This window comes from Pseudomonas sp. 3-2, from assembly GCF_019710535.1.
Classification (GTDB): domain Bacteria; phylum Pseudomonadota; class Gammaproteobacteria; order Pseudomonadales; family Pseudomonadaceae; genus Aquipseudomonas; species Aquipseudomonas pharyngis.
The window spans coordinates 6,047,376-6,275,756 of the sequence record NZ_CP081200.1; the positions used below are offsets into that span (position 1 = coordinate 6,047,376).

The 228,381-nt window shown below is 60.9% G+C and carries 218 protein-coding genes, 1 other RNA gene and 3 pseudogenes (2 of these 222 running past the window's edge); 91 read left to right on the forward strand and 131 right to left on the reverse strand.

The window, feature by feature from the left end; genetic code table 11:
* From K3819_RS27535 to ilvD, 4 genes are all read left to right on the forward strand, one after another.
* Positions 1-751 carry the 3' portion of a SagB family peptide dehydrogenase gene (locus K3819_RS27535; protein WP_085611995.1) on the forward strand. Its footprint begins 323 nt before the window's first position, so only the last 751 of its 1,074 coding nucleotides appear in the window; the start codon falls outside the window, past its left edge; its stop codon occupies positions 749-751.
* Positions 748-1,704 carry a diiron oxygenase gene (locus tag K3819_RS27540; protein WP_064600137.1) on the forward strand — a complete coding sequence of 319 codons (957 nt, stop codon included), beginning with the start codon at positions 748-750 and terminating at the stop codon, positions 1,702-1,704. Before K3819_RS27535 ends, K3819_RS27540 begins: the two co-directional genes overlap by 4 nt.
* Positions 1,697-2,914: a multidrug effflux MFS transporter gene (locus K3819_RS27545; RefSeq protein ID WP_221398282.1), complete on the forward strand. Its 1,218-nt coding sequence runs from the start codon at positions 1,697-1,699 to the stop codon at positions 2,912-2,914. Before K3819_RS27540 ends, K3819_RS27545 begins: the two co-directional genes overlap by 8 nt.
* Positions 2,915-3,169: 255 nt before the next feature.
* Positions 3,170-5,011, forward strand: coding sequence for a dihydroxy-acid dehydratase (gene ilvD / locus K3819_RS27550; RefSeq protein WP_011336405.1), 1,842 nt, complete (start codon positions 3,170-3,172; stop codon positions 5,009-5,011).
* A 121-nt stretch (positions 5,012-5,132) separates the two neighbouring features.
* Here ilvD and K3819_RS27555 read toward each other — a convergent pair whose 3' ends face one another.
* Complete coding sequence (locus K3819_RS27555; protein WP_221398283.1) at positions 5,133-6,194, reverse strand: haloacid dehalogenase-like hydrolase; 1,062 nt, start codon at positions 6,192-6,194, stop codon at positions 5,133-5,135.
* 241 nt (positions 6,195-6,435) lie between these two features.
* Here K3819_RS27555 and K3819_RS27560 point away from each other — a divergent pair, with 241 nt between their 5' ends.
* Positions 6,436-7,827: an L-cystine transporter gene (locus K3819_RS27560; RefSeq protein ID WP_085611999.1), complete on the forward strand. Its 1,392-nt coding sequence runs from the start codon at positions 6,436-6,438 to the stop codon at positions 7,825-7,827.
* A gap of 40 nt (positions 7,828-7,867) precedes the next feature.
* Here K3819_RS27560 and K3819_RS27565 read toward each other — a convergent pair whose 3' ends face one another.
* Positions 7,868-8,380, reverse strand: coding sequence for a dihydrofolate reductase (locus tag K3819_RS27565; RefSeq protein WP_221398284.1), 513 nt, complete (start codon positions 8,378-8,380; stop codon positions 7,868-7,870).
* Positions 8,381-8,465: 85 nt separating this feature from the next.
* Between K3819_RS27565 and K3819_RS27570 the strand changes: the two genes are divergently transcribed.
* Together K3819_RS27570 and K3819_RS27575 are read left to right on the forward strand one after the other, a co-directional pair.
* Entirely contained in the window at positions 8,466-9,839 is a 1,374-nt protein-coding gene (locus tag K3819_RS27570) for a DUF2868 domain-containing protein (protein ID WP_221398285.1), read from the forward strand.
* A complete protein-coding gene (locus K3819_RS27575; RefSeq protein ID WP_221398286.1) occupies positions 9,832-11,217 on the forward strand; it encodes a GTPase/DUF3482 domain-containing protein in 1,386 nt (461 codons plus the stop codon). Before K3819_RS27570 ends, K3819_RS27575 begins: the two co-directional genes overlap by 8 nt.
* Positions 11,218-11,227: 10 nt before the next feature.
* Here K3819_RS27575 and K3819_RS27580 read toward each other — a convergent pair whose 3' ends face one another.
* The 7 genes from K3819_RS27580 to K3819_RS27610 form a co-directional block, all read right to left on the reverse strand.
* A complete protein-coding gene (locus K3819_RS27580) occupies positions 11,228-11,788 on the reverse strand; it encodes a phosphonate degradation HD-domain oxygenase (RefSeq protein WP_221398287.1) in 561 nt (186 codons plus the stop codon).
* Entirely contained in the window at positions 11,782-12,921 is a 1,140-nt protein-coding gene (locus tag K3819_RS27585; protein WP_221398288.1) for a TIGR03364 family FAD-dependent oxidoreductase, read from the reverse strand. Before K3819_RS27585 ends, K3819_RS27580 begins: the two co-directional genes overlap by 7 nt.
* A 128-nt stretch (positions 12,922-13,049) precedes the next feature.
* Positions 13,050-14,075: a putative 2-aminoethylphosphonate ABC transporter substrate-binding protein gene (locus tag K3819_RS27590; protein ID WP_064600170.1), complete on the reverse strand. Its 1,026-nt coding sequence runs from the start codon at positions 14,073-14,075 to the stop codon at positions 13,050-13,052.
* A 47-nt stretch (positions 14,076-14,122) separates the two neighbouring features.
* Complete coding sequence (locus K3819_RS27595) at positions 14,123-15,847, reverse strand: putative 2-aminoethylphosphonate ABC transporter permease subunit (protein ID WP_221398289.1); 1,725 nt, start codon at positions 15,845-15,847, stop codon at positions 14,123-14,125.
* A complete protein-coding gene (locus tag K3819_RS27600; protein ID WP_074690113.1) occupies positions 15,847-16,923 on the reverse strand; it encodes a putative 2-aminoethylphosphonate ABC transporter ATP-binding protein in 1,077 nt (358 codons plus the stop codon). Before K3819_RS27600 ends, K3819_RS27595 begins: the two co-directional genes overlap by 1 nt.
* 242 nt (positions 16,924-17,165) lie before the next feature.
* Positions 17,166-18,029 (reverse strand): LysR family transcriptional regulator, encoded by an 864-nt coding sequence (locus tag K3819_RS27605; RefSeq protein ID WP_007953452.1) that lies wholly within the window; start codon positions 18,027-18,029, stop codon positions 17,166-17,168.
* A 16-nt stretch (positions 18,030-18,045) separates the two neighbouring features.
* Complete coding sequence (locus K3819_RS27610; protein WP_221398290.1) at positions 18,046-20,355, reverse strand: heavy metal translocating P-type ATPase; 2,310 nt, start codon at positions 20,353-20,355, stop codon at positions 18,046-18,048.
* A gap of 84 nt (positions 20,356-20,439) precedes the next feature.
* Here K3819_RS27610 and cadR point away from each other — a divergent pair, with 84 nt between their 5' ends.
* Complete coding sequence (gene cadR / locus K3819_RS27615) at positions 20,440-20,889, forward strand: Cd(II)/Pb(II)-responsive transcriptional regulator (RefSeq protein WP_007953454.1); 450 nt, start codon at positions 20,440-20,442, stop codon at positions 20,887-20,889.
* A gap of 58 nt (positions 20,890-20,947) precedes the next feature.
* On the opposite strand, the gene K3819_RS27620 is transcribed toward cadR, so the two are convergent.
* The 3 genes from K3819_RS27620 to K3819_RS27630 all read right to left on the reverse strand — a co-directional run bounded on the left by K3819_RS27620 (position 20,948) and on the right by K3819_RS27630 (position 23,664).
* A complete protein-coding gene (locus K3819_RS27620) occupies positions 20,948-21,919 on the reverse strand; it encodes a thymidylate synthase (protein ID WP_064600185.1) in 972 nt (323 codons plus the stop codon).
* Positions 21,920-21,969: 50 nt separating this feature from the next.
* A complete protein-coding gene (lgt, locus tag K3819_RS27625; protein ID WP_221398291.1) occupies positions 21,970-22,785 on the reverse strand; it encodes a prolipoprotein diacylglyceryl transferase in 816 nt (271 codons plus the stop codon).
* Between the two features lie 96 nt (positions 22,786-22,881).
* Positions 22,882-23,664: a sulfite exporter TauE/SafE family protein gene (locus K3819_RS27630; protein WP_085612006.1), complete on the reverse strand. Its 783-nt coding sequence runs from the start codon at positions 23,662-23,664 to the stop codon at positions 22,882-22,884.
* A 131-nt stretch (positions 23,665-23,795) separates the two neighbouring features.
* Here K3819_RS27630 and K3819_RS27635 point away from each other — a divergent pair, with 131 nt between their 5' ends.
* The gene (locus K3819_RS27635; RefSeq protein ID WP_221398292.1) at positions 23,796-24,542 is read left to right on the forward strand and encodes an NRDE family protein; all 747 of its coding nucleotides are present in this window, start codon (positions 23,796-23,798) and stop codon (positions 24,540-24,542) included.
* A gap of 97 nt (positions 24,543-24,639) precedes the next feature.
* On the opposite strand, the gene ptsP is transcribed toward K3819_RS27635, so the two are convergent.
* On the reverse strand, positions 24,640-26,919 hold the full coding sequence (gene ptsP / locus K3819_RS27640; protein WP_064600191.1) for a phosphoenolpyruvate--protein phosphotransferase: 2,280 nt from the start codon (positions 26,917-26,919) through the stop codon (positions 24,640-24,642).
* Positions 26,920-26,941: 22 nt separating this feature from the next.
* Positions 26,942-27,421: an RNA pyrophosphohydrolase gene (locus K3819_RS27645; protein WP_003229203.1), complete on the reverse strand. Its 480-nt coding sequence runs from the start codon at positions 27,419-27,421 to the stop codon at positions 26,942-26,944.
* A 143-nt stretch (positions 27,422-27,564) separates the two neighbouring features.
* On the opposite strand from K3819_RS27645, the gene K3819_RS27650 reads away from it, so the two are divergent.
* Positions 27,565-28,221, forward strand: coding sequence for an HAD family phosphatase (locus tag K3819_RS27650; protein WP_085612008.1), 657 nt, complete (start codon positions 27,565-27,567; stop codon positions 28,219-28,221).
* Between the two features lie 117 nt (positions 28,222-28,338).
* Here K3819_RS27650 and K3819_RS27655 read toward each other — a convergent pair whose 3' ends face one another.
* Together K3819_RS27655 and ilvA are read right to left on the reverse strand one after the other, a co-directional pair.
* On the reverse strand, positions 28,339-28,752 hold the full coding sequence (locus tag K3819_RS27655; protein WP_085612009.1) for a DUF2269 family protein: 414 nt from the start codon (positions 28,750-28,752) through the stop codon (positions 28,339-28,341).
* A 41-nt stretch (positions 28,753-28,793) separates the two neighbouring features.
* Positions 28,794-30,308: a threonine ammonia-lyase, biosynthetic gene (gene ilvA, locus K3819_RS27660; RefSeq protein WP_011336426.1), complete on the reverse strand. Its 1,515-nt coding sequence runs from the start codon at positions 30,306-30,308 to the stop codon at positions 28,794-28,796.
* 148 nt (positions 30,309-30,456) lie between these two features.
* Between ilvA and rpiA the strand changes: the two genes are divergently transcribed.
* Positions 30,457-31,131, forward strand: a complete 675-nt coding sequence (gene rpiA, locus K3819_RS27665; protein ID WP_007953476.1) for a ribose-5-phosphate isomerase RpiA — start codon at positions 30,457-30,459, stop codon at positions 31,129-31,131.
* A gap of 84 nt (positions 31,132-31,215) precedes the next feature.
* Here rpiA and K3819_RS27670 read toward each other — a convergent pair whose 3' ends face one another.
* The 4 genes from K3819_RS27670 to K3819_RS27685 all read right to left on the reverse strand — a co-directional run bounded on the left by K3819_RS27670 (position 31,216) and on the right by K3819_RS27685 (position 35,497).
* Positions 31,216-32,133, reverse strand: coding sequence for an SdiA-regulated domain-containing protein (locus K3819_RS27670; RefSeq protein WP_011336427.1), 918 nt, complete (start codon positions 32,131-32,133; stop codon positions 31,216-31,218).
* A gap of 117 nt (positions 32,134-32,250) precedes the next feature.
* Positions 32,251-33,174, reverse strand: coding sequence for an SdiA-regulated domain-containing protein (locus tag K3819_RS27675; protein WP_011336428.1), 924 nt, complete (start codon positions 33,172-33,174; stop codon positions 32,251-32,253).
* 222 nt (positions 33,175-33,396) lie between these two features.
* Positions 33,397-34,062 (reverse strand): fumarylacetoacetate hydrolase family protein, encoded by a 666-nt coding sequence (locus tag K3819_RS27680; RefSeq protein ID WP_007953483.1) that lies wholly within the window; start codon positions 34,060-34,062, stop codon positions 33,397-33,399.
* Positions 34,063-34,102: 40 nt separating this feature from the next.
* Positions 34,103-35,497, reverse strand: a complete 1,395-nt coding sequence (locus K3819_RS27685) for an FAD-binding oxidoreductase (RefSeq protein ID WP_064600200.1) — start codon at positions 35,495-35,497, stop codon at positions 34,103-34,105.
* A 204-nt stretch (positions 35,498-35,701) separates the two neighbouring features.
* Between K3819_RS27685 and serA the strand changes: the two genes are divergently transcribed.
* Entirely contained in the window at positions 35,702-36,931 is a 1,230-nt protein-coding gene (gene serA / locus K3819_RS27690) for a phosphoglycerate dehydrogenase (protein WP_085612011.1), read from the forward strand.
* A 61-nt stretch (positions 36,932-36,992) separates the two neighbouring features.
* Here the strand turns inward: serA and K3819_RS27695 are convergent, their stop codons facing one another.
* Entirely contained in the window at positions 36,993-37,418 is a 426-nt protein-coding gene (locus tag K3819_RS27695) for a DUF4399 domain-containing protein (RefSeq protein WP_007953489.1), read from the reverse strand.
* 132 nt (positions 37,419-37,550) lie between these two features.
* Between K3819_RS27695 and K3819_RS27700 the strand changes: the two genes are divergently transcribed.
* On the forward strand, positions 37,551-38,129 hold the full coding sequence (locus K3819_RS27700) for a transporter substrate-binding domain-containing protein (RefSeq protein ID WP_221398293.1): 579 nt from the start codon (positions 37,551-37,553) through the stop codon (positions 38,127-38,129).
* An 11-nt stretch (positions 38,130-38,140) separates the two neighbouring features.
* On the opposite strand, the gene K3819_RS27705 is transcribed toward K3819_RS27700, so the two are convergent.
* Both K3819_RS27705 and K3819_RS27710 read right to left on the reverse strand, forming a co-directional pair.
* The gene (locus tag K3819_RS27705) at positions 38,141-38,626 is read right to left on the reverse strand and encodes a DUF523 domain-containing protein (protein ID WP_221398294.1); all 486 of its coding nucleotides are present in this window, start codon (positions 38,624-38,626) and stop codon (positions 38,141-38,143) included.
* 1 nt (position 38,627) lies between these two features.
* Entirely contained in the window at positions 38,628-39,260 is a 633-nt protein-coding gene (locus K3819_RS27710; protein ID WP_085612015.1) for a 2OG-Fe(II) oxygenase, read from the reverse strand.
* A gap of 108 nt (positions 39,261-39,368) precedes the next feature.
* Here K3819_RS27710 and K3819_RS27715 point away from each other — a divergent pair, with 108 nt between their 5' ends.
* Positions 39,369-40,121: a DUF2059 domain-containing protein gene (locus tag K3819_RS27715; RefSeq protein WP_085612016.1), complete on the forward strand. Its 753-nt coding sequence runs from the start codon at positions 39,369-39,371 to the stop codon at positions 40,119-40,121.
* Positions 40,122-40,240: 119 nt separating this feature from the next.
* Here K3819_RS27715 and K3819_RS27720 read toward each other — a convergent pair whose 3' ends face one another.
* Positions 40,241-41,194 carry an alpha/beta hydrolase gene (locus K3819_RS27720; RefSeq protein ID WP_221398295.1) on the reverse strand — a complete coding sequence of 318 codons (954 nt, stop codon included), beginning with the start codon at positions 41,192-41,194 and terminating at the stop codon, positions 40,241-40,243.
* 97 nt (positions 41,195-41,291) lie between these two features.
* Here K3819_RS27720 and K3819_RS27725 point away from each other — a divergent pair, with 97 nt between their 5' ends.
* Positions 41,292-41,867 (forward strand): DUF6436 domain-containing protein, encoded by a 576-nt coding sequence (locus K3819_RS27725; protein WP_085612018.1) that lies wholly within the window; start codon positions 41,292-41,294, stop codon positions 41,865-41,867.
* Positions 41,868-41,934: 67 nt separating this feature from the next.
* On the opposite strand, the gene K3819_RS27730 is transcribed toward K3819_RS27725, so the two are convergent.
* The 3 genes from K3819_RS27730 to K3819_RS27740 form a co-directional block, all read right to left on the reverse strand.
* Positions 41,935-42,150 (reverse strand): bacteriocin immunity protein, encoded by a 216-nt coding sequence (locus tag K3819_RS27730; RefSeq protein WP_409348313.1) that lies wholly within the window; start codon positions 42,148-42,150, stop codon positions 41,935-41,937.
* Between the two features lie 101 nt (positions 42,151-42,251).
* Positions 42,252-42,506, reverse strand: coding sequence for a bacteriocin immunity protein (locus tag K3819_RS27735; RefSeq protein ID WP_085612019.1), 255 nt, complete (start codon positions 42,504-42,506; stop codon positions 42,252-42,254).
* Entirely contained in the window at positions 42,499-44,613 is a 2,115-nt protein-coding gene (locus K3819_RS27740; RefSeq protein WP_260329013.1) for an S-type pyocin domain-containing protein, read from the reverse strand. Before K3819_RS27740 ends, K3819_RS27735 begins: the two co-directional genes overlap by 8 nt.
* 470 nt (positions 44,614-45,083) lie before the next feature.
* Between K3819_RS27740 and K3819_RS27745 the strand changes: the two genes are divergently transcribed.
* The gene (locus tag K3819_RS27745) at positions 45,084-47,495 is read left to right on the forward strand and encodes a penicillin acylase family protein (protein ID WP_221398297.1); all 2,412 of its coding nucleotides are present in this window, start codon (positions 45,084-45,086) and stop codon (positions 47,493-47,495) included.
* Between the two features lie 7 nt (positions 47,496-47,502).
* On the opposite strand, the gene K3819_RS27750 is transcribed toward K3819_RS27745, so the two are convergent.
* Positions 47,503-48,468 carry a GlxA family transcriptional regulator gene (locus K3819_RS27750; RefSeq protein WP_221398298.1) on the reverse strand — a complete coding sequence of 322 codons (966 nt, stop codon included), beginning with the start codon at positions 48,466-48,468 and terminating at the stop codon, positions 47,503-47,505.
* A 190-nt stretch (positions 48,469-48,658) separates the two neighbouring features.
* On the opposite strand from K3819_RS27750, the gene K3819_RS27755 reads away from it, so the two are divergent.
* Positions 48,659-49,300, forward strand: coding sequence for an HD domain-containing protein (locus K3819_RS27755; RefSeq protein ID WP_221398299.1), 642 nt, complete (start codon positions 48,659-48,661; stop codon positions 49,298-49,300).
* A 58-nt stretch (positions 49,301-49,358) separates the two neighbouring features.
* Here K3819_RS27755 and K3819_RS27760 read toward each other — a convergent pair whose 3' ends face one another.
* The 8 genes and pseudogenes from K3819_RS27760 to K3819_RS29830 form a co-directional block, all read right to left on the reverse strand.
* Positions 49,359-50,249 (reverse strand): ABC transporter permease subunit, encoded by an 891-nt coding sequence (locus K3819_RS27760; protein WP_007953503.1) that lies wholly within the window; start codon positions 50,247-50,249, stop codon positions 49,359-49,361.
* A complete protein-coding gene (locus K3819_RS27765; RefSeq protein ID WP_170844921.1) occupies positions 50,246-51,127 on the reverse strand; it encodes an ABC transporter permease subunit in 882 nt (293 codons plus the stop codon). The genes K3819_RS27760 and K3819_RS27765 overlap by 4 nt, the downstream gene beginning before the upstream one ends.
* A 35-nt stretch (positions 51,128-51,162) precedes the next feature.
* Positions 51,163-52,305, reverse strand: a complete 1,143-nt coding sequence (locus K3819_RS27770; protein ID WP_007953506.1) for an ABC transporter ATP-binding protein — start codon at positions 52,303-52,305, stop codon at positions 51,163-51,165.
* Positions 52,306-52,378: 73 nt separating this feature from the next.
* Positions 52,379-53,476, reverse strand: coding sequence for a polyamine ABC transporter substrate-binding protein (locus K3819_RS27775; protein ID WP_041475453.1), 1,098 nt, complete (start codon positions 53,474-53,476; stop codon positions 52,379-52,381).
* A gap of 187 nt (positions 53,477-53,663) precedes the next feature.
* Positions 53,664-54,776 (reverse strand): polyamine ABC transporter substrate-binding protein, encoded by a 1,113-nt coding sequence (locus K3819_RS27780; protein ID WP_011336446.1) that lies wholly within the window; start codon positions 54,774-54,776, stop codon positions 53,664-53,666.
* 172 nt (positions 54,777-54,948) lie between these two features.
* The gene (locus K3819_RS27785) at positions 54,949-56,313 is read right to left on the reverse strand and encodes an aspartate aminotransferase family protein (RefSeq protein ID WP_011336447.1); all 1,365 of its coding nucleotides are present in this window, start codon (positions 56,311-56,313) and stop codon (positions 54,949-54,951) included.
* A 56-nt stretch (positions 56,314-56,369) separates the two neighbouring features.
* A complete protein-coding gene (locus K3819_RS27790; protein WP_007953514.1) occupies positions 56,370-57,728 on the reverse strand; it encodes a glutamine synthetase family protein in 1,359 nt (452 codons plus the stop codon).
* A 372-nt stretch (positions 57,729-58,100) separates the two neighbouring features.
* Positions 58,101-58,179 (reverse strand): annotated as a pseudogene (locus K3819_RS29830) (gamma-glutamyl-gamma-aminobutyrate hydrolase family protein); the annotation flags it as partial.
* A gap of 278 nt (positions 58,180-58,457) precedes the next feature.
* On the opposite strand from K3819_RS29830, the gene K3819_RS27800 reads away from it, so the two are divergent.
* Positions 58,458-59,834: a glutamine synthetase family protein gene (locus K3819_RS27800; RefSeq protein WP_039765386.1), complete on the forward strand. Its 1,377-nt coding sequence runs from the start codon at positions 58,458-58,460 to the stop codon at positions 59,832-59,834.
* A 238-nt stretch (positions 59,835-60,072) separates the two neighbouring features.
* Positions 60,073-60,705 carry a TetR/AcrR family transcriptional regulator gene (locus tag K3819_RS27805; RefSeq protein ID WP_039765384.1) on the forward strand — a complete coding sequence of 211 codons (633 nt, stop codon included), beginning with the start codon at positions 60,073-60,075 and terminating at the stop codon, positions 60,703-60,705.
* A 161-nt stretch (positions 60,706-60,866) separates the two neighbouring features.
* On the opposite strand, the gene K3819_RS27810 is transcribed toward K3819_RS27805, so the two are convergent.
* The 8 genes from K3819_RS27810 to K3819_RS27845 all read right to left on the reverse strand — a co-directional run bounded on the left by K3819_RS27810 (position 60,867) and on the right by K3819_RS27845 (position 68,064).
* The gene (locus tag K3819_RS27810) at positions 60,867-61,082 is read right to left on the reverse strand and encodes a molybdopterin-binding protein (RefSeq protein WP_007953520.1); all 216 of its coding nucleotides are present in this window, start codon (positions 61,080-61,082) and stop codon (positions 60,867-60,869) included.
* Between the two features lie 27 nt (positions 61,083-61,109).
* Entirely contained in the window at positions 61,110-61,916 is an 807-nt protein-coding gene (gene ssuB, locus K3819_RS27815) for an aliphatic sulfonates ABC transporter ATP-binding protein (protein ID WP_064600238.1), read from the reverse strand.
* Positions 61,913-62,695 carry an aliphatic sulfonate ABC transporter permease SsuC gene (gene ssuC, locus K3819_RS27820; protein WP_011336451.1) on the reverse strand — a complete coding sequence of 261 codons (783 nt, stop codon included), beginning with the start codon at positions 62,693-62,695 and terminating at the stop codon, positions 61,913-61,915. Before ssuC ends, ssuB begins: the two co-directional genes overlap by 4 nt.
* 9 nt (positions 62,696-62,704) lie before the next feature.
* Complete coding sequence (gene ssuD / locus K3819_RS27825) at positions 62,705-63,853, reverse strand: FMNH2-dependent alkanesulfonate monooxygenase (RefSeq protein ID WP_221398300.1); 1,149 nt, start codon at positions 63,851-63,853, stop codon at positions 62,705-62,707.
* 25 nt (positions 63,854-63,878) lie between these two features.
* On the reverse strand, positions 63,879-64,859 hold the full coding sequence (locus tag K3819_RS27830) for a sulfonate ABC transporter substrate-binding protein (protein WP_007953529.1): 981 nt from the start codon (positions 64,857-64,859) through the stop codon (positions 63,879-63,881).
* Between the two features lie 89 nt (positions 64,860-64,948).
* A complete protein-coding gene (gene ssuE, locus K3819_RS27835; protein WP_011336454.1) occupies positions 64,949-65,542 on the reverse strand; it encodes an NADPH-dependent FMN reductase in 594 nt (197 codons plus the stop codon).
* Between the two features lie 245 nt (positions 65,543-65,787).
* Positions 65,788-66,426 carry a peroxiredoxin gene (locus K3819_RS27840; RefSeq protein WP_007951774.1) on the reverse strand — a complete coding sequence of 213 codons (639 nt, stop codon included), beginning with the start codon at positions 66,424-66,426 and terminating at the stop codon, positions 65,788-65,790.
* A 294-nt stretch (positions 66,427-66,720) separates the two neighbouring features.
* Entirely contained in the window at positions 66,721-68,064 is a 1,344-nt protein-coding gene (locus K3819_RS27845; protein ID WP_064600252.1) for an OprD family porin, read from the reverse strand.
* Positions 68,065-68,429: 365 nt separating this feature from the next.
* On the opposite strand from K3819_RS27845, the gene tauA reads away from it, so the two are divergent.
* Positions 68,430-69,419, forward strand: a complete 990-nt coding sequence (gene tauA / locus K3819_RS27850; protein WP_064600254.1) for a taurine ABC transporter substrate-binding protein — start codon at positions 68,430-68,432, stop codon at positions 69,417-69,419.
* Positions 69,420-69,501: 82 nt separating this feature from the next.
* Here the strand turns inward: tauA and argA are convergent, their stop codons facing one another.
* Together argA and argE are read right to left on the reverse strand one after the other, a co-directional pair.
* Positions 69,502-70,800, reverse strand: a complete 1,299-nt coding sequence (gene argA / locus K3819_RS27855; RefSeq protein ID WP_007951778.1) for an amino-acid N-acetyltransferase — start codon at positions 70,798-70,800, stop codon at positions 69,502-69,504.
* A 135-nt stretch (positions 70,801-70,935) separates the two neighbouring features.
* Positions 70,936-72,084, reverse strand: coding sequence for an acetylornithine deacetylase (gene argE, locus K3819_RS27860; protein ID WP_221398301.1), 1,149 nt, complete (start codon positions 72,082-72,084; stop codon positions 70,936-70,938).
* Between the two features lie 156 nt (positions 72,085-72,240).
* On the opposite strand from argE, the gene K3819_RS27865 reads away from it, so the two are divergent.
* Complete coding sequence (locus tag K3819_RS27865) at positions 72,241-73,611, forward strand: inorganic triphosphatase (protein WP_007951783.1); 1,371 nt, start codon at positions 72,241-72,243, stop codon at positions 73,609-73,611.
* A gap of 39 nt (positions 73,612-73,650) precedes the next feature.
* Here K3819_RS27865 and K3819_RS27870 read toward each other — a convergent pair whose 3' ends face one another.
* The gene (locus tag K3819_RS27870) at positions 73,651-74,121 is read right to left on the reverse strand and encodes an Lrp/AsnC family transcriptional regulator (protein ID WP_007951785.1); all 471 of its coding nucleotides are present in this window, start codon (positions 74,119-74,121) and stop codon (positions 73,651-73,653) included.
* 126 nt (positions 74,122-74,247) lie between these two features.
* Between K3819_RS27870 and K3819_RS27875 the strand changes: the two genes are divergently transcribed.
* The 3 genes from K3819_RS27875 (at position 74,248) to K3819_RS27885 (ending at position 76,848) form a co-directional block, all read left to right on the forward strand.
* Positions 74,248-74,586 (forward strand): hypothetical protein, encoded by a 339-nt coding sequence (locus tag K3819_RS27875; RefSeq protein WP_221398302.1) that lies wholly within the window; start codon positions 74,248-74,250, stop codon positions 74,584-74,586.
* A 90-nt stretch (positions 74,587-74,676) separates the two neighbouring features.
* Positions 74,677-76,461 (forward strand): GspE/PulE family protein, encoded by a 1,785-nt coding sequence (locus K3819_RS27880; protein WP_221398303.1) that lies wholly within the window; start codon positions 74,677-74,679, stop codon positions 76,459-76,461.
* Positions 76,462-76,530: 69 nt separating this feature from the next.
* Positions 76,531-76,848, forward strand: coding sequence for a DUF2388 domain-containing protein (locus tag K3819_RS27885; protein WP_007951791.1), 318 nt, complete (start codon positions 76,531-76,533; stop codon positions 76,846-76,848).
* Between the two features lie 51 nt (positions 76,849-76,899).
* On the opposite strand, the gene gcvP is transcribed toward K3819_RS27885, so the two are convergent.
* From gcvP to K3819_RS27935, 10 genes are all read right to left on the reverse strand, one after another.
* Positions 76,900-79,773, reverse strand: coding sequence for an aminomethyl-transferring glycine dehydrogenase (gcvP, locus tag K3819_RS27890; RefSeq protein ID WP_221398304.1), 2,874 nt, complete (start codon positions 79,771-79,773; stop codon positions 76,900-76,902).
* 134 nt (positions 79,774-79,907) lie between these two features.
* Entirely contained in the window at positions 79,908-80,291 is a 384-nt protein-coding gene (gcvH, locus tag K3819_RS27895; protein ID WP_011336464.1) for a glycine cleavage system protein GcvH, read from the reverse strand.
* Between the two features lie 49 nt (positions 80,292-80,340).
* Positions 80,341-81,423, reverse strand: coding sequence for a glycine cleavage system aminomethyltransferase GcvT (gcvT, locus tag K3819_RS27900; RefSeq protein WP_085612031.1), 1,083 nt, complete (start codon positions 81,421-81,423; stop codon positions 80,341-80,343).
* A gap of 157 nt (positions 81,424-81,580) precedes the next feature.
* Positions 81,581-83,197: an iron ABC transporter permease gene (locus K3819_RS27905; RefSeq protein WP_085612032.1), complete on the reverse strand. Its 1,617-nt coding sequence runs from the start codon at positions 83,195-83,197 to the stop codon at positions 81,581-81,583.
* A gap of 161 nt (positions 83,198-83,358) precedes the next feature.
* The gene (locus tag K3819_RS27910) at positions 83,359-84,363 is read right to left on the reverse strand and encodes an extracellular solute-binding protein (protein WP_221398305.1); all 1,005 of its coding nucleotides are present in this window, start codon (positions 84,361-84,363) and stop codon (positions 83,359-83,361) included.
* A 107-nt stretch (positions 84,364-84,470) separates the two neighbouring features.
* The gene (locus K3819_RS27915) at positions 84,471-85,688 is read right to left on the reverse strand and encodes a 2-octaprenyl-3-methyl-6-methoxy-1,4-benzoquinol hydroxylase (RefSeq protein ID WP_221399736.1); all 1,218 of its coding nucleotides are present in this window, start codon (positions 85,686-85,688) and stop codon (positions 84,471-84,473) included.
* Between the two features lie 9 nt (positions 85,689-85,697).
* Positions 85,698-86,183 carry a DUF4442 domain-containing protein gene (locus K3819_RS27920; RefSeq protein WP_064379962.1) on the reverse strand — a complete coding sequence of 162 codons (486 nt, stop codon included), beginning with the start codon at positions 86,181-86,183 and terminating at the stop codon, positions 85,698-85,700.
* Positions 86,176-87,363 carry a 2-octaprenyl-6-methoxyphenyl hydroxylase gene (ubiH, locus tag K3819_RS27925; RefSeq protein WP_221398306.1) on the reverse strand — a complete coding sequence of 396 codons (1,188 nt, stop codon included), beginning with the start codon at positions 87,361-87,363 and terminating at the stop codon, positions 86,176-86,178. The genes K3819_RS27920 and ubiH overlap by 8 nt, the downstream gene beginning before the upstream one ends.
* Positions 87,360-88,694 (reverse strand): Xaa-Pro aminopeptidase, encoded by a 1,335-nt coding sequence (pepP, locus tag K3819_RS27930; RefSeq protein ID WP_221398307.1) that lies wholly within the window; start codon positions 88,692-88,694, stop codon positions 87,360-87,362. The genes ubiH and pepP overlap by 4 nt, the downstream gene beginning before the upstream one ends.
* Positions 88,695-88,721: 27 nt before the next feature.
* A complete protein-coding gene (locus K3819_RS27935) occupies positions 88,722-89,282 on the reverse strand; it encodes a YecA family protein (protein WP_085612036.1) in 561 nt (186 codons plus the stop codon).
* Between the two features lie 125 nt (positions 89,283-89,407).
* On the opposite strand from K3819_RS27935, the gene K3819_RS27940 reads away from it, so the two are divergent.
* From K3819_RS27940 to K3819_RS27955, 4 genes are all read left to right on the forward strand, one after another.
* Complete coding sequence (locus K3819_RS27940) at positions 89,408-89,617, forward strand: TIGR02449 family protein (protein ID WP_007940359.1); 210 nt, start codon at positions 89,408-89,410, stop codon at positions 89,615-89,617.
* A complete protein-coding gene (locus tag K3819_RS27945) occupies positions 89,614-89,931 on the forward strand; it encodes a cell division protein ZapA (protein ID WP_039765346.1) in 318 nt (105 codons plus the stop codon). Before K3819_RS27940 ends, K3819_RS27945 begins: the two co-directional genes overlap by 4 nt.
* Before the next feature lie 30 nt (positions 89,932-89,961).
* Positions 89,962-90,140, forward strand: a non-coding RNA gene (gene ssrS, locus K3819_RS27950) — 6S RNA.
* 81 nt (positions 90,141-90,221) lie between these two features.
* Complete coding sequence (locus K3819_RS27955) at positions 90,222-90,827, forward strand: 5-formyltetrahydrofolate cyclo-ligase (protein ID WP_011336472.1); 606 nt, start codon at positions 90,222-90,224, stop codon at positions 90,825-90,827.
* 35 nt (positions 90,828-90,862) lie between these two features.
* On the opposite strand, the gene K3819_RS27960 is transcribed toward K3819_RS27955, so the two are convergent.
* Complete coding sequence (locus K3819_RS27960) at positions 90,863-91,018, reverse strand: hypothetical protein (protein ID WP_007911192.1); 156 nt, start codon at positions 91,016-91,018, stop codon at positions 90,863-90,865.
* Between the two features lie 197 nt (positions 91,019-91,215).
* On the opposite strand from K3819_RS27960, the gene K3819_RS27965 reads away from it, so the two are divergent.
* The gene (locus tag K3819_RS27965; protein ID WP_221398308.1) at positions 91,216-91,668 is read left to right on the forward strand and encodes an EVE domain-containing protein; all 453 of its coding nucleotides are present in this window, start codon (positions 91,216-91,218) and stop codon (positions 91,666-91,668) included.
* Positions 91,669-91,824: 156 nt separating this feature from the next.
* On the opposite strand, the gene K3819_RS27970 is transcribed toward K3819_RS27965, so the two are convergent.
* Positions 91,825-92,232, reverse strand: a complete 408-nt coding sequence (locus tag K3819_RS27970; RefSeq protein WP_007951814.1) for a flagellar basal body-associated protein FliL — start codon at positions 92,230-92,232, stop codon at positions 91,825-91,827.
* A 150-nt stretch (positions 92,233-92,382) separates the two neighbouring features.
* Between K3819_RS27970 and K3819_RS27975 the strand changes: the two genes are divergently transcribed.
* Positions 92,383-93,360, forward strand: a complete 978-nt coding sequence (locus K3819_RS27975) for an NADPH:quinone oxidoreductase family protein (protein WP_085612037.1) — start codon at positions 92,383-92,385, stop codon at positions 93,358-93,360.
* Between the two features lie 51 nt (positions 93,361-93,411).
* Here K3819_RS27975 and K3819_RS27980 read toward each other — a convergent pair whose 3' ends face one another.
* Positions 93,412-94,020 carry an energy transducer TonB gene (locus K3819_RS27980; protein ID WP_064600287.1) on the reverse strand — a complete coding sequence of 203 codons (609 nt, stop codon included), beginning with the start codon at positions 94,018-94,020 and terminating at the stop codon, positions 93,412-93,414.
* 326 nt (positions 94,021-94,346) lie between these two features.
* Here K3819_RS27980 and glpT point away from each other — a divergent pair, with 326 nt between their 5' ends.
* Positions 94,347-95,696 carry a glycerol-3-phosphate transporter gene (gene glpT, locus K3819_RS27985; protein ID WP_039765339.1) on the forward strand — a complete coding sequence of 450 codons (1,350 nt, stop codon included), beginning with the start codon at positions 94,347-94,349 and terminating at the stop codon, positions 95,694-95,696.
* Here glpT and K3819_RS27990 read toward each other — a convergent pair.
* The 7 genes from K3819_RS27990 to K3819_RS28020 all read right to left on the reverse strand — a co-directional run bounded on the left by K3819_RS27990 (position 95,672) and on the right by K3819_RS28020 (position 103,810).
* Positions 95,672-96,340: a gamma-glutamylcyclotransferase gene (locus K3819_RS27990; RefSeq protein ID WP_064379938.1), complete on the reverse strand. Its 669-nt coding sequence runs from the start codon at positions 96,338-96,340 to the stop codon at positions 95,672-95,674. The two genes, glpT and K3819_RS27990, sit on opposite strands and share 25 nt — an antisense overlap.
* Positions 96,341-96,537: 197 nt before the next feature.
* Positions 96,538-97,506 (reverse strand): CDP-6-deoxy-delta-3,4-glucoseen reductase, encoded by a 969-nt coding sequence (locus tag K3819_RS27995; protein ID WP_221398309.1) that lies wholly within the window; start codon positions 97,504-97,506, stop codon positions 96,538-96,540.
* Positions 97,506-98,972 carry a 4-hydroxy-3-polyprenylbenzoate decarboxylase gene (ubiD, locus tag K3819_RS28000; RefSeq protein WP_007951823.1) on the reverse strand — a complete coding sequence of 489 codons (1,467 nt, stop codon included), beginning with the start codon at positions 98,970-98,972 and terminating at the stop codon, positions 97,506-97,508. Before ubiD ends, K3819_RS27995 begins: the two co-directional genes overlap by 1 nt.
* An 80-nt stretch (positions 98,973-99,052) precedes the next feature.
* Positions 99,053-101,008, reverse strand: coding sequence for an acyltransferase family protein (locus tag K3819_RS28005; RefSeq protein ID WP_221398310.1), 1,956 nt, complete (start codon positions 101,006-101,008; stop codon positions 99,053-99,055).
* Between the two features lie 135 nt (positions 101,009-101,143).
* Positions 101,144-102,403 carry a transcription termination factor Rho gene (rho, locus tag K3819_RS28010; RefSeq protein ID WP_011336486.1) on the reverse strand — a complete coding sequence of 420 codons (1,260 nt, stop codon included), beginning with the start codon at positions 102,401-102,403 and terminating at the stop codon, positions 101,144-101,146.
* A 249-nt stretch (positions 102,404-102,652) separates the two neighbouring features.
* The gene (trxA, locus tag K3819_RS28015; protein WP_003206727.1) at positions 102,653-102,982 is read right to left on the reverse strand and encodes a thioredoxin TrxA; all 330 of its coding nucleotides are present in this window, start codon (positions 102,980-102,982) and stop codon (positions 102,653-102,655) included.
* A 120-nt stretch (positions 102,983-103,102) separates the two neighbouring features.
* A complete protein-coding gene (locus K3819_RS28020) occupies positions 103,103-103,810 on the reverse strand; it encodes a FadR/GntR family transcriptional regulator (protein WP_039765330.1) in 708 nt (235 codons plus the stop codon).
* Between the two features lie 256 nt (positions 103,811-104,066).
* Between K3819_RS28020 and K3819_RS28025 the strand changes: the two genes are divergently transcribed.
* The 5 genes from K3819_RS28025 (at position 104,067) to ppx (ending at position 108,675) form a co-directional block, all read left to right on the forward strand.
* Entirely contained in the window at positions 104,067-104,852 is a 786-nt protein-coding gene (locus K3819_RS28025) for a transporter substrate-binding domain-containing protein (RefSeq protein WP_011336488.1), read from the forward strand.
* Between the two features lie 21 nt (positions 104,853-104,873).
* Positions 104,874-105,554, forward strand: coding sequence for an amino acid ABC transporter permease (locus K3819_RS28030; protein ID WP_039765327.1), 681 nt, complete (start codon positions 104,874-104,876; stop codon positions 105,552-105,554).
* Complete coding sequence (locus K3819_RS28035; protein ID WP_007951832.1) at positions 105,551-106,201, forward strand: amino acid ABC transporter permease; 651 nt, start codon at positions 105,551-105,553, stop codon at positions 106,199-106,201. Before K3819_RS28030 ends, K3819_RS28035 begins: the two co-directional genes overlap by 4 nt.
* Entirely contained in the window at positions 106,188-106,925 is a 738-nt protein-coding gene (locus K3819_RS28040; protein WP_064600296.1) for an amino acid ABC transporter ATP-binding protein, read from the forward strand. The genes K3819_RS28035 and K3819_RS28040 overlap by 14 nt, the downstream gene beginning before the upstream one ends.
* Positions 106,926-107,172: 247 nt before the next feature.
* Positions 107,173-108,675, forward strand: a complete 1,503-nt coding sequence (ppx, locus tag K3819_RS28045; protein ID WP_039765323.1) for an exopolyphosphatase — start codon at positions 107,173-107,175, stop codon at positions 108,673-108,675.
* 66 nt (positions 108,676-108,741) lie between these two features.
* Here ppx and ppk1 read toward each other — a convergent pair whose 3' ends face one another.
* Both ppk1 and hemB read right to left on the reverse strand, forming a co-directional pair.
* Positions 108,742-110,967, reverse strand: a complete 2,226-nt coding sequence (gene ppk1, locus K3819_RS28050) for a polyphosphate kinase 1 (RefSeq protein WP_064600299.1) — start codon at positions 110,965-110,967, stop codon at positions 108,742-108,744.
* An 18-nt stretch (positions 110,968-110,985) separates the two neighbouring features.
* Entirely contained in the window at positions 110,986-111,999 is a 1,014-nt protein-coding gene (gene hemB / locus K3819_RS28055; RefSeq protein WP_064600301.1) for a porphobilinogen synthase, read from the reverse strand.
* A 208-nt stretch (positions 112,000-112,207) separates the two neighbouring features.
* Between hemB and K3819_RS28060 the strand changes: the two genes are divergently transcribed.
* Positions 112,208-112,864 (forward strand): DedA family protein, encoded by a 657-nt coding sequence (locus K3819_RS28060; protein ID WP_221398311.1) that lies wholly within the window; start codon positions 112,208-112,210, stop codon positions 112,862-112,864.
* Here K3819_RS28060 and K3819_RS28065 read toward each other — a convergent pair.
* Positions 112,845-114,080: a sterol desaturase family protein gene (locus tag K3819_RS28065; RefSeq protein WP_221398312.1), complete on the reverse strand. Its 1,236-nt coding sequence runs from the start codon at positions 114,078-114,080 to the stop codon at positions 112,845-112,847. The genes K3819_RS28060 and K3819_RS28065 overlap by 20 nt on opposite strands.
* 115 nt (positions 114,081-114,195) lie before the next feature.
* On the opposite strand from K3819_RS28065, the gene elbB reads away from it, so the two are divergent.
* Positions 114,196-114,864 (forward strand): isoprenoid biosynthesis glyoxalase ElbB, encoded by a 669-nt coding sequence (elbB, locus tag K3819_RS28070; protein WP_221398313.1) that lies wholly within the window; start codon positions 114,196-114,198, stop codon positions 114,862-114,864.
* Positions 114,865-114,994: 130 nt separating this feature from the next.
* Here the strand turns inward: elbB and K3819_RS28075 are convergent, their stop codons facing one another.
* Positions 114,995-115,450 (reverse strand): YaiI/YqxD family protein, encoded by a 456-nt coding sequence (locus K3819_RS28075; RefSeq protein ID WP_221399737.1) that lies wholly within the window; start codon positions 115,448-115,450, stop codon positions 114,995-114,997.
* 4 nt (positions 115,451-115,454) lie between these two features.
* Positions 115,455-117,350 carry an FTR1 family protein gene (locus K3819_RS28080; protein WP_221398314.1) on the reverse strand — a complete coding sequence of 632 codons (1,896 nt, stop codon included), beginning with the start codon at positions 117,348-117,350 and terminating at the stop codon, positions 115,455-115,457.
* Positions 117,351-117,501: 151 nt separating this feature from the next.
* On the opposite strand from K3819_RS28080, the gene K3819_RS28085 reads away from it, so the two are divergent.
* The 5 genes from K3819_RS28085 (at position 117,502) to K3819_RS28105 (ending at position 122,233) form a co-directional block, all read left to right on the forward strand.
* The gene (locus K3819_RS28085; protein WP_221398315.1) at positions 117,502-118,875 is read left to right on the forward strand and encodes a COG3014 family protein; all 1,374 of its coding nucleotides are present in this window, start codon (positions 117,502-117,504) and stop codon (positions 118,873-118,875) included.
* 202 nt (positions 118,876-119,077) lie between these two features.
* Positions 119,078-120,472: a COG3014 family protein gene (locus tag K3819_RS28090; protein WP_221398316.1), complete on the forward strand. Its 1,395-nt coding sequence runs from the start codon at positions 119,078-119,080 to the stop codon at positions 120,470-120,472.
* 15 nt (positions 120,473-120,487) lie between these two features.
* Positions 120,488-120,862 (forward strand): YcfL family protein, encoded by a 375-nt coding sequence (locus K3819_RS28095; protein ID WP_011336502.1) that lies wholly within the window; start codon positions 120,488-120,490, stop codon positions 120,860-120,862.
* Positions 120,863-120,898: 36 nt separating this feature from the next.
* Positions 120,899-121,486, forward strand: a complete 588-nt coding sequence (gene lpoB, locus K3819_RS28100; protein WP_007951848.1) for a penicillin-binding protein activator LpoB — start codon at positions 120,899-120,901, stop codon at positions 121,484-121,486.
* Between the two features lie 3 nt (positions 121,487-121,489).
* Complete coding sequence (locus K3819_RS28105; protein WP_221398317.1) at positions 121,490-122,233, forward strand: penicillin-binding protein activator LpoB; 744 nt, start codon at positions 121,490-121,492, stop codon at positions 122,231-122,233.
* A 61-nt stretch (positions 122,234-122,294) separates the two neighbouring features.
* On the opposite strand, the gene K3819_RS28110 is transcribed toward K3819_RS28105, so the two are convergent.
* From K3819_RS28110 to K3819_RS28120, 3 genes are all read right to left on the reverse strand, one after another.
* Complete coding sequence (locus K3819_RS28110) at positions 122,295-122,927, reverse strand: LysE family transporter (protein WP_064600316.1); 633 nt, start codon at positions 122,925-122,927, stop codon at positions 122,295-122,297.
* A gap of 114 nt (positions 122,928-123,041) precedes the next feature.
* Entirely contained in the window at positions 123,042-123,623 is a 582-nt protein-coding gene (locus K3819_RS28115; protein WP_221398318.1) for a mechanosensitive ion channel family protein, read from the reverse strand.
* Positions 123,623-125,533 (reverse strand): ATP-binding cassette domain-containing protein, encoded by a 1,911-nt coding sequence (locus K3819_RS28120; RefSeq protein ID WP_085612048.1) that lies wholly within the window; start codon positions 125,531-125,533, stop codon positions 123,623-123,625. Before K3819_RS28120 ends, K3819_RS28115 begins: the two co-directional genes overlap by 1 nt.
* A gap of 50 nt (positions 125,534-125,583) precedes the next feature.
* Between K3819_RS28120 and K3819_RS28125 the strand changes: the two genes are divergently transcribed.
* Complete coding sequence (locus tag K3819_RS28125; protein ID WP_221398319.1) at positions 125,584-126,045, forward strand: TIGR02444 family protein; 462 nt, start codon at positions 125,584-125,586, stop codon at positions 126,043-126,045.
* Here the strand turns inward: K3819_RS28125 and K3819_RS28130 are convergent.
* Positions 126,042-127,262 carry an AlgP family protein gene (locus K3819_RS28130; protein WP_221398320.1) on the reverse strand — a complete coding sequence of 407 codons (1,221 nt, stop codon included), beginning with the start codon at positions 127,260-127,262 and terminating at the stop codon, positions 126,042-126,044. The two genes, K3819_RS28125 and K3819_RS28130, sit on opposite strands and share 4 nt — an antisense overlap.
* Positions 127,263-127,454: 192 nt before the next feature.
* Here K3819_RS28130 and K3819_RS28135 point away from each other — a divergent pair, with 192 nt between their 5' ends.
* Positions 127,455-128,120 carry an FKBP-type peptidyl-prolyl cis-trans isomerase gene (locus tag K3819_RS28135; protein ID WP_039765295.1) on the forward strand — a complete coding sequence of 222 codons (666 nt, stop codon included), beginning with the start codon at positions 127,455-127,457 and terminating at the stop codon, positions 128,118-128,120.
* Positions 128,121-128,180: 60 nt separating this feature from the next.
* Here the strand turns inward: K3819_RS28135 and K3819_RS28140 are convergent, their stop codons facing one another.
* From K3819_RS28140 to K3819_RS28170, 7 genes are all read right to left on the reverse strand, one after another.
* Positions 128,181-128,639 carry an Rsd/AlgQ family anti-sigma factor gene (locus K3819_RS28140; RefSeq protein ID WP_007951863.1) on the reverse strand — a complete coding sequence of 153 codons (459 nt, stop codon included), beginning with the start codon at positions 128,637-128,639 and terminating at the stop codon, positions 128,181-128,183.
* Positions 128,640-128,824: 185 nt separating this feature from the next.
* Positions 128,825-129,376, reverse strand: coding sequence for a disulfide bond formation protein B (locus tag K3819_RS28145; protein WP_221398321.1), 552 nt, complete (start codon positions 129,374-129,376; stop codon positions 128,825-128,827).
* Positions 129,377-129,597: 221 nt separating this feature from the next.
* Positions 129,598-130,836, reverse strand: a complete 1,239-nt coding sequence (locus K3819_RS28150; RefSeq protein WP_221398322.1) for a heme biosynthesis protein HemY — start codon at positions 130,834-130,836, stop codon at positions 129,598-129,600.
* The gene (locus tag K3819_RS28155) at positions 130,833-131,975 is read right to left on the reverse strand and encodes a uroporphyrinogen-III C-methyltransferase (protein WP_085612053.1); all 1,143 of its coding nucleotides are present in this window, start codon (positions 131,973-131,975) and stop codon (positions 130,833-130,835) included. Before K3819_RS28155 ends, K3819_RS28150 begins: the two co-directional genes overlap by 4 nt.
* A gap of 16 nt (positions 131,976-131,991) precedes the next feature.
* Positions 131,992-132,759: a uroporphyrinogen-III synthase gene (locus tag K3819_RS28160; protein WP_085612054.1), complete on the reverse strand. Its 768-nt coding sequence runs from the start codon at positions 132,757-132,759 to the stop codon at positions 131,992-131,994.
* On the reverse strand, positions 132,756-133,697 hold the full coding sequence (hemC, locus tag K3819_RS28165; RefSeq protein ID WP_074690023.1) for a hydroxymethylbilane synthase: 942 nt from the start codon (positions 133,695-133,697) through the stop codon (positions 132,756-132,758). Before hemC ends, K3819_RS28160 begins: the two co-directional genes overlap by 4 nt.
* 138 nt (positions 133,698-133,835) lie before the next feature.
* Positions 133,836-134,582, reverse strand: a complete 747-nt coding sequence (locus K3819_RS28170; protein WP_039765284.1) for a LytTR family DNA-binding domain-containing protein — start codon at positions 134,580-134,582, stop codon at positions 133,836-133,838.
* Positions 134,583-135,055: 473 nt separating this feature from the next.
* Between K3819_RS28170 and argH the strand changes: the two genes are divergently transcribed.
* Both argH and K3819_RS28185 read left to right on the forward strand, forming a co-directional pair.
* Positions 135,056-136,450: an argininosuccinate lyase gene (gene argH, locus K3819_RS28180; protein ID WP_095049356.1), complete on the forward strand. Its 1,395-nt coding sequence runs from the start codon at positions 135,056-135,058 to the stop codon at positions 136,448-136,450.
* A gap of 229 nt (positions 136,451-136,679) precedes the next feature.
* Positions 136,680-137,642, forward strand: a complete 963-nt coding sequence (locus K3819_RS28185; protein WP_221397423.1) for a transposase — start codon at positions 136,680-136,682, stop codon at positions 137,640-137,642.
* Positions 137,643-137,746: 104 nt separating this feature from the next.
* Here K3819_RS28185 and K3819_RS28190 read toward each other — a convergent pair whose 3' ends face one another.
* A complete protein-coding gene (locus K3819_RS28190; RefSeq protein WP_221398323.1) occupies positions 137,747-138,406 on the reverse strand; it encodes a glutathione S-transferase family protein in 660 nt (219 codons plus the stop codon).
* A gap of 123 nt (positions 138,407-138,529) precedes the next feature.
* On the opposite strand from K3819_RS28190, the gene K3819_RS28195 reads away from it, so the two are divergent.
* The 3 genes from K3819_RS28195 (at position 138,530) to K3819_RS28205 (ending at position 142,289) form a co-directional block, all read left to right on the forward strand.
* Positions 138,530-138,814, forward strand: a complete 285-nt coding sequence (locus tag K3819_RS28195) for a hypothetical protein (protein WP_007951881.1) — start codon at positions 138,530-138,532, stop codon at positions 138,812-138,814.
* Positions 138,815-139,005: 191 nt separating this feature from the next.
* Positions 139,006-139,251: a TIGR02647 family protein gene (locus K3819_RS28200; RefSeq protein ID WP_007951883.1), complete on the forward strand. Its 246-nt coding sequence runs from the start codon at positions 139,006-139,008 to the stop codon at positions 139,249-139,251.
* Between the two features lie 194 nt (positions 139,252-139,445).
* A complete protein-coding gene (locus K3819_RS28205; RefSeq protein ID WP_221398324.1) occupies positions 139,446-142,289 on the forward strand; it encodes a class I adenylate cyclase in 2,844 nt (947 codons plus the stop codon).
* Positions 142,290-142,295: 6 nt separating this feature from the next.
* On the opposite strand, the gene rnk is transcribed toward K3819_RS28205, so the two are convergent.
* The 3 genes from rnk to cyaY all read right to left on the reverse strand — a co-directional run bounded on the left by rnk (position 142,296) and on the right by cyaY (position 143,396).
* Complete coding sequence (gene rnk, locus K3819_RS28210) at positions 142,296-142,706, reverse strand: nucleoside diphosphate kinase regulator (RefSeq protein ID WP_007951886.1); 411 nt, start codon at positions 142,704-142,706, stop codon at positions 142,296-142,298.
* 128 nt (positions 142,707-142,834) lie between these two features.
* Complete coding sequence (locus K3819_RS28215) at positions 142,835-143,059, reverse strand: DUF1289 domain-containing protein (RefSeq protein WP_221398325.1); 225 nt, start codon at positions 143,057-143,059, stop codon at positions 142,835-142,837.
* Positions 143,060-143,063: 4 nt separating this feature from the next.
* The gene (cyaY, locus tag K3819_RS28220) at positions 143,064-143,396 is read right to left on the reverse strand and encodes an iron donor protein CyaY (RefSeq protein WP_007951887.1); all 333 of its coding nucleotides are present in this window, start codon (positions 143,394-143,396) and stop codon (positions 143,064-143,066) included.
* Between the two features lie 319 nt (positions 143,397-143,715).
* Here cyaY and lptM point away from each other — a divergent pair, with 319 nt between their 5' ends.
* Genes lptM through K3819_RS28250 form a run of 6 tightly spaced genes read left to right on the forward strand, consistent with a single transcriptional unit; the run spans position 143,716 to position 148,323 of the window.
* A complete protein-coding gene (gene lptM, locus K3819_RS28225; protein ID WP_082934452.1) occupies positions 143,716-143,889 on the forward strand; it encodes an LPS translocon maturation chaperone LptM in 174 nt (57 codons plus the stop codon).
* A gap of 9 nt (positions 143,890-143,898) precedes the next feature.
* Positions 143,899-145,146 carry a diaminopimelate decarboxylase gene (lysA, locus tag K3819_RS28230; protein WP_064600345.1) on the forward strand — a complete coding sequence of 416 codons (1,248 nt, stop codon included), beginning with the start codon at positions 143,899-143,901 and terminating at the stop codon, positions 145,144-145,146.
* 4 nt (positions 145,147-145,150) lie between these two features.
* Entirely contained in the window at positions 145,151-145,981 is an 831-nt protein-coding gene (gene dapF, locus K3819_RS28235; RefSeq protein ID WP_011336523.1) for a diaminopimelate epimerase, read from the forward strand.
* Between the two features lie 13 nt (positions 145,982-145,994).
* Positions 145,995-146,720 (forward strand): DUF484 family protein, encoded by a 726-nt coding sequence (locus K3819_RS28240; RefSeq protein WP_007951894.1) that lies wholly within the window; start codon positions 145,995-145,997, stop codon positions 146,718-146,720.
* A gap of 2 nt (positions 146,721-146,722) precedes the next feature.
* Positions 146,723-147,622, forward strand: coding sequence for a tyrosine recombinase XerC (gene xerC, locus K3819_RS28245; RefSeq protein ID WP_085612059.1), 900 nt, complete (start codon positions 146,723-146,725; stop codon positions 147,620-147,622).
* The gene (locus K3819_RS28250; RefSeq protein ID WP_221398326.1) at positions 147,619-148,323 is read left to right on the forward strand and encodes an HAD family hydrolase; all 705 of its coding nucleotides are present in this window, start codon (positions 147,619-147,621) and stop codon (positions 148,321-148,323) included. Before xerC ends, K3819_RS28250 begins: the two co-directional genes overlap by 4 nt.
* A gap of 65 nt (positions 148,324-148,388) precedes the next feature.
* Here the strand turns inward: K3819_RS28250 and sutA are convergent, their stop codons facing one another.
* The 4 genes from sutA to glnK form a co-directional block, all read right to left on the reverse strand.
* A complete protein-coding gene (gene sutA / locus K3819_RS28255; RefSeq protein ID WP_007951900.1) occupies positions 148,389-148,715 on the reverse strand; it encodes a transcriptional regulator SutA in 327 nt (108 codons plus the stop codon).
* A gap of 102 nt (positions 148,716-148,817) precedes the next feature.
* Positions 148,818-149,243: a secondary thiamine-phosphate synthase enzyme YjbQ gene (locus K3819_RS28260; RefSeq protein ID WP_039765261.1), complete on the reverse strand. Its 426-nt coding sequence runs from the start codon at positions 149,241-149,243 to the stop codon at positions 148,818-148,820.
* A 215-nt stretch (positions 149,244-149,458) separates the two neighbouring features.
* Positions 149,459-150,796 carry an ammonium transporter gene (locus tag K3819_RS28265; RefSeq protein ID WP_007951904.1) on the reverse strand — a complete coding sequence of 446 codons (1,338 nt, stop codon included), beginning with the start codon at positions 150,794-150,796 and terminating at the stop codon, positions 149,459-149,461.
* Between the two features lie 37 nt (positions 150,797-150,833).
* Positions 150,834-151,172 (reverse strand): P-II family nitrogen regulator, encoded by a 339-nt coding sequence (glnK, locus tag K3819_RS28270; RefSeq protein WP_002555808.1) that lies wholly within the window; start codon positions 151,170-151,172, stop codon positions 150,834-150,836.
* A 398-nt stretch (positions 151,173-151,570) separates the two neighbouring features.
* Here glnK and K3819_RS28275 point away from each other — a divergent pair, with 398 nt between their 5' ends.
* Together K3819_RS28275 and K3819_RS28280 are read left to right on the forward strand one after the other, a co-directional pair.
* Positions 151,571-151,831: an accessory factor UbiK family protein gene (locus K3819_RS28275; RefSeq protein ID WP_007920416.1), complete on the forward strand. Its 261-nt coding sequence runs from the start codon at positions 151,571-151,573 to the stop codon at positions 151,829-151,831.
* A 401-nt stretch (positions 151,832-152,232) separates the two neighbouring features.
* Entirely contained in the window at positions 152,233-152,754 is a 522-nt protein-coding gene (locus K3819_RS28280; protein WP_169432436.1) for a Bro-N domain-containing protein, read from the forward strand.
* Here the strand turns inward: K3819_RS28280 and K3819_RS28285 are convergent.
* On the reverse strand, positions 152,749-153,018 hold the full coding sequence (locus tag K3819_RS28285) for a HigA family addiction module antitoxin (protein ID WP_064379873.1): 270 nt from the start codon (positions 153,016-153,018) through the stop codon (positions 152,749-152,751). The two genes, K3819_RS28280 and K3819_RS28285, sit on opposite strands and share 6 nt — an antisense overlap.
* Before the next feature lie 419 nt (positions 153,019-153,437).
* Here K3819_RS28285 and K3819_RS28290 point away from each other — a divergent pair, with 419 nt between their 5' ends.
* From K3819_RS28290 to K3819_RS28300, 3 genes are all read left to right on the forward strand, one after another.
* The gene (locus tag K3819_RS28290) at positions 153,438-153,611 is read left to right on the forward strand and encodes a hypothetical protein (protein ID WP_165369534.1); all 174 of its coding nucleotides are present in this window, start codon (positions 153,438-153,440) and stop codon (positions 153,609-153,611) included.
* A gap of 41 nt (positions 153,612-153,652) precedes the next feature.
* Entirely contained in the window at positions 153,653-155,269 is a 1,617-nt protein-coding gene (locus K3819_RS28295) for an anti-phage dCTP deaminase (protein ID WP_221398327.1), read from the forward strand.
* 194 nt (positions 155,270-155,463) lie between these two features.
* On the forward strand, positions 155,464-156,957 hold the full coding sequence (locus tag K3819_RS28300; protein WP_221398328.1) for a YifB family Mg chelatase-like AAA ATPase: 1,494 nt from the start codon (positions 155,464-155,466) through the stop codon (positions 156,955-156,957).
* A gap of 105 nt (positions 156,958-157,062) precedes the next feature.
* Here K3819_RS28300 and K3819_RS29835 read toward each other — a convergent pair whose 3' ends face one another.
* The 3 genes and pseudogenes from K3819_RS29835 to K3819_RS28310 all read right to left on the reverse strand — a co-directional run bounded on the left by K3819_RS29835 (position 157,063) and on the right by K3819_RS28310 (position 160,140).
* Entirely contained in the window at positions 157,063-157,923 is an 861-nt protein-coding gene (locus K3819_RS29835; protein WP_371855392.1) for a methyl-accepting chemotaxis protein, read from the reverse strand.
* Positions 157,924-157,965: 42 nt separating this feature from the next.
* Positions 157,966-159,039, reverse strand: a pseudogene (locus tag K3819_RS29840) (Cache 3/Cache 2 fusion domain-containing protein); the annotation flags it as partial.
* A 180-nt stretch (positions 159,040-159,219) separates the two neighbouring features.
* A complete protein-coding gene (locus K3819_RS28310) occupies positions 159,220-160,140 on the reverse strand; it encodes a LysR substrate-binding domain-containing protein (protein WP_085612068.1) in 921 nt (306 codons plus the stop codon).
* A gap of 158 nt (positions 160,141-160,298) precedes the next feature.
* On the opposite strand from K3819_RS28310, the gene K3819_RS28315 reads away from it, so the two are divergent.
* Entirely contained in the window at positions 160,299-161,693 is a 1,395-nt protein-coding gene (locus tag K3819_RS28315) for a NorM family multidrug efflux MATE transporter (RefSeq protein ID WP_221398329.1), read from the forward strand.
* A 42-nt stretch (positions 161,694-161,735) separates the two neighbouring features.
* On the opposite strand, the gene K3819_RS28320 is transcribed toward K3819_RS28315, so the two are convergent.
* On the reverse strand, positions 161,736-163,406 hold the full coding sequence (locus K3819_RS28320; protein WP_064600376.1) for a bifunctional diguanylate cyclase/phosphodiesterase: 1,671 nt from the start codon (positions 163,404-163,406) through the stop codon (positions 161,736-161,738).
* 264 nt (positions 163,407-163,670) lie between these two features.
* On the opposite strand from K3819_RS28320, the gene rep reads away from it, so the two are divergent.
* Together rep and K3819_RS28330 are read left to right on the forward strand one after the other, a co-directional pair.
* On the forward strand, positions 163,671-165,680 hold the full coding sequence (gene rep / locus K3819_RS28325) for a DNA helicase Rep (protein ID WP_039765244.1): 2,010 nt from the start codon (positions 163,671-163,673) through the stop codon (positions 165,678-165,680).
* Between the two features lie 57 nt (positions 165,681-165,737).
* Positions 165,738-166,310 carry a xanthine phosphoribosyltransferase gene (locus K3819_RS28330; RefSeq protein ID WP_007954497.1) on the forward strand — a complete coding sequence of 191 codons (573 nt, stop codon included), beginning with the start codon at positions 165,738-165,740 and terminating at the stop codon, positions 166,308-166,310.
* 131 nt (positions 166,311-166,441) lie between these two features.
* Here K3819_RS28330 and K3819_RS28335 read toward each other — a convergent pair whose 3' ends face one another.
* From K3819_RS28335 to dadA, 6 genes are all read right to left on the reverse strand, one after another.
* The gene (locus K3819_RS28335; protein ID WP_221398330.1) at positions 166,442-168,364 is read right to left on the reverse strand and encodes an acetyl-CoA hydrolase/transferase C-terminal domain-containing protein; all 1,923 of its coding nucleotides are present in this window, start codon (positions 168,362-168,364) and stop codon (positions 166,442-166,444) included.
* A gap of 136 nt (positions 168,365-168,500) precedes the next feature.
* Positions 168,501-168,917, reverse strand: a complete 417-nt coding sequence (locus tag K3819_RS28340) for a cytochrome c5 family protein (protein WP_064600380.1) — start codon at positions 168,915-168,917, stop codon at positions 168,501-168,503.
* Positions 168,918-169,098: 181 nt separating this feature from the next.
* Positions 169,099-169,647: a cupin domain-containing protein gene (locus K3819_RS28345; RefSeq protein ID WP_003229444.1), complete on the reverse strand. Its 549-nt coding sequence runs from the start codon at positions 169,645-169,647 to the stop codon at positions 169,099-169,101.
* Positions 169,648-169,735: 88 nt separating this feature from the next.
* Positions 169,736-170,809 (reverse strand): alanine racemase, encoded by a 1,074-nt coding sequence (alr, locus tag K3819_RS28350; RefSeq protein ID WP_221398331.1) that lies wholly within the window; start codon positions 170,807-170,809, stop codon positions 169,736-169,738.
* 95 nt (positions 170,810-170,904) lie between these two features.
* Positions 170,905-171,258: a RidA family protein gene (locus K3819_RS28355; protein WP_039765240.1), complete on the reverse strand. Its 354-nt coding sequence runs from the start codon at positions 171,256-171,258 to the stop codon at positions 170,905-170,907.
* Positions 171,230-172,534, reverse strand: coding sequence for a D-amino acid dehydrogenase (dadA, locus tag K3819_RS28360; RefSeq protein ID WP_064600388.1), 1,305 nt, complete (start codon positions 172,532-172,534; stop codon positions 171,230-171,232). Before dadA ends, K3819_RS28355 begins: the two co-directional genes overlap by 29 nt.
* Before the next feature lie 154 nt (positions 172,535-172,688).
* Here dadA and K3819_RS28365 point away from each other — a divergent pair, with 154 nt between their 5' ends.
* A complete protein-coding gene (locus K3819_RS28365; protein ID WP_003177284.1) occupies positions 172,689-173,177 on the forward strand; it encodes an Lrp/AsnC ligand binding domain-containing protein in 489 nt (162 codons plus the stop codon).
* A 4-nt stretch (positions 173,178-173,181) separates the two neighbouring features.
* On the opposite strand, the gene K3819_RS28370 is transcribed toward K3819_RS28365, so the two are convergent.
* Positions 173,182-173,535, reverse strand: a complete 354-nt coding sequence (locus K3819_RS28370) for a YkgJ family cysteine cluster protein (RefSeq protein WP_064600390.1) — start codon at positions 173,533-173,535, stop codon at positions 173,182-173,184.
* A 145-nt stretch (positions 173,536-173,680) separates the two neighbouring features.
* Between K3819_RS28370 and K3819_RS28375 the strand changes: the two genes are divergently transcribed.
* Positions 173,681-174,991, forward strand: a complete 1,311-nt coding sequence (locus K3819_RS28375) for an FAD-binding oxidoreductase (RefSeq protein ID WP_221398332.1) — start codon at positions 173,681-173,683, stop codon at positions 174,989-174,991.
* A gap of 135 nt (positions 174,992-175,126) precedes the next feature.
* Here the strand turns inward: K3819_RS28375 and K3819_RS28380 are convergent, their stop codons facing one another.
* Positions 175,127-175,372: a DUF1127 domain-containing protein gene (locus K3819_RS28380; protein ID WP_039765237.1), complete on the reverse strand. Its 246-nt coding sequence runs from the start codon at positions 175,370-175,372 to the stop codon at positions 175,127-175,129.
* A gap of 179 nt (positions 175,373-175,551) precedes the next feature.
* Between K3819_RS28380 and K3819_RS28385 the strand changes: the two genes are divergently transcribed.
* Complete coding sequence (locus K3819_RS28385; RefSeq protein ID WP_085612073.1) at positions 175,552-176,979, forward strand: PLP-dependent aminotransferase family protein; 1,428 nt, start codon at positions 175,552-175,554, stop codon at positions 176,977-176,979.
* Positions 176,980-176,991: 12 nt separating this feature from the next.
* Here K3819_RS28385 and K3819_RS28390 read toward each other — a convergent pair whose 3' ends face one another.
* The 4 genes from K3819_RS28390 to K3819_RS28405 form a co-directional block, all read right to left on the reverse strand.
* Complete coding sequence (locus K3819_RS28390; RefSeq protein ID WP_221398333.1) at positions 176,992-177,534, reverse strand: hypothetical protein; 543 nt, start codon at positions 177,532-177,534, stop codon at positions 176,992-176,994.
* 14 nt (positions 177,535-177,548) lie between these two features.
* Positions 177,549-179,888 carry a fimbria/pilus outer membrane usher protein gene (locus tag K3819_RS28395; protein WP_158090093.1) on the reverse strand — a complete coding sequence of 780 codons (2,340 nt, stop codon included), beginning with the start codon at positions 179,886-179,888 and terminating at the stop codon, positions 177,549-177,551.
* 83 nt (positions 179,889-179,971) lie between these two features.
* Positions 179,972-180,679: a fimbria/pilus chaperone family protein gene (locus K3819_RS28400; protein WP_085612076.1), complete on the reverse strand. Its 708-nt coding sequence runs from the start codon at positions 180,677-180,679 to the stop codon at positions 179,972-179,974.
* A gap of 129 nt (positions 180,680-180,808) precedes the next feature.
* Entirely contained in the window at positions 180,809-181,468 is a 660-nt protein-coding gene (locus K3819_RS28405; RefSeq protein WP_085612077.1) for a DUF1120 domain-containing protein, read from the reverse strand.
* Positions 181,469-181,844: 376 nt separating this feature from the next.
* Here K3819_RS28405 and K3819_RS28410 point away from each other — a divergent pair, with 376 nt between their 5' ends.
* The gene (locus tag K3819_RS28410; RefSeq protein ID WP_221399738.1) at positions 181,845-183,380 is read left to right on the forward strand and encodes a phospholipase D family protein; all 1,536 of its coding nucleotides are present in this window, start codon (positions 181,845-181,847) and stop codon (positions 183,378-183,380) included.
* 21 nt (positions 183,381-183,401) lie between these two features.
* Here the strand turns inward: K3819_RS28410 and K3819_RS28415 are convergent, their stop codons facing one another.
* Positions 183,402-184,547 (reverse strand): MFS transporter, encoded by a 1,146-nt coding sequence (locus K3819_RS28415; RefSeq protein WP_085612079.1) that lies wholly within the window; start codon positions 184,545-184,547, stop codon positions 183,402-183,404.
* Between the two features lie 188 nt (positions 184,548-184,735).
* A complete protein-coding gene (locus K3819_RS28420) occupies positions 184,736-186,229 on the reverse strand; it encodes an aldehyde dehydrogenase (RefSeq protein ID WP_064600402.1) in 1,494 nt (497 codons plus the stop codon).
* Positions 186,230-186,464: 235 nt separating this feature from the next.
* Between K3819_RS28420 and K3819_RS28425 the strand changes: the two genes are divergently transcribed.
* Positions 186,465-186,827 (forward strand): cupin domain-containing protein, encoded by a 363-nt coding sequence (locus tag K3819_RS28425; protein ID WP_007954453.1) that lies wholly within the window; start codon positions 186,465-186,467, stop codon positions 186,825-186,827.
* Positions 186,828-186,987: 160 nt separating this feature from the next.
* Positions 186,988-187,197 (forward strand): peptidase inhibitor, encoded by a 210-nt coding sequence (locus K3819_RS28430; protein WP_064600404.1) that lies wholly within the window; start codon positions 186,988-186,990, stop codon positions 187,195-187,197.
* A 74-nt stretch (positions 187,198-187,271) separates the two neighbouring features.
* On the opposite strand, the gene rpmG is transcribed toward K3819_RS28430, so the two are convergent.
* Positions 187,272-187,427 carry a 50S ribosomal protein L33 gene (gene rpmG, locus K3819_RS28435; protein WP_003177274.1) on the reverse strand — a complete coding sequence of 52 codons (156 nt, stop codon included), beginning with the start codon at positions 187,425-187,427 and terminating at the stop codon, positions 187,272-187,274.
* Between the two features lie 11 nt (positions 187,428-187,438).
* The gene (gene rpmB / locus K3819_RS28440; protein WP_003177273.1) at positions 187,439-187,672 is read right to left on the reverse strand and encodes a 50S ribosomal protein L28; all 234 of its coding nucleotides are present in this window, start codon (positions 187,670-187,672) and stop codon (positions 187,439-187,441) included.
* A gap of 446 nt (positions 187,673-188,118) precedes the next feature.
* On the opposite strand from rpmB, the gene K3819_RS28445 reads away from it, so the two are divergent.
* The gene (locus tag K3819_RS28445; protein WP_221398334.1) at positions 188,119-189,705 is read left to right on the forward strand and encodes an ABC transporter substrate-binding protein; all 1,587 of its coding nucleotides are present in this window, start codon (positions 188,119-188,121) and stop codon (positions 189,703-189,705) included.
* Positions 189,706-189,778: 73 nt separating this feature from the next.
* Here the strand turns inward: K3819_RS28445 and radC are convergent, their stop codons facing one another.
* The gene (gene radC / locus K3819_RS28450; protein ID WP_064600411.1) at positions 189,779-190,453 is read right to left on the reverse strand and encodes a RadC family protein; all 675 of its coding nucleotides are present in this window, start codon (positions 190,451-190,453) and stop codon (positions 189,779-189,781) included.
* A gap of 135 nt (positions 190,454-190,588) precedes the next feature.
* Here radC and coaBC point away from each other — a divergent pair, with 135 nt between their 5' ends.
* From coaBC to argB, 4 genes and pseudogenes are all read left to right on the forward strand, one after another.
* The gene (coaBC, locus tag K3819_RS28455; RefSeq protein ID WP_064600412.1) at positions 190,589-191,797 is read left to right on the forward strand and encodes a bifunctional phosphopantothenoylcysteine decarboxylase/phosphopantothenate--cysteine ligase CoaBC; all 1,209 of its coding nucleotides are present in this window, start codon (positions 190,589-190,591) and stop codon (positions 191,795-191,797) included.
* Positions 191,798-191,802: 5 nt separating this feature from the next.
* Positions 191,803-192,258 (forward strand): dUTP diphosphatase, encoded by a 456-nt coding sequence (gene dut, locus K3819_RS28460; protein ID WP_007954445.1) that lies wholly within the window; start codon positions 191,803-191,805, stop codon positions 192,256-192,258.
* Positions 192,259-192,514: 256 nt separating this feature from the next.
* Positions 192,515-193,891: pseudogene (locus tag K3819_RS28465) on the forward strand (phosphomannomutase/phosphoglucomutase); the annotation flags it as partial.
* Between the two features lie 24 nt (positions 193,892-193,915).
* Positions 193,916-194,821, forward strand: coding sequence for an acetylglutamate kinase (gene argB / locus K3819_RS28470; protein WP_007954443.1), 906 nt, complete (start codon positions 193,916-193,918; stop codon positions 194,819-194,821).
* A gap of 69 nt (positions 194,822-194,890) precedes the next feature.
* Here argB and pyrE read toward each other — a convergent pair whose 3' ends face one another.
* On the reverse strand, positions 194,891-195,535 hold the full coding sequence (gene pyrE / locus K3819_RS28475; RefSeq protein WP_011336558.1) for an orotate phosphoribosyltransferase: 645 nt from the start codon (positions 195,533-195,535) through the stop codon (positions 194,891-194,893).
* Positions 195,536-195,617: 82 nt separating this feature from the next.
* Here pyrE and K3819_RS28480 point away from each other — a divergent pair, with 82 nt between their 5' ends.
* On the forward strand, positions 195,618-196,397 hold the full coding sequence (locus K3819_RS28480; RefSeq protein WP_007920349.1) for an exodeoxyribonuclease III: 780 nt from the start codon (positions 195,618-195,620) through the stop codon (positions 196,395-196,397).
* A gap of 79 nt (positions 196,398-196,476) precedes the next feature.
* Here K3819_RS28480 and gltS read toward each other — a convergent pair whose 3' ends face one another.
* The 3 genes from gltS to rph form a co-directional block, all read right to left on the reverse strand.
* Positions 196,477-197,685, reverse strand: a complete 1,209-nt coding sequence (gene gltS, locus K3819_RS28485; protein WP_221398335.1) for a sodium/glutamate symporter — start codon at positions 197,683-197,685, stop codon at positions 196,477-196,479.
* A 384-nt stretch (positions 197,686-198,069) separates the two neighbouring features.
* Entirely contained in the window at positions 198,070-198,438 is a 369-nt protein-coding gene (locus tag K3819_RS28490; RefSeq protein ID WP_085612083.1) for a DUF4870 domain-containing protein, read from the reverse strand.
* Between the two features lie 29 nt (positions 198,439-198,467).
* Positions 198,468-199,190 carry a ribonuclease PH gene (rph, locus tag K3819_RS28495; protein WP_003229494.1) on the reverse strand — a complete coding sequence of 241 codons (723 nt, stop codon included), beginning with the start codon at positions 199,188-199,190 and terminating at the stop codon, positions 198,468-198,470.
* A 267-nt stretch (positions 199,191-199,457) separates the two neighbouring features.
* Between rph and K3819_RS28500 the strand changes: the two genes are divergently transcribed.
* The 6 genes from K3819_RS28500 to K3819_RS28525 all read left to right on the forward strand — a co-directional run bounded on the left by K3819_RS28500 (position 199,458) and on the right by K3819_RS28525 (position 204,766).
* Complete coding sequence (locus tag K3819_RS28500; protein ID WP_007954440.1) at positions 199,458-200,321, forward strand: YicC/YloC family endoribonuclease; 864 nt, start codon at positions 199,458-199,460, stop codon at positions 200,319-200,321.
* Positions 200,322-200,334: 13 nt separating this feature from the next.
* On the forward strand, positions 200,335-200,955 hold the full coding sequence (gene gmk, locus K3819_RS28505; protein ID WP_064600422.1) for a guanylate kinase: 621 nt from the start codon (positions 200,335-200,337) through the stop codon (positions 200,953-200,955).
* Positions 200,956-201,123: 168 nt separating this feature from the next.
* Complete coding sequence (rpoZ, locus tag K3819_RS28510) at positions 201,124-201,387, forward strand: DNA-directed RNA polymerase subunit omega (protein ID WP_003229503.1); 264 nt, start codon at positions 201,124-201,126, stop codon at positions 201,385-201,387.
* Between the two features lie 57 nt (positions 201,388-201,444).
* Positions 201,445-203,550 carry a bifunctional GTP diphosphokinase/guanosine-3',5'-bis pyrophosphate 3'-pyrophosphohydrolase gene (gene spoT, locus K3819_RS28515; RefSeq protein WP_007954439.1) on the forward strand — a complete coding sequence of 702 codons (2,106 nt, stop codon included), beginning with the start codon at positions 201,445-201,447 and terminating at the stop codon, positions 203,548-203,550.
* 24 nt (positions 203,551-203,574) lie between these two features.
* On the forward strand, positions 203,575-203,955 hold the full coding sequence (locus K3819_RS28520) for a RidA family protein (protein WP_003229509.1): 381 nt from the start codon (positions 203,575-203,577) through the stop codon (positions 203,953-203,955).
* Between the two features lie 70 nt (positions 203,956-204,025).
* Positions 204,026-204,766, forward strand: a complete 741-nt coding sequence (locus tag K3819_RS28525) for a hypothetical protein (RefSeq protein WP_074689978.1) — start codon at positions 204,026-204,028, stop codon at positions 204,764-204,766.
* A 139-nt stretch (positions 204,767-204,905) separates the two neighbouring features.
* Here the strand turns inward: K3819_RS28525 and K3819_RS28530 are convergent, their stop codons facing one another.
* Complete coding sequence (locus K3819_RS28530) at positions 204,906-205,763, reverse strand: SDR family oxidoreductase (RefSeq protein WP_221398336.1); 858 nt, start codon at positions 205,761-205,763, stop codon at positions 204,906-204,908.
* 188 nt (positions 205,764-205,951) lie between these two features.
* Between K3819_RS28530 and exbB the strand changes: the two genes are divergently transcribed.
* From exbB to K3819_RS28570, 8 genes are all read left to right on the forward strand, one after another.
* Positions 205,952-206,905, forward strand: coding sequence for a tonB-system energizer ExbB (gene exbB / locus K3819_RS28535; protein WP_085612085.1), 954 nt, complete (start codon positions 205,952-205,954; stop codon positions 206,903-206,905).
* Positions 206,906-206,911: 6 nt separating this feature from the next.
* The gene (gene exbD, locus K3819_RS28540; RefSeq protein ID WP_039765185.1) at positions 206,912-207,340 is read left to right on the forward strand and encodes a TonB system transport protein ExbD; all 429 of its coding nucleotides are present in this window, start codon (positions 206,912-206,914) and stop codon (positions 207,338-207,340) included.
* Positions 207,337-208,083: an energy transducer TonB gene (locus K3819_RS28545; RefSeq protein ID WP_221398337.1), complete on the forward strand. Its 747-nt coding sequence runs from the start codon at positions 207,337-207,339 to the stop codon at positions 208,081-208,083. The genes exbD and K3819_RS28545 overlap by 4 nt, the downstream gene beginning before the upstream one ends.
* Positions 208,084-208,286: 203 nt before the next feature.
* Positions 208,287-209,216: a hydrogen peroxide-inducible genes activator gene (locus K3819_RS28550; protein ID WP_007954418.1), complete on the forward strand. Its 930-nt coding sequence runs from the start codon at positions 208,287-208,289 to the stop codon at positions 209,214-209,216.
* Positions 209,217-209,225: 9 nt separating this feature from the next.
* Positions 209,226-211,301, forward strand: a complete 2,076-nt coding sequence (gene recG, locus K3819_RS28555) for an ATP-dependent DNA helicase RecG (RefSeq protein ID WP_011336566.1) — start codon at positions 209,226-209,228, stop codon at positions 211,299-211,301.
* Between the two features lie 79 nt (positions 211,302-211,380).
* Entirely contained in the window at positions 211,381-212,781 is a 1,401-nt protein-coding gene (locus tag K3819_RS28560; protein WP_074689969.1) for an aminoacyl-tRNA deacylase and HDOD domain-containing protein, read from the forward strand.
* 137 nt (positions 212,782-212,918) lie between these two features.
* Positions 212,919-213,176, forward strand: coding sequence for a hypothetical protein (locus K3819_RS28565; RefSeq protein WP_085612086.1), 258 nt, complete (start codon positions 212,919-212,921; stop codon positions 213,174-213,176).
* Positions 213,173-213,934, forward strand: coding sequence for a Fic family protein (locus tag K3819_RS28570; protein WP_085612087.1), 762 nt, complete (start codon positions 213,173-213,175; stop codon positions 213,932-213,934). The genes K3819_RS28565 and K3819_RS28570 overlap by 4 nt, the downstream gene beginning before the upstream one ends.
* Positions 213,935-213,970: 36 nt before the next feature.
* On the opposite strand, the gene K3819_RS28575 is transcribed toward K3819_RS28570, so the two are convergent.
* Complete coding sequence (locus K3819_RS28575) at positions 213,971-214,354, reverse strand: SCP2 sterol-binding domain-containing protein (RefSeq protein ID WP_039765176.1); 384 nt, start codon at positions 214,352-214,354, stop codon at positions 213,971-213,973.
* 587 nt (positions 214,355-214,941) lie between these two features.
* Between K3819_RS28575 and K3819_RS28580 the strand changes: the two genes are divergently transcribed.
* On the forward strand, positions 214,942-215,310 hold the full coding sequence (locus tag K3819_RS28580; protein WP_085612088.1) for a DUF6124 family protein: 369 nt from the start codon (positions 214,942-214,944) through the stop codon (positions 215,308-215,310).
* 62 nt (positions 215,311-215,372) lie between these two features.
* Here K3819_RS28580 and K3819_RS28585 read toward each other — a convergent pair whose 3' ends face one another.
* The 12 genes from K3819_RS28585 to K3819_RS28640 all read right to left on the reverse strand — a co-directional run.
* The gene (locus tag K3819_RS28585) at positions 215,373-216,560 is read right to left on the reverse strand and encodes a hypothetical protein (protein WP_256575365.1); all 1,188 of its coding nucleotides are present in this window, start codon (positions 216,558-216,560) and stop codon (positions 215,373-215,375) included.
* Positions 216,490-217,455 carry a hypothetical protein gene (locus K3819_RS28590; protein WP_260329018.1) on the reverse strand — a complete coding sequence of 322 codons (966 nt, stop codon included), beginning with the start codon at positions 217,453-217,455 and terminating at the stop codon, positions 216,490-216,492. The genes K3819_RS28585 and K3819_RS28590 overlap by 71 nt, the downstream gene beginning before the upstream one ends.
* Positions 217,456-217,544: 89 nt before the next feature.
* Positions 217,545-218,300, reverse strand: coding sequence for a lysozyme inhibitor LprI family protein (locus K3819_RS28595; RefSeq protein ID WP_221398338.1), 756 nt, complete (start codon positions 218,298-218,300; stop codon positions 217,545-217,547).
* A gap of 2 nt (positions 218,301-218,302) precedes the next feature.
* Complete coding sequence (locus K3819_RS28600; protein ID WP_221398339.1) at positions 218,303-219,151, reverse strand: type IV pilus biogenesis/stability protein PilW; 849 nt, start codon at positions 219,149-219,151, stop codon at positions 218,303-218,305.
* The gene (locus K3819_RS28605; RefSeq protein ID WP_221398340.1) at positions 219,138-219,683 is read right to left on the reverse strand and encodes a hypothetical protein; all 546 of its coding nucleotides are present in this window, start codon (positions 219,681-219,683) and stop codon (positions 219,138-219,140) included. Before K3819_RS28605 ends, K3819_RS28600 begins: the two co-directional genes overlap by 14 nt.
* A gap of 28 nt (positions 219,684-219,711) precedes the next feature.
* Positions 219,712-220,194: a hypothetical protein gene (locus K3819_RS28610; protein ID WP_221398341.1), complete on the reverse strand. Its 483-nt coding sequence runs from the start codon at positions 220,192-220,194 to the stop codon at positions 219,712-219,714.
* Between the two features lie 28 nt (positions 220,195-220,222).
* Positions 220,223-221,017 carry a hypothetical protein gene (locus K3819_RS28615; protein WP_260329019.1) on the reverse strand — a complete coding sequence of 265 codons (795 nt, stop codon included), beginning with the start codon at positions 221,015-221,017 and terminating at the stop codon, positions 220,223-220,225.
* 16 nt (positions 221,018-221,033) lie between these two features.
* Positions 221,034-222,398: a lysozyme inhibitor LprI family protein gene (locus K3819_RS28620; RefSeq protein ID WP_221398342.1), complete on the reverse strand. Its 1,365-nt coding sequence runs from the start codon at positions 222,396-222,398 to the stop codon at positions 221,034-221,036.
* 127 nt (positions 222,399-222,525) lie between these two features.
* A complete protein-coding gene (locus K3819_RS28625) occupies positions 222,526-223,116 on the reverse strand; it encodes a lysozyme inhibitor LprI family protein (RefSeq protein ID WP_221398343.1) in 591 nt (196 codons plus the stop codon).
* A complete protein-coding gene (locus K3819_RS28630) occupies positions 223,098-225,746 on the reverse strand; it encodes a pesticin C-terminus-like muramidase (RefSeq protein ID WP_221398344.1) in 2,649 nt (882 codons plus the stop codon). Before K3819_RS28630 ends, K3819_RS28625 begins: the two co-directional genes overlap by 19 nt.
* Before the next feature lie 51 nt (positions 225,747-225,797).
* Complete coding sequence (locus tag K3819_RS28635) at positions 225,798-227,840, reverse strand: type VI secretion system tip protein VgrG (protein WP_221398345.1); 2,043 nt, start codon at positions 227,838-227,840, stop codon at positions 225,798-225,800.
* 28 nt (positions 227,841-227,868) lie between these two features.
* Positions 227,869-228,381, reverse strand: the 3' portion of a protein-coding gene (locus tag K3819_RS28640; RefSeq protein ID WP_039765160.1) for a serine/threonine-protein kinase. 489 nt of this gene lie beyond the right edge of the window; the window shows 513 of its 1,002 coding nt (coding positions 490-1,002); its start codon lies beyond the right edge, outside the window; its stop codon occupies positions 227,869-227,871.

Here is a 228,381-nt window from a genome sequence, read left to right on the forward strand (position 1 = left end):
CTGCAACACAGTGCTTGCCACTTCACCTCCGCCCGACATCCCTGCGGATACCGGTCCGAACGCGCTCATCACCCTGCCCGCACCGCTCGTACTGAATGACGACAGCCTGTTGAGTTCACTGACCCGACGAAAGACCTGCCGCTCCTTCACCGGTGCCGCCGTTTCGCTGGATGATGTCGGCACCTTGCTTTACCTGTCACTCGGCTACCTGCGAGAACGCGCAGCCGACCGCGACGACAGCATCGCCGACGGACTTGGAGCGCGACGCAGCAGCCCTTCCGGAGGCGGCCTCAATGCCTGCGCCGGGTTCGTGCTGGTGCAGAACGTCGACGCACTGGCGCCTGGCGTCTATGTCTACCACCCTGCCGAACACGCCCTGAGCTTCATCAGTCCCTTGCCCGACAGCGAATTTGGCAATCTGCTGGGGGGCCAGCACTTCATCAACAACCTGCCATTGGGCCTGTTCATCACCGCCCGCTTCGACCGGCTCTGGTGGAAATACCCGCATTCGCGCGCCTATCGAATGGCGTTCGTCGAAGCCGGGCACCTTTCGCAGACGTTTCAACTGGTGGCCACCGCGCTGGGCATGAACACCTGGCTCACGGGCGCGTTTTCCGATGAGCAGGTCGAAACATTGCTGAAGCTCGAGAACAGTGCGGAACAACCCTTGTTCTTCGTCGGTTGCGGGGAAAGCGATGGCCAAGCGATGTGTCAGGAAATGCGCGACCTGCTGCGTGAGGCACAGTCATGAGCGCCCTCGCCCCGAAGCCGGTCTTTCAGTTCACCCTGAGCGACTGGAACACCCGCGCCTCGGTCCGCACCAGCCCCCACGATTACCACTTGCCGGACAACGTGCAGGAACAACTGGAGACCCGGCACTGGTTTCCGCCGGCGTTCCTGCCCTATCTGGCCCACCCGTCCATTGAAGCAGCGGGCCGTTCGATGCTGCATCGGCTCACGGCCCGACATCTGGTGCATTTTCTCGACTACACCACGTTGCTCGAACACCGGATCGTCAATCGCGCCGTCGAAACCATCGTGCATGGCGAGCTTCCGGTCGCGGTGCCGGCGCCGATGAAAACCGCCGCGCTCCAGCTCTACACCGACGAGGGCTATCACGCCCTGTTTTCCAGTCAGGTGGCGGAGCAGATCGCCAGCCTCTACGCCATCACCGGGCGCCCGGTGATGCCCAGACGGATCACCCGGATGAACCTGCTGATAGCTCGCACCAGTCAGGAGCAACGGCCGCTGGCGTGCTTTCTTCTGGGTTTCGTCTCGGAAACCATCATTGCCCGTGAACTGCTGGATGTCTGCCGCGACAGTCTGGTGTCCGGTGTCAACGACATGCTGCGCGATCACCTCACCGATGAAGCCCGCCACAGCCGGTATTTCACAGAAGTGTTCCACTACCTCTGGTTGCACCTGAACCCGCGACAGCGAACGTTTACCGCGACGACCTTGCTCGACATTCTGCAAATTTTCTTCGAAGTGGATGAGCACTGGCTGCAGGAAAGCCTCGGTGGCGCGGGCATTGCAAACACCACGGTGATGGACATTCTCGCCACGATGACAACGACCCAGGCCAGTCGGCGGCGGGCACGCGCCGGCAGCCTCGCCACACTGAGCGCGTTGAAGAAAGCCGGTTTTTTCGCCGAACCTCAAAACCAGACACTTTTTGCCAGGGCAGGACTGATCGATGGATGACGGACAATCTGTGGTGACTCCGCGACAGCGGCGCGGGGCTGTCAGCCTCCTGCTGGCAATGGTGTTGCTCGGCGTCTTCCCGCTGGATGTCCTGCTGCCTTCGTTCCCGGCGCTGGCCGAACACTTTGGCCGCACCCCGGCGGACATCGCCCTGTCGATCAGCCTGTTCGCTGTCGGGATTGCCTTCGCCCAGCTGTTGATCGGTCCATTGTCGGATGTGATCGGACGCAAAGGCCTGCTGCTCGCCGGCATGAGCGCTTCAATGATCGGCGCCTTGGGGTGCGTGATGACCTCGGACTATTCGCTGTTCCTGATGTTTCGGGTGGTGCAGGCGCTGGGGTGCGGTTGCTTCGTGCTATCACAAGCGCTGGTGCAGGACCTGTTCGAAGGCGAGGAGCGTAATCGCTTGCGGATCCTGATGGTCACCGCCACCGGAATTTTCATCTCGGTATCGCCTCTTGCCGGTACCTTTCTTCAGGCAACGCTGGGCTGGCGCGGCAGCTTCTGGGTGTTTACCGCGCTGTCCGCCATCGTGCTGCTAAAGGCCTGGTGGTTTCTGGACAACAGCCGGCCGGCAGCCCGGGGCACACCCACCCACTTTCTGAAGGCTTACCGACGGGTACTGGGAGATTTCGACTTCGTCGGTTACTGGCTGATTTCGGCCTTTGCCTTCGCCTGTCACTTTTCCTTCATCGTGATTTCGCCGCTGATTTTCATGGACCGCCTGCAACTGTCCGCTTATGACTTCTCGCTGTTCCTGCTGATCTACGGCGCGGCGTATATAGTCGGGGGCATCCTGGCCAGCGTGCTGAGCAGGCGGATCAACGGTGGCCAGCAGATTATCGTCGGGTTGAGCCTGATCCTGTTCGCCGGCCTGAGCATGCTCTATCTGTCATCGAACTTCGCGCTGACCCCGGCCACGGTATTGATCCCGATGCTGATCTGCACCGCCGGCACCACCATCGCCCGGCCCGCAGCTACCTCGCGGGCGATGAGTCTGTTTCCCGAAAACGCCGGCACCTCGGCCTCGGCCGGCAGCACGATCATTTTCATCTGCGGCGGCTTGATCAGTGCCCTGATCAGCCTGAGCCCTGCCAACCTGCAATCCACGCTGGGCTACAGCTTCGTGATACTCAGCGGAGTGGCACTGGCATTGAACGCCCGAATCAGTCGGCGCAGCGATCTTGTGGGGCAACCGGACAGCGATTAACCCTGCCGGTCGTCATCCCGCACGCTTCGTCAGCACTGGAACAACGTTTTGCGCCATTCCCTCCTGACGCCAGCGGTGTAGAATCGCGAGATTCATCGCCATTCATCCCCGGCGGGTTTATGAGCTCAGGCTGAGACCAGCGGCGATCCCGCAACGTCATCGGCAACATCAGGACACACGGCCATTTCTGAGTGTTCCAGACGTCAATAGAAGCTCACTCCCCTTTGATACCTGATTAGCCGCCCGGAGTGCTCCATGCCAGATTACCGCTCGAAAACATCCACCCACGGCCGCAACATGGCCGGCGCCCGCGCATTGTGGCGCGCCACCGGGATGAAAGATGACGACTTCAAGAAGCCGATCATCGCCATTGCCAACTCCTTCACCCAGTTCGTACCGGGCCACGTTCACCTGAAGGATCTGGGCCAGCTGGTTGCCCGTGAGATCGAACGCGCTGGCGGCGTTGCAAAGGAATTCAACACCATCGCCGTGGACGACGGCATCGCCATGGGCCACGACGGCATGCTCTATTCGCTGCCGAGCCGCGAGATCATCGCCGACTCCGTCGAGTACATGGTCAACGCCCACTGCGCCGACGCCATCGTCTGCATCTCGAACTGCGACAAGATCACCCCGGGCATGCTGATGGCCGCTCTGCGCCTGAACATCCCGGTGATCTTCGTCTCCGGCGGCCCGATGGAAGCCGGCAAGACCAAACTGGCCAGCCACGGTCTCGACCTCGTCGACGCCATGGTGATTGCCGCCGACTCCAGCGCTTCTGACGAGAAGGTTGCCGAGTACGAGCGCAGCGCCTGCCCGACCTGCGGTTCGTGCTCCGGCATGTTCACCGCCAACTCGATGAACTGCCTGACCGAAGCCCTGGGCCTCGCACTGCCGGGCAACGGTTCGACCCTGGCCACCCACAGCGACCGCGAACAGCTGTTCCTGCAGGCCGGCCGCACCATCGTCGAGCTGTGCAAACGCTACTACGGCGAGAACGACGAGTCGGTACTGCCGCGCAACATCGCCAACTTCAAGGCGTTCGAGAACGCGATGATGCTCGACATCGCCATGGGCGGTTCGACCAACACCATCCTGCACTTGCTGGCCGCGGCCCAGGAAGCCGAGATCGACTTCGACCTGCGTGACATCGATCGTCTGTCGCGCAAGGTGCCGCAACTGTGCAAAGTTGCGCCGAACATCCAGAAGTACCACATGGAAGACGTGCACCGCGCCGGCGGCATCTTCAGCATCCTCGGTTCGCTGGCCCGTGGCGGCCTGCTGCACACCGACCTGCCGACCGTGCACAGCCGCAGCATGGAAGAAGCCATCGCCAAGTGGGACATCACCCAGACCGACGATGAAGCCGTGCACCATTTCTTCAAGGCAGGCCCGGCGGGCATTCCGACGCAAACCGCGTTCAGCCAGTCAACCCGCTGGGAAACCCTGGACGACGACCGTGAGAACGGCTGCATCCGCAGCTTCGAACACGCCTATTCGAAAGAAGGTGGCCTGGCCGTGCTGTACGGCAACATCGCCCTGGACGGCTGCGTGGTGAAAACCGCCGGCGTCGACGAGTCGATCCATGTGTTCGAGGGCAACGCGAAGATCTTCGAAAGCCAGGACAGCGCGGTACGTGGCATCCTCGCCGACGAAGTGAAGGAAGGCGACATCGTCATCATTCGCTACGAAGGCCCGAAAGGCGGCCCGGGCATGCAGGAAATGCTCTACCCGACCTCGTACCTGAAATCCAAAGGCCTGGGCAAAGCCTGCGCCCTGCTGACCGACGGCCGTTTCTCCGGCGGCACTTCCGGTCTGTCCATCGGCCACGCTTCGCCAGAGGCTGCGGCCGGCGGCGCGATCGGTCTGGTACAGGACGGCGACAAGGTGCTGATCGACATTCCAAACCGCTCGATCAACCTGTTGATCAGCGACGAAGAACTGGCTGCCCGCCGGGTCGAGCAGGACAAGAAAGGCTGGAAACCGGTCGAACAGCGTCCACGCAAAGTGACCACTGCCCTCAAGGCCTACGCCCTGCTGGCGACCAGCGCCGACAAGGGTGCGGTGCGCAACAAGGCGATGCTCGACGGGCTGTAAGCGTCAAATCGCAGAAACAAAAATGCCCCGCCAAGTGCGGGGCATTTTTTTTTGCCTTCAGGTTTGATCGTTCCCACGCGGACGGTTCGACGCCTCGACGTGGGAGCGATCACCGTAGCAATTACTGGATTTCCTCAGGTTTGACGATCACCCAATTCTTGTCCGCCGTCACCGGCAAGCCTTCTTTCGCCTGGGCCGCCGCGTGCTTGGCCATCATGCCCTGAATCTGGGTCATGTATTTGTCCTTGCGGTTGACCCACAAGTGAATGCCGCCCTTCGCCACGTCCACATCGTGGAACAGCATGTAGCCGTCGCTGGTCGGCGTGTCGCCACCCACCAGTACCGGTTTTTTCCATTCGTCGATGTAGGTCAGGATCGCCGCGTGCTTGCCGGCCATCCAGGTCGCCGGGGTCCACAGGTACGGGGTCAGTTCGAGGCCGAGGTTGGCTTTCTCGTCATATTTGCCGGCAGTGATCTGCTTGCGCGCGGTGGTCAGCTCGCCGGTGTCGCGGTTCTTCAGCAAGGTGGTCACGCCGATCACGTTCTGCGGTTTGACGTTGTAGCCATACTTCGGATCGGCCGCGACCATCCGCACCAGCTCTTCGGAGGCGGCGGTCATCACGTAGACCTCGATGCCGTTCTCCATCAGCTTGTTGTACAGCTCTTTCTGGCCAGTGAAGATCTTCGGCGGATTCACGTCCAGGTTCTTGACCACGTCACCTTCGTAATAGGTCGCCGGCACCGGCTTGCCCGAGGCCATCAGCTCATCGACGTAGCCCTTGAGCTCCTTGAGGGTGAAACCGGAAAACACCTGCGCGACCCATGGATAGCAGACCATGTCGTCGACTTCGCAGAGGCGGTAGTAGTAGCTGAACAGGCTTTCCTTGTGGTCGGCGGAGTCCTTGAACGGCATCAGTTTCAGGGAGGGGTCGAGCTTGTCGCGGGTGATCAGGCCCTTGTTTTCCATGAACGGCAGCAACGACTCTTCGAGGTCGTAGCGGTAACTGGTGTTGTCCATGTCGAACACCGCGTAGTTACCCTTGTTGGCGTTGGCGGCGATCATCGCGTCCAATGCCTTGGCCTGATCCGCCGGCCAGTGCTTCAGGTCGGTGGCGAATGCCTGAGTGGCCAGGCCCATCCCCACAGTCAGTGCGACAGCCAGAAATTTCGGTGTGAACTTCATTGGCGCTTTCTCCCTGGGTCAAAGAAATCGACGCTAACAAATATGTGTGACAGTCCTCGTCTGTCAGCGACCGTCCACGTCCGTTTCGCGCCAGCTGCATCCCCGAGAGCGACACCCGCTTATTCCAAAAACGACTGACGACCTTTGATTTCGGTATTAAATCATTGGAAATCAAGCTGTTAGGCTTGCCGGTTCGCAGCAGCCCCGGAAGGCTGTTGGCACAGTCTTTTCTGGAGTCCTCATGAATCTGTCCCTGATTCTCAACCTGCTGGTGTTCCTCGCCCTGCTTTTTGGTCTGGCGCAAACCCGTCACACCACGTGGAGCCTGGCGAAAAAAGTCCTGCTCGCGCTGGTGCTGGGCGTGGCATTCGGCGTCGCGCTGCACACGATTTACGGCGCCGGCAACCCAGTGCTGAAAGCCTCGATCGGCTGGTTCGATCTGGTCGGCAACGGTTATGTGCAACTGCTGCAAATGATCGTGATCCCGCTGGTATTCGCCTCGATCCTCAGCGCCGTGGCCCGTCTGCACAACGCTTCTTCGCTGGGCAAGATCAGCTTCCTGACCATCGGCACGCTGCTGTTCACCACCGCGATTGCGGCGCTGATCGGCATCGGCCTGACCAACCTGTTCGGCCTGACCGCCGAAGGCCTGGTCGCCGGCACCCAGGAAATGGCCCGTCTGCAAACCATTCAGACCGACTACGCCGGCAAGGTCGCCGACCTGAATGTGCCGCAACTGCTGCTGTCGTTCATCCCGCAGAACCCGTTCGCCGACCTGGCGCGGGCCAAGCCGACCTCGATCATCAGCGTGGTGATCTTCGCCGCGTTCCTGGGGGTTGCCGCGCTGCAACTGCTCAAGGATGACGTCGAGAAAGGTCAGAAAGTGATCAACGCCATCGATACCCTGCAAGCCTGGGTGATGCGTCTGGTGCGTCTGGTGATGAAGCTGACCCCTTACGGCGTGCTGGCGCTGATGACCAAAGTGGTGGCCGGTTCCAACCTGCAGGACATCATCAAGCTCGGCAGTTTCGTCGTGGTGTCGTACCTCGGCCTGGGCCTGATGTTCGTAGTGCACGGCCTGCTGGTGTCGGCGGCCGGGATCAACCCGCTGCGTTTCTTCCGCAAGATCTGGCCGGTGCTGACCTTCGCGTTCACCAGCCGCTCCAGCGCCGCGAGCATTCCGCTGAGCATCGAAGCGCAGACCCGTCGTCTGGGCATTCCGCAATCGGTGGCAAGCTTCGCCGCATCGTTCGGCGCGACCATCGGCCAGAACGGCTGCGCCGGCCTGTACCCGGCGATGCTGGCGGTGATGGTAGCGCCAACCGTCGGCATCAACCCGCTGGATCCGCTGTGGATCGCGACGCTGGTGGCGATTGTTACCTTAAGTTCGGCCGGTGTGGCGGGCGTGGGTGGCGGTGCGACCTTCGCCGCGCTGATCGTGCTGCCGGCCATGGGCTTGCCGGTTTCGCTGGTGGCGTTGCTGATTTCGGTCGAGCCGCTGATCGACATGGGTCGCACGGCGCTGAACGTGAGTGGTTCGATCACGGCCGGTGCGATTACCAGCCAGGTGATGCAGCAGACCGACAAGGCCCTGATGGATGCCGATGAGCATGCGGAACTGGCTCAGGCTTGATTGACGTTGTGGCGAGGGAGCGTGCTCCCTCGCCACAGATTCAGGCTTTTTCCCAGACTTCGAAGTTGTAAGCCGGTTTGTCGCCTTCAGCCGGATTCGGCACGTTCGACACCAGCTTCCACTGGTTCGGATCGAACTCCGGAAACCACGCATCGCCTTCCGGGCTCAGTGCCACACGGGTCAGATACAGACGATCCGCCTGCGCCAGCCCCTGCGCATACAACTGCGCCCCGCCAATCAGCATCAATTCGTCGACGCCCTGATCTTTCGCCCACGCTTCGGCGCGAACCACGGCGGCTTCCAGCGACGGATAGACTTCCGCGCCTTCCAGCACAAGATCCTGCTGACGGCTGACCACGATGTTCAAACGCCCCGGCAACGGGCGACCCAGCGAGTCCCAGGTCTTGCGGCCCATGATGATCGGCTTGCCGAGCGTCGTGGCCTTGAAGTATTTGAAGTCCCCCGGCAGGTGCCAGGGCATGCTGTTGTCGACGCCGATCACACGGTTTTCACCGAGGGCTGCGATCAGGCTGAGGGGGAGTGATTTAGTCATGCCGGCGAGGATACCAGAGCCGCCCTTACCCCGATAAGCGCCACAGCGGTTATGCTCACGGCTCAATCAAGCAACGGGATGCCGCGTGACTGAACTGACTTCACTGCAAAACCTCTGGCTCACCGAAACCGTGCGCCTGCGCGAAGAACACGCAGGCCCGCTGGACGATCTGGAAGCCAATCGCCTGGCCCGCGCGGCCGGCGGCGATCTGCCGGGACGCATTCAGCGCCGCGCCCTGTGGCTGGCCGAGCGCGACGGCCTGACCGCCGCGCTCAAGCACTGGTTGCAAGGTGCACGCCTCGCGCTGGTGTTGCTGGCGATCTTCGCGGTACTGAGCGGTGCCGGTCTGGCCTTCGCCGCACTGGGCCAGACGCCGGTCAATGTGTTCTGGGCCCTGGGCAGTCTGCTCGGGCTGAACCTGATTCTGCTGCTGAGCTGGGCGCTGGGGCTGATCTTCGCTGGCGAACACGGCGCCACCCTCGGCCGCTTGTGGCTATGGCTCAGTGAAAAACTCGCCCGCGACGCCAAGGCTGCGCAACTCGCACCGGCGCTGCTGCTGATGCTGCAACGCCAGAAACTCAATCGCTGGGCACTCGGCACGCTGGTCAACGGCCTGTGGTTGCTGGCGATGGTCAGCGCGCTGGTTTTGCTGCTGACGCTGATGGCGACCCGGCGCTACGGCTTCGTCTGGGAAACCACGATTCTCAGTGCCGACACGTTCATCAACATGACCCAGGCCTTCGGCGCCTTGCCCGCGCTGCTGGGCTTCAACGTGCCGACCGTGGACATGATCCGCGCCAGCGGCGACACCGTGCTGAACATCGAAAGCGCCCGTCAGGCCTGGGCGACCTGGCTGGTCGGCGTGCTGGTGGTGTACGGCGTGCTGCCGCGTCTGCTGTTGGCGCTTTTTTGCTTCTGGCGCTGGAACAGCGGCAAGGCTGCGTTGCGCCTGGACCTGAACCTGCCCGGCTACGCCCAACTGCGCGAACGCCTGATGCCGACCAGCGAACGCCTCGGCATCACCGACCCGGAGCCTGCGCAATTGCACCGCGTCGAAAGCACCGTGGGCGAACACGCCAGCGACGGCGCGCTGCTCGTGGCAATCGAACTCGACGACCAACACTCATGGCCGCCGACGCTGCCGAAAAACGTCAGCAACGCCGGCATCCTCGACAGTCGGGAATCGCGCAACAAACTGCTCGAACAGCTCAGCCGCTTCCCGCCGGCGCGCCTGGCGATTGCCTGCGACCCACGGCGTTCGCCGGATCGCGGCAGCCTGGCGCTGATTGCCGAGCTGGCGCGCAATGCCGCCGCGACCCGGGTCTGGCTGTTGCAGGCGCCACAAGGACAGGCGCTGGACGCCGAACGCCTCGGTGACTGGCACGTCGCGTTGCAACAGCTGGAGCTGCCGTTCGCCGATTGCGCCCCGTTGAACTGGCTGGAGCACGGACATGACTGATGCCTGGAAAGCGCCGCTGAAACTGGCGGTGGTCGGCCACACCAACGTCGGCAAGACTTCGCTGCTGCGCACCCTGACCCGCGACGTCGGCTTCGGCGAAGTCTCTCATCGCCCGAGCACCACGCGGCATGTCGAAGGCGCGCGGTTGTCGGTGGATGGCGAGCCGTTGCTCGACCTCTACGACACACCCGGTCTGGAAGATGCCATCGCCCTGCTGGATTTTCTCGAACGCCTGGAACGCCCCGGCGAACGCCTCGACGGCCCGGCACGGCTGGCGCGGTTTCTCGACGGCAGCGAGGCTCGTCAGCGTTTCGAACAGGAAGCCAAGGTGCTGCGGCAACTGCTCGATTCCGATGCCGGTCTGTACGTGATCGACGCCCGCGAACCGGTGCTGGCCAAGTACCGCGACGAACTGGAAGTGTTGGCCAGTTGCGGCAAGCCGTTGCTGCCGGTGCTGAATTTCGTCAGCAGTGCCAACCACCGCGAGCCAGACTGGCGCGAAGCACTGGCGCGTCTCGGCCTGCACGCGCTGGTGCGCTTCGACAGCGTCGCCCCGCCGGAAGATGGCGAGCGGCGGTTGTATGAAAGCCTCGCACTGTTGCTGGAAAACGCCCGCCCACAACTTGAACGGCTGATCGCCGATCAACAAGCGCAACGCCTTGCCCGCGAGCAAAGCGCCGCGCGCCTGATTGCCGAATTGTTGATCGACTGCGCCGCGTGCCGACGCAGTGTGGCGAGCAACGCCGAACAGGAACAACAGGCCATCAGCGGATTGCGCAAAGCCGTGCGCCAGCGCGAACAACGCTGCGTCGAAGCGCTGCTCAAGCTCTACGCCTTCCGCCCGCAGGACGCCGCCGCCAGTGATCTGCCGCTGCTCGACGGGCGCTGGGGCGATGACCTGTTCAACCCGGAAACCCTCAAGCAACTCGGCGTGCGGGTCGGCGGCGGGATTGCCGCCGGTGCCGCAGCCGGTGCGGGTGTGGATTTGCTGGTCGGCGGCATCACCCTCGGCGCCGCCGCGCTGGCCGGTGCCATTGCCGGCGGCGCCCTGCAAACCGCCCGCAGCTATGGCAACCGCCTGCTCGGCAAGATCAAAGGGCAGCGGGAACTGACGGTCGACGACAACGTGCTGCGCCTGCTGGCCCTGCGTCAGCGGCAACTGCTGCAAGCGCTGAACGCCCGTGGCCATGCGGCGCTGGACAGCATTCAGATAGCGACGCCGCAGGACAAGACCTGGCGTGAGGGCAAGCTGCCGGAAGCACTCAACAAGGCGCGCGCGCATCCGCAATGGTCTTCGCTGAATCCGCATTCGAAGCTGAATCAGGCGGAGCGGCAGGAGCAGATTGAGTTGTTGGTCGGGAAGGTGCTTGAGCTTTAGATCCGCGCCCTCACCCGGTCGACAACAAAACTTCAGCCTTGCGCTTGAGAACAGACAGATCCATCACCGGCACCGCCATTTCCTTCGCCAGTTCATCCCACTGGCGCATTCGCAGGCTGACAGCGCACAACGGATCCTGCTCGAAAACATCCGCTTCAGCCTCGGTCATCACCCCACCCTGATACTCCAGGGTGCGGCGACTGGCTTCGCTCAAGCGCTCGTAATAACCCGATTCCCTCAGCGTCAGATAGCGCTTGGCCTGGACGTGATATTCCACCAGCCGCGCCAGGCGCTCGCTGAATCCGGCCTCACGCAAATAGTCCGCGCCGAGGCGTTCGTGGCTGACCACGCCGTAACCGCCCATGTTTTCCGCGCCTTCGGCACACAAGTGGCCGATGTCGTGGAAGAACGCGGCGAGCACCACTTCGTCGTCGAAGCCTTCGGCGATGGCCAGTTGCGCCGCCTGGGACATGTGCTCGATCTGCGACACCGGTTCGCCGATGTAGTCGCTGGCGCCGAACCGCTCGTAGAGGCCGAACACCCGGTCGATGACTTGTTCGTGACTCAACATCCGTTCTCTCCAAAAAGCTGTGCAACATTGCGCTCGGCCATGGCCGGGCCGACGCTCATGCCGACGCCGCTGTGCATCAGCGCCACACTCAGCCCCGGCGCCGGACGCAGGAACGAAAACGGCCCCGGCCCCCGGGCACCATAGACACCCTGCCAGCGCTCGACCACTTGCACCTTGCAGCCGAGGGTCTGTTCGGCCAGCTCCAGCATCCAGTTGTCGACTTGCTCGGCGTTGAACGGCGATGGATCGCTGCCGTAATGGTGAGAATCGCCAATGATCAGTTCGCCATACGGCGTCGGGCTGATCAGCAGGTGAATGCCGTTTTCCTGCAAGTGCGGTTGCTCGCGCAGGATCTGCGCCTGCACCGCCGCCGCTTCCGGCAAGTCAGCGAAGGCGCCGTAATGCACACAGCTGAGACCGGTGAGCAAGGCGTGTTGCAAGTTCAGGTCAATCTGCGGCCGGGCGCGGAGCATTTGCAGGCGGCAGATTTGCGGGTCGAGGGCAGCAATCGGCTCGGCCAGCAAGGTCTGATAGTCGTGGCCGGAGCAGACGATGATCTGTTCGGCGGAGAAGATCCCGGCGGTGCTGTGCAGGCGCCCCGGTTCGACGTCACGCACCAGCGTCGAGAAGTGAAATTCGACCTTGAGTTCGCGGCGCAGATATTCGATCAGCCCCGGAATCGCTTCCCGGGAATACAGCTGTTGATCGTCCATGCCGTGCAGCGCGGCGCGGTGATGGCTGAACTGGCCGCCGTACAGATCGCGCAGCGCGGCACCGCGCAGCAGTTCGACGCGGTAGTCGTGCTCCACGGCCCGCCCTGCGCAGAAGGCTTCGAGCAAGTGCTCTTCGGCCTCGGTGCGGGCGAACAGGTACGAGCCGTTGCGCTTGAGTTGCAGGCCGGCGAGCTGCGCCCACTGGCCCCAGATGTCGCGGCTGGCCTTGGCAAGTTCGAGCATCGGGCCCGGTGGCTGGCCGGTGACCAGCGCCTGGCCGAAGTTGCGCACCGACGCGCCGAGTGGCGTGGCAGTGCGTTCGAAAACCGTGACCTTGCGACCGCGCCGGGCGGCGGCATAGGCGTGGGAAAGCCCCAGGATGCCGGCGCCGACGATCAGCAAGTCTTTGTGTTGTGTCATGGAGATTTTCCCTTAATGGGAGACCGCCTTCGCGAGCAAGCCAGCTCCCACAGGGATTTACGTTGTGAATGCGATCCAGTGTGGGAGCGGGCTTGCTCGCGAAGAGGCCCTGTCAGTCGATGAAGACCTTACTTGGCAGCGACTTTCTCGGACTTGCCGTCATAGCGCTTGCGCCATTCGGTCAGGATCTCGTCGCGGTTCTTCGAGGCCCAGGCGAAGTCGTTCTTGATCAGGCGCTGCTCGTAGTCGGCCGGCAGCTCGGTCTGCGGCTTGGCGATGCCCGGCTGGGCAAGGACAGCGAAGTTTTCCTTGTACAGGTCCATCGCCGGAGCGCTGGCGGAGAAGTCGGCCAGTTTTTTCGCGGCCTCTTCGTGCGGCGTGCCTTTGATCACGGCAGTCGCTTCGATCTCCCAGCCGAGGCCTTCCTTCGGCAGGATGATGTCCAGCGGTGCACCCTGGCGCTTGAGCTGAACGGCCGGGTATTCGAAGGAAATGCCGATCGGGAATTCGCCCGCCGCCGCCAGTTTGCAAGGCTTGGAACCGGAGTGAACGTACTGGCCGATGTTCTGGTGCAGGCCGTCCATGTAGGCCCAGCCCTGCTTCTCGCCGAAGGTTTGCAGCCAGGCGCTGACGTCGAGGAAACCGGTGCCGGACGAGGCCGGGTTCGGCATCACGATCTTGCCCTTGTACTCAGGCTTGGTCAGGTCCTGCCAGCTCACCGGTTTGGTCAGGCCCTGCTTCTCGGCTTCAACGGTGTTGAAGCAAATCGTCGCGGCCCACACGTCCATGCCGACCCAGGCTGGCGGATTGGCGGCGTCGCGGTAGTTCGCGCCGATCTTGCCCAGATCCTTCGGCGCATAGCTTTGCAGCATGCCTTGCTGATCGAGGATCGCCAGGCTGGACGCCGCCAGGCCCCACACCGCGTCAGCCTGCGGGCGATCCTTTTCGGCCAGCAGTTTGGCGGTGATGATCCCGGTGGAATCGCGCACCCACTTGATCTCCACGTCCGGGTTGGCCTTTTCGAAGGCCTCTTTGTAGGACTTCAACTGCTCGGCTTCGAGGGCGGTGTACACCGTCAACTCGGTTTTTGCCGCGAAGGCATTCAGGCTGAAAGTCGCGAGCACAGCAGCGGCCAGGGCCATAGGCTTGAACATGATCGTTTTCCTGTAGGTGAGTTGAGGCGATAGGGACAAGTCGTGGATCAGTGACCGGGCGCCGTTTGCCGCCAGGCCTGGGAACGGCGCAGCAAGCCGCGCGAAGCCCACGCCAGCAGCAAGGACACGCCCGCCGAGGTGAACAGAATCAGGGTCGACATCGCCGCCGCGCCGCCGACGTTGCCGGCGTCATCCATGTTCAGCACCGCCACCGCCGCGAGGAGGGTGTCGGGGCTGTAGAGGAAGATCGCGGCGGACACGGTGGTCATGGCCGAGACGAACAGGTAGCGCACGATGTCCAGCAGCGCCGGCAGACAGATCGGCACGGTGACCCGCAGGTAATGCCGGTACAGCGGCGCCTTGAGCGACAGCGCGGCGGCTTCGAATTCGGCGTCGAGCTGACGCAGCGCGGTGGTGGCGGTCATCTGCGCGGTGGTCAAATAGTGAGCAATAGTGCAGACGATCAGCAGGGTCATGCTCCCGTACAGCACGTGCAACGGGTTGCCGGTCAGGTTGAAGAAGAAGACGTAACCCAGACCGAGCACCAGCCCCGGCACCGCCATCGGTACGAAACTGAGCATGCGCAGTGTCAGATTGAGTCCGCGCTGGCTGCGGGTCTTTTCCATCAGGTAGGCGCCGGTGAAAATCAGCACGCTGCCGATCAGAGCCGTGCCCAGCGCCATCTTCAGGCTGTTGCCGTAGGCCAGCCAGCCACCGCCGGCGGTCTCGTTGAACTGGTAGTGATTGAGCGACAGCGACAGGTTGTACGGCCAGAACTTCACCAGCGACGAGAACACCGCCATACCGAACACCAGCAGCAACGCGGCGCTGATCAGCAGGACAACGCTGAGATAAAAGGCATCGCGATTCTTCGACGGCGCCGGTTTGAACACCTGGGCGCGACCGCTCATGGAGTCGCCGTGACGGCGACGCAGCCAGGCATCGACGCCAAAACTGAACAGCGCCGGCAGCAGCAGAACCATGCCGATCAACGCGCCGCGACCGAATTGCTGCTGGCCGACCACCGCTTTGTAGGCTTCCAGCGCCAGCACTTGATAGTCGCCACCGACCACCACCGGCACACCGAAATCGGTGATGGTCAGGGTGAACACCAGACAGAACGCGGCAAACACAGCCTGGCGGGTCGCCGGCCAGGTGATGCTGCGGAAGGCTTTCGCCGGGCTCGCGCCCATGCTCGACGCAGCGTCGAACAATCGCGCATCCGCCAGCGACAGGGCTGACAGCAAAATCATCAAGGCGTGTGGGAAGGTGTAGATCACCTCGCCCAGAACAATCCCCCAGAAACCGTAAATGTTGTCCGACAGCAGCCCGCGCAACAGGCCCTGATTGCCGAAGAGATAGACCAGCGCGATCCCCGGCAGCATCGAAGGTGCCATCAGCGGCAGCAGCGAAATACCGCGCCAGATGCCTTTTGCCGGAATCAACGTGCGTTGCAAGGCGTAGGCAAACAGGTAGGCCAGCGGTACGACGATCGCCGCGACGCTGAGGGAAACCTTCAGGCTGTTGCCGAGCAGCCAGTGGAAATTGTCACTGCTCACCAGCTCCTTGGCGGCGAGCCAGCCACCGCCCTGCCCGGCTTCGCTGCTGAAGCCGCGCCAGAAGATCGCCAGCAGTGGCAGCAGCACCGCCACACCGAGCAGCACCAGCAGCAGGAGTTTGCCGCCGAGGACGAAGATCCGGTCGCCGACCTCGGCCCCGGACACCTGCCGCGCCTGCTTTTGCGGTAGCGGCAGTGCGAGGTTGCTGTTCATCAGGCAAACACCTGCAAGCTGCGTGGCGGCAAGGCAACCATGATCTGCTGGGCGCCGAGGCGCGGCATGGCTTCCGGCGCCAGTTCGGCGAGCAAAGCGTGACCGGGCAGTTGATCGAGCTCGAAGCTCATGCGGCAGCGGTTGCCGAGGAAGGTGATCTCGCGGACCTTGGCCGGGAACAGGTTTTCTTCGTGCACCAGCGGATTGACGTTGATCGCTTCCGGACGGCAGAACAACCGGCCCGATGGGCTGTGGACGCTGCCGTCGGCCAGGCGCAGGTTCATCCCGCCGACCTTGGCGTGGCTGTCGCTGCTGCGCTGGAACGGCAGCCAGTTGCCCTGGCCGACAAACTCGGCCACGAACGGCGTGGCCGGGCGGTTGTAGATTTCCTGCGGGGTGGCGTACTGCTCGACCTTGCCGTTGTTCATCACGGCGATGCGGTCGGCCATCAGCATCGCTTCGTCCTGATTGTGGGTGACCATCAGGGTGGTGATGCCGAGGTTGCGTTGTAGTTGGCGCAGCTCGGTGCACAGATGCTCGCGCACCCGGGCGTCGAGGGCCGACATCGGTTCGTCGAGCAACAACAGCGACGGTGCGGGGGCCAGGGCGCGGGCCAACGCCACCCGTTGCTGCTGGCCGCCGGACAACTGGCCCGGGTACTTTTTCTCACTGCCGCTGAGGCCGACCAGTTCCAGCATCTGACCGACGCGACGGCGCACTTCATCGCGACCGCTGCCGGCGAGGCCGTAGGCAATGTTCGCTTCGACGGTCAGATTGGGGAACAACGCGTAGGACTGGAACAGGATGCCGTAATCCCGAGCCTGGGGCGCGAGGTGGGAAACGTCGCGCTCGCCGAGGTACAACTCGCCGCTGTCCTGTTTCTCCAGACCGGCGATGCAGCGCAACAACGTGGTCTTGCCACAGCCCGACGGGCCGAGCAGGCACACCAGCTCACCGGCCGCGACATCGAGGGAGACGTTATCCAGCGCCGTGAAAGCGCCGAAGCGCTTCTGCACGCCGCGCACTTTCATCGGTGCGCCGGGGTTGGTCAGGGCAGTTGCGATTGCAGGGTTCATGGACAGGCCTCATCAAGCAGATGAGACGAATCCTAGAGTTGTAATGCGTCGGTCATATGGCAACAAGGCAAAATCGACCGATAGTGGTATTCAGGGATTTTGGTTCAGTTCTCAAGTCCTGCGTTACCTGGTCCGACGCCTTCGCGAGCAAGCCCGCTCCCACAGGGGATAGTGTTCACAACACAGATCCGATGTGGGAGCGGGCTTGCTCGCGAAGAGGCCGGCACAGGCACTGAAACATCTCAGGCCGGGGACATTTCCTGCGCCAGGCCGAGAAACGCGGCCGGCAAACGAGCGTTCTTGCGTTCCTTGAGGCAGTAAAGGTATTCGGGAATCTGCGGCGCATTTTCGAGGGTCAGCACCCGCAACTGCGGATCGTGCGGCACCTCCTGACGGGCGATGATGCTGATGCCGATGTTGCGCAGCACCGCTTCGCGGATCGACTCGCGGCTGCCGATCTCCAGCAACGGGCCGAAACTGACGCCGGCACTGGCCAGCAATTCTTCGGTGAGCCGCCGGGTGGTCGAGCCGGATTCACGCATCAGCAAGGTATGCCCGGCCAGCGCACTCAGCGTCACATGGTCGTGTGCCGCCAGCGGATGATTGCGATGCACCGCCAGCACCAGCGGATCGCTGCCGAGCACCCGGCGGATCAGCCGCGCATCGTCGAGCAGTTGCGACGACGCCGCGACATCCACCCGGTAATCCTCCAGCGCTTCGAGCACCTGCTGCGAGTTGCCGATTTCCACCGACACCTCCACCTGCGGCAGGCGCTCGCGGAAGGTCTTCACCAGATCGAGGATGTAATACGGCGCGGTGGCGGCGATGCGCAGCGTGCCCTGGACCTGGCCGCTGTTGCGCAGGAAGAATTCGATATCGGCTTCCTGCTGCAACAGCGCCTTGACCATCGGCAACAGCCGCGCGCCTTCGTCGCTGACGCTCAGACGCCGGCCGCCACGGTAGAACAGCTCAACCGAATACTGGCTTTCCAGATTGCGGATCTGGGTGGTCACGGTCGGTTGACTGAGGCCGAGCTTTTTCGCCGCCAGCGTGATGCTGCCCAGGCGGGCCACCATGTAAAACGCTTTCAGCTCGGCACTCAGCACAACCGCCCCTCTTCCTCTATTTGCGCAACAGGCGCAAACCGTTGAACACCACCAGCAGGCTCACGCCCATGTCGGCAAACACCGCCATCCACATGGTGGCGAATCCGGCGAAGGTTACCCCAAGAAAGATCGCTTTGATCACCAGCGCCAGCGCGATGTTCTGTTTGAGGATAGCGGCGGTATGGCGCGACAGGCTGATGAGCGCCGGAATCTTGCGCAGATCATCGTCCATCAGGGCGACATCGGCGGTTTCGATCGCCGTGTCGGTGCCTGCCGCCGCCATCGCAAAACCGATCTCCGCCCGCGCCAGTGCAGGCGCGTCGTTGATACCGTCGCCGACCATGCCGACCCGATGGCCCTGCGCGTACAGGTCTTCGATGGCTTGCAGTTTATCGGTGGGCAGCAAGTCGCCCTTGGCTTGACCGATCCCGACCTGCGCCGCAATCGCCTGGGCGGTGTGGACGTTGTCGCCGGTGAGCATCAGGGTTTTCACGCCCAGTTCGTGCAGTTGGCGGATCGCCTCGCGGCTGGTTTCCTTGACCGTATCCGCCACGGCGAACAGCGCCAGCGGGCCGGAGCGGTCGAGCAGCAGCACCACGGACTTGCCCTGTTTCTCCAGCGCGAACAGTTTTTCTTCCAGTTGCGGCGAGCACAGGCTTAGCTCTTCGACCAGACGGTGGTTGCCCAAATGGTAGACCTGACCGTTGACCTCGCCTTTTACCCCACGGCCGGCCAGCGCTTCGAAGTTATCCACAGCCAGAACCGCCAAACCTTTATCCACAGCCGCATTGGCGATGGCCAGCGATACCGGGTGATCGGAGCGACCGGCCAGCGCGGCGGCGATCGCCGGGGCCGTGGCGTCGGCAGTCGGGTCGAGGGACAGGTAATCGGTCTGCACCGGTTTGCCGTGGGTGAGGGTGCCGGTCTTGTCGAGGGCCAGATAGTCAAGCTTGAAACCGCCCTCCAGGTACACGCCGCCCTTGACCAGAATGCCTTTGCGCGCCGCTGCGGCGAGGCCACTGACGATGGTCACCGGGGTGGAAATCACCAGCGCACACGGGCAAGCGACCACCAGCAGCACCAGCGCGCGGTAGATCCAGTCGAACCACGCGGCGCCCATGAACAGCGGCGGGATGATCGCCACGGCCAGCGCCAGAACGAAGACCACCGGTGTGTAGATTTTCGAGAATTGATCGACGAAGCGCTGGGTCGGCGCCCGCGCGCCTTGCGCCTGTTCCACGGCGTGGATGATCCGCGCCAGGGTGGAATTGTTGGCTGCGGCTGTCACTGCGTATTCCAGCGAACCGGCCTGGTTGATGGTGCCCGCAAAGACTTTGTCGCCGACGTTTTTTTCCACCGGCAGGCTTTCTCCAGTAATGGGCGCCTGATCGATGGTCGAACTGCCACTCACGACTTCACCGTCCAGCGCGATGCGCTCGCCGGGTTTCACCCGCACGCGGGCGCCGAGATCGATGCTTTTGACATCCAGTTCGACCCAGTTGCCGTCCGCCTGCAACACAGTGGCTTGCTCCGGCGTCATCTGCATCAGGCCGCTGATGGCGTTGCGCGCGCGATCCAGCGAGCGCGCTTCGATCAGCTCGGCCACGGTGAACAGGAACATCACCATCGCCGCTTCCGGCCATTGGCCGATCAACACGGCGCCGGTCACGGCGATGCTCATCAGGGCGTTGATGTTGAGGTTGCGGTTCTTCAGGGCGATCCAGCCCTTCTTGTAGGTGGTGAGGCCGCCGCTGAGGATCGAGATCAGCGCGATGATCGCCACCACCCAGGTCGGCGCGGCGCTGGTGAAGTGGATCACTTCGGCGGCCAGCGCACCGACGCCGGACAGCGCCAGTGGCCACCAGTGTTTTTTCACCGGCGCTGGCGTTGGCGTTTCAACGCCCGCCTCCAGTGGCTCGGCCTGCATGCCCAGGGATTTGATCGCGTCGATGATCGGCGCGGTGTCCGGCAGATTGTGGGTCACGCCGAGCACGCGGTTGATCAGGTTGAATTCCAGCTGCTGGATCCCGGCCAGTTTGCCGAGCTTGTTCTGGATCAGGGTTTGTTCGGTCGGGCAGTCCATCGCCTCGATGCGAAAGCTGCTCAGCCGGGCGTCGGCACTTTTTGCCTCGCTCAGTTGCACCAGTGCAGGCGCGGCGGCTTTCGTCGAGCAGCAGGAATCTTCACTCGAATGAGCCGGCGCAGGCGTAACAACTTTCGATCCGCAGCAGGAATCGCCGCCGTGGGCATGTTTATGCACAGGCTGCAGTTTGTGACTGTGATCGTGCCCGTCGCCGGGCTTGTGGGTGTGCAGGGAATCGCTCATTGGTCGCGTCCATGAAGGTGCCTGTTGCCAAGTAAAGACCCTGTAGCCACTATAGGGTCAAGCACCCTTTTGGAGATTGCCGCCATGAAGATCGGAGAACTGGCGAAACAGACCGATTGCGCCGTGGAAACCATCCGCTACTACGAGCGTGAAAACCTGCTGCCGGAACCGGCCCGCAGCGACGGCAACTACCGCGTCTACACCCAGGCCCACGCCGAGCGCCTGACCTTCATCCGCAACTGCCGCACCCTCGACATGACCCTCGAAGAAATCCGCAGCCTGCTCGCCTTGCGCGACAGTCCGCAGGATCAGTGCGAAAGCGTGAATGCGCTGATCGACGAGCACATCCAGCACGTCAAGGCGCGGATCGATGGGTTACTGGCATTGCAGACGCAATTGCTCGACCTGCGCCAGCGCTGTGGCGAAGGGCCGGAGGCGGATCAGTGCGGTATCCTGCAGCGGCTGGAGGTGAGTGGCGGGGTTGTGGCGGCGGAGGTTGAGCATTCGCATGTGGGTCGCAGTCACGGTCATTAAGAACGCCAGAAACAACTGAGGGAGCCATTTGGCTCCCTCAGTATTTGTCACTCGTGCTTCAGACCGCCATCGGCGCAGTCATCGGCGCATGGTGCTCGTAGCCTTCCAGCGAGAAGTCGCTCGGCTCTACCAGCTCCAGCCACTCCGGCTGGTACACACCGGTCTTGGCAAACTCCGGCACGCGATCCGAAATCTTCAGTTTCGGCATGGCGAACGGCTCGCGCTTGAGCTGTTCGTTGAGCATGTCCAGGTGGTTTTCGTAGACGTGGGCGTCACCAATGAAATAGGTGAACCAGCGCGGGGTGTAGCCGGTCAGGCGACCGATCAGGCTCAGCAGCGCGGCACCTTCGGTGAGGTTGAACGGTGTGCCCAGGCCCAAATCGTTGGAGCGAATGTAGAGGGTCAGCGAGATCTCTTTGGTCTCGACATTCGGGTGGAACTGGTACAGCAGATGACATGGTGGCAAGGCCATTTCATCGAGCTGGGCGCAGTTCCAGCCGTGGAACAGGATACGGCGGCTGCCCGGGTCCTTGATGATCGTGTCGACGCACTGGCGCACCTGATCGATGGCCTTGTAAAGCACCACGTAGGCCTGGCCGTCTTCTTCACCCTGGGCAATCTGCTTGTAGCCGTTGCTCAGGGTCTGTTCGATGGCGGCGGCGTTGCTCAGCGGTATCTGCTTGTACGCCGGCCATTTGCGCCATTGCACGCCGTAGATTTCGCCGAGGTCGTCTTCGCCCTGACGGAACGGGTTGGCCAGCCACTGAGCGTTTTCGTTGGCGTTCTGATCCCAGACCTTGCAGCCCAGCGCACGGAATTCCGCAGCGTTGTTCACACCACGCAGAAAGCCGCACATCTCGCCGATGGCCGATTTGAAGGCCATCTTGCGGGTGGTGATCGCCGGGAAACCTTCCTGCAGATCGAAGCGCAGCATGGCGCCCGGAAAGCTGATGGTGTTCACGCCGGTACGGTTGGCCTGTTTGGTGCCGTTGTTGATGACGTGCGACACCAGATCGAGATATTGCTTCATGAGTTACCTGTGTCCTTGAGCCCCGGCAAACGTCGCCGGGGTTCGAATATTTAAGCTGTCGGTGCAACCGGCGCCGCCGGGGCGCGGTGGTAGGCCAGCCAGATCAGGAACAGCCCGCCGATGATCATCGGTACGCAGAGTACCTGACCCATGGTCAGCCAGTTCCAGGCCAGATAGCCCAGTTGCGCGTCCGGCACGCGGACGAATTCGACGATGAAACGGAAGATGCCATAGAACAGCGCGAACATGCCCGAGACCGCCATGGTTGGTCGCGGTTTACGCGAAAACAGCCAGAGGATCAGGAACAGCGCCACGCCTTCCAGTGCGAACTGATACAGCTGCGACGGGTGACGCGGCAGTTGCGCCGGGTCGCTGAACGGCGGGAACACCATGGCCCACGGCACGTCGGTGGCCTTGCCCCACAGCTCGGCGTTGATGAAGTTGCCGATACGCCCGGCGCCCAGGCCGATCGGCACCATCGGCGCGACGAAGTCCATCAGTTGGAAGAACGACTTGCCGTTACGCTTGCCGAACCACAATGCGGCCAGCATCACGCCGATGAAACCGCCGTGGAACGACATGCCGCCCTTCCACACTTCGAAAATCAGCGTCGGGTTGGCCAGGTAAGCGCTCAGGTCGTAGAACAGCACATAGCCCAGGCGCCCGCCGACAATCACCCCCATCGACAGCCAGAACACCAGGTCGGACAGCTTTTCCTTGTTCCAGGTCGGGTCGAAACGGTTGAGCCGGCGCGATGCCAGCAGCCACGCGCCGCCGATGCCGACCAGGTACATCAGGCCGTACCAGTGGATTTTCAGCGGACCGATGGCCAAAGCCACCGGATCGATCTGCGGGTAAGGCAGCATTGCGACTCCTCGTTAGCATTCAAATCTTCAAAAATTCCCGGGCGACGCTGTCACCTCAGGATTAAGCCAGGATTGCGACCTGCCAAAACACACGGCTCAGAACAGAAAGCTCAGGCCCACGCAAAACAGCAAAGCCGCGAACAGCCGTTTCAGCAACTTCGGCGACAACCTGTGCGCCAGCCGCGCGCCGAGACGGGCGAACACCATGCTGGTCAGGGCAATGCCCAAAAGCGCCGGCAAATACACAAAACCGAGACTATGGGCCGGCAGCAACGGATCATGCCAGCCCAGAATCATGAAACTTATGGCACTGGCGACGGCGATCGGCAGGCCACAGGCCGACGAGGTCGCCACCGCCTGCTGCATCGGCACGCTGCGCCATGTCAGGAATGGCACGGTCAGCGAGCCGCCGCCAATCCCGAAAATCGCCGACGCCCAGCCGATCACACTGCCGGCCACGGTCAGACCGAGTTTGCCCGGCACCGTTCGGCTGGCCTTGGGTTTGACGTCCAGCGCCAGCTGCGCGGCGATTATCAGGGCGAACACACCGATGATCTTTTGCAGGTTCGGGCCGGAGATCGCTTCGGCGGTCAATGCACCGAAACCGGCGCCGAGCAGAATGCCGACGGTCATCCAGCGGAAGATCGGCCAGCGCACCGCACCGCGCCGGTGATGCTCACGCACGGCGTTGACCGAGGTGAAGATGATCGTCGCCAGGGACGTGCCGACCGCCAGATGGGTCAGGATCGACGGATCGAAGCCCTGCAAGGTGAAACTGAACACCAGCACCGGGACGATGATGATCCCGCCGCCCACCCCGAACAGCCCGGCCAGTACGCCCGCACAGGCGCCCAGCGCCAGATAGAGCAGAAATTCCATGGCTGCCTCCCAAGGCGCGTCCCCAAAACCGGAGCGGCATGGTAACGGATGGATACCCTTCGGCTCCACTGGCGATGGATGCACGGACGATGTCTGCGTAGAGTGGGCAAAAAACACACAAGGACCACCTTATGTGCCTGATCGTTTTCGCCTGGCGGCCGGGGCATGCCCAGCCGCTGATCGTCGCGGCCAACCGTGACGAATTTTACGCCCGGCCCAGCCTGCCGCTGGCCCAGTGGCCCGAGTCGCCGCAGGTTCACGCCGGTCGCGATCTCGAGGCTGGGGGAACCTGGCTCGGCCTGGGCGCCAACGGTCGCTTCGCAGCGCTGACCAACATTCGCGATCCGCATCAGCCGCCGGCACGACGTTCTCGGGGCGAGCTGGTGGCGGGGTTTCTGACCGGAAACCTGTCGATCGATGACTATTTGTCCGACGTTGTCGCCCGTTCGCCGGACTATGCCGGCTTCAACCTGCTGCTGGGCAATGCCAACGAGCTGTGGCACTTCAATGCGCGGTCTTCGGAACCGGTGATGTTGCAGCCTGGCGTCTATGGTCTGTCCAACGCCGGGCTGGATACGCCGTGGCCGAAACTGCTCAGGGCCAAGGCGGCATTGAGTGCCGTGCTGGATGATCCGCAGCCCGAGCGATTGTTGGCATTGTTGGGGGATGCGCAAACGGCGCCGTTTGCTGATCTGCCAGATACCGGCGTGGGGTTGGCGACCGAGTCGTTGTTGTCGAGTGTGTTTATTGCCAGCCAGAGCTACGGGACGCGCGCAAGTACGGCGTTGATCGTGCAGGCGGACGGGACGCGGCGGATGGTGGAGCGCAGTTTCGGGCCGTATGGCGGGCATCTGGGGGAAGTGGAAATTCTGATTTAGCGGCGCCTGAACTGACGCCATCGCGAGCAGGCTCGCTCCCACCTTGGAATGCATTTCCTTGTGGGAGCGAGCCTGCTCGCGATAGGCGCGACTCGGTCTAGAGAGGCTTGACCGCCGCCGGATTGACCATCTTCGCCAACCCGAGGTTCTTCAGCGCCAGTTGCAGCGAGCTGTGGATCACCTGCGGGTTGTCGATGGTCATCAGTTCCGCCAGCAGATCCTTGGCCTTGCTTAGGTTGATCTGGCGCAGCATCCACTTCACCTTCGGCAGGTTGGTGGCGTTCATCGACAGGCTGTCGAAACCCATTGCCATCAACAGCACCGCCGCCGCCGGATCACCGGCCATCTCGCCGCAGATGCTCACCGGTTTGCCTTCGGCATGGGCGTCGCGCACCACGGTTTGCAGGGCTTGCAGCACCGCCGGGTGCAGGTAGTCGTAGAGATCGGCCACCCGCGGGTTGTTGCGGTCCACCGCCAGCAGGTATTGGGTCAGGTCGTTGGAGCCGACCGACAGGAAGTCCACCATCCGCGCCAGCTCTTTGGTCTGGTAAACCGCCGCAGGAATTTCGATCATCACGCCCACCGGCGGCATCGGCACGTCGGTGCCTTCGTCGCGCACTTCACCCCACGCCCGGTGGATCAGGTGCAGCGCCTCTTCGAGCTCGTGGATGCCGGAGATCATCGGCAGCAGGATCCGCAGGTTGTTCAGGCCTTCGCTGGCCTTGAGCATCGCGCGGGTCTGCACCAGGAAGATTTCCGGGTGGTCGAGGGTGACGCGGATCCCGCGCCAGCCGAGGAACGGGTTGTCTTCCTTGATCGGGAAGTACGACAGCGACTTGTCGCCGCCGATGTCCAGGCTGCGCATGGTCACCGGTTGCGGATGGAACGCGGCAAGCTGCTCGCGGTAGATCGCCAGTTGTTCCTTCTCGCTCGGGAAGCGCTGGTTGATCATGAACGGCACTTCGGTGCGGTACAGACCGACACCTTCGGCGCCGCGCTTCTGCGCTCGCGCCACGTCCGCCAGCAGGCCGGTGTTGACCCACAGTGGCATGCGGTGACCGTCCAGGGTCACACACGGCAGGTCGCGCAGGGTATCGAGCCCCAGCGCCAGTTGCTTCTCTTCCTCCACCACCTCGGTGAACTGCTTGCGCAGCACTTCGCTGGGGTTGGTGTAGACCTCGCCCCGTGTGCCGTCGACGATCATTTCGATGCCGTCGACCTTGGCGTACGGCAGATCGACCAGACCCATTACTGTCGGGATGCCCATGGCCCGGGCAAGGATCGCGACGTGGGAGTTGCCCGAACCGAGTACCGACACCAGACCGACCAGTGTGCCTTCCGGCACCTCGCCGAGCATCGCCGGCGTCAGTTCTTCGCTGACCAGAATGGTTTTTTCCGGGTAGACCAGATTCTGCTGACGCTCCTCCTGCAAATAGGCGAGCAGCCGGCGGCCGAGGTCCTTGACGTCCGACGCCCGCTCCCGCAGGTACTCGTCGTCCATCAGATCGAAACGGTTGACGTGGTCGGTCACGACCTGGCGCAGCGCGCCTTGGGCCCATTGACCGGTCTTGATCACGTTGGTGATTTCGCTGCCCAGCGAGGCATCGTCGAGCATCATCAGGTAGACGTCGAACAGCGCGCGCTCTTCCGGCCGCAGCTGGGTCGCCAGTTTGGCCGACAACGCACGCATGTCGGCGCGCACGCCTTCGATGGCGGTCTTGAACAGCGCCAGTTCAGCGTCGATGTCGGTGATGGTCTTGTCCGGCACCACGTCCAGATCCGCCGGTGGCAGCATGACCACCGCGGTACCGACCGCCGCGCCCGGCGAACCCGGCACGCCGACGAACTTGGCTTCCTGGATGCCCTTGCCCTGACGGCCTAGGCCACGGATCGAGCCGGTGGCCTCGGCGTGGGCGATTACGCCCGCGAGCTGCGCGCTCATGGTCACGAGGAAGGCTTCTTCACCCTCATCGAACTGGCGGCGTTCTTTCTGCTGGATGACCAACACGCCGACGACGCGGCGGTGGTGAATGATCGGCGCCCCGAGGAACGAGGCGTAGCGCTCCTCGCCGGTCTCGGCGAAGTAGCGGTAGCGCGGGTGATCCGCGGCGTTTTCGAGGTTCAGGGGTTCTTCACGCGTGCCGACCAGGCCGACCAGACCTTCGTTGGGTGCCATGCTGACCTTGCCGATCGAGCGCTTGTTCAAGCCCTCGGTGGCCATCAGCACGAAGCGGTTGGTCTCTGGATCAAGCAGGTAGACCGAGCAGACCTGGCTGCCCATGGCCTCTTTGACGCGCAACACAATAATCCCCAACGCCGCCTTGAGATCCTTGGCGGAGTTAACTTCCTGGACGATCTTGCGCAGCGTATTGAGCATGGCTCGGGGTCGAACTCCGTCGTCAGTCGCGCGCTAAAAGGCGCGGGGCAAGCTCTTTGAGAGCGCGGCGATACACTTCGCGCTTGAATGTCACCACCTGGCCCAACGGATACCAATAACTGACCCAGCGCCAGCCATCGAACTCCGGTTTACCGGTCAAATCCATCCGCACCCGCTGCTCGTTGGAGATCAGGCGCAGGAGAAACCATTTCTGTTTCTGGCCGATGCACAGCGGTTGGCTGTGGGTTCGCACCAGACGTTGCGGCAAACGATAGCGCAACCAGCCCCGGGTACAGGCGAGAATTTCAACATCTTCGCGTTCCAGGCCAACTTCTTCGTTCAGCTCGCGGTACAAGGCGTCTTCGGGCGTCTCCTCGGGGTTGATTCCCCCTTGCGGAAACTGCCAGGCATCCTGATTGATACGGCGAGCCCATAGCACCTGGCCGGCGTCATTCGTCAGAATGATCCCGACATTAGGGCGGAAACCATCGGGGTCGATCACGGCAACAACCTCGCAAACGCATGTCGCCGCATTGTTCCACAAAGGTTGTGAAGGCGGCAACGAAGGTTCCGAGCTTATGTGCACTCTTGTGAAAAGACCGTATTCTTGTGGCCTTTTTACTGACTTTTCAGCGGGTAACTGCAATGCGCCTGGCTTTATTCGATTTGGACAACACCCTTCTGGGCGGCGACAGCGATCACGCCTGGGGCGATTATCTGTGCGAACGCGGCTTCCTCGACCCGATCGCCTACAAAGCGCGCAACGATGAGTTCTATCAGGATTACCTGGCCGGCAAACTGGATAACGCCGCTTACCTGAACTTCTGCCTGGAAATCCTCGGCCGCACCGAGATGGCCGTGCTTGAGCAGTGGCACAGCGATTACATGCGCGACTGCATCGAGCCGATCGTCCTGCCCAAGGCGCTCGATCTGCTGAAAAAGCACCGCGATGCCGGCGACAAACTGGTGATCATCACCGCCACCAACCGCTTCGTCACCGCGCCGATCGCCGTGCGCCTGGGCGTCGAAACCCTGATCGCCACCGAGTGCGAGATGCAGGACGGTCGCTACACCGGACGCAGCACCGACGTGCCGTGCTTCCGCGAAGGCAAGGTGACGCGCCTGAACCGCTGGCTGGAAGAAACCGGATATTCGCTGGAAGGCAGCTACTTCTACAGCGACTCGATGAACGACTTGCCGCTGCTGGAGCAGGTGGCGAATCCGGTGGCAGTCGACCCGGATCCGAACCTGCGGGCCGAAGCCGAGAAGCGCGGCTGGCCCGTCATCAGTCTGCGCGGCTGATATCGCATCGCAGGCAAGTCGAATCGTCGCACCGCAGCTCCCACAAGGGATTTGTGAACGCATCAGATCAATGTGGGAGCGAGCCTGCTCGCGAACGGGTCGACACGGTGCCAAGCCTCAAACCGGCTTGGCCCCCATCAACGCCGCAATGGCCAGAAATCCGACGCCGCTGACAACCGCCAGCGCCAGATTGAATTTCCGGTTGCCGACCCCGCTTGTCCACAGCCGATTAAGCCGAACAAGCAGCCAGACCGCACTAAAGGTGGCCACGGCATAGATCACGCTGGACCCCAGAATCCAGAACTGCCCCAGTGGCCAGCCAACCAGGTGCACCAGCCACCAGCCGGTGAAAGGCATGCTGAGCACGCCGATCAGCATCAAGCACCAGACGAACAACCAGGGTCGCTGCATCGTGCTGGCCGGCCCTTCGCTGCGATTACGCCAGGAAGCAGCGGCGAGCCCGAGCCCGCTCGCCAGGATTACCACGGTCGCCGCGACGTGAAGGACTTTCAGGGTGGTCAGGGTTTCCATGTATTTCTCTTTCCTTGGGCCATACCCATCAGCGTAGCCGTTCAGCCAAGAAACAGCTGATAGGCCGGGTTGTCGCTTTCGTCCCAGTACGGGTAGCCGATTTCCTCAAGGGCTGCGGGCACCAGATGACGTTCGTCGTGGGGCACTTGCAGGCCCGCCACCACGCGGCCGTCCGCTGCACCGTGGTTGCGGTAGTGGAACATCGAGATGTTCCAGCGACCGCCGAGCTTGTTGAGGAAGTTGAACAGCGCGCCCGGACGCTCCGGGAACTCGAAGCGCAGCACCACTTCATCGACCACGTGCGCGGCGCGACCGCCGACCATGTGACGGATGTGCAGTTTGGCCAGTTCGTTGTCGGTCAGGTCGAGTACCGGGAAACCCTGCTCGGTCAGGCTCGCCAGCAGTGCACTGCGCGGGTCGTTGTCCGGGTGAGTCTGTACGCCGACGAAGATGTGCGCTTCGCTGCCATTGTTATAGCGGTAGTTGAATTCGGTGATCTGGCGCTTGCCGATGGCCTCGCAGAAGGCCTTGAAGCTGCCGGCCTTCTCGGGGATGGTCACGGCGATGATCGCTTCGCGGCCTTCACCCAGTTCGGCGCGCTCGGCGACGTGGCGCAAGCGGTCGAAGTTGACGTTGGCCCCGGAGTCGATGGCCACAAAGGTCTGGCCGCTGACGCCGCGCTGCTCGACATACTTCTTGATCCCGGCCACGCCCAGGGCGCCGGCCGGTTCGGTGATCGAACGGGTGTCGTCGTAGATGTCCTTGATCGCCGCGCAGATCTCGTCGGTGCTGACGGTGATCACCTCGTCGACGTAATCCTTGCAGATATCGAAGGTGTGCTGGCCGATCTGCGCCACCGCCACGCCGTCGGCGAAGATGCCTACAGTCGGCAGCACCACGCGTTCGCCTGCCGCCATCGCCGCTTGCAGGCAGTTGGAGTCGTCGGGCTCGACGCCGATGACCTTGATGTCCGGACGCAGGTATTTCACGTAGGCCGCGATGCCGGCGATCAGACCGCCGCCGCCCACCGGAACGAAAATCGCATCCAGCGGCTGCGGGTGCTGGCGCAGAATTTCCATCGCCACGGTGCCCTGCCCGGCAATGGTGTGCGGATCGTCGTACGGGTGGATGTAGACGTAGCCTTTTTCGTCGACCAGCTTCAGCGAGTAGGCCAGCGCTTCCGGGAAGGAATCGCCGTGCAGCACCACTTTGCCACCGCGCGAGCGCACGCCTTCGACCTTGATCTCCGGGGTGGTCTTGGGCATCACGATGGTCGCTTTCACGCCCAACACTTTCGCCGCCAGGGCCAGGCCCTGTGCATGGTTGCCCGCCGACGCGGTGACCACGCCGCGAGCGCGCTCTTCGTCGCTCAACTGGGTCAGCTTGTTGTAGGCACCGCGAATCTTGAACGAGAACACCGGCTGCAAGTCTTCGCGCTTGAGCCAGATGTCGTTGCCCAGCCGCTCGGAGAGCTGGCGGGCGTTCTGCAGCGGGGTTTCTACGGCAACGTCATAAACGCGCGAGGTGAGGATCTTCTTGACGTACTGTTCGAGCATCGGAAAGCATCACTGAGCGGGTTGGGCAGGGCCAACGAGTCTAACCCGGCTTTCGGGCGCACGACCACACGAATCCCGAGGTTTTAGCCCGGCTTGAGGCTATAATGCCGGCCTTTCCGTTCTTACCTTGCCCGCTTCCGGAGCCCGCATGACCCAGGATCAACTCAAACAGGCCGTGGCCCAGGCTGCCGTCGACTTCATCCTTCCGAAACTCGACGACAAGAGCATCGTCGGCGTCGGCACCGGCTCCACCGCCAACTGCTTCATCGACGCCCTGGCCCAGCACAAGGGCGCGTTCGATGGCGCGGTCGCGAGCTCCGAAGCCACCGCCGCGCGCCTCAAGGGCCACGGGATTCCGGTGTACGAGCTGAACACCGTGAGCAACCTGGAGTTCTACGTCGACGGCGCCGATGAAAGCGACGAACACCTGAACCTGATCAAGGGCGGCGGCGCAGCCCTGACCCGCGAGAAGATCGTCGCGGCCGTGGCCCAGACCTTCATCTGCATCGCCGACGCCAGCAAACTGGTGCCGGTGCTGGGCGCGTTCCCGCTGCCGGTGGAAGTGATCCCGATGGCCCGCAGCCACGTGGCCCGCCAACTGGTAAAACTGGGCGGCGACCCGGTCTACCGCGAAGGCGTGCTGACCGACAACGGCAACATCATCCTCGACGTGCACAACCTGCAGATCACCAATCCGGTGGAGCTGGAAGCGCAGATCAACGCGATCGTCGGCGTGGTCACCAACGGCCTGTTCGCGGCGCGTCCGGCGGATTTGTTGTTGCTGGGTACTTCCGAAGGTGTGAAAACACTGAAGGCTGAGTAAGCCGAAACTGCCCGTATTTTGGTGGGCAGATGAAAAAACTGTGGGAGCCAGTTTGCTAGCTCCCACATTGTTAGATGGTGCTGGTTAGTTCTGCGCAGGCTTCCTGAAGACATAAAACAGGTTCGGTTCGCTCACCAGATACAACGTCCCGTCGTCGTCCATCGCGATACCTTCCGCCTGCGGCACGGTTTTCTTCAGGCCCTGCCGGCCACCGCTCAACGACATGGTGCTCAACGGGCGCCCGTCCACATCCAGTTCAAGAATCAGCCGTGACTCGTCGGACAGCGCCAGTAAATGACCGCTGCGCTCGTCGTATTGCAGGCTCGACAGATCGCGCACGAACATCCCGGCATCGCGCTTGGGATTGTTGATCACGTGTACCGCGTAGGATTTCTCAGGATTGAAGTGCGGAAAACCGTGCACTTCATAGATCAGCATCGGATCCCGCTCCTTGGCCACGAACAGGCGCTTGCCCACCGAGTCGTAAGCCAGGCCTTCAAAGCCCTTGTTGCCGCTCATGTGCACACCGAGGGTCATTTGCTCGGCGTCCGCTGCATCGAGGAACGTGGTGTCGTGTTCCAGATGGATCTTGATCAGCCGTTGCTGGCGCTCATCGGTGATCACATAGGTGTCGGCGCTGATGAACTCCACCGCCTCCGGATCACCGAAGCCGATCAAGGCGACCCGACGCAGGATCGCGCCGTCCAGCGACAGCTCGATCAGTTCGGCATTCTTGTTGGTCACGGTGAACAGGCTCTTGCGCACCGGATCGTAGGTCAGCGCGGACACGTCGTCGTTCAGCCCATCGATGACTTTCGCTTCAATCTCTGCCCGATATTGATCCAGCCCGATGGACTGGCTGCTCATCGGCTGCCAGAGCGTATGCAGGTTGAACCAGGCACGCTCGAACAGGCGCATGTATTGGCCGATCGCAATCAATGCGATCAGGGCAATCATCGACAGGATGATGAACAGAGGCTTGGGGCGGGCAAGTCGACGCATTCAGGCAGGCTCGGAGTCAAAACAGGCGGATGAAATATCACGCCTGTCTGAACTGAAGCTTAATGGCCACTTGCCTCAGGCCACAACTCCACAGATCTGCAATCGCTGTAGGAGAGATTACTTCTGCTTTTCGAAGCGGTAGAACAGGTTCGGCTCGCTGACCATGTACAGCGAGCCCGCCTCGTCCATGGTCACGCCCTCGGCGCGGGGAATGGTTTTCTTCAAACCGTTGAAACCGCCAAGCAGGGTCATGAAGCTGACTTGTTCGCCCTTCTCGTCCAACTCCAGCAACAGGTGCGAATCAGCGGACAGAACGAGGGTATGACCGGTGCGAGGATCGATCGCCAGGGCCGACAGGTTACGAATATCGAGTTCGTCGCTGTCGAGTTTCTGCTTGTCGCCCTTGAGCGTCTGGCTGCCGTCACTTTTCCAGGTGAACAGCGCAGGCGGACGCTCTTCGCCCAGCAGCAGTTGCTGGTTGCGGGCGTCCCAGGTGATGGCTTCGAAGGCCTTGTTCTGGTCCTTCGACGGGCCCAGGTCGTATTTCGGGAAATCGTCACGCTTCAGTTCGCGAGTCTGGGCATCGACCTTGACGATGGAGAGCAGGTGCTCGCGCTCATCGACAATCGCCATCAAGCCGTTTTCCATCACCGTCAGGCCTTCCGGATTGCTCCAGCCCACCAGGGGCATCTTGCGCAACACGTCGCCCTGCAGGGTCAGCTCGACCAGAAACGGATTCTTGCCCATCACCGAAAACAGGGTTTTGGTCTGGGGGTTATAGGACAGGTCCGAAGCTTCGTCCTTTTCCATCCCCGGCAGCAGCTTGGCGTCGATGACCACCCGGTAGTCCGGGAGCCAGACGCTTTCCTGTTTCTCGGACGTGCTTTCGAAGCGTTCCAGCACCCACAACAGGCCACGGTCATCCCAATGCATGGCAAACGCCAGCCCGTACGCAGCGGCGGCTGCCAGCAATAGCCAGGAATACCAGCGCAGGGCGAAGCGTGAACGGCGGGCGGGTTTGAGCTGAGTTTGAGATGACATCAAAGGACGCGTTCCGAAAATTCAGGCTACGGGTAATAGCACAAAGAGGCCGGCTCAGACGCCAGAATGACCGGAATTATCCGGACAGAATGTGAAAAAAACGGCAAATGGCCGGAATGCCCTGCGTCTTTGCAGGCCGCATCACAAAACGAAAACGGGAGATTGCAGACTGAGGGCTGAGCTCAAACCTGCCATCTCCCGCTCGGCAACGCGATGTACGGATCAGCGAACGCTGCTGGTGAAACGACTGGCGCCCGGCAGTTCCAGCACGATCTCATCGCCAACGTTCAGCGGGCCGACGCCCACTGGCGTGCCGGTCAGGATCACGTCACCGGCCTGCAGCGAGAAGCAGCCGGCCATGTGCTGGATCATCGGCACGATCGGGTTGAGCATGGCGCTGCTGTTACCGTCCTGGCGCACTTCGCCATTGATGGTCAGGCGAATGCCGATGTCGGTCAGGTCGGCGAAAGTGCTGCCGACCACGAACGGTGCAATCACCGCCGCGCCGTCGAACGACTTGGCGATTTCCCACGGCAGGCCCTTGGATTTGAGCTCGGCCTGCTTGTCGCGCAGGGTCAGGTCCAGCGCCGGGGCGAAACCGGAGATCGCGTCCAGCACTTCTTCACGGCTCGGTTTGGTCGACAGCGGTTTGCCGATCAACACGGCGATTTCCGCCTCGTAATGCACCGAGCCACGCTCGGTCGGAATGCTGAAACCGCCTTCCAGCGGCACCACGCAACTGCCCGGCTTGATGAACAGCAACGGCTCGGTAGGCACCGGGTTGTCCAGTTCCTTGGCGTGTTCGGCGTAGTTACGGCCGATGCACACCACTTTCCCCAGCGGAAAATGAATCCGCGTACCGTCGACATACTGGTGCTGATAGCTCATTACCGACTCCTGCCTTCATTGATTCATCAGGGATTGCCAATCAAACCGCGAAAATCTTGCCCGGGTTCATGATGCCGTTAGGGTCGAACACCGCCTTGACCGCTTTCATGTATTCGATTTCCACCGGCGAGCGGCTGTAGGTCAAGTAATCGCGCTTGGTCATGCCCACCCCGTGTTCGGCAGAAATCGAACCGTTGTACTTCTCGACGGTTTCGAACACCCACTTGTTGACGGTGGCGCACTTGGCGAAAAACTCGTCCTTGCTCAGGTTGTCCGGTTTGAGGATGTTCAGGTGCAGGTTGCCGTCGCCGATGTGACCGAACCAGACGATTTCGAAATCCGGATAGTGTTCGCCGACGATCGCGTCGATTTCCTGCAGGAACGCCGGGACTTTCGAGACGGTGACCGAGATGTCGTTCTTGTACGGGGTCCAGTGGGAGATGGTTTCGGAGATGTACTCGCGCAGCTTCCACAGGTTCTGCAACTGGGTTTCGCTTTGGCTCATCACGCCGTCCAGCACCCAGCCCTGCTCCACGCAATGCTCGAATGTTTCCAGGGCGGTGTTGGCCACTTCTTCGGTGGTCGCCTCGAATTCCAGCAACGCATAGAACGGGCAAGCGGTTTCGAACGGCGCCGGGACATCGCCACGGCCCATGACCTTGGCCAGGGCCTTGTCAGAGAAGAATTCGAACGCGGTCAGGTCGAGCCGGCCCTGGAAGGCGTGCAGCACCGGCATAATCGAATCGAAATCGGTGGTGCCGAGGACCATCGCGGTCAGGTTTTTCGGCGAACGATCCAGGCGCATGGTGGCCTCGACCACAAAACCGAGAGTACCTTCGGCGCCGATGAACAGCTGCCGCAGGTCATAACCGGTGGCGTTCTTGATCAGATCCTTGTTCAGCTCCAGCACATCGCCCTTGCCGGTCACGACTTTCATGCCCGCCACCCAGTTGCGGGTCATGCCGTAGCGAATGACCTTGATCCCGCCGGCATTGGTGCCGATATTGCCGCCAATCTGGCTGGAACCGGCCGACGCGAAGTCCACCGGGTAGTACAAATCATGTTCTTCCGCGGCGTTCTGCAATTGCTCGGTGACCACGCCCGGCTGACAGACGGCGGTGCGGTCGGTCAGGTTGATGTCGAGAATCTGATTCATGTAGTCGAACGACACGACCACTTCGCCATTGGCCGCCACGGCTGCGGCGGAGAGCCCCGTGCGCCCGCCCGACGGCACCAGCGCCACTTTGTGTTCGTTGGCCCAGCGGACGACGGCCTGCACCTGCTCGATGGTCTTGGGAAACACGATGGCGCTGGGCGCCGGGGCGAAGTGTTTGGTCCAGTCCTTGCCGTAAGCGTTCAAGGAGTCGGCATCGGTCAGGACTTTGCCAGGCTCGACCAGGGTCTTCAGTTCATCAATCAGGGCAGGATTGGTCATCGACGGAACTCTCGAACAATTCATGGTCATCCTGAGAACGCTTCACGTCGCAGGAATGAGTGTTTAGCGGGGTGGCTATGCTAGCATACCGACCCCGCAGGCCAGTGCCCAAGGCCGGTTCTGCGGTGACGGCTTTCTTGTCGTCCAGGTCAATGTCTGTTGACCATTTCCTGCCATTTTTCTCCGGGATACAGGTTTACGCAGATGAGCAAGACTTCTCTCGATAAGAGCAAGATCAAGTTCCTTCTTCTCGAAGGCGTCCACCAATCGGCTGTCGACGTCCTCAAGGCGGCGGGCTACACCAGCATCGAATACCTGACAGGCTCCCTGCCGGAAGCCCAGCTCAAGGAAAAGATCGCTGACGCTCACTTCATCGGCATTCGTTCGCGCACCCAACTGACCGAAGAGATCTTCGATCACGCGAAGAAACTGGTCGCGGTCGGCTGTTTCTGCATCGGCACCAACCAGGTTGACCTGGAAGCGGCCCGCGAGCGCGGCATCGCCGTGTTCAACGCGCCGTACTCCAACACCCGCTCCGTTGCCGAGCTGGTGCTGGCCGAAGCGATCCTGCTGCTGCGCGGCATCCCTGAGAAAAACGCTTCCTGCCACCGTGGCGGCTGGATCAAGTCCGCAGCCAACTCCTTCGAGATCCGTGGCAAGAAACTGGGCATCGTCGGCTACGGCTCGATCGGTACTCAGCTGTCGGTCCTGGCTGAAGGTCTGGGCATGCAGGTGTTCTTCTACGACACCGTGACCAAGCTGCCACTGGGCAACGCGACCCAGGTCGGCAACCTGCACGAGCTGCTGGGCATGTCCGACATCGTCACCCTGCACGTTCCGGAAACCGCTGCGACCCAGTGGATGATCGGCGAGAAGGAAATCCGCGCCATCAAGAAGGGCGGCATCCTGATCAACGCTGCACGCGGCACCGTGGTCGAGCTGGATCACCTGGCCGCTGCGATCAAGGACAAGCACCTGATCGGCGCCGCCATCGACGTGTTCCCGGTCGAGCCGCGTTCCAACGACGAAGAGTTCGAAAGCCCGCTGCGTGGCCTGGACAACGTGATCCTGACCCCGCACATCGGCGGTTCCACCGCTGAAGCGCAGGCCAACATCGGTCTGGAAGTGGCAGAAAAACTGGTCAAGTACAGCGACAACGGTACTTCGGTATCGTCCGTGAACTTCCCGGAAGTGGCCCTGCCGGCTCACCCTGGCAAGCACCGCCTGCTGCACATCCACGAGAACATCCCGGGTGTGATGAGCGAGATCAACAAGGTCTTCGCCGAAAACGGCATCAACATCTCCGGTCAGTTCCTGCAGACCAACGAGAAGGTCGGCTACGTGGTGATCGACGTCGACGCCGAGTACTCGGACCTGGCGCAAGAGAAGCTGCAGCACATCAACGGCACCATCCGTAGCCGTGTGTTGTTCTGATCAAGCGTTGAGCGACAAAAAAGGGAGCCTTCGGGCTCCCTTTTTCATGCTCGCGACAACGTCATTCGACGTTGACGGTGATCTTTTTCGACACGATCGGCGGATCGAACGCCATGTGGCCGCTGTCACCCAGCTCCAGCTGCAGGGTGTGCTTGCCCGGCGCGAGTTTGATGTCGGCCTGGGTCTGCGCCTTGCCGAAGTGCATGTGGTTGGCGTCGGTCGGCACGACGGAGCCGGCCGGAACGATTTCCTTGGCATCGATCAGCAGATGGTGATGACCGGTGTTCTTGGTGACGTCACCGGCCGGTGCCAGCGCGATGTCCTTTACACCGAACTTGACCGTGAAGGTCTGCGGAACCGTGGCTCCGTCCTCGGGAGAAACGATGAACACTTCGGCGCCTTTCGGTGCCGGTGTGGCCGCACTGGCCAGTACCGAAACACCCATCAGCACACCGGCCAACGCTGCACGTGACATAAAGCTTTTCATTTTCTTCTCCAGTTTTTCCGTAAAATCCGCACGGTCATGACAACTTCATGACCATTCGTTGTCGAAGGCACTCGACAACCATAGCAAAGCGAGCCTGGAAAACAGGCCGATATCGATTTCAAAGGAGTGACCATGCGTTTTCTGCCTGGCCTGATCTGCCTGCTTCCCCTTCTGAGCCCTCTGGCTCACGCCGAACTGATTGATGACGTCTACGACCGTGGCGAGTTGCGCATAGCCCTTGAGGCTAATACACCGCCCTTCAATTTCAAGGACGGCGACACGCTCACGGGGTTCGAGGTCGAGCTTGGGCAACTGCTGGCCAACGAGCTGGATGTGCGCGCCGACTTCATCGTCACCGACGAAGCCGATCTGCTCCAGGGCGTCGAAAGCGGCAAGTACGACGTCGCGCTCAACCACATAGCACTGACCCCGGAACTCAAGGATCGTTTCGACGTGAGCGAGCCTTACACGCAGGTCAATGCGCAGTTGTTGGCGAAAAAGGACGAGCAGCCCCGGCCGTTGGTGCTGGTGCAGACGTTGACTGAGGAAAAGCCGAAGGTTGGGCCGCCAGTAGATCTGGCGATTCCGTTTCAGAAGGGCAACCCGGCGTTTCACGCGAGCCTGGAGAATGCCTTGCAGCGGATCAGGGCGGATGGGCGGTTGGAGGCGTTGAGGCAGAAGTGGTTGAGTGTGCAGGCTACGGAAAACTGAAGTGAACGTGACTAGTCGAGCAAGCTGAGGGCCTGTGCGGCTTGCGGCAGTTCGAGTTCGCTGAAGACCTGCACCCCATGGCGCTTCAGCAACGCAGCGGTCACCCCCTCGCCACTCACCTTCACCCCACTGAACGTCCCGTCATAGGTCAACAGATTCCCGCACGAAGGACTGTTGGCCTTGAGCACCGCCACCCGAATCCCGTGCTTCTGCACCAGCGCCAGCGCCTGCCGCGCGCCATCCAGAAACTGCGCACTGACGTCTTCGCCCTCGGTAGTGATCACCGAAGCGAGTCCGTCCAGCACTTCGCGGCCCTGCCCGCCCGGAATCTCCGCCGCCGCGCGTGGCGTCGGCAAACCACCGGCGACTTCCGGACACAGCGGCACTACGCGCCCTTCGGCAATCCATTGTTCCAGCAAATCGAACGGCCCGCTGGCCCCGCCGTCATAACGCACGCGATGGCCCAGCAGGCAGCGACTCACAAGAATCCTGTGCATCTCAGAACGGCTCGTTGCCACGGCGGCGGAACCAGCCTGTCAGCGACAGCCGCTCGCGGCTGGCTGGCAATACTTCGTGAGGGACTTCGCCGGAGAGAAACACCACCAGACAACCGCCCGTAGGCTGCACGTCATGAACGCGATCATGCTCCAGGTACATGCGCAGTTGCCCGCCATCCTCCGGCAGCCAGCCGTCATTGAGGTAGATCACCGCCGAGACCATGCGCCGGTCATCGTCGCGGAAACGGTCGACATGCTTGCGATAGAAAGCACCCGGCGGGTACAGGGCGAAGTGGCACTCGAAGTCTTCAAGCCCGAGGAACAGGCCCCGGTTGAGCGCTTCACGCAAGCTGTCCATCAGGTTCAGGTAACGGTCACTGGCCTCGGCCTGACCGGGGTCGATCCATTGGATATGGTCGCCACGAATCCCCTCGCGGATCTCCGAAAACGGGCCACGTCCGACCCCCGCCGGCGCCAGTTCACCTTCGGCGTCACGTTTGCGGCACTCGGCCGCCAGTGCGCGGGTCAAATCCGCAGGCAGGAAAATGTTCTGCTGCGACCAGCCGCGCTCGGCCAGGTCGTCGACGATACGTAACAGCAGCGGGTGATCAGAGGATATTTGCATGGCGCGCATAGTATGCCTGCGGCAAGAAATCCGACAGAGCCACGCGGCGGCTTGATACGAATTCTCGACAAGTACTGGCACCGCACGGAGAATAGTCGGCTGCCGACAGGAGTCCTTATGCGCCGTTTGCTTTTTTCACTGTTGATGTTCTGCGTTTTGCCCGCCTGGGCGGACGGCCACGACCAGTTGTACAAGGTCGCCGGCTGGCCAGAACAACGCGCGCATTTCAACGACGCCCTGAGTGCCGCGCAGCAGCGTTACCAGAACAGCCTGCCGCCGGCGGTGTTTCAGGCGCTGGTGAACAACAGCAACCAGCGCTTCGCCCCCCAGGCCGTGGATCAACGCGCCGAAGCGCAACTGCGCAAGAACCTCGCCGATCCGAAACCGGCCCTCTCGTTCTTTCAGTCACCGCTGGGCAAGAAGATCGTCGCCGCCGAACTGCTGGCGACCCGTCGCGATCAATTGGCAAAGAACGCCAAGGGCCTGCCGAAGATGCCGGCCAGCGACAGCCGCTTGCTGATCATCGGCCACCTCGCCCAGGCCCTGCCCGCCCGTGAAGCCGGTGCCGAAGTCAGCCTGGCGATTGCCGGCGTGGCGGCGGACAGCCTGAGCTCGATGATCCCCGGCCTGCTCGGCGGCGGTCAGGCCCAGGGCATGTTGAACGGTCAACGCCAGCGCCTGATGGATCAGATCGGCGCCGACCTGAACAACACGCTGCTCTACGTCTATCGCGACCTGTCGGATGAAGAGCTGGAAGAGTTCGCGACCTTTGCCGAATCCACCGAAGGCAAGGCTTACTATCAGGCCGCGCTGGCCGCGATCCGCGCCGGGCTGGCCGTCGGCCAGAGCACCTCGAATCTCACCCAGTGATCTTTACGACCTGACAGACCGCCTTCGCGAGCAAGCCCGCTCCCACATTCGACCGAGTTGATGCTGGATAAGCACGGTTAAATGTGGGAGCGGGCTTGCTCGCGAAAGGGCACTCAGGATCACGAGTGATTCCGCCCATTGATCCGCTTGCGCAAGAACTCGAAATACTCCTCGCGCATTTCCGCCGTCTCATTGGCCAGGTGATGCCGCGCCTCGGCCAGCAACAGAATCTGTGGCCGGTCGAACTTCCACTTCAACACCTGCAGGTTGTGCTGCCAGTCCACGGTCATGTCCGCCTGGCCTTGAACAATCAGCGGCCGGCGCGGACTTTTCTTCGCGTATTCAACCCGGTTGATCCAGCGTGACAACGCCCCGACCCATGCGGTCGGCAAGCGTTTTGGCTGCAACGGATCGGCCTGCAGAAACGGCAGGAAATCCGGGTCATTGGAGTTCTCGCTGAAACGCCGGGCGATACCCCTGACAAAAGGCCTGAGCAGGTAATAACTGAACTGCGACCAGCCCCAGGCACGCGGACGCACCAGCGGCGCCAGCAGAATCAACTGCCCCTGCGCCGGGCTGTTTTCACCATGATTGAGCACGTGATCGACAATGATCGCCCCGCCGGTGCTTTGCCCGCACAGGTGCCACGGCTGCGGCAGGGCAATCGAGCGCGCTTCGGCGAACAGGCCTTGCAGCGCATCCTGATATTCCGAGAAGTCACGGATGCTCGCCCGCTCGCCGCTGGACAGACCATGCCCCGGCAGATCACAGGCAATCACGGCGAAGCCCTGATCCAGTGCCCACTCGATCACATGCCGGTAAAGACCAGTGTGATCATAAAAACCGTGCACCAGAAACAGCGTGGCCCTGGCCGTTTCCGCCGGCCACCAGCAATGGCTGACCAGTTGATAGCCATCGATGTCGAACCGGCCCATGCCACGCCAGACATCACGCTCGGGGAAGTCTGTCTTGTAGAACCGCTGATACGCCTTCGCCTCCTCGGACAACGGCTGCCACTCGGCCAGAGGCTTGAGGCTCGCACGCAGATGATCGGGATCGAAAGCAACAGACATGGGCAATTCCAGAACGGTAAACGGACTTTATCGGCCTGCGATATTCATCTGTCGCGGCAAGCATGGCAAGCTAGCCGGCCTTCGAGGAATCAAAACCATGCGTTCGCCCTACCGCACCGCACTGTTTGCCAGCCTGCTCGCCATCGTGTGTGCCGGCGTGCTGTGGGCCGCATACGACTGGTTTCAGGGCCGCTACCTGCGGGCGTTCAGCGAACACACTGCGGTATTTTCCGGTGACCCGCTGCGCTTGCCCGACGACCTCGCCGGCCCCGGCAATATCCGTCTGGTGCACTTCTGGGATCCCGCCTGCCCATGCAACGTCGGCAACCAACAGCACCTGACCGAGATGGTCGAACAGTTCGGCCCCAGGGGCGTGGAATTCTTTGCGGTGCAGAAGGCCGGCAGCCACGGCCAGTTGCCCGCCACCCTGAGCAATCTTAAAACCATCGCGGTGCTGCCCGGCTCCGAACAGATTCCCGCGAGCCCGGCCGTGGCGATCTGGGACCGCAGCGGCAGACTGGCGTACTTCGGCCCGTACAGCGAAGGCCTGACGTGCAACTCCAGCAACAGTTTTATCGAACCGATCCTGCAAGCGTTGAGTGATGATCGCCCGGTCAATGCGACTCATACGTTGGCGGTTGGTTGCTACTGCCCGTGGGTTAGTGGGGAGTGAACGGCTTCGGGCAGACAATAGAAACTGCATCAACCAAAGACGCCGGAGACATATTGAGAGTTGAAAACTAAACCGTCCTGAATCCGGGCTTGTTATTAGCAGCGCGCCATTCTTTAACCTCCTTTACAATCCCTTCAGGACTGTCATCCCTATCATCTCTGGGGTAGTAGATCAGATCCGAGCCGTCCGGATGCTCTGTTAACCGCCTGAATTCCAATACCAGCTTTACATCTTCCTCCTCTGTTCGAGCACTAGCATCACAAATTGAAATTACAAAATTCAAAACTCCGCTTCCGTATAGTCTGAAATATCTAACACTTCCTCGCCCTCAGAAATGGCACTCCTGACAAAATGATGCCAGGAGCACCGTACTAATTTAATAAATCAATTTTTAAACCCTGGCTTTCCATTGGCAGCCCGCCACTCTTTGACTTCTTTCACAATACCTTCCGGGCTATCCTCTCTATCGTTCCGTGGATAGTAGATCAAATCCGAACCATCTGGATGTTCAGTCAATCGCTCGAACTCAAAAATCAACTTAACATCTTCCTCTTCCGTTCTAGCCCCACTATCACAAATCTCAACCACGAAATCCAAAAACTCTTTTTCCGTATACTCAGAAATCAACTTATCACTCATACCGACTCTCCGCCTTATGAATTTCCTTATGACGCCGAGGAGTAACTATCCGAATGTTTTCAAGACCATAAACACTACCGCCTTTTGAGATTCTTATCTTGTGATGCAACTCAAATTTCACTGCTTCTCCTGCCCGCTCCACTTTTGAAACGTAGGGTGATTTTCCTTTCTCCATCGTAGAACGGCTCTGTTTTTGAAACTGAGCCGCCAACTCCGGATCCCCAGCCACCGCCTTCCAAAACGCCTCCCGAAACGCCCGAAAATTCCTGAACTCCCGCCCTCGCAACTGATCGGCAATCTGCGCCGGCACCGGCGCGCCTTCGCCCTGCGATGCACTCCCGAGCCAGTTGCCCGATACCGCCTGCCCCACACCTGACGCGACGCCCGGATCCTCCCGCCGATCCCGAAACATCGTGTAGTTCGGTGGCAGCCCGGAGTCCTGCGGGAACACCAGCACATAGTCATCGAATCCGGCTTCGAAAACGCCCGGGAACGAATCGAGGCGTCCCTCTACCGGGACCACCGTCGCCCCAGTATAGGCAGGCACATCCGGCTGCCCGGCCGGTGAGGTCGTCGAGTTGTTTCCCGGATTGACGATCGGGGTCCACGTCAGGGTGCGTGGTGGAACATCGGAGGTGGTCGCGGTGTAGACGTTGCGTTCGGTGTCGTAGGAGGCCGCCACCACCCTGACCGCTGACGGAATATTCCGCCCATCAGTCTTGACGACAAAAACCTCTGACTGCCCGTTCGCGTCGGTCTTTGAACTGACGCGGAAAGGCACGTCAACCGTACCGCCAGCCGCCGCGATGGCGTGCAGATCGGGTGCGAAATCTGGCGCGAGGTCCGACAGCGGCGTGCTGAAGGCGTAACGGTCCGGCAATTCGCCGTTGCCCAGTTTCGACGAGTAGACCAACGCTGAAACACCGACGACCGCGCCAGCCCCGACACTCGCAGCAAGACTGCCCAAGCCCGCGATGGCGCCGCGAACGGTAGCTTGCAGACTGGCCGCAGCGGCCTCGGCAACTGCCACGACTCCAGCTGACGTCATGAACAACGGCCCTGTCGCCGAAGCGGCACCTGGCGCGCGGAAGGTATGGGCGTTGCGAATGGCCTCTGCCGCTATGCGCGCTTGTTCCTCGGCAAGGCGCCTTGCCTCTGCTTCGGCGGCAATACGTGCCTGTTCCAGCAAATGCCGGGCTTCCTGCTCACGAGCAATGCGTATCTGCTCCTGCAGACGCTCCGCCTCTTGGGCGCGGGCGATCAGACCGGCAAATACGTCCGCCGCCGCTGCCATATGCCGGGCACTTTCCGAGTGCAGGAGTGACGCGTGATAGTCCTGCCAGCGCTTGCCCAGTTCGGTCGTGGCCTGCAAGTCCACCAGGTTCTTCAGCGCTTCGAGCTCAGGCTTGCTCAACGGGGCGTTGATCGCCGGATTGGCGATTGCATAAGGCCGGACGGCTGCCTGCTCGACAGCACGGATGTTGTCCGCTGCAATTTTATAATTTGTGAGTGTTTGAGAGAGACTGCATCCGGTTGAGCCCGCTGCAGCGGCGATTCTTTCAACCAGAAAAACCGGCAGGAAATGCAGGCGGATATTCGTTTCCAGATTCACCACGGATAGCCTTTCGGCAGAAAGAATCTGCTGGGCGTCCCTCGTGGTTGGCGTCGCGGCCTCAACCTGGCTTCTTCTTGCGGCCAGTTCCGGAAGTTGATTGGCGATAATGGCCATCACCCATGAAAGGCGCCGGAGCTCCATTGCCGAACGGTATGCCCTGTCAATCGCGGCGTAGGCGACGGACACATCCGGATTGGGCGATGCCAGACTGTCGCGTATCTTTTTGAAGGATAAATCCTTCATCAGGAAAAATGGATTATGTCCATACAACGAGTAAGCGGTCTCGGTATGAGCCCGATACTCCGACAACTTTGAATGAATAACCTGAATGGTTACTTCCTGATCGGCCTTGACCTTTTGCGCCGGAGAAAGTCCTGCACTGGCTGTTTGCCTGGCCTGTTCCACTTCATTATTTGAAGCCGCCAGAATATTGCTGAATACTCCAGCATACTCAAAATCAATATATGCCTGAGCATTCTGCTGCTCCTGCATCAAATCATTCCAGATAAAGGGAGTTAACGGATCAAGTTTCCCAGACCCTTGACCCGTCCCTCTATGCGGTGCTTCATTCAACCCCCAATTTCCCGAGAAAAACCCACCCTGCCCCAATCGAGACGGAGCCCTGTCCCGAACCGGTATGGGAGCCAGTTCATATCTGCCCGGCCCGGTCTGCCTGTGAGGTCCAAGATAATTTTCAATATCACTCATACGACTTCTCCATGTCAGTTATTCCATGTATTGAATTCGCTAACTTCGTTTTCGTCCCCTGCTTTTTCTCAAGGTCTTTTATAGGCCCGCCCTGTTAAACGCCGCAACAACAAACTTGTAGTGCACTTCCCGAAAACCTGAAGGAAACTTCCTATTCAAGAAATACTGTGTTATGAAATCCCGGTTGCGATCTTCAACTAGATCAGCACCATCAATGCCTTCATATAAATAGAACGACAGGGAGCAGATTTTTCATGAAAAAAGGCCTGACCGTACTTGCGTTGCTGATCGTCATTCCCGCCATCGGGGTCGGCGGCTACCTCTACAGCAAGCAACCGACGCGTCAGGGCCAGGTGGAGTTGGGCAACCTGCAAGGTTCGGTGACTGTGCGTTACGACGAGCGCGGTGTGCCGCACATCCGCGCTGAAAACGAAACCGACCTCTATCGCGCCCTCGGCTATGTCCACGCCCAGGATCGCCTGTTTCAGATGGAGGCCATGCGCCGTCTCGCCCGGGGCGAACTGGCCGAAGTGCTCGGGCCGAAACTGCTCGACACCGACAAGCTGTTCCGCAGCCTGCGCATCCGCGAACGTGCCGCCAGTTACGTGGCCAGCCTCGACAAGCAGTCACCGGCGTGGAAGGCCCTGCAAGCCTATCTGGACGGCATCAATCAATATCAGGACTCGCACGCCGCCCCCATCGAGTTCGACGTTCTGGGCATCCCCAAGCGGCCGTTCACCGCCGAGGACAGCATCAGCGTCGCCGGCTACATGGCCTACAGCTTTGCCGCAGCGTTTCGCACTGAACCGCTGCTGACCTACGTGCGCGATCAACTGGGCGCCGACTACCTCAACGTCTTCGACCTCGACTGGCAACCCAAGGGCGTGCTCGCCAAGGGCCACGCCGGCACCGTACCGGCCCTCGCCGCCGAAGACTGGAAAGACCTGAACACCCTCGCCCGCGTCAGCCAACAGGCGCTGATCGACAACGGCCTGCCGCAATTCGAAGGCAGCAACGCCTGGGTGATCGCCGGCAGTCACAGCAAGAGCGCCAAGCCTTTACTGGCGGGCGATCCGCACATCCGCTTCTCGGTGCCGTCGGTATGGTACGAAGCGCAGTTATCGGCGCCGGGGTTTGAACTGTACGGCCATCATCAGGCGCTGGTGCCGTTCGCGTTTCTCGGCCATAACCTGGATTTCGGCTGGAGCCTGACCATGTTCCAGAACGATGACCTCGATCTGATCGCCGAGAAGGTCAATCCGGACAACCCGGATCAGGTCTGGTATCGCGGCCAGTGGACCGACATGGTCAAGACCGAGCAGCAGATCGCGGTGAAAGGCCAGGCCCCGGCGACCATCACCCTGCGCCAGTCGCCCCACGGGCCGATCGTCAACGACGCCCTCGGCAGCGCCGCCGGAAAAACCCCGATTGCGATGTGGTGGGCGTTTCTCGAAACACCGAATCCGATCCTTGAAGGTTTCTACCAGCTCAACCGCGCCGACACTCTGGCCAAGGCCCGCGCCGCAGCGGCCAAGGTGCAGGCACCGGGACTGAACATCGTCTACGCCAACGCCAAGGGCGATATCGCCTGGTGGGCCTCGGCGCTGCTGCCCAAGCGTCCGGCCGGCGTGAAGCCTGGCTTCATTCTCGACGGCAGCAGCAATCAGGCGGACAAGGACGGTTACTTCCCGTTCAGCGCCAACCCACAGGAAGAGAACCCGGCGCGGGGCTATATCGTCTCGGCCAACTTCCAGCCGGTGTCACCGACCGGCATGGAGATTCCCGGTTACTACAACCTCGCCGACCGTGGCCAGCAGCTCAACCGCCAGCTCGCCGACAAGAACGTGAAGTGGGACAACGAGGCCAACCAGAAGCTGCAACTGGGCACTACCACCGGTTACGGCCCGCGTCTGCTGGCGCCGTTGCTGCCGGTGCTGCGCGAGGTGGCGGGCAATCCTGCCGAGCAGAAGCTGATCGAACAACTGGCCATATGGCAAGGCGACTACCCGCTGGATTCGGTCAGTGCGACGGTGTTCAACCAGTTCCTGTTCAACCTCGCCGACGCGGCAATGCGCGATGAGCTGGGCAATGATTTCTTCGAAACCCTGCTGTCGACCCGAGTGATCGATGCCGCCCTGCCCCGGCTGGCGGCGAATGCCGATTCGCCGTGGTGGGACAACCGCGGCACGCCAAACAAGGAGACCCGCGTCGACACCGTGCGCAGCGCGTGGCAGGCCAGCATGACGCACCTGAAATCGACCCTCGGCGACGACGCTTCCGGCTGGCAATGGGGCAAGGCCCATACGCTGACCCATGGTCATCCGCTGGGCCAGCAGAAGCCGCTGGACCGCATTTTCAACGTCGGCCCGTTCGCCGCACCGGGCTCCCATGAAGTGCCGAACAACCTCTCGGCGAAGATCGGCCCGGCGCCGTGGCCGGTGACCTACGGCCCGTCGACTCGGCGGCTGGTGGACTTCGCAGATCCCGCTCACAGCCTGACGATCAACCCGGTCGGCCAGAGTGGCGTGCCGTTCGACAGCCACTATGACGATCAGGCAGACGCGTATGTGGACGGGATGTATGTGCAGGCGCATTTCAGTGATGAAGAGGTGACGGCGAATACGCGCAGTACCTTGAAGCTGTTGCCGGCGCGAGCGGCGCAATAGGTGTCGCTCAAACCATCGCCGCAAAATTCAACCGAAACTGCTGCGGCGTCACCCCCAGCCGCCGGTTGAACACGCTGCGCATATGTTGCGCATCGCGAAACCCGCACTGATACGCCACCGTCTTCAGCGGCGCCGTGGTGCTTTCGAGCATCACCCGCGCCGCATCCACCCGCGCCCGTTCGACGAACTCCGCCGGGGTGACTTTCGCCTCCCTGGCAAACACCCGAGAGAAATTCCGCGCACTCATGTTCGCGGCATTCGCCAGGTCGGCGATGGTCAGGTCGCCGGTGAGATTGGCCAGCACATACAGCTGCACCATCGCCACCGCCGACGTCGGCTCGGCATGGGGCGTGAGGAACGGACTGAATTGCGACTGCCCGCCGGAGCGCTGGGTGAACACCACCAGCCGCTTGGCCACGCTCAGCGCCACCTCGGCCCCGTGATCACGCGCCAGCAGGTACAGCGACAGATCGATCCCCGCCGTCACCCCCGCCGAGGTGTAGAGCTGACCGTCCTCGACGTACAACCGATCAGCCTCGACCCGGCTCGACGGGCACAACTGCGCCAGTGCCTCGGCGTCATTCCAGTGAGTGGTGACCGTGCGCCCGTCCAGCAATCCTGCACGGGCGAGCATGAACGCGCCGTTGCAGATCGAGCCAAAACGCCGCGCCCGCCCACAGGCCTCGCGCAGCCAGGCATCGAACGTCTCGCCGAAATCCAGGAACGGCAACTGCGGCCCGCCTGCCACCAGCAGTAGGTCGTAAGCGTCCTGCACGTCGCTGAAGTGCCGATTCGCACTCAGGGTCAGCCCGTTGGAACACGCCATCGGCCCGCGCTCGACGCCGATCACGTCGAGCCGGTAGTGATCCTCCGGCGCCAGGAAGCGGTTGGCCTCGGCGAACACATCCATCGGCCCGCTGACGTCCAGCGCCTGCACGCCGGGAAACACCACGATGGCGACGGTTCTGTTCATGGCAATCTCGACTCCCGGGGAATGGCGGATCAGCGCCAACCCTAGCCAATCCTCGCCGCAGAAGCGAGCTGGCACGATTTGCAGGTGCAATGGCAAGGATCGCAGCCATGGATCGATTGTCCGGTCTGCCCCCCGGGAACAGACTTTCTCCATCAGCGCCGTGACGGCGTTTTCGACGAGGAAGCTCAACATGACCACGACCATTGCCGGTATCCGGATCCCCGACAGCACCCTCGCCCGGGCCACCACCGAATACATTCGCGACATCGAATCCGATCTGCTTTACCACCACTCGCGCCGGGTGTTTCTGTTCGGTGCCTTGAGCGGCGAACGCAAGCAACTGGCCTACGATCCGGAGTTGCTGTACGTCGGCGCGATGTTCCACGACCTGGGCCTGGTCGAAGGGCACCGCAGCGACGACGAGCGCTTCGAAGTCGATGGTGCCAACGCAGCCGCAGCGTTTCTCAAACCGTACGGGTTGAGCGATGACGACATCGAGCAGGTGTGGCTGTCGATCGCCCTGCACACCACGCCGGGAGTGCCGAAGCATCTGCGTCCGACCGTGGCGCTGGTGACGGCGGGCGTCGAGATGGACGTGCTGGGCATGGACTACGCGGCGTTCACCACGGTGCAGCGCGAAGCAGTGGTGCATGCGCATCCACGGGGCGAAGGCTTCAAGGAGTGCATCATCTGCGCGTTCGCCGATGGCTTGCGTCATCGTCCGCAGACCACGTTCGGCAATGTGAAGACCGATGTGCTGAAGGATCAGGTGCCGGGGTTCAAGCCGATGAACTTCGTCGAGGTGATTCGCCAGTCGCCCTGGGTTTCCTGACCGGCATAAAAAAACCTCGCGACCGTTTCCGGTCGCGAGGTTTTTTGTGTCCGCAGACTTAAGCCGCTTCCGGCGTCGGCGCCCGGCGCACGTCCGGTTGCTTCCACGAATCCGCAGCACCTTCTTCGATGGCCTGCTGAATCGCTTTCTTGCGGGCTTCTTCGGCACGGCGGCTGAAGAACCAGACCAGGAAGGTCACCAGCGACACCGCCAGCAGAATCAGGCTGGCCACGGCGTTGATCTCGGGCTTCACGCCCAGGCGCACCGCCGAGAACACTTCCATCGGCAGGGTCGTCGAACCCGGGCCGGAGACGAAGCTCGCCAATACCAGGTCATCCAGCGACAGGGCGAACGACATCATGCCGCCCGCCGCCAGCGACGGCGCGATCATCGGGATGGTGATCAGGAAGAACACCTTCCACGGCCGCGCACCCAGATCCATCGCCGCTTCTTCGATCGACAGATCCAGCTCACGTAGACGGGCCGACACCACCACCGCCACATACGCCGCACAGAATGTGGTGTGAGCGATCCAGATGGTGACGATGCCGCGCTCCTGCGGCCAGCCGATCATCTGCGCCATGGCCACGAACAGCAGCAACAGCGACAGACCGGTAATCACCTCAGGCATGACCAGCGGCGCAGTGACCAGGCCGCCGAACAGCGTGCGGCCCTTGAAGCGGGTGATGCGGGTCAACACGAAGGCTGCCAGCGTCCCCAGCGCCACGGCGGCAATCGCGGTGTAGCAGGCGATTTCCAGCGAGCGCACCACCGAGCCCATCAGTTGCGAGTTGTCGAGCAGGCCGACGTACCACTTCACCGACCAGCCGCCCCACACCGTTACCAGTTTCGAGGCGTTGAACGAGTAGATCACCAGGATCAGCATCGGCAGGTAGATGAACAACAGGCCGAGCACCAGCATCAGGCTGGAGAAACGGAAGCGCTTCATTCTTTACCCTCCATTTCCTTGGCCTGACTGCGGTTGAACAGGATGATCGGCACGATCAGGATCGCCAGCATCACCACCGCCAGGGCGGACGCCACCGGCCAGTCACGGTTGTTGAAGAACTCTTGCCAGAGCACTTTACCGATCATCAGGGTTTCCGGACCGCCCAGCAGTTCCGGGATCACGAACTCGCCCACCACCGGGATGAACACCAGCATGCAGCCGGCGATGATGCCGTTCTTGGACAGCGGTACGGTGATTTTCCAGAAGCTGTTGAAGGTACTAGAACCCAGGTCGGAAGCGGCCTCTAGCAGGCTGGTGTCGTGCTTCACCAGGTTGGCGTACAGCGGCAGGATCATGAACGGCAGATACGAGTAGACGACGCCGATGTACACCGCCAGGTTGGTGTTGAGGATCTGCAGCGGCTCGTCGATCAAACCCATGCTCATCAGGAAGCCGTTGAGCAGGCCGTTGTTGCTGAGGATGCCCATCCACGCATAGACGCGGATCAGGATCGCGGTCCAGGTCGGCATCATGATCAGCAGCACCAGCACCGTTTGCAGCTCTTTGCGGGCGCTGGCGATGGCGTAGGCCATGGGGTAGCCGATCAACAGGCACAACAACGTGCTGAAAAACGCCATCTTCAGCGAGCCGAGGTAGGCGGCGATGTACAGCTCGTCATCGCCGAGCATCGCGTAGTTGCCCAGGTTCAGCAGCAGTTGCAGCTTCTGCTCGGCGTAGGTGTAGATCTCGGTGTACGGCGGGATGGCCACGTCCGCTTCGGCGAAGCTGATCTTCAGGACGATGAAGAACGGCAGCATGAAGAACAGGAACAGCCAGATGAACGGGACCCCGATGACCAGTTGGCGGCCACCGGGAATTATTCGATTGAGCCGGCGTTTGAATTTGCGCATGTTCATGAGCGAAGTACCACGCCGCTGTCGTCTTCCCACCACACGTAGACCTGATCGCCCCAGGTCGGACGTGCGCCACGGCGCTCGGCGTTGGCCACGAACGACTGCACCAGCTTGCCGCTCGGCAATTCGACGTAGAACACCGAGTGACCGCCGAGGTAGGCGATGTCATGCACCTTGCCGCTTGACCAGTTGTACTCGCAGGTCGGCTGATCGGCGGTGACCAGCAGTTTTTCCGGACGGATCGCGTAGGTCACGGACTTGTCCTGCACCGAGGTGCTGATGCCGTGGCCGACGTAGATCTGCCGGTCGAGGTCCTTGCAGGTGATGGTCGCGTGGCCTTCGGCGTCGTCGATCACTTCGCCTTCGAAGATGTTCACGTTGCCGATGAATTCGCAGACCAGACGGCTGGTCGGGGTTTCGTAGATGTCGATCGGGCTGCCGATCTGGGCGATCCAGCCCAGGTGCATGATCGCGATGCGCTCGGCCATGGTCATGGCCTCTTCCTGGTCGTGGGTCACCATCACGCAGGTCACGCCGACGCGCTCGATGATCTCCACCAGCTCCAGCTGCATCTGCGAACGCAGTTTTTTATCCAGTGCGCCCATCGGCTCGTCGAGCAGCAGCAGCTTCGGCCGCTTGGCCAGCGAACGGGCCAGCGCCACACGCTGCCGCTGGCCGCCGGACAGCTGGTGCGGCTTGCGCTTGGCGTACTGGCTCATCTGCACCAGCTTGAGCATCTCGGCCACGCGGGCGTCGATCTCGGCCTTGGGAATCTTGTCCTGTTGCAGGCCGAAGGCGATGTTCTGCGCCACGGTCATGTGCGGGAACAGGGCGTAGGACTGGAACATCATGTTGATCGGTCGCTCGTACGGCGGCATGTCGGTGATGTCGACGCCGTCGAGGAAAATGCGCCCCTCCGTGGGCCGTTCGAACCCTGCCAGCATCCGCAGCAGAGTGGATTTGCCCGATCCCGAACCGCCGAGCAGGGCAAAGATTTCGCCCTTCTTGATTTCCAGGGACACATCGTCCACGGCAACCGTCTCGTCGAACTTCTTCGTGACCCGGTCGATTTTGACCAGCACCTGTTTCGGTGTCTGGTCGCCCTCGAGGGCTTTCTTATAGGCGCCGGAGGCAACTGCCATTTACGAAACTCCCAGAAAAAAAGAGTGCAGTCCGCCCACGCAAGACGAACCCAGGATAGTTGGTACGTTGACGCTATTTACCCGACTTGACCTTGGTCCAGCTGCGGGTCATCAAACGCTGAATGTTCGGTGGCAGCTCGATCGACACGTAGGTCTTGTCGAGCACCGCCTGCGGTGGATAAACCGACTCATCGGTGCGGATGGACTGCTCCATCAGCTTGTCCGAACCCGGGTTGGGGTTGGCGTAACCGACGTAATCACTGACCTGGGCGATCACCTCAGGTTTCAGCAAATAGTTGATGAAGGCGTGGGCCTCTTTGACGTTGGCCGAATCCTTCGGAATCGCCAGCATGTCGAACCACAGCGCGCCGCCCTCTTTCGGGATCGAGTAGGCGATGTTCACGCCTTTCTTGGCTTCTTCGGCACGATTCTTCGCCTGGAAGATGTCGCCGGAGAAACCGATGGCCACGCAGATGTCGCCGTTGGCCAGGTCACCGATGTATTTCGAGGAATGGAAGTAGGTCACGTAAGGACGCACCGCCAGCAACTTGGCCGTGGCCTTCTCGTAATCCTTGGGATTGGTGCTGTTGGCGTTCAGGCCCATGTAGTTGAGCACGGTCGGCATCATTTCATCGGCCGAATCGAGGAACGCCACGCCGCAGCTGTGCAGCTTCTTGATGTTCTCCGGCTCGAACAGCACGCTCCAGGAGTCGATCTTGTCGACGCCGAGCACGGCTTTCACTTTGTCGACGTTGTAGCCGATGCCATTGGTGCCCCACAGGTACGGCACGGCGTACAGGTTGCCCGGATCGTTCTGTTCCAGGCGCTTGAGCAGCACCGGATCAAGGTTGGAATAGTTCGGCAGCTGCGCCTTGTCGAGCTTCTGGAAAGCGCCCGCCTTGATCTGCTTGCCGAGGAAGTGGTTCGACGGCACGACCACGTCGTAACCGGTACGCCCGGCGAGCAGTTTGCCTTCCAGGGTTTCGTTGGAGTCGAACACGTCGTAGACCGGTTTGATCCCGGTTTCTTTCTGGAAATCGGCCAGGGTGGTCTCGCCGATGTAATCCGACCAGTTATAAATATGCACAGTACCGGCGGCTTGGGCACCGACAGCGAACGTCAGGCCGGCAGCGGCCAGCAGGGCATTGCGCAAAGAAGAAAAAATAGGCAAGTGGAGGTCCTCTGATTTAGTTGGGCCCAAGTTGCCCCGTGCTGCATGACAGTCACGGTTGCCCGGCAACAAAACCGGCGCGCAACTTACCTTCGAAAAACCGTTCCAGCAAAACTTTCTGTCATTTAATTGCACCGCTGACCGCCCGGGTGAAGGCGGCGGCCAGCGATAGCTACTTCAAACCGGCTTATTTACCCGATTTGATCTTGGTCCAGCTGCGAGTGATCAGGCGCAGGGTCGCTGCGTCCAGATCGCTGATCGCATAGAGCTGCTTCTTCACTTCAGCCGAAGGGTAAATGCTCGGATCGCTGGTGATTTCCTTGTCCACCAGGGCGGTGGCCGCCTTGTTGCCGTTCGGGAAACGCACGGCGTTGGTGATTTCGGCCATCACTTTCGGCTCGAGCAGGTAGTTCATGAACTTGTAGGCGGCTTCGACGTTTTCGGCATCCTTTGGAATGGCGACCATGTCGTAGAAAGTACCGGCACCTTCTTTTGGAATGGTGTAGGCCAGTTTGACCTTGTCACCGGCTTCCTTGGCGCGGGTCTTGGATTGTTCCAGGTCACCCGAGTAGCCGACCGCTACACAGATGTTGCCGTTGGCCAGGTCCGAGATGTACTTCGAGGAATGGAAGTAAGCCACCGAAGGACGGATCTTGAGGAACAGGTCTTCGGCGGCTTTCAGGTCAGCCTTGTCCTTGCTGTTGGTCGGCTTGCCCAGATAGTGCAGAGCCGCCGGAATCATTTCGGTCGGCGCGTCGAGGAAGCTCACGCCGCAGCTTTTCAGCTTCTCGATGTTTTCAGGCTTGAACACGATGTCCCAGGAATCGATCTTGTCGATGCCCAGCGCGGCCTTGACCTTGGCCGGGTTGTAGCCGATGCCGATCGAACCCCACATGTACGGGAACGCGTGCTTGTTGCCCGGGTCGCTGGCGTCGCCAACGGCCTTGAGCAGGTCTTCGTCGAGGTTCTTCCAGTTCGTCAGCTTGGACTTGTCCAGTTCCTGATAAACACCGGCCTTGATCTGCTTGGCCAGGAAGTTGTTGGAAGGCACCACGATGTCGTAACCGGATTTGCCGGCCAGCAGCTTGGCTTCCAGGGTTTCGTTGCTGTCGAAAACGTCATAGACGACCTTGATGCCCGTCTCTTTTTCGAAATTGGCAACCGTGTCCGGCGCGATGTAGTCGGACCAGTTGTAAACGTGCAACACCTTGTCGTCCGCCTGAACCGCACCCGCCATCACGCCCATCAGGGACATGGCGAGCAGAGTCTTGCCAGCGAGCTTTTTGCCTAATGCCTTCATGCGTTAATGCTCCAAATTTTTCTTTTTTGAACCACTTTGTTCAGCGGCCGAACCCGGACAACTGGAACCGCGGCTAGTCTGGCAAGATCCGAGGCGGTCTTTCAAGAAAAGACCAGCCTTTCTGACAGCTCCGAGCGACAGCGCAACAGCTCCATCGCTCAGAGCCTAGCACTTAGCCCTGCAACGCACTCAGGGTCAGGTCCAGGCACTTGCGTGCCTTTGTCACCAGCTCGTCGATCTCCGCCTTGCTGATCACCAGCGGCGGCGCGATGATCATGGTGTCGCCCACGGCACGCATGATCAGCCCGTTGTCGAAGCAGAACTGGCGGCAGATCATGCCCACACCCTTGCCTTCGTAACGCTTGCGAGTGGCCTTGTCCTGCACCAGCTCGATGGCCCCCAGCAGACCGACTCCGCGCACTTCACCCACCAACGGGTGATCGTTCAGTTCGCGCAGACGTTTCTGCAAATACGGTGCCGTTTCTTCATGGGCGCGTTCGATGATTTTCTCTTCGCGCAGAATCCGGATGTTTTCCAGACCCACCGCCGCCGCCACCGGGTGACCGGAGTAGGTGAAGCCGTGGTTGAAATCGCCACCCTCGTTGAGCACCGCCACCACTTCGTCACGCACGATCAGGCCACCCATCGGGATGTAGCCGGACGTCAGGCCTTTGGCGATGGTCATCATGTGTGGCTTGAGGTCGTAGAAATCGCTGCCGAACCATTGGCCGGTACGGCCGAAACCGCAGATCACTTCGTCGGCCACGAACAGGATGTCGTACTTGGCGAGGATTTCCTTGATGCGCGGCCAGTAGGTGTCGGGCGGAATGATCACGCCGCCGGCGCCCTGGATCGGCTCGGCAATAAAGGCACCGACGTTGTCCACGCCGACTTCCAGAATCTTCTCTTCCAGCTGATTGGCCGCCCAGATCCCGAACTCTTCCGGGGTCATGTCGCCGCCTTCGGCGAACCAGTACGGCTGAGCAATGTGGACGATGCCCGGAATCGGCAAATCGCCCTGCTCGTGCATATACGTCATGCCGCCCAGGCTCGCGCCGGCCACGGTGGAACCGTGATAGCCGTTCTTGCGGCTGATGATGACTTTCTTGTTCGGCTGGCCCTTGATCGCCCAATAGTGGCGAACCATGCGCAGCATGGTGTCGTTGCCTTCGGAGCCGGAGCCGGTGAAGAACACGTGGTTCATGCCTTCTGGCGCCACGTCGGCGATGGCCTTGGCCAGTTCCAGCGCCGGCGGGTGGGCGGTCTGGAAGAACAGGTTGTAATAAGGCAGCTCGCGCATCTGCTTGGCGGCGGCGTCGGCCAGTTCATCGCGACCGTAGCCGATCGCCACGCACCAAAGGCCGGCCATGCCGTCGAGAATCTTGTTGCCTTCGCTGTCCCAGAGGTACACGCCCTTGGCATTGGTGATGATCCGCGGGCCTTTCTCTTTCAGCTGCTTGAAGTCGCTGAACGGGGCCAGGTGGTGATCGCTGCTGAGGGCTTGCCACTCACGGGTTTGCGGGTTGTTGCTGGTCATGCCAATTCTCCTTGTTATCGGTGAAGGCGCGGCGTTCGACCGCCGCGCCGGGCGCATCAGACGGCGAACAGCAGGTATTCCCGCTCCCACGAACTGATCACGCGCTTGAAATTTTCATGCTCGGCTCGCTTGACCGCGACGTAGCCGGTGATGAAGGTCTTGCCCAGGTATTTCTCGATGGTCGCGCTGTTTTCCATACGCTCCAGGGCGTCTTCGATGGTCAGCGGCAGGCGCAGGTTGCGGCGCTCGTAACCACGGCCCACCACTGGCGCGCTCGGGTTGATGCCTTCGACCATGCCGATGTAGCCGCAGAGCAGGCTCGCGGCAATCGCCAGGTACGGGTTGGCGTCGGCGCCCGGCAGGCGGTTTTCCACCCGACGGTTCTGCGGGCCGGCATCCGGGACACGCAGGCCCACGGTGCGGTTTTCTTCGCCCCACTCCACGTTCACCGGCGCCGAGGTGTCCGGCAGGAAGCGGCGGAACGAGTTGACGTTCGGGGCGAACAGCGGCAGCAATTCCGGGATCAGTTTCTGCAGGCCACCGATGTGGTGCAGGAACAGTTGGCTCATGGTTCCGTCTTCATTCGAAAACACGTTCTTGCCGGTCTCGATGTCGATGATGCTCTGGTGCAGGTGCATCGCACTGCCCGGCTCGCCGGTCATCGGCTTGGCCATGAAAGTCGCGGCCACGTTGTGCTTGAGGGCGGCCTCACGCATGGTGCGCTTGAACACCAGAATCTGGTCGGCCAGCGACAGGGCATCGCCGTGACGGAAGTTGATTTCCATCTGCGCCGTGCCGTCCTCGTGGATCAGCGTGTCGAGGTCCAGCTCCTGCAATTCGCACCAGTCGTAGACGTCTTCGAACAGCGGATCGAATTCGTTCGCCGCTTCGATGGAAAACGACTGACGACCGATCTCCGGGCGCCCGGAGCGGCCGACTGGCGGCTGCAACGGATAGTCGGGGTCGTCGCTGCGCTTGGTCAGGTAGAACTCCATTTCCGGCGCCACGATCGGCTGCCAGCCCTTGTCGGCGTAGAGTTTCAGGACTTTCTTGAGGACGTTGCGCGGCGACAGCTCGATCGGGTTGCCTTGCTTGTCGTAGGTGTCGTGGATCACCTGGGCGGTCGGCTCGATGGCCCATGGCACCAGGTACACGGCGTTCTGGTCGGGACGGCAGATCATGTCGATGTCGGCCGGGTCGAGCAGTTCGTAATAGATGTCGTCTTCGACGTAGTCGCCGGTCACGGTCTGCAACAGAACGCTCTCTGGCAGGCGCATGCCTTTTTCGGCGATGAACTTGTTGGTCGGCGAGATCTTGCCCCGGGTAATGCCGGTCAAGTCGCCGATCATGCATTCGACTTCTGTGATCTTGTGGTCTTTCAACCAATCGGTGAGCTGGTCGAGGTTGTTACTCATAAATGCCTCTGGGCTGAGTCTCCTGACAGATGTCAGGCAATGTTTGACGCACCAGGCGTCGCGTTAAAGGGCCTTGCTTGCGCGCAGTGCCGGCTTACGCCCGGCACCGCGCATAGACAATGAAGGAGGAGCTTACCTGCCCTTTACGCTGGCGTTGCATTTCCTGTGCACATCCCGGGCGTGCAGAATCACGGGCACGACGACGGACGCGGTGCAGGCCGGGAGAGGGAAAGAGATCTATATTGAAAGGAGAACCGCTAAAGAGGATGCCCTCGCACACGTCCAGAATATCGGACGCTGCCGCTCGATCTGCCATGGATCTGGAGATCGCTGACACGTTGCAGGCCTTGCTGGCCGCGCTGTGGACGGACGTGTCGCCACTGATGTGATAAGCATGCAGACCGGACTGCAAAGAGCAGTCGGTGACGCCGATTAACGGCAGGCGAGACATGAAGCACCCCGGTATTATTGCTGTTATGGGTTTGATCGGAGCTTAGCCTTGTTCATTTTTTTACACAACACCCCCGTAAAAAATACAACACGGCCTGCTCAAGCCTGCGGGTGGCGCGTCCTTCACGGATAAAAAAATGCCCCAAAGTGCCCCATAAACGCCCTCGCGGCGCTTTTTCAGGGCACAAAAGGCCTCGCTTGACTTCGGCAGGCCGTTCGGGTTGACTGAAACCAGAAAAGATCAATGATTGATATTTTTAACAACAAAGGTGTTGCATCATGTCGGTACCCCCGCGTGCCGTTCAGCTTAACGAAGCGAACGCGTTCCTTAAGGAACATCCTGAGGTTCTGTACGTTGACCTTCTGATTGCGGATATGAATGGTGTGGTGCGCGGCAAGCGCATCGAACGCACCAGCCTCCACAAGGTTTACGAGAAAGGCATCAACCTGCCGGCCTCTCTATTTGCTCTGGATATCAATGGCTCCACGGTGGAAAGCACCGGCCTGGGCCTGGACATCGGCGACGCCGACCGTATCTGCTATCCAATCCCCGATACCCTGTGCAACGAGCCATGGCAGAAGCGCCCGACCGCGCAACTGTTGATGACCATGCACGAACTCGAAGGTGACCCTTTCTTCGCCGACCCGCGCGAAGTGCTCCGTCAAGTTGTCGCAAAGTTTGACGAGCTCGGCCTGACCATCTGCGCCGCGTTCGAACTCGAGTTCTACCTGATCGACCAGGAAAACGTGAACGGCCGCCCTCAGCCGCCACGCTCGCCGATCTCCGGCAAACGCCCGCATTCGACCCAGGTCTACCTGATCGACGACCTCGACGAATACGTCGACTGCCTCCAGGACATTCTGGAAGGCGCCAAAGAGCAAGGCATCCCGGCCGACGCCATCGTCAAGGAAAGTGCCCCGGCGCAGTTCGAAGTGAACCTGCACCACGTCGCCGACCCGATCAAGGCATGCGACTACGCCGTCCTGCTCAAGCGTCTGATCAAGAACATCGCCTACGACCATGAAATGGACACCACCTTCATGGCCAAGCCGTATCCGGGCCAGGCAGGCAACGGTCTGCACGTCCACATTTCGGTTCTCGACAAAGAAGGCAAAAACATTTTTGCCAGCGAGGATCCCGAGCAGAACGCCGCGCTGCGTCACGCGATCGGCGGTGTGCTCGAGACCCTGCCCGCGCAGATGGCTTTCCTCTGCCCGAACGTCAACTCCTACCGTCGTTTCGGCGCACAGTTCTACGTGCCGAACTCGCCGAGCTGGGGCCTGGACAACCGCACCGTGGCCCTGCGCGTACCGACCGGCTCCGCCGACGCGGTCCGTCTGGAACACCGCGTGGCCGGCGCTGACGCCAACCCTTACCTGCTGATGGCTTCGGTGCTGGCGGGCGTACATCACGGCCTGACCAACAAGATCGAGCCGCCGCCTCCCACCGAAGGCAACAGCTACGAGCAGAACGAGCAGAGCCTGCCGAACAACTTGCGCGATGCCCTGCGCGAGCTGGACGACAGCGAGGTGATGGCCAAGTACATCGATCCGAAATACATCGATATCTTCGTCGCCTGTAAAGAGAGCGAGCTGGAGGAGTTCGAACACTCCATCTCCGACCTCGAGTACAACTGGTACCTGCATACCGTTTAAGCGGATTGCAGCGCCAAAAAGAACGCCGTCGGCTATCGCAGCCAGCGGCGTTTTTTTTATGGCCGCCTGCGGCGGTTCGCGAGCAAGCCCGCTCCCACAATGAATCTCCATCTCCTGCGAACAGAAAATTTCATCTCACAGGAGATACCCCGTGGGAGGGGGCCTGCTCCCGAAAGCGGCCGACAAGACAACACAAGAGCCGGCTCGTACAATGCCCGCTGCCCCGCAGGAGACTTTCATGACGCGTCCCGCCCCCGTCCGCAAACCCCGTGCCCGCAGTCAGGCGCGGATCGATTCGATACTCGACGCCGCGCGCACGCTGCTGGCCGCCGAGGGCGTGGCGAGCCTGTCGATCTACAGCGTGGCCGAGCGCGCACAGATTCCGCCCTCCTCGGTCTACCACTTCTTCGCCAGCGTCCCGGCACTGCTCGAAGCGCTGACCGCCGATGTGCACGCGGCCTTCCGTGCCTGCCTGCAAGCACCGATCGATCACGATGCCCTGCGCGACTGGCGCGACCTGTCGCGGCTGGTCGAAGAGCGGATGCTGGAGATCTATGGCGAGGATGCCGCCGCCCGCCAACTGATCCTCGCGCAGCACGGCCTCACCGAAGTCACCCAGGCCGACCGCCAGCACGACCTCGAACTCGGCGACCTGATGCACAAGCTGTTCGATCATCACTTCGAACTGCCGCGACTACCGGATGACGTCGATGTGTTCGCACTGGCCATGGAACTGGGCGACCGCGTCTACGCCCGCTCGGTGCAGCAGCACGGACAGATCACCCCGCGCATGGCCGAGGAAGGCATGCGGGTGTTCGATGCCTATATCGGGCTGTATCTTCCGCCCTATCTGCCCAAGAGAATTCTCTAGCGTCCTGATCGGCCTCTTCGCGAGCAAGCCCGCTCCCACATTTGGAATACCATCCCCTGTGGGAGCGGGCTTGCTCGCGAAGGCCGCACCGCCGATTTCCAGTCAGACACAATAAACCCCGAAGGGCTCACACCCTTCGGGGTTGTTTTTTACTCACAGGCTTACAACTTGGCGATGGACACCTCGGTGGATTTCACGAAGGCGATCACTTCGCTGCCGACCTCCAGTTCCAGCTCCTTGACCGAACGGGTGGTGATCACCGAAGTGACGATGCCGGAAGCGGTCTGCACGTCGATTTCCGACAGCACGTCGCCGAGAACGATCTCCTTGATCGCGCCTTTGAACTGGTTGCGTACGTTGATGGCTTTGATAGTCATGGCATTGATTCCTGTCGTTTGCTTGAGTTATTGAGCCCAACGCAGTTGCGTAGGCAAGGGTGAAACGGGTTCCGGCGCCGGCGGCTCGCCGGGCAGGGACAACACTCGGTTGAGCACTTCGGTTTCCAGCGCGGCCAGGCGATGGGAGCCACGCACCCGAGGACGCGGCAGCTCCACTTGCAGGTCGAGACCGACTTCGCCGTCCTCGATCAGAATCACCCGGTCGGCAATCGCCACCGCTTCGCTGACATCGTGGGTCACCAGCAACACGGTGAACCCGTGCTGTTGCCAGAGACGTTCGATCAGTTGCTGCATCTCGATCCGAGTCAGCGCATCCAGTGCGCCCAACGGCTCGTCGAGCAACAGCAGACGCGGCTGATGGATCAAGGCTCGCGCCAGCGCCACACGCTGCTTCTGTCCGCCGGACAACGCTGCCGGCCATTCATTTGCACGATCCGCCAGGCCAACCGCATCCAGCGCCTGCAAGGCTTGCGCACGCCAGTTGCCCTTGAGGCCGAGACCGACGTTGTCGATGATCTTCTTCCACGGCAGCAGCCGCGCTTCCTGGAACATCAACCGGGTGTCATCCCGCGCATCGCTGAGCGGTGCGGCACCGGCGAGCAGATCGCCGCCAGTGGGTTGATCGAGGCCGGCAAGCAAGCGCAGAAATGTGCTCTTGCCGCATCCGCTGCGCCCGACCACGGCGACAAACTGCCCTGCCGGAATGTGCAGATCGATGTCACGCAGTACCTGCCGCGAGCCGAAAGTCTTTTGCAGGTTGCGCACCGCCAGCGGAATCCCGCGCAGCAGGCGTGGAGGTTGTTGAGCGGTCATGCCGCACCTCCTTTCGCCACTTGATACGCCGGATGCCAGCGCAGCCACACACGTTCAAGTCCACGGGCCGCAAGGTCGGCCAGTTTGCCGAGCACCGCGTACAGCAGAATCGCCAGCACCACCACATCGGTCTGCAAGAACTCGCGGGCATTCATCGCCAGATAACCGATGCCGGAGCTCGCGGAGATGGTTTCCGCCACGATCAGCGTCAGCCACATGAAGCCCAGAGCGAAACGCACGCCGACCAGAATCGAAGGCAGCGCGCCCGGCAGAATCACCTGCCAGAACAGGCTGAAGCCGGACAGGCCATAACTGCGTGCCATTTCCACCAGCGCCGGATCGACGTTGCGGATGCCGTGATAGGTGTTGAGGTAGATCGGGAACAAGGTGCCCAATGCCACCAGGAAAATCTTCGCCGACTCGTCGATGCCGAACCACAGGATCACCAGCGGAATCAGCGCCAGGTGCGGCACGTTGCGGATCATCTGCACCGAGCTGTCGAGCAGGCGTTCGCCCCACTTCGACAGGCCGGTGATGAAACCCAGCACCAGGCCGATGCTGCCACCGATGGTGAAGCCCAGCGCGGCGCGCCAGCCGCTGATCGCCAGGTGCGTCCAGATTTCGCCGCTGCGCACCAGGCTCACGCCGGCTTCGATCACCGCCACCGGCGCCGGCAGAATCCGCGTCGACAGCCAACCGGCCGACACCGACAACTGCCACACCGCCAGCAACAACACCGGCAACGCCCAGGGCGCGAGGCTGTGGATAAATTTCTTCATGGCGGCGCCTCAGCTCTGGGACGCGGCTTTGGGAAGAATGTCGTTGGCCACCATCTCCCCGAACGGGCTGACGTAACCGGCGCTTTTCGGCAATTCCGGGCGCTCGACGTCGAGGTGCGGGAACAGCAGTTCGGCCACCCGATACGACTCTTCGAGGTGTGGATAACCGGAGAAGATGAAGGTATCGATGCCCAGATCCGCGTATTCCTTCACCCGTGCAGCCACGGTCGGACCGTCGCCAACCAGCGCCGTCCCGGCACCGCCGCGCACCAGACCGACGCCCGCCCACAGGTTCGGGCTGACTTCGAGGTTGTCGCGGCTGCCACCGTGCAGCGCGGCCATGCGCTGCTGGCCGACCGAATCGAACCGCGCCAGCGAAGCCTGGGCACGTTTGATGGTGTCGTCGTCCAGATGCGAGATCAGGCGATCTGCCGCTTGCCAGGCCTCGGCGTTGGTTTCCCGCACGATCACATGCAGACGAATGCCGAAGCGCACGGTGCGACCGAGCTTGGTGGCCTTGGCGCGAACCTGCTCGATTTTCTCGGCAACGGCTGCGGGCGGCTCGCCCCAGGTCAGGACCATTTCCACTTGTTCGGCGGCCAGATCCTGCGCGGCTTCCGAAGAACCACCGAAATACAGCGGCGGACGCGGTTGCTGGATTGGCGGATAGAGCAATTTGGCGCCCTTCACGCTGATGTGCTCGCCGTCGTAATCCACGGTTTCGCCTTCTAGCACGCAGCGCCAGATCCGGGTGAATTCCACCGAGGCCTGGTAGCGCGCTTCGTGATCGAGGAACAGACCGTCGCCGGCCAACTCTTCCGGATCGCCACCGGTCACCAGGTTGAACAGCGCACGACCGCCGGACAACCGATCCAGCGTTGCTGCCTGACGCGCTGCCACCGTCGGGGAAATGATCCCGGGGCGCAGGGCGACAAGGAACTTCAGACGCTGGGTCACCGGGATCAGCGAGGCCGCCACCAGCCACGAGTCTTCGCAGGAACGGCCGGTGGGAATCAGTACGCCACCGAAACCCAGACGATCCGCCGCTTGCGCGACCTGTTGCAGATAGCCGTGATCGACGGCGCGGGCGCCTTCGGCGGTGCCAAGGTAATGGCCGTCGCCGTGGGTAGGCAGGAACCAGAAGATGTTGAGGCTCATGGAGTGGTCTCCTTGGGGATTCGATTTACTGGGCTTGGGTGACCGAGCTTTGGGCCACTGCGGCCGGTGGGGTCCAGATCACGTCCTTGATGCTCAACGGCTTGGGAATCAGCTTGAGCTGGTAGAAGGTGTCGGCGATTTTCTGTTGCGCGGCGACCACTTCCGGGGTCAGGAACAGCGCGCCGTAGCCTTGGCGCTTCACCGAGGTCAGGGTGATGTCTGCCGGCAGGCCAAGCAGCGGCGATACCTGTTGAGTCACGTCTTCCGGGTTGGCCTTGGACCACTCGCCGACGGCGCGCACTTCTTCCACGAGGGTCTTGATCACCTCGGGATTTTTCTGTGCGTAGGGTTTGGTCGCCAGGTAGAACTGGTGGTTGTCGACGATGCCTTTACCGTCACGCAGGGTGTGCGCTTGCAGTTGCTTCTCGGCGGCGGCCTGGTACGGGTCCCAGATGACCCAGGCGTCGACGCTGCCACGTTCGAACGCGGCGCGGGCATCGGCCGGCGGCAGGAATACGGTTTGAATATCGGTGTACTTGAGGCCGGCATCTTCCAGCGCACGCACCAGCAGGTAGTGAACATTGGAGCCTTTGTTCAGGGCGACTTTCTTGCCCTTGAGATCCGCCACCGATTTGATCGGCGAATCTTTCGGCACGAGGATCGCTTCGCTGTTTGGCGCTGGCGGCTCGTAAGCGACGTAGAGCAGATCGGCACCGGCCGCCTGGGCAAAGACCGGCGGGGTTTCGCCGGTGACGCCGAAGTCGATCGAGCCGACGTTCAGGCCTTCGAGCAGTTGCGGGCCGCCGGGGAATTCAGTCCATTGCACGTCGACGCCTTGGGCGGCGAGACGTTTTTCCAGGGTGCCCTTGGCTTTGAGCAGCACCAAAGTGCCGTACTTCTGGTAACCGATTCGTAGCGTTTCAGCTTGAGCTTGAGTGATGGCGCCGAAGGACACAGCCGCAGCAAACAGAGCGACCAGACCACGACGCAAAAATACAGTGCGCATAGCGCTCTCCTTTTTGCTGTTGGGTTTTGGCTGCACCTGCTTGGCCGTTGGCGGCTGAGTAAGGTGAGTACTTCAAGTTTCGGTGTGGCTCAAATGCTCCAGCGAGCACTCAACAAACGTTCGTTCAGCAGCCCCGGCTCCAGCGGCTTCGGCCGGCGGGCCATGGCGCTGACAAACTGGTCCAGCGCTTCATGCAACCGCTGCTCCAGAGCCGGAGCCAACTGGGCCTGGGCACTGCCTTCGCCGTAGGCGATCTGGCTGTCCTCGGCAAAAATCCCTTGCAGCATTTCCTGGGCCTTCAACGCCGACAGCACCGGTTTGAGGGCGTAATCGACCACCAGCATGTGAGCGATGCTGCCGCCGGTAGCCATCGGTAAAACAATCTTGTGGTTCAGCGCACGCTCGGGCAGCAGATCCAGCACGGTCTTCAGGGCACCGGAAAACGACGCCTTGTACACCGGCGTGGCGATCAGCAGGCCATCGGCGTTTTCAATCTGTTGCAGCAAGTCGAGCACCTTCGGGCTGTCGAAGCGGGCGTGAAGCAGGTCTTCGGCCGGGAAGTCCCGCACCTGATAACTCACCACTTCCACCCCTTGCTGCTGCAACCAGCGTTGCGAGCGTTCCAGCAACACCCCTGAGCGGGAACGTTGACTGGGACTGCCACCGAGTGAGACGACCAGCATTCAGAGAATTCCTTGCGCGTTACAGGCGATTCGCGGGTTGCGATCTCGCTTCGATGTGAGTGACCTTACCAGCTGATTTATATATCCATAAATCATATTTATTCATTTGATTATTCTTTATGGAGATATGTATTTCCCTTTGCAGCGGGCAAAAAAACAGGCCGTGAAAACGGCCTGAAACCCTGCATCGTGGTTCCTAGTGACGGATCGTTCCCACGCTCCGCGTGGGAACGATCCGAGGTAGGTTATTTGTTCGGCTGTGGGGTCAGGCGCAGGTACGGTTTCACCGCGCGGTAGCCTTTCGGAAAGCGCTGCTTGATTTCGTCTTCGTCCTTGAGCGACGGCACGATCACCACTTCTTCACCGTCCTGCCAGTTGGCCGGGGTGGCCACCTTGTAGTTGTCGGTGAGCTGCAGCGAGTCGATCACCCGCAGGATCTCGTGGAAGTTGCGCCCGGTGCTGGCCGGATAAGTGATGGTCAGGCGGATCTTCTTGTTCGGATCGATCACGAACAGCGAACGCACGGTCAGGGTGTCGTTGGCGTTCGGGTGAATCAGATCATACAGATCGGACACCTTGCGATCGGCATCGGCCAGGATCGGGAAGTTGACGATGGTGTTCTGGGTTTCGTTGATGTCCTCGATCCACTTGTGGTGCGAGTCCACCGGGTCGACCGACAGTGCAATGGCCTTCACGCCGCGTTGGGTGAACTCGTCCTTGAGTTTGGCGGTGAAGCCCAGCTCGGTGGTGCACACCGGGGTGAAGTCCGCCGGGTGGGAAAACAGCACGCCCCAGCTATCGCCCAGCCATTCGTGGAAACGAATCTTGCCGGCGCTGGAATCCTGTTCGAAATCGGGGGCGATATCGCCAAGTCTGAGGCTCATGGTGCGGCTCCTGATGAGTTGTTGGAGACCTCAACTGTAGCTCGGGATTCGATCTTCTGAAAAAGAATAAATAACTAGATATTTATATCTATATTGAATATTAAACTTCTGTTCACTGGACGCCCCGCCGCATCGCGACGAACATCGCCCTCAAGGTTCGAGAAGGCCTTGAGTTGCTGTAAAGAGGGGAACATCGGGGAAGGCTTACGGGGGTGAGCCGGATCCGAAAACGCAAAAGCCCCGTCCGGCGCGATGCTGGACGGGGCTTTTTTACATCAGTGCAGGAGCGCGCTATTACAGCAGCGGGATCGAGTAGCTGACGATCAGGCGGTTTTCGTCCTGCGAACGGGTGTTCGGCAGGTCGGTGCGCCATACAGCGTTTTTCCACATCAGGCCGACGTTCTTGAACGGACCTTCCGGTACGACGTAACCGATGGTGAAGTCGCGTTCCCACTCGGAACGGTTCGAAGCGTTTTCGCGGCCGTTGGTGCCAACGGTGTCGATCGAATCGCCTTTCAGGTAAACCACACCAGCGGTCAGGCCAGGTACGCCGACTTTAGCGAAGTCATACGAGTAGCGAGCCTGCCAGGTTTTCTCGCCGGCACGACCGAACTTCTGGATCTGCATGTCGGTGATGGTGTAGTTCGACGAACCGTCGCCCTGGTTCAGCCAAGGGAAGTCGGAGCTGCCGTTGGAAACCTGGTAACCGCCACCGAAGGTGTGACCTTCAACGGTGTACAGGAACAGGCCGCTGTACAGGTTGTTGTCGACTTCGCCACGACCGGAACGGAAACCGGTGTAGTTGCCGCTGCTGTAGTAGGCCGGATCAGTGCCGTTCTTGCCGTCGTCGGAGCTGTTGAAGTAACGGAAGTCAGACTTCAATACGCCCGGGCCGATGGCCCAGTTGTGTACCAGACCCAGGAAGTGCTGCTTGTAGAAGTCTTCCAGGTTGCCGTAGTAGTACTGGGCAGTCAGGTCTTTGGTGATCTTGTAGTCGCCACCGGCGTAGATGAACTTGTTGCTGTCACGGAAGCCAGCGCCACGGGTGTTTGCACCGCCGATGGACAGGTTTTCGTTGTTGCTGGAGTTACGGCCTTTCACGGCTTCGATCTGACCACCGACCAGGGTCAGGTCCTTGATTTCGCCGGAAGTGATCTGACCGCCCTGCCAGGTTTGTGGCAGCAGACGACCGTCGTTGGTCACGATCACCGGGTTTTTCGGCTGCAGGGTGCCCAGCTTCAGTTCGGTCTGGGAGATCTTGGCTTTGGCAGTCAGACCCAGGCTGGAGAAGTTGTCCACTGCTTTGCCGTTGGACTCGCTCGGGAACACAGTGCCGCCGTAAGCGGTGCCGCTGTTGCCGTTGGTGCCGCCGCCCGAGTCCAGACGCACGCCCAGCAGGCCGATGGCATCAATACCGAAGCCTACGGTGCCTTGGGTGTAGCCGGAGATGAAACGCAGATCGAAGCCTTGGCCCCACTCTTCGTTCTTGTTGGCACCAGCGCCATCGCGGTTGTCAGTGTTGATGTAGAAGTTACGCAGACCCAGAGTGGCCTTGCTGTCTTCGATGAAACCGGCGGCGCCTGCCTGCTGCGCCAAAACCCCTACGGCCACGGCCAGGGCCAAGGTGGACTTGTTCATGTTTCGCTCCTCTCGTTTCTAATTCTTGTGTTCCTGGTCCGGGGTCTGATGCCCCTGGATCCTAAGATGCGCGATTAGCGCCAGACCGTGACTGACAAGTCAATCGTAACCTTGTATGTCTACGACCAAGGTCTAATCGCAGTGATTTGGTCCCTGCAGGGTAAAGACTTCCTGATAAACCGAAAAAGAATTTATTCATTCTTTTTCATACCATTCGGCTATATGGCCAGCCATTTGCCATCTTCACCGGGATACAGCGTATCGGCGACTAAGCTCATTACTAAATGGTATTTGTTAGCCTTTTTTTAGATCGATTAGCTTTGACGCAACCCCGATTCGTCAAACCCTATCGAAAAGGCGACGCCATGATGGCCAAACGCGCACTATCTAGTCAATTTGTTACAGTTTGTGTGTCGGCGCTGATTTCTTTTTCAGCCCATGCCGCCAACCTCACTGTGGGCTACCAGACCGGTATTGACCCGAGCAAAGTCCCCCAGGCCGACGGCGTGTACGAGAAGGCCATCGGCGAGAAAATCGACTGGCGCCGGTTCAACAGCGGCCCGGAAGTTGTGACAGCCATCGCCTCCGGCGATGTGCAGATCGGCAACCTTGGCTCGAGCCCGCTGGCGGCCGCCGCTTCGCGCAATCTGCCGATCGTGGCCTTTATCGTCTCGGCGCAGATCAATGCCGCCGAAGCGCTGGTGGTGCGCAACGGCAGCGGTATCAACAAGCCCGAAGACCTGATCGGCAAGACCATCGCCACCCCGTTCGTTTCCACCTCCCACTACAGCCTGCTCGGCGCGCTCAAGCACTGGGGCCTGGACACTTCGAAAGTCAAAGTGGTGAACCTGCAACCCGCAGAAATCGCGGCGGCCTGGAAACGTGGCGACATCGACGGCGCCTTTGTCTGGTCGCCGGCGCTGGGTGAAATCCGCAAAACCGGCAAGACCCTGACCGATGCCGCGCAGGTCGGCCAATGGGGCGCGCCGACCTTCGAAGTCTGGGTAGCGCGCAAGGACTTTGCGGAGAAGCATCCTGAAGTCGTGGCCAGGTTCGCCAAGGTGACCCTGGACTCGTTCGCTGATTACGCGGCCCATAAAGACAGCTGGACGGCCGACTCGGTGCCTGTGCAGAAAATCGCCAAACTGACCGGTGCCAATCCTGCCGACGTTCCGGAATTGCTCGCGGGCTCGGCGTTCCCGGACGCCAAGGCGCAACAGACCACGGCGCTGCTGGACGGCGGCACGGCGAAGGCGATTGGTGAGACGGCGAAATTCTTGAAGGAACAGGGCAAGGTCGAAAGTGTTTTGCCTGACTACTCGCCATACGTCAGTGCGAAGTTTGTAGCCGAATAAACGCTATCGCGAGCAAGCTCGCTCCCTCACCGGTTCAGTGAACCTTTGTGGGAGCGAGCCTGCTCGCGATGGGGGCGTCACATCACAGCGACTTTTCGAAGATCTTCGAATTGCGCTGATAGTTATAAAGAGAAGCCCGCGCCGCCGGCAGGCGTTCGACGCTGCTTGGTTCGAAGCCACGCTCGCGGAACCAGTGGGCGGTGCGGGTGGTGAGAACGAACAGGGTTTTCAGGCCTTGCGCCCGGGCACGGGTCTCGATGCGCTCGAGCAATTCGTCGCCGCGACCGCCATGGCGATACTCAGGATTCACCGCCAGACACGCCAGCTCGCCGGCATCCGAATCGGCAATCTGATACAGCGCCGCGCAGGCGATGATCATCCCTTCACGTTCGACCACGCTGAACTGTTCGATCTCGCGTTCCAGCACTTCACGGGAACGGCGCACCAGAATGCCCTGCTCTTCCAGCGGACTGATCAGGTCAAGCAAGCCGCCGACGTCTTCAATCGCCGCCTCGCGCACCAGTTCGAATTGCTCCTGGGCCACCAGCGTACCGCCACCGTCACGGGTGAACAGTTCGGTCAGCAGCGCGCCGTCCTCGGCATAGCTGACGATATGGCTGCGCGCCACGCCGCCACGACAGGCTTCGGCAGCGGCATCGAGCAGTTCCGCCTGATAGTTGCTGCCCAGACGCTGCAAATGTGCCGGCACTTGTTGCGGACGCAGTTCGCGCACCAGTTTGCCGTTTTCGTCGATCAGACCGAGGTCGGCGCCGAACAGCAGCAGCTTGTCGGCGCCCAGATCGATGGCGGCGCGGGTCGCCACGTCTTCGCAGGCCAGGTTGAAGATTTCACCGGTCGGCGAATACCCCAGCGGCGACAGCAATACGATGGAGCGCTCGTCAAGCAGGCGGTTGATGCCTTTGCGGTCGACCCGGCGCACTTCGCCGGTGTGGTGATAGTCGACACCTTCCAGCACGCCGATCGGCCGCGCCGTCACGAGGTTGCCGCTGGCCACCCGCAGGCGCGAGCCCTGCATCGGCGAAGAGGCCATGTCCATCGACAGCCGCGCTTCAATGGCGATGCGCAACTGGCCGACCGCATCGATCACGCACTCCAGCGTCGCGGCATCGGTGATGCGCATGCCGTGGTGGTAATGCGGGGTCAGGCCGCGTGCGGCAAGGCGGGTTTCGATTTGCGGACGCGAACCATGAACCAGTACCAGCCGCACGCCGAGGCTGTGCAGCAGCACGATGTCATGGACGATGTTGCCGAAATTCGGATGCTCCACGCCGTCGCCCGGAAGCATGACGACGAAGGTGCAATCGCGGTGAGCATTGATATAAGGAGACGCGTGGCGAAGCCAATTGACGTATTCGGGCATGAACCTGGGCCTGTAATAAATAGCAGCCGGAAAAAGGGCAGAACGGAAAACGCACAGCGGGCTGATGGTTATCGTCGGAACAGGCTTGGCGACACGCGCGCTCTCCTCATGAATACGGGTGGGTGTGTGGGCAATTTATACAGCTTTGAGACAGTAATGTTCGATCAACTGCCGCAATAGATGCACGGTAGGCTGCAAACGTGACATTTCGAGGTACTCGCCCGGTTGGTGCGCACAGGCGATGTCGCCGGGGCCGAGTACGATGGTTTCGCAGCCAAGGCGCTGAAGATAAGGCGCTTCGGTGCCGAACGCTACCGCTTCGGCCTTGTGGCCGGTGAGTTTTTCGGCAATTCGCACCAGTTCCGCGTCTTCGGCCTGTTCGAACGGCGGCACTTCGGGAAACAGCGGCGCGTAATCGATCTTCACTTTATGCCGCTCGGCGACCGGGTTGAGCTTGCGCAGAATCTCGCTGCGCAAGAGCTTGGGGTCCATCCCCGGCAACGGCCGCAGGTCGAACTCCAGCGAACACTGACCGCAGATGCGGTTGGGGTTGTCGCCACCGTGGATACAGCCGAAGTTCATGGTCGGCTGCGGCACGCTGAACTGCGGGTTGTTGAATTCGCGCTGCCACAACAGGCGCAGGCCGCGCAGTTCGCCGATGGCATCGTGCATCGCTTCGAGGGCGCTGTGCCCCAGGCGCGGATCCGACGAATGGCCGCTCTGCCCGAGGATATCGATGCGCTCCATCATGATGCCCTTGTGCATGCGGATCGGCTTGAGCCCGGTCGGCTCGCCGATCACTGCCGCCCGGCCCAGCGGTCGCCCCGCTTCGGCCAGCGCACGGGCACCGGACATCGAGCTTTCTTCATCGCAGGTGGCGAGGATCAGCAGCGGCTGCTTGAAGGATTGATCGAGCAGCGGTTGCACGGCTTCGATGATCAGGGCGAAGAAGCCCTTCATGTCGCAACTGCCGAGGCCGACCCAGCGGCCGTCGACTTCGGTGAGTTTCAGCGGGTCGGTTTTCCACAGCGCATCGTCGTACGGCACCGTGTCGCTGTGTCCGGCCAGCACCAGCCCGCCGGGGCCGCTGCCGAAACTGGCGAGCAGATTGAATTTGCCGGGGTTGACCTGCTGGATGTTGCAACTGAAACCCAGGTCGCCAAGCCAACCCGCGAGCAGATCGATCACCGCCCGGTTGGACTGGTCGAGGCCCGGCTGGGTGCAACTGACCGACGGCGTGGCGATCAGTGCAGCGAACTGGTCTTGCATGGACGGCAAAGGCATCGCTGACTCCAACTCCCGGATTGAGGTTCATCATAGAACCATCCGGCGCCGAGAATAAACCGCCGCAAAGCGTAGGAAGGTTCAGTCCTGTACACTGCACGGCCTTGGCAGCCACACATTCCCCCGGCTGCGCTCCCGATCCTGGATTTTCCGGCCATGCAGAAAGAAACCGAAATCAAACTCCGCGTCAGCCGCGAAACCCTCGCCGCCCTGCGCGAGCACCCTCTCCTGAAAAAACGCAACAAAAGTGGCTGGGAACGCCGTGAGTTGATGAATCAGTATTTCGACACGCCTGAGCGTGACCTGGCCCGGGCCAAGGTTGCCCTGCGTCTGCGCAAGGACGGCGAAGAAGTCATTCAGACCCTCAAGACCCGTGGCCAGAGCGTCGCCGGCCTGTCCGAGCGTAACGAGTACGACTGGAACCTGCCCAAAGCCAAGCTCGACGTGAAAAAACTCGACGGTGAATGCTGGCCCGAGTCCCTCGCCGAGCTGGACAAGAAAACCCTGAAGCCGATCTTCACCACCGATTTCGTCCGCGAGCGCGCCGAAATCGCCTGGGGCCGTGGCAAGACCAAAGTGGTCATCGAAGCCGCGCTGGACCTGGGCCACGTGGTAGTCGGCAAACAGAAAGAAGAAATCTGTGAGCTGGAACTGGAGCTGCGCGAAGGCGAGCCTGCCGCGCTGCTGGAACTGGCCGCCGAACTGGCCGAAACCCTGGCCCTGATGCCGTGCGACATCAGCAAGGCCGAGCGCGGCTATCGCCTGTACGACGCCAATAGCTACTCGCTGAGCCTGCCGGCGCCGGCCATTACCGCCGAAACCCCGCTGGACGACGCCTTCGCCGCCCTGGCCTGGCACTTGCTCGGCAGCAGCCAGCGTCTGGCCGAACAGTATCGCTTCAACGGCCACTGGCGCCTGTTGCAGGACTGGGTCGAGAACCTCGCGGAAATGCGCGCCCTGCTCAGCAGCCTCGGCCAGGCCGCACCGCGTCCGTCGACCCACGACTTGCGCGTTGCGCTGGACGCCTTGCTGGAAGACTGGCGCCCGCTGGTACAGGTCGGCATCGAAGACGAAGACGTGCGCAAGGCCGCGCCTGAGCAGTTCCTCGAAGAACTGGAAGACCCGCGCTGGGGCCTGTTCTCGCTGAACGCTTCGCGCTGGTTGCTGGCCCGCACCTGGACGGCTGACCGCAACACCCGTGGCAATCGCCAGGGTGCCGCGCAGTTGCAAAGCTGGCTGCCGCGCCTGCTGGGCGAAGAAGCCACTTCGCTGCAACTGCAGCGTTATCAGCAGCAGCCGGAAGATCTGGCCGAGCAATTGCCGCGCATCGAACGCATCCAGGTCTGGCTGCACCACGCGCGCAACGTGCTGGAGATCCCGGAAATGGATCGCCTGTACGGCGAGCTGAACAAACTCGCGCAACTGGCCAACGAGCCGACCATCACCGACGAACTGCTCGATGCACGCAAGCATCAGGCGATTGCGGTGTATCAGAACCGCGCCTGGAAAATGCTGTTGCGTATGTAACCCCCGGATGATGATCGTTCCCACCCGTGGGAACGATCATCAACGCAGTACCGGCAAACTCGTCGTCGACTTGATCTCCGACAACGCCACAATCGAGTTCACTTCCTGAATCCCCGGCACCAGCGACAGCTTCTCGAAAAAGAACCGCTCATACGCCTCGATGTCAGCCGCGACGATCCGCAACAGAAAATCCACCGCCCCCATCAGCACGTAACACTCCAGCACTTCGGGAAAGCCGCGAATCGCCTCGGTGAACTCAGTGAAGTTCGAACGGCCGTGGGCGTTGAGTTTGATCTCGGCGAAGATCTGCGTGTTCAGGCCGATTTTCTTGCGATCGAGCAGGGTCACCTGGCCGCGAATGATCCCCTCCTCCTTCATCCGCTGAATCCGCCGCCAGCACGGCGATTGCGACAGACCCACCTGTTCGGCGATCTGTGCGCTGGACAAGGAAGCGTCCTCTTGCAGCAGGGCGAGAATGCGCCGGTCGTAGCTGTCCAGCTCGCTGTGCATAAATAATCCCCAAAATAAGCTAATGGCGAATTGATCAACCTTACCAATCGCCTGATCAGCTCATCTTAGACAAGAAATGCCCGGCATCGAATGTAAAAATTCCTCCACTGATTCCGGAGACCTGCCATGCCACACCTCAAAGCCGTGAACACCCCCGCGCCCCGTGCCGATGTGTGGAACGCCAGCAACGCCCATTGCCTTGCGCAATACCAGATCCTGGCCGAGGCCGAGCCGGATTTGCTGGTGCGGGTGCTGAACCTGTTCGCCTTGCAGTGCCTCACCCCGGAACAGGTCAATGTCCAGCGGCTGGACGACTTGCTGTCGATCGACATCGTCATGGGTGGCCTGAGCTGGCACCGCGCCCAGGTGATCGCGGAAAAACTTCGTAACCTGATCAGCGTCTGCTCGGTGGACCTGCAAAACCCCGAAGCGGCGTGGGATGCGCCGGCACAGGCGGCCGGCTGACAAGAACCGAAACGTCTTCGTCGGGTAGTGGCCCAACGGTCGGCGGGGCCACGACTATCCTTTGCGCACTGTCGTTCAAAAGGAGCCCGCATGTCCGTTCAACTCGCCACTCAGGACCGCTGGCTGGATCTCAATGAGGTACTGCGTGAACTGGTCGCCCAGGGTTTCATCTGCCAGGACTCGGCCGAGCAGGCGTTGAATGCCCGGCGCCGGCATGCCGCCCACGGCCAGAAGCACCCGCTGGAATTCATCGCCAGCCAGCAACTGGACGACCTCAGCCGTCCGGGCAAACACCTCGACCTGGAAAGCCTGACCCTGTGGCTCGCGCAACAGGCCGGCCAGCCGTACCTGCGGATCGATCCGCTGAAGATCAACGTCGCCGCCATCACGCCGCTGATGTCCTATGCCTTTGCCCAGCGCCACAAGATCCTCGCGGTGTCGGTCGACCGCGACGCGGTGACCGTGGCCAGCGCCCAGCCCTATGTCGGCGGCTGGGAGGCCGATCTGACTCACGTGCTGAAACTGCCGATCAAACGGGTGGTGGCCAACCCGGCGGACATTCAGCGTTTCAGCGTCGAATTCTTCCGTCTCGCCAAATCGGTCAGCGGCGCCAGCAATGCCGATGCGCAGGGCGGCAACCTCGGCAACTTCGAACAACTGCTCAACCTCGGCGCCAGCGATCAGGAACCGGATGCCAACGACGCGCACATCGTCAACATCGTCGACTGGCTGTTCCAGTACGCCTTTCAGCAGCGGGCCAGTGACATCCACATCGAACCCCGGCGCGAGCAAGGCACGGTGCGTTTTCGCATCGACGGCGTGCTGCACAACGTCTATCAATTTCCGCCGCAGGTGACGATGGCCATCGTCAGCCGCCTGAAAAGCCTTGGCCGGATGAACGTCGCCGAGAAGCGCAAACCCCAGGACGGCCGGGTCAAGACCAAGACTCCGGACGGCGGTGAAGTCGAGTTGCGGCTGTCGACCCTGCCCACCGCGTTCGGCGAAAAAATGGTCATGCGAATCTTCGACCCGGAGGTGCTGCTCAAGGATTTCGATCAGCTGGGCTTTTCCGCCGACGACCTGCGGCGCTGGCAGGACATGACCCGCCAGCCCAACGGCATCATCCTGGTCACCGGCCCGACCGGTTCCGGCAAGACCACTACGCTATACACCACGCTGAAAAAACTGGCGACGCCGGAGGTCAACCTCTGCACCATCGAAGACCCGATCGAGATGGTCGAGCCGGCCTTCAACCAGATGCAGGTCCAGCACAACATCGACCTGACGTTCGCCGCCGGCGTGCGGGCGCTGATGCGGCAAGACCCGGACATCATCATGATCGGCGAGATCCGCGACCTGGAAACCGCCGAAATGGCGATCCAGGCGGCGCTGACCGGGCACCTGGTGCTCTCGACCCTGCACACCAACGACGCGCCGAGCGCCATCAGCCGTCTGCTGGAACTCGGCGTGCCGCATTACCTGATCAAGGCCACCGTGCTTGGCGTGATGGCGCAACGCCTGGTGCGCACACTGTGTCCGCACTGCAAGGCGCCGCTGACACTGGACGAAGAAGACTGGCAAACCCTGACCCGGCCGTGGCAGGCGCCGCTGCCGGGCAATGCGCAACGGGCCATCGGTTGCCTGGAGTGCCGCGACACCGGTTATCACGGTCGCGCCGGGGTCTACGAAATCATGCAACTGAGCGACAGCCTCAAGGCCTTGATCAGCCCCGACACCGATCTCACCGCGATCCGTCGCCAGGCCTTCAAGGAAGGCATGCGCAGCCTGCGATTGTCCGGCGCGCAGAAAGTCGCGGCGGGGCTGACAACGCTTGAAGAAGTATTGCGGGTGACACCACAGAGCGAGCAGAAATAGCCGCTCACGGAACCGGATCGGGGAAACGGCGATCCAACCGGTTATTCAACACCAGTGGAGTCACCCAACATGCGTCTCAAACTTGCTGTCGCCACCCTCGCCTTGCTGTCCCTCCCTGTTGGTTCAGCGATGGCCGACAGCTTTTGGCGTAACGTCATTTCGTCCGGTGCCACCACCGGCTCGACCTACCTGACCTTCAAGGATCACAAACTGATCGTTGCCGCCCAGGACGATGCTGGCAGCTTCGTCGCCAGCGACGGCGGTATCCGTGGCCCGTACCTGGAAGCGGCGATGCAGAAAGTCCGCGCCGATAACCCGGGCCTGCAGGCAACGGATATGGAACTGGCGAACGCGATTCTGGCGAAGAACGCTGTGGCGTCGGAATAAGAGGCTCACAAAAATGCCGCTCGAAATGAGCGGCATTTTTTTGCCCGCTATTCAGCGGTAATCGTCCACCGGCACGCAAGCGCAGAAGAGGTTGCGGTCGCCGTAGACGTTATCGACCCGGTTCACCGCCGGCCAATATTTGTGCGCCTTGGTGTGTGCATCCGGCGTGATGCCCTGCTCGATGCTGTACGGCCGCTCCCACACGCTGGTGATATCGGCCAGGGTATGCGGCGCCCGTTTGAGCGGGTTGTCCTCGGCCGGCCAGTTGCCGTTTTGCACCTCAGTGATTTCTGCACGAATGCTCAGCATCGCGCCGATGAAGCGATCCAGTTCGGCCTTGGACTCGCTTTCGGTCGGTTCGACCATCAAGGTGCCCGGCACCGGGAACGACATGGTCGGTGCATGAAAGCCGTAATCCATCAGGCGTTTGGCGACGTCTTCTTCGCTGATGCCGGTCTGCGCTTTCAGCGGCCGCAGATCCAGAATGCATTCGTGGGCGACCCGCTCGTTGCGGCCGGTGTACAGAACGGGGAAAGCACCGGACAGATGCTGCGCCAGATAATTGGCCGCGAGGATCGCCACCTCGCTGGCATCCGCCAGTTGTGGCCCCATCATCGCGATGTACATCCAGCTGATCGGCAGAATGCTCGCACTGCCCCACGGTGCGGCGCTGACCGCACCGTTCTGCGGATGCGGTCCGTCGATCGGAATCACCGGATGGTTGGCGACGAACGGCGCCAAGTGCGCACGCACGCCAATCGGTCCCATGCCCGGCCCGCCTCCACCGTGGGGAATGCAGAAGGTCTTGTGCAGGTTCATGTGTGACACGTCGGCGCCGATGTCCGCCGGCCGCGCCAGCCCGACCTGAGCGTTGAGGTTGGCGCCGTCCATGTACACCTGGCCGCCGTGCTTGTGGATAACTTCGCAGATTTCGCTGATGCCTTCCTCGTACACGCCGTGGGTCGACGGATAGGTCGCCATCAGGCACGACAGCTTGGCCCCGGCTTCGGACGCCTTGGCTTTCAAATCCTCCAGATCTACGTTGCCGGCGTCGTCGCACTCGACGATCACCACGCGCATCCCGGCCATCTGCGCCGAGGCCGGGTTGGTGCCGTGGGCCGAAGAAGGAATCAGGCAGATGTCGCGCCCGCCCTGCTGGCGGCTCTCGTGGTATTTGCGGATCGCCAGCAACCCGGCGTACTCGCCCTGGGCGCCGGAGTTGGGCTGCATGCAGATTGCATCGAACCCGGTGATCGCACACAGCCAGCGCTCCAGCTCTTCGATCATCAGCGTGTAACCGACCGCCTGCTCCCGGGGCACGAACGGGTGCAGGTTGGCGAATTGCGGCCAGGTGATCGGGATCATCTCGCTGGTGGCGTTGAGTTTCATGGTGCAGGAGCCCAGCGGAATCATCGACTGGTTAAGCGCCAGATCCTTGTTCTCCAGTTGCTTGAGGTAGCGCAGCATCTCGGTTTCGCTGTGATGGGCGTTGAACACCGGGTGGCGCAGGTACGGCGTGCTGCGTTGCAGCGTGTCGGGAATGCCGGAGGCCAGCGTTTCAGCGTCGAGATCAGCGACGTTCAACCCGTGATCGGCGCCCAGCAGCACATCGAACAGTCTGGCCACGGTGCTTTCATCACAGGTCTCGTCAAGGCTCAGACCCAGTCGGCCACGACCGAGGATGCGCAGGTTGATCTGCGCGGCCCGGGCGCTTTCGATGATCGCGGTTTGCGCCCCGCCCACGTCCAGCGTGAGGGTGTCGAAGAAGTGTTGGTTGAGGCGCTGGATGCCATGGCGGTCGAGCCCGGCGGCGAGAATGCAGGTCAGCCGGTGCACGCGCTGGGCGATTCGTTTCAGCCCTTCCGGGCCGTGATAGACCGCATAGAAACTGGCGATGTTGGCCAACAGGACCTGGGCAGTGCAGATGTTCGAATTGGCCTTCTCCCGACGAATATGCTGCTCGCGGGTTTGCAGGGCCATGCGCAGCGCGACGTTGCCACGGGCATCTTTCGATACGCCGATGATCCGCCCGGGAATCGCTCGTTTGTATTCCTCGCGACTGGCGAAAAACGCCGCGTGCGGGCCGCCGTAACCCATCGGCACACCAAAGCGCTGGGATGAACCGAACACCACGTCGGCACCCAGTTCGCCCGGCGGGGTCAGCAGCAACAGACTCAACAGGTCGGTCGCCACGCAGGCCAGCGCCTGCTGCGCGTGCAGGTGATCGATCAAGGGTCGCAGGTCGCGGATCTCGCCGTGGGTGTCGGGGTATTGCAGCAATGCGCCGAACACCTGGTGCTGCTTCAAGTTATCCACAGCGTCGACGATCAGCTCGAAGCCGAAGCCTTCGGCGCGGGTCTGCACCACGGAAATGGTCTGGGGATGACAGTTTTCGTCGACGAAGAACAGATTGCTCTTCGACTTCGCCACGCGCTTGGCCAGGGCCATGGCTTCCGCGGCGGCGGTGGCTTCATCGAGCAGCGAAGCGTTGGCCAGTTCAAGGCCGGTGAGGTCAATGGTCAGTTGCTGAAAGTTGAGCAACGCTTCGAGCCGGCCCTGAGCGATTTCCGGTTGGTAAGGCGTGTAAGCCGTGTACCAACCGGGATTTTCCAGCACGTTGCGCAGGATGACGGTCGGCGTCAGGGTGCCGTGGTAGCCTATGCCGATCAGGCTGGTCCAGACCTGGTTCTGTTCGGCATAACCGCGCAGTTTGGCCAGCGCTGCCTGTTCGTCCAGCGCCGGCGACAGGTCCAGCTCGCGGTTGAGGCGAATGCCCGGCGGCACGGTCTGTTCGATCAGTTCGACCCGGCTGCCGAGGCCGAGGCTGTCGAGCATCGCCTGTTGCTCGGCGGCATCGGGGCCGAGGTGGCGGCGCAGAAAGGCATGGGGATCGCGTAACTGGCTCAGGGATGGCAACTGGGACATGACGGGCTCTCTCTTGGCTGGCGGCTCGGCGTCAATGCAACACGGTCAAACCAGCATAGCAGCCACCCCGACGGCAAAAGTCCCGGGCAGAAAAAAGCCCCGACGGGTCGGGGCTTTGGAGTCTCGCCTGCAGCTTACTCGCCGATGGCAGCCTTGTAGGCGGCCGCGTCGAGCAGCTTGTCCAGCTCGGCCTTGTCGCTTGGCTTGAGCTTGAAGATCCACGCGGCGTACGGATCGTTGTTCAGTTCTTCCGGCGAACCGGCCAGGTCTTCGTTGACGGCAATCACTTCGCCACCGACCGGGGAGTAGATGTCGGAAGCGGCCTTGACCGACTCGACGACACCGGCGGTATCACCGGCGGCGAACACCTTGCCCACTTCTGCCAGCTCGACAAACACCACATCACCCAACGCTTCCTGGGCGTGATCGCTGATGCCCACGGTGACGGTGCCGTCGGCTTCAAGGCGCGCCCATTCATGACTTTCGGCAAAACGCAGTTCAGCTGGAATGTTGCTCATGCTCGGTGTCCTCAAGAAATTGTCAGCGGTCGTGCCCGCCGGAAAAGGTTTAGATCAGGGTTTTGCCGTGACGGACAAAGGTCGGTTTGACCACTCGTACCGGATACCACTTGCCACGGATTTCCACTTCGGCGCGGTCGGCAGTCGCCATCGGTACACGCGCCAGGGCAATCGACTTGCTAAGCGTAGGAGAGAAACTACCACTGGTGATCTCCCCTTCGCCAACATCAGCGATACGAACCACCTGATGAGCCCGCAAAACCCCGCGCTCCTCAAGCACCAAACCGACCAGTTTGTGCTGCACACCAACGGCTTTTTCCGCCTCCAGCGCATCGCGACCGATGAAGCGGCGCGTGGCCGGTTCCCAGGCGATGCTCCAGGCCATGTTCGAGGCCAGTGGCGAAATGTCCTGATGGATGTCCTGGCCGTACAAGTTCATGCCGGCTTCGACCCGCAGCGTGTCGCGAGCGCCGAGACCAATGGGGGAAATGCCGGCGCCCACCAGATCGTTGAAAAATCCGGGGGCCTGATCGGCCGGCAGGGCAATTTCCAGACCGTCCTCACCGGTGTAGCCGGTGCGCGCAATGAACCAGTCGCCGTCGACATGGCCTTCAAAAGGCTTGAGCATCTGGATCAGATTGGCGCGGGACTGGGTCACAAGCTCGGCAATCCTGTGCCGGGCATGGGGACCTTGAATGGCGAGCATCGCCAGTTCGGAGCGTTCGGTCATCTGAACATCGAAGCTGCCCAACTGTGCCTGCATCCAGGCCAGGTCCTGATCGCGGGTGGAGGCATTGACCACCAGACGATAACCGTCTTCGAGGCGGTAGACGATCATGTCGTCGACGATGCCGCCGCGCTCGTTGAGCATGGTGCTGTACAACGCACGGCCGGGGCTGTGCAGGCGTTCGACGTCATTGGCCAGCAAATGCTGGAGCCAGGCCTTGGCCTGGGGGCCGGTGACATCGATCACGGTCATGTGGGAAACATCGAACACCCCGCAATCGCGACGCACCTGATGGTGCTCCTCGACCTGCGAGCCGTAATGCAGGGGCATGTCCCAACCGCCAAAATCGACCATCTTCGCGCCGAGGGCGAGATGCAGGTCATACAGAGGCGTACGCTGTCCCATGGGTTTCTCCTTCCGGGCGTGGCGAAGGTGCGGAGCGCTGCTGCACGGTTCGGAAAACCCTGTAAAAAAGGGCCTTCAGCCGATTTCAGCGACAGGGTCTGTCAGACGGACCGCACCGAATGCCGCGCATTGTAGCCGCATGATTCAGGACTGACGACTAAGTGTTTCTGTGCGCTGAGCGTCGGATCAAACCGATGACCGGCAACAGACCGACCAATACCAGGGTCAGCGCCGGCAACGACGCCCTCGCCCATTCGCCTTCGCTGGTCATTTCGAAGATCCGCACCGCCAGTGTGTCCCAGCCAAACGGGCGCATCAGCAAGGTCGCGGGCATTTCCTTAAGCACATCGACGAACACCAGCAAGGCGGCGCTGAGCGTGCCGGGCAGCAGCAACGGCAGATACACTTTGAAAAACAGTCGCGGCCCACTGACACCCAGGCTACGTGCCGCTTCAGGCAAAGAGGGCCGTATACGCGCCAGACTGCTTTCCAGCGGCCCATAGGCCACCGCCACGAAACGCACCAGATACGCCAGCAGCAGCGCCGCCAGACTGCCCAGCAGCAACGGTTTGCCCGCCCCGCCGAGCCAGCCGGACAGCGGAATCACCAGCTCTCGGTCCAGATAACTGAATGCCAGCATGATCGACACTGCCAGCACCGAGCCCGGCAAGGCATAACCGAGATTGGCCAGACCGACTGCGGAGTTGATCGTCCGGGTCGGCGCCAGACGCCGGGCGAAGGCCAGCAACATCGCCACGCTGACCGTGATCAGCGCCGCCATGCCGCCCAGATACAACGTATGGAGAATCAGCCCGGCGTAGCGCTCATCCAGGTCGAAGCGCCCGCGCTGCCAGAACCACACCACCAGTTGCAGCACCGGAATGACAAACGCGCAGGCGAACACCAGACCGCACCAGCCGGTCGCCGCCCAGGCCTTGGGCCCGCGCAGGTGATACAGCGCCTTGACCCGTGGCCGCTCGTTACTCGCCCGATTGGCGCCGCGCGCGCGACGTTCGCCGTACAACACCAGCATCACCACCAGCAGCAACAGGCTGGCCAGTTGCGCAGCGCTGGGCAGACTGAAAAAGCCGTACCAGGTCTTGTAGATGGCAGTGGTGAAGGTGTCGAAGTTGAACACCGACACCGCACCGAAATCCGCCAGCGTTTCCATCAGCGCCAGCGCCACACCAGCACCGATGGCCGGCCGCGCCATCGGCAATGCGACACGCCAGAACGCTTGCCACGGTGACTGACCGAGCACTCGCGCCGCTTCCATCAGGCCCTTGCCCTGAGCCAGGAACGCAGTACGCGCCAATAGATAAACGTAGGGATAAAACACCAGCACCAGCACCAGAATCACGCCACCGGTGGAGCGCACTCGCGGCAGGCGCAGGCCGCTGCCGAACCCTTCGCGCAGCAGGGTTTGCACGGGGCCTGCGAAGTCCAGCAGTCCGACGAAGACGAATGCCAGCACGTAGGCCGGGATGGCGAACGGCAGCATCAGCGCCCAGTCGAGCCAGCGGCGACCGGGGAATTCGCAGAGGCTGGTGAGCCAGGCGAGGCTTACGCCGATCAGCGTTACACCGATGCCTACGCCGAGGACCAGCGTCAACGTATTGCCCAGCAGACGCGACATCTGGGTTTCCCACAGGTGCGACCAGATCTGGTGATCGATGGTTTGCCATGAGAGCAGGAGCACGCTGAGGGGGAGCAGCACCAACGCGGCGATGGCGAAGACGATGGGGTACCAGCGGCGTTGGGCGGGGTGGGCCAAGGAAACAGTCTCGTTCAAATGATTGTGCCCACGCTCTGCGTGGGCACACATTCTGTGACGCTCTGCGTCACGCTGTCGATGATGCGACGCAGAGCGTCGAGGGCTGCATTCCCACACACGGTTCGACGTGGGAACGATCAAACAGTGCTGTCAGGAAAGACTCAGTTCCAACCCGCCCGATCCATCATCCGGATCGCTTCAGCCTGTCGCTTGCCCGCCACTTCAACCGGCAGCGTATCAGCCACGAACTGCCCCCACGCCGCCACTTCTTCCGAAGCCTTCACCGCCGGATTCGCCGGGAACTCCTGGTTCACATCGGCAAAGATCTTCTGCGCCTCAGGCGTGGTCATCCACTCGACCAGCGCCTTGGCCGCTTCCGGGTGCGGCGCATGTTTGGTCAGGCCGATGCCCGAGAGGTTGACGTGCACGCCACGATCCGCCTGATTCGGCCAGAACAGTTTCACCGGCAGTTCCGGCTTCTGCTTGTGCAGGCGACCGTAGTAGTAGGTGTTGACGATGCCGACGTCGCACTGGCCGGCGTTGATCGCTTCCAGCACCGCGACGTCATCGGAGAACACGTCGGTGGACAGGTTGTTGACCCAGCCCTTTAGGATCTGCTCGGTCTTCTCGGCGCCGTGGACTTCGATCATGGTGGCGGTCAGCGACTGGTTGTAGACCTTCTTCGCCGTGCGCAGGCACAGGCGACCTTCCCAGTTCTTGTCGGCCAATGCTTCGTAGGTGGTCAGTTCGCCCGGTTTCACCCGTTCGGTGGAGTAGGCGATGGTCCGCGCGCGCAGGCTCAGGCCGGTCCAGGCGTGGCTGGACGAGCGATATTGCAGGGGAATGTTGGTGTCGATGGTTTTCGAGGTGAACGGCTGGAGAATGCCCATCTGCTCGGCCTGCCAGAGGTTGCCGGCATCGACGGTCAACAGCAGGTCGGCGGTGGCGTTCTCGCCTTCGGCCTTGATCCGCTGCATCAGCGGCGCTTCCTTGTCGGTGATGAACTTGATCTTCACCCCGGTCTTGGCGGTGTAGGCATCGAACACCGGCTTGATCAGCTCATCAATACGCGAGGAGTAGACCACCACCTCGTCGGCGGCCTGGGCGGCGGTGCTGCCGATCAGGGTCAGGGCCAGTGCGGTCAGAACACGCTTGGATGCCAACATGGGAGCGGTCTCTCGGTCGGGAAAAGTGGCCCAAATGATAAGGACTCACATTTACCAGCTCAATCGAACACTTTCCCAAGGAGTTACCAGATGTTGCACAACATTTGTCAGGCCTTGGCCAAGGCCGGCAAGTCGCCGGTCAGCCCCAATGCTTCACGCACGAACAACGCCTTGGCCTCAGGCATCTGCTCAACGATTTTCAGCCCGGTATTACGCAACCAGCGCAGCGGCAGCGGATCAGCCTGGAACAACCGCTCGAAGCCTTCCATCGCGGCCATCAGCGCCAGGTTGTGCGGCATGCGCCGGCGTTCGTAGCGGCTCAGGACTTTCCCGTCCGCCAGGCGTTCGCCGCGTTCGTTGGCCTGCAACAAGACTTCGGCCAGCACCGCGGCGTCAAGGAAGCCGAGATTCACGCCCTGCCCCGCCAACGGGTGAATGGTGTGCGCGGCATCGCCGATCAGCGCCAGGCCTTCGGCCACGTAGCGTTTGGCGTGGCGTTGACGCAGCGGCACACACAGGCGCGGGTCAGCGCTGATGACCTCGCCGAGGCAACCTTCGAACGCGCGCTCCAGCTCGCGGCAGAAATCCGCCTCATCCAGCGCCATCAGCCGTTCGGCTTCGCTCGGCGTGGTCGACCAGACGATCGAGCACCAGTCCTGCTGCCCGCTACGCTCCAGCGGCAGAAACGCCAGCGGCCCGTGATCGGTGAAACGCTGCCACGCGGTCATGCGGTGCGGCTTGCTGCTGCGCACGCTGGTGACGATGGCGTGGTGCAAGTAATCCCATTCGCGAGTGGCGACGCCGGTCAGACGGCGCACGGCGGAGTTGGCGCCGTCCGCCGCGATCACCAGCGGCGCGCGCAAAGTGCGGCCGTCGGCCAGGGTCAGCAGCCAGTCGTCACCGGACCGGCGCATCTGCTCCAGCCGCGCGTTGGCCAGCAGACCCAGGTCGCAATCATGCAGACGGTCGAGCAAGGCATCCTGGACCACGCGGTTTTCGACAATGTGGCCGAGCGCCTCGGCGTGCACGCTGCTGGCCGAGAAGTGAATCTGGCCGGTGCCGCTGCCGTCCCAGACGTGCATGTCGGTGTAAGGGCTGCTGCGTCGGCTGACGATGCCGTCCCACACGCCGAGGCGATCGAGGATCCGCTGGCTGGCCGCCGACAGCGCGCTCACCCGCGGCTCGAACGGCGCATCGCCGTCGAAGGGTTTGACGCTCAACGGGCTGCCGTCGAGCAGCAGCACTTCCAGCCCGCTGCCCTGCAACGCCAGCGCCAAAGCACTGCCGACCATTCCGGCTCCGACAATCAGCACATCCGCGCGCATTTCCATGCTTTAAGCCTGTCTCGCTGGCGGCTTGAGCCGCACGTAAAGGGTTTTACCGACCCGCGCCACCAGGTTGCCGGCGCCGTCATGAATGTCGACCTGCAACTGCGGCAGGTATTTCTCGCCACTGGCGGTCTGCCGACGGATCTCGTCGAGCAGGGTATCGTCGATGTTGAACCGGGCGAACACCGGGCCTTTGCCCGGCGATATGAAATCAATGTCGGCGGCCTTGTCCCAGACGATGTACCGCGAGCCGAGGTTCTCCATGAGCATCAACATGAAGAACGGGTCGACCATCGAATACAGGCTGCCGCCGAACTGGGTGCCGACGTAATTGCGGTTGTACCAGCCCAGGCCCATCGAGACCCGGATGTCACGAAAGTCATCGCTGATGTGCTGCACCCGGACACCGGCGCCGAAGTACGGCGGGTAGAGCGTCATGATCCAGCGCATCAGCCGCGCCTTGCCAAACCGTCTGATCAGCCACTCACGCATCCGGCCGCGTCCCCAGCCCCATGGCCTGACGGGCGAACCAGCGTTTGGCCGGCGGCAGCAGATCGAGGCCGAGCAGGCCGATGTTGCGCCCCAGCGACACCAGCGGCTGGGTGCTGCCGAACAGGCGCGTGACCTGATCGGAGAAGCCCACGGTGAGATCCTGATCGAGACGCTGACGCTCGCGATAGGCCTGCAACGTGGCGAAATCCCCCAGCGGTTTGTCGCTGGTCAGCAGCGCCGCAGCCAGCGCATCGGCATCGCGCAGGGACAGGTTGAAACCCTGCCCGGCAATCGGATGCAGACTGTGGGCAGCGTTACCGAGGACCGCCAGATGCGAACGCACCTGCTCTTCGGCCTCCACCAGCGCGAGCGGATACAAATGTCGCGCGCCGACCTGCTTCAGGGTGCCGAGGCGGTAACCGAATACGCCTTGCAGCTCGCTGAGGAAATCACGCTCGCTCAGATCCGCCAGCCGTTGCGCGTCCATGCCCAGACGGGTCCAGACCAGCGCGCAGCGGTTCTCCGGCAGCGGCAGCAGCGCCATCGGGCCTTCATCGGTGAAACGCTCGAACGCCATGCCGTTGTGCGCTTCGCTCGGGGTGATGTTGGCGATCAGCGCGCTCTGGTTATACGGGCGCTTGCGCACGTTGATGCCCAGTTGCTCGCGCAGACCGGAACGACCGCCATCGGCGAGCACCGCCAGATCGCACTCGACGGTAGTTTCGTCGTTGAGGGTCAGGCGATAGCCGTCGGGCAGCGGCTCCATGCGGGAAACTTCCGCCGGGCAGCGCCAACTGATCACGTCTTTGTCGAGGTGCTGCCACATGCACTGGCCGAGCCAGGCGTTTTCTACCACATAGCCGAGCGCCGGGACGCCCTCTTCCATCGCCGACAGGCGAGCAGTGGAGAAACGACCACGGTCGGACACATGAATCTGCTTGATCGGCTCGGCGCGGCGGGAGATTTCCTGCCACACGCCCAGCCGCTGATAAATCTGCCGCGAACCGAAAGACAGCGCCGAGGAGCGCGCGTCATAGCTTGGCTGCCAGGTGTCACCGGGGGCGAACGGTTCGATCAGCACGATCTTCCAGCCACGGGCCTTGGCCCCGGCCTGCAAGGCCAACGCCAGACTGGCGCCGACCAGACCGCCACCGATGATTGCCAGATTGACCCGACTCATGCCGCGCAGGCCCGTGCTTGCGCCATCAGGGCTTCGATCTCGGCGACGGTTTTCGGCACGCCGCCGGTCAGGATTTCACAACCGCTCTTGGTCACTACCACGTCATCCTCGATGCGCACGCCAATGCCGCGCCATTTCTTCGCTACGTTCTGATTGTCCGGGGCGATGTAGATGCCCGGCTCCACCGTCAGCGCCATGCCGACTTCCAGCACCCGCCATTCGCCGCCGACCTTGTATTCGCCGACGTCATGCACATCCATCCCCAGCCAGTGGCCGGCGCGGTGCATGTAAAACGCCTTGTAGGCTTCGGAGGCGATCAACTCGTCCACCTCGCCCTGCAACAGCCCCAGCTTCACCAGCCCGGTGGTGATGACCCGAACCGTGGCTTCGTGCGCCTGGTTCCAGTGCTTGTTCGGAGCGATTTCGGCGAACGCCGCTTCCTGCGAGGCCAGCACCAATTCGTAGATCGCTTTCTGCTCGGCGGAAAACTTGCCGTTGACCGGCCAGGTGCGGGTGATGTCGCTGGCGTAGCAGTCGATCTCGCAACCGGCGTCGATCAGCACCAGATCGCCGTCCTTGAGCAACGCGTCATTCTGCTGGTAATGCAGGATGCAGCTGTTGCGCCCGGCAGCGACGATCGAACCATAAGCCGGCATCTTCGCCCCGCCCTTGCGGAACTCGTAATCCAGTTCGGCTTCGAGGCTGTACTCGTACAGCCCGGCACGACTGGCCTGCATCGCCCGGATGTGAGCCTGGGCGGAAATCCGCGCCGCTTCGCGCATCACCTTCACTTCTGCCGCCGATTTATACAGGCGCATGTCGTGCAGCAGGTGATCCAGGGCAACGAATTCGTTCGGCGGCTGGGCGCCGAGGTGCGCCTTGGAGCGGATCACGTTGATCCAGTCCATCAGGTGACGGTCGAATTCGGGGTTGCTGCCCATCGCCGAATACACCCGGTCGCGGCCTTCGATCAGGCCCGGCAGGATGTCGTCGATGTCGGTGATGGGGAAAGCGTCGTCGGCGCCGAAATCGCGGATCGCGCCTTCCTGGCCGGCGCGCAGGCCGTCCCAGAGTTCGCGTTCGGCGTTGCGTTCACGGCAGAACAGCACGTACTCGCCGTGTTCGCGACCGGGCATCAGGACGATGACCGCCTGTGGCTCGGGGAAACCGCTGAGGTACTGGAAGTCGCTGTCCTGGCGATAGACGTGCTCGACGTCGCGGTTGCGGATGGCGACCGCGGCGGCCGGCAGGATCGCGATACTGTTGGGTTCCATCTGCGCCATCAGCGCCTTGCGGCGCCGGGCGTATTCCGCTTTCGGGATATGGATCATGGGCAGATGGCTTTCCCTGGCACGCGATCAGTGCAGCGACGGCTTGGCCGCTGGCGGCACGTCGGCCTTTTTGGTTTCGGAGAACAGCAGCAGCGGAGCGACACGCAGGTACTCCATGACTTCCATATAGTCGCTTTCGCCGTCTTCGGATTCTTCGAGTGCGTCTTGCACCTGGGAGATCGCTGCAAGATCCTGCAACACTTCGGTGGCCTCGGTGCTCAGCATGCTGCTGTCGCGGCAGTTCAGGCCGAACCCAGTGAGGAAGCCCTGGCACCATTGGCCCAGCGCGGCGGCACGCTCGGCCAGAGGCGTGTCATCGTTCGGCAGCAGCAGAACCACGGTGACGTCATCGCCGGTGAGTTCGCTCTTGACCATTTCCTGCAGACCGATCAGCGCGTTGCGGACGTTGTCCTGCGGCTCGCTTTCGAGCAGCTCGGCGGCATCGATCAGCCACTCTTCGGCATTGAAGCCGGCGCCGGCGCAACTGCGGCCCAGCAACAGGCCGTGCAGTTCGGCAGGCGAAACGGAATGACCGCTGGAGTTCAGCAGGGTGGCAAAGCCTTGGTACGGGGAATTCTGAATGGGCATGGGCAGCTAGGCGCCAGACGGCGCTATGTCTAGAATGAAGGCCTTGTATCCTACATCGACAGACTCGCCAAGACCATTAAAGGCTGTCCGCCAGCCAAACCCATCAGACCGAATCAGTGGACACAATGGAAGACACCGACCTGCAAGCGCTGATGGCCAGACTCGAACTGCTGATTACCCGAGTCGAGCAACTAAAGAGTCAAAATGCACTCTTACTTGCTCAGGAAAAGACCTGGCGCGAGGAACGCGCGCACCTCATTGAAAAAAACGAAATCGCCCGGCGTAAGGTCGAATCGATGATTTCGCGCCTCAAGGCCCTGGAGCAAGACTCATGAGTTCAAGCAATAGCGTTACCGTGCAGATCCTCGACAAAGAGTATTCGATCATCTGCCCCCAGGAAGAGCGCAGCAATCTGATCAGCGCCGCCCGCTACCTGGACGGCAAGATGCGCGAGATCCGCAGCAGCGGCAAAGTCATCGGCGCCGACCGCATCGCCGTAATGGCCGCGCTGAACATCACCCACGACCTCTTGCACAAAGAAGAGCGCCCGGACATCCAGGCCAGCGGCTCGACCCGTGAACAGGTGCGTGACTTGCTCGATCGTGTCGATCTGGTGCTGGCGACCGATCCGGACGTCACCAAGGGCTGATTCGCCAGGCCGCTTGAGTTATACTCGCCGCACTCCCTGGGGTGCTTGCCAGTTGACGATGTCCCTGAGCCGATTTGCACTACCCTGGGGGTTGCACGTTGGGCTGGTGTGCATGTCCGCCAGACGGAAAGCCTTAAAGCCTACTGCATCCTCCACCTTGAACTCTCGGGTTCAAGGGCTAAGTCGACAGCGGCTCATCCGGGGAGCCTGATTCGAATCCGATGCCGGTGCATGCCGGCATCGGATTTTTTATGCGTACGTTTTCGTCCCCACCCTGCCGAAGCCGAACCATGACCGAACCCGCGTTGCTGCCCCGCCCCCAACTGCGCCGCCTGCTGCGCAAGGCCCGTCGCTCGTTGACGCGAAGCGAGCAGCGCCAGGCCGCCGAAGGTCTGTACAGGCAACTGGCACAAGACCCGCACTTTCGCCGGGCGAAACACATTTCCCTGTACCTGCCGACCGACGGTGAAATCGACCCGCGCCTGTTGCTGCGCGCTGCCCAGCGTCGCGGCAAGAAAACCTACCTGCCGGTGCTCAGTGCCTGGCCACGAACCAAAATGGTCTTTCAGCAGATCCGCCCCGGCGAAAAGCTCAAACCCAACCGTTTCCGCATCCTTGAGCCGCGCGCCAATCTGGCCCGTCAGCGCAAGGTCTGGGCACTGGATCTGGTGTTGTTGCCACTGGTGGGATTCGACGATGTCGGCGGGCGCCTGGGCATGGGCGGCGGATTCTACGACCGTAGCCTGGCGTATCTGGCCCGACGCCAGAACTGGCGCAAGCCGACGCTGTTGGGGCTGGCCCATGAATGTCAGAAGGTCGAACGTCTCGCGCAAGCGAGCTGGGATGTACCGTTGCAGGGAACGGTGACAGACAAGGCGTGGTATTTCGCAGGATAGACGCCGCGTAGATCAGCGGCGTCGAAAAGGCAGTTTCAGCGCTTGAAAGCTGTCGACTGTTGTACTTGTTGCGCCACTTCAATCGGTGCATCGGCCTTGTTGGCCCACAGACTTTGCGCATAACCGGTGGTCACGACGCCCAGACCGAACAAAATTACCAAAGTCCACAGCAAATCCGGTTTGCGTTTCATCGATTGCCCCCCTCAAGGCACATCATCACGATGACAGCAGCGGTTTCCATTCGTAGGCCGTGCAGCAGCGTCAAGCTTTAAAGGCCGGCATTTTGCGACAACGTGAACCGTCGCGCAAATGCTGACGTCAACCGACCGTCGGTTTGTCATAAAATTGCCGGACAACCTGCCCAATGACCGCTTCAGGAGCACACACCATGGCCTACTGGCTGATGAAATCCGAGCCCGACGAGCTCTCGATCAAGGGCCTGGAAAAGCTCGGCAAAGCGCGCTGGGACGGGGTTCGCAACTATCAGGCACGCAATTTCCTGCGCGCCATGGCGGTGGGGGACGAGTTCTTTTTCTACCATTCCAGCTGCCCGGAGCCGGGGATTGCCGGAATCGGCAAAATAATCGAAGCCGCGTACCCGGATCCCACCGCACTGGAACCGGAAAGCCATTACTTCGACCCGAAAGCCACGCCGGAGAAGAACGCCTGGAGCGCGATCGATATCGCCCACGTGGAGACTTTCAACCGGGTCTTGAAGCTGGATTATCTGAAGCAGCAGACCGCGCTGGCCGAGATGCCGCTGGTGCAAAAGGGTTCGCGGCTGTCGGTGATGCCGGTGACCGCCGAGCAGTGGGCGGCGGTGATGGCGCTCAAACCCTGAATCATCCTTCGCCTGACAAAATGCCTTCGCGGGCAAGCCCGCTCCCACAGGTATTTCTGGTGGTCACAAATAATGTGTTCACTAAAAATCCCTGTGGGAGCTGCGGTGCGACGATTCGACTTGCCAGCGATGGGGACCGCCCTGACAACGAATGCCTTACTGAATGATCAGGTTATTGAACAACAGATCTTCAACCACCGGCTTGCCGGTCTCGTCATTCATCACTTGCTGGGTCTGCTTCAAGGCTTCCTGACGCAGTTTTTCCTTGCCTTCGATGCTGCCCATCGCATCGGTGGTCTGCTGAGTGAACAGCGCCACCAGTTGATTGCGGATCAGCGGCTCGTTGGCCTTGACCAGTTTGGTCGCCTCTTCGCCAGTCACCCGCAGTGCCACGTCGGCCTTGTAGACCTTGAGCTTCGGAGTGCCATCGAGCCCGTAGTTGCCCACGAACGGCGGGCTCAGGGTGATGTAGTTGACCTTCGGCGCCTCGCCCTCTTTGGCTTCTTCGGCCAGCGCTGCCACAGGCAGAGACAGGGCCAGCAACAACATGATCCACGCTTTCACAATTCGCTCCTTATCCGGTTTGCGGCCTAGCATAACGACCCGCCGCGCAAGCACAAGCTTATGGCGGACTATCAGGGCCGGGCATGCTCGTTGACCCGTTGACTGCCACACCTACACTTATCGGCCATCACTTCCAAAGGAATAGCCCTGATGAAAGCCGTGCTGTGCAAAGCCTTCGGCCCTGCCGAATCGCTGGTGCTGGAAGACGTCGCCAGTCCTGTCGCCAAGAAGAACGAAATCCTGCTGGACGTGCACGCCGCCGGGGTCAACTTCCCGGACACGCTGATCATCGAGGGCAAGTACCAGTTCAAACCGCCCTTCCCGTTCTCGCCGGGTGGCGAAGCCTCCGGCGTGGTCAGGGAAGTGGGTGAAAAGGTCAGTCACCTGAAAGTCGGTGACCGGGTCATGGCCCTGACCGGCTGGGGCAGCTTCGCCGAGCAGGTCGCGGTGCCGGGCTACAACGTGCTGCCGATCCCGCCATCGATGGATTTCAACACCGCCGCCGCCTTCAGCATGACCTACGGCACGTCGATGCACGCCCTCAAGCAGCGCGGCAATCTGCAACCGGGCGAAACCCTGCTGGTACTCGGCGCCTCCGGCGGCGTTGGCCTGGCCGCCGTGGAAATCGGCAAAGCCATGGGCGCCCGGGTGATCGCCGCCGCCAGCAGCGCGGAAAAACTCTCGGTGGCCAAGGCTGCCGGTGCCGACGAACTGATCAACTACAGCGAAACCAGCCTCAAGGACGAAATCAAGCGCCTGACCGACGGCCAGGGCGCGGATGTGATCTACGACCCTGTCGGCGGCGACCTGTTCGACCAGGCCATCCGCGCCATCGCCTGGAACGGCCGCCTGCTGGTGGTCGGCTTCGCCAGCGGACGCATTCCCGAACTGCCGGTCAACCTCGCCCTGCTCAAAGGCGCTGCGGTACTCGGCGTGTTCTGGGGCTCCTTCGCCCAGCGCCAGCCGCAGGACAACGCGGCGAATTTCCAGCAATTGTTCGGCTGGTTTGCCGAGGGCAAGCTCAAGCCGCTGGTGTCGCAGGTCTATCCGCTGGGCAATGCCGCGCAGGCGATCAATGATCTCGGGCAGCGCAAGGCCGTGGGCAAGGTGGTGGTCAGCGTGCGCTAAACAGAAAAAGCTGTCTGGCCATACACCTGACCAGACAGGCATGCGCTGTTCTCATAAAACCTTACGAATGTCTTCCGGCAGAAGGGTTACGTACTTAAGGCCTGGACTCTTTTGGCAACGCATCACAATGCCGGGAACACGCTTGTTCATTTTGGCAATCATCGCCAAACGTTGCTCCATTGGGATCTGCCTCTGGAAAAACGTACTTGCCAGATAGCCGCGCACGTAATGAAACGGTGCAGCATCCATCCAGGAATGTTTTGGGTAATGCGCCAGCAAACTGTTGAACTCACGACATTTGAGATCTTTTAGCCACAGGTTCACGCCTTCAGGAGAATCGAATCCGAACGTCATCGGCGCGATGATTTCCTGTTCTGGCGGGCGCTCTCCTTCAACAGTCCACGGTTTAAAGCGCCATTGCGCCAGAGCGTTTTTCACCGCATCGGACAGTTCGGCATGATCGCTTTTCAAAATTCCGACCTTACTCACTGCGCCGTCCGCACTGACGATGAAGCTTACTTTGACTCCTCCGGTAAACCCGGCCCGTTGCAGTCCCGGCGGGTAGATGGGTTTCGGATTATGTTCCGGAATCAAGAACACTTCAGCCGCCCTGGAACTGGCGGCCACCAACAGCAAAATCAACAACACACACCACGGCATAACCCCTCCCCTTGCGACCCGAATGCCCGATCAGGCATCTGCGAAAAGGTTAAGGTGCCGCCAGCCAAAACAGAACGTCGTCGCTTCTGCGTTGGAAGCAGGACATTTCCTCGAGTTCTGCCCTACAACGCACTGGAACCCCGCAGGAAGACGCCGAGGTAACCTTTCCCACAACGCCCTGCACTTATATCTGAGCGACATGTTCATAAAGGAACGCGCGACATCCAACATTTCCACTGTTTTGCCGATGGGAAGCGGTGCTATTTTCGGTAACGAAACTGTAACATTCGCATCCGCAGTCAAAACAAGAAATCTGGAGCTCTTGAATGTTTGCTTTCTTTCGTCCTGCCGCACATCAGGCTCCATTGCCTGAAGAAAAAATCGACAGCACCTACCGACGCCTGCGTTGGCAGATCTTCGCCGGCATCTTCTTTGGCTATGCGGGTTATTACCTGTTGCGCAAGAACTTCTCGCTGGCAATGCCGTACCTGATCGACGAAGGCTACAGCCGTGGCGACCTGGGCCTGGCGATGTCAGCCATCGCCATCGCCTACGGTCTGTCCAAGTTCCTCATGGGCCTGGTGTCCGACCGCTCCAACCCGCGTTACTTCCTGCCGTTCGGCCTGCTGGTCTCGGCCGGGGTGATGTTCATTTTCGGTTTCGCGCCCTGGGCAACCTCCAGCGTGACCATGATGTTCATCCTGCTGTTTATCAACGGCTGGGCCCAGGGCATGGGCTGGCCGCCGAGCGGACGCACGATGGTGCACTGGTGGTCGCAGAAGGAACGTGGCGGCGTGGTGTCGGTGTGGAACGTGGCGCATAACGTCGGTGGCGGCCTGATCGGCCCGCTGTTCCTGATCGGCATGGGCCTGTTCAACGACTGGCACGCAGCGTTCTACGTCCCGGCTGCCGTCGCCCTGGCGGTAGCAGTGTTCGCTTTCGTGACCATGCGCGACACCCCGCAATCGGTCGGCCTGCCGCCGATCGAGAAGTACAAGAACGACTACCCGGAAGGCTACGACGCCAGCCACGAAGACGAATTCAGCGCCAAGGAAATCTTCGTCAAATACGTGCTGCGCAACAAAATGCTCTGGTATATCGCCATGGCCAACGTCTTCGTCTACCTGCTGCGCTACGGCGTGCTGGACTGGGCGCCGACCTACCTGAAAGAAGCCAAGGGTTTCACCGTGGATAAAACCTCGTGGGCCTATTTCTTCTACGAGTGGGCGGGGATTCCGGGCACGCTGCTGTGCGGCTGGATGTCGGACAAGATCTTCCGTGGCAACCGTGGCCTGACCGGTATGGTGTTCATGGCACTGGTGACCGTCGCGACGCTGGTGTACTGGCTGAACCCGGCCGGCCACCCGACCATCGACATGATCGCTCTGTTCTCCATCGGCTTCCTGATCTATGGCCCGGTGATGCTGATCGGCCTGCAGGCGCTGGAACTGGCGCCGAAGAAAGCCGCCGGCACCGCTGCGGGCTTCACCGGTCTGTTCGGTTATCTGGGTGGTTCGGTCGCGGCCAGTGCAGCAATGGGCTACACCGTGGACCATTTCGGCTGGGATGGTGGTTTCGTGCTGCTGGTGGGCGCTTGCCTGCTGTCGATGGCCTTCCTGGCCCCGACCCTGTGGCACAAGCAAGTCGCCAGTCAGAGCCGCGAAGCAGTCGCCTGATCGGCCTTTGACTTACAGCGCTTGAGCCGCGCCTCCAGATTCCGGTCTGGCATGGCGTGGCTGCGCAGGGCGTGAGCGGTCTGCTCGACATAATCGCGAGTCGTGCCGTACCGCCCGCAAGCGCTTTCGAACACCTGGCTCAGCACATGATCTGGCAAGTTGCCGGCATAGCTGGGCAGGTGTCGCTCCAATACGAATCCCAGCGCCTGAACCTGGCTGCCATCTTCGAGTCGGCAGTTGAGCCAGTGTGGCCGATAGGACGGGAACGGCATTTCGCGCTTCCATAATGCATACAGCGCGCTGTCCAGATTTTCTTCCGGCAACCGGTAGGCGAAGCCGCTGCACGAGCCGCCACGATCCAGACCAAAGACCAGACCGGGCATTTCCGGCGTGCCGCGATGCTCGTGGGACCACAAGTACAAACCACGGTGATAGCCATGCACGCGCCCACGCACCCGCTCCACGGCTGTGCATTCCGGCCGCCAGATCAGCGAACCGTAGGCGAACAGCCACACCGGCCCGCCCTTGTGGCGTGCCATGGTCGATTGCATGGAAGCGAGAAGTTGTTCGTGCGTCAGCTGCGGCCCAAGATCGAGCCGCGGAGGGTAAGCCAGGTTCAGAAAAGCGTTTTCAATGGCGCTCATGGCGAATAGCGTTCAGCTCCCCGCGGGTGAAGAATTACTTAATAGAACGCACCGCTGTAACAATAAGGCACATATGTTTTAAGGCAATTTGAGTGCCATGGCACAGTTCTTAATTGATTGCCTGTTTGATATATAACCTACCGGCATTTATGCAATTACATAAATACCGATCGGCTATATGAAGAGTTATAACGAACTCAGGCGCGGGGTGCGTAAGCAAACACATCCGCACGCATCTGATGGGCATCCATCCCCGCTTCCACCAGCGCATCCAGCGTGCCGTAGACCATGGCCGGCGAGCCGCTGGCATAGACGTGCAGCGGCTTCAAATCGGGGAAATCCTCGCAGACGGCTTCGTGCAACATCCCGCAACGCCCTTCCCAGCCGCACTGGTCACTGACGACCTTGTGCAGGAATAGATTGGGCAACTTCAGCCATTCGTCCCAATGTTCGATTTCATAGAAGTCTTCCGGACGACGCACGCCCCAGTACAAGTGCACCGGATGCTTGAAGCCGCTGGCCCGGCAATGTTCGATCAGGCTGTGGATCTGGCCCATACCGGTGCCAGCGGCGATCAGCACCAGCGGCCCGTCCGGCAGTTCCGCCAGGTGAGTGTCGCCGAACGGCAGCTCGACCCGCACCATCGGGTTGCGCTTGAGCTGATCGATCAGGCTCAGCGCACTGGATTCGCGCGCCAGCACATGGATTTCCAGATCGCGACCGCCGTGGGGCGCCGAAGCCATGGAGAACGCCGACTTCTCGCCGTTCTCGCGCTCGATCATCAAATACTGGCCAGCGTGGTAGCGCGGCGGCTTGCCGGCCGGCGCCCGCAGCCGCACACGAAAGGTATCGCCACCGACGTCCCGGCATTCGATGACCTGACACGACACGCTGCGCACCGGCAGTTCTCCCAGCGCGAGCACGCCATCCCACAGCACGATGCAGTCTTCCAGCGGCTCCGCTATGCAAGTGTAGAACTCGCCGTGGTCGTGCACCTTGCCGGCCTGTTCGACCCGGCCTTCCACCAGCAGCGCCGCACACACATGGCAATTGCCGTTGCGACAGCTTTGCGGGCATTCGTAGCCCAGGCGCCGCGCACCATCGAGAATCCGCTCTCCGGGCCGTATCTCGAGCACCGCTCCGGAGGGCTGCAGGGTTACACGCATCAATCTATTCCTAACTGATTCCAGATGGCATCGATCCGTTGGGTGACGGCGTCATCCTTGACGATGACGCGGCCCCACTCGCGAGTGGTTTCGCCCGGCCACTTGTGGGTGGCGTCCAGGCCCATCTTCGAGCCGAGTCCCGACACCGGCGAGGCGAAGTCGAGGTAGTCGATCGGCGTGTTGTCGATCATCACTGTGTCGCGCTTGGGGTCCATGCGCGTGGTGATGGCCCAGATCACGTCGTTCCAGTCCCGCGCGTTGATGTCGTCGTCGGTGACAATAACGAACTTGGTGTACATGAACTGTCGCAAAAACGACCAGACACCCAGCATCACGCGCTTGGCGTGGCCCGGATACGACTTCTTCATCGTCACCACGGCCATGCGGTATGAGCAGCCTTCCGGCGGCAGGTAGAAATCGGTGATCTCCGGGAACTGCTTCTGCAGGATCGGCACGAACACTTCGTTCAGTGCCACGCCGAGAATCGCCGGCTCATCCGGCGGACGGCCGGTGTAGGTGCTGTGGTAGATCGGTTTGATCCGGTGGGTGATGCGCTCGACGGTGAACACCGGGAAGCTGTCGACTTCGTTGTAGTAACCGGTGTGGTCGCCGTACGGGCCTTCATCGGCCATTTCGCCCGGATGGATCACGCCTTCGAGGATGATTTCGGCAGTGGCCGGCACTTGCAGGTCGTTGCCACGGCACTTCACCAGCTCCGTGCGGCTGTCACGCAGCAGGCCGGCGAAGGCGTATTCGGAGAGGCTGTCCGGGACCGGGGTGACCGCGCCGAGAATGGTCGCCGGATCCGCACCCAGGGCCACGGACACCGGGAACGGCTGGCCCGGATGCTTCTCGCACCACTCACGGAAATCCAGCGCACCGCCACGATGGCTGAGCCAGCGCATGATGACTTTGTTGCGGCCAATCACTTGCTGACGGTAGATGCCAAGGTTCTGCCGATCCTTGTTCGGACCTTTGGTGACCGTCAGGCCCCAGGTGATCAGCGGCGCCACGTCGCCCGGCCAGCAGGTCTGCACCGGCAGCATCGCCAGATCGACGTCGTCGCCTTCGATGACCACTTCCTGGCAAGGTGCGTCTTTGACGACTTTCGGCGCCATCGCGATGATCTTGCGGAAGATCGGCAGCTTCGACCACGCGTCCTTCAAGCCCTTCGGCGGCTCCGGCTCCTTGAGAAACGCCAGCAGCTTGCCGATTTCGCGCAGTTCGCTGACCGACTCGGCGCCCATGCCCATGGCGACCCGCTCGGGCGTGCCGAACAGGTTGCCGAGCACCGGGATGTCGTAACCGGTCGGCTTCTCGAACAGCAGCGCCGGGCCCTTGGCCCGCAGCGTGCGGTCGCACACCTCGGTCATTTCCAGCACCGGCGAAACGGGAATCTGGATGCGTTTCAACTCTCCGCGCTGCTCAAGCTGCTGCACGAAATCCCGAAGATCCTTGAATTTCATTGACGATGGCACCCTCAAAATAGGCGTACATCCTACCTGCTCTGACGGGCAAACAGCAGCCCGTCAGCATCAGGCCTCGCTCAATTGTGGCTCGTCCCCAGCAGCAGAGGTGCAAACAGCGGGCTCAGCCGGGAGCTCCCCGCGTCCGAAAGATGATCCTCATCCTTGTACTGCGAATGGCCGTTGACCTCGATGCCGCAGACGCCATTGCCGCACATCAGCGGCGTTGGATCGATCACGTGCACACCCGGATCAGCGGCGCTCATGGAGTCGAACAGGCTGCTGAGGAAATGCTGGCGCGCCAGATGTTCCTCAAGCGGACGACCCAGCCCTTCGGCGGACCTTCCGATCCGCGCCAGGCTGGTCAAGCGGTTGATGGTGCCTTTGCGTTGCAGCGGCACCTCCTTGAACAGCCAGACTTGCGCCCCCGTTGCCCTCAATGCGGCAACTCGCGCTTTCAGCGCTGCGGCCATGCGTTGCTCGGCCTGGACGGTATCGTCTTGCGAATTGAGCAGCACCTTCTTATCGCCGTCTTCGCGGCCATACACGTAAAGGCTCCAGTTGGACGCCAGCACCACATCCTTGATGCCGAGGCTGCGCACACGTTCCATGGTCTGTTCGTTGAAATCCTTGCAGCGCTGACGCGGGTCGTCGCTGAGAATCGGCGGGCAAGCGCTCATGCTGTACAGCCAAACCGGACGCCCCTCGCGACGGGCATTATTCTCGATGGCCGGCAGCAAGGCGGCGGCGTGGCTGTCGCCCCAGAACAATTGAGTGGCCGGAACATCCTCGTTGCCACCCACCAGACAGGCCTTGTCCAGCTCTTTATCCTGAGTCACCAGCATGCATTTCATCTGCCCTGCATGCCACTCACGGGACTGTGCATACTCCAGCGCTTTACCGGTCAGACGCTGAGGGACACCGTCGGCGGAACGGATCGCCGACCCCGTCGCCACGAGTGCAACGATGGCGGCCAGACCGCCTGCCAGCACTGCATTACGCGAGGCGAGCAAGCGTTTTTCGCGAAACGGCAGCTCGATATAGCGCAGACTCAGCCAGGCCAGGCCCAGCGCCAAGGCTATCCAGCCGATTGCCTCAACAGGCTGAATGCCATCGATGGAAATCGCGTTGGCGTAGACAAACACCGGCCAATGCCAAAGATAGAGCGAATACGAAAGCAAGCCGACCCAGACCAACGGCCGCAGACTCAAGAGCCGCCCGGTGAGGCTCGCACCTTGCGCGCCCGACCAGATCAGCGCCGTCGTCCCCAGCACCGGCAACAAGGCTGCCCAGCCCGGAAACACGGTGGATTTGTCAAAAGTGAACACCGCGACCAGCACTGCCGCCAGACCGGCCAGCCCCACGGCCTGGTACAACCACGGACGCACCGCCTGCTTCGGCGCCGGAATTACCGCGAGCATCGCGCCGCAGAGCAACTCCCAGGCCCGGGTAGGCAGCGAGAAGAAGGTGAATTCCGGCTTGTGTTCGATGTTGGCGATGTTCAAGCCGAACGATACCAGCAACACGGCGAACAGCATCCAGCGCCAATGGCGGAAATAGCGGATCAGCACTGCCAACAACAGCGGAAAGAAGATGTAGTACTGCTCTTCCACCGCCAGCGACCAGGTATGCAGCAGCGGCTTCAGATCCGAGGCTGGCTGGAAGTAGCCGTCCTCGCGCATGAACAGAATGTTGGAGATGAACAGCGACTGATAACGCACTGTTCGCCCGAGTTCGGCGAAGTCCTTGGCCGTCAGCAGCAACCAGCCCAATGCCAGCGTCACCAGCATGACCACGCTCAGGGCAGGAATGATGCGGCGGGCACGGCGTGCCCAGAAATCAATGAAGCTGAAGCGCTGAGCGCTGATTTCGCGGAACAGGATCGTTGTGATCAGGAAGCCGGAAATGACGAAAAAAACGTCAACCCCGACAAAACCGCCACTGAATGTACTGAATCCAAAATGAAACAGTACGACGGGAATAACCGCCAGAGCTCGTAATCCGTCGATATCACGGCGATTGCCAAACGTGTGCATGACCTTTCTCGTTTCTGGATACAGAGTCCTTGGAAAGCGCGAAAGTTATCAGCCACGTGCATTTCAATCCAGATACAAATAATCCGTCGCGAAAAAAAAGCGCCCTTATGGGGCGCTTTTTCAAACAACAGCGTATTACTTGCGCTTCATCGACAGGAAGAACTCGTCGTTGGTCTTGGTCGTCTTCAGCTTGTCGACCAGGAACTCGATGGCCGCCACTTCGTCCATCGGGTGCAGCAGTTTGCGCAGGATCCACATACGCTGCAGCTCATCGTCGGCAGTCAGCAGCTCTTCGCGACGAGTACCGGACTTGTTGATGTTGATCGCCGGGAACACACGCTTCTCGGCGATACGACGGTCCAGTGGCAGCTCCATGTTGCCGGTGCCCTTGAACTCTTCGTAGATCACTTCGTCCATCTTCGAGCCGGTTTCAACCAGCGCGGTGGCGATGATGGTCAGCGAGCCGCCTTCTTCGATGTTGCGCGCGGCGCCGAAGAAACGCTTCGGTTTCTCCAGGGCGTGGGCATCGACACCACCGGTCAGCACCTTGCCGGAGCTCGGAATCACGGTGTTGTAGGCACGGGCCAGACGGGTGATGGAGTCGAGCAGGATCACCACGTCCTTCTTGTGCTCGACCAGGCGCTTGGCCTTCTCGATCACCATTTCAGCCACTTGCACGTGACGGGTCGGTGGCTCGTCGAAAGTCGAGGCAACCACTTCGCCGCGCACGGTGCGCTGCATTTCGGTCACTTCTTCCGGACGCTCGTCGATCAACAGCACGATCAGGTGAACTTCAGGATTGTTACGGGCGATGTTCGCTGCAATGTTCTGCAGCATGATCGTTTTACCGGCTTTCGGCGGTGCAACGATCAGACCACGCTGGCCTTTGCCGATCGGAGCGCACAGGTCGATCACACGACCGGTCAGGTCTTCGGTGGAACCGTTGCCGGCTTCCATCTTCATGCGCACGGTCGGGAACAGCGGGGTCAGGTTCTCGAAGAGAATCTTGTTCTTCGCGTTCTCAGGACGATCGAAGTTGATCGTGTCGACCTTGAGCAGGGCGAAATAACGCTCGCCTTCCTTCGGAGGGCGGATCTTGCCAACGATGGTGTCACCGGTGCGCAAGTTGAAACGGCGGATCTGGCTCGGCGAGACGTAGATGTCGTCAGGACCGGCGAGGTAGGAAGCGTCAGCGGAGCGCAGGAAGCCGAAGCCGTCCTGGAGAATCTCCAGCACGCCATCACCGGAGATTTCCTCACCGCTTTTAGCGTGCTTTTTCAGCAGGGAGAAAATCACGTCCTGCTTGCGCGAACGGGCCATATTTTCTATGCCCATCTGTTCGGCCAATTCGAGCAGTTCGGTAATCGGCTTTTGCTTGAGTTCAGTCAGATTCATATAGGAATGACGTAATCATTTATGGAGGGGGGGGAAATTAAGCTTTTGGCTTAATGAGGCCGCGCCGCGGAGAGGCGACAGGATCGCGTACTTATTCGAAAAGGAGTGCGTCGGCGACGGCTAGCAGGGGGCAGTGGAGAAACCAGTGCGGGGCCGAATGTACCACCTGAGTTTCGGAGCGTCTAGCCCTGAATACGCAAAAAGCCCCGCAATTTGCGGGGCTTTTTGAGGACGACTTTACCGCGACGCTTAGATGTTGGCGTCGAGGAAAGCAGCCAGTTGCGACTTCGACAGAGCGCCGACCTTGGTCGCTTCCACATTGCCGTTCTTGAACAGCATCAGGGTCGGAATACCACGTACGCCGTGCTTGGCAGGGGTTTCCTGGTTTTCGTCGATGTTCAGTTTGGCAACGGTCAGCTTGCCTTTGTAAGTCTCTGCAATCTCGTCCAGAACCGGAGCGATCATTTTGCAAGGGCCGCACCATTCAGCCCAGTAGTCGACCAGGACAGCGCCTTCGGCCTTGAGTACGTCGGCTTCGAAGCTAGCGTCGCTAACGTGTTTGATCAGATCGCTGCTCATGGAATTCTCCAGGTTGTAAGCAAAAAAACGTGGCCCATCATAGCCGCCCTTCCCTTGTTCAGGAAGCCGCACATGATTGAGTCTTGCTATGGCACTCGATGAATTTGGGTATAGCTCAAGTCAAGCGCCGGCGGGGGCGATGAAGGCGATTCCGGTACGCAGGGCTGCGTTGCGCACGTGCTCCTGCATGGCTTTCTGCGCGGCGGCGGACGCCCGACGGGCCAGGGCGCGGAGGATCTTGCGGTGTTCCTGCCAGGTTTCCATGGCCCGCTCGGCGCGGATGAACGGTAGTTTCTGGCTCTCCAGAAAGATGTCGGCGCTGGCGGTGAGGATGCTCAGCATCGCCTGATTGCCGCTGGCCAGGAGGATCCGCCGGTGGAATTCGAAATCCAGTTTCGCCGCAGCCTCGAAGTCGCCGGCGCGCAGTTGCTCGCGCATGGCGGCGACGTTGTCTTCCAGTTCGTCCAGATCAAACGTGCTCAACGTCACCGCCGCCAGACCGGCCGCAAACCCTTCCAGCGCATAGCGCAACTGAAAGATTTCCAGCGGCGAAGCCTGGGCGGCGAACGGCCAGGCCGGTGCGCCCTCGCCACGAGGCAACTCGACCGGCGCCTGCACGAACACGCCTTTGCCCGGTTGAATGCTGACCACACCCAGCGCACTCAAGGACGACAACGCCTCACGCAACGAGGCGCGGCTGACGCCCAGCTGAACCGCCAGATCCCGCTGCGAGGGCAACGCATCGCCGGGGCCGAAGCCCTGCTCGGTAATCAGTTTGCGGATCGCTTGCAGCGCCACTTCGGGTACGGCGCGGGAGATCGAGTTCATGGTTTTCCAGACGGACCAGGCCAAGGTGCGGCCAGTTGTAAAGCTATTCGAGGCATCAGGCAAGTCGTGCCCCAGCGGGGTTCGACGGTGCGCGTCGATGCGCTATCGCAGTGCGAAATCCGACCTGACTGTTCAGACCAGTAAGACCGAACAAACCCGCCAAACCCGTGGCTTTGCGACGCCAACCCCCTGTCTTGGCACGGCCCGTGCTCTGTCCGATCGCAGAATTCACTTCCCGCCGATCCGGAGATTGTCCATGACGAAGCGTTACAGCGCCCTCCTCGCCGCCCTGTTTGCCGGTCTGATGTTGAGCCAGGCCCCCGCCCATGCCGACGGTCTGGATGACGTGGTCAAGCGCGGCACCTTGAAAGTCGCCGTGCCCCAGGACTTCCCGCCGTTCGGTTCGGTCGGCCCGGACATGAAGCCGCGCGGCCTCGATATCGACACCGCGAAACTGCTGGCCGAGCAGCTCAAGGTCAAACTCGAACTGACCCCGGTCAACAGCACCAACCGCATTCCGTTCCTGACCACCGGCAAGGTCGACCTGGTGATTTCCAGCCTCGGCAAGAACCCCGAGCGCGAGAAGGTCATCGATTTCTCCCGCGCCTATGCGCCGTTCTACCTCGCCGTGTTCGGCCCGCCGGACGCAGCGGTCAGCACCCTCGACGATCTCAAGGGCAAAACCATCAGCGTCACCCGTGGCGCCATCGAAGATATCGAGCTGACCAAGGTCGCCCCCGAAGGCGTGACCATCAAGCGCTTCGAAGACAACAACTCGACCATCGCCGCCTACCTCGCAGGTCAGGTCGACCTGATCGCCAGCGGCAACGTGGTGATGGTCGCAATCAGCGAAAAGAACCCGAAACGCGTCCCCGCGCTGAAAGTGAAGCTCAAGGATTCGCCGGTCTACGTCGGCGTGAACAAGAACGAGCCGGCGCTGCTGGGCAAGGTCAACGAGATCCTGACCACCGCCAAGGCTGACGGCGCGCTGGAAAAGAACGCGCAGACCTGGCTCAAAGAGCCGCTGCCGGCCGACCTCTGACCGGCGACGCGGGAGACCTTCATGGCCTATCAGTTCGATTTTTTGCCGGTGGTGGAAAACACCGACCTGCTCTTGCGCGGGGCGCTGTTCACCCTTGAGCTGACGGCCATCGGCGCACTCTTCGGGGTTGGCGTGGGCATCGTCGGGGCGCTGGTGCGGGCGTGGAACATCCGCCCGTTCTCGGCGATCTTCGGCGTGTATGTGGAGTTGATCCGCAACACGCCGTTTCTGGTGCAGTTGTTCTTCATCTTCTTCGGCCTGCCGTCCCTCGGCGTGCAGATTTCCGAGTGGCAGGCGGCGGTGCTGGCGATGGTGATCAACCTCGGTGCGTACTCGACCGAAATCATCCGCGCCGGTATCCAGGCGATTCCGCGCGGGCAGCTGGAAGCCGCAGCGGCATTGGCGATGAGCCGTTTCGAAGCGTTCCGCCACGTGGTGCTGTTGCCGGCGCTGGGCAAGGTCTGGCCGGCGCTGAGCAGCCAGATCATCATCGTCATGCTCGGTTCGGCGGTGTGTTCGCAGATTGCCACCGAAGAATTGAGCTTCGCCGCCAACTTCATTCAATCGCGCAACTTCCGCGCCTTTGAAACCTACGCCCTGACCACCCTCATTTATCTGTGCATGGCGCTGCTGATCCGTCAGCTGTTGAACTGGCTCGGTCGGCGTTATCTGTCTAAAAGCAGCGCAAGGAGCAGCCAATGAGCGACTTCACGTTCTGGGACATCCTGCGCAATCTGCTGACCGGCCTGCAATGGACGCTGGCGCTGTCGCTGGTGGCGTTCATCGGCGGCGGTATCGTCGGGTTGCTGATCCTGATCATGCGCATCTCGAAAAACCCGCTGCCCAGCAGCATCGCCCGCACCTGGATCGAACTGTTCCAGGGCACGCCGCTGTTGATGCAGCTGTTTCTGGTGTTCTTCGGCGTGGCCCTGGCCGGTGTGGAAATTTCGCCGTGGATGGCGGCGGCGATTGCCCTGACCCTGTTCACCAGCGCTTATCTGGCGGAGATCTGGCGCGGCTGCGTCGAGGCGATTCCCAATGGTCAGTGGGAAGCTTCGTCGAGCCTGGCGCTCAATCCGCTGGAGCAACTGCGCTACGTGATCCTGCCGCAAGCGCTGCGGATTGCCGTGGCGCCGACCGTGGGCTTCTCGGTGCAAGTGGTCAAGGGAACCGCGGTGACCTCGATCATCGGCTTCACCGAGCTGACCAAGACCGGCGGCATGCTCGCCAACGCCACTTTCGAACCGTTCATGGTCTACGGCCTCGTTGCCTTGGGCTACTTCCTGCTCTGCTACCCCCTGTCCCTCAGTGCGCGCTACCTGGAAAGGAGACTGCATGCCTCTGCTTAGAATTTCTGCCCTGCATAAATATTACGGCGATCACCACGTGCTCAAAGGCATCGACCTGAGCGTCGAGGAAGGTCAGGTGGTGGCGATCATCGGCCGCAGCGGCTCAGGCAAGTCCACCCTGCTGCGCACCCTCAACGGTCTGGAGTCGATCAACGACGGTGTGATCGAAGTTGACGGCGAATACCTCGACGCCGCCCGCGCCGACCTGCGCAGCCTGCGGCAGAAAGTCGGCATGGTGTTTCAGCAGTTCAACCTGTTTCCGCACCTGACGGTGGGTGAAAACGTGATGCTCGCGCCGCAGGTGGTGCAGAAAGTGCCCAAGGCCAAGGCACAAGAACTGGCGCGACAGATGCTGGAGCGTGTGGGCCTGGGCGAGAAATTCGACGCCTTCCCGGAACGGCTCTCCGGTGGTCAGCAACAGCGCGTGGCGATTGCCCGGGCGCTCGCGATGTCGCCCAAGGTGCTGCTGTGCGACGAGATCACCTCGGCGCTGGACCCGGAGCTGGTCAACGAAGTGCTCAGTGTGGTTCGTCAGCTCGCGAAGGAAGGCATGACGCTGATCATGGTCACCCACGAAATGCGCTTCGCCCGGGAGGTCGGGGACAAACTGGTGTTCATGCATCAGGGCAAGGTGCACGAGGTAGGGGACCCGAAAGTGCTGTTTGCCGATCCGCAGACGCCGGAACTGGCGAACTTCATTGGCACCGTCGAGGCGACTGCCTGAAGGATTTTCAGGGACTTTTCTGACCTCATCGTCGGATCGCCGCCCGGACCAAGCCCGCTCCCACAGGGTTCTCTAGCGGGATACGGTTTTGTGTTCGACACAAAACCTGTGGGAGCGGGCTTGCCCGCGAATGGCCGCGCCGCGGTCTTGAGACTTTATGCGCTGAATCAAGGGTTTGAACCATGCGCGTTGGCGGCAGCGTTTGATCGTGGCACGATGTCGGGGTTATCGACCGAGACCCCAGACCATGCCGCAATCCCAAGCCAAGAATCTGTCCCTGATCGCCGCGATCGACCTGGGCTCCAACAGCTTCCATATGGTCGTGGCCAAGGCCCAGAACGGCGAAATCCGTATTCTCGAACGGCTCGGAGAAAAGGTTCAGCTGGCCGCTGGCATCGACGATGAGCGTCAGCTCAACGAAGAATCCATGCAGCGCGGGCTCGACTGCCTCAAGCGCTTTGCCCAACTGATCAACGGCATGCCACTGGGCGCCGTGCGGATCGTCGGCACGAACGCCCTGCGTGAGGCGCGCAACCGTGGCGAATTCATCCGCCGCGCCGAAGAAATCCTCGGCCATCCGGTGGAAGTCATCTCCGGCCGTGAAGAGGCCCGCCTGATCTACCTCGGCGTGTCCCACACCCTCGCCGACACCCCGGGCAAACGCCTGGTCGCCGACATCGGCGGCGGCAGTACCGAATTCATCATCGGCCAGCGTTTCGAACCGCTGCTGCGCGAAAGCCTGCAAATGGGTTGCGTGAGTTTCACCCAGCGCTACTTCAAGGACGGCAAGATCACCCCGGCCCGCTACGCCCAGGCGTACACGGCGGCGCGCCTGGAGATCATGAGCATCGAACATGCGTTGCACCGCCTGACCTGGGATGAAGCCATCGGTTCCTCGGGCACCATCCGCGCCATCGGTCTGGCGCTGAAGGCCGGCGGTCATGGCACCGGCGAGGTGAATGCCGAAGGCCTGGCGTGGCTCAAGCGCCGCCTGTTCAAGCTCGGCGATGTCGACAAGATCGATTTCGAAGGCATCAAGCCGGATCGTCGGGCGATCTTCCCGGCCGGTCTGGCGATTCTCGAAGCGATCTTCGACGCCCTCGAACTGCAACGCATGGACCACTGCGAAGGCGCGCTGCGTGAAGGCGTGCTCTACGACCTGCTCGGCCGCCATCACCACGAAGACGTGCGCGAACGCACCCTGACCTCGCTGATGGAGCGCTACCACGTCGATCAGGAACAGGCCGCACGGGTCGAGCGCAAAGCCTTGCACGCCTTCGATCAAGTGGCCGTGGATTGGGAGCTGGACGACGGCATCTGGCGCGAACTGCTGGGCTGGGCGGCGAAAGTGCACGAAGTCGGGCTCGACATCGCGCACTATCACTACCACAAACACGGCGCCTACCTGATCGAGCACTCGGACCTCGCCGGGTTCTCCCGCGAAGACCAGCAAATGCTCGCCCTGCTGGTGCGCGGCCACCGTCGCAACATCCCCAAGGACAAGTTCGCCGAGTTCGGCGACGACGGCGACAAGCTGATCCGCCTGTGCGTGCTGCTGCGTTTCGCCATCCTGTTCCACCACATCCGTGGCACCCAGGCGATGCCGCAAGTGACGCTGCATGCAAATGGCAACCACCTCGACGTGGAATTCCCGGAGAACTGGCTGGATGAAAATCAGCTGACCCAGGCGGATTTCGGGCTTGAGGCGGAGTGGCTGACGCGGGTGGGGATTGTCCTGACCGTTCATTGAGTAACGGGCAGGCACAAAAAAGGCGATCCGGATGGATCGCCTTTTTCATGGCTATGAAACCTGCGGTCAGCTGCTCACCGGCAGAATCGGGCTGCCCAACCGCTCCAGCAACGTCGCCTGCGCACTGCGCGGGTTCTGGTTGCCGGTCGGCGTGTTGCGGATGTAGCGACCGTCCGATTGCAGGCTCCAGCTGTGGGTGTTGTCGGTCAGGTACAGCTCCAGCTCTTTCTTGACCCGAGTCAGCAGCTTCTTGCCTTCCACCGGGAAGCAGGTCTCGACGCGCTTGTCGAGGTTGCGCTCCATCCAGTCGGCGCTGGAGAGGAACATCTGCTCCTCGCCACCGTTGAGGAAGTAGAACACTCGGGTGTGCTCAAGGAAGCGACCGATGATCGAGCGCACGTGGATGTTGTGCGAAACCCCGGCGATGCCTGGACGCAGGCAGCACATGCCGCGCACCACCAGATCGATGCGCACGCCGGACTGGCTGGCCTTGTACAGCGCGCGGATGATCTTCGGATCGGTCAGCGAGTTGAACTTGGCGATGATGTGCGCCGGTTTACCGTCGAGCGCGAATTGCGTCTCGCGGGTGATCATGTCGAGCATGCCCTTCTTCAGGGTGAACGGCGCATGCAGCAGCTTCTTCATACGCAGCGTCTTGCCCATGCCGATCAACTGACTGAACAGTTTGCCGACGTCTTCGCACAAGGCGTCGTCGGAGGTCAGCAGGCTGTAGTCGGTGTACAGACGGGCGTTGCCTGCGTGGTAGTTACCGGTGCCGAGGTGCGCGTAACGCACGATCTCACCGGCCTCGCGGCGCAGGATCAGCATCATCTTGGCGTGAGTCTTGAAGCCGACCACGCCGTAGATCACCACCGCGCCCGCCGCTTGCAGACGGCTGGCCAGTTGCAGGTTGGACTCTTCGTCGAAGCGTGCTCGCAGCTCGATGACCGCCGTCACTTCCTTGCCGTTACGCGCGGCGTCCACCAGCGCATCGACGATTTCCGAGTTGGCGCCGGAGCGGTACAGGGTCTGGCGAACGGCCAGAACGTGCGGGTCCTTGGCGGCCTGGCGCAACAGGTCGACCACCGGGGTGAACGACTCGAACGGGTGCAACAGCAGGATGTCCTGCTTGCTGATCACGCTGAAAATGTTCTCGCTGTTTTGCAGCAGTTTCGGGATCTGCGGCGTGAACGGCGTGTATTGCAGCTCCGGATGGCTGTCCAGGCCGGTGATGCTGAACAGACGCGTCAGGTTCACCGGACCGTTGACCTGATACAGCTCGGTCTCGCTCAGGTTGAACTGCTTGAGCAGGTAGTCCGACAGGTGTTTCGGGCAGGTGTCGGCGACTTCCAGGCGCACGGCGTCACCGTAACGGCGGGAGAACAACTCGCCACGCAGGGCGCGGGCCAGGTCTTCGACGTCTTCGGAATCGAGCGCCAGGTCGGCGTTTCGGGTAAGGCGGAACTGGTAGCAGCCTTTTACCTTCATGCCCTGGAACAGGTCATCGGCGTGGGCGTGGATCATCGACGACAGGAACACATAGTTGTCGCCAGGGCCGCCGACTTCTTCCGGCACCTTGATGATTCGCGGCAACAGGCGCGGTGCCGGGATGATCGCCAGACCGGAATCGCGACCGAAGGCGTCGATACCTTCGAGCTCGACGATGAAGTTCAGGCTCTTGTTCACCAGCAACGGGAACGGGTGCGTCGGGTCGAGGCCGATCGGAGTGATGATCGGCGCGATCTCGTCGCGGAAATAGCGGCGGACCCAGGTTTTGATCTTGGTCGTCCAGTGGCGACGACGGATGAAACGCACCTGATGCTTTTCCAGCTCCGGGAGCAGGATGTCGTTGAGGATCGCGTACTGGCGATCTACGTGACCGTGCACCAGCTCGCTGATCCGGGCCAGGGCCTGGTGCGGTTGCAGGCCGTCGGCGCCGGCCTGTTCACGGGCGAAGGTGATTTGTTTCTTGAGGCCGGCGACGCGGATTTCGAAGAATTCGTCGAGGTTGCTGGAGAAGATCAGCAGGAACTTCAGCCGCTCCAGCAACGGGTAGGACTCGTCCAGCGCCTGTTCCAGCACGCGGATGTTGAACTGCAGTTGCGACAATTCACGGTGGATGTACAGGCTGCTGTCATCCAGGCCGGGAATCGCGATCGCCGGCACCGCCGCGGCGGGCTCGGTTGCCGGCGCGGGTGGCGCAGGCTCCAGTTCCGGCGGGGTTTCGGTAATCTGCTCGACCACGGGTTGAGCTTCTTTTACGGCAACTTCAGTGAGTCCTTCGGTATTCATCGAATGTTCCTGGGAGGGCTATTTCTGCTCTCGTAACAATTGAGCGGCACGGACAGCAAAGTAAGTCAGGATGCCATCAGCGCCGGCACGTTTAAAGGCGGTCAGGGATTCGAGGATCACGCCTTCGCTCAACCAGCCATTCTGGATCGCCGCCATGTGCATGGCGTATTCGCCGCTGACCTGATAGACGAAGGTCGGCACTTTGAAGGCATCTTTTACCCGGAACAAAATATCCAGGTACGGCATGCCGGGTTTGACCATGACCATGTCCGCGCCTTCAGACAAGTCCGCGCCCACTTCGTGCAGGGCTTCGTCGCTGTTGGCCGGGTCCATCTGATAGGAGGCCTTGTTCGCCTTGCCCAGGTTCGCGGCCGAACCCACGGCGTCGCGGAACGGGCCGTAATAGGCGCTGGCGTACTTGGCCGAGTAGGCCATGATCCGCACGTTGACGTGGCCAGCCAGTTCCAGCGCCTCGCGGATGGCCTGGATGCGGCCGTCCATCATGTCCGACGGGGCAACCACCTGGGCGCCCGCAGCAGCATGGGACAAGGCTTGCTTGACCAGTGCATCGACGGTGATGTCGTTCTGCACATAGCCTTCTTCATCGAGAATGCCGTCCTGACCGTGAGTGGTGAACGGGTCGAGGGCTACGTCAGTGATAACACCCAGTTCCGGGAACCGGTCACGCAGGGCGCGAGTAGCGCGCTGAGCGATACCTTCGGGATTCCAGGCTTCGGCGGCATCGAGGGATTTGAGTTCAGGCGGGGTGACCGGGAACAGCGCCAGCGCCGGAATCCCCAGCTCGACCCATGTGGCGGCTTCTTCAAGCAGCAGGTCGATGGTCAGACGCTCGACACCCGGCATCGAGGCCACGGCTTCGCGGCGGTTTTCACCGTCGAGGACGAACACCGGCAGGATCAGGTCATCGACCGTCAACACATTCTCACGCACCAGCCGCCGGGAAAAATCATCACGGCGATTGCGACGCAGGCGGGTGGCAGGGAACAGACGGTTGGCTGGGGTAAAGCTCACGGCAGACTCCTGAGCCCGCGCAAACGGGCGAGCGTGACAGTTATAGATGGCCATTATGACGGTCGTATGACAGTTATGTGCACCCCTGCGACAGGTAGTCGCTTTCCATTGTCCGTGTAGGAAATGTTCACGTCGAGACACATTTCGACACTTTCCTGAATGTGTCCGAAGGGTTAGGCTGCGCGTTCATTTCGCCAGCACCCAGACAATGCTCCAACAATTTCTGCATGACTTCGGCTACTTTGCCCTGTTTCTCGGCACGTTCTTCGAAGGCGAAACCATCCTGGTGCTCGCGGGCTTCCTCGCGTTCCGTGAATACATGGACATCAAACTGGTGGTGGTCGTGGCGTTCTTCGGCAGCTATGCCGGCGATCAGCTGTGGTACTTCCTGGGCCGCAAGCACGGGCGCAAGCTGCTGGCGCGCAAACCGCGCTGGCAGATGATGGGCGACCGCGCGCTGGAACACATCCGCAAGCACCCGGACATCTGGGTCTTGAGCTTTCGCTTCGTGTACGGACTGCGCACGGTGATGCCGGTGGCAATCGGCCTCTCGGGCTATCCGCCGGGACGTTATCTGCTGCTCAACGGTATCGGCGCCGCGATCTGGGCCACCGCCCTGGCCGCCGCTGCTTACCATTTCGGCGCCGTGCTCGAAGGCATGCTCGGCAGCATCAAGAAGTATGAGTTGTGGGTGCTGGGCGCGCTGCTGGTGCTCGGCCTGGGCCTATGGCTGCGCCGCCGGTTCAAGAATGCCCGGCTGGCGAAAAAGGTTTACGAGGAAGAACAGGCCGAGCTGCTGGCCAAGGCCGAACGGCACAAAGCCGAAATGACCAACGCCGCCGATCCTAAGACGCCAGCCGAGTAAGTCGCTGGCGACAGCAATACAGCCCGATGCCGCTGAGCAGGCTGTAACTGAGCAGGCCAACCCATATCCCCGGGCTGGCCGGCCAGAGCCCGACCAGCGGCGCCAGCCACACCAGCGGCAGGTTCGATGCCAGCCGCAACACTTCCAGCTTCGCCGCCCACGGGCGATTCTCCAGGGCTACGCCCAACACGAACAAACCGAACGCCACCGCGCCCCAGCCGAGCAGCAATGCTCCGGTGGGCAGACTGTGTTCCAGATTCATCAGATAACTGCCCAGCGCCACATAGACGCCAAACTGCAACCCCACGTACCACTGCTGACGACTGTCCAGCGGCACTTCGAATTTGCGGAACTGACTCAGATCCGGCTTGTTCATCGGGTACTTCGCCGCAACGTCCGCCGGACGCCAGCCGGTGCGCATGAACCAGATCCGGAGCTTGTCCCACGTGCGCTCGGCCCGGCGCGCGTCATCCCATAGCTGCGCGTAGAACTGCAGGTTGGCCCACAGCGGATTCCAGCTCGCCAGCGGCGTGGTCACGCCGAAAATCACCGGCTCGTTGTCGTCCTCCTCCTGGAACGAGCCGAACAGTCGGTCCCAAATAATGAACACCCCGCCGTAGTTGCGATCCATGTAGAGAGCGTTCTGTGCATGGTGGGCCCGATGATTGGACGGCGTGACGAAGCACCACTCGAACCAGCCGAGCTTGGGAATGTGTTTGGTGTGAACCCAGAACTGATACAGCAGATTCAGCGCCGCAACGCTGACGAACACCAGCAGCGGCACCCCGAGCACGGCCATCGGCAGGTAGAAGATCCAGCTCAGCAGGAACCCGGTGCTGGTCTGGCGCAAGGCCGTGGAAAGGTTGTAGTCCTCGCTCTGGTGATGCACCGAATGCGCCGCCCAGAGAATGTTCCGTTCATGGCCCATGCGATGCAGCCAGTAATAGCAGAAGTCATAGAAGACAAAGGCAAACACCCAGACCCAGACGCTGTCCGCAGACAACCTGACCAGCGCCAGATGCTCCAGGGCAAACCCATAGGTCACCAGGCCCACGCCCTTGGTCAACAGGCCGGTGGTGGTCGACAACACCCCGGTGCTGATGCTGTTCACCGCATCGGCCAGGCGATAGTTGCTCATCCCGCGCCAGCGGTCGGCGATGAGTTCCGCCGCAATCAACACGAAGAAAAACGGTACCGCATACAGGATGAAGTTCATGACGCGCCCTGGTCGGAATCTGTAGCACAGATCCTAGGTGTAGCCGCGGCTTGATCCTATGGCAACGAACGACAAATTAGAGGACATTTAGCGCCATGAATCTGGAGAGAAACCCATGAGCAAAAAAGTTGCAGTGATCCTGTCCGGTTGCGGCGTTTACGACGGCGCCGAGATCTACGAAAGCGTCATTACCCTGTTGCGCCTCGACCAGCGCGGCGCCCAGGTGCAGTGCTTCGCCCCGAACATCGCGCAATTGCATGTGATCAATCACCTGACCGGCGAAGAAATGCCCGAGTCGCGCAACGTGCTGGTGGAATCGGCTCGCATCGCCCGGGGCAACGTCAAGGATCTGCGTGAGGCCGATGTCGAGGACTTCGATGCGCTGATCGTGCCAGGCGGTTTCGGTGCGGCGAAGAACCTGTCGAACTTCGCCATCGAAGGCGCCGGCTGCACCGTGCAGCCGCAAGTACTGGCGCTGGCCGAAGCCTTTGCCGAAGCGGGCAAACCGGTGGGCCTGATCTGCATTTCGCCGGCGCTGGCCGCGAAAATCTACGGCCCCGGCGTGACCTGCACCATCGGCAACGACGCCGACACCGTCGCCGCCATGAACAAGATGGGCGCCACCCACGAAGACTGCGCGGTAACCGACATCATCGAAGACAAGGCGCGCAAACTGGTGACCACTCCGGCTTACATGTTGGCGCAGTCGATCAGCGAGGCGGCTTCGGGGATCAACAAGCTGGTGGATCGGGTGCTAGAGCTGACCCACGAAAACGACGCCTGATCTCTTGGTCGAATACACACCCAATGTGGGAGCGGGCTTGCTCGCGAAGACGTCAGGTCAGACAACTATTCGTTGAATGACACACCGCCTTCGCGAGCAAGCCCGCTCCCACAAGGGATTTGTGTAATGTTCAGGTTTTGCGGGCGAGCCTGGTGAGGATCCGGTCCAGCGCATTGGCGAACGCCTGCTTCTCGCGGTCACCGAACGGCGCCGGGCCGCCAGTGACCTGGCCTTGCTCACGCAGGTCGGTGAACAGGTTGCGTGTCGCCAGCCGCTCACCCATGTTCTGCGCGTCGAACTCCTTGCCGCGCGGGTCCAGCGCTGCAACGCCCTTCTTCACCAGACGGTCGGCCAGTGGAATGTCGCTGCAGATCACCAGTTCACCCGGCACCGCATGCTCCACCAGATAATCATCCGCCGCATCCGGGCCGCTCGGCACCACGATCAGCTTGACGATCGCCAGCGTCGGTTTGCTCTGCGGCTGCCCCGCCACCAGCACCACTTCGAAGCGGCGTTTGAGGGCGAACTTCACCACCAACTCCTTGGCCATCTTCGGGCAGGCGTCGGCATCGATCCATACGCGCATCATCTCAAGCCGCCATGCGGCGCTTTTCAGCCACCCAACTGCGGCCATACAGCACGATGATCGCCGCGATCGCCACGGCCTGCGCCGTCAGCGAATAGGCGTCGGCATGAATCCCCAGCCAGTCGAAATCGAAGAATGCCACCGGCCGGGTGCCAAAGATCCCGGCTTCCTGCAGCGCCTTCACGCCGTGACCGGCGAACACCACCGACAACGCGCAGAGCAGCGCGGCGTTGATGCTGAAGAACAGCGCCAGCGGCAGTTTCGCCGAACCGCGCAGGATCACCCACGCCAGACCGAACAGCAGCACCAGCGCCGTCGCACCGCCCGCCAACACCGCGTTGTGCCCGGCAGGACCGGCCTGCAGCCACAGGGTTTCGTAGAACAGGATCACTTCGAACAGCTCGCGGTACACCGAGAAGAACGCCAGGATCGCGAAACCGAAACGCCCGCCTCCGCCAACCAGACTCTGCTTGATGTAATCCTGCCAGGCTGCCGCGTGGCGACGGTCGTGCATCCACACCCCGAGCCACAACACCATGACGCTGGCAAACAGCGCCGTGGCGCCTTCCAGCAGTTCACGCTGAGAGCCGCTGACATCGATCACGTACGCCGCCAGCGCCCAGGTCCCGAGACCGGCCAGCAATGCCAGACCCCAGCCGACGTTGACGCTGCGCACCGCCGATTGCTGGCCGGTGTTGCGCAGGAACGCGAGGATCGCCGCCAGCACCAGAATCGCTTCCAGACCTTCGCGCAGCAGAATCAACAGCCCGGAGATGTAGCTCAGCGACCAACTCAATCCATCGCTGCCCAACAGGCCGGCAGACTCCTTGAGTTTGGCCTTGGCCGCATCGAGACGCTGTTCGGCCTGCTCCACCGGCAAGCCGTCCTGCAGCGATTGCCGATAGGCCATCAGGGATTTTTCGGTGTCCTTGCGCACGTTGGCGTCGACGTTGTCCAGCGAGCTTTCGACCAGTTCGAAGCCTTCCAGATACGCCGCCACCGACAGGTCGTAAGCCTGATCGTGTTCACCGGCACGGTACGCCGCCAGGCTCTTGTCCAGGGTCGCGGCGGTGTAGTCGAGCAACTGCGCCGGGCCGCGCTTGACCTGCGGCGGCTGCGCCCGTTGCGCACGGAAGATCGCGGCGGCTTCAGCGCCCTCGGCAGCCTGCACCTCGGCCGGGGTCTGGCGGGCCAGATCGGCAATGTTGTAGGTCTTGTCGGCTTTGGCCGTGGCCGGATCGGCGCTGAACTGCGCGATATAGGTCGCCAGATCCCAGCGCTGACGGTCGTCCAGTTGATCGGCAAACGCCGGCATGTCCGTGCCTTCGACGCCCTGGCCGAGGGTGCTGTAGATCGCATACAGGCTCAGGTGATCCATCCGCGCAGCATCGCGCAGATTGGCCGGCGCCGGCGTCATACCGAGACCTGCCGGGCCGTCGCCGGCACCCGCGTCGCCGTGGCACACCGAGCAGTTTTGCGCGTAGAGCGGCGCACCACGGGTCGGATCAGGCGTGATGATCGGGGCCTGGCTGACTTCATAAGCCACCGCCAGTTTCGCCCCCAGTTGTCGGGCCTGACGGGCCACGTCCGCACCGTCCTGTTTCGCCGTGATCGCGGCGTGCAAGGCGCTGACGCCCTGTTCCAGCGCCGCTTTCTCCGGTTTGGCCGGCAGGCCGGCGATCAGCCCTTGCAGCACCTGGGTGAATTCCAGTTGCTCGCGGTATTCGCCATCGTCGATGACCTTGCCTGCCGCTACCGTCGGCGGGTAATCGGCGCTGATGTAATCCAGCAGGTGCAACGCTTGCGGCGCGCCTTCCACGGTGTCGGCCAGCAGATTGAAGCTGCTCAGGGCGCACAGCGGGAACACCAGCCAGGCCAGAAATCGGGACGCGGCAGTCATGAATGAGTCTCAAGTGGAAATGCGAAGTTACATATTGTTCACTTCGAGCGCGATTCCCTCAAGCTTTCTCTCCAATACCCGGCACATGGCCACTGCCCACCCCTATAATCCTTCACCTTTCGCCTCTCTGCTCCAGGAAGAGCTGCACTCCATGCGCCAACGCCTGCTACTCCCGGTGTTAATCAGCACGATCCTGCAACTGAGCGGCTGCGCGGCTTACCGCAATTACGACCTGGAAATGCAGCAAACCAACGACCGGCTGATGCTCGGCGACTATCAGGGTGCCCTCGATGTGCTGGAGTGGCACAACCCGTGGGAAGACAAGGACCTGCTCTACTACTTCGAGAAGGGTTCGATTCTCAGCTTCGCCAACGCCCGCCCGCAGAGCCAGAAAGCCTGGCGCAGCGCAGACCGGATGGTGTTCCAGCGCGAAGAAGCCGTGCCTTCCGCCCCCATGAAGCTGCTCAACCGGTTTGCCTATGAAATGGGCACCCTGCTGGTCAACGACAAGCTCAGCCGCTACGAAGGCTATGACTACGAAAAAGTCATGCTGACCACACAGATGGCCCTCAACCAATTGGGCGAAAGCGATTTCGACGGCGCCCGGGCAGACATCAAGAAGACCCACGAACGTGAAGCACTGATCGCCCGCCAGCGTGAGCGCCAGTATGAAGAACTCGAAGAGCAGGCCAAGGCTCAGGGTATCGCCGTTCATTACAAGGACCTGAAAGGCTATCCCGTCACCACCCTGGACGCGCCAGCGGTTATCGAACTGAAGAACGGCTACCAGAGTGCTTTCAGCCATTACCTGGCCGGGTTCACCTATGAAGCGCTGGGTGAACGGGATCTGGCCGCACCGGGTTATCGCCAGGCAATCGAGTTGCGCCCGAACACGCCCTTCCTCGAACAGGCGCTGCGCAATCTCGACCAGCCACCGGCCAAGGATGATGAAAGCGATGTTCTGATCGTCGTCCAGAGCGGTCTGGCGCCGGCCCGCAGCTCGGTAACGGTGCCGATCCCGGTGCGGCTCAATGAAAATCTGGTCATTACTGCGCCGATCTCGTTTCCCATCCTGGTGCCGGACACCGTCACACCAGCGTTCGACCACATCCTGGTGGATGGCCGCAAACGCCCGCTGACCGTGATCAACAGCGTCACCGACATGGCGTTTCGTACGCTGCGCGATGACATGCCGGCGATCATTTCCCGGGCAATGTTCCGCGCCAACATGGCCGCCATCTCGCAGGCTCAGGAAAACGAACGCAATCCGGCCAAGGCCTCGCTGGTCGTCACCGAGCACGACCCCTTTGAGGAGGCCGACACCCGAACGTGGCGTACGCTCCCCGACAAGACATTGGTGGCGCGCATACGGCTGAAGAAAGGCGATCACCAATTCAATGCGCCCAATGCACCCGGAGCGTCATCGGTCACCCTGCGCATCGATCGCGATCACCAATTGGTCAACCTGCGAGTTCTGAGAGATATCGCCAACGTAATCGGCAATGCCAGACTGCCAGATAAGTAATGGCACCCAACCAACCAGTGCAATTAAAAAGCTATTACATAGCCAGCATCGCCCGCTTATAATGCCGCGCCCGCGCTATCGCGTTGCGGCATTAAAGCTCCTCTTTTTATGAGGAATTGGCAGGAGGCCAGTGCCACTGCCGATCGGTCCCAGCAGCCCGACCCGCACCCGAGGCTGTCGCTACTCATGGAAGAAGTAACCCATGGCATTCCGCGCTCCCACTCTGATTGCGCTCAGCGCTGTCACCCTGCTGTCCGGCTGTTCGGCGTTTCGCAACTACGATTCCGAACTGGCCCAGACCAACCAGCAACTGGCCACCGGCAACGTCGACGCCGCCCTGACTCTGCTGGAAAAGAACAACACCGGCCCGGACAAAGACCTGCTCTATTACTTCGAGAAAGGTGAACTGCTGCGCGCCAAGGGCGATCTGTCCGGCAGCCAGAATGCCTGGACCAGCGCCGACCAGGTGGTGGGCAAGTGGGAAGACTCGGTCAAACTCGACACCGACAAGTACCTGGCCCAGTTCGGCAGTTTCCTGGTCAACGACAAGGTGCGCCGCTACGAAGGCTACGACTACGAAAAAGTCATGCTGACTACGCAGATGGCCCTGAACCTGCTGGCGGTCAACGACTTCGACGGCGCCCGCACCGCGATCAAGAAGACTCACGAACGTGAAGCGGTGATCGCCGACCTGCGCGACAAGGAATACCTCAAGAGCGAAGAGGAAGCCGAGAAGGAAGGCATCAAGACCGAATACAAGGATTTGCAGGGCTACCCGGTGGCCAGCCTCGACGCGCCGGAAGTGGTCGGCCTGAAAAACAGCTACCAGAGTGCGTTCAGCCATTACCTGGCCGGTTTCGTCTATGAAGCTCTGGGCGAAAAAGACCTCGCTGCGCCGGGCTATCGCAAGGCTGCCGAACTGCGCCCGAACACGCCACTGCTGGAGCAGGCGCTGGTCAACCTCGACAAGCCGGTCAAGAGCGACGACAGCGACATCCTGATCGTGGTGCAAAGCGGTCTGGCGCCGGCCCGCGATTCGATCCGCGTGCCGTTGCCGCTGCCAATCTCCAACAACGTAGTGATTATTCCGCTGTCGTTCCCGATCATCAAGCCCGACACCTCCACCGCGACGTTCGCGCAGATCGGTGTCGATGGCCAGCAGGTCGACCTGACCGCGCTGAACAGCACCACCGCCATGTCCCGCCGCGCCCTGCGCGATGACATGCCGGGGATCATCCTGCGCACCACCGTGCGCGCGATCACCAAAGGTGTAGCGCAGAAGAAGATCAACGAAACCAACCCGCTGGCGGGCCTGGCTGTGGGTATTTCTTCAGCTGTGCTCGAAGGTGCCGATACCCGTACGTGGCGTACTCTGCCGGACATGACTCAGGTTGTACGTCTGCGCTTGAAGAAAGGTGAGCACCTGGTCACTCTGCCGAGCGCCGTCGGTGGCTCTCAGGTCAAGGTCACCGTCGATCAGCGTTATCAGGTGATCACCCTGCGCGCCGTCGGCAATCAGGTGTTCGCTGCCGGCCTCGCCGCCCACGTCACCCCGAGCGCTGGCGCTACCGCCGTGGCCAGCCTCAAACAACCTTAAGAACGGAGTCTTTGCATGCGCTTCAAACTCATCGCCGTCGCCGCCCTCGCCCTGCTGGCGAGCGGTTGCGCCACCCCGCCACCACCGGAGCCGGGCAGTGCCGCGAGCAAGGTCGTGGCCATGGGCCCGCAGAAACACATCGTGGTCGGCGCGATGCGCGTAGCCCGCGAAAACGGCTTCATGACCGTCAACGTGCAGTTGAGCAACACCCTCAACAGCAACAAGACGTTCTACTACCGCTTCGCCTGGCTCGGGCCGGAAGGTTTCCCGATCGCCGAAGAAGAAGTCTGGAAGAGCCAGATGATGTACGGCGCCCAGACCAGCTTCATCCAGGGCATCGCCCCGACGCCCAAAGCCGTGGACTTCCGTCTGGAACTCAAGACGCCTTAAGCCCGACACCCTATTCCCGATTCAGAGAGCATTCCCATGTTTGCACGCTTTTCCTTCATCGCCGTCCTCGCCCTGCTGGCCAGCGGTTGCGCCAACACTTCGCCGACCCTGGGCAGCAAGAACATCAGCTACGGCGACACCAAGGCCGTTGAAACCGTGACCAACGAGTTCGGTTCGACCGACCTGCAGATGATCGCCGAGTCGATGACCCGTTCCCTGGCCCAGTCCGGCATTCTGCAGGGTCGTCCTGTGGTGCAGGTCTACGACGTGAAGAACAAGACCAGCGAATACATCGACACCCGCGAAATCACCACCAGCATCAAGACCCAGCTGATGAAGTCCGGCACCGCCCGTTTCGCCAGCGACAACACCGCGATGCAGAGCCAGGTCGACCAGCTCAAGCTGCAAAACCAGAGCGGCCTGTACAAGAAAAGCACCGTGGCCAAGACTGGCAACATGATCGCCGCCAAATACCGTCTTGAAGGTTCGATCAGCTCGATCGTCAAGCGCAGCAGCGACTACAAGGACGTCTTCTACAAATTCAGCCTGCAACTGATCGACGTTGAAAGCGGTCTGGCCGAGTGGATGGACGAGAAAGAGATCCGCAAAACCACGGAGCGTTAATCGATGCGCACATGGATTGGCATGATGGCCCTGGCTTGCGCGTTCAGCGTGCAGGCGGCCCCGAAAGTCGCGGTGACGGATCTGGCGTATCAGGAACGTGTGGAGCAATACATCCACATCGTTTCGGCCCAGAGCAATTACCGCGAGGGCTACTACAGTTCCAGCGGTTCTTCGAGCTACAACGAGCTCGAAGCCACCACCAGCTACATCGAACAGACCGAGCTGCGCAAGTTCACCGGCGACATCAAGGGTGAAATCCTGCGTACCGGCATGTTCCAGCTGGTGCAGGGCACGCCGTACACGGCGTCGTCCAAGGGTGACGTCTACGACGTGATCAAGCGGATCAAGGCCGGCAACTTCAAGGGTGCCGACTACGTGCTGTTCGGCACGGTGTCGGACATCGACTTCACCCAGGACGTAAACGAGCTGGCGAACACCGACAGCTATTCCGCCGTGCTGGGCCTGACGCTGGTGGCCGATTTCAGCCTGATCAACACCAAGACCTTCGAAATCACCTCGGCCTTCACGGCGATGGGCGAAGCGCAGGACACCAAACTGGTGAACCACCGCGACATCAAGATCTCGCTCAACCGCCCGCGGGTGGTGCGCGATGTTTCGAAGGCGCTGGGCGAAGACGTGGCCGGACAGCTGAGCATGCAGCTCGGCGGTGGCGGTTACGAGCAGCCGCGCGAACCGCAGCAGCGCAACAATCTGCCGCGTGATACGGCGCCAGTGATTCTTCACTGACCGACTGCCGGAAACGAAAAAGGCGACCTTCTCAGGTCGCCTTTTTTTGTGGCTGCACGCTTTATGCGGCCGCTTTGCGCAATGTCGCCATGAACGCCGCAGCGCCAATGAACAGCCCGGCAAACGTGCGGTTCATGCGTCGCTGCTGGGTCGGTGTGCGCAACAGGCGCAACACCTTCGACGCCAGACCGGTGTAGCCGGCCATGACGATCAGGTCGACCGCGATCATGGTCACGCCGATCACCACGTACTGGATCAGCAGCGGCGCATGCGGATTGATGAACTGCGGCAGCACCGCGAGCATGAACACCAGGGCCTTGGGGTTGCTGATGTTCACCAGAAAACCACGGAACACCAGCGCCAGCGGCTTGCCGATCGGCCGGACCGCCGCGTCGTCACTCATGTCCATCGGCAGTGCGCGCCACTGCTTGATTGCCAGATAAACCAGATACGCGACACCGAACCATTTGATCGCGTGGAACGCAGTGGCCGAAGCGGTGAGGATCGCGCCGACACCGGCGCCGACGATGGCAATCTGCACAGCCAGGCCGATCTGCAGGCCCAGGGCGTTCCAGTAACCGCGCCAGAAACCGTATTGCAGACCGCTGGACATCGACGCAATGGCGCCGGCACCCGGAGAAAGACTGATCACCCAGCAGGCGGCAAAAAACGCCAGCCATGTTTGAAGCTCCATCGCACACCTCGACTCGGACTCGTGACAATCCTCAAAGCTAATGCGGAATTGGCTGGATGACCACCGATTTTTTGCAGGATGTTGCGGGCGCCGACCAATGTGGCCGGCGTCCGATCACTTTTCGAAACCGCTGGAAGGGAACACATCAGTGCCGCGCCAGCGGCGCACCGAACGCTGGAAGAACAGGCTGTTGGGCACCTGCACCATGGCGCTGCCGGTGCCGAGTTCTTCGGCTTCGATCAGCGTGGTGTAGAGCAGATTGATCGCCACCACCCGGCCTTTGACGCCGGGCTTGTCGGTGGTGTCCACCAGTTCGACGACGTCGCCGAGACGGAACGGGCCAACGGTGAAGATCAGAATCGCGCAGAGCAGGTTCGACAGCACGCTCCACATGGCGAAGAACGCCACCGCCGCCACCGCGACGAAGCCCGACAGCGCGGTCCAGAGCACCGTGGCCGACACCCCGAGACGCTCCAGCACAAAGATCAGCGCACTGCCCATGATCAGCCAGCGCAGACCGCCGCGCAGCGGCATCAGCAACTGCGGCGGGAACGGATACTTCTCGCCCAGGCGAGTCAGGAATCGGGCGACGACGCGCTGGGCGAAGTAGCCGGCCAACAGAATCAGCAGAATCTGCACACCGAGCCAGATCGGCTCGGCCCACATCGCCGGCAATGGAAGTCTGAAGGCGTCCATCAGGACAACGCCTCCAGCTCCGCCTGCATGCTTTCCAGCGTTTCCAGGGCTTGCATCCATGCTTCTTCAAGTTCGCCTTCGCGGACTTTCAGCTTGGCCTGTTCGGCCAGCAGGTCACGCAATTCGTTCTTGCGCGCCGGCTCGTAGAGGTCGCTGTCGCCGAGGCTGGCATCGACCTTCGCCAGTTTCTCGTGCAGCTTGCCGAGCTCGGCTTCGAGCTTGTCAGCCTCGCGCTTGTGCGGCGCCAGTTGCTGACGCAACGCAGCGGCAGCCTGACGCTGGGCCTTCTTGTCGGTCTTGTCCGGGTTGACCGGTGTGTTGCTGACCGGGGCGTTGCGCTGACGGTACTCGACCAGCCAACGGGCGTAGTCCTCAAGGTCGCCGTCGAACTCCTCGACCTTGCCGTCCGCGACCAGGAAGAAGTTGTCGGTGGTGCTCTTGAGCAGATGCCGATCGTGGGAAACCACCAACACCGCGCCGCTGAATTCCTGCAACGCCATGGTCAGCGCCAGGCGCATTTCCAGGTCGAGGTGGTTGGTCGGTTCGTCGAGCAGCAGCAGGTTCGGCCGTTCCCATGCGATCAGCGCCAAAGCCAGACGAGCCTTTTCGCCACCGGAGAAATTCAGCACCGGTTCGTCGATCCGTGCGCCGCGGAAGTCGAAACCACCAAGGAAATCGCGCAGGGTCTGCTCGCGCTCGGTCGGCGCCAGACGCTGCAAGTGCAGCAACGGGCTGGCCTTGGAATCCAGCGAGTCGAGCTGATGCTGGGCGAAGTAACCAACCACAGTGTTCTCACCGCGAGTCAGGCGCCCGGCCAGTGGTTCGAGTTCGCCGGCAAGGTTCTTGATCAGGGTCGACTTGCCCGCGCCGTTGGGGCCGAGCAAGCCGATCCGCGCGCCGGGGGTCAGTTGCAGCTTGACCTTCTCCAGCACGGTTTTCTCGCCGTAACCCAGGCGCGCATCGGACAGGTCGATCAGCGGGCTGGAGATCTTGGTCGACTCGCGGAACACGAAGTCGAACGGCGAATCGACGTGGGCCGCCGACAGCTCTTCCATGCGCTCCAGCGCCTTGATCCGGCTCTGGGCCTGACGGGCCTTGGTGGCCTGGGCCTTGAACCGGGCGATGTAGCTTTCCATGTGCGCACGCTGCGCCTGCTGCTTCTCGTAGGCCTGTTGCTGCTGGGCCAGACGTTCGGCACGGGCGCGTTCGAACGCGGTGTAGCCGCCACGGTAGAGCGTCAGCTTGCGCTGATCGACGTGGGCCACGTGATCGACGACTTCATCGAGGAAATCGCGGTCGTGGGAAATCAGCAGCAAGGTGCCGGGGTAACTTTTCAGCCACTCTTCGAGCCAGATGATGGCGTCGAGGTCCAAGTGGTTGGTCGGCTCGTCGAGCAGCAACAGGTCCGATGGGCACATCAAAGCCTGCGCAAGGTTCAGACGCATCCGCCAGCCACCGGAGAAATCTCCTACCTGACGATCCATCTGCTCGTTGGTGAAACCGAGGCCGGCGAGCAGCTTGCGCGCCCGCGCATCGGCGGTGTAGCCGTCGGCGCTGTCGAGTTCGGCGTGCAGGCGGGCCAGCGCGGTGCCGTCGTGGGCCTCTTCGGCTGCCGCGAGCTCGCGCTGCACTTCGCGCAGGCGCAGGTCACCGTCGAGCACATAGTCGACCGCCAGGCGCTCGAGCGTGTCGACCTCCTGGCGCATGTGGGCGATACGCCAGTCGGCCGGCAGCAGGCAGTCGCCCGAGTCCGGGTGCAACTCACCGCGGAGCAAGGCGAACAGGCTGGATTTGCCGGCGCCGTTGGCACCGATGAGGCCGGCTTTGTGGCCGGCGTGCAGGGTCAGCTCGGCGTCTTCTAGCAGACGTTGCGGGCCACGCTGTAAAGTCAGGTTCTGAAGTCGGATCATAATGGCGGCGGAGTCTACCAGCTTCCCCCGCAACTGGCGCGAGTAGCACGATGTCCTCTGACCTGTGGAGCTTTGCCCTTGCCGTCTACGCCCGTCCCGGCGTGGAGGATGCCTGCCTGCGCCTGCAATCGGCGGGGGCCAACGTGTGCCTGATGCTGTGCGGTTTATGGCTGGAACAACGCGATGCCACCTGCAACGAGGTGCGAGCCCGGCAACTTCTTGAACTGACAGAGCCTTGGGACCGGGAGGTGGTGCAACCGTTGCGCACATTGCGCATGCAGTGGAAAGCGCTGGCCGAAACCGATCCGGTGCTCAAGGGGATGCGCGAGCAGATCAAGGGACTGGAACTGGAAGCGGAACGTGCTCTGCTGTCGCGACTGGAAGGCGCCGCACAAGGCTGGAAGCGGAATTCGAAGGAATCGAGTGACTGGCTGGAAGTGCTGGCCGGCCCTGCGGCCAACCTGAACCGCGACGCGCTGCAAGTGCTGCGCGTCGCGGCGACCGGCGCTTAGGAAGCGCTGGACGGGTTGCTGGCGACGCTCGACACCGGCGCCGACGATGGCGTGGTTGCGGTGGTCGAGGTAGTGGCGGCCGGTGCAGGTGCAGCGGTCGCAGCCGGAGTTGCCGGTGCGGCAGGTTTGGCAGCAGGAGCAGCGGTCGGTTTTACTGCAGCGGGTTTCGCGGCAGCCGGCTTGGCAGCGGCAGGTTTTTTCACCGCAGGTTTTGCAGCAGGTTTTGCAGCAGGTTTCGCTGCTGGCTTGGCGGCCGGTTTAGCGGTGGTCGCTGGCTTGGCGGCGGTCGTTGCAGGCTTGGCGGCGGCAGCCGGTTTGGCGGCTGGTTTTACAGCGGGTTTGGCCGCAGCTTTTACCGCAGGCTTGGCCGCTGGTTTCACTGCCGCTTTGGGAGCAGGTTTGGCAGCAACCGGTTTGGCAGCGGTTTTCGCCGCAGGCTTGGCAGCAGCTGTTTTGGCGGCTGGTTTAGCGGCGGCTTTAACGGCTGGTTTTGCTGCCGGCTTGGCGGCTGGCTTGGCAGCAGGTTTCGCAGCGGCAGTTCTCGCTGGAGCCGCTTTCGCAGCAGCAGTTCTCGCCGCAGGTTTGGCGGCTGGTTTTGCAGCAGCCGGCTTGGCGGCAGCGGGTTTGGCCGCTGTGGTTTTGGCCGCAGGTTTAGCAGCGCTGGCGGCTGCGGGTTTCTTCGCGGCTGGTTTTGCAGCGGCTTTCACTGGCGCTTTTGCAGGGGCTTTTGCAGGGGCTTTTGCAGGAGCCTTGGCCGGTGCTTTTGCAGCAGGTTTGGCGGCTGCTTTTTTCGCAGGTGCCGCTGCCGGTTTGGCCGAACGCAGGGACAACGCCTTGCCAACAGCCTCTTGAACACGACCGACACCCTGGGCCAGTTTCAGGCTTTCCTGGGCATCGCGCTTGAGTTGCAGAATGTAGCTGCGGGTGTCGGACTGACGTTCCTTCAGCGCATCGAGCAGGTCTTCGAGTTCCTTCACGGCAGCCTTGGCCTTGGTCTGCGCCTTGGCTTTACCGGCTGCTGCTGCGTCCTGCAGTTTGGTGCGGGACTTGTGCAGTTTTTCTTGCGCCTTGCCGCGTTGCTTTTCCAGTTTGGCGAGCAGTTTTTCAGCATCAGCCAAGGCTTGGGAGCAAGCGTTTTCCAGATGCTCGAGCAGGCTGCCCGAGAGTTGTTGGAGTAAATGCAACGGAGTGTTTACAGGCTTCTTGGTGGCCGACATGGTTTACCTCCTGGCTGACGTGAGTGCGGCTCATACTAGACCTCTGCTGCTACCGCCGCTAGGGCATGTTGACAGTATCGAAAGCACTCGGTTGCAGGGTTGCAAAAAACTTCTGCGCATTGGCAAAAGCAGTTCACCGTTGCAGACGTTCGCGCTGGCATAATCCACCGCAATTCAGGATGGAGAGTGCCCATGTCGCGCTACTTTTTTTTATCCCTCTGCATGATTTTTTCCGTGGCTCAGGCCGACGAAAAAACGACGGCGAATGACGCTCACGATCTGGCTTACAGCCTCGGCGCCAGCCTCGGCGAACGACTGCGTCAGGAAGTGCCGCAGCTGCAGATCCAGGCGTTGATCGAAGGTCTGCAGCAGGCCTATCAAGGCAAGCCGCTGGCACTGAGCGAGGCTCGCATCGAGCAGATCCTCGCCGATCACGAATCGCAGACGGCCGAGCAGGCGGCGATGCCTTCGACTGAAGCCGCGATGGAAAACGAGCGACGTTTTCTCACCGCCGAAAAAGCCAAACCGGGTGTAAAGGAGCTGGCCGACGGCATCCTGCTGACCGAGCTTGCGCCGGGGAATGGCACGAAGGCCGGCCCGGATGGAAAAGTGCAGGTGCTGTACATCGGCCGACTGCCGGACGGCACCGTGTTCGATCAGAACAGCCAGCCGCAGTGGTTCAATCTCGACAGCGTGATCGCCGGCTGGCGCACCGCGCTGCAAAACATGCCGGTCGGCGCGAAGTGGCGTCTGGTGATTCCATCGGATCAGGCTTATGGCGCCGACGGTGCAGGCGACTTGATCGCGCCGTTCACACCGCTGGTGTTCGAAGTGGAATTGCGCGGCGCGACCAGTTGATCGCCCAATAAAAAACGGTGCGTTTGGGGCGCACCGTTTCTGTGTCTTGCGAGGTTCGTTTCAGGCCTGAACCGAATCCTCTTCCTTGTGTGCGGTATGCAGCACTTCGATCAGGCAGTCTTCCAGTTCGAAGCGCTCGTGGAGCAGGCCGCCCAGCTCCTTGAATTTCTCCGCAACGCATTTGCCTTCATCACAAAGGTCGTTGAACGCGAGCAGCTTTTCGGTGATGACATCGATCCGCGGATAGATCGTCTCGGCCAGTTCCAGGCCGCGCTTGTCATTGAAGGCCTTGGCCTCGCCCGTCAGCTGTTCGTAGATTTCGAAGTGCCCGGCCGAGACGTAATCGACCAGCACACCGCAGAATTCCTGCAAAGGCTTTCGATCCTCGGACAGCGCCTGAGGTTTGGCGCCCAGCTTGTCATAGGCAGCGATCAATTCCTCACGCTCCTGCAGCCAGCGGTCGATCAGCAGATGAACTCCACCCCAACGTTCCTGAGCATTCTGACAACTTTCGAGCATGGTGATCTCTCTTCCCTTGTGGGTCATGCTGCCCTACACCCGCGCCTCTTCTTGTGGCTATTGCTTTGAGAGGCGGCCGGGCAGAGCGTCATCGAGCAACACAATTCCAATGACACGTGCGGGCCAGATTATGCCCGCACGCCTATGGCTTCAAGGTACGCAGGAGAGAAAGTTCATACAAGTGTTTAATCCCTGACCAGCGCCGGGTGCGACGGTTGGCCGCTAAGTGGTCGCTGTAAAGCCATCCAGACCTGTCGCAGCAACTGGTAAGCGGCAAGGATCGACATCCCCACGAAGAACAGCAGGCTCCACTCCGGAATGCTCAAATCGAACAGTGTCCAGGACAACTCCGTGCAATCGGCAGTGTCGTTGAACATACGCATCAGTGCGCATAACCACGGCAGGCTGCTGAACATTTCCTCCGGCCCTGGCCCGCAATGCGCCAGCCTTTGCAGGGAATCACTTTGCAACAGTACTTGTCGCCAGGCCGCCGTCATCCCGCCAAGACTGGTCAGCAACGCCATCATCCAGTACAGCGACAGACCGACACGCTGCGGCCCATGGACCGCCGCCACACCACAAAAAGTGGTGAGCATACACATGAACAGACGCTGGACCAGACACAGGCTGCAGGGCACCAGACCGACCGCGTATTCGAGGTAATAAGAAGCTCCCAGGGCCAGAATCCCCGCAGTGAAAGCCATAAAGAACAGGGAGCGTGAGCAGGCCAACGACATGGCTTATCCGTAACAATAAAGACAGGCAGTTACGGTAGAGGAAAGCGCCTCGGGCTTTCAAGGCAGGTCACTGGCGACACTTCATCAGAAGTGTAGGGAAATCCCGACAGGCACCGAAGGATTCGGTGTAGCCCATTGTAGGATTTTGCTCGGGAGAGGATTTACCGGTAACAATTCAGTCACCGGGAAAGAAATGGAGGAGCAACGCTCCCCCTTTCTGATCATGCTCGAGCGGCTACCGGCAATGGTGCAGCCAGCAGGCGCTCATCCAGCATACCGAGCCCTTCCTGGAACAGCAGATTGCTGCGCTCGGTGTCACCGAGCCGGGCCAGCAGACGCGCCAACTCGGCGCACGCTTCCGGATTGCGCTGCACTCGCAGACTGCTTTCCAGGTAGTCCCGCGCCTTGCCCCACAGACTGGCTTGCAGGCACAGGCGTCCCAGCGTCAGCAGCAAGCTGGCATCGCCCGGATGATCCTTGAGCCATCCCTCGGCTGTCTGCAACTGACGCGCCGGATCGCTGCCACGCACCAGACCGTAAAGGCGCGCCAGATGACTGTCGTACTTGCGCTTGAGCGCCGTGCGCAGCACTTCTTCCGCTTCGACCTGAGCACCCAGCTGGCGCAGCTGCTCGGCGTAGGCCAGCACCAGTGCCGGCTCCTGGCGCTGGGCAGAAGTCAGTTGCTGCCAGGCGCGGTTGAGCGACTGTAAACCGACTGCGCCGTCCTCTTCACGCTGGGCCGCGAGGGACAGGTTTTCCCCCCAGGCGCGACGTTCGAGTTCGGTCAGTTCGGCCGGTGGCAAGACTTTGTCCTTGCGCAGCTCCGGCAACAGCCGAATCACGGACGACCAGTCACCGCGCTGCTGATGCAGGCGCTGCAACTGGCGCAAGGTCTGGGCATTGTGCGGATGGCGCTCGTGCATCGCCTGCAAGGTGATCAGCGCCCCATCGGTATCGCCACGATCGGTCTGCAACTGCGCATGGCTTAGGGCGATCGCCAGCTCGGCCTGCGGCTGACGCTCGAGGGCGCGTTCCAGCAGGCGATCGCTTTCCTCGTAATGACCTTGTTCGTTGGCGGCGCGGGCGGCGCCCAGGTAATACAGCAACGGTTGACGCTCGGCTTCGGCGGCCCGGTAAAGATGACGCTGGGCGCTGGCCCAGCGCCCTTCGGCCAGGTCGAGCTGACCATGCTCGATCGCCACCTGCACACGGCGGCTGCGGTTACGACGCGACCACGGATTGACCACTCCGCCGGAGGTCAGTACCAGCTCGACCAGCGCCTTGATGCCCCAGACCAGCAGCCAGAGCACCGCCACCACCGCCAGGGTCGCCCAAAGGCTCGATTCATAACGAAAGCTTTTGTAGGCGACCAGCACGTAACCGGAATGCTCGGCAATCGCCAGGCCCAGCGCCGCCGTCGCCGCGATCACCAGAAACACGATCACATACAGGCGCTTCATGGTGTCGCCTCCTGCGCGGTGCTGGCAGCCGGTTTGGCGAAGGGTTTCACCGAGTCTTCGGCGTTGACGTTGCGGCGCTCCAGATAGGCCTGCACCGCACTTAAGGTTCCAGCGAGATCCGGCGTGTTGACGGTAACCGGTTGCTTGCTCAATTCCGCGACCTGCTCGAGCATGATTTTGCTCTGCGGGTTGTCCGGATTGAAGTTGCCCGTGAGGACGTCACGCGCTTCGGCCAGCGCCTGGGTGTACACCGGCGCCTGACCGTTGAGCGCAGCCCATTGCGCCTGCTCGAGCGAAAGGCTCAGGGCCAGGCGCACCTGGCTCAGGCTCTGGCCTGCAAGCAGCGGCCGGACGTTTTTGTCAGCGTTGAAATCGATGCGGATGTAGCGCGATATCTGATCCCACCACTGCGCCCAGCGACTGGCGCCGTCGCCATCGGAGGTCAGGCCCAGCAGTGAATCGCCGCGATCCTTGTATTCCGGCGCCAGCTCGGTGAGGCCGACGACCTGATCGCGCAAGGCGCCCAGGCGCAGGAACAGCCCGGTGCGATCCGGCTGCTCGGTACTGCGCAGCGCTACCAGGGTTTTCGCCACTTGCTCGCGGGCGGCGAACGAGCCGGGATCATTCTGCTCGCGCAGGATTTCATCGGCACCCTGAACTAGCGCCTGGGCGCTGCTGATGTCCTGCAGGGCGGAAAGACGCAGGCTGGCCAGCCGCAGCAAGTGCTCGGCCTCGGCCAGCCGCCAGTCCTTGCGGCTGGCGCCGAGGACCGTTTCCAGACGCTGGTTGAGGCGTTGCTGATCGCCCTGAAGCTGGGTCACTAGACGCTGGCGTTCGGCAAGTTCATCGGCACCGGGCAATTGCCCGAGGCGCTCGGTCAGTCGTTGCTCGTTGAGCTTCAGGGTCTGTGCCTGATCGTTCAACGCCTGAACCTGATTCAACTGATTCTGAGTGCTGGTCTGCAGGTGTCGCACCTGCCACACACCCCAGCCACCCACCGCAACACCGGCAGCGCCGAGCAGCAGCGCGAGTATGGCCAATCCGTTGCCTCGGCGCGGTTCCGCGGCCGGTGGCGGTGCATCAACCGGTGCATCGATCACAGGTTGAACGTCATCTTTAGGCAAGGCTGTTTCGCTCACGTATCCATCCTTTGCATTAGAGAACGGGCACGGGATGCTCCCGTAACGCCGTCAGCAAGGCCGCGGCACTGGCGCCGCGACAATCCACAACTGTTCGGGCCCCGGCGGCACTGGCCTGCTCGGCAACCCTTGGGCTTGGAACAAACAACGGCAGCCGCGCAAGTGCAGGCCAGCTGTCGCCCGCCAGTTGGCGCAGGTGCTCAAAACCCTGTCCACTGCTGACCACCAGCCCGTTCAGGCGTTCCGCTGCAATCCTGCGGGGCAGCTCCTGCGGCGGATAGTCCGGCAGGTCGCGACGGTACAACTCCAAGTATTCGACACTAGCACCAAGCGCGCGCAGGCGCTCGGCCAGCAGCTCGCGTCCGCCCTCCCCACGCAGAATCAACACCTGCGAACCGGGCACGACCACCGCCTCAAGCAGACGCGGCAATTGCAGCAAGGCCTCGCTGTCGTCACCCGCGTCCGGGAAGCTCACATCCAGCCCCCGATCCCGAAGGATAGCGGCGGTCGCTGCACCCACACTGAACCACGGCATCGTAGGAGTCGCCAGGCCCAAAGAGTCGAGCAGATCCACCGCGATCCGCGCCGCTGGCTTGCTGACCACGATCACTGCGCTGTAACGCGGCAGTTGCGTGATTGTGCGGCGCATTGTGTCAGAGACCGGCAGTGGCGCGATTTCCAAAAGCGGCAGACAGCTGCTGAAAAACCCTTGTTCGGCCAGCACGGCGGCGAGCGCCGAGCAGTCTTCCGCCGGGCGCGTCAGCAGCAGGCGCCAGGCGGTCACTCGTGACCTGCCTCGCCGTAGACTGCCTTGAGAATATCGTCGGCGCCCTGGCTCAGCAGGTCTTCGGCCACCTGCACACCCAGGGTCTCGGCTGCCGCACGCGGCGCACGGGCTTGCGCGCTGAGCAGCTTGCCGCCACTCGGCTCGCCCACCAGACCGCGCAGCCACAACTGATCGCCCTCGAGCACGGCGTAGCAGGCGATCGGCACCTGGCAGCCGCCATTCAGATGTTTGTTGAGGGCACGCTCGGCGGTGACACGGTCAGCGGTGTCGGCGTGATGCAGGGGCGCGAGCAAGGCGTGGATTTCAGTGTCGGCGCTGCGGCATTCGATACCGACGGCGCCCTGCCCACCGGCCGGCAGGCTGTCATCGACGCTGATGGCCGAGGTGATGCGATCTTCGAAACCGAGGCGGATCAGGCCCGCTGCCGCGAGGATGATCGCGTCGTACTCGCCGGCGTCGAGCTTGGCCAGACGGGTGTTGACGTTGCCACGCAGGAAACGGATCTCGAGATCCGGACGGCGCGTCAGCAACTGCGCCTGACGCCGCAGGCTGGAGGTACCGACGATGCTGCCGGCAGGCAACGCATCGAGGCTGGAATACGTATTGGAGACAAACGCGTCACGGGGATCTTCGCGCTCGCAGATGCAGAACAGACCGAGGCCTTCGGGGAAATCCATCGGCACGTCTTTCATCGAATGCACGGCGATGTCGGCTTCGTTTTCCAGCAGCGCGGTTTCCAGTTCCTTGACGAACAGGCCCTTGCCACCGATTTTCGACAGGGGCGAATCGAGCAGCTTGTCGCCGCGACTGACCATGGGCACCAGCGTCACCAGCAGGCCCGGGTGGGATGCTTCAAGACGGGCTTTGACGTATTCGGCCTGCCAGAGGGCCAGAGCACTTTTGCGGGTGGCGATGCGGATTTCGCGAGAGGACATGGATCAATCCGTACTGAATAGATACGGCGGATAATAACAGCTCAGCCAAATCCACTTTGACCTGAATCAGATACGGCGTGGCCTCCCTGGCCTGCAATGCCTGGTGAAATGAACAAAGAACCGCCCGGAGCCTGCGGACTAAAGCCCCTGCATCATTTTGCGCACACCCGCCACATGTCGACGGCTGACAATCAGCGCGTCACCGTTGAGGCCCTTGAGGAACAACTGGAAGTGGCCCAGCGGTGTGCGTTGCAGTCGCTCGATGCGGTCGCGGGCGACCAGCGCATTGCGGTGAATCCGCACGAAGCGCTCGCCGAATTCGTCTTCCAGCGCCTTGAGCGGCTCATCCAGAAGGACTTCGCCAGCTTCGTGGCGCAAGGTCACGTATTTGTGGTCGGCAATGAAGTACACCACCTGATCCAGCGGAATCAGTTCGATGCCTTTGCGGGTCCGGGCGCTGATGTGGCTGCGCGGGCCGTTACCGCTTTCGGCGGCAGGACGGGTCAGGGCCGAGAGTTGGGCCCGGTTGGGACGTTCAGCCCGTTTCAGGGCGTCATGCAGATGTTCGGTTCGCACGGGTTTCACCACATAGCCCACGGCGCTGGCCTGCAGGGCTTCCACGGCAAATTCATCGGGACCTGCGCAAAACACCACGGCTGGCGGGGTTTCGCGTTCGCACAGACGGGCAGCCACCTGCAGGCCATCGAGGCCCGGCATGCGGATATCGAGCAGTACGATATCCGGCTTGTGGCTGTCGATCAGTGCCAACGCCTCTTCGCCATTGGTGGCGCTGGGCTCCAGGATTGTGTAGCCCTCGAGCTCGCTCACCATTCGGCTGAGTCGCTCGCGGGCCAGTGGTTCGTCATCAACGATCAGGACATTCATATTGCGCTGGATTCCTGCGTGAGTCTCGCACAAGGATAGCGTAGACAAGTGGAGTGACGTCCGTCACCGCGATCCACGCTAAGACTAGCGCGAGCGCCAAAAAGTGCCGTACGTCGGCCGGCAATATTTGCCGACACCTGCAACGTACCGCCCGACGCCCGTCGCCGACTGCGTTTTACGCAGGGTATGCCAATGGCCAATACACCCACCCCTCTCTCTTCTTATAGTCGGTGGCCGGATCTTTGCCCGATCCGTGGTCACCCGACCCCTATGTCCTACTGTAGACGCTCGTCGGGCCGATATTGCTCAATCGAAAAATATCCTTGCGCAAATCCCCCGGGGACGCCGACAACTATGGCGGAGCGAATGAGAAAAAAACGTATCGACCAGTGTCAGCGACAGGATTGGCAACCCTGTTATTATCCGCGCCAGCGTTTCACGCCTTCTTTCTTCAAGCCGATACGAGCGAATTCATGAGCACTGACAAGACCAATCAGTCCTGGGGCGGCCGCTTCAGTGAACCCGTCGACGCCTTCGTCGCCCGCTTCACCGCCTCCGTCACTTTCGACCAGCGCCTGTATCGCCACGACATCATGGGCTCGATCGCCCACGCCACCATGCTGGCCAAGGTCGGTGTGCTGACGGATGCCGAGCGCGACAGCATCATCGATGGCCTGAAGACCATCCAGGGCGAAATCGAGGCCGGCCAGTTCGACTGGCGCGTCGACCTCGAAGACGTGCACATGAACATCGAAGCACGCCTGACCGACCGCATCGGCGTCACCGGCAAGAAGCTGCACACCGGCCGCAGCCGCAACGACCAGGTCGCCACCGACATCCGCCTGTGGCTGCGTGACGAAATTGACCTGATCCTGGCCGAGATCACCCGCCTGCAAAAAGGCCTGCTGGAGCAGGCCGAGCGTGAAGCCGCCAGCATCATGCCGGGCTTCACCCACCTGCAGACCGCTCAGCCGGTGACCTTCGGGCACCACATGCTGGCCTGGTTCGAAATGCTCAGCCGCGACTACGAGCGCCTGGTCGACTGCCGCAAGCGCACCAACCGCATGCCGCTGGGCAGCGCCGCGCTGGCCGGCACCACTTACCCGATCGACCGCGAATACACCGCGCAGTTGCTGGGCTTCGACGCCGTCGGCGGCAACTCGCTGGACAACGTGTCCGACCGTGACTTCGCCATCGAATTCTGCTCGGCCGCGAGCATCGCGATGATGCACCTGTCGCGCTTCTCCGAAGAGCTGGTGCTGTGGACCAGCGCACAGTTCCAGTTCATCGATCTGCCGGACCGGTTCTGCACCGGCAGCTCGATCATGCCGCAAAAGAAAAACCCGGATGTTCCGGAGCTGGTACGTGGCAAGACCGGCCGCGTGTTCGGCGCCCTGATGGGCCTGCTGACCCTGATGAAAGGCCAGCCGCTGGCCTACAACAAGGACAACCAGGAAGACAAGGAACCGCTGTTCGACGCCGCCGACACCCTGCGCGACTCGCTGCGTGCCTTTGCCGACATGATCCCGGCGATCAAACCGAAACACGCGATCATGCGCGAAGCGGCGCTGCGCGGTTTCTCCACCGCCACCGACCTGGCCGACTACCTGGTTCGCCGTGGCCTGCCGTTCCGTGATTGCCACGAGATCGTCGGCCACGCGGTGAAGTACGGCGTCGACACCGGCAAAGATCTGGCGGAAATGAGCCTGGAAGAACTGCGCCAGTTCAGCGACCAGATCGAGCAGGACGTGTTTGCCGTGCTGACCCTGGAAGGTTCGGTAAATGCCCGTGACCACATCGGCGGCACTGCGCCGGCGCAGGTCAAGGCTGCCGTGGTTCGCGGTCAGGCGCTGATCGCCAGCCGCTAAAAGTCAAAGCTTCGCGAGCAAGCTCGCTTGTATGTTTAGACTTGAAGGGGTGGGCGGGACTAAAAGCTCGATTCCGACTCTAGCCAGTACGGACCGTGGGAGACTTCTCGTCCCGCCCTTTCTACCTAAAGCGCCGATAAGGAATTCATCGGTAAAACCGACGATAGAGGCAAGCCAGCGCTACGGTAGACCCCGACAAGCTCTTAAACCCTAGCTCCGAGGATTCGTCATGACAATCCTTACCTCGCCAACGGTGATTGGTGTCGATGTGGCCAAGGCCGAAATCGTCGTTTATCGCGAAGATCTGAAAATCATCCAGGCCATCAACAACGACCGCACATCTGTAGGTCATTGGCTGAAGACCCTGCCCGCCCAAAGCTCAATCGCCCTGGAAGCCACTAATCTCTACCACCTGGACACGGCCGAACTGGCCCATGGTATGGGGCATCGGGTTTACATCGTGGACCCTTACCGGGTGAGCCATTACCGCGAAAGCATCGGTCAGCGTGCAAAAACCGACCCTTGTGATGCACGTCTTCTGGCGCGTTATCTAACCAGTGAACAGCATCGGCTGCGGGTCTGGAACCCACCACCGCGGCACTACACAGTGTTGAAAAGTCTGCTTAACAAGCGTGCACAGCTGATGAAGGTCCGAGTCAGTATCAAGCTGAGCTGGTCAACCGAACCTCTTCTTGAAGATCTTTTGGCCGATGGGTTGAAGCATTTCAAACAGCTGGATCAGGCCATTCAGGAGTTGCTTCGTAAAGTCAGCCAAGAAGCCGGAATTAGTGAAAACATCAGACGCTGCAAAGCGATTGAAGGAGTTGGTGAACTCACGGCAACGGGCCTGGCAACTACATACATGCGAGGTGAGTTCGCCAGCGCCGATGCGTTCATCGCCTTTCTGGGAATGGACTTGAAGGCAAAAGACTCAGGTAAGAAACACAGTCCTCGCCACTTGAGCAAAAAAGGTGACGGGGAATTACGGCGTCTTGCACACAATGCAGCTATGGCAGCTTGTCGGTCCCCTGTCTGGAAACCGTTCTATGAGTCCTATCTGGCAAGAGGTCTAGCCAGAACCCAAGCCTTGGTCATCCTCGCCCGCAAGCTTTGCCGGGTGGCATTCGCCCTCATGAAAAACCAGAGCGAATACCAACCGAATTTAAGGTTGCAGGGTTCCCCTGCAACATAGAATCTCCCACATCTGATCTGCTGCGAACACCGAACAGGTGTCCAATCGAGATCAAGTGTGGGAGCGGGCTTGCTCGCGAAAGCTATCTCGAAAACTCCAAAAAATTACTTCTTCGCTGCGATCATCGCCAAAAACGCCGGCATCGCCGCATCCTTGTCCGCCGCAATCTTCTGCACGTGCGGATTCTGCTCAAGCCGCTCCAGCAGTGCCTTGGCCTTCGGCATCTCCGCCAGCAAATCCAGACCGAACAGCTTGTGCCCCACCGCAACTGCCAACGGCACGCTGTAGAGGAAGTACAAATCCGCAATAGTCAGGCTGTCGCCCGCCACATACGGAGCGAACTTGCCGTGACGTGCCAGCGCCGCGAAACCCAGCAGCAATTCAGCCTTGGTTTTCTCCTTGATCGCCTCCGGGAGTGCCATGCCAAAAAACGCCTCGCCATAGCAGGCACGGGCCGGCAGCTCGATATACAGCTCGATTTCCTTGGCCACTGCCAGCACCTGAGCTCGGGCAAACGGCTCGGCCGGCAGCAGTGGAGCACCCTTCTGGGTGCTTTCGAGGTATTCGAGCATCACCATCGTTTCATTGATGTAACCACCTTCAGCCCCCAGCACCGGCACCTTGCCGCGCGGGCTGATGGCCAGGGACTCCGGCGTTGGCGTCGGGTAGAACGTGACCTCTTCGAACGGCAGGTCTTTTTCCAGCAGCGCCAGCTTGACCATGTTGTAGTAGTTGCTGACGGAGAATCCATAGAGTTTGAACATCACATAGCCTCCAGGCCGTGCGGGGTGGGCAGTGCCTGTTTATAGATCGCCCCGGGTATTCGTGCCAGCAGCATCACGCTGATGAATGCGGGTAAACTGGCGCCTTTCCTTGAGGAGCCTGCCATGAGCGAGCCGACTGACATCGACAATGATGAAGAAGAGTTCACCGAATCGACGCTGATCGAAGCGATCGAGAACCAGATCGAAAGCGACAACCCGCCAGCGGCCAAGGCAACCTTCAACAAGCTGACGCTGGTCGGTTACGAACGCGATGACATCCTGAATCTGATGGCCCACGTGCTGGCCTGTGAAATCGACGCGATGCTCGACGAAGACCGCGCGTTCGATACCGAGTGGTACGAAACCGCGCTGCGCGCACTGCCCGAGCTGCCACCGGAAAAGCAGTAAACGGCCCCGCCCTGTGGGAGCCCGCCTGCTCCCACACAATTTGTCACCCATCTGCGCGGTCTTCTGCCGCTCCCTGACTACACTGGAATCCACCCCGGGACAAAAACCCTGACACGCGCACTGGACAGGCCGCGCCGGCAGGTTCACCTTAGGGGCGCTGTCGTCCAATTCCTAGAAAGTCTGGAGTCCTTATGTCGCTTACCCCTGAGTTGGTTGCCGAACTGGAAGTCCTCGCACTCTTCAACCTGGACAGTTCCCAGGAAGGTCTGAAAATTCATCAGACCGCTGCCCCGAAGCACATTGCCGCCGCACAACGCCTGTTCGAAAAAGAACTGACAGACCAGCCTGATGGCGGTTACCTGACCAGCCTCGGTCGCGATGCCGCACAAAACGTGCAAACCGTACTGACGATTCTCAAAGAGCAGCAAACCGCCTGATCCTCCCGACTTTGCCCACGGAAACCCCTGTCACGGGATTTCCGCGGGCCAGCCATGAACATCGTCCATCACCGCGCGATAGAAATCTGACGTCAAAAAACAAATTCAGCTTAAAACTCCTGCCGCTCAGGCGCTAAACTCCCGGACACCCGAGACCCCTTGCCTCCGAGCCCTGCGCGCCGGTTTGAGCCGACATGACCCGCACCCATGAAATCCGCCCCGACCTGGACGAAGGCATCGACCGCAAGGTACTCAGCCAGCTACGTGCACGCTTTCTGAAACTCAATGAAGGCCGCCTGAACCGGGCGCGGGAAGGCCTGTCGACGCGCCAGCAAAGTGTGCTGACGTTGCTGCCGCTGTTTTTTCACGTTAATCATCCGCTGTTGCCGGGTTATGTCTCGGGCAGCACGCCGGCCGGGCTGTCGAATTACGAACCGGACGCCGAGACGCTCGCCGAAGCCCAGCGCCTGACCCGCTCGTTCTCCTACAAGCCGCGTCACGGCAGCAACCCGCCACGACCGATTCACGGCCTGTTCCTGATGGGCAGCCTCGGCACGCTGGCCCAGGCGGACCAGAGCGACATGGACGTGTGGGTCTGCCACGCCCCCGACCTGAGCGACAGTGAGCTGGCCGAACTGCGCAAGAAGTGCCAGTTGCTCGAAACCTGGGCTGCCAGCCAAGGGGCCGAGGCGCACTTCTTCCTGATCGACCCGGTGCGTTTCGTCAAAGGCGAACGCGACACTCAACTCAGCTCCGAAGATTGCGGCACCACCCAGCACTATCTGCTGCTGGACGAGTTCTACCGCACCGCGATCTGGCTTGCCGGGCGCACGCCGATCTGGTGGCTGGTGCCGGTCTACGAAGAACGCGCCTATGACGCGTACACCCATACCCTGATTTCCAAGCGCTTCATCCGCAACGATGAAACCCTCGACCTGGGGCCGATGGCGTACATTCCACCGGGCGAGTTCGTCGGCGCCGGGCTGTGGCAACTGTTCAAGGGCATCGAGTCACCTTACAAATCGGTGCTCAAGCTGCTGCTGACCGAGGTCTACGCCAGCGAGCATCCACATGTGCAGTGCCTGAGCCTGCGCTTCAAGCAGGCGGTGTTCGCCAACCGGCTGGATCTCGACGAGCTGGATCCGTACATGGTGGTCTACCGCCGGATCGAGGAATACCTTACTGCGCGCAATGAGCCGGAACGCCTTGAGCTGGTTCGACGGGCGCTGTACCTCAAGGTCAACCGCAAGCTCACCGGCAACAGCCGAACCCAGAGTTGGCAGCGTTCACTGCTGGAAAGACTGGCCAGTGAATGGCATTGGGATCAGCGGCAACTGGCGCTGCTCGACAGCCGCAGTCAGTGGAAAGTCCGCCAGGTCAGCGCCGAACGCCGGGCGCTGGTGAACGAACTCAATTACAGCTATCGCTTCCTGACCCAGTTCGCTCGCGCAGAGCAGACCGTCAGCCTGATCAACAAGCGCGACCTCAACGTTCTCGGACGGCGCCTGTATGCGGCGTTCGAGCGCAAGGCGGACAAGGTCGAGTTCATCAATCCCGGCATCGCCCCGGACCTGGCCGAAGACACGCTGACTCTGGTGCAATCGCCGAACAAAAAGGAACCGGGCCAAACCCAGTGGGGCCTGTACAACGGCAGCCTGACAGCGCTGGAGTGGGAACACTTCGCACCGATCAAGCGCAGCCGCGAGTTGCTGGAATTGTTGACCTGGTGCCACCGCAACGGCGTGATCGACAGCAGCACCCGACTGGCCCTGCACCCCGGCACCAGCGACATGAGCGAGTTCGAGCTGTTCAACCTGCTCGGCAGCCTGCAACAGAGCATCCCCCTACCCTTGCCGACCGTTGCCGAAGAACCGCTGCTGCGCGCCGCCGTGCCGAACGAAGTCTTGATGCTGGTGAATGTCGGGGTCGATCCGCTCAAGCATCACCGCGACCTGAACATCCTGATGACCACCGAGCGTACCGATTCGCTGAGCTACGCCGGTGTGCGCGAGAACCTGGTGTTGACCTTGGATCAGGTCACGCTCAACAGCTGGAACGAAGTGCTGGTCAACCGCTTCGATGGCCCGCATGCCCTGATGGACTGCCTGCGCGATTACCTCAACAATCTGCCGCGCGGAGCGCAACAACCCTCGCTGCGAGTGCGCTGCTTCTGTCACAACCGCGCGCAATTCATCGCGCGCCGGGTGGAAGAAATCATCGACACCGCGCAGACCCTGTTGCTCAGCGACCTGAATCACCGCTACCTGATCCAGGTGCAGCAGCATTACCACGTTCTGGAACTGGTGCCGGGCCAGGTCAGCCATGTCGCCCTCGCCACCCTGCCGGCGCTGCTCGATTACCTGGGCGAGGAACAGCCGCGCTACAGCCCGCTGCACCTGGACCCGATGGCGCTGGAAGACCACGACCTGGCGCTGATCCTGCCGATGGGCCAGCCTGAATGCATTCAGGTGTTCTACCGGATCACCGAACAAACCGCCGAGCTGTACGTGCTCGATGAGTTCAACGCGCTGTGGCAACAGCACTTGCCCTTTCACGACGAGCAAAGCCTGTTGGTGCCATTGCAGCGGTTCCTGCAGTCGATCCAGTTCCGTCGCGAAGCGCTGCTGCCGATGGATTCGAACCATGCCGCCAGTCTTGAAATCTTGTATTACCAGTTATTGCCATCAGGACCGGGACGCGCGCGACGGGTCGAAATGCGCCCGGCGCCGCAGACGCCGGTCAACAAACCGTTCTACGACGTGCAGGCGATCGTCGGCAAAGCCGCACCCGGCGAAGTGCAGGTCACGCTGTATTGCAATCAACGGGAATTCAGCGAGCTGGAACATGGCGACCAGCTTTTCAGCGTGGTCGCCCGGGAGATCGTCGGACAGCGTCGGGAAACCGAGCGCTACCGCTGCTACATCACCGACCTGGACCTGTCGGGTGTGATCGGTGACGGGCAGAGTTCAAGCAATCTGTATCTGCGTTACAAGGCCGACCTGGAACGCTCTCTGAACGAGGCGCTCGAGCAGGTCTGAGGCGGGTTACTCCGGGAAATCACCGCCGTTGGCCGGCTGCGATTCGACTTCGAGCAAAGTCAGTTTCAGGGTCTTGCCACCCGGAGCCGGCCAGTCGATGTGCTGACCAACCTTCAGGCCCAGCAGCGCACTGCCGACCGGAGCGAGGATCGAGACTTTGCCTTCGTCGGCGTTGGCGTGCTTCGGATAGACCAGGGTCAGGTGGTAGTCCTTGCCACTGCTTTCTTCGCGGCAGTGCACACGGGAATTCATCGTCACGACATCGGCAGGCACTTCATCGTGACCGACCAGGGTATCGGCGCGGTCCAGTTCGGTTTGCAGCGCGATCACGCCCGGCAGCGTGTCATCCAGGCTGTCGATCAGGCGCTCCAGACGTTGCACGTCCAGACGGGTAAGGGTGATGGAAGGTGCGGTCATGATCCGGGCAGACTCCTTTCTTCTGCACACAAAAAAAGCAAAACCCCGCCAAAAAAGACGGGGTTTTCACCAGGCCTCGATGGGTTGAGGCGTTTCCGGACACTACCACAGCTCAAAAAATATACAAGCTACGCTCCGGTGAGCTGCCGGCGCTGAGCCGCCTGCGCACAAATCACCCGGCGGCGCGCGTCATCGGCCGAGCGCCACTCGCGGATGTCTTCGACATGACGCATGCAACCGAGGCAGATCTTCTGCTCATCCAACCGGCACACGCCGGTGCACGGCGAAGGCACGGCCGGGCTGACGTTGCTGTAGAGCGGCTTCGGCGGACGGACGGGCGCAGTATCAATCACGAAATCACAGGCCTTCGAAATCGAATTCGGTGCCAGCCTGCTGCTTGACGATGCGCTCGAGCATTTCGCCCAGCTGCTCTTCGCTCTTGTCGCACATCCAGCGTTCGCTTTCTTCGTCGTAGTCGAAGTGGAAACCGCCAGACACGGCGGCCAGCCACAGCTGACGCAACGGTTCCTGACGGCTGAAGATCAGCTGGGTGCCGTTCTCGAACTTGACGGTCAGCACACCGGCCGAGTTCTCCATGTCGATGTCCAGGTCGCTGTCGTCGAAGATGTCTTCCAGTTTTTCCTGGGTTTCATCGACCAGATCGTGGAAACGGGCTTCGGACAAACTCATTGCGGCAACCTCAAAAAATGTCTGATCAGGCTCAAGCGCCGCAAGATACGGACGCCGCCGGCCGATTGCAAAGGATAACGACCAACAACCCTGCCTGCATTGTCTCCTGTGGGAGCGAGCCTGCTCGCGATTGCGGTGGATCAGACACGCGGATGTTGAAGGTGCCGACGCTATCGCGAGCAGGCTCGCTCCCACAAGGATTGCACTTGATCGACCCGCCTGCGGGCAAGCCCCGCCGGACGGGAGTTCCGTCGCATAGGCAAGCTGCCGGGTGGCCGGTATACTCCGGCGCAATTAACGCATTTTCAAGGATTTCGCCATGAAGCGCCTGATCTCTTCCCTTGCTGCGCTCGTCGCGGTTGCCTGCCTTGTTTCGGCTTGTGGTCAAAAAGGCCCGCTGTACCTGCCCGATGAAGATCAGGACCCGGCCGAGCAAGCCCAGTCTTCGCAAAAGCAGCCTGCCTCCAAGGCACACAAGCACGACGTTTACTAAGGGATCGCCATGGACGCTTTTAACTACCGTGGCGGGGAGCTGTTCGCGGAAGGTGTGGCGCTGTCCGCCATCGCCGATCGCTTCGGCACACCAACCTACGTCTACTCCCGCGCCCACATCGAGGCCCAGTACCTGGCCTATGCCGATGCGCTGGCCGGCATGCCGCACCTGGTGTGCTTCGCGGTCAAGGCCAACTCCAACCTCGGCGTCCTGAATGTCCTGGCCCGTATCGGCGCCGGTTTCGACATTGTCTCCCGTGGCGAGCTGGAACGTGTTCTGGCCGCCGGCGGCAGCCCGGACAAGATCGTGTTCTCCGGCGTCGGCAAGACCCGTGACGACATGCGCCGTGCGCTGGAAGTCGGCGTGCACTGCTTCAACGTCGAATCCACCGACGAGCTCGAGCGCCTGCAAGTGGTCGCCGCCGAGCTGGGCGTTCGCGCGCCGATCTCGCTGCGCGTGAACCCGGACGTCGATGCCGGCACCCACCCGTACATTTCCACCGGTCTCAAAGAGAACAAGTTCGGCATCGCCATCGCCGACGCCGAAGACGTGTACGTGCGTGCCGCGCACTTGCCGAACCTGGAAGTGGTCGGCGTCGACTGCCACATCGGTTCGCAACTGACCACTCTGCCGCCGTTCCTCGATGCCCTTGATCGCCTGCTGGATCTGGTCGATCGCCTTGGCGATTGCGGCATCCACCTGCGCCACATCGATCTCGGTGGCGGCCTGGGTGTGCGTTATCGCGACGAAGAGCCGCCATTGGCTGCCGATTACATCAAGGCTGTGCGCGAGCGCCTGGTCGGCCGTGATCTGGCGCTGGTGTTCGAACCGGGCCGCTTCATCGTCGCCAACGCCGGCGTGCTGCTGACTCAAGTCGAATACCTCAAGCACACCGAGCACAAAGACTTCGCCATCGTCGACGCGGCCATGAACGACCTGATCCGCCCGGCGCTGTACCAGGCCTGGATGGACGTGACCGCGGTCAAACCGCGCGACACCGCTGCACGCAAGTACGACGTGGTCGGCCCGATCTGCGAAACCGGCGACTTCCTCGCCAAGGAACGCGAACTGGCGCTGGAAGAAGGCGATCTGCTGGCCGTGCATTCGGCCGGTGCCTACGGTTTCGTGATGAGCTCCAACTACAACACCCGCGGCCGTGCCGCCGAGGTGCTGGTGGATGGCGATCAGGCCTTTGAAGTGCGTCGCCGCGAAACCGTGGCCGAGCTGTTTGCCGGCGAAAGCCTGCTGCCGGAGTAACCCCATGCTGCTGCGTTTTACCAAGATGCACGGCCTGGGCAACGACTTCATGGTCCTCGACCTGGTCAGCCAGCACGCGCATATTCAGCCCAAGCACGCAAAAATGTGGGGCGACCGGCACACCGGCATCGGTTTCGACCAGTTGCTGATCGTCGAAGCGCCGAGCAATCCGGATGTGGACTTCCGTTACCGGATCTTCAACTCCGACGGTTCCGAAGTGGAGCAGTGCGGCAATGGTGCGCGCTGCTTCGCCCGCTTCGTGCTCGACAAACGCCTGACCGCCAAACGGCAGATCCGCGTCGAGACCAAGGGCGGCATCATCGAACTGGACGTGCGTAACGACGGCCAGATCGGCGTGAACATGGGCGCCCCGCGCCTGGTGCCAGCGGACATTCCGTTCCAGGCGCCGGAGCAGGCCCTGAGTTATCAGGTCGATGTCGACGGTACGCCGGTCGATCTGGCGGCGGTGTCCATGGGCAACCCCCATGCGGTGCTGCGAGTCAGCGATATCAACACTGCACCGGTGCATGAACTGGGGCCGAAAATCGAACACCATCCGCGCTTTCCGGCGCGGGTCAACGTCGGTTTTCTCCAGGTCATCGACCGCCACCGCGCACAACTGCGCGTCTGGGAACGCGGCGCCGGGGAAACCCAGGCCTGCGGCACCGGTGCCTGCGCTGCTGCTGTAGCGGCGATCAGTCAGGGGTGGATGGATTCGCCACTGTTGATCGACCTGCCGGGCGGGCGCCTGTCCATTGAGTGGGCAGGCCCCGGCCAACCGGTGTTGATGACCGGCCCGGCAGTGCGCGTATACGAAGGACAAGTGCGTCTTTGAGTGAGCAGAAGCCATGACCGATAAGCCTCAGGTACCCGCCCGACAGTCCGGTGAATCAGCGTCCGAGAGCCTGGAGGCGGCAGCGGTTGCCGCGTACCTGGAGGCTCATCCGGACTTCTTCGTCGAGCATGAAGAACTGCTGCCGTCCCTGCGCATCCCCCATCAGCGCGGCGATACCGTTTCGCTGGTCGAGCGCCAGATGGCCATCCTGCGCGACCGCAACATCGAGATGCGTCACCGCCTCTCGCACTTGATGGACGTCGCCCGGGACAACGATCGCCTGTTCGACAAGACCCGTCGCCTGATCCTCGCCCTGATGGACGCTGCCACTCTGGAAGATGTGGTGATCAGCGTCGAAGACAGCCTGCGCCAGGATTTCCAGGTGCCCTTCGTCAGCCTGATCCTGCTCGGCGATAACCCGGCCCCGGTCGGCCGCTGGGTGACCCACGCCGACGCGCAAACTGCCATCGGCGGGTTGCTCACCGAAGGCAAGAGCGTCAGCGGTAGCCTGCGTGAACACGAGCTGGACTTCCTGTTCGGCGAAGAGCAGCGCAAGCAGATCGGCTCCACCGCCGTGGTCGCCGTCAGCCACCAGGGCATCCACGGAATCCTGGCCATCGCCAGCCGTGATCCGCAGCACTACAAGAGCTCGGTCGGCACGCTGTTCCTCAGCTACATCGCCGAAGTCATGGGTCGCGTGCTGCCACGGGTCAACAGCTCCCTGCGCTCGGTACGCTGAACATGGAACGGCAACTGGACGCTTACTGCGAACACCTGCGCAGTGAGCGGCAGGTGTCGCCGCACACGCTGTCGGCCTACCGACGCGACCTCGACAAAGTCCTCGGCTGGTGCAACAAACAGAACATCGGCAGCTGGCAGGCGCTGGACATCCAGCGTCTGCGCAGCCTGATCGCCCGCCTGCATGCCCAGGGCCAGTCGTCGCGCAGTCTGGCGCGCCTGCTCTCGGCCGTGCGCGGGCTCTACCATTATCTGAATCGTGAAGGCCTCTGCGATCACGATCCGGCCACCGGCCTGGCACCGCCCAAAGGCGAACGCCGCCTGCCGAAAACCCTCGACACCGACCGCGCCCTGCAACTGCTTGAAGGTGCGGTCGAGGACGATTTTCTCGCGCGCCGCGATCAGGCGATTCTGGAGTTGTTCTATTCCTCCGGCCTGCGCCTGTCGGAGCTGACCGGGCTCAATCTCGATCAGCTCGATCTGGCCGACGGCATGGTTCAGGTACTCGGCAAGGGCAGCAAGACGCGCCTGTTGCCGGTCGGTAAAAAGGCCCGGGAAGCGCTGGAGCACTGGCTACCACTGCGGGCGCTGACCAATCCGGCGGACGACGCCGTATTCGTCAGCCAGCAAGGCCGACGCCTCGGCCCGCGCGCAATTCAGGTGCGGGTCAAACTGGCCGGCGAGCGCGAACTGGGGCAGAACCTGCACCCGCACATGCTGCGGCACTCCTTCGCCAGCCATTTGCTCGAGTCCTCCCAGGACTTGCGCGCGGTGCAGGAACTGCTCGGCCACTCGGACATCAAGACCACCCAGATCTATACCCACCTGGACTTCCAGCACCTGGCGGCGGTCTACGACAGCGCCCACCCACGGGCCAAACGCATGAAAGGCGACGATTCATGAGCATCCAGTTGATCACCTTCGACCTCGACGACACCCTGTGGGACACCGCTCCGGTGATCGTCAGCGCCGAAGCGGTTTTGCGCCAATGGCTGGGCGAGCATGCGCCGAATCTGGGCGCGGTGCCGGTGGAGCATCTGTGGTCGATCCGTGAGCGGGTACTGGCCAGTGAACCGGGACTGAAACACCGTATCAGCGCGCTGCGCCGGCGAGTGCTATTCCATGCGCTGGAGGACGCCGGGTATGCCCACGGCGAAGCGTCGGATCTGGCGGACAAGAGTTTTGAAGTGTTTCTGCATGCGCGGCATCAGATCGAAGTGTTCCCGGAGGTCGAGCCGATCCTGGAAACCCTCGCCAAACACTACGCTCTCGGGGTGGTCACCAACGGCAACGCCGATGTCCGTCGTCTCGGACTGGCGGACTACTTCAAGTTTGCGCTGTGCGCCGAAGACATCGGCATCGCCAAGCCGGATGCGCGCCTGTTCCATGAAGCGTTGCAGCGCGGTGGCGTGAGCGCCGAAGCCGCCGTGCATATCGGCGATCACCCGGGGGACGACATCGCCGGGGCGCAGCAGGCCGGTCTGCGAGCGATCTGGTTCAACCCCGCCGGCAAGGTCTGGGAAGCGGAGCGCCTGCCGGATGCCGAGATTCGCAGCCTGAACGATCTGCCCGCGGTGCTCGCCCGCTGGAACAGTCTCGGCTAGTTTTCTTTCGCCCATGAAAAAGCCCGCAGCGACGGCGGGCTTTTTCAGCAAGCAAGCGACACGCCTCAGATAGGGCGGCTGCCGTACTTGTTGTCTGGCTTCTTGGGCGGATCGGCGACCACGTTGGCCTCCACTTCCTGAACCTTGCCACCGCGCGCAAGGAACTCTTCCATGGCCTTGGCCAGGGCATCGCGCTCCTTGTTCTTGGCTTCGATGCTCGGCAACTCGTCGACCGATACCGCAGCCTTGGCCTTGCCTTTGGCAGCCGGGGCCGGCGTATCGTCACCGCCATCGTCTTCAGCAACGTCTTCCGCTGCTGCTTCCAGACCGTCTTCGGCCTCGTCTTCGTCGCCTACTTCGAGGTCGTCGTTTTCCAGATCATCGTCGCTCATGTTCTACCTCATGACTTGCGAAAAGCAGATTAGTTATAGACCAGCTTTGGCGACTGTCGAAAGTCGCCGGAAAAAAATCGGTAACCATTGGTGACCAACGGTTTATGCCCCTTCACCGTGCAAGGTGGCGAGGACTTTACGGGCACCGCCATGATCACGGTGCTCGCCCAGGTAAACGCCTTGCCAGGTGCCCAGTGCCAGTCGGCCCGCCGTTACCGGCAAACTGATCTGACAGCCCAGCACGCTGGCCTTGAAGTGCGCCGGGAGGTCGTCCAGGCCTTCGTCGTTATGCTCATAGCCGTCTGTTCCTTGTGGGATCAGACGATTGAAAAATCGTTCGAAGTCGCGACGTACCGCCGGATCGGCGTTCTCGTTGATGGTCAACGACGCCGAGGTATGCTGCAGCCACAAATGCAACAGACCGACCCGGCATGCCTTGAGTTCAGGCAGACCGGCGAGCAACTCGTCCGTCACCAGATGAAAGCCCCGGGGCCGTGCCCGCAGGGTTATCAGAGTCTGTTGCCACATACAGTTCTCCGCACGTTCGGGGCGCATTCTAGCGCGCTCTGGAAAAAAACAAAGGCCCTAATATTCCTTCAATGATGTAAGCCTTTGGCCGCAGAAAAACACTCGTCGTAAACACGACCAAAGCAGTACGAAAAATCCTTTCAGCTGTATCAGGGAAGACAAATTCCAGATAAAAAAATGCCCGGCAAGCCGGGCAAGTTTTTTGCGGCGCGTGCTTACAGGTTGTAGCCGCGCTCGTTGTGTTGTGCCAGATCCAGGCCGACCGATTCTTCTTCCTCGGTCACACGCAGACCCATCACGGCATCCAGCACCTTGAGGATGATGAAAGTGACGATGGCGGTGTAGATCACGGTGAAGCCGACGCCTTTGCACTGAATCCAGACTTGTGCGGCGATGTCGGTGACGGTGCCGAAGCCACCCAGCGACGGTGCAGCGAACACACCGGTCAGGATCGCGCCGAGGATACCGCCGATACCGTGCACGCCGAAGGCGTCCAGGGAGTCGTCATAACCGAGTTTGCGTTTCAGGGTGGTGGCGCAGAAGAAGCACACCACGCCTGCTGCCAGACCGATCACCAGGGCGCCCATCGGGCCCACAGTGCCAGCGGCCGGAGTGATCGCGACCAGACCTGCAACGACGCCGGATGCGATACCCAGTGCGCTTGGTTTGCCGTGGGTGATCCACTCGGCGAACATCCAGCCCAATGCAGCAGCAGCGGTAGCGATCTGAGTGACCAGCATCGCCATGCCGGCGGTGCCGTTGGCGGCCGCAGCGGAACCGGCGTTGAAGCCGAACCAGCCGACCCACAGCATCGCCGCGCCCATCAGGGTGTAACCCAGATTGTGTGGCGCCATCGGAGTGGTCGGGAAACCTTTGCGTTTACCCAGTACCAGGCAGGCGATCAGACCGGCCACACCGGCGTTGATGTGCACCACGGTGCCGCCGGCGAAGTCGAGCACGCCCCAGTCCCACATCAGGCCGCCGTTGCCGGACCAGACCATGTGCGCGATCGGTGCATAAACCAGGGTGAACCAGATGCCCATGAAGATCAGCATCGCGGAGAACTTCATCCGCTCGGCAAACGCACCGACGATCAGCGCCGGAGTGATGATCGCGAAGGTCATCTGGAAGGTGATGAACACCGCCTCTGGGAACAGCGCTGCCGGGCCGGTCAGGCTCGCTGGTGTGACACCGGCCAGGAACGCCTTGCCGAAACCGCCCACGAACGAGTTGAAGTTGACGACGCCCTGCTCCATGCCGGTGGTGTCGAACGCGATGCTGTAGCCATAAATGACCCACAGGACGCTGATCAGACCGGTAATGGCGAAGCACTGCATCATCACGGAAAGAATGTTTTTCGACCGCACCATGCCGCCGTAGAACAGCGCTAGGCCGGGAATGGTCATGAACAGCACGAGGGCTGTGGAAGTAAGCATCCAGGCGGTATCGCCGGAATTCAGGACTGGGGCTGCCACTTCGTCTGCCGCCATGGCCAGGCCGGGCATTACGATAGACAACAGGGCTCCTAGCCCTGCGAATTTACGCAGAGTCATATTGTTTTCTCCTGGGGCGTTGGGTTTGTGGCGGCGTTTAGATCGCGTCGGTATCGGTTTCGCCGGTACGGATGCGGATCGCCTGTTCCAGATTGACCACGAAGATCTTGCCGTCACCGATCTTGCCGGTGTTGGCAGCCTTGGTTATCGCCTCGATAACCCGATCCAGATCCTTGTCGTCGATGGCAACGTCGATTTTCACCTTGGGCAGAAAATCGACCACATACTCCGCGCCGCGATACAGCTCGGTGTGACCCTTCTGCCGACCGAAGCCTTTGACTTCAGTAACGGTAATGCCCTGCACGCCGATTTCGGACAGCGACTCGCGCACGTCGTCCAACTTGAACGGCTTGATGATGGCAGTGACTAGCTTCATGAAACTCTCTCCCGAATTGGTGGACTTGCCCCAGGAAAACAAACCCGACTCAAGTCTAAGCGCAGTGCCTGGCTTTGTAACGCTTCGTTGTCGACGCCAGCTAACCGCTCCAGACGAAACTCCCCGCTCCGTCTGCCGCACTGCATTCGTCACAGCGACTGCATCAGTGCATGGGTCGAGGGTGACTAAGCAGAAAGCTTGCCATCTCGCCAAAAACCACTGATTTCAATCCCTTGGCCGCTGCCACAGATGCCATCACCCAAATGGCACTCCGGATACGCACAACAACGGTGCGTGGCCGTGCATCCCGTTGCGCGAAAAGCGTGCATCCGTGCCTGCGCCAATGACTATAGACACTGCGTGATACACTGCCGGCCATTGTTTCCAGGACATATCCCATGCTCGCGCCCAAAGACTTCCTCGACGCCCTGAGCGGCACCGCCTCCCGCCTGTTCAGCGGCGACACGCCCTTGCCAAAAGCCGAAATCGAAAGCCAGTTCAAGATGCTGCTGCAAAGTGCCTTCAGCAAACTGGACCTGGTGAGCCGTGAAGAGTTTGACAGTCAGATGGTGGTGCTGGCGCGCACTCGCGCCCGGCTCGAGAGCCTTGAGGCGAAGGTGGCGGAGATGGAAGCGAAGCTGACGCCGCCGGCTGAGTAACACCTCGTGTCTTTGTGAATGCGGCCCCTTGTGGGAGAGGGCTTGCCCGCGAATGAAGGTCGGAACGACCTTCCCGCCATTCAGGATTCGCTGCCGAATCTCGGCAGAATCCTACAGCTTGCAACCCCGCCGTCCGATTGCGTCGTGAAGCCCTGATTCCTATGCTCACCCAATGCTGAATGTTCAGCACTGGGTTTGGCGACCCGGCAACATTTGACGCAGCGCGATGATGTTCGAACGAGGGAAATACTCCCACCTCGAATTATGGCGGCTGTGCGTGGGAGACCTTCGGGTCTGCCGGTTTTCGAATGTCCCGGTTCGCCAATCCGCGCATAGCTGCCACCCTTTTTGTTTGGCGACGATCAGAGGCAGCTTTCTTCACCACATTCGAGAACCGAGTCATGGACGAAAGCTATTTAATTCCCAACGTCTTCATCCGCCACAAACTCCACCTTCACGCCCTTCTTATCCAGAACCAACCTTGGTTCTCCGCCCGCGACCTGGGCCGCCTGCTGCACATTTACCTCAACGAACGCATGCTGCGAAAACTCGACCCCGACCAATACCAAACCCGCAAAACCCTGATCCACAACCAGATCGAAAACACCCTCCTGATTAGCGAATCCGGCATCTACGCCCTCCTCGTCTATCACTACTGCCCCGAATACCGAGCGCTACGCGAATGGCTCACCCATCAGGTTATCCCCACCCTGCGCGACGCCCAGCACCCCACAACAAGCGAACGCCCACAGCTAAGCCTGCTGAATTGGCCCGAGATGTCGTTGAGTTTGCTGCACTGGAATAACCAGCCGTGGATTCGGTTGCAGGATGTGCCATTGATGGTGGTAGAACGGGAAAAGCTAAAGCGCCCAGAACCGGGCACTTGGTGGAAGAGGGCTTCGCGGATGCTGCAATCGCTATAGGCCCGCATGCCGGAGCTGAGCCCTGCGTAAATCGTAAGTCGACTGAAGATTCATCCAGAACTCAGGTGTGGTGTTGAGGTGGATGGCCAGCCTGATTGCCAAATCGGCGCAGATCCTGAGCTGGCATTTCACAAGCTTTTCGATCTCGGTTTCAGGCCAGTTCGTGGGCATGGCCAAGTCCATGACCGTCATGCCCAATGGCTCCATGAATTCCTTATTCAGCACCTCGCCCGGATGAATCGGGCGCATACCATTGCGGTCCATTTTTTGCCTCCAGCAGCTGCATTGAGCGGCCAAACTGGAACATCCAATCCAGCTATTCAAGACCTCCGAACCCTTTCGCCGACGTCCTTCAGCAATTTGGGCATGGTCCTACAAGGATTAGCTCTCGCGCCTGATTCTAGCTCTTCTCTCTTTAACCTATGATTCGGCCGTCTGGCAGCAAATCTCAAAATGAGCTCCTCAGAACGCCTCAGATCAGATTCGAGCATTGCTTAAAGCCAGCGGCCTTCAAATCTCGTGGAGCTTCACCATGCAAATGTCAATTTTTCCAATCAGCTTGCCATCACTCCATCACAAGCTAATCTATGGCTTGCAAAGCCGTTGATTTCGTGATTATTGACTGTAGAATGCTCCGATTTTTAAAGTCAAACCTCGTATGCATTGAGAGGAAGGGAAACGAAATGAAGAGATCTGATGACACAAAAATTTATCAAAATGATAAATCGTCACGTCTGGACAACAATCAGAGCTCCAACATTATCGGCTTCGCCGCTTTCAAAGAAAAAAAAGCCGATGAAGAATATAAAAAAGCAATAAATAACATTTTGGCTCGCGCGCAAAAAGTTGACTGGTAACACACCAGCTCCTTTAGCTCGCGCAGGGAAAGGCGCGAAAAATGTCAGCAGTCCCCAAGGAAAGTCATCCTAAAAATAATGACAGCCATTCAAATATTCGAACAATTGGGGAACGCATAGAAGGTCGCCGCAGCGACGAAATAGTTATTGCGTTCTGCGGTCCCGTAGGCTGTAACCTTGCCGATGTAATACGAACTATTCGAGCTCAGTTCGAAGAGTACGGGTACCTAACCGAACACATTAAGATCAGCGATATAATTAAAGACTATTACAGAGAAAATGGACTACCTCCGAGACTCTCAAAATTGTCGTTGAACCCCTCGCCGGGTAAAGAGCGGTATACAACACTGCAAGACCTTGGAAATGATTTACGTCAACGCTTTGACTCCCAGATATTAGCTGCACTCACCATGGCAAAAGTAGCCGCAAACCGCGACATCGCCATGCGAAAAAATGATATAGAAAAACCGCCCAAAACGGTCTATATAGTTGACCAGCTAAAACACCCCGAAGAAGTTGAACTATTCAAACTCGTTTATGGAAACATATTTTATCTTATTGGTGTTTTGAGCCCGCAGAATGTCAGGTTCAATTACTTAACAAGAACTGAACGCATACCTGGTCACGACGCACAGTTCCTGATAGATCGGGACAGAGACGAGTTAAGAACTTCATATGGGCAAAAATTAGAAAAAACTGTCCAACTTGCCGATTATTTCATCCGAAACAATCAGGACTCTATTTCAAATCTGCTACATCCCTGCCAACGTTTCGTAGCTCTAGTACATGGAAAAAATGGTGTAACTCCTACCAAGGACGAATCAGGAATGTATGCTGCCTACTCCGCCTCGTTGAAGTCCGCTTGCTTAAGCAGGCAAGTGGGTGCTGCAATAGCGAACAAAGAGGGCAACATAATTTCTTTGGGATGGAATGACGTACCAAAGTTTGGAGGAGGGCTCTACACTTCAGACTCTAAAAACGATCAAAGATGTATTTACCATGGCGGAAAATGCTATAACGACATTCATAAGTCAGCACTCATTCAAGACATTGTAAAAATTGTTAGCCAAAAAATAACTGTAACCGACGACGTAAAAGACGAGCTAGCAAAACTAATTCAGAAAGAAACCAGAGCAGGATCAATCATTGAGTTTTCCAGAGCTATTCATGCGGAAATGGAGGCTATATTAGGACTCGCGCGCTCGCAAGGAAACTCTACTGACTCCTGCGTACTATATACAACAACATTTCCATGCCACAATTGCGCCAGACATATTATCGCTGCGGGAATCAAGCGTGTAGTTTACATTGAGCCTTACGAAAAAAGTCTCGCATTAGACCTTCATGAAGATGCAATTACAACCGATGAAAACCATGTCGGAAAAACCTTGTTTGAAACATTCTCAGGAGTAGCGCCGAGCAAATATGCATCATTCTTCATAGCTCGCGGCAACAGAAAGGATAGCTCAGGTTCGGCAATTGATATAATCAAAACTGACGCAACGCATATTGGAACGGAGTATCTTGACCCCTATCAAACAATCGAAGGAAAGGTTGTTCAAGACCTAATGTCCAAGGTATCTCCCTCTACACAACCAACTCCCCCTATAGATGTTCCTCCACCGCCGTCCTCTCCTACACCGCCAAGAGCGGCTTAAAAAATGAAGATGGTGAGAATATCTCTCCATCTTCTACTTAAAACTTAAACGCTTGTCGTTTTGTCCATAAAGTAAATCCAAGTAATATTTGGTTTATATTTGTCCTCGTAATCTCCCGCAAAACTCCACGCCCCCTACTACCCTTAAAAAACCCGCAGGAAGCGGCCCCCCCCGATTCAACTCAAGGAACGACCATGTCCCTCGCCATCGTCCATAGCCGCGCCCAGATTGGCGTGGATGCCCCCGCCGTCACCGTCGAAGTCCACCTGGCCAACGGCCTGCCCTCGCTGACCATGGTCGGCCTGCCCGAAGCGGCGGTGAAGGAAAGCAAGGATAGGGTGCGTAGTGCGATCATCAATTCCGGGCTGCAGTTTCCGGCGCGGCGGATCACTCTGAATCTGGCACCGGCGGATCTGCCCAAGGATGGCGGTCGGTTCGATCTGGCGATTGCGCTGGGGATTCTGTCGGCGAGTGTGCAGGTGCCGACCTTGACGCTGGATGACGTGGAGTGCCTTGGCGAACTGGCGTTGTCCGGCGCCGTGCGGGCGGTGCGCGGGGTGTTGCCGGCGGCACTGGCAGCGCGCAAGGCCGGGCGGACGCTGGTGGTGCCGCGGGCGAATGCCGAGGAGGCTTGTCTGGCGTCGGGACTGAGGGTGATTGCGGTGGATCATCTGCTGGAGGCTGTGGCGCATTTCAACGGGCATACGCCAGTCGAGCCTTATGTCTCGGACGGGCTGATCCATGCTGCCAAACCTTATCCCGACCTGAATGAAGTCCAGGGCCAACTGGCGGCCAAACGGGCGCTGCTGATTGCCGCTGCCGGCGCCCACAACCTGCTGTTCAGCGGGCCACCGGGGACGGGCAAGACATTGCTGGCCAGTCGTTTGCCAGGGCTGCTGCCACCGCTGACCGAGAGTGAAGCGCTGGAAGTGGCGGCGATTCAATCCGTCGCCAGTGGCGCGCCGCTGACTCACTGGCCGCAACGCCCGTTCCGCCAACCGCATCACTCGGCTTCCGGGCCGGCATTGGTCGGTGGCAGTTCAAAACCTCAGCCCGGCGAAATCACCCTCGCCCACCATGGCGTGCTGTTTCTCGATGAGCTGCCCGAGTTTGATCGCAAGGTGCTGGAGGTGCTGCGCGAACCGCTGGAATCCGGCTGCATCGTGATCGCAAGGGCCAAGGAACGGGTGCGGTTTCCCGCGAGATTCCAGCTGGTCGCGGCGATGAATCCCTGCCCCTGTGGATATCTCGGCGAACCGAGCGGCAAATGCTCATGCACACCGGACATGGTGCAGCGCTATCGCAACAAACTGTCGGGGCCGTTGCTGGACCGGATCGATTTACACCTGACGGTGGCGCGGGAGGCGACAGCGCTTAACCCTGCCGTGAAACCGGGAGAGGACAGCGCCAGCGCGGCCACGCGGGTCGCCGAGGCCCGCGAGCGTCAGCAAAAACGCCAGGGTTGCGCCAATGCGTTTCTCGATTTGCCGGGGCTGAAGAAGCACTGCAAGTTATCCACAGCCGATGAAACCTGGCTGGAGACCGCGTGCGAAAGATTGACCTTGTCGCTGCGCTCGGCGCACCGGCTGCTCAAGGTCGCGCGGACATTGGCGGATCTTGAAAAGCGCGCAGATATCAGTCGCGAGCATCTGGCCGAAGCGTTGCAATATCGGCCGGTGACTCAGTAAGTGCTGAGTTTGGGGTGGCCCCAATCGCGAGCAGGCTCGCTCCCACAAGTCCAACGTAGACCCTGTGGGAGCGAGCCTGCTCGCGATCGCTGGTTCAGAGACGCCTCAACGGAAGCGGTCGACCTCTTGGCGCAGGTCGGCTGCCAGGCCTTCCAGTTCCTTGGCGGTGATGGCCAGGTTCGACACCACTTCGCGCTGCTCGCTGTTGGCCATCGCGATGCTTTGCAAGTTGCTGCTGAGCAAAGTCGCGGTGCTGCTCTGCTCCTGAGTCGCGGTGGTGATCGCGGCAAACTGCTCACCCGCCGAGCGACTTTGCTCGTCAATGCGCGCCAGCGCCGACGCCACGTTGGCATTTCGCGACAGGCCTTCCTGCATCAGCAGGTTGCCCTGCTCCATGTTGCTGATGGCGTTGCCGGTTTCCTGCTGGATGCTGTGAATCATGCTGGAAATTTCATCCGTCGCCTGACGGGTACGCGAGGCCAGGCTGCGTACCTCGTCGGCCACCACGGCAAAGCCGCGACCTTGTTCACCGGCACGGGCGGCTTCGATCGCAGCGTTGAGTGCCAGCAGGTTGGTCTGTTCGGCAATCGAGGTGATCACGCTGACAATGCCGCCGATTTCCTGGGAACGCTGACCGAGCGTGTTGATCACGGTCGCGGTGGTGTTCAGTGCGCCGGCAATCTGCTCCAGCGAGGAAGACGCTTCCTCCATCGACGTGCGACCGATCTGGGTCTGCTGCGCGTTTTCCTGGGCCAGACGCTGGGTGTTGCCCATGTTGTCGGCAATGTTCAGCGACGTGGCGGAAAACTCCTCTACCGCGCCGGCCATGCTGGTGATCTCGCCGGACTGTTGCTCCATGCCTTCATAGGCGCCGCCGGACAGACCGGACAGCGCCTGAGCCCGACGGTTGACCTCTTCGGAGGCGCGGCGGATGTGCTCGACCATGGTCGACAGCGCCTGGCTCATCTGGTTGAAGGCGCGGGCCAACTGACCAATCTCGTCGTTGCTCGACACGCTCAGGCGCACGCTCAGATCACCCGCGCCCAAGGCTTCGGCCTGACGCACCAGATCACCCAAAGGCGCCAGTTTGCTGCGCAGCAACCAGACCACGGAACCGACCGCCAGCAGCATCGCCAGCAGACTGCCGATGGCCAGCTGAGTGCCGACGCTCCAGGTCACCGCGCGGATCTCGGCCTTCGGCATGCTCGCCACCACCGACCACGGCCCACCCTCGAACGGCACGGCGATGCTGTAGAAATCTTCGGACTTGTCGCTCCAGAACCGGCCCTTACCCGGCGCTTTCGCCAGATCGTTGATTACCGGAATCGCTTGATCCAGCGCCTGCACGCCCGCCGGGGCCACCAGCCATTGGTTTTTCTCGTCCAGCAATGCCAGCGAACCGGTCTGGCCGATGCGGAAGCGCTTGAGATTGGCGAACTGGGCGTTCTGCGCGTCGGTGTAATCGAAACCGACGAACAACACCGCAATCACCTTGCCGCTGCTGTCACGCACCGGGGTGTATTGGGTCATGTAGGAACGATCGAACAGCAAGGCGCGGCCGACATAACCCTGCCCCGCCATCAACTTCGCATAGGCTGGATGGGCGTGGTCGAGCAAGGTGCCAATGGCGCGGGTGCCATCCTGTTTGGTCAGGGAGGTGCTGACCCGCACAAAATCTTCGCCGCTACGCACGAACAGCGTGGCGACACCGGCCGTCATCTGTTTGAACTCGTCGACTTCCTTGAAGTTGTTGTTCAACACTTCGCTGCCCAGGTGCAGGCCCGGCGTCTGGGTGCCGGCCACGGTCACCGGCTCGCTCGGATGAATGCTCAGGCCGGCGCTGAAGCGCTTCTCGAACAACCCGCTCAGGCGCTGGGTGCTTTCGCGCAGCGTGCCGTGGAAGGTGCTCAATTGGTCGGCGAGCAGACGCGCTTCACTGGCGAGGTGCTCCTCACGAGTGGCGAGGTTGGCGGTATCCAGCGAACGCAAAGCAAAGACTGTACTGCCGCTGATGACAATCGCCAGTATCACGGCGAGCGCGAGGCCCAGCTGCGAGGCGATCCGAGCGCGAGGTTGAGACATGGACAGCTCCTGGCCGAACTTCCGATCCTCCTTGATCGCAGCTCGGATAATTTTCTAATGGGGGTGAATCGTGGAGACCGGCACGACGGTTCCACATGCACGTATTCGGCGGTAAAACCGAATACTTGAGCGAACAGCAGGGTTATGGCGAAAGGCCGGCATTGTGCAGGCTCGAACGATTCAGCTCAAGCGCGTGACCGCCGGCAGCGCCATGGCGCGGACTTCGCCTTGCAGGAAGTCGCTGAGGCGGCGCAAACGTTCACCTCCGGGGCGGGTCTTTGGCCATACCAGGTAATAATTCAGTCCGCTGGCGACCGCCGTCGGCCAGGGCAGGCTCAAGCGCCCTTGCGCGACATCCTCGGCCACCATCAGTAGATCGCCCATGGACACCCCATAGCCCCTGGCTGCCGCGATCATGCCCAGCTCCAGGGTGTCGAACACCTGCCCGCCCTTGAGCGACACCTGTTCCGACAGTCCCATGTGTTCCAGCCAACTGCGCCAGTCCCGGCGATCCGGCGTCGGGTGCAGCAGCTCGGCGCTGGCTAGCCGCGCCACGTCCCACGGCTGATCGTTGAGCAGGTTCGGCGCGCCAACCGGAATCAGCTCCTCTGGAAACAGCAGGCTGGCTTCCCAGTCCGGCGGGAAATGTCCGTCACTCAGCAGCACCGCGCAATCGAAGGGCTCGTTGTTGAAGTCCACCGAGTCCACGTCCATCCACGCGCTGGTCAGTTGCACTTCGTTGCCTGGCTGCAAATGCCTGAAACGACTGAGCCGCGCCAGCAACCAGCGCATGGTCAGGGTCGACGGGGCTTTCATGCGCAGGATGTCATCTTCGGCGCGCAAGGTATTGCAGGCCCGTTCCAACGCAGCAAAGCCATCACGGATGCCCGGCAGAAGCAGACGTGCCGACTCGGTCAGTTGCAGGTTGCGCCCGCTGCGGTGGAACAGCCGGCAGGCGAAATGCTCTTCGAGCGTGCGGATGTGCCGGCTCACCGCACTTTGAGTGATCGACAACTCTTCGGCTGCCCGGGTGAACGAGCTGTGGCGTGCCGCCGCTTCGAATGCGCGCAGGGCATACAAGGGTGGAAGACGACGGGACATGCACAACGCTCCAATGGCGGGATTGCGCCAACTTAGCAGAATCGCGGCAGGATGAGTTTTAATCATGCCACCCATCCTTTTTATCCCTTTGTGCAACCTGCGCCAAACCCTGAGAATCGACGGTCTCTTGCTCCCTCTTTTATAAGGATGTGAACGCCATGCAGCGTCCTGTGCGTACCGAACTCTGGGCCATCCTGCGGCTGGCGGGGCCGTTGATCGCCTCGCAGTTGGCGCACATGCTGATGGTGCTGACCGACACCCTGATGATGGCGCGCCTCAGTCCCGAAGCGCTAGCCGGTGGCGGTCTGGGCGCGGCCACTTATTCATTCGTGTCTATTTTCTGCATCGGCGTGATCGCGGCGGTCGGCACTCTGGTGGCGATTCGTCAGGGCGCTGGCGACATCATCGGTGCCGCCCGCCTGACCCAGGCCGGACTGTGGCTGGCATGGCTGATGGCGCTCGGTGCCGGGCTGCTGTTGTGGAACTTGAAACCGGTGTTGCTGCTGTTCGGCCAGACCGAGACCAACGTCAACGCCGCCGGGCAGTTCCTGATCGCCCTGCCCTTCGCCCTGCCCGGCTACCTGAGCTTCATGGCCCTGCGCGGTTTCACCAGCGCCATCGGCCGGGCAACGCCGGTGATGGTCATCAGCCTCGCCGGCACGGTGGCCAACTTCCTGCTCAACTACGCGCTGATCACCGGCCTGTTCGGCCTGCCGAAACTCGGGCTGACCGGTATCGGCCTGGTCACGGCAATTGTCGCCAACTGCATGGCGCTGGCACTGGCCTGGCACATTCGTCGGCATCCGGCCTATGACGCCTACCCGCTTCGCGAAGGTCTGTCGCGGCCGAACCGGCAGTACCTGAAAGAACTCTGGCGCCTGGGCCTGCCCATCGGCGGCACCTACGCGGTGGAAGTCGGGCTGTTCGCCTTCGCGGCGCTGTGCATGGGCACCATGGGCAGCACGCAACTGGCGGCGCATCAGATCGCCCTGCAAATCGTCTCGGTGGCATTCATGGTTCCTGCGGGGATGTCGTATGCGATCACCATGCGCGTCGGCCAGCATTACGGCGCCGGGCAATTGAACGATGCGCGGATGTCGGGAAGGGTCGGCATCGTCTTTGGTGCGGTGGTAATGCTGGGGTTTGCGATGGTGTTCTGGTTGCTGCCGAATCAGTTGGTCGGTTTGTTCCTCGACCATAACGACCCGGCGTTTGCCGAAGTGATTCGTCTGGCCGTGAGCCTGCTGGCCGTGGCGGCGTGGTTCGAGCTGTTCGACGGCACGCAGACGATTGCCATGGGCTGCATCCGCGGCCTCAAGGATGCCAAGACCACATTCCTGGTCGGGCTTGTTTGCTACTGGCTGATCGGCGCGCCGGCGGCGTGGCTGATGGCGTTTCATCTGCACTGGGGGCCGACCGGCGTCTGGTGGGGTCTGGCGCTGGGGCTGGCCTGTGCGGCGGTGAGCTTGACGCTGGCGTTCGAATGGAAGATGAAGCGAATGATTCGGCTTGAGCCGCAATCTCAAGGCTTCAAAATCGCTCAGGCCGAATGAGTCTCCCTGTGGGAGCGAGCTCGCTCCCACAGGGGTTTGAGGCTAAACCACGATACCCAGCGGCGGCTGGCTGGCGTCAACCACCAGATATTCAACCAGTTCCGCCAACGGCAGCGGCTTGCTGATCAGGTAACCCTGCACCTGATCACAGCCGAACCCGCGCAACAGATCCAGTTGCTCCCGGGTTTCCACCCCTTCGGCCACCACTTCCAGGTGCAGGTTGTGCGCGAGATTGATCATCGCGTGCACCAGTTTGCGGTTCTCTTCGCGCTGCTCCATGCCGCCGACGAAGCTCTTGTCGATCTTCAGCAAGGTAATCGGCAGGCTGTTGAGGTGCACGAACGACGAGAACCCGGTGCCGAAATCATCCAGCGAAAATCGCACGCCGAGGCGACCGAGGGCGTCCATGGTCTGCTTGACCAGATCGCTGCGGCGCATCACGGCGGTTTCGGTGAGTTCGAATTCCAGCCACTGCGCCTCGACCCCGCGCTCGGCGATCAGACGACTGAGCGTCGGCAGCAACTGACTGTCCTGAAACTGGCGGAACGACAGGTTGATCGCCATGTGCAGCGCCGGCAGTCCGCGCTCGCGCAACGCCTGCATGTCGCGCAGGGCCCGGGATATCACCCAGTAACCCAGCGGCACGATCAGGCCGCTCTGCTCCGCCAGCGGCACGAATTCACTCGGCGGCAGCAGGCCGCGCTCACTGTGACGCCAGCGCACCAGCGCTTCGAGGCCGACGATCTGGCCGTCCTGCAGGTTCAGGCGCGGCTGGTAATGCAGCTCCAGCTCGTCACGACGCAAGGCCCGGCGCAGCTCGCTTTCGAGGTCGGCCATGCTTCGCGCGTTGCGGTTGATTCGTTCGTTGAAGATGTGAAAGGTGCAGCCTTGCGTGCTCTTGGCCTGCTGCATGGCGATGTGGGCGTGCCACATCAGCGGATCGGCGCCGCCCTGGGCGCGGGCATGGGCGATGCCCAGGCTGGAGCCGATCAACAGGCTTTCGCCGTCGACCCAGTAAGGTTCGGCCAAGGCTTCGGTAATGCGCTCGGCCATCCATTCCGCCCGTTGCGGGGCGCGGCGGGTATCGATCAGCAAGGCGAATTCATCGCTGCCCAGGCGCGCCAGTTGATCGCCGACTTCCAGCTGACTTTTCAGCCGTGCGACGACTTGCAGGATCAGGCGGTCGCCGGCCTGGTGGCCAAGGGCATCGTTGGCGTGACGGAAGTTGTCGAGATCGAGGTGCCCAAGGGCCAGGCCGCGGCCGTCGTTTTCGGCCAGGCGCGCCGTCAGCAGGGTCTGGAAGCCCTGACGGTTGGCGATGCCGGTCAGCGGATCCTGCTCGGCCAGGCGTTGCAGGGTGTTTTCCAGCACGCCGCGTTCGCGCACATGCCGCAGGCAACGTCGAAGCATGCCGGGATCGAGGGCATCGAACACCAGCCAGTCGCTGACACCATCGGGCGCGGTCGCCGGCTCGTGTTCCAACAGCAACACCGTCGGCAGGCTGCAACGGCCGGGCGCCGGCTGCAACGCGGGAACGGTCAACAACACCGCGTGGCGGTTGTCTTCGAACAGACTGCTGACCGACTCCCAGCTCGGCGCGCTGATCAGCACCGCCGCACTCCCCAACGGAGCCAGACACTCGCGCAATAACGCTGTCCACGCTGGCTCTTCGGCCAGTAGCAGCAAACGCAAGGGTTCGACAGGCGTAGTCAAGCTGACTCCCTAGACTCTGCAATGATGTGGGCGGCGGGCATTATGCCGTTGCGGCAACCAATGACCAAACGACAACGGTTATCAAAACGTTATTTTGTGTCACGAATGAGAACATTAGCCGCAAAATCACCGCGCATCCTGCGTGAAAGTAACAAAACCGGCAAATTTGAATCGCGTGCTGCGTCACAAGTCGGAGAGAGCAGCACAAATCGCTGAGCCTGTTAAAATGCCGGCCCATTTCGTCAACGACTCCCGAATTTTCGTATGTCCCGACTCAATCCCCGGCAGCAAGAAGCCGTGAACTACGTCGGCGGCCCTCTATTGGTGCTCGCCGGTGCTGGCTCCGGCAAGACCAGCGTGATCACGCGCAAGATTGCGCACCTGATCCAGAACTGCGGCATCCGCGCCCAGTACATCGTCGCCATGACCTTCACCAACAAGGCCGCGCGCGAGATGAAAGAGCGGGTCGGCACCCTGCTGCGTCCAGGTGAAGGACGCGGGCTGACGGTCTGCACTTTCCACAACCTGGGCCTGAACATCATCCGCAAGGAACATGAACGGCTGGGCTACAAACCCGGTTTCTCGATCTTCGACGAAACCGACGTCAAGTCGCTGATGACCGACATCATGCAGAAGGAATATGCAGGCGACGACGGCGTCGACGAGATCAAGAATATGATCGGCGCCTGGAAAAACGACCTGATCCTGCCGGCCCAGGCCCTGGAAAACGCCCGCAACCCCAAGGAACAGACCGCCGCCATCGTCTACACCCACTACCAGCGCACGCTCAAGGCGTTCAACGCGGTGGACTTCGACGACCTGATCCTGCTGCCGGTGAAACTCTTCGAAGAGCACGCCGACATCCTCGAAAAGTGGCAGAACAAGGTGCGTTACCTGCTGGTCGACGAATACCAGGACACCAACGCCAGCCAGTACCTGCTGGTGAAAATGCTCATCGGCAAACGCAACCAGTTCACCGTGGTGGGCGACGACGACCAGTCGATCTACGCCTGGCGCGGCGCGCGGCCGGAAAACCTGATGCTGCTCAAGGACGACTACCCGTCCCTGAAAGTGGTGATGCTCGAGCAGAACTACCGCTCCACCAGCCGCATCCTGCGCTGCGCCAACGTGCTGATCTCGAACAACCCGCACGAATTCGAGAAGCAGCTGTGGAGTGAGATGGGCCACGGCGACGAGATCCGCGTGATCCGCTGCCGCAACGAGGACGCCGAAGCCGAACGCGTGGCCATGGAAATCCTCAGCCTGCACTTGCGCACCGACCGCCCGTACAGCGATTTCGCGATCCTCTATCGCGGCAACTACCAGGCCAAGCTGATCGAGCTGAAACTGCAGCACCATCAGGTGCCGTACCGTCTGAGCGGCGGCAACAGTTTCTTCGGTCGTCAGGAAGTGAAAGACCTGATGGCCTACTTCCGCCTGATCGTGAACCCGGACGACGACAACGCCTTCCTGCGGGTGATCAACGTGCCGCGCCGGGAAATCGGCTCGACGACCCTGGAAAAACTCGGCAACTACGCCACCGAACGCAAGATCTCGATGTACGCCGCCACCGACGAACTCGGCCTGGGCGAACATCTGGACAGCCGCTTCACCGACCGCCTGTCGCGCTTCAAGCGTTTCATGGACAAGGTGCGCGAGCAGTGCGCCGGCGAAGACCCGATCTCCGCCCTGCGCAGCATGGTCATGGACATCGACTACGAGAACTGGCTGCGCACCAACAGTTCCAGCGACAAGGCCGCGGACTACCGGATGAGCAACGTCTGGTTCCTGATCGAAGCCTTGAAGAACACCCTGGAAAAAGACGAAGACGGCGAAATGACCGTCGAGGACGCCATCGGCAAACTCGTCCTGCGTGACATGCTGGAACGTCAGCAGGAAGAGGAAGACGGCGCCGAAGGCGTGCAGATGATGACCCTGCATGCGTCCAAGGGCCTGGAATTCCCCTACGTGTTCATCATGGGCATGGAAGAGGAAATCCTCCCGCACCGTTCCAGCATCGAAGCCGACACCATCGAAGAAGAACGCCGCCTGGCCTACGTGGGCATTACCCGCGCGCGCCAGACCCTCGCGTTTACCTTCGCCGCCAAGCGCAAACAGTACGGCGAGATCATCGACTGCGCGCCAAGCCGCTTCCTCGATGAACTGCCGCCGGACGACCTGGCCTGGGAAGGCAACGACGACACACCGACCGAAGTCAAAGCCGTGCGGGGCAATAGCGCACTGGCTGATATACGCGCGATGTTAAAGCGCTAGAATTGACCACTTTTTACTAGACCTTCGGCGCACAAAGCGCCAAATGAGGACAGCTTCATGGAAGCATTGCACCAGAAAATCCGCGAACTAGGCATCGTGCTTTCCGACCAGGTCCTGAAGGTCGACGCCTTCCTGAACCACCAGATCGACCCGGCCCTGATGAAGCTGATCGGCGACGAATTCGCCACGCTGTTCAAGGATTCGGGCATCACCAAGATTGTCACCATCGAAGCCTCGGGCATCGCCCCGGCGATCATGACCGGCCTGAACCTCGGCGTGCCGGTGATCTTCGCCCGCAAGCAACAGTCCCTGACCCTGACTGAAAACCTGCTGTCGGCGACCGTTTACTCGTTCACCAAGAAAACCGAAAGCACCGTGGCCATCTCCCCGCGCCACCTGACCAGCAGCGACCGTGTGCTGATCATCGACGACTTCCTGGCCAACGGTAAGGCGTCCCAGGCGCTGATCTCGATCATCAAGCAGGCCGGCGCCACCGTCGCTGGCCTGGGCATCGTGATCGAGAAGTCGTTCCAGGGCGGCCGTGCGGAGCTGGATTCGCAGGGTTACCGCGTCGAGTCGCTGGCTCGCGTGAAGTCGCTGAAGGATGGCGTGGTTACCTTCATCGAGTAACCCGGCTTCATCGCATTATCCCTGTGGGAGCGGGCTTGCTCGCGAAGGCGTTGTGTCAGTCAAAGTATAGGTCGACTGACACGGCGTCTTCGCGAGCAAGCCCGCTCCCACAGTTGGTTTTACGGTGAACATTATTGCGCGGTAGCTTTGAGGCCAGTGAGGAGCAACCGCTGAAACAGGTCTTCCTTCAGTCCTTCCGGATCGGTCAGCTGCATGCGCGCCAGATGCTCCGGATACAGCGAAGCCTGCGGCGCATCCAGCGCGGCCTTGCCCAACTCCAGAATCTCCGTCAGCTTGAATTTGCTCTTGAGCCAGTTCAGCGCCCGCAACAGATCCTTTTCGACCTCCGTGAAATCGCAGCCCAGCGGATACTCCGGAAACAGGTTCGGATGTCGTGCGGCAATCGCCTGCAAGCGTTGCGGGGTGTTGTCGGTAAAGCGCGGGTCGAGACGGAAATCCTTCGGTAGCTTGCCGACCTTCTGTGCCTGTTCGATCAGGCCCTGCTGGAAGCGTGAATCGCTGATATTGAGCAGCGCTTCGATCACCACCGCATCCGACTTGCCGCGCAGATCGGCGATACCGTACTCGGTGACCACAATGTCGCGCAGGTGCCGTGGAATCGTGCAGTGGCCGTACTCCCAGACAATGTTCGAGCTGACATCGCCGCCGGATTCGCGCCAGCTGCGCATCAGCAGGATCGAGCGCGCATCGTGCAGCGCATGGCCCTGAGCGACGAAGTTGTATTGCCCGCCGACGCCGCTGAGCACCCGCCCGTCTTCCAGTTGATCCGCCACACCCGCGCCCAGCAGAGTCATGGTGAACACGGTATTGATGAACCGCGCATCAACACGCTGCAGACGCTTGAGCTCTTCCTGACCGTACAGCTCGTTGATGTAGCTGATGCGAGTCATGTTGAATTCAAGGCGTTTGCTCAGCGGCAACTCACGCAAGCGTTCATAGAAACTGCGCGGTCCGAGGAAGAATCCGCCGTGGATCGAGATGCCGTCGGTTTGCGCCGCCTCGTCGAGGGTCCCGGCGTTGGCCTGCTCCTGAGTCTGTACATCCGGGTAAACCTTGCGCCGGATGATCCCGGCTTCGGCCAGCACCAGCAGGCCGTTGACGAACATTTCGCTGCAACCGTACAGGCCTTTGGCGAAGGGCTCGATGCCCCCCTCGCGTTCGATCAACTGCGCCCACTGGCTGAGGTTCACATCGGTCAGCAAGTCCTGATATCCGGCGTTGTCGGCCTGACGCGCCAGCAAAGCTGCGGTCAGCGCATCGCCCATCGAGCCGATACCGATCTGCAAGGTGCCGCCATCGCGCACCAAGGTGCTGGCGTGCAAACCGATGAAATGATCCTGAAAGCCGACAGGCATGTTCGGTGTGGAAAACAGCGTGCTGCTGTCCTTCTCGTCGATCAGCAGGTCGAAGGTATCGATGTCGACTTCGGCGTCGCCCGGCATGTACGGCAACTCGGTGTGCACCTGGCCGACCAGCAGAATGGTCTCCCCCGCCGCCCGGCGTTTGGCGATCATCGGGAACAGGTCGAGAGTGATGTCCGGGTTGCAACTGAGGCTCAGGCGATCCGGGTGTTCGCTGCTGCTGGCGAGCAATTGCGCCACCAGATTCAGCCCGGCGGCGTTGATGTCGCGGGCGGCGTGGCTGTAGTTGCTGCTGACGTAATCCTGCTGGGCCGGCGCGCTGTTGAGCAGGCTGCCGGGCTGCATGAAGAATTGCTCGATGCGGATGTTGGACGGCAGGCTGTCGCGGTGCAGGTCGGCGAGGAATTCCAGCTCCGGGTAATCGCCGAACACCCGCTCGACGAAGGGTTCGATGAAGCGCTTCTGCAAACCATCGCCCAGGGTCGGACGGCCAAGGCACAAGGCGGTGTAGATCGTCAGCTGACGTTCGGGCAATCCGGCAATCCGCCGGTACAGCGCGTTGACGAAGGGATTGGGTTTGCCCAGGCCCAGCGGCAGGCCCATGTGGATGTGCGCCGGCAACCGCGCCAGCACGTCGTCCACCGCCTGTTCGATCGAACACAACTGCACCATCTGAAGCCTCCTGCCCGTTCCGTGAATAGAGGTACGACCGAGATTGCCGGTTGTTTGCTGCAAAGAACAGCCTCAGGCCTGAATCGCGGGCACAAAAAAACCGTCCGGAGACGGTTTTTTTCGTCAGAAGCGCGGCTTATTTCAGGCCGGACATCTTCTGGATCGCGCCCTTGAGCTCTTCATCGGAGCAGTCGGCGCAGGTGCCTTTTGGCGGCATCGAGTTGATGCCGGTGATGGCCTTGGCCAGGATGCCGTCGAGGCCGCCCTGGTGATCGGCGCGCTCTTTCCAGGCTGCGGCGTCACCGATTTTCGGGGCGCCCAGCAGACCGGAGCCGTGGCAAGCGTTGCAATGTTTGGCAATCACTTCGTCCGGCGTCTTGGCGCCGCCACCGCCGCCTGCCGAAGCAGCGACTTCCATCCCCTTGCACTCTTGCCCTTGAACACACACCTGGCCGACCGGCTCAAGGCGTTTGGCAATGTCGTCATTCGTCGCAGCTTGAGCGCTGACAGCCCAGAGGGCCAGTACGGTTGCTGGTGCAGCCAGCATTTTCATAATTAGGTTCACGCGTTCACCCTCAATGGTGGCTATTCACGCCTGCGGCCACGGTTCGCAGGCGGGCGCAAGTATAGCGGTTAGCCCGCTTCACTGAAACAACCCCAAAGTCGAAGGGGTTATATCGCGCTGTGGAAAAACGTTTCGGGTGCCTTTGCCGTATGGCCTGGCGCCTCTTGGTTTAAAAATTCGCCGGCGTGGCTGCGCTGATTAGTCGCGCCGGTGCATCGAAAGGGTTACGGAAACGATGCGGCTTGGTACTTTCAAAGTAGTAGCTGTCGCCGGCTTCGAGGATAAAAGTTTCAAGGCCTACCACCAGTTCCAGGCGCCCTTCCACCAGAATCCCGGTTTCCTCGCCTTCGTGGGTCAGCATTTCTTCGCCGGTGTCGGCGCCCGGCGGGTAGATTTCATTGAGGAACGCGATGGCCCGACTCGGGTGCGCGCGGCCGACCAGTTTCATGGTCACGGCGCCGTCGGAAATGTCGATCAGCTCGTTGGCCTTGTAGACGATCTGGGTCGGTTTTTCCTGCAGGATCTCTTCGGAAAAGAACTCGACCATGGACATGGGAATCCCGCCCAGAACCTTCCTCAGCGAACTGATCGAAGGGCTGACGCTGTTCTTTTCGATCATCGAAATGGTGCTGTTGGTGACGCCCGCGCGCTTGGCGAGTTCACGCTGGGAAAGCCCTTTGAGCTTGCGGATCGATTGCAGTCGTTCACCGACGTCCAAGGCTGGAGCCTCCTGATGTTGTAGAAATATTGAGCGTTATCATGGCGACAGCGTTCAGTATTTACAACACTTGGGCCCCGCTAGCGCTTCAACCCTCGGAATAGAGCCTTGGCACCCGGCGCAGATTGCAGAAGATCTGGTACGGAATGGTGTCCGCCCACTTCGCCACATCGCTGGCGAGGATGTTTTTGCCCCACAACTCGACGGTCGAACCGAGGCCGGCCTGCGGTACGTCAGTCAGGTCGATGCACAGCATGTCCATCGACACCCGCCCAAGAATGCGGCTGCGCTGGCCGGCCACCAGCACCGGGGTGCCGGTCGGCGCCTGACGCGGATAACCGTCGGCGTAACCCATGGCGACCACGCCGATGCGCATCGGTTTGTCGGTGATGAACTTCGCGCCGTAACCCACCGGCTCGCCGGCCGGCAATTCGCGCACGCTGATGACTTTCGATTCCAGGGTCATCACCGGCTGCAGGCGCTCGGCCACGGCGTTGGCTTCTTCGAACGGGGTGGCGCCGTAGAGCATGATGCCCGGGCGCACCCAGTCGCTGTGAATCTGCGGCCAGCCCAGCACCGCCGGCGAGTTGCGCAGGCTGACTTCGGCCGCCAGGCCCTGACGCGCGGCTTCGAACACCGCGACCTGATCGGCGCTGCTCTGCTCGTGCAGTTCATCGGCCCGGGCGAAGTGGCTCATCAGCACGACTTTGGCCACTTTGCCGCTGGCCAGCAAACGTTGGTAAGCCGCCGGGTAATCCTTGGGATGCAGGCCCACGCGGTGCATGCCCGAATCGAGCTTCAGCCACACGGTGATCGGCTTGCTCAACGCCGCCTGCTGGATCGCTTCGAGCTGCCACAGCGAATGCACCACGCACCAGAAATCGTGCTCGACGATCAGCGCCAGCTCATCGGCCTCGAAAAAACCTTCAAGCAGCAGCACTGGCGCGCGAATCCCGGCGGCACGCAGCTCCAGGGCTTCTTCGATGCACGCCACCGCGAAGCCGTCCGCTTCAGCCTCCAGCGCCTGGGCGCAACGCACCGCGCCATGGCCGTAGGCATCGGCCTTGATCACCGCCAGTGCCTTGGCACCGGTGACTTCACGGGCGATACGGTAGTTGTGACGCAGGGCTTGAAGGTCGATCAGGGCACGGGCAGGACGCATGGCAGCAGACTTCTTGGCGGTCATGGGAATAAAAACCGGCGCTGGCTGACGGCGTGAACCGCCAACAGCACCGGGAGAGGGATCTTTACAACGGGTTACGGCAACGCGGCGACGATAGAGATCTCGACCAGGATGCTCGGCTTGGCCATCTTCGCTTCGACGGTGGCGCGGGCCGGGGCGGCGCCTTTGGGCAGCCACTGATCCCACACCGAATTCATGCCGGCAAAGTGCGCCTCGATGTCGTTCAGGTAGATCGTCGCCGACAGCAGATGCTGCTTGTCGGTGCCGGCCAGATCGAGCAGGCGCTCGATGTTGGCGAGTACGTCGCGGGTCTGCTGTTCGACACCGGCGTTGAAGTCATCGCCGACCTGCCCGGACAGATACACCGTACCGTTGTGGCTGACGATCTGACTCATGCGCTCATTGGTGAGCTGGCGCTGGATTGCCATGCTTTGCGGACTCCTGGGTGGTGTTGCCATAACGGGAAATATCGAGACCTTCGGCGCTGATCTGCGGCTTTTTCTTCGCCATCAGGTCGGCCAGCAAGCGACCGGAGCCGCACGCCATGGTCCAGCCGAGAGTGCCGTGACCGGTGTTCAGGAACAGGTTCTTGAACGGGGTGGCGCCGACGATCGGCGTGCCATCCGGGGTGGTTGGACGCAGGCCGGTCCAGAAGCTCGCTTCGGCCAGATTGCCGCCCTGAGGATAAAGGTCGTTGACGATCATCTCCAGGGTTTCGCGCCGACGCGGGTTGAGCGACAGGTCAAAACCCGCGATCTCCGCCATGCCGCCGACGCGGATGCGGTTGTCGAAACGGGTGATCGCGACCTTGTAGGTCTCGTCGAGAATGGTCGAGGTCGGAGCCATGGCCGGGTTGGTGATCGGCACAGTCAGCGAGTAGCCCTTCAACGGATACACCGGGGCCTTGATGCCCAGCGGCTTGAGCAGTTGCGGCGAGTAGCTGCCGAGGGCCAGCACGTAGCGGTCGGCGGTTTCCAGCTTGCCGTCGATCCATACGCCGTTGATGCGGTCACCGGCGAAGTCGAGGCGCTGGATGTCCTGGCCGAAGCGGAATTCCACACCGAGCTTGGTAGCCATTTCGGCGAGGCGGGTGGTGAAGATCTGGCAGTCGCCGGTCTGGTCGTTCGGCAGGCGCAGGGCACCGGCGAGGATGTCGGTGACACCCGCCAGCGCCGGTTCGACGCGGGCAATGCCGTCGCGGTCGAGCACTTCGAACGGTACGCCGGATTCTTTCAGTACGGCGATGTCTTTGGCGGCGTTATCCAGTTGTGCCTGGGTGCGGAACAACTGGGTGGTGCCGAGGCTGCGGCCTTCGTAGGCGATGCCGGTCTCGGCGCGCAATTCGTCGAGGCAGTCGCGGCTGTACTCGGACAGACGCACCATGCGCTCCTTGTTGACCGCGTAACGGTTGGCGGTGCAGTTGCGCAGCATCTGCGCCATCCACAGGTACTGATCAATGTCGGCGGTGGCCTTGATTGCCAGCGGCGCGTGGCGTTGCAGCAGCCACTTGATGGCTTTGAGGGGTACGCCCGGCGCAGCCCACGGCGAGGCGTAGCCTGGCGAGACCTGGCCGGCGTTGGCGAAACTGGTCTCCATGGCCGCAGCGGGCTGCCGGTCGACCACCACCACTTCAAACCCGGCACGGGCCAGATAGTAAGCACTGGCGGTACCGATGACGCCGCTACCCAAGACCATAACGCGCATTTTGTATCCCTCATCGCGGCGTGCCGCGTACGTCTGTTGTTAGAGCAATGATGCGCGCAGTGTAAAAAAGATTTGCCAGTGCTTTTCACTGTATAAGCGCCTATATTTGGCGACAATTCTCGGCAAAAACCCTTTTCACGGAGGCGCATCCCCTATGCGTACCAACACTCAAACCAAACGTGAGCTGGACAAGATCGACCGCAACATCTTGCGGATCCTGCAGGCGGACGGGCGTATTTCATTCACCGAACTGGGCGAAAAGGTCGGGCTCTCCACCACGCCGTGCACCGAGCGGGTGCGGCGCCTGGAGCGCGAGGGGATCATCATGGGCTACAACGCCCGCCTGAATCCGCAGCACTTGAAGGGTAGTCTGCTGGTTTTCGTCGAGATCAGTCTCGACTACAAATCCGGCGATACTTTCGAAGAGTTCCGACGTGCGGTGCTGAAATTGCCCCACGTGCTCGAATGCCACCTGGTGTCAGGGGATTTCGACTATCTGGTGAAGGCGCGGATTTCCGAGATGGCTTCGTACCGCAAATTGCTGGGCGACATCCTGCTCAAGTTGCCGCACGTGCGCGAATCCAAGAGCTACATCGTCATGGAAGAAGTAAAGGAGAGCCTGAGCCTGCCGATTCCGGACTGATCGCTCAAACCAGCACTTGCCGATTTTCGGCCATGTACTCGAACACTTGCTTCTCGACCCGCGGGTGAATCAGCTCCACCGGTCGTCGGCCGTTGGGGCACGGCAAGGTCTGCGTCGTACCGAACAACCGGCAAATCAGCGGCCGCTCGTCATACACCGTGCAGCCATTTGGCCCCAGATGCACACAGTTGAGTTCTTCCATGGCCGCATCCTGCTCGGCGCGGGTCTTGCGCGGCAGGCGGGACATTTCCTCGGGCGAAGTGGTCACCGGCCCGCAGCAGTCATGACAGCCCGGCACGCACTCGAACGTGGGAATCTGCTGACGCAGGGCGCGGATTTTCTGACTGTTGCAGCTCATTGCAGCGGTAACCGGAGCGGAATAGGCGGCAATTGTGCCGCAAAAGCCGTGATCCAGACACCACGGGCCGACCAATGTTGCCCGTCCTCGGGCCTGCGGCTTATGCTCCGTCAAATTTTCTCGACACCCGCTCAGGATGACGCCCATGAATGCCCGCTCCCACGCCTCCGCGAGCCAACCCCACGTTGCCTCTTATTACGCCGCCAGCAGCCTGCCGCACCCCGACCATCCGGTGCTGCAAGGTGAACTGATCGCGGACGTGTGCGTGGTCGGTGGCGGCTTCTCCGGGCTGAACACGGCGCTGGAATTGGCTGAACGGGGTTTGAGCGTCGTGTTGCTGGAGGCGAACCGGATCGGCTGGGGCGCCAGCGGTCGCAACGGCGGGCAACTGATTCGCGGGGTCGGTCACGGCCTCGATCAATTCGCCAACGTGATCGGCACCGACGGCGTACGTCAGATGAAACTCATGGGCCTGGAAGCGGTGGAAATCGTCCGCCAGCGCGTCGAAAAATTTCAGATCCCCTGCGACCTGACCTGGGGTTACTGCGACCTCGCCAACAAACCTTCCGACCTTGAAGGTTTTGCCGAAGACGCCGAAGAGCTGCGCAGCCTCGGTTACCGCTACGAAACCCGCCTGCTGCAAGCGAACGAAATGCACACCGTGGTCGGCTCCAAACGCTACGTCGGCGGACTGATCGACATGGGCTCCGGGCATCTGCACCCACTGAACCTGGCACTCGGCGAAGCCGCAGCAGCGCAGCAACTGGGGGTGAAGCTGTTCGAACAATCGGCGGTCACCCGCATCGACTACGGCCCTGAAGTCCGGGTGCACACCGCACAAGGTTCGGTGCGGGCGAAAACTCTGGTGCTGGGCTGCAATGCCTATCTCAATGACCTCAATCCGCAACTCAGCGGCAAGGTGCTGCCGGCCGGCAGCTACATCATTGCCACCGAACCGCTGAGCGAAGAACAGGCTCACGACCTGTTGCCACAGAACATGGCGGTCTGCGACCAGCGGGTGGCGCTGGATTACTATCGGCTCTCGGCGGACCGGCGCCTGCTGTTCGGCGGCGCCTGCCATTACTCGGGGCGCGATCCGAAGGACATCGGCGCGTACATGCGGCCCAAAATGCTGGAAGTGTTTCCGCAACTGGCCTCGGTAAATATTGATTATCAGTGGGGCGGGATGATCGGCATCGGCGCTAACCGTCTGCCGCAGATTGGCCGGCTCGCGGAGCAGCCGAACGTGTATTACGCCCAGGCCTATTCCGGCCATGGCGTGAATGCCACGCATTTGGCGGGCAAGCTACTGGCCGAAGCCATCAGCGGACAGCACAGCGGCGGTTTCGACCTGTTCGCCAAAGTGCCACACATCACCTTCCCCGGCGGCAAACATCTGCGTTCGCCGCTGCTGGCGTTGGGGATGTTGTGGCATCGGCTCAAAGAGTTGGTCTGATGTTTTTGTTGAGGCTCTGAATACGCCTTCGCGAGCAAGCCCGCTCCCACAGGTGACCGCGCTTCGACTGGAGAACACGGTCGAATTCGGGAGCGAGCTTGCTCGCGAAGGGGGCCGAAACAGGCATCGAAGATTTCAGATCCGCCAGAACGGCTTCAATCCCTCCTCCAGCGCCTGCTCGCGGGTCAGCCCGATATCCTTGAGCTGTTCCGGCGTCAGGCGCAGCAACGCCTTGCGCGTGTGCAGACGGTGCCAGAACAGGTCCCAGCGACTCAGGCCGGACGGTGCGTTGCACATGCTCTCGTTGCGCGCATTGTCCTGTTGCCCTGCCTCCAGTTCCTGACTGTGTAACGTCAGCCGCACATCGCTCAAGCCGTTCATTTTCATTGCTCCTGTTTACTTGGGTAGCCAGAGATTCCATGATGCGCGGGCGGGCAAAAGCATTACAGATTCAACAGATCTGTATTAATTCCATACAGATTGATCGTCCCAAGCTCTGAATTGTCGATTTTTGCCGCATCTGTACCGGTTTACCGAATCACCTGCACCGAGGCAGTGTCATGACCCTGTATGTAAACCTCGCCGAACTGCTCGGCACGCGCATCGAACAAGGCTTCTACCGCCCCGGCGACCGACTGCCGTCGGTGCGCGCCCTGAGCGTCGAACACGGGGTCAGCCTGAGCACGGTGCAGCAGGCCTATCGCATGCTGGAAGACAGCGGCCTGGCCACGCCGAAACCCAAGTCCGGGTACTTCGTGCCGGTCGGTCGCGAGTTGCCGGAACTGCCGGCGGTGGGGCGTCCGGCGCAGCGGCCGGTGGAAATTTCCCAGTGGGATCAGGTGCTGGAACTGATTCGCGCCGTGCCGCGCAAGGACGTGGTGCAGCTGGGTCGCGGCATGCCGGACATCTCGTCGCCGACGATGAAACCGCTGCTGCGCGGACTGGCCCGTATCAGCCGCCGTCAGGACATGCCCGGTCTGTATTACGACAACATCCACGGCACTCTCGAATTGCGTGAACAGATTGCCCGGCTGATGCTCGATTCCGGCTGCCAGTTGAGCGCCAGCGATCTGGTGGTCACCACTGGTTGCCACGAAGCGCTATCCACCAGCATCCACGCGATCTGCGAGCCCGGCGACATCGTCGCGGTGGATTCGCCGAGCTTCCACGGCGCCATGCAGACCCTAAAAGGCCTGGGCATGAAAGCCCTGGAAATCCCCACCGACCCGCTCACTGGCATCAGCCTCGAAGCGCTGGAACTGGCGCTGGAACAATGGCCGATCAAGGTCATCCAGCTCACGCCCAACTGCAACAACCCGCTCGGCTACATCATGCCGGAGTCGCGCAAACGTGCCCTGCTAAACCTGGCCCAGCGCTTCGACGTGGCGATCATCGAAGACGATGTGTATGGCGAACTGGCCTACACCTACCCACGCCCGCGCACGATCAAATCCTTCGACGAAGACGGCCGTGTGCTGCTCTGCAGTTCGTTCTCCAAGACCCTGGCGCCGGGCCTGCGCATTGGCTGGGTCGCGCCCGGCCGCTATCTCGAGCGGGTGCTGCACATGAAATACATCAGCACTGGCTCCACGGCACCGCAACCGCAGATCGCCATCGCCGAATTTCTCAAGGCCGGGCACTTCGAACCGCATTTGCGGCGGATGCGCACGCAATACCAGCGCAATCGCGACGTGATGATCGATTGGGTGACGCGCTACTTCCCGGCCGGCACCCGCGCCAGCCGCCCGCAGGGCAGCTTCATGCTCTGGGTCGAACTGCCGGAAGGTTTCGATACGCTGAAACTGAATCGTGCGCTGCACGATCAGGGCGTACAGATTGCCGTCGGCAGCATCTTTTCCGCCTCGGGCAAATATCGCAATTGCCTGCGCATGAACTACGCGGCCAAACCGACGCCGCTGATCGAAGAAGCAGTGCGCAAGGTCGGCGCGGCCGCCATCAAGCTGCTGGCTGAAAGTGACAACTGCTGACGCGGAGGTGCTTTAGCGCAGACGCAATCCCAGATCAGTCTCGAAGCGGGTCAGGTCACTGACCCGGCTCGCCGCAGATGGAATCCGCGCGTCCAGTTCCAGCTCGACCTCCATGCCCTGCCCCTCTATCCCGACTCCGGCGAGCGCAGGTATCAGTCTGGAACCAGGACGCAGGACATCAGCGTCCGGCCCGTCTACCAGCCCCTCGCTGAGCCACTGCGCCGGTTTGCCGTCGACCCGCACACTCATCACACGCACCTTGAGCGTACCGGCGCCGAAACGGTAAAGCCCGGCAGCCGCGGCGGGCCCGACCAGTTCCAGTCGCAACGGGCCTGACCGGCTGCATTGGACGGAGGCCTGAGCGCGACGAAGACCGAAACTCAACGGATCACCCTGGACAGACTGCGCCAGTAATTGCCCGCGCGTCGTGGTCCCGAAGTCGATGACGGCCGGGCCAAGTCTGACGGTGCAATCGGGGTTCGCCTCTACCCGGGCCATGGCTGTCAAAGTGCCCGCCAGCAGTACGCATGTAGCGCCGTTCTTCAATCCTTGCATGATGTTTTCCTTTTTCAGGCAATCCGGCAGATAGCCGATGCAGTTTCATACAGTGCGTCGGCGTCAGGCTCCAGGCTCAGGGCGAACTCCAGGCGACAACGCTGACCATCCGGCAACAGCACGTGCAATTGAAGGCCTGGCTGCAAGTCGGACAGGAAAATCCGCCCGGCCTCCAGCACGCTGGTGACGTACTGTCCCTGCCCGTCAAACACGCCGACACCCTTGTAGACAAAATCGTCATCCGGCATGCGCGCCTGCAACAGCACGCGCCGTGCGGTCACCATCTCGAACGCCAGGTGCGGCACCGCGCCACGTCCGGCCTCGACCTCCTGATAAGCGTTGTGCACATCGACATTGCGCCGCAGGCTGGCCGTATCGAGTTCGACCCGTGCCTTGCTGTACGCCGGCAGACTGGCCGCCACGGCGTGTCCGGAGCCATCGGTCCAGACCGGACCGCGCGGGGTATTCAATTTGACGCCAGCACTGTCACCGGCCTTGAGCAAGGCGAAGGTTTCGCGCAGCGGATAGGGCGACAGGGTCACGCCGCCACCGTGCACCAGTGCACCGCCACGCAGGCCGATGTCATAGCTCTGGTCGCCGGCACCGCTGCGGGCATAGCCCATGTCCATCTGACTGTAGCGGGGCAACAGATTGACCCGCCCGTTGAACCCGGCACGGCCGTCATCCGGTCGCTCGGCGCCGATGCTGTAAGCCAGGGTATCGCTCAGTTGTTCGTTGAACCGCAGACCACTGCGGGTACCGCTCACGTCGTCGCTGCGCACATAGCCGTGCACGGTCCGGCGCTTGCCCAGCGGCAAACTGACGCTCAGATAGGCCGCTGTGCCGCGGGCATCGTCCGTGGCCCCCGCGACAGCGCGCTCAACCGTCAATGTCACGTTGGCCCGGCGAATGCTCTGCGACCAGGCCAAGGCAACTCTTGAGTTGGCCGTCCCGTCAAACATGGAAAACCGCGAGTAGCTGCCGGAAAACCCACCGAACATCGGGCTGCTGGTGCTGAGGTTGGCCGTCAGTTGATTGCGCATCCGCTGGAACGGTCGATCATTGCGCGCATCCCAGGTGGTATCCGAGAGTGTGCGAAAACCCTGGGTCTGCTGGGTCAGCGCGACACTTGCCGATAACCTTTCACTCAACAAACCGCTCGCGGTCCACTGCAACTGCGTGCCGGTCAGTGCCTGGTCCTGCGCCCGGGAAAGCACCTGACGACCACTGACTACCAGGCGATCGCCAACGCCGCCCTGCAGTGCCCAACCGAGCGACTGATAGCCGCTGCCGAGCATCGCACCGGCCGTGGCCTGCCAGCGTGGGCTCAGTGGCCAGTCCTTGCTGGCTGCCGCAAACGCCGGAGCATCGCGCTCATCACCGGCATAGCGTCGTACCTGACCGACCGCCAGCCCATAACCTGGCGCCCGGCCCGTCATCCCACCCCGCAATTGTGTCGCCGGCACAATAAAACGCCGTTGCTGCCCGTCTTCCTCGTGGACCGTCACCTCCAGATCCACGCTCTGACTGAGCAGCGGCAAACCCACCAGCGTGAACGGACCACTGGGCACCACCGTGGTGTAGATCAGCGCACCGTTCTGGGTGACTTCGATCCGGGCCGCGGAATAGGCAATCCCTTCGACCCGCGCACCCGAACTGTCTTCGTCCAGCGCCATCAAGGCGAGCTCCGGCTGCACCTGAAAGCCATTAAAAGCCTCACCGGAAAACAGTGGCGATACCAGGTTCAACTGACCCAGTTGCAAGTTGGCCTGATAGTGTTCCGAAGTGTGCGAAGCGTAGGTATACAGGTGCTCGATACGCTCCTGACCGGCAAACTCGCTGTACACCTGACGACTGCGAAACAACCAGTCCGCCGCATTCAAGCCCAGCTCGGCGTTCAGGCTACGGTACTGCGAAGACTGTCTGGCGTAACGGCTGCCAAGCAGCAAGGCGTCGTAGTTGAACAGGCCCGCCGTACCACCGTTGACGAAGCTGCGGCGAGCCGGACGCTCGGGCAACAGTTTATCGGTGGGCATCAACAACGCGACGTGCTCCTGCGACGGATCGGCCTGCACCACTGCGTCCGGAAAATACCGGGCAAACAGCTCGCACCCCGTTTCACCCGTCGACTCGACGTGATCCGTCGCCCTGATGCCACCCCGCTCCAGAAGTGACGGCGCGAAACACAACTCGCCCTCGGCATCGAACGCGACCTGTACCCGCCCCTTGGGGACGCCGTTGACCGAGAGTGTTACGGCCTGCACGCCCTCGCGAAAGCGCGGTGCCTGGCTGAAATACTCGGCCAGGCGCGGATCCAGTCCACGTGATTTCAGTACATCCTCATTGAACTGCACCCCCCCAAGCTCTGCGCTTTCGGCGCTATGAACGAAACTCAAAACCACCATCAACACAGCGTCGGCATAACCACGCCAATGCATCAGTCCGTCACCAACGGAGCGTCAAAGTGCGCGATGGCGAAACCATAGGTGGTGACCGGGAACAGCCGCACCTGAGTTGGCGAATGGCTCGGCTCAGCCGTCCCGCTCAAGGTCAGTTGCTCACCGGGCAGTACATAGGTGCGACCCAGATCCATTTCCTTTTTGCCTGGCAACAAAGTCACCGAATGCCCCAGCCGCACAACATACGGACTGGGGTTGAGAACTTGTACTTCAGCGCCCTTTCGCGACCAGACCAGATGCTTCCATGGCTCTCGGTCGACCGGCAGGCTCGCCGGGCGCAGGATCGCTGGAATGTTTTGCCGCACGCTCAGACTGACCTGGGCTTTACTCGAGGAGTCCTGCGGTGCGATGCCCTCGAACACCACACGCTTGAGGCGCTCGGTCTTCAAAGGTTCGGCGCTGCGAAGGATGAAGCGCACACGCTGCGTGGTGCCGGGTTCGACCCGGGCGACCGGGGGCGTCAGCAGCAACAATGACTCGGTGTCCTGCGGTACGTCTTCAATGGACGTGTGCAGCAGTGCTGGATGCGGCTCGCTATTGAACACGTTGATGCCCGCTTCCCCAACGCCTTCGTCCAGCACCACGACAGGGGTCTCGGGAACCATTCCCGCTGCGTGGATCGGCTTTGGCACCCACAAAGAAACCAGCAACACGCTGGCGATGGCATTTCGCACAATGGCGTTCATGGAGTTTTCCACAGGCAAGCACGCAACCGGCATCCATGCCGGGCTACGGACCAACCGATCGGGTTGATTGGAAAGGACAGGCCTCGGAAGCGACCGAAGCCTGTCGATGGTTGCGCGTTGCGCGCCCTGTCAGAGGTAGAGCAGCTCGAAAGTCGCCGAGCCTCTGAGCGCGATTTCAGAAGTGATCGGAAGGTTCGACGCCGGCCCGATCACCGGCACCAGCGTCATGGGAAAAGTGTGCACCACCCCTGGCAATGGACCTGCAGCCAGGCTGCGCCCCCAGGAATAGCGAAGATTGCCTTCGTAGTTTTTCCCGACCAGCGTGGCAGGCGCCGGAATATCCCAATTGGCGTTTGCACCCTGTTTGTACATCACGATAGAGGTCTGGCCATCGACGGTCGGCGTGCCGAATCGCAGGCCATACCCACCGATCTTGGTACCCGCCACCTCACCTATCCCGTAGATGTACATGGCCCAATCCGAGCCGTCGACGACGATACCAGGCAATTGAGTATGGGCCTGATTGTCATGCACCTTGATGGCCATGGGTGCGGACGCCGAACAACTGACACTCAGGGTGACGTTGTGGTTGGTCAGTTCGGTCTGACTGTCCCGGTTCAGTGCGGCGGCGGAAATATTGCCCAGATCCACCGTGTTGCCGCCGGCGAAGGCCGGCGTACACGAAGTCGGGATGATAGTACCGGTGATCGTCAGATCCGCACCGTCGGCCATGGCCAATGCCGGGCACAGGGCGCTTGCGACAGCTATCGCACGAAAGGTCTTGCGCATGAAAATTCTCACTCCATAAGAATCAAAAAATTACAGCCAGCTGCGCCTTTTCTGAGTGAAAAACAGAAATGCCCTTCCTCAAAATCAGCACGGCGATTATTCCGATTGCGTCATGGGAGTGATGTAAGGCGAGGGCTTAATCGGCACCGGAAAAATCGCTGCAAGGTGTAGCTGATGTGAGCCGGAAAAATCGTCAATTCGTTTAAGAACTCTCGCTTGCCCGACAGTCATAAGCTACAAGCCGCTCTGGTCCAGGGCTCGGATTGACTGACCGTCGAACGGATAACACGCTGCGTGCGCCGTGCCATACTCCTGACCTCGCCCACACCCGGAACGATCCGACTTGAGCTCAAGACATTCCCTGCCATTTGCACTGATGTTCGCCCTGCTGCTCGCCGGGTGCGCCTCACTGGATGTTCCACGAGAACCCAGCCAGACCCTGCCAGCCAACGGATCGGCATTCGGCCGTTCGATCCAGGCCCAGGCGGCGCCCTACAAGGGCCAGTCCGGTTTTCGCCTGCTGTCCAACAGTACCGAAGCCTTTACCGCCCGCGCCGAGCTGATCCGCAACGCCCAAAGCAGCCTCGATTTGCAGTACTACATCGTCCATGACGGCATCAGCACCCGAATGCTGGTGGAAGAATTGTTGAAGGCTGCCGACCGTGGCGTGCGGGTGCGGATCCTGCTGGACGACACCACCAGCGACGGTCTCGACCTCATCATCGCCACCCTCGCGGCGCATCCACAGATCCAGATCCGTCTGTTCAATCCGCTGCACCTGGGGCGCAGCACCGGTGTGACCCGTGCGGCCGGGCGGCTGTTCAACCTGTCGCTGCAACATCGGCGCATGCACAACAAGTTGTGGTTGGCGGACAACAGTGTGGCCATCGTTGGCGGGCGCAATCTGGGCGATGAATACTTCGATGCCGAGCCCAACCTGAACTTCACCGACATCGACATGCTCAGTGTCGGGCCGGTCGCCGAACAGCTCGGGCACAGTTTCGACCAGTACTGGAACAGTGCCCTGAGCAAGCCGATCGACGAATTCCTCTCCAGCAAACCCACGGCCAAAGACCTGCAGAACACCCGCACGCGCCTGGAAGAATCCCTGGAAGAGACCCGCAAACAGAATCACGCGCTGTATCAGCAGTTGATGACTTACCGCACCGCTCCGCGCATGGACGTCTGGCGCCGGGAGCTGATCTGGGCCTGGAATCAGGCGTTGTGGGATGCGCCGAGCAAGGTGCTGGCCAAGGGCGAACCCGACCCGCAGCTGCTGCTGACCACACAACTGGCGCCGGAGCTGACCGGTGTCAGCAAAGAACTGGTGATGATTTCTGCCTATTTCGTGCCGGGACAACCGGGGCTGGTCTACCTGACCGGCCGCGCCGATGCGGGCGTGTCGGTAAGCCTGCTGACCAACTCGCTGGAAGCCACCGACGTGCCGGCGGTGCACGGCGGTTATGCGCCGTATCGCAAGGCGTTGCTGGAACATGGCGTGAAGCTGTTTGAGCTGCGGCGCCAGCCTGGGGATAACGACGGCAGTGGCCCGCACCTGTTTTACAGCAAGTCCTATCGCGGCTCGGATTCGAGCCTGCACAGCAAGGCGATGATCTTCGACGGCAAAAAATCGTTCATCGGCTCGTTCAATTTCGACCCGCGCTCGGTGCTGTGGAACACCGAAGTCGGGGTGCTGGTGGACAGCCCCGAACTGGCGGCGCACGTGCGCGAACTGGCCTTGCAAGGCATGGCGCCGGCGCTCAGCTACGAAGCGAAACTGCAGGACGGAAAAGTGGTGTGGGTCACCGAGGACAATGGCCAGATGCACACGCTGACCAAGGAGCCCGGCAACTGGTGGCGGCGCTTCAATGCGTGGTTCAGCACCACGGTGGGACTGGAGCGGATGCTGTAGCGACCCGCTCCAACCGCCTCATCAAGCGGGCTCCGGCACCTTGCCGAACGCCCCTTGCCGCGACAGCAGAATCACCAGCCCGAACGCGCCGGCCGCCATCAGCCACGGCAACGCATGTCCGCTGATCCACTGGCTGCCCGCGCCCGCCATCAACGGCCCGATCAGACAACCGACACCCCACAGCTGCGCGACATGCGCATTGGCGCGCACCAGCGCATCGTCGCGGTAACGCTCGCCAATCAGAATCAGCGAAAGCGTGAACAGACCACCGGCACTGGCGCCGAACAGCACCCACAGCGGCCAGATCAGCAAGGTGTCGAGCAGGATCGGGATCGCCAGGCTCGACAGCATCAACACCACGGCGCAGCCGGTGAACAGGGTCCGTCGCGACAGGTAGTCGGCCAGCGCACCGATGGGCAATTGCAGCAGCGCATCGCCCACCACCACAGTGCTGACCATCGCCAGCGCGATTTCAGCGGTGAAGCCCTGTTGCAGGCAATACACCGGCAACAGCGTCAGGATCATCGCTTCGAATGCGGCGAACAAAGACACCGCCCAGGCGATGGCCGGCAGTTCGCGAGCGAAGCCCCACAGATCGCCGAAGGTCACGCTGCTGGCCTCGCTGCTCGGCGCGCCACTGCGGCCCAGCAGCAGAAACGGCGAAGCGATCAGCAGACCGACACCCACCCAGAAGCCGTAATCGTGATCGGTGCCAAGCGCACCCAGCAGTAATGGACCAGACAGTTGGCTCAGCGCATAACTGCTGCCATACAGTGCCACCAATCGTCCGCGCCAGTGCTCGACCACCAGTTGATTGATCCAGCTCTCGCCGAGGATGAACACGATGGTCAGAACCACGCCGATCATCAGCCGCAATACCAGCCAGATCGGGTAGCTCGGCAGCAGCGCCAGCAGGCCGATGGACAGCGCCCCGGCCCACAGGCACAGGCGCATCAGGTTCGCCGTGCCGAAGTGCGCGGCCAGATGACTGGAAACCTTCGCCCCCAGCAACACGCCGATGGCCGGCATCGCCGCCATCACACCAATGGCAAACGAACCGTAACCCCAACCCTCCAGGCGCAACGACACCAGCGGCATGCTGACCCCCAGGGCCAGACCAACACTCAAGACAGACGCCAACACGGCGAAATACGTCGCCCAACGCATGGTCCACGCTCCTGTGGATAATTTTTATGTGCACCACAAAACCAATGTGGGAGCGGGCTTGCTCGCGAATGCAGTCTGACAGTCGACATTATTGCTGACTGACACACCGCCTTCGCGAGCAAGCCCGCTCCCACAAGGGATCTCTGTTTCGTCAGGGTGCCTGGAGTGACCGGGCTACCGCTAACTGTTTACAGCTTGATCCAGGTCGCCTTCAGCTCGGTGTATTTGTCGAACGCGTGCAGCGACTTGTCGCGGCCGTTGCCCGACTGCTTGAAGCCGCCAAACGGTGCGGTCATGTCGCCGCCATCGTACTGATTGACCCACACGCTGCCGGCCCGCAGGGCCTTGGCGGTCAGGTGTGCCTTGGAAATGTCCTGAGTCCAGACTGCCGCCGCCAGGCCGTAAGGCGTGTCGTTGGCGATGCTGATCGCTTCCTCGGCGGTATCGAAGGCGATAACCGACAGCACCGGGCCGAAGATCTCTTCCTGGGCAATCTTCATCGCGTTGCTCACGCCGTCGAAAATCGTCGGCTCAACGTAGGTGCCACCGGTTTCCTGAAGAATGCGCTTGCCGCCGGCCACCAGTTTGGCGCCATCGGTGTGGCCCGACTCGATGTAGGACAGCACGGTGTTCATCTGCTGAGTGTCGACCAGCGCGCCAACGTTGGTGGCCGGATCCAGCGGGTTGCCCGGTTTCCAGGTTTTCAGCGCCTCGATCACCATCGGCAGGAATTTGTCCTTGATCGAACGCTCGACCAGCAGACGGGAACCTGCGGTGCAGACTTCGCCCTGGTTGAAGGCGATGGCGCTGGCGGCGGATTCGGCAGCGGCTTGCAGATCCGGCGCATCGGCAAACACGATGTTCGGGCTCTTGCCGCCGGCTTCCAGCCAGACGCGCTTCATGTTCGATTCGCCGGAATAGATCATCAGTTGCTTGGCGATCTTGGTCGAACCGGTGAACACCAAGGTGTCGACGTCGTTATGCAGCGCGAGCGCCTTGCCGACGGTGTGGCCGTAGCCCGGCAGCACGTTAAGCACGCCTTTCGGGATGCCGGCCTCGACCGCCAGTTCGGCGATGCGGATGGCGGTCAGCGGGGATTTTTCCGACGGTTTGAGGATCACCGAGTTACCGGTCGACAACGCCGGCCCGAGTTTCCAGCAGGCCATCATCAGCGGGAAGTTCCACGGCACGATGGCCCCGACCACGCCAACCGGCTCACGGGTTACCAGACCCAGTTGATCGTGCGGGGTAGCGGCGACTTCGTCGTAGATTTTGTCGATCGCTTCACCGCTCCAGCTCAGCGCTTGCGCGGCACCCGGCACGTCGATATACAGCGAATCGCTGATCGGCTTGCCCATGTCGAGGGTTTCGAGCAGGGCCAGTTCTTCGGCATGCTGCTTGAGCAGGCCGGCGAAACGGATCATGGTGGCTTTGCGTTTGGTCGGCGCCAGGCGCGACCAGACGCCGGAGTTGAACGTGGCGCGGGCGTTTTCCACGGCGCGCTGAGCGTCGGCGGCGTCACAGCTGGCAATCTTGCCCAGCAGGCGGCCATCGACCGGGCTGATGCACTCGAAGGTCTCGCCGGAGACGGCATCGGTGTACTCGCCATTGAGGAAGGCGCGGCCTTCGATCTTCAGGTCGCGAGCGCGTTGTTCCCAGTCGGCACGAGTCAGGGTGGTCATTCGAGTGTCCTCCTCTTGTTCAATACGAGCGCCGCGATCGTCGCGGTCGTCCTCAGGAATACTGCCCGGCCAGCCTGCTTTTCGGCCCGAGGCATCCGCCACCCTAAACCAGCGGCCGGGGTTGTTTCAATATATTTGACATAAGGCGGTTATACCGCCTTGCGGCGTTCAATTTAATCAACATAGACTTTGCCCCTTTCAAGCCACCGCGCCGTCATCACGGGAGAAAACAACAATGAACATCCAGAACGTCGTCGACATCAGCCTGACCACAACCGAAGCCGAACGCTATCGCCCGGACCCGGCCAAAGTGCTCAAGGGCGATCCCGAGCAGGCGGTGTTCAACCAGTACGACAGCCCATGTGGGCAAATGGGCGTTGGCGTTTGGGAAGGTGCGGTCGGGCAGTGGACGGTGAATTACACCGAACATGAATACTGCGAAATCCTGCAAGGTGTTTCAGTGCTGCGTGACGGTGAAGGCAATGCAAAGACCCTGCGTGTCGGCGACCGCTTCGTGATTCCGGCCGGTTTCCGTGGCACCTGGGAAGTGCTGGAAGCGTGCCGCAAGGTCTATGTGATCTTCGAACAGAAGGCCTGATCCGACACAAGTGGTGACTACACGAGTAAGACGCGTGCAGTGCTTCTGAGTGAAACTTCGCGGCAGCGCTCATACATCGGGCAATTTCCTACCGAGGCAGGATGTCTCGGCAGGACTGACCGGCGAGCGCTCCCAACCGAATGGAACGCAAGGAGGCACCATGCCTGATTTCTGCAATATCAACGCCGCGCAATTTGCTGTCGGCCAAGTCGCCACCCCAGAGACCCTGAGCGCTATCCGCACTGCGGCCGGAGTTCAGAAACATCGACTGGAACGGCCGGAGGACTTGTTCAATCTCCTGCCCAAACCTGACCGGATCAGGGTGCTGGTCAACGATCGCAATGAGATCGATGAACTGATCTGCGGCTGATTGCTAATCGCCAGGCAACAAAAAAGGCCCGTATCGTGAGATACGGGCCTTTTTCGTAAGTCGGGAAAAATCAATTACTTGATTTTGCCTTCCTTGTAGATCACGTGCTTGCGAACAACCGGATCATATTTCTTGATCTCGATTTTGTCCGGGGTAGTACGCTTGTTCTTGTCGGTAGTGTAGAAGTGACCAGTACCGGCGCTCGAGATCAAACGAATCAATTCACGCATGATTAGCTCCCTTAAACCTTGCCGTCGCGACGCAGCTCGGCCAGCACAACGCTGATGCCACGCTTGTCGATGATACGCATGCCTTTGGCGGAAACGCGCAGGCGTACGAAACGTTTCTCTTCTTCAACCCAGAAGCGGTGATGCTGCAGGTTCGGCAGGAAACGACGACGGGTTTTGTTGTTTGCGTGGGAAATGTTGTTCCCAGTCACCGGACCCTTACCGGTAACTTGACATACTCTAGACATGCCTCAGCCCTCTAAAACCACATGCCCAACCCGGCATGGGTTGGCCGCTTAATCTCTAGTCATTGTGGCGCCAGGCGCCGCGATTCTTTAGAGGTCTTACCGGCTACACCTACAAGCGAAGGAACCGGGCCCCTAGAAAAGAGCGCTGCTTTATACCAGAAAGACCACGGAGCAACAACTTTCCGTGTGCAATGAATGGCTAAAAGGTCGCTTTTTCCGGCCGCAAGCGCCTTGGGCAAAGGCCGCCGGCAATTTTTACCATTCGTCGAAGAAAACCGATCATACCCGCGTTCGAGACTTTTCCTGCCGCCTCTTCCGACAAATCCTTAACCGCGCAGCCCCGAAAATGCAAAAAGGGGATAGTCATTTGCAATCGCGACCACTAGGGTAGGCCTTTTCCAGACTGCACTTGCAGATGGGCCTTCGATCTGTAAAGGAAGCCGACCATGCGCCTCGCTGCCCTCCCCCTGCTCTTCGCCCCGCTGTTACTGAGTCCACTGGCCCAGGCCGCCGCCCTGAGCATCTGCACCGAGGCCAGCCCCGAGGGCTTCGACGTGGTGCAGTACAACTCGCTGACCACCACCAACGCCTCGGCGGACGTGCTGATGAACCGTCTGGTGGATTTTGACACCGCCAGCGGCAAGGTCGTCCCGAGCCTGGCCGACAGCTGGGAAGTCAGTACCGATGGCCTGAGCTATGTCTTCAAACTGCACCCGCAGGTGAAGTTCCACACCACCGACTACTTCAAGCCGACCCGCGAACTGACCGCCGAAGACGTCAAATTCAGTTTCGACCGCATGCTCGACCCGGCCAACCCGTGGCACAAGGTCGCCCAGAGCGGTTTCCCGCACGCCCAGTCGATGCAGTTGCCGAGCCTGATCAAGAAGATCGACGCACTGGATCCGCTGACCGTGCGCTTCACCCTCGATCACCCGGACTCGACGTTCCTCGCGACCCTGAGCATGGGCTTCGCCTCGATTTATTCTGCTGAATACGCCGACAAGCTGTTGAAGGCCGGCGCCACCGACAAGCTCAACAGCCAGCCGGTCGGCACCGGCCCGTTCGTCTTCACCCGGTTCCAGAAAGACGCCTCGATCCGCTACAAGGCCAACCCGGATTACTTCCGCGGCAAACCTGCGGTGGACCCGCTGATCTTCGCCATCACTCCGGACGCCAACGTGCGGCTGCAAAAGCTGCGGCGTAACGAGTGCCAGATTGCCCTGTCGCCAAAACCGCTGGACGTACAGGCTGCCAGGCAAGAGCCGACGCTGAAAGTCGAAAAGACTGACGCGTTCATGACCGCCTTCGTCGGCATCAACAGCCAGCACCCGCCGCTGGACAAACCGGAAGTGCGCCAGGCGATCAACCTCGCCTTCGACAAGGCCAACTACCTCAAGGCTGTATTCGAAGACACCGCCGAAGCCGCCAACGGCCCGTACCCGCCGAACACCTGGAGCTACGCGAAGAACCTGCCGGGTTACGCCCACGACGTGAACAAGGCCAAGGCCCTGCTGGCCAAGGCCGGATTGAAGGACGGTTTCCAGACCACCATCTGGACGCGCCCGTCCGGCAGCCTGCTCAACCCGAACCCGAGCCTCGGCGCGCAGCTCCTGCAATCGGATCTGGCAGAAATCGGCATTCAAGCGGAAATCCGCGTGATCGAATGGGGCGAACTGATCCGTCGCGCCAAGGCTGGCGAACATGACTTGCTGTTCATGGGCTGGGCCGGCGACAACGGAGACCCGGACAACTTCCTCACGCCGCAGTTTTCCTGCGCGGCGGTCAAATCCGGCACCAACTTCGCCCGCTACTGCAATGCCGACCTGGACAAGCTGATCAGCGCCGGCAAGACCACCAGCGAACAAGGCGTACGCACCAAGCTCTACGAACAGGCGCAGGCGCAGATCCAGCAGCAGGCACTGTGGCTGCCGCTGGCGCATCCGACGGCCTATGCGCTGACGCGTAAGGACGTGCAGGGTTACTCGGTGAGCCCGTTCGGGCGGCAGGATTACTCCAAGGTCACCCTGAAGTAACCCGCCACAACACAAAACCTTTGTGGGAGCGGGCTTGCCCGCTCCCACAGGGATTAGCGTTTGTACTTGAAAGCTACATCCAGCCACATTCCGCCATCGACAGCGGTTCACCATCGCCAACGATGAAATGATCCAGCACCCGCACATCAATCAACTCCAAAGCCTTCTGCAAGCGCTTGGTCAATAATCGATCAGCCTGACTGGGATCGGAGTTTCCCGACGGATGGTTATGGCACAGGATCACCGCTGCCGCGTTGTTGGCCAGGGAACGCTTCACGACTTCCCGGGGATGCACGGCCGTGTTGTCGATCGAGCCGCGAAACAGCGTCTCGAAAGTCAGCACCTGATGTTTGGAGTCGAGAAACAGGCAACCGAACACCTCGTGCGGCTCGTGGCGCAGCATGGCCTTGAGGTAATCACGCACGACCTGCGGATTTTCCAGTGCCGTTTTCTGGCGCATGCGCTCGGCCAAGTGTCGCCGCCCCATTTCCAGCACGGCCTGCAACTGGGCGAACTTCGCAGGGCCCAGGCCCAGTTGTTCACTGAACGTTGCGAGATCGGCCTCAAGCAAAGCACGCAAGCTGCCGAACTGACTCAACAGATGCCTTGCTACATCCACCGCACTTTTGCCGGATACGCCGGTACGTAGAAAAATCGCCAGCAATTCGGCATCGGAAAGACTTCCCGAGCCCTGTTCCAACAGCTTCTCCCGCGGCCTTTCCGCCGCCGGCCAATCGCGAATACTCATACACCTTCCTTGTCTGTGGGCGCCGCTGTTCCGTAGCGGTCGCTGTGATATCGTAGCCCATCTTTTTTGCGGGCGAATTCACCCTGGGGAGGGGGTTTCGCCACGTATGTCACCAACGAAATGAAAGGCAGACCTATGCAGCGGCTGTATCGGAAACGCATCGTTCTGGGCGTCGGCGGCGGCATTGCTGCCTACAAGAGCGCCGACCTTGTGCGCCGCCTGATCGATCAGGGCGCCGAAGTGCGCGTGGTCATGACCCGTGGCGGCAGCGAATTCATCACCCCGCTGACCATGCAGGCGTTGTCCGGTCACCCGGTTCACCTGGACTTGCTCGACCCGGCCGCCGAAGCGGCGATGGGCCACATCGAACTGGCCAAATGGGCCGATCTGGTGCTGATCGCCCCGGCCACCGCCGACCTGCTCGCCCGTCTGGCCCAAGGCATTGCCAACGATTTGCTGACCACCCTGGTGCTGGCCACCGACGCGGTCGTAGCGGTCGCCCCGGCCATGAACCAGGCCATGTGGCGCGACCCGGCGACCCAGGCCAACCTGCAACTTCTTGAAAGCCGTGGCCTGAAGACCTTCGGCCCGGCCTCGGGCAGCCAGGCCTGCGGCGACGTCGGCATGGGCCGCATGATGGAAGCCACCGACCTGGCCCAGCTCGCGGCGGACTGCTTCCAGCGTCAGGCATTGACCGGCAAGCACGTGGTGATCACCGCCGGCCCGACCCAGGAAAACATCGACCCGGTGCGCTACATCACCAACCACAGCTCCGGCAAAATGGGCTTCGCCCTGGCTGAAGCGGCGGTGGAAGCCGGCGCCCGAGTCACGCTGATCAGCGGCCCGGTGCACCTGCCGACGCCGGATCGCGTCACCCGGATCGACGTGGTCAGCGCCCGAGACATGCTCGCCGCGTGCGAAGCCGCGATCCCTTGCGACATCTTTATCGCCTCGGCGGCGGTTGCGGACTACCGTCCGGAAGTCGTCGCCCCGCAAAAATTGAAGAAAGACCCTACGAGCGGCGACGGCTTCGTCCTGCAAATGGTGCGTAACCCGGACATCCTGGCCACCATCGCGACCCGTCCCGACCGTCCGTTCAGTGTCGGCTTCGCCGCCGAGACCGAACACCTGCTCGACTACGCTGCACGCAAGCTGAAGGACAAGAATCTCGATCTGATCGTCGCCAACGACGTCGCCAACCCGAGCATCGGTTTCAACAGCGAAGAAAACGCCTGCAGCGTCATCGACCGTGCGCTGCACGCCACGCTTTTCGCCCAGACCAGCAAGAGCAAGATCGCTCGCCAACTGGTCACTTTTATCGCCGAACGTCTGAACCAGGTTTAATTTACATGCACGCTTTGCAAGCCAAGATCCTCGACCCACGCATCGGTACCGAATTCCCGCTGCCGCAATACGCCACACCGGGCTCCGCCGGCCTCGACCTGCGCGCCATGCTGCAAGAGGACATCGTGATCAAGCCGGGTGAAACGGTGCTGATCCCCACCGGTCTGTCGGTCTACATCGGCGACCCGAACCTCGCCGCGCTGATCCTGCCGCGCTCGGGCATGGGCCATAAGCACGGCATCGTGCTGGGCAACCTCGTCGGCCTGATCGACTCCGACTACCAGGGCCCGCTGATGGTCTCCTGCTGGAACCGTGGCCAGACCGAATTCACCATGCCGGTTGGCGAGCGCCTGGCGCAGCTGGTGCTGGTGCCGGTGGTTCAGGCGCACTTCGAAATGGTTGAAGAGTTCGTCGAAACCGAACGCGGCGCTGGCGGTTTCGGCCATTCCGGCACCAAGTGATTGGTTTTGTGGCGAGGGAGCCTGCTCTCTCGCCATAAAAATACGCAGATTCATCTGCAAGCTTTACCGCTGAAAATCAAGGCATTGACAGGCCAAAGCCACGCCGTACAAGGCGTCATGGCCCTTTCACACCACGAACTCTCTGTGAAAACCGCCGTCATACCCTTCAGTTTGAGCTTGCCGTCGAATAGTCGTCGGTGTGTCCAGCCACTTTCGAGATGGAGCATTTTCGCAGATGAGCACCCCCGCCCAAGTCGCCCCGAAGCTTCCCGACAGCATCTTCCGCGCCTACGACATTCGCGGCACCGTGCCGGAATTCCTCAATGGCGAAACCGCCTACTGGATCGGTCGCGCCATCGGCTCCCAGAGCCTGGCCCAAGGCGAACCGAACGTGTCCGTCGGTCGTGACGGCCGTCTGTCCGGCCCGGAACTGGTCGCAGAGCTGATTCGCGGCATCGCCGAAAGCGGCTGCCATGTCAGCGACGTCGGCCTGGTGCCGACCCCGGCGCTGTACTACGCCGCCAATGTGCTGGCCGGCAAATCCGGCGTGATGCTCACCGGCAGTCACAACCCGTCGAACTACAACGGCTTCAAGATCGTGATCGCCGGCGACACCCTCGCCAATGAACAGATTCAGGTTTTGCATGAGCGTATCAAGACCGGCAACCTGAGCAGCGGCACGGGCAGCGTGACCCAGGTCGAAATCCTCGACCGCTACACCACCGAAATCGTCCAGGACATCAAACTGGCCCGCCGCCTGAAAGTCGTGGTCGACTGCGGCAACGGCGCGGCCGGCGTGATCGCCCCGCAGCTGATCGAAGCGCTGAACTGCGAAGTCATCCCGCTGTTCTGCGAAGTCGACGGCAACTTCCCGAACCACCACCCGGACCCGGGCAAGCCTGAAAACCTCGTCGACCTGATCGCCAAGGTCAAGGAAACCAACGCCGACATCGGCCTGGCCTTCGACGGCGACGGCGACCGCGTCGGCGTGGTGACCAACACCGGCACCATTGTGTTCCCGGACCGTCTGCTGATGCTGTTCGCCCGTGACGTGGTAGCGCGCAACCCGGACGCGGAGATCATCTTCGACGTCAAATGCACCCGTCGCCTGATCCCGTTGATCAAGGAATATGGCGGTCGGCCGCTAATGTGGAAGACCGGTCACTCGTTGATCAAAAAGAAAATGAAACAGTCCGGCGCGCTGCTGGCCGGCGAAATGAGCGGGCACATTTTCTTCAAGGAACGCTGGTTCGGTTTCGACGACGGCATTTACAGCGCCGCACGGCTGCTGGAAATCCTCAGCAAGGAAAAATCTTCGGCGGAGGAGCTGTTCGCGACCTTCCCGAACGATATTTCCACGCCAGAAATCAATATCCATGTGACCGAAGAGAGCAAATTCAGCATCATTGATGCACTGCACGATGCGCAGTGGGGCCCAGGCGCCGACCTGACCACCATTGACGGCGTGCGGGTCGACTACGCCAAAGGCTGGGGCCTGGTGCGCGCGTCCAACACCACACCGGTGCTGGTGCTGCGCTTCGAGGCCGATGACGAGGCTGAATTGCAGCGCATCAAGGCTGTGTTCCATGCCCAACTGAAACGCGTTGCACCTGATCTCCAACTACCGTTCTGATTGCTGATTCACCCGGAGCCCTGAATGACCCTCGAACGCGATGCCGCCGCCAACACTGCCAAGGTCCTGTCCGAAGCGCTGCCTTACATCCGCCGATACGTCGGCAAGACCCTGGTGATCAAATACGGCGGCAACGCGATGGAAAGCGAGGAGCTGAAAACCGGCTTCGCCCGCGACATCGTGCTGATGAAGGCCGTGGGCATCAACCCGGTGGTCGTGCACGGCGGTGGCCCGCAGATCGGTGATCTGCTCAAGCGCCTGTCGATCGAAAGCCACTTCGTCGACGGCATGCGCGTCACCGACGCCGCGACCATGGACGTGGTGGAAATGGTCCTCGGCGGTCAGGTCAACAAAAGCATCGTCAACCTGATCAACCGTCACGGCGGCAGCGCCATCGGCCTGACCGGTAAAGACGCCGGGCTGATTCGTGCGAAGAAGCTCACCGTCACCCGCCAGACCCCGGAGATGACCCAGCCGGAAATCATCGACATCGGCCATGTGGGCGAGGTGGTCGGGATCAACACCGAACTGCTGAACCTGCTGGTCAAAGGCAACTTCATCCCGGTGATCGCGCCGATCGGCGTGGGTGAGAACGGCGAGTCGTACAACATCAACGCTGACCTGGTGGCCGGCAAGGTCGCCGAAGCGCTGAAAGCCGAGAAGCTGATGCTGCTGACCAACATCGCCGGCCTGATGGACAAGTCGGGCACCGTACTGACCGGCCTGAGCACCCAGCAGGTCGACGACCTGATCGCCGACGGCACCATCTACGGCGGTATGCTGCCGAAGATCCGCTGTGCACTGGAAGCGGTTCAGGGCGGCGTGGGCAGCTCGCTGATCATCGACGGCCGTGTACCGAACGCGATCCTGCTGGAAATCTTCACCGATACCGGTGTGGGTACGCTGATCAGCAATCGCAAGCGTCCGTAAGCGCTCGCGCAAACAAAAAGACCCCGCTCAGCCTGGCTGAGCGGGGTCTTTTTTTGCCTGAAGCTGCGATCAGACGCCGAACTGGGCGCGATAGGCTTCAACGGCTGGCAGGTGCTGCTTGAGCTGCGGATCGTCAGCCAGGAATTCCAGCACCTGGTTCAGCGACACGATGCTGATGACCGGGATGCCGAAATCACGCTCGACTTCCTGGATTGCCGACAGCTCGCCGTTACCGCGCTCCTGACGGTTCAGGGCGATCAGCACGCCGGCGGCCTTGGCGCCGTCCTGGGAAGCGATGATCTGCATCACTTCACGGATCGCAGTGCCGGCAGTGATCACGTCGTCGATGATCAGCACATCACCGGTCAGCGGTGCGCCGACCAGGCTGCCGCCCTCGCCGTGGGCCTTGGCTTCCTTGCGGTTGAAGCACCATGGCAAATCACGGTTGTGGTGCTCGGCGAGCGCCACGGCAGTGGTTGCCGCCAACGGGATGCCTTTGTAGGCCGGGCCGAACAGCACGTCGAACGGAATGCCGCTCTCGGCGATGGCTGCGGCATAGAAACGACCGAGCTGCGCCAGGGCCGAACCCGAGTTGAACAGGCCGGCATTGAAGAAGTAAGGACTGGTGCGCCCGGACTTCAGGGTGAACTCACCGAAGCGCAAAACGCCGCGATCGATGGCAAAACGAATGAAATCGCGCTGATACGCTTGCATGAAAAAAACCCCAAATACCACGGATTTAGCTAATTAGCTTGACGCCGTGTATCATACACGCACGCGATTTTTGGGGCCATTTATGCGGATCATCAGTGTGAACGTCAATGGTATTCAGGCTGCAGTCGAGCGCGGTTTGCTCAGTTGGCTGCAGGCACAGAATGCCGACGTCATCTGCCTGCAGGACACCCGTGCCTCCGCCTTTGAACTGGACGACCCAGCCTTCCAACTGGATGGCTACTTCCTTTATGCCTGCGATGCTGAAGTCCCTGCCCAAGGCGGCGTGGCTTTGTATTCGCGGTTGCAACCGAAGGCTGTCATCAGCGGTCTCGGATTCGAGACGGCCGACCGCTACGGGCGCTACCTGCAAGCAGATTTCGACAAAGTCAGTATTGCCACCTTGCTGCTTCCTTCGGGGATGAACGGCGATGAGGACTTGAACCAGAAGTTCAAGCTCATGGACGATTTCGGCAAGTACCTGGACAAACAGCGGCGCAAACGTCGCGAGTACATTTATTGTGGCTCGCTGTACGTCGCGCAGCAGAAGCTCGACATCAAGAACTGGCGCGACAGCCAGCAATCCCCGGGTTTCCTGGCGCCGGAACGCGCCTGGATGGACGAGATTGTCGGCAACATGGGCTACGTAGATGCCCTGCGCGAAGTCAGCCGCGAAGGTGACCAGTACAGCTGGTGGCCGGACAACGAACAGGCCGAGATGCTGAATCTGGGCTGGCGCTTCGACTACCAGATCCTGACTCCAGGGCTGCGGCGCTTCGTGCGCAGCGCACGCCTGCCACGTCAGCCACGGTTCTCGCAGCATGCGCCGCTGATCGTCGACTACGACTGGACGCTGACCATCTAAGCGCAGTTTCGTAGTTGAAAAAATGCCCGTATCACAAGATACGGGCATTTTTTTGTCTGCGTTCGAAGTGAAATCGAACTCAGATGACGGCGAAGAAAGGCAGCATCAGATACAGCTTGATCACGATGACATTAATAATGTCGATGAAGAACGCCCCCACCATCGGTACGACCAGAAACGCGATCTGCGAAGGCCCATAGCGTTGCGTAACCACTTGCATGTTAGCGATGGCAGTCGGCGTGGCACCGAGACCAAAACCGCAGTGCCCCGCCGCCAGTACGGCAGCATCGTAGTTACTGCCCATCATCCGGAACGTCACAAAGATCGCGAACAGCGCCATGACCAGCGCCTGTACAGCCAGAATGATGAAGATCGGCAACGCCAACGCCGCCAGATCCCACAATTTGAGCGACATCAGGGCGATCGCCAGAAACAGCGAAAGGCTGACATTCCCCAACACCGAGACTTCACGTTCAAACACCTGATACAACCCCAGCGCTGAAAGACCGTTGCGCAGCACCACGCCCACGAACAGCACGCAAACGAACGTCGGCAATTCGAATGCCGTGCCGTGAAGCAGGCCATTAAGAAGATTACCCGCCAGCAAGCTGACCGCGATCAGAGCCAGGGTTTCGATAAAGGAAAATGGCGTGATCGAGCGCTCTTTGTTCGGCTGCTCGAAGCCCCGTGGCAGGCTTTGCGGCGCCTGGGCGTTGCAGCCAGGCACTTCCACACGCTTGATGAGTAAACGAGCAACCGGACCGCCTATCAGACCACCCAGTACAAGACCGAACGTCGCAGAGGCGATCGCCAGTTCCGAGGCGGAGGCCAGGCCGTATTTTTCATTGAATACCGCACCCCATGCAGCGCCGGTACCGTGACCGCCCGCCAGGGTAATCGACCCCGTCAGCAGCCCCATCAGCGGATCAAGGCCAAGCACTTTTGCGAGTCCGATACCCATGGCGTTTTGCAGAATCAGAAGGCCGATGACCGCTAACAAGAACATTCCGACTACGCGACCGCCCTTCTTGAGACTGGCGAAATCGGCACTCAGACCGATAGTGGCAAAAAACGCCAGCATGAGCGGTGTCTGCAATGAGGTATCGAAACGAACTTCTATATCAAGCGCTCGCAATACCAGAAGAACCAGCGCAACCAGCAAACCACCCGCAACGGGTTCGGGAATATTGAAATTGCGCAGTACACCAACACGGGCAACAAAGCCACGCCCCAGCAGAAGTACGAGTGAAGCGGCCACGAGCGTGCCGTAGAAATCGAGCTGAATCATCTGGATTATTCTTGGCTATATATTCAGAGGCGAACTTTCCCTGGATACGCCTCATGAACCGGCGAACTTTTCAACACCGGAAACACTGGAATTCAAAAGCCTTCGATGGCTTGAACATATCGAAATATTTCTGAAGGAATATAACGTGCGACAACCATACCAAGCATAAAGTCATGCTGCCAATGTTCTTCGACAACATAAAGGCATCGTACTTGTGACTAAAAATGTAAGGCTGATGAATATATTAAATACCATCTACCATTCATCGCAGAAAGATTATTCCTACAAGCATTACAGGCTTATTGAGTTGCAAAAAAGCCCTGGCAAGTCAGGGCTTTTAAATATGCGGAATGATTATTCCAACATGCACCTTGCGGCCGGATGCTATTTGATCAACCGCCAAGTGAACGGATAGCGATACGGGAAACCTTCGTTGGCTTTCACACCACCGATAATCGTCAACACCAGCGCCGCGATGGCCAGCAGGCCAAACAGCACGAACCCGATCAGCAACAGCATCAGCACGAAACAGATCATCGAAGCGATCGCCACGGTGATCTGGAAATTCAGCGCTTCCTTGCCCTGGGCGTCGATGAACGGATCGGTCTCGCGCTTCATCTGCCACAGGACCAGCGGCCCGATCAGCGTACCGAACGGAATCCAGATCCCCAGCAAGGCGGACAAGTGACAAAACATGGCCCATTGGCGAACCTCCTGGCTCGGTTTGGGCAGCAACTCTTGCTCACCACTCATTGCGTCCTCCTTGCGGGTTACGAACCTGCTCAGTCGGCCAGTGCAGCCTTTTGCAGTTCGAAGATCTCGTTCATGCCTTTCTTCGCCAGCTCCAGCATCGCGTTCAGCTCTTCAGGCTGGAACGGCGCGCCTTCGGCGGTGCCCTGCACTTCGATGAAACCACCGGTGCTGGTCATCACCACGTTGAGGTCAGTCTCGGCGGCAGAGTCTTCAAGATAGTCCAGATCCAGCACCGGCTCGCCCTGGTACATGCCCACGGAAACGGCACCGATCATTTGCTTGAGCGGGTCGCCGCCTTTCAGGCCGCCGCGCTTCTTGATCACTTTCAGTGCATCGACCAGCGCAACCATGGCGCCGGTGATCGACGCAGTGCGGGTACCGCCGTCGGCCTGGATCACGTCGCAGTCGACGTACAGGGTGACGTCGCCCAGCTTGGACATGTCCAGCGCGGCGCGCAGGGAACGGCCGATCAGGCGCTGGATTTCCAGGGTACGACCGCCCTGCTTGCCACGGCTGGCTTCACGCTGGTTACGCTCGCCGGTGGCGCGCGGCAGCATGCCGTATTCGGCGGTCAGCCAACCCTGGCCCTGGCCTTTGAGGAAACGCGGCACGCCGTTTTCGACGCTGACGGTGCAGATGACTTTGGTATCACCGAATTCGACCAGTACCGATCCCTCGGCGTGTTTGGTGTAGTTGCGGGTAATGCGGATCGAGCGGAGCTGATCGGCAGCGCGACCACTTGGACGTTTCATAGGAGATACCTGTACTGGGGACGGAAAACTGCGGACCATTATAGAGCCGCGCACCGCGCCTGGGCACTCGTTAAAAAATCCGGCCGACGACCGAAGGCCCTGAAACGCGCATTGCCGACGGCCTGCAGCCCTTTGTCACACCGTGTGTTTGGGCGCATCTGCCGCACTGCGCTACAATCCTGCGCCTTTGCTGCCAGTCGGCTTAAATTCATTGATATCGAGCTGCGGAGCTTCAATTCGCGCCGATCTGTATCGCGAGGTCACCCCATGGTGCACAGCATGACCGCCTTCGCCCGCGTCGAAAAAGCCGGCGTCCAGGGCACCCTGAGCTGGGAACTGCGCTCGGTCAACAGCCGTTACCTGGAACCCCACCTGCGCCTGCCGGAGTCGTTTCGCGACCTCGAAGGCGCTGTCCGCGAAGCCCTGCGCCAGGGCCTGTCGCGCGGCAAACTGGAATGCACCCTGCGCTTCACCGAGGAAAGCACCGGCAAGCCGCTGCAGGTGGATCGCGAGCGCGCTGCACAACTGGTCGCCGCGGCCGAAACCGTCGCCGGCCTGATCAAGAACCCGGCCGCGCTGAACCCGCTGGAAGTGCTTGCCTGGCCGGGCGTACTGGTGGCCGACGCCACCGACCCGCAGGCGCTGAACGCCGAGGCGCTGGCACTGTTCAATCAAGGCCTGAAAGACCTCAAGGCCGGCCGCGAGCGCGAAGGCGCGGAGCTGGCCCGCCTGATCAATGATCGCCTGACCTCCATCGAGGAAGACGTGGTCACCCTGCGCGAACTGGTTCCGCAGATGCTCGCCACCCAGCGCCAGAAAGTCCTCGACCGCTTCGCCGACATGAAGGCCGAGATGGACCCGCAGCGCCTGGAACAGGAAATGGTCATGCTCGCGCAAAAGAGCGACGTGGCCGAAGAACTGGATCGCCTGAGCACCCACATCATCGAAGTTCGCCGGGTGCTCAAGTCCGGCGGTGCCGCCGGCCGGCGCCTGGACTTCCTGATGCAGGAGCTCAACCGCGAAGCCAACACACTGGGCTCCAAGGCCTTCGACCCGCGCAGCACCCAGGCGGCGGTCAACCTCAAGGTGTTGATCGAGCAGATGCGCGAACAAGTGCAGAATATTGAGTAAGGCTACCCCCGACATGACCCACAGCACCGGCACCCTGTACATCATTTCCGCCCCCTCGGGCGCGGGCAAGAGCAGTCTGGTCAAGGCCCTGACCGACGCCGATCCGGAAATCCGCGTCTCGATTTCCCACACCACCCGCGCCATGCGCCCGGGCGAAGTGGACGGCGTGAACTATCACTTCGTGACCCGCGAAGAGTTCGTGAAGATGGGTGAGCACGGCGACTTCCTGGAACGCGCCGAAGTCTTCGGCAACTTCTACGGCACCTCGCAAAGCCGCCTGCAGCAGACCCTGGACGAAGGCCACGACCTGATTCTGGAAATCGACTGGCAAGGCGCCGAGCAAGTGCGCAAGCTGATGCCGCAGGCCCGTTCGATCTTCATTCTGCCGCCATCGCTGCAGGCCCTGCACCAGCGCCTGACCAACCGTGGCCAGGACAGCGACGACATCATCGACGGCCGGATGCGTGAAGCGGTCAGCGAGATGAGCCACTACGTCGAGTACGACTACCTGATCATCAACGACGATTTCGCCCACGCGCTGGACGATCTGAAGGCGATTTTCCGCGCCAATCAGCTGCAACAGAAACGTCAGCAAGTGCGTTTCGGCAAATTGCTGGCTGAATTGCTCGGCTGAAACAGCACTTCCCAAAACCGCTGCAAGGGCTTTACATTGGCACTTGCAGCGCGTTGAAGAGTCTGGTCAAAAAATCAGCGCTTCCCTAATCGCTGGTGATTTTTTAAACTGTTGAGTCCGCTCGCCCAACCGGGCAGCGCGCATATTGCATTCGCTCCGAGGAATACCATGGCCCGCGTAACCGTTGAAGACTGCCTAGAACACGTGGAAAACCGCTTTGAGCTGGTCATGCTCTCTACCAAGCGTGCCCGTCAACTGGCCACCGGCGGCAAAGAGCCTCTGGTTCAGTGGGAAAACGACAAACCGACCGTAGTTGCGCTGCGTGAAATCGCTGAAGGCCTGATGAGCTACGAGTTCATCGCCGAGCAGGAAATCGTCCACGAAGACCCTGTCTTCGCTGCGTTCGAGGACGAGTCCAACGAGGCCGTCTAAGCCTATGCCTGGTCGACGTAGCACGGCGCGGGATCACAGCTTACGGCAGGAGACATCATGCCGAGCATAGACGCCCTCGCCGATCGCTTATCGACCTACCTCGGCAACGACCAGGTCAACCTGGTCCGCCGAGCGTATTTCTACGCCGAACAAGCCCACGACGGCCAACGCCGCCGCAGCGGCGAGGCGTATGTCACGCATCCTCTTGCCGTGGCGAATATTCTTGCCGACATGCACATGGACCATCAGAGCCTGATGGCTGCGATGCTGCATGACGTGATCGAAGACACCGGTATCGCCAAAGAAGCGCTGCAAGCGCAGTTCGGTGAAACCGTGGCCGAACTGGTCGACGGGGTCAGCAAACTGACCCAGATGAACTTCGAAACCAAGGCTGAAGCCCAGGCGGAAAACTTCCAGAAGATGGCGATGGCCATGGCACGCGACATTCGCGTGATCCTGGTCAAGCTCGCCGACCGTCTGCACAACATGCGTACGCTGGAAGTGCTGTCCGGCGAAAAACGCCGACGCATCGCCAAGGAAACCCTCGAGATCTACGCACCCATCGCCAACCGGCTGGGCATGCACGCGATCCGCATCGAGTTCGAAGACCTCGGCTTCAAGGCCATGCATCCGATGCGTTCCGCGCGGATCTACCAGGCGGTCAAACGCGCCCGGGGCAACCGCAAGGAAATCGTCAACAAGATCGAAGAATCCCTTGGCCACTGCCTCGCCATCGACGGCATCCAGGGCGAAGTCAGCGGTCGCCAGAAACACCTCTACGGCATCTACAAGAAAATGCGCGGCAAGCGTCGGGCCTTCAACGAGATCATGGACGTCTACGCGTTCCGGATCATCGTCGACAAGGTCGATACCTGCTACCGCGTGTTGGGTGCCGTACATAATTTGTACAAACCGTTGCCGGGGCGCTTCAAGGATTACATCGCTATCCCCAAGGCCAACGGCTATCAGTCGCTGCACACCACGCTGTTCGGCATGCACGGCGTACCGATCGAGATCCAGATCCGCACCCGTGAAATGGAAGAGATGGCCAACAACGGCATCGCCGCCCATTGGCTGTACAAATCCAGCGGCGACGAGCAGCCGAAAGGCACCCATGCCCGCGCCCGTCAGTGGGTCAAGGGCGTGCTGGAAATGCAGCAACGCGCCGGCAACTCGCTGGAATTCATCGAGAGCGTGAAGATCGACCTGTTCCCGGACGAGGTCTACGTGTTCACGCCCAAAGGCCGGATCATGGAGCTGCCCAAAGGCTCCACGGCGGTCGATTTTGCCTACGCGGTGCACACCGACGTCGGCAACAGCTGCATCGCCTGCCGGATCAACCGTCGTCTCGCACCGCTGTCCGAACCGCTGCAAAGCGGCTCCACGGTCGAGATCGTCAGCGCTCCCGGCGCAAGGCCGAACCCGGCGTGGCTCAACTTCGTGGTCACCGGCAAGGCGCGAACCCATATCCGCCACGCGCTGAAACTGCAACGCCGCTCCGAATCCATCAGCCTCGGCGAACGCCTGCTGAACAAGGTGCTCAACGGCTTCGACAGCGCGCTGGAACAGATTCCGGCCGAACGCGTGAAGGCGATGCTCACCGAGTACCGCCTCGAACTGATCGAAGACTTGCTGGAAGACATTGGCCTGGGCAACCGCATGGCCTACGTCGTGGCGCGCCGCCTGCTCGGCGAAGGCGAACAACTGCCAAGTCCGGAAGGCCCGCTGGCGATTCGCGGCACCGAAGGCCTGGTCCTCAGCTACGCCAAATGCTGTACGCCGATCCCGGGCGACCCGATTGTCGGTCACCTGTCGGCGGGCAAGGGCATGGTCGTGCACCTGGACAACTGCCGCAACATCAGCGAAATCAGGCACAACCCGGAAAAATGCATCCAGCTCTCGTGGGCCAAGGATGTCACCGGCGAATTCAACGTCGAACTGCGCGTCGAGCTGGAGCACCAGCGCGGCCTGATCGCCCTGCTGGCCAGCAGCGTCAACGCAGCCGACGGCAATATCGAGAAAATCAGCATGGACGAACGCGATGGCCGCATCAGCGTTGTCCAGTTGGTGGTCAGCGTCCACGACCGTGTGCACCTGGCCCGCGTGATCAAGAAACTGCGCGCCCTGACCGGGGTGATCCGCATCACCCGCATGCGTGCATAACTCAAACATTACAAGGAGTCATACATGACCAAGACTGTTATCACCAGCGACAAGGCCCCGGCCGCCATCGGTACTTACTCCCAGGCGATCAAGGCCGGTAACACCGTTTACATGTCGGGTCAGATTCCCCTCGATCCAAAAACCATGGAACTGGTCGAAGGCTTCGAAGCCCAGACCGTCCAGGTGTTCGAGAACCTGAAAGCCGTGGCCGAAGCCGCCGGTGGTTCGTTCAAGGACATCGTCAAGCTGAACATCTTCCTCACCGACCTGAGCCACTTCGCCAAGGTCAACGAGATCATGGGCAAGTACTTCGACCAGCCGTACCCGGCGCGCGCCGCCATCGGCGTGGCAGCCCTGCCAAAGGGTTCGCAGGTTGAAATGGATGCCATTCTGGTCATCGAGTAATGCGCACGGCGCGGCCTCACGCCGCGCCGACTGCTCTGCGGTAAAGAAAAGGTTTTGAAAGGATTCCACCATGCGCAAAGCGCTTGCTCTCTCGCTGCTCGCCATTTTCCTCGGCGGTTGCGCCAGCAACCCTGCCGACCGTGACATCAGCGGCACCTGGATCAATCAGGTCGCCATCGATGCCGCTGCCAAGGGCGGCCCCCTGCGCGAAGCGCTTCAGGCTTACGGCCCGAACCTGGAGTGGGACGTCAACACCAAGGCCGGTCAGGCCCGCTACACCAACGGTTTCGAAAACGTCGAAGGTCGCTTGCTCGGCGAACAGTCCGGTGCCTGGAAAGTCGACTTCTATGGCAGCTCCGCCAGCGAGCTGAAACGTGACGGTGGTCAACTGCAACAAGCCGCCAACGAAAACGAACCGGAACAGGTCTTCGACCGCGCTCAGATCCCGGTGCCGGACGGCGCACCGATCGGCGCCAGCTTCGAACGCGCGCTGTATTCCGCTTATCTGGGCGGTAACTGGACGATCACCAGCGGCCAGGGCGAAGGCGCCACCGTGCAGTTCCAGGCTGACGGCCAAGTCTCCGGCCTGCCGGGTGCCGATCGTTATGCGCTGTGCCTCGCAGGCGATTGCGCGTCGATGAGCAGCGGCAACGACAGCATGTGGTTGCAGCAGAACGGTCAGGGCAACAACTGGATCTTTGTGCGCAAGGGCAAAGAGCTGGAAATCCTGCAGGCCGTGAACACGGCACTGGCGGATGAACAACCGCAGTTCACCCCGGGTGAGCGCAAGTGGTTGCTCGAGAAGCAATAACCCACCTTTGAAAACACAGTAAATCGAATGTGGGAGCGGGCTTGCTCGCGAATGCGGTCTGTCAGGCAATCAAGATGCCGCCTGACGCGACGCCTTCGCGAGCAAGCCCGCTCCCACATTTACTGTGCAATGCCGGAAGTCAGCAGCGCCCCTCAAGAATCGCGGCATACCCCTCGCGATAACTCGGATACTTCGGCACCCAACCCAGCGCCTTCGCCCGGGCATTGCTGCAACGTTTGCTGCCGGTGCGACGCACGCTCTCGTCTTCCGACCATTCGGTGACCCCCAGATACTCACGCAACCAGGCCACCACCTCGGCCAGCGGCGCAGGCGCATCGTCCACGCCGATATAGATGTCATCCAGCGTCACGCCCTTGCGAGCTGCCTCCAGCAAGAACGCCATCAACCCCGCCGCGTCATCGGCATGGATGCGATTGCCATACAGCGGCGGATCGACCGCCACCCGATAACCACGCCGCACCTGAGTCAGCAGCCACTCACGGCCGGGGCCGTAAATACCGGTCAGGCGCACGATGCTCGCTGGAATGCCGCTGTTGAGCGCAACCTGCTCGGCCTCCCGCATCACCCGACCGGAATAACCAGCGGCGACGGTTTCGGATTTTTCATCGACCCATTCGCCGTTCTGCTGGCCATAAACACTGCTGCTGGAAACAAACAGCAACCGCTCAGGCTCCTGCCCATAATCGTTCAGCCAACCCAGCACATGCTGCAAACCCTGCACATACGCCGCGCGATAACCGGCCTCATCGTGATCGGTGGCCGCCGCGCTATACACCAGGTAATCGATAGCGCCCACCGGCCACGTCTCGGGGCAATCCTCATTGAACAAGTCACCGGCCACACCGATAACGCCGTCCGGCAAACGTGAAATATCACGGCGCAGGCCATAGACCTGGAAGCCGGCAGCCAGCAATTGCGTGGCCAGACGGCTGCCGACATCACCGCAACCGGCGATCAAAACAGAAGGCGCGGACATCAAAAATCTCCCATCGGAAAGCGACAGACTAGCCTCGGCAAGGGACGAGCGGCTAGCAATGAAGGAAAAAAAGCAACTCTATTACTTTTGTTAACAAGAATTACTTGCAATAATGCACGCCACTTTTGTTCTCGGCCTCACGAGGCCTGGAAGAGCATTACCGTTTTTCTATCTCAGGTCCGGCCAGCATGACACGCATTCAAAACTCCGCTTCGCCAACCAACCGACCTCGCGCCTGGAGCGCCGTGGCTGCCCTGCTGGTCAGCCTGATGCTGGCGCCGGTCGCCGCATTCGCTGACGCACAAGCCCCGGCCGCGCCAGCTGCCACCGAGCAAAGCGCTCCGGCCGCCGCACCTGCCGCGACCGACCCGGTGCAGGCCGTAGACGCCAGCGCCGCCGACGCGCCGGAAGTCCTCGAAGCCGACAACACCCTGGGCATGGCCCACGACCTGTCGCCATGGGGCATGTACCAGAACGCCGACGTCATCGTTAAAGCCGTGATGATCGGCCTGGCCATCGCCTCGATCATCACCTGGACCATCTGGATCGCCAAGGGCTTCGAGCTGATGGGCGCCAAGCGTCGTCTGCGCGGCGAGATTGCCGCCCTGAAAAAAGCCGCCACGCTCAAAGAGGCCAGCGCCACCGCCGCGAAGGAAGGCACCCTCGCCAACCTGCTGGTACACGACGCGCTGGAAGAAATGCGCCTGTCGACCAACGCCCGCGAAAAAGAAGGCATCAAGGAGCGCGTAAGCTTCCGCCTCGAGCGCCTGGTCGCAGCCTGTGGCCGCAACATGAGCAGCGGCACCGGCGTCCTCGCCACCATCGGTTCCACCGCACCGTTCGTCGGTCTGTTCGGTACCGTGTGGGGCATCATGAACAGCTTCATCGGCATCGCCAAAACCCAGACCACCAACCTTGCCGTCGTAGCACCGGGTATCGCTGAAGCGCTGCTGGCTACCGCACTGGGTCTGGTTGCCGCGATTCCTGCCGTGGTCATCTACAACGTCTTTGCCCGCTCCATCGCCGGTTACAAGGCTCAGGTGTCCGATGCGTCGGCGCAGGTGCTGCTGCTGGTCAGCCGCGACCTCGACCACCAGCCTGAGCGCAACAGCTCGCAACCGCACATGGTGAAAGTGGGGTAATCGGCCATGGGCCTGCATTTGAAAGAAGGCGCAGACGACGATCTGGCCGAGAACCACGAAATCAACGTCACGCCGTTCATCGACGTGATGCTGGTGCTGTTGATCATCTTCATGGTGGCCGCGCCGCTGGCCACCGTGGACATCAAGGTTGACCTGCCTGCCTCGACCGCCAAACCGGCGCCGCGGCCGGAGAAACCGGTGTTCCTCAGTGTGAAGGCTGACCAGCGCCTGTTCATTGGCGATGACGAAGTGAAAGCCGAAACCCTCGGCGCCGTCCTCGACGCCAAGACCCAGGGCAAGAAAGACACGACGATCTTCTTCCAGGCCGACAAAGGCGTGGATTACGGCGACCTGATGAGCGTGATGGATAACCTGCGCGCTGCCGGTTACCTGAAGGTCGGTCTGGTCGGGCTCGAGAGCGCAGTCAAGAAATGATCACCACGCGCCATAAGCTGACGCGTTACAGCGGTAGCCTGGCCGTGGTGCTGGGTGTTCACGCGCTGGCCATCGCGCTGGCGCTGAACTGGAATGTCCGCCCGCCCATCGAATTGCCGCCGCAGGCAATGATGGTCGAGCTGGCACCGGTTCCGGCCCCGCCACCGCCTGCACCGCCGAAAGTCGTCACGCCACCGCAGCCACCGGCTCCGGTTGAGGAACTGCCGATCCCGAAACTGGCCGAAGCGCCGAAAGCCGAGATCGCGGTACCGAAACCGAAGCCCAAGCCGAAACCCAAACCGCCGAAGCCGATCGAGAAGAAACTGCCCGATCCGCCGAAGGAGAAACCGTCCGAAGAGAAGCCGGCCGATACCCAGCCGACTCAGGCCCCGACGGAGAAATCCGCCCAGCCTGCACCGGGCCTGTCGCCTGCACAATTGGCCGCCAAGGCCAGCTGGCAAGGCACCCTGCTCGCGCATCTGGCCAAGTACAAGAAGTACCCGGCCAGCGCTCAGGCACGGGGCAAGGAAGGCTTGAACCGGTTGCGTTTCGTGGTTGATGGCGAAGGCAACGTGCTGTCGTTCGAACTGGTGGGTCGCTCCGGCAACGCCGATCTGGACCGGGCCACCCTGGAAATGATCCGCCGTGCCCAGCCGCTGCCCAAGCCACCGGCGGACATGCTGACCAATGGCGCGATCGAAATTGTTGCGCCGTTTGTGTACTCGCTGGAACGCCGCCGCTGATCAAGTGTGGGAGCGGGCTTGCTCCCACAGGGTTAAGTGCTCAGCCGAGAGAACCAGGCAAAAAAGGCACCGAAAGGTGCCTTTCGCTTATCCATCCACGGCAAACCGGCATTGCCCGGTGTCGCATTCATCACTCAGTCTGATAACGTGCGTCTATCGATTGCAGCCGGTATGCTTGGCCCGCATCTTCATGGACGCTTGCTATGACTCTCACAGAATTACGCTACATCGTTACCCTCGCCCAAGAGCAGCATTTCGGCCACGCGGCCGAGCGTTGCCACGTCAGCCAGCCGACCCTGTCGGTGGGCGTGAAAAAGCTTGAAGACGAACTCGGTGTGCTGATTTTCGAGCGCAGCAAAAGCGCCGTGCGCCTGACCCCGGTCGGCGAAGGCATCGTCGCCCAGGCGCAGAAAGTGCTGGAGCAGGCCCAAGGCATTCGCGAACTGGCCCAGGCCGGCAAGAACCAGCTGACCGCCCCGCTGAAAGTCGGCGCGATCTACACCGTCGGCCCGTACCTGTTCCCGCACCTGATTCCGCAACTGCACCGGGTCGCCCCGCAGATGCCGTTGTACATCGAAGAAAACTTCACCCACGTGCTGCGCGACAAACTGCGCAACGGCGAGCTGGACGCAATCATCATCGCCCTGCCGTTCAACGAAGCCGACGTGCTGACCCTGCAACTCTACGACGAGCCGTTCTACGTCCTGATGCCGGCCCAGCACCCGTGGACCCAGAAAGAATCCATCGACGCCGCGCTGCTCAACGACAAGAGCCTGTTGCTGCTCGGCGAAGGTCACTGCTTCCGCGATCAGGTGCTGGAAGCCTGCCCGACCCTGACCAAGGGCAACGACGGCGCCAAGCACACCACGGTCGAATCCAGCTCGCTGGAAACCATTCGCCACATGGTCGCGTCCGGTCTGGGCATCTCGATCCTGCCGCTGTCGGCGGTGGACAGCCATCACTACGCCCCGGGCGTAATCGAAGTGCGTCCGTTGTCGGCACCGGTGCCGTTCCGCACCGTGGCCATCGCCTGGCGCGCGAGCTTCCCACGGCCGAAAGCCATCGAGATCCTCGCCGACTCCATTCGCCTGTGCTCGGTCGCCAAGCCTGCCGCGCCGGTCACGGCCGGTTAAGCCAGCGTCATGACGGAGCTGTCGCAGGTGTCGGTCACCGCACTCAAGGGTGTCGGTGAAGCCATGGCCGAGAAACTGGCCAAGGTCGGTCTGGAAAACCTCCAGGACGTACTGTTTCACCTGCCACTGCGTTATCAGGATCGCACCCGCGTGGTGCCGATCGGCGCGTTGCGGCCGGGGCAGGACGCCGTGGTCGAAGGCACCGTCAGCGGCGCCGACGTGGTCATGGGCCGACGCCGCAGCCTCGTCGTGCGCTTGCAGGACGGCACCGGTGGCTTGAGCCTGCGCTTCTACCACTTCAGCAACGCGCAGAAAGAAGGTCTCAAGCGCGGCACGCGGATTCGCTGCTACGGCGAAGCCCGGCCCGGCGCCTCGGGGCTGGAGATCTACCACCCGGAATACCGCGCCATCAACGGCGACGAGCCGCCGCCGGTGGATGAAACCCTGACCCCGGTCTACCCGCTGACCGAAGGCCTGACCCAGGCCCGTCTGCGCCAGTTGTGCATGCAGACGCTGACCCTGCTCAAGCCGGCCACCCTGCCCGACTGGCTGCCGACCGAACTGGCCCGCGACTATCAACTGGCGCCGCTGGCCGACGCGATCCGCTACCTGCACAACCCGCCCGCCGATGCCGACGTCGACGAACTCGCCCTCGGCCATCACTGGGCCCAGCATCGCCTGGCTTTCGAAGAACTGCTGACTCACCAGCTATCGCAGCAACGCCTGCGTGAAAGCATGCGCTCCCTGCGCGCGCCGGCGATGCCGAAAGCCACCAAGCTACCGGCGAAATACCTGGCCAACCTCGGCTTCAATCCGACCGGCGCGCAACAGCGGGTCGGCAACGAAATCGCCTACGACCTCAGCCAGCACGAACCGATGCTGCGATTGATTCAGGGCGACGTCGGCGCGGGTAAAACCGTGGTCGCCGCCCTCGCCGCGCTGCAAGCGCTGGAGGCGGGTTATCAGGTCGCACTGATGGCGCCGACCGAGATCCTCGCCGAACAGCACTTCATCACCTTCAAGCGCTGGCTCGAACCGCTGGGCATCGACGTGGCCTGGCTGGCCGGCAAGCTCAAGGGCAAGAACCGCGTCGCCGCGCTGGAACAGATCGCCAGCGGCACGCCGATGGTGGTCGGCACCCACGCGCTGTTCCAGGATGAAGTGCAGTTCAAGAACCTCGCGCTGGTGATCATCGACGAACAACACCGCTTCGGCGTGCAGCAACGTCTGGCGCTGCGGCAGAAAGGCGTCGGCGGGCGCATGTGTCCGCATCAACTGATCATGACCGCCACGCCGATTCCGCGGACGCTGGCGATGAGCGCCTACGCCGACCTCGACACCTCGATCCTCGACGAATTGCCGCCCGGCCGAACCCCGGTCAACACCGTGCTGGTCACCGACACCCGCCGCGTCGAAGTCATCGAACGGGTGCGCAGCGCCTGCGCCGAAGGTCGTCAGGCCTATTGGGTGTGCACGCTGATCGAAGAGTCCGAAGAGCTGACCTGTCAGGCTGCTGAAACCACCTTCGAAGACCTGACCGCCGCCCTCGGCGAGTTGAAAGTCGGGCTGATCCACGGCCGCATGAAACCCGCCGAGAAAGCCGCCGTCATGGCCGAATTCAAGGCCGGCAACCTGCAACTGCTGGTCGCCACCACCGTGATCGAAGTCGGCGTGGACGTACCCAACGCCAGCCTGATGATCATCGAAAACCCCGAGCGCCTGGGCCTTGCGCAACTGCACCAGTTGCGCGGTCGCGTCGGCCGGGGCAGCGCCGTCAGCCATTGCGTGCTGCTCTACCATCCGCCGCTGTCGCAGATCGGCCGCCAGCGCCTGGGCATCATGCGCGAGACCAACGACGGTTTCGTCATCGCCGAAAAAGACCTTGAATTGCGCGGCCCCGGCGAAATGCTCGGCACCCGCCAGACCGGTCTGCTGCAATTCAAGGTCGCCGACCTGATGCGCGACGCCGATCTGCTGCCCGCCGTGCGCGATGCCGCCCAGGCCTTGCTCGAACGCTGGCCTACCCACGTCAGCCCGTTGCTCGACCGCTGGCTGCGACACGGGCAGCAATACGGCCAAGTGTGAGCACCGTCGCAGTTTCTGACAGCTCGTTCCAACCAAGCTGGTTATACTCCTGCAATTGTTTCAAAAACGGATACAGACCATGACCGAAGCTGCTCTCGCCCCCGAATCACCGCACGCTCCGTCTGTTATTCGGCTGCTGCTCAACAAGCTGGGCGTCGCCTACGAAGAAGTGCTCGACCACCACGGCCTCAATGCCTCGCGCAAAGTCCAGGCAGTGTTGCTGGACGACGCGGTCGGCGCGCTGATGGTGCTGTTTCCACAGAGCCAGTTGCTGGATCTCAACCGCCTCGCCGAGCTGACGGGCCGTCGCCTGACCGCCGTGTCCACCGAGCGCCTGGAAAAGATGCTCGGCAAACACAGCCTGAGCCTGCTGCCGGGCCTGCCGGCGCTGACCAGCTCGCCGTGCCTCTACGAAGAAGGCCTGCTGCGCGAGCCGAAGTTGCTGATCAACTCCGGCGAGCCGGGCCTGCTGCTGGAAATCGCCAGCGAAGACTTCAAGACCATGCTGACCAAGGCCAGCGCCGCCAACTTCGGCGAAGCCCTGAGCAGCATCCGTCCGAACCTCGACCGCCCGGACGATGACCGCGAGGAAATCACCCAGGCCGTGCAGGCGTTCACCGCGCGGCGTATCCAGCAACGTCTGGAAGCGACCATCGAGATTCCGCCGCTGGCCGAAACCGCACAAAAAATCATCAAGCTGCGCGTCGACCCGAACGCCACCATCGACGACATCACCGGCGTGGTCGAAACCGACCCGGCACTGGCCGCGCAAGTGGTGAGCTGGGCGGCGTCGCCGTACTACGCCTCGCCGGGCAAGATCCGTTCGGTGGAAGACGCGATCGTCCGCGTGCTGGGCTTCGACCTGGTGATCAACCTGGCGCTGGGCCTGGCCCTCGGCAAGACCCTGAGCCTGCCCAAAGACCACCCGCAACACACCACGCCGTACTGGCAACAGTCGATCTACACCGCCGCCGTCATCGAAGGCCTGACCCGCGCCATGCCGCGTGCCCAGCGCCCGGAATCCGGCCTGACCTACCTCGCTGGCCTGCTGCACAACTTCGGCTACCTGCTGCTGGCCCACGTGTTCCCGCCGCACTTCTCACTGATCTGCCGCCACCTGGAGGTCAACCCGCACCTGTGCCACAGCTATGTCGAGCAACACCTGCTGGGCATCAGCCGCGAACAGATCGGCTCCTGGCTGATGCGCTACTGGGACATGCCGGACGAACTGGCCACCGCCCTGCGCTTCCAGCACGACCCGAACTACGACGGCGCCTACGCCGAATACCCGAACCTCGTCTGCCTGGCCGTGCGCCTGCTGCGCAGTCGCGGGATCGGCTCCGGCCCGGATGAAGACATTCCGGATGCGCTGCTGGAACGCGTTGGCCTGAGCCGCGACAAGGCCAATGATGTGGTCAGCAAAGTGCTTGAGGCGGAAGTGCTGCTGCGGGAACTGGCTTCGCAGTTCAGCCAGGCTTAAAGCATTCTTCGGAACGTCAACCAGGGCCTGTGTTGATTGCAGATAGGGCCCTGGCTCCACAGATTTCGGCCACTTTGCCAGCAACGACAGCAAACAAGCGCCCTGCTATGATTTGACGGCAATCAGAGGAATTTCCGATGACCCAAACAGATGCTGTCAGCGTTGCAAGCGAAGTGCGCAAGCTAGCCAAAGACAACAAGGTTACAGCCAGTCGTGACGGCATGAGTCGTATGGCCGTGGGGATTACCCGTTTGGCTGGCGATGTCGTCGAGCTGGATGGCATCGAACAGTTGCTCGTCAATCTCAAGCGAAAAGGCGTTCTGAGCAAATCTGAAATCCTGGCGCTCCAAGGGCGCTATCTTCAAGAAAGGCGCGCACAGAAACGTAGCGCATGACTTTTGATCCGTTCGGCGACTTCGACACGGCTGGATATCTTCAAAACTCGCTGCAACTGAAAGATCCCGTTGAAGTAAAAGAGTCAGAGCATCTTTCGTTCGAATTGAGTATCGAAGAGGCGCTTGCCTATCTGGCCAAGAAAAAGCCAATCGATTACCAGACTGTACTCAAGGTTCACGAAATCCTGTTCTCCGGCTTCTATCACTGGGCAGGAAAAGACCGGAACGAGCTTGTCCCCCACCTGGCAGTCTTCAAGGGCTCTCTCGACGACCCTCGCAGCACCGTCTTCGAGCGCCCGGACTCCATCAAAATGTCTGTCGACTATGCGCTCAAGCTCGCATCAGACAAAAAACGCTTCAGAGACCATCCCGGTGGAGTGATGGGCCAACTGGCTTTCGCACACCCCTTCCTGGACGGCAATGGACGCGCGATTCTATTGGTCTTCATGGAACTCTGTTATCGAGCCGGGTTCGCCATCGACTGGTCAAGAACAAACAAAGACGACTACTTGCGGGCACTCAGCGACGAGATCCGAGAACCTCGCGAAAGGCATCTCGATAACTACCTCAACCCGTTCGTAGTCGATATATCCAGTCGTGACGAATGGCCAGAGACCATCAGTGGCATCAGAGGCCTGGATGGCCTGGACAAGGAAGACATCGCTTACGAGAAGCTGGACAACCCGAAAGTCCAGCAGATCTACAAGACGTACCGGGGCCAGCCACTGGACGCCGAGCCCCCTGAACCGGACAGCTGAAAACGCTGAACTGTCCCGGCAAGCTACCTGAAAGCCCTATGACTTCGGCTTGGCCTTCCTAGGCTTCAAATACTTCATCAACCCCTGAAACCACATGACCAGCGCCGGGTTGCCCTTGAGCTGAATCGACTTGTCCTGAATCCCCTGCATGAATGCCAACTGCTTGTTCTTGGCCTGCATCGTGGCAAACCCGAACGCCGCGTCTTTAAAGGCAATCGCAAACGCCGGCTCCGCCACCACCCCGGACTTGCTGGTAATGCGCTGGTCCTTCACCACGAAATGCCGCGCCACTTTCCCGTCCAGAGTCTGTAGCTGAAACACCAGATCCTTGTCACCCAACTGCTGCTGGAACGCAGGATTTGTCCGACTGGCCTTACCCATCAACAGACCCAGCATCCACAGAAGAAAACGAAATTTCATGCGCACAGCCTCAAAAGGGAAATGAACGGCTGGGGGAGTGTAAGGGATTCGGATAGATTCGCCACTATCCAAGACTGATAGAAGACGATGCAGCGATTTTCCTGCCAGATGACTACCAAGTCACGAATTCCAACCCCTGAACCCGATCGTTCCCACGCTCTGCGTGGGAATGCATCCCGTGACGCTCCGCGTCACACCATCCTCCCGTCCTACACCTGAAGAAACACATTCCTGTAGGAGCTGCCGAGAGCTTTGGTTTCTTGTTCCTCGACCCCGCAAATCCTTGGGAAATGTCCTTCAAACTGCGGTGCTGTCCATGAACTAGGCGTGCTTGAGGTTCATCGATAACCTCTTTCCGTCACCGCAAAATCGGTGACTCGGACGTGCAAGTCCGGAATCGATGCACATCAGTTATAGCCATTCACCGAGTGTTTTCTTATGCTCGCGAATCGTTATGGCGGCTGTGTGTGGGAGATCTTCGGGTCTGCCGGGTTTATCGATTACCGGTCTTGCACACCTATACACAGCTGCCACCTCATTCGAAGTGCAAGCGAGAGGTTGCTAGCTCCATCAATCCGTAAATTCCAATGATCAAACCAACACCCAACCCTCCTGAAATCCCAGAAACCTCCCCCTACGAATCTCCCGATTCGAAGAAACTCCACGAAGCCGCCGAACGCGCCCTCGACCACCATTTCAAACCCACCACCCCACGCCCCAAACGCCTGGGCGGCCTGTTCGCCCTCTGCCCCAACGCCGACGCCGAAGCCCTCATGGCCAACGCCTCCGAAGACCTGCTCTCCATCAGCGCCTTCGCCGCCAACCTGGCCGACGACCTCGACGGCCCCCGCCGCTCGATGGCGCTGGGCCTTAGCAGAATGGCGGACGGCGTTCGATTGATGGTGGAAGGCACGCTCGATCACATTGAGTTTCGGGAGTATCAAGCCAAGCCGTAGCTGAATCGCGGGCGGCAAAAAGGGGACGTTGAGTCCCCTTTCCTGATCTTCGGCAGCAGCGACTAACGAAAGTCCTCTGCGCTTTTGGGTCGCGACTCCAACCCAAGAAGCGCCGCCCGGTTTATGAAGGAATAACTTCCTGAGTCGCATCGCTGCCTGAATACAACTTTGTCCTCCTTGAGCACTGTCAGAAAACTCACGAAGGCCTGACTAACGAGGTAGGTATACGCACCGCTTTTGAACTTGATGATGTTCAGGTTCACGCTGCCTTCCGACGCATCTACAACAAAGAATTTGCCCTTGGGTGGCGTAGCGTTCTTCGGGTAGACCATCTCGATGTTCCCCGGCACACCGTAGCGATACTGAACAGAACCGGCCGTGGGCTTGCTGTTTCCCCGCGCACAAACGGAAACCGTCTTGCCGCCCTCCAAAGGGCAGCTGAAGTAGATGTCTTCGTCATCCGAGCACAACGTTTCATCCTGCCCGCCCTTCAACAGCGCCGTCTCCTGAGAAACGCGCTCCGGCGTTTGCGCGACATCAGCACAGTTGGACAGGCAAACCAGTTTCGAAAGATCCGGGACATCGCTTTCAGCAAACAGGTACGTCGCTGACCCCTCACGGTTGCGGGCGTGATAAACGGGAACACTGACGGCCAGCCCCTTGGCCGACACCGGCACCTTGGCATCCCCGCCCGAGACGACCCAGCCTTCGGCCTCCCCGCATAACGCCTCCAAGGCGACTTCACTGAACGAGTCTTTCGTTGGCACGGCAAGCGGCTTGGCATCACCTCGGCAGTCATAGCCATGCCAGTAGGGCCCGGTGTTCATATCAATGTCGATCGAGAAAACATAAGCGCCGTCGAGCACCACTTTGCCGCTGTCGTAGGTGAAAACCAGCCAACGACGCGACTTCGCCTGGGAGTAGTTTTCTTCCTGAAGGATGTAGCGTTCACCATCTCGGTACAGCCAAAAGCCACTCATCGCCCCTGCCGGTTCCTCCATCTCGGAGAGACGCTGCCCGGAGTGTGAGTCCACCAGAAAGTTGTCCTTCAGCGCCAGCGCACAGTCGCTGTCAGCATCCCTGCACGACGTGAGAGACGGGAACATCGGCCCCGCCACCGCAGAGAAAGAACACAGCAATAACGCGATCAAGCCTAATCTTTTCAACTTGCCACCTGTTTCAAAGCGAGTAATCCATGACTTCTTCAAGCTGCCAGCATTGCCCACGGACAAACCGATACTCGAAGACATAATCGGTATCCGGTTTCTGCAGGATGGCGACGGCGTGATCACCCTGCTCTTCCTTGATGGTCAACGTCAGGCCCTGGGCCTCTCGCTTCGCCGCATCCGGAATGATCGGGAACTTGAGCTGATCGCCGCTGAGGCTGCTTTTTTGCATCTCGGGCTCGGGATCACCGGCCACGGTCGTGACCATTTTCAGCGGCTGCTGGACGAAGGCTTTCTGCACGTCCGCGCGTTCAGAGAAGGCTGAGAGGAACGTTGAAAAGTTGGGTGAGGGGCAAGCAACACTGGTCACGTCATCGTCGGTCTTTAACGCTGTCTGGCGGATCTCCTTTTGCAGTTTCGAATCGGCAATGATCTTTGCATCAAGGTCTGCCAGACGCTTTTTGATACTCGCTGCATCCTTGTAGGCACACACGACATCGACGCCATGCTCAAGGTCTCGGCCGTCGCGACAGTTCTGCAATTCGGGGTCTGGTGGATCACCGCGGAAAAACCGCAAAGACAACTGTTCCCCCTGCTTGATGAGCGGCAATTCCAGCGTCCAATAGGTGTAGCCTTCAAAGTTACCGTATGACTCTTTTAGCTTCGTGAGCACGTACAGGGATTTCCCCGCTTGCTCAGGAAATTTGCGTTCAAAGAAAAACACCGACGCGATTTCATCACCCATGAGCGGCGCCACAAACGAGAGTTCCGGCTTCGTGGGACTCATCGTCGAGTAAAAAACCTCACCACCGGGAACGTAGGCGACTGTCGTCTGACCCTTGAGCGTGTTCTTCAAAAACAACACGGTGATCTTCTGCTCGCCCACTGATGCCACCACCGGCGGATGCATTTGCTTGATGGTTTGCAGGTCATCAGCTGCTGCCGGTTGTGCTGTAAAACCGATGATCGATACGAGCATGCACACACAACTTGAGAACCTGGTCACTTCCATTACTTCCTTGTTGATCGACAAATTGATCAATCTTCAAAAAACCAACGCGAGTGGCCTCACGATGATTCAGGTGCACCGCATTTCAGCTCTTTGATCTGCTCGTTCTGAATCGGAATCATGCAGGTCAGGCGCTTCTCTCCATCTCCACGAAGCTCGAACAAGCTGAGCCTCAGGTGCAAGCCATCAGCAGCAAATGCATGATCCTCAAACAATGCGCTGGCATAACCATTCCAAAACGATTTGCCGTCAAAACTGCAAAACCGCTTGGAGGAAAGCACTCTCCAACCGCCGTTAGGCGCCAGAATCTGAACAGTCAAACAAGGACTGCCAAAGGTGCTGACATAACGTGCCACGACATCGCCGAAGCGCTGGGAACCGGACAGGAACACCTTGTTGAGATCAACCACATTTCCCGGCTCGTCAGCGACGATCGTGTCCAGATAAGCAGCACGCTCCAGGCTCATTCTGGCCACGCAGTTGTTGATGGTCGTGACATGCGCAGCCATCCCCGGCTCAATTTCAGCGGCTTCGAGCGGGCACGTGGTGTCGCGCAGTTTGATCCAGGCGCGCTGGGATTCTCTGGTCATGGCAACCAGCGTCTTGCCCTGCTCCGGATCGCTCTGCTGCTGAGACTCGAAACGCGCCAATAGCTTTTTGTAGCTGATATTGAGCTGTGCATCGGCTTCCTTGCGGGCCGCCTCCACGCAGCGATCAACCTGCGAGCTCACGGTGATCTCCTTGCAGTCGTCATCGGCCATTGCGAAAGTGGCAAACAGGCATCCAAAGGACAACGCGATAAAACGCACAAACATGTTCAATGTTTCATTCCCTGAATGACGGATCGCTCAACTGCGCGTTGAGGTATTTTCTGCGCCTTGCCGTCGGCGCTCATTGCGTCGCGGTACTGGCTGTAATAACGCTGCGCTTCGTCTTTGCGATCAAGGCGCCAGAGTGAGTCTGCGATGTTCAACATCAGAACTGTCCGTTTACGGACGGCCTCGACGCCGCGATAAAACTTCAGTGCAAGCTCATCTTTGCCGCCCTCGGCCAGGTAAAAGCCCAGGTCGTTATAGGCCTGAACATTTTGCGCCGGGGGATGGCACGCCATATAGGACTCTGGACTTAAAAAGACCAGACCCCATTCGATGGACTCTGCTCGGGACTGCGCCAGTTCGTTACTTGTGACATGTTTCAGCAAGTCCTTTGGAGACCTCGTCTCCAGGGCGGGAGTGAGCACTTCGCCGTCGTCGGTGACCCATTGATTGCCCTTCCACTGGCCGACACAAAAAGTGGCCGAACGATCAGCCAGCACGCAACCGGTCTCCATTGAGATAACCGTGCAATGCTGTTGCGACACTAGCTTCTCTTCACCGTTTTCGTCCGACAACATGCCGAAAATCACCGGGTCGAGCAGCAAGGTTTTCTTGTCAGGACTGAGCATATTGGAGTGCCCATCGGCGCCAATATCGGCGCCAAAGAGCGGGAAGGTTTTGCCATTGGCGGTGAACCATGCAGTCGCCGAATCCACACCGGGCATCGTCCATTTTGTAGCCCGAAACGACACCGTGTGCCCGTCGACACCGACTATTGGCGGGTCCTCGGCAAACGCGCCCATAGCGCTGCACAGACTGCCGATCATCAATACCCACTTAAGGCTGCCCATAGTCGATCCTTTTCACTGACGGACTTTCCGACTGCAACTGCCTCTTCGTCACGCCGTAAGCCTTGATCAGTTCTTCCCAGGAACCCTTCGAACCAAATGAGCGCTGGGTATTATCGAAGCTGTATTGCTCCAATCGCCCCGCCGTCGAGTAATAGCCGCGCCATTCAGGACAGGCACCGCAACCGCCGTAGCCACCTATCGAAACAAGACTGCCCTTGGTGCCTTTCACACAATCCATCGCCACGACAACGTTACTCAGCATCTTCGCTTTCTTACCGTCAGAAGTGAGCTGTGAAACCTTGTCAATATTGCGGCGCAACACTTTGCCGCCAATGTTGATCGTCTGGTCGGAGCAAACCGGGATGAGGTGGGTTTCCGCGTCATCCACCGTCACGGATCGGCAGGACGACACCATCACCACTTCAACGCCGCCACATTGCATGACATCGCGCTGGGTGTAGGCGTCCTTGGGAGCGGCGAAAGCTGGAAGCGAGAGCAACAGCGAAAGGCTGCCCGCGAGAAAATGGTTCATCCAATCATCCTTAATCAAACAGCGGCGATCACAAATCCTTGAACGTCAGCAGCCGGAACTCGTTATTCACAAACTCGAAGTAGCGGGTTCTGTAGCGGCTTTCTAGCTCATTACCCTTCGCATCCTCTTCGGTATCGGCCGCAATGCCGGAAACAATGAGCAAACGACTATCGGGCTTGTTCGACAGGCTGAAGGTATTGCCGTCGTATGCATTCGGCAGTCCGCCGACAACCTCCCCCGTACGAGCATCCAGCACTTCGCCGCAAATGGCACTGCCACCACAACCGACTCGGTACAGGATGTAGTGCCCGGCAAAGTTGACCTTGCCTTTGAGTGCCTGTGCACGATCCATATCCATCATCGGGTTGCTGTGTTTTTGCGGCACCGGTTGGTGATTAATGCCGGTGAACACTGGGGTGACGGTGTAATCCTTGAAGGCTAGGTCAGCGGCGAAAGCCACGGACGTGACAATGGTCAGGAAGCCACCGAGTAGAACTGAACATCCTTTCACGCTGTAACTCCGTTCGGGTCCTGCAGGCTTACTCAAAAGCCATGCTGCGAACCGCTGTTTTGATTTGTTCAAATCCTTCGGCGCTGATCGCCAGCGGGGTGGGCGAGCCTGACTCCGCCGAGCCGATCAGCACGCTTTCGCCGCGCAGCAGGCAGAACGCGACGCGGGTGATGTGACGTCGTGACTTGTCGTGGAAACCGAAGATGAACCCCGAGGACTTCTCCCCACCTAACGCCTCAAAGGTGTATCTGTTTTTTGGCCCCGCCAGCGACGTCGGCTCCCAACCATGATCGGTCAGGGTCGCTGGGCATTTAAGGTTGTTACTCTCTCGCACTAGTTGCAACTCAATCGTGTCATCAAGCGGCGGCTTCTGAGTGGTGAGCGCAGAAAAGTTGTTGGCGTTTTCACACATAACACCGAACCAGGGCTGGCTCAGGTTTGTGGGCTTTTTGAAATTCCACTCATAACCCGTCAAGGTCTGAGCTTGCGATAAACGCGGAGCGCTAGAGGTTTCAGGCAGTTGTTTGGTCGCAGTGAATACCAGATCAGGCATATTGAACTGCAACCATTGATCTTTCGAGAGCGTCATTGAAAACCGACAAGGTGCCATATCGACCGCAGCTTCGGTTGGGCCTTGCGCGATCTGCGACTGACCCGACGCATTACCCACCGAGACAACACTTGCGGCGGCATGACTGGCCTGCGCGAAAGCAGCAACGCTGATCAGCAATACCCGCAGATATCGACGTCTCACGAAACCCGGAATCGACAAGTCAGGCACAGTTCCACTCACTTGGAATTTAACGGCAAAGAATCGCGACACATCCGCGCTCCGAGTTTCAAATGCAGTGGCTCGCCTTGATCGGCTCTGGAACTTGCGACTTCAATCGCGCCACGCTGTCGACGCCCGACCGATAACCTTTTTCAGCCGCCATTTGATAACAGGCTAATGCCCGAGACATATCCTTCGTTCCCAACTCGCCACCCTCAAAAGTAGATGCCAGATAAAACATCGCTTCCTTGGAGCCCATGTTAATCGCCCGAATGACCTGCTCTTCTGCCTGCTTGGGATGGAGGCAAGGACCGTTATAGTCGGTGGAGTTTCCTGAGCAAAGAAACGTGGCATAGCCCAACGCACCACTCGGTATTTTCGAGGCCGCTTTGAACAACGCCTCAACCTTGCTGGTTTCCAACTGAGATGCCATCTGCGAAAGACTCAAGCTTGCCGCTGATAGACTCGCCTCAGGGTCACCCGATTCTGCCGCACAGACATAATTTTCCAGGGACGCTTCTAACAATTCCGCAGTCAGACGGTATTGCTCAAGCGAACCCAGCCCTCCCAAAGCCTCGGCACGTTGATCACAGAAGTTCTCGGCACGGCTCATTGCAGGGTTACGTGTTGCGACAAGATCCTTCTCGCTGATCGACCAGTCTTCAACGCCTTCAAGCACCCAGCACGCCTGACGAGAGAAATTGAAGATTTTTACATTGCTGTTGCCCGCCCGCTTATCGACCACGTTGACGTGACTGTCATCGACTTCTTCAATCTCGACTCCAGGTGTCTTGCCGGGTGTGATGGCGGCCATCAGCGGGTAGGTGAAAGAAGCTCCGCTGACACCCGAGGTCGAAGGCTCAAAGGTACTACGATCCTTGCCGGCAACCGGCTTCAACACCAGCGATTTGACTGTCATCGCAGCGAGACGGCGTTGTGATTCACTGCTGGCGGAAAATGCTGTCAGGAAAGCAGGGAATTCCTCCGAAGGACAAGCGCCGTTGGCCGGCGCCGTCGAAGTGCTCTTGTCGGATGCAAGAACAGGGACGATCTTGTCCAGGTACGCCGAGCGCTCGCGACTCATTCTGGCGATGCACGAGTTAACCGCAAACACATGCGCCGGCATCCCCGTCTCAATCTCGAACGCCTCCAACGGGCAGTTCGCATCGCGCAATTTCAACCATGCACGCTGCGACTCCTTGACCTTCGCCGCGTACTCCGCGCCCAACGCAGGATCTGTTCGATAGTCAGATTCAAGCCGCGTCATCAACTGCTTGTAACTGACATTCAACTGCGCATCGGCAGCCTTCTTCGCCGACTCCGAGCAGGGCACCATTTCCAGGCTTGAGGTGACATGGCTGCAGTCGTCCTGCGCATAGGCCGCTGAAGCCGGCAGCAGCATCGCCAGCAGGGTTAAAACAAAACGGCTCACTGTGTTCATCCTTGAGTCATTCGGGCTTTGCGTTTGACAATGGAAAAATAGGGACAGACTCGTTTTTCTGAGACTACTAAAAGGTGATCTGGTCCTATTCACCACTCTGCATCACCGCGACCAGCAATCAAAAAATCGGAATCTGAAAACGCATTCTCCCCATGCACCGATCTTTAGCCTCGCTGAACAACCTGGATGTTATCGCGCAGTTTTCTTCTGCATATCCTTTCCAAGCCGATCCGAAATCTTCGTTACCACCGACAAACTTCAAAGCTTCCGAATAGTTCATGGCAGTGGCTTTTTCATTAACTAGCGATACGGCCTTATAAAAACCATCCCCTATGACTCCGGTCCGAAGATAAACAAGTTCAGCCACACGAAAACTCGTCAACTGCTTCTTACACGACAATTGCTCAATCGGAGACTCTCCGCCCTCTTCATCATCGTTTTTGCAGTATTCATCCCTAAGGATTATCCATTTTTTTTGCGTAGAAAGCAGCTCCGCCCTAGTTGATGAATCGAGCTCGGCAGACAAAGCTTTGTATTGCTCATTCAGGACTTTATCAATTTTTTCAAACGATTTCTGGGAACAGCTGATAATGTCAGGATTCGCTGAGTTAACGGAGCTACAATCAACATCGGCCGACGCAGCGCCGGTAGAAAGAAATACGACCGATAAAACAGAAAAGACTTTCTTCGTCACTTCCAGCAATTGCATTTCAACGCCTCCTCAAAAAATACCGCTTCTTTTTCACGTCTAGTGGCTACACCGACGGTATTAGGGTCATTTTCCCAAAGCCGCTTCATGCTACGTAGCCGGGATGGAATCAGTTCGGGCTTATCGTTATCAAAATCTTCTTTTATCTGTTTCATCTCTAGCCGCTTCAACGCCTTAGCGGGCGTATTCCCTGATAAGGAATTGCCCCGATTCACTACTAGAGAAAGTAATACACCCTGACAATCCGGATGCAAATTTATAGCTTTAGGGTATACATCAACAACTTGTTGCGCATACCGTTTTTTCATGATGACAGCCAACTTTAAAGCATTATCCTTACTAATGGATATCGAGCTGACGTTGTGCACATAATCGCGCGCATCTTGACCTTTCTTGCCAAGAGCTCCTTTTAATCTTTCTATTTCTTCAGGGGTATACAGGTCTTTAAGCTCCGCATCAACTCTCGCTGCTGTTTGCTGCCCCAGATCGTAACCATAACCTATCGTTACTCCACTGCTGGCATCAGGCAATGCATATGGATGTTCTCGATAAGCTTCGATTGCCAACAGAAATTCAAATAGTTTCTTCGATACTACATATGGCCCAACTGTTGTGTCGAGGGTATAGACTTCAGCCTTGCACTTTTCAGGACAGCCGGACAAGAAACCGCCCAATAAACCAAGCAAATGAATATGCTGAACATTATTATCATTGGTTATGCCATGTTTCCCGACCAGCTTATCCCACCAACTCAAGCGTTCAATTCGAAGTTTTTCTTCCACCCACTGCTGATGAGGATCCGAGACACTATGCCCAATCAGCTCGTCCAGCGAATCCCACTTTTCTCTTTTGAACTGCCACTCGCTTTCGTAACGCGTAACCATTTGGGATATCGGCTGAGAAAACCAAGGCTTGCTTAACGCTTCTTTGATTTCCGCAGGCGTAAGTTTGTTGTCGCCGTTTTTATCAAGCATTTTGTACAAATGCTGCTTTGCGGGGCCGTCATTGGCATTGCCAACGTTTGGCAAATATGTCGCTCGCTCTTCCTCGGTCAAATTTTCCTGAGCATGGAGAGATGCAGCGAGGTGGTCCGCATTACTGACAGTTTCTTCGATGAAACTGAAACCTTCCCACTCAAAGGGTGAATGCCGCGATAACTTGGTATCTGGCTCTGCAAACCATCCATTGAGCTCATTCCCGTCGGCATCACCCAATACCCCGTCCAAGCGCCACCACAACGTATAGGTAGTGCTTCCTCCCATGACGACAGGAACCTTTATTTTTCTCTCAGCCGGTAAAGCTTCCAGCACTCCGACAGGAACCAGAAAATCATAACCAACCGTTTTGTGCGGATCAGTCACTTTAGGTGGATTGGTAGGACCCATTCCCTCCACGTGAGTAACCACCACGCTGCCTTTAGGAATTTTCACTAGCGTTTTTTCAGCTGCTGGCAGTCCCGCAGCCTTCTCTTTGCTCAGCGCGGTAAAGGCCTTCACGTCTTCACAGCTGAACAGCTCAACGTGCAGTAGATTGTTGGGGGCCGAATCGGAGTGATTCTGATACTTCCCTACATGTCCAATCAGACTGCCCGCGGTAATCGGGAATGGAGTCGCCAAGACATGCACGGCGTCCTTTTCGGCTGGCTCACTCTTGGCCTCAAGTAGCCCTTCCCAGACATATCCAAGCACCTCCCCCGCTGCCAGCGGTGGAACAGCATTCCCGCTGACGATCTCCAGCAGTTTCTGGTACTTGCCACGCGTCCCGTCGTTTCCGATTTTAACTTGCGTACCGTGCGGCAAAATTGCTCTCACAGCGCCTGACTGGCTGGCAGAGGCGCGCACAACAAGACCCTTCTGAGGCGGAGTCATTGGGTCTTTGGCAGCAGCACCAATGACGTAAGTATTGGTCGTTGGACCTGCGGTCATCTCTCTTTTGAATACCCAGCCTGTACCGGGCGGCAGGTCGCTACTGGCAGGCGTGACGCTAACAACCTTGAGCCAACCATTGTGCTCTTCGCCTGTCTCGACAACCGTGCCGCGATTCAAAACTGTCAAGACCGTTGCATACCCGGGCCTTCCTCGTGGTTCCTGGCGGACACGTAAGCCCAGGAGTTCGTCATTGGCAGTTGCCTTCACCTGCAACGTACCGCCGCTCCAAAAGGCCGGCCGCGACAGTGCCGGAGTTTCTTCGTAGCTTTTCCATTGCAACAAATGCATGTACAGACTGAAAAAGGTAAGACTCGGGCCGGGAACGGGTGCTGCAGGAGGGGATCCCGCTGGTACCTGCGGCGCTGGCGGCATCGGCACTTCCAATCGATGTTTGACCAATACAAAGCCAGTGGAAAAGTCGGACTGGGTTGTACCGAAATTTGACTTGGGGTAGATGTTATCGATTCGATAGGCAACCACTTCCCCGTCCGCTATGCATCGGACTTCTGTCGAGTCCTGCACCAGACCCGAATCTTCATCGAAATGCACACCACCATGCCAAAGCCCATTGGCCCCCAACGGATAGAAGCCGTCCTTCGCTTTGGCTAACGCCTTGTAGAACTGTTGCGGATCGGTCGCTTCAGCTGTCCCCACTTTCAGGGGATACGACCATTTTTGAATTTTGTTTGTTGTCTCTGTCATTACCAATTACCTGAATTCTGATCCCTGGTGGCTTGGATTGCCGTCGATGTCTTACCCGGAGAAATTGAGCATGCGTTTCGGTTTGCGTTTGATCTTTTCCTCAGACGCATTCAACAACGCCTGATCCATCAAACTCCCCGCCTTATCCTTATCCGCCGCCCCCGGCAGCACCGGCGGCTTAATCCCGATCCCGGTGCCACTTCCCGCCGACCCGCCAGCATTAATCTTCACCACCGGCCCAACCACCGTCACACCACCGCCATCGAGCTTGATGAAACTGCCACCGCCGAGAATCGTCAGCTCAGTCCCCGCCTCAATGACAATCTTGTCCCCCGCCTTGATGTGAATCTCTTTCCCGACACTGGTCAGTTGCGCCGTCCCGAGCTTCACATGCTGGCTCTCACCAATGGTCAGGTGGTCGTCCATCCGCGCTTCGATCTTGCGATCGGAAATCGTGGTGCGGTGTTCTTCAGCCTTCAGCTCGGTGTAGGTGTTCTTCACTACGGTGTCGTGACGTTCATTCCCGACACGGATTTTCTGGTCGTGCTCGACGTTTTCATCCCAATCGCGCTGGGCGTGGATGAAGATTTGTTCGGCGCCTTTTTTGTCTTCGATGCGCAGTTCGTTGTAGCCACCGCCGCCCGGGGAGCTGAGGGTTTTGAAGACGCTGCGGGTTTTGTTCGCCGGGAGGGCGTAGGGCACCGGGTTTTCCTTGTGGTACAGGCAGCCGGTCACCAGGGGTTGGTCGGGGTCGCCTTCGAGGAAGGTGACGAGGACTTCCATGCCGATGCGCGGGATGGAGATGGCGCCGTAGCGGTCGCCGGCCCAGGAGCTGGAGACGCGCAGCCAGCAGCTGGTCTTGTCGTCGGCCAGGCCTTCGCGGTCCCAGTGGAATTGCACCTTGATGCGGCCGTACTGGTCGCAGTGGATTTCTTCGCCTTTGGGGCCGGTGACCATGGCGGTCTGGCTGCCGAGCACGCGGGGCTTCGGGTGCTCCAGCGCGGGGCGGTAGAACACGTCCCACGGGGTGGCGAGGAAGCGGTTGCGATAGCCCTGGTGGAAGTCGTCCTTGTTGTCGGTGGTGTCGCTGGTGACCGACTCTTCGAGGACTTGCGGCTGTTTGCCTTCGTGGAAGATTTCGGTGAGCAGCCATAGGTCGTTCCACTCGCTGCGCGGGTGGTCGGACATTTCCATGAAGTGGCCGCTGACGAGTTTGGTCTGGTCACCGCGACCTTCGGCCTGGCGGTAGTCGGCACGGTGGCGTTCGAGAGCGCGCTGGCTGAGGAACTTGCCGCGCGCGCGGTCGATGAAACGACCGGGGTAGTCGTAGTCTTCGAGATCCGGTTCAGTGCTCTCGCCGTCCGGTTTGTACGCGGCTTCCATTTGCAGGCGCGGTTTCTCGAAATCGTAGTCGCGGCGGGTGGTGCGGCTGGTGCGGGTTTCCAGGCGCAGCTTGAAGCCTTTGATCACCGGTTCTTCGGCGACCATGCCGCTGCCCTGCACGTAAGCGGTCGGTTGGCCGAGGTTGGGGAACACGGTCTGGTCATCGCCGAACACCAGCAGGTGACCTTTCTTGCTGTGCTGGAAGTGGTAGTGAATGCCTTCCTCTTCGCACAGACGCTGGACGAAGTGCAGATCGGTTTCGTCGTACTGCACGCAGTAGTCGCGATCCGGGCACGGCTGGCTGAGCTGGAAGCTGTAGGCGTTGCCCTTGATGCCGTGCTCGTCGAGGATCAGCGCGATGATTTTCGGCGCCGACATCTGCTGGTAGATGCGCTGGTTGGTGCGGTGATGCAGGTATTGCAGCTGCGGCACCAGCGAAACCTTGTAGCGGGTCAGGCGCTTGCCGGCATCGCCCTGGGCCACGCGGTAGATCTGGCCGTGGATGCCCGAGCCCTGCGGATCGAGGGCGAGGAATGCCTGTTTGTGCAGGAGTTTTTCCAGGTCCAGATCCGGGTTTTCGCTGACCAGTTCGATGTCGAAACGAAACGGCTGGCTTATGCCTTCGGTGCCGGTGAACGACAGGACTTGCAGGTCGCCTACGTAATCTTCAACAGTCAGGCTGAAGTGCGTTTCGTTAGCTGGGTTGAACATAAAGTGCTCCCTGTTCGAATGTCATCCGTTACGCCCTCAGCCGCAAACGCTGCAGCCAGGACGAAGTGGCGCCCAAGGCGTCACGCAATTGTTCGGCAGAAATGTTGCGCTCTGCCGCGTCAAAGGCCAGCGCGGTGCGCAGCGCGGGCCAGCAGTGTGTCGGCAGATTTGCCGGGGCTTGCAGTTCGCGATCCAGGTGTTCGTCACGGGCCTGGGTCGAGGGCAAGCGGCGGAACGGGTGTTTGCCGCCCGCCAGTTCATAGATCACGCAGGCCACGCCGTACACGTCCGCGCTGGCCGACAGCGGTTGGCCCTCAAGCAGTTCGGGGGCGGCGTAGCCCGGGGTCCAGGCGTTGAAGCGCTCGCGGCTCAGGTGCGGCAGGCCGGGCAGGATGCCCTCCTCGGCCTGCCCGAGACCGAAGTCAAAGAGGCGCACGCCGTCTTCGCTGAGCATGACGTTGCTCGGTTTCATGTCACCGTGCAGCACGCCGCGACGGTGGGCGTAGGCCAGCGCGTCGAGCAGCGGCAGCGCGATGTCGCG

Coding starts and splice junctions, on each gene's coding strand:
- K3819_RS27540 (WP_064600137.1), top strand. CDS start 748: ATGAGCGCCCTCGCCCCGAAGCCGGTCTTTCAGTTCACCCTGAGCGAC.
- K3819_RS27545 (WP_221398282.1), top strand. CDS start 1,697: ATGGATGACGGACAATCTGTGGTGACTCCGCGACAGCGGCGCGGGGCT.
- ilvD (WP_011336405.1), top strand. CDS start 3,170: ATGCCAGATTACCGCTCGAAAACATCCACCCACGGCCGCAACATGGCC.
- K3819_RS27555 (WP_221398283.1), bottom strand. CDS start 6,194: ATGAAGTTCACACCGAAATTTCTGGCTGTCGCACTGACTGTGGGGATG.
- K3819_RS27560 (WP_085611999.1), top strand. CDS start 6,436: ATGAATCTGTCCCTGATTCTCAACCTGCTGGTGTTCCTCGCCCTGCTT.
- K3819_RS27565 (WP_221398284.1), bottom strand. CDS start 8,380: ATGACTAAATCACTCCCCCTCAGCCTGATCGCAGCCCTCGGTGAAAAC.
- K3819_RS27575 (WP_221398286.1), top strand. CDS start 9,832: ATGACTGATGCCTGGAAAGCGCCGCTGAAACTGGCGGTGGTCGGCCAC.
- K3819_RS27580 (WP_221398287.1), bottom strand. CDS start 11,788: ATGTTGAGTCACGAACAAGTCATCGACCGGGTGTTCGGCCTCTACGAG.
- K3819_RS27585 (WP_221398288.1), bottom strand. CDS start 12,921: ATGACACAACACAAAGACTTGCTGATCGTCGGCGCCGGCATCCTGGGG.
- K3819_RS27590 (WP_064600170.1), bottom strand. CDS start 14,075: ATGTTCAAGCCTATGGCCCTGGCCGCTGCTGTGCTCGCGACTTTCAGC.
- K3819_RS27595 (WP_221398289.1), bottom strand. CDS start 15,847: ATGAACAGCAACCTCGCACTGCCGCTACCGCAAAAGCAGGCGCGGCAG.
- K3819_RS27600 (WP_074690113.1), bottom strand. CDS start 16,923: ATGAACCCTGCAATCGCAACTGCCCTGACCAACCCCGGCGCACCGATG.
- K3819_RS27610 (WP_221398290.1), bottom strand. CDS start 20,355: ATGAGCGATTCCCTGCACACCCACAAGCCCGGCGACGGGCACGATCAC.
- cadR (WP_007953454.1), top strand. CDS start 20,440: ATGAAGATCGGAGAACTGGCGAAACAGACCGATTGCGCCGTGGAAACC.
- K3819_RS27620 (WP_064600185.1), bottom strand. CDS start 21,919: ATGAAGCAATATCTCGATCTGGTGTCGCACGTCATCAACAACGGCACC.
- lgt (WP_221398291.1), bottom strand. CDS start 22,785: ATGCTGCCTTACCCGCAGATCGATCCGGTGGCTTTGGCCATCGGTCCG.
- K3819_RS27630 (WP_085612006.1), bottom strand. CDS start 23,664: ATGGAATTTCTGCTCTATCTGGCGCTGGGCGCCTGTGCGGGCGTACTG.
- K3819_RS27635 (WP_221398292.1), top strand. CDS start 23,796: ATGTGCCTGATCGTTTTCGCCTGGCGGCCGGGGCATGCCCAGCCGCTG.
- ptsP (WP_064600191.1), bottom strand. CDS start 26,919: ATGCTCAATACGCTGCGCAAGATCGTCCAGGAAGTTAACTCCGCCAAG.
- K3819_RS27650 (WP_085612008.1), top strand. CDS start 27,565: ATGCGCCTGGCTTTATTCGATTTGGACAACACCCTTCTGGGCGGCGAC.
- K3819_RS27655 (WP_085612009.1), bottom strand. CDS start 28,752: ATGGAAACCCTGACCACCCTGAAAGTCCTTCACGTCGCGGCGACCGTG.
- ilvA (WP_011336426.1), bottom strand. CDS start 30,308: ATGCTCGAACAGTACGTCAAGAAGATCCTCACCTCGCGCGTTTATGAC.
- rpiA (WP_007953476.1), top strand. CDS start 30,457: ATGACCCAGGATCAACTCAAACAGGCCGTGGCCCAGGCTGCCGTCGAC.
- K3819_RS27670 (WP_011336427.1), bottom strand. CDS start 32,133: ATGCGTCGACTTGCCCGCCCCAAGCCTCTGTTCATCATCCTGTCGATG.
- K3819_RS27675 (WP_011336428.1), bottom strand. CDS start 33,174: ATGTCATCTCAAACTCAGCTCAAACCCGCCCGCCGTTCACGCTTCGCC.
- K3819_RS27680 (WP_007953483.1), bottom strand. CDS start 34,062: ATGAGCTATCAGCACCAGTATGTCGACGGTACGCGGATTCATTTTCCG.
- K3819_RS27685 (WP_064600200.1), bottom strand. CDS start 35,497: ATGACCAATCCTGCCCTGATTGATGAACTGAAGACCCTGGTCGAGCCT.
- serA (WP_085612011.1), top strand. CDS start 35,702: ATGAGCAAGACTTCTCTCGATAAGAGCAAGATCAAGTTCCTTCTTCTC.
- K3819_RS27695 (WP_007953489.1), bottom strand. CDS start 37,418: ATGAAAAGCTTTATGTCACGTGCAGCGTTGGCCGGTGTGCTGATGGGT.
- K3819_RS27700 (WP_221398293.1), top strand. CDS start 37,551: ATGCGTTTTCTGCCTGGCCTGATCTGCCTGCTTCCCCTTCTGAGCCCT.
- K3819_RS27705 (WP_221398294.1), bottom strand. CDS start 38,626: ATGCACAGGATTCTTGTGAGTCGCTGCCTGCTGGGCCATCGCGTGCGT.
- K3819_RS27710 (WP_085612015.1), bottom strand. CDS start 39,260: ATGCGCGCCATGCAAATATCCTCTGATCACCCGCTGCTGTTACGTATC.
- K3819_RS27715 (WP_085612016.1), top strand. CDS start 39,369: ATGCGCCGTTTGCTTTTTTCACTGTTGATGTTCTGCGTTTTGCCCGCC.
- K3819_RS27720 (WP_221398295.1), bottom strand. CDS start 41,194: ATGTCTGTTGCTTTCGATCCCGATCATCTGCGTGCGAGCCTCAAGCCT.
- K3819_RS27725 (WP_085612018.1), top strand. CDS start 41,292: ATGCGTTCGCCCTACCGCACCGCACTGTTTGCCAGCCTGCTCGCCATC.
- K3819_RS27735 (WP_085612019.1), bottom strand. CDS start 42,506: ATGAGTGATAAGTTGATTTCTGAGTATACGGAAAAAGAGTTTTTGGAT.
- K3819_RS27740 (WP_260329013.1), bottom strand. CDS start 44,613: ATGCAGGAGCAGCAGAATGCTCAGGCATATATTGATTTTGAGTATGCT.
- K3819_RS27745 (WP_221398297.1), top strand. CDS start 45,084: ATGAAAAAAGGCCTGACCGTACTTGCGTTGCTGATCGTCATTCCCGCC.
- K3819_RS27750 (WP_221398298.1), bottom strand. CDS start 48,468: ATGAACAGAACCGTCGCCATCGTGGTGTTTCCCGGCGTGCAGGCGCTG.
- K3819_RS27755 (WP_221398299.1), top strand. CDS start 48,659: ATGACCACGACCATTGCCGGTATCCGGATCCCCGACAGCACCCTCGCC.
- K3819_RS27760 (WP_007953503.1), bottom strand. CDS start 50,249: ATGAAGCGCTTCCGTTTCTCCAGCCTGATGCTGGTGCTCGGCCTGTTG.
- K3819_RS27770 (WP_007953506.1), bottom strand. CDS start 52,305: ATGGCAGTTGCCTCCGGCGCCTATAAGAAAGCCCTCGAGGGCGACCAG.
- K3819_RS27780 (WP_011336446.1), bottom strand. CDS start 54,776: ATGAAGGCATTAGGCAAAAAGCTCGCTGGCAAGACTCTGCTCGCCATG.
- K3819_RS27785 (WP_011336447.1), bottom strand. CDS start 56,313: ATGACCAGCAACAACCCGCAAACCCGTGAGTGGCAAGCCCTCAGCAGC.
- K3819_RS27790 (WP_007953514.1), bottom strand. CDS start 57,728: ATGAGTAACAACCTCGACCAGCTCACCGATTGGTTGAAAGACCACAAG.
- K3819_RS27800 (WP_039765386.1), top strand. CDS start 58,458: ATGTCGGTACCCCCGCGTGCCGTTCAGCTTAACGAAGCGAACGCGTTC.
- K3819_RS27805 (WP_039765384.1), top strand. CDS start 60,073: ATGACGCGTCCCGCCCCCGTCCGCAAACCCCGTGCCCGCAGTCAGGCG.
- K3819_RS27810 (WP_007953520.1), bottom strand. CDS start 61,082: ATGACTATCAAAGCCATCAACGTACGCAACCAGTTCAAAGGCGCGATC.
- ssuB (WP_064600238.1), bottom strand. CDS start 61,916: ATGACCGCTCAACAACCTCCACGCCTGCTGCGCGGGATTCCGCTGGCG.
- ssuC (WP_011336451.1), bottom strand. CDS start 62,695: ATGAAGAAATTTATCCACAGCCTCGCGCCCTGGGCGTTGCCGGTGTTG.
- ssuD (WP_221398300.1), bottom strand. CDS start 63,853: ATGAGCCTCAACATCTTCTGGTTCCTGCCTACCCACGGCGACGGCCAT.
- K3819_RS27830 (WP_007953529.1), bottom strand. CDS start 64,859: ATGCGCACTGTATTTTTGCGTCGTGGTCTGGTCGCTCTGTTTGCTGCG.
- ssuE (WP_011336454.1), bottom strand. CDS start 65,542: ATGCTGGTCGTCTCACTCGGTGGCAGTCCCAGTCAACGTTCCCGCTCA.
- K3819_RS27840 (WP_007951774.1), bottom strand. CDS start 66,426: ATGAGCCTCAGACTTGGCGATATCGCCCCCGATTTCGAACAGGATTCC.
- K3819_RS27845 (WP_064600252.1), bottom strand. CDS start 68,064: ATGAACAAGTCCACCTTGGCCCTGGCCGTGGCCGTAGGGGTTTTGGCG.
- tauA (WP_064600254.1), top strand. CDS start 68,430: ATGATGGCCAAACGCGCACTATCTAGTCAATTTGTTACAGTTTGTGTG.
- argA (WP_007951778.1), bottom strand. CDS start 70,800: ATGCCCGAATACGTCAATTGGCTTCGCCACGCGTCTCCTTATATCAAT.
- argE (WP_221398301.1), bottom strand. CDS start 72,084: ATGCCTTTGCCGTCCATGCAAGACCAGTTCGCTGCACTGATCGCCACG.
- K3819_RS27865 (WP_007951783.1), top strand. CDS start 72,241: ATGCAGAAAGAAACCGAAATCAAACTCCGCGTCAGCCGCGAAACCCTC.
- K3819_RS27870 (WP_007951785.1), bottom strand. CDS start 74,121: ATGCACAGCGAGCTGGACAGCTACGACCGGCGCATTCTCGCCCTGCTG.
- K3819_RS27875 (WP_221398302.1), top strand. CDS start 74,248: ATGCCACACCTCAAAGCCGTGAACACCCCCGCGCCCCGTGCCGATGTG.
- K3819_RS27880 (WP_221398303.1), top strand. CDS start 74,677: ATGTCCGTTCAACTCGCCACTCAGGACCGCTGGCTGGATCTCAATGAG.
- K3819_RS27885 (WP_007951791.1), top strand. CDS start 76,531: ATGCGTCTCAAACTTGCTGTCGCCACCCTCGCCTTGCTGTCCCTCCCT.
- gcvP (WP_221398304.1), bottom strand. CDS start 79,773: ATGTCCCAGTTGCCATCCCTGAGCCAGTTACGCGATCCCCATGCCTTT.
- gcvH (WP_011336464.1), bottom strand. CDS start 80,291: ATGAGCAACATTCCAGCTGAACTGCGTTTTGCCGAAAGTCATGAATGG.
- gcvT (WP_085612031.1), bottom strand. CDS start 81,423: ATGGGACAGCGTACGCCTCTGTATGACCTGCATCTCGCCCTCGGCGCG.
- K3819_RS27910 (WP_221398305.1), bottom strand. CDS start 84,363: ATGTTGGCATCCAAGCGTGTTCTGACCGCACTGGCCCTGACCCTGATC.
- K3819_RS27915 (WP_221399736.1), bottom strand. CDS start 85,688: ATGCGCGCGGATGTGCTGATTGTCGGAGCCGGAATGGTCGGCAGTGCT.
- K3819_RS27920 (WP_064379962.1), bottom strand. CDS start 86,183: ATGCGTGAGTGGCTGATCAGACGGTTTGGCAAGGCGCGGCTGATGCGC.
- ubiH (WP_221398306.1), bottom strand. CDS start 87,363: ATGAGTCGGGTCAATCTGGCAATCATCGGTGGCGGTCTGGTCGGCGCC.
- pepP (WP_221398307.1), bottom strand. CDS start 88,694: ATGATCCATATCCCGAAAGCGGAATACGCCCGGCGCCGCAAGGCGCTG.
- K3819_RS27935 (WP_085612036.1), bottom strand. CDS start 89,282: ATGCCCATTCAGAATTCCCCGTACCAAGGCTTTGCCACCCTGCTGAAC.
- K3819_RS27940 (WP_007940359.1), top strand. CDS start 89,408: ATGGAAGACACCGACCTGCAAGCGCTGATGGCCAGACTCGAACTGCTG.
- K3819_RS27945 (WP_039765346.1), top strand. CDS start 89,614: ATGAGTTCAAGCAATAGCGTTACCGTGCAGATCCTCGACAAAGAGTAT.
- K3819_RS27955 (WP_011336472.1), top strand. CDS start 90,222: ATGACCGAACCCGCGTTGCTGCCCCGCCCCCAACTGCGCCGCCTGCTG.
- K3819_RS27960 (WP_007911192.1), bottom strand. CDS start 91,018: ATGAAACGCAAACCGGATTTGCTGTGGACTTTGGTAATTTTGTTCGGT.
- K3819_RS27965 (WP_221398308.1), top strand. CDS start 91,216: ATGGCCTACTGGCTGATGAAATCCGAGCCCGACGAGCTCTCGATCAAG.
- K3819_RS27975 (WP_085612037.1), top strand. CDS start 92,383: ATGAAAGCCGTGCTGTGCAAAGCCTTCGGCCCTGCCGAATCGCTGGTG.
- K3819_RS27980 (WP_064600287.1), bottom strand. CDS start 94,020: ATGCCGTGGTGTGTGTTGTTGATTTTGCTGTTGGTGGCCGCCAGTTCC.
- glpT (WP_039765339.1), top strand. CDS start 94,347: ATGTTTGCTTTCTTTCGTCCTGCCGCACATCAGGCTCCATTGCCTGAA.
- K3819_RS27990 (WP_064379938.1), bottom strand. CDS start 96,340: ATGAGCGCCATTGAAAACGCTTTTCTGAACCTGGCTTACCCTCCGCGG.
- K3819_RS27995 (WP_221398309.1), bottom strand. CDS start 97,506: ATGCGTGTAACCCTGCAGCCCTCCGGAGCGGTGCTCGAGATACGGCCC.
- ubiD (WP_007951823.1), bottom strand. CDS start 98,972: ATGAAATTCAAGGATCTTCGGGATTTCGTGCAGCAGCTTGAGCAGCGC.
- K3819_RS28005 (WP_221398310.1), bottom strand. CDS start 101,008: ATGCACACGTTTGGCAATCGCCGTGATATCGACGGATTACGAGCTCTG.
- rho (WP_011336486.1), bottom strand. CDS start 102,403: ATGAATCTGACTGAACTCAAGCAAAAGCCGATTACCGAACTGCTCGAA.
- trxA (WP_003206727.1), bottom strand. CDS start 102,982: ATGAGCAGCGATCTGATCAAACACGTTAGCGACGCTAGCTTCGAAGCC.
- K3819_RS28020 (WP_039765330.1), bottom strand. CDS start 103,810: ATGAACTCGATCTCCCGCGCCGTACCCGAAGTGGCGCTGCAAGCGATC.
- K3819_RS28025 (WP_011336488.1), top strand. CDS start 104,067: ATGACGAAGCGTTACAGCGCCCTCCTCGCCGCCCTGTTTGCCGGTCTG.
- K3819_RS28030 (WP_039765327.1), top strand. CDS start 104,874: ATGGCCTATCAGTTCGATTTTTTGCCGGTGGTGGAAAACACCGACCTG.
- K3819_RS28035 (WP_007951832.1), top strand. CDS start 105,551: ATGAGCGACTTCACGTTCTGGGACATCCTGCGCAATCTGCTGACCGGC.
- K3819_RS28040 (WP_064600296.1), top strand. CDS start 106,188: ATGCCTCTGCTTAGAATTTCTGCCCTGCATAAATATTACGGCGATCAC.
- ppx (WP_039765323.1), top strand. CDS start 107,173: ATGCCGCAATCCCAAGCCAAGAATCTGTCCCTGATCGCCGCGATCGAC.
- ppk1 (WP_064600299.1), bottom strand. CDS start 110,967: ATGAATACCGAAGGACTCACTGAAGTTGCCGTAAAAGAAGCTCAACCC.
- K3819_RS28060 (WP_221398311.1), top strand. CDS start 112,208: ATGCTCCAACAATTTCTGCATGACTTCGGCTACTTTGCCCTGTTTCTC.
- K3819_RS28065 (WP_221398312.1), bottom strand. CDS start 114,080: ATGAACTTCATCCTGTATGCGGTACCGTTTTTCTTCGTGTTGATTGCG.
- elbB (WP_221398313.1), top strand. CDS start 114,196: ATGAGCAAAAAAGTTGCAGTGATCCTGTCCGGTTGCGGCGTTTACGAC.
- K3819_RS28075 (WP_221399737.1), bottom strand. CDS start 115,450: ATGCGCGTATGGATCGATGCCGACGCCTGCCCGAAGATGGCCAAGGAG.
- K3819_RS28080 (WP_221398314.1), bottom strand. CDS start 117,350: ATGACTGCCGCGTCCCGATTTCTGGCCTGGCTGGTGTTCCCGCTGTGC.
- K3819_RS28085 (WP_221398315.1), top strand. CDS start 117,502: ATGCGCCAACGCCTGCTACTCCCGGTGTTAATCAGCACGATCCTGCAA.
- K3819_RS28090 (WP_221398316.1), top strand. CDS start 119,078: ATGGCATTCCGCGCTCCCACTCTGATTGCGCTCAGCGCTGTCACCCTG.
- K3819_RS28095 (WP_011336502.1), top strand. CDS start 120,488: ATGCGCTTCAAACTCATCGCCGTCGCCGCCCTCGCCCTGCTGGCGAGC.
- lpoB (WP_007951848.1), top strand. CDS start 120,899: ATGTTTGCACGCTTTTCCTTCATCGCCGTCCTCGCCCTGCTGGCCAGC.
- K3819_RS28105 (WP_221398317.1), top strand. CDS start 121,490: ATGCGCACATGGATTGGCATGATGGCCCTGGCTTGCGCGTTCAGCGTG.
- K3819_RS28110 (WP_064600316.1), bottom strand. CDS start 122,927: ATGGAGCTTCAAACATGGCTGGCGTTTTTTGCCGCCTGCTGGGTGATC.
- K3819_RS28115 (WP_221398318.1), bottom strand. CDS start 123,623: ATGGACGCCTTCAGACTTCCATTGCCGGCGATGTGGGCCGAGCCGATC.
- K3819_RS28120 (WP_085612048.1), bottom strand. CDS start 125,533: ATGATCCGACTTCAGAACCTGACTTTACAGCGTGGCCCGCAACGTCTG.
- K3819_RS28125 (WP_221398319.1), top strand. CDS start 125,584: ATGTCCTCTGACCTGTGGAGCTTTGCCCTTGCCGTCTACGCCCGTCCC.
- K3819_RS28130 (WP_221398320.1), bottom strand. CDS start 127,262: ATGTCGGCCACCAAGAAGCCTGTAAACACTCCGTTGCATTTACTCCAA.
- K3819_RS28135 (WP_039765295.1), top strand. CDS start 127,455: ATGTCGCGCTACTTTTTTTTATCCCTCTGCATGATTTTTTCCGTGGCT.
- K3819_RS28140 (WP_007951863.1), bottom strand. CDS start 128,639: ATGCTCGAAAGTTGTCAGAATGCTCAGGAACGTTGGGGTGGAGTTCAT.
- K3819_RS28145 (WP_221398321.1), bottom strand. CDS start 129,376: ATGTCGTTGGCCTGCTCACGCTCCCTGTTCTTTATGGCTTTCACTGCG.
- K3819_RS28150 (WP_221398322.1), bottom strand. CDS start 130,836: ATGAAGCGCCTGTATGTGATCGTGTTTCTGGTGATCGCGGCGACGGCG.
- hemC (WP_074690023.1), bottom strand. CDS start 133,697: ATGTCCTCTCGCGAAATCCGCATCGCCACCCGCAAAAGTGCTCTGGCC.
- K3819_RS28170 (WP_039765284.1), bottom strand. CDS start 134,582: ATGAATGTCCTGATCGTTGATGACGAACCACTGGCCCGCGAGCGACTC.
- argH (WP_095049356.1), top strand. CDS start 135,056: ATGAGCACTGACAAGACCAATCAGTCCTGGGGCGGCCGCTTCAGTGAA.
- K3819_RS28185 (WP_221397423.1), top strand. CDS start 136,680: ATGACAATCCTTACCTCGCCAACGGTGATTGGTGTCGATGTGGCCAAG.
- K3819_RS28190 (WP_221398323.1), bottom strand. CDS start 138,406: ATGTTCAAACTCTATGGATTCTCCGTCAGCAACTACTACAACATGGTC.
- K3819_RS28195 (WP_007951881.1), top strand. CDS start 138,530: ATGAGCGAGCCGACTGACATCGACAATGATGAAGAAGAGTTCACCGAA.
- K3819_RS28200 (WP_007951883.1), top strand. CDS start 139,006: ATGTCGCTTACCCCTGAGTTGGTTGCCGAACTGGAAGTCCTCGCACTC.
- K3819_RS28205 (WP_221398324.1), top strand. CDS start 139,446: ATGACCCGCACCCATGAAATCCGCCCCGACCTGGACGAAGGCATCGAC.
- rnk (WP_007951886.1), bottom strand. CDS start 142,706: ATGACCGCACCTTCCATCACCCTTACCCGTCTGGACGTGCAACGTCTG.
- cyaY (WP_007951887.1), bottom strand. CDS start 143,396: ATGAGTTTGTCCGAAGCCCGTTTCCACGATCTGGTCGATGAAACCCAG.
- lptM (WP_082934452.1), top strand. CDS start 143,716: ATGAAGCGCCTGATCTCTTCCCTTGCTGCGCTCGTCGCGGTTGCCTGC.
- lysA (WP_064600345.1), top strand. CDS start 143,899: ATGGACGCTTTTAACTACCGTGGCGGGGAGCTGTTCGCGGAAGGTGTG.
- dapF (WP_011336523.1), top strand. CDS start 145,151: ATGCTGCTGCGTTTTACCAAGATGCACGGCCTGGGCAACGACTTCATG.
- K3819_RS28240 (WP_007951894.1), top strand. CDS start 145,995: ATGACCGATAAGCCTCAGGTACCCGCCCGACAGTCCGGTGAATCAGCG.
- xerC (WP_085612059.1), top strand. CDS start 146,723: ATGGAACGGCAACTGGACGCTTACTGCGAACACCTGCGCAGTGAGCGG.
- K3819_RS28250 (WP_221398326.1), top strand. CDS start 147,619: ATGAGCATCCAGTTGATCACCTTCGACCTCGACGACACCCTGTGGGAC.
- sutA (WP_007951900.1), bottom strand. CDS start 148,715: ATGAGCGACGATGATCTGGAAAACGACGACCTCGAAGTAGGCGACGAA.
- K3819_RS28260 (WP_039765261.1), bottom strand. CDS start 149,243: ATGTGGCAACAGACTCTGATAACCCTGCGGGCACGGCCCCGGGGCTTT.
- K3819_RS28265 (WP_007951904.1), bottom strand. CDS start 150,796: ATGACTCTGCGTAAATTCGCAGGGCTAGGAGCCCTGTTGTCTATCGTA.
- glnK (WP_002555808.1), bottom strand. CDS start 151,172: ATGAAGCTAGTCACTGCCATCATCAAGCCGTTCAAGTTGGACGACGTG.
- K3819_RS28275 (WP_007920416.1), top strand. CDS start 151,571: ATGCTCGCGCCCAAAGACTTCCTCGACGCCCTGAGCGGCACCGCCTCC.
- K3819_RS28280 (WP_169432436.1), top strand. CDS start 152,233: ATGGACGAAAGCTATTTAATTCCCAACGTCTTCATCCGCCACAAACTC.
- K3819_RS28285 (WP_064379873.1), bottom strand. CDS start 153,018: ATGGACCGCAATGGTATGCGCCCGATTCATCCGGGCGAGGTGCTGAAT.
- K3819_RS28290 (WP_165369534.1), top strand. CDS start 153,438: ATGAAGAGATCTGATGACACAAAAATTTATCAAAATGATAAATCGTCA.
- K3819_RS28295 (WP_221398327.1), top strand. CDS start 153,653: ATGTCAGCAGTCCCCAAGGAAAGTCATCCTAAAAATAATGACAGCCAT.
- K3819_RS28300 (WP_221398328.1), top strand. CDS start 155,464: ATGTCCCTCGCCATCGTCCATAGCCGCGCCCAGATTGGCGTGGATGCC.
- K3819_RS29835 (WP_371855392.1), bottom strand. CDS start 157,923: ATGAGCCAGGCGCTGTCGACCATGGTCGAGCACATCCGCCGCGCCTCC.
- K3819_RS28310 (WP_085612068.1), bottom strand. CDS start 160,140: ATGTCCCGTCGTCTTCCACCCTTGTATGCCCTGCGCGCATTCGAAGCG.
- K3819_RS28315 (WP_221398329.1), top strand. CDS start 160,299: ATGCAGCGTCCTGTGCGTACCGAACTCTGGGCCATCCTGCGGCTGGCG.
- rep (WP_039765244.1), top strand. CDS start 163,671: ATGTCCCGACTCAATCCCCGGCAGCAAGAAGCCGTGAACTACGTCGGC.
- K3819_RS28330 (WP_007954497.1), top strand. CDS start 165,738: ATGGAAGCATTGCACCAGAAAATCCGCGAACTAGGCATCGTGCTTTCC.
- K3819_RS28335 (WP_221398330.1), bottom strand. CDS start 168,364: ATGGTGCAGTTGTGTTCGATCGAACAGGCGGTGGACGACGTGCTGGCG.
- K3819_RS28340 (WP_064600380.1), bottom strand. CDS start 168,917: ATGAAAATGCTGGCTGCACCAGCAACCGTACTGGCCCTCTGGGCTGTC.
- alr (WP_221398331.1), bottom strand. CDS start 170,809: ATGCGTCCTGCCCGTGCCCTGATCGACCTTCAAGCCCTGCGTCACAAC.
- K3819_RS28355 (WP_039765240.1), bottom strand. CDS start 171,258: ATGGCAATCCAGCGCCAGCTCACCAATGAGCGCATGAGTCAGATCGTC.
- dadA (WP_064600388.1), bottom strand. CDS start 172,534: ATGCGCGTTATGGTCTTGGGTAGCGGCGTCATCGGTACCGCCAGTGCT.
- K3819_RS28365 (WP_003177284.1), top strand. CDS start 172,689: ATGCGTACCAACACTCAAACCAAACGTGAGCTGGACAAGATCGACCGC.
- K3819_RS28370 (WP_064600390.1), bottom strand. CDS start 173,535: ATGAGCTGCAACAGTCAGAAAATCCGCGCCCTGCGTCAGCAGATTCCC.
- K3819_RS28375 (WP_221398332.1), top strand. CDS start 173,681: ATGAATGCCCGCTCCCACGCCTCCGCGAGCCAACCCCACGTTGCCTCT.
- K3819_RS28380 (WP_039765237.1), bottom strand. CDS start 175,372: ATGAACGGCTTGAGCGATGTGCGGCTGACGTTACACAGTCAGGAACTG.
- K3819_RS28385 (WP_085612073.1), top strand. CDS start 175,552: ATGACCCTGTATGTAAACCTCGCCGAACTGCTCGGCACGCGCATCGAA.
- K3819_RS28390 (WP_221398333.1), bottom strand. CDS start 177,534: ATGCAAGGATTGAAGAACGGCGCTACATGCGTACTGCTGGCGGGCACT.
- K3819_RS28400 (WP_085612076.1), bottom strand. CDS start 180,679: ATGAACGCCATTGTGCGAAATGCCATCGCCAGCGTGTTGCTGGTTTCT.
- K3819_RS28405 (WP_085612077.1), bottom strand. CDS start 181,468: ATGCGCAAGACCTTTCGTGCGATAGCTGTCGCAAGCGCCCTGTGCCCG.
- K3819_RS28410 (WP_221399738.1), top strand. CDS start 181,845: ATGTTCGCCCTGCTGCTCGCCGGGTGCGCCTCACTGGATGTTCCACGA.
- K3819_RS28415 (WP_085612079.1), bottom strand. CDS start 184,547: ATGCGTTGGGCGACGTATTTCGCCGTGTTGGCGTCTGTCTTGAGTGTT.
- K3819_RS28420 (WP_064600402.1), bottom strand. CDS start 186,229: ATGACCACCCTGACTCGTGCCGACTGGGAACAACGCGCTCGCGACCTG.
- K3819_RS28425 (WP_007954453.1), top strand. CDS start 186,465: ATGAACATCCAGAACGTCGTCGACATCAGCCTGACCACAACCGAAGCC.
- K3819_RS28430 (WP_064600404.1), top strand. CDS start 186,988: ATGCCTGATTTCTGCAATATCAACGCCGCGCAATTTGCTGTCGGCCAA.
- rpmG (WP_003177274.1), bottom strand. CDS start 187,427: ATGCGTGAATTGATTCGTTTGATCTCGAGCGCCGGTACTGGTCACTTC.
- rpmB (WP_003177273.1), bottom strand. CDS start 187,672: ATGTCTAGAGTATGTCAAGTTACCGGTAAGGGTCCGGTGACTGGGAAC.
- K3819_RS28445 (WP_221398334.1), top strand. CDS start 188,119: ATGCGCCTCGCTGCCCTCCCCCTGCTCTTCGCCCCGCTGTTACTGAGT.
- radC (WP_064600411.1), bottom strand. CDS start 190,453: ATGAGTATTCGCGATTGGCCGGCGGCGGAAAGGCCGCGGGAGAAGCTG.
- coaBC (WP_064600412.1), top strand. CDS start 190,589: ATGCAGCGGCTGTATCGGAAACGCATCGTTCTGGGCGTCGGCGGCGGC.
- dut (WP_007954445.1), top strand. CDS start 191,803: ATGCACGCTTTGCAAGCCAAGATCCTCGACCCACGCATCGGTACCGAA.
- argB (WP_007954443.1), top strand. CDS start 193,916: ATGACCCTCGAACGCGATGCCGCCGCCAACACTGCCAAGGTCCTGTCC.
- pyrE (WP_011336558.1), bottom strand. CDS start 195,535: ATGCAAGCGTATCAGCGCGATTTCATTCGTTTTGCCATCGATCGCGGC.
- K3819_RS28480 (WP_007920349.1), top strand. CDS start 195,618: ATGCGGATCATCAGTGTGAACGTCAATGGTATTCAGGCTGCAGTCGAG.
- gltS (WP_221398335.1), bottom strand. CDS start 197,685: ATGATTCAGCTCGATTTCTACGGCACGCTCGTGGCCGCTTCACTCGTA.
- K3819_RS28490 (WP_085612083.1), bottom strand. CDS start 198,438: ATGAGTGGTGAGCAAGAGTTGCTGCCCAAACCGAGCCAGGAGGTTCGC.
- rph (WP_003229494.1), bottom strand. CDS start 199,190: ATGAAACGTCCAAGTGGTCGCGCTGCCGATCAGCTCCGCTCGATCCGC.
- K3819_RS28500 (WP_007954440.1), top strand. CDS start 199,458: ATGGTGCACAGCATGACCGCCTTCGCCCGCGTCGAAAAAGCCGGCGTC.
- gmk (WP_064600422.1), top strand. CDS start 200,335: ATGACCCACAGCACCGGCACCCTGTACATCATTTCCGCCCCCTCGGGC.
- rpoZ (WP_003229503.1), top strand. CDS start 201,124: ATGGCCCGCGTAACCGTTGAAGACTGCCTAGAACACGTGGAAAACCGC.
- spoT (WP_007954439.1), top strand. CDS start 201,445: ATGCCGAGCATAGACGCCCTCGCCGATCGCTTATCGACCTACCTCGGC.
- K3819_RS28520 (WP_003229509.1), top strand. CDS start 203,575: ATGACCAAGACTGTTATCACCAGCGACAAGGCCCCGGCCGCCATCGGT.
- K3819_RS28525 (WP_074689978.1), top strand. CDS start 204,026: ATGCGCAAAGCGCTTGCTCTCTCGCTGCTCGCCATTTTCCTCGGCGGT.
- K3819_RS28530 (WP_221398336.1), bottom strand. CDS start 205,763: ATGTCCGCGCCTTCTGTTTTGATCGCCGGTTGCGGTGATGTCGGCAGC.
- exbB (WP_085612085.1), top strand. CDS start 205,952: ATGACACGCATTCAAAACTCCGCTTCGCCAACCAACCGACCTCGCGCC.
- exbD (WP_039765185.1), top strand. CDS start 206,912: ATGGGCCTGCATTTGAAAGAAGGCGCAGACGACGATCTGGCCGAGAAC.
- K3819_RS28545 (WP_221398337.1), top strand. CDS start 207,337: ATGATCACCACGCGCCATAAGCTGACGCGTTACAGCGGTAGCCTGGCC.
- K3819_RS28550 (WP_007954418.1), top strand. CDS start 208,287: ATGACTCTCACAGAATTACGCTACATCGTTACCCTCGCCCAAGAGCAG.
- recG (WP_011336566.1), top strand. CDS start 209,226: ATGACGGAGCTGTCGCAGGTGTCGGTCACCGCACTCAAGGGTGTCGGT.
- K3819_RS28560 (WP_074689969.1), top strand. CDS start 211,381: ATGACCGAAGCTGCTCTCGCCCCCGAATCACCGCACGCTCCGTCTGTT.
- K3819_RS28565 (WP_085612086.1), top strand. CDS start 212,919: ATGACCCAAACAGATGCTGTCAGCGTTGCAAGCGAAGTGCGCAAGCTA.
- K3819_RS28570 (WP_085612087.1), top strand. CDS start 213,173: ATGACTTTTGATCCGTTCGGCGACTTCGACACGGCTGGATATCTTCAA.
- K3819_RS28575 (WP_039765176.1), bottom strand. CDS start 214,354: ATGAAATTTCGTTTTCTTCTGTGGATGCTGGGTCTGTTGATGGGTAAG.
- K3819_RS28580 (WP_085612088.1), top strand. CDS start 214,942: ATGATCAAACCAACACCCAACCCTCCTGAAATCCCAGAAACCTCCCCC.
- K3819_RS28585 (WP_256575365.1), bottom strand. CDS start 216,560: ATGTCTTCGAGTATCGGTTTGTCCGTGGGCAATGCTGGCAGCTTGAAG.
- K3819_RS28590 (WP_260329018.1), bottom strand. CDS start 217,455: ATGCTCGTATCGATCATCGGTTTTACAGCACAACCGGCAGCAGCTGAT.
- K3819_RS28595 (WP_221398338.1), bottom strand. CDS start 218,300: ATGTTTGTGCGTTTTATCGCGTTGTCCTTTGGATGCCTGTTTGCCACT.
- K3819_RS28600 (WP_221398339.1), bottom strand. CDS start 219,151: ATGGGCAGCCTTAAGTGGGTATTGATGATCGGCAGTCTGTGCAGCGCT.
- K3819_RS28605 (WP_221398340.1), bottom strand. CDS start 219,683: ATGAACCATTTTCTCGCGGGCAGCCTTTCGCTGTTGCTCTCGCTTCCA.
- K3819_RS28625 (WP_221398343.1), bottom strand. CDS start 223,116: ATGCAATTGCTGGAAGTGACGAAGAAAGTCTTTTCTGTTTTATCGGTC.
- K3819_RS28630 (WP_221398344.1), bottom strand. CDS start 225,746: ATGACAGAGACAACAAACAAAATTCAAAAATGGTCGTATCCCCTGAAA.
- K3819_RS28635 (WP_221398345.1), bottom strand. CDS start 227,840: ATGTTCAACCCAGCTAACGAAACGCACTTCAGCCTGACTGTTGAAGAT.